Origin of the sequence: Campylobacter concisus (genome assembly GCF_902460415.1) — a bacterium.
GTDB classification, from domain to species: domain Bacteria; phylum Campylobacterota; class Campylobacteria; order Campylobacterales; family Campylobacteraceae; genus Campylobacter_A; species Campylobacter_A concisus_Y.
On record NZ_CABPTY010000001.1, the window covers coordinates 200,837 to 431,522 of the forward strand.

Sequence of the window (230,686 nt, forward strand, 5' to 3'; positions counted from 1 at the left end):
TCTCATATAAAGTTATATCTTATAAAGATAGTATATAATCACGCAAAAATTTAAATAATACAAAAAGTAATAAGCAGTAATCTTGGCTAAAGAAGCTGGAGTGGTAAAATTTATTAGTGGCAAGGCGGTCGCTATCGATCAAAACGGAAATGAGAGAGAGCTAAAAGTAGGTGACATCCTTTATATGGGAGAGAGCATCAAGACAAGCGATGCAGCTGATAAAATAACAATCGTTTCAAATAATGGAAAAGAAATTACGATTGTAGGCAATGATACACTTGCTTTAAATCAAAGTACTATAGGCGCGGAGGGCTTGGCAGATGTTAGCGATTTGCAAAATGCTATTTTAAATGACGGAGATCTAACAAAACTTGAAGAGACCGCAGCTGGTGGAAACACTGCTGCTGGTGGTGGAGATGGTGTTAGTCTAAGTGACGCTAAATTTGCTGAGGGTGGTCACTACTCAAACATTAATGCAACATATAGAAATTTAAGTGATACAAACAGAGCTTTTGCATCATACGATAGCCCAATAAGCGGATACAATGGTGGAGATGATACTATAATCCCAAGCAATCCTCTTGTAACTTTTATAAGCGATCTTAATAACGATGGTACTTTAAGTAGGGTTGAGCATGCACGCGATACAAATTTAAATACATCAAAAGTTCTTATTACGATTCCAAATGATGGTACAGTAAGGGCTGGAGATATACTAAATATCACTATAACTAAACCAGATGGCAATACTGAAAATAAAACAATTCCTATCACTCCAACTATCATAAGCAATGGTTATCAGTTTGATGCTCCAATACAGACTGGTAAAATTTCAAAAGTTGATGCAACTATTACAAATTTTCAAGGAAATGTTAGTGGCAGAAGTGAAGATAGCGTAACTTCAAGTGGCTTTAGTGCTCCAGAGGTTAAATTTACAGAGGATAACGGTCCTGATAATAATCTATTAACATATACTGAAAATGCTAAAGATGGCAAATTAAATGAAACTCCAGTCCTTATAACTGTAAAAGATGTGATTGTCGGAGATGTGCTTCACGTGACTTTAACAAAGCCTAATGGCACAACCGAGCCTAGAAATGTAACTATTAATGAAGACATAATAAATAATGGATATAAGATAGGTAATATGCCAGTTGAACATGGTAAGCCTTCAAAAGTAGAAGCTTTTGTATCAGATCGTACAAACACAATGATAAGTGCAACTGCAAGTGACTCTACTACTCTTGATGTGAAGCCGACTTTGACATTTACAGAGGATCAAGACAGCAAAGATGGTGATGGTTATTTAAATGATCAAGAAAATAGTAAAGACAATGACTTTAGAAGCACTACAGTAGAAATAACTACTCTACCAAAAGATGTGGTTGTTGGTGATAAGATTGTCATAACTTATACTGATCCATTACATCCATCTCAAAATTTAGAAAAATCTATCACTCTTACACAAGAGATGATTGATAATCAAAAAGTAAATACATCTCTTCCAATATTTCCAGATGTAAGAACATCTGCTAGTGCTCATGTAGTGGATAAAGATGGTAATGTAAAAAGTGAAAATTCAGATCAAGATAGTGTAATGCCTATTGGTAGAAATTTAGAAATGACATTACCAGAAGAAAAGACTCTTCATGAAATTTCAAGACAAGAGAGTATGGATGAGCATGAAGTAAATGAGACAACAGCTCTTATAAGACTTCCGAATAAAATAGATAATGGTGACATAGTTACACTTACTATAAACGAGCCTACAAATGGCGTTTATACAAGAAATTTCACTATAAATATGAATGATAAAGGTGAGGTAACAAGTATAACAGAGATCGGCAATGGCGAACAAAATTTCCCATTGACAAAAGAGAGTTATAATCAATACTCATTTAAAGTACCAGGCTTTGATCTAAGAAATGGACAAGATACGACTATCAGAGCTAGCATCACAAACATGACACCAGGCAGACATACATCTATAAATGAGCCAGAAGTATCGGCCAGTTTAGAATATGTAAAAAAACCTGAAGTTATCTTTGGAGAGGCTAATGGCACTAGGAGTATGAGTAGGGAGCAAGCTATGAGTGATCATGATCTTAATAGCACAACAGTCACTATAAAGCTTCCTAAAAATGTAGTAAGTGGAGATAAACTAACTGTAACTATAAAAGAGCCAAATGAAGCTACTGCTAGAGAAATAAAATATACTATTGGAAAAGATAATAATGGTAAGTTCTTTGTAAAAGATAGCGATGGCAATAAAATAGATACAGAAACAGATGGTAGAAGCTTTAAAATTTCTGGCATTAAGACAGCAACTGGTCTAGAAACTAAAGTAACAGCTGAGATAAAAGATAAAGATGGTATTCAGCATGCAGAAGATGCAAGCACAGTTACTATCTCAAATATAAACGATATGGCGGTATATTTCAAAGAGGATGCTGACGGCAATGTGTCTTTAACGAGAGCTGAGAGTAAAGACGGAGAGGATCACGATCTACATAAAACTACGATAGTGGTAAAAGTACCAAACAATGTTATAGCTGGTGATGTGGTAACTGTAAAAATAGATAATGGTACTTCATCTGAGACTAAAAAGTATAATGTTATAAGCAATGTAAATGGAGAAATAAAGTTAGAACATGAAAAAGAAGATGGTACTAAAGAAACCATTACTACAAATGCTACAAAGAATAATGAGATAGAAATTCCTGGCGTAGAGATCATTGCTGGCAAGACCATAAATGTAACTACTGAGACCACCGATGCAAGTGGCGGCAAGAAAGCTGAAGCTGAAAATCATAACATCCTTGAAACGCTTAATGATGATATGAGAATCACTTTTGAAAAAGATACCGATAATGATGGCATCTTGGGTAGTGCAGAGGCAACTGGAGCGACTACTATAGCAACTATCAAGCTTCCTTCAAATTTTGTTTTAGGTGATAAATTAATAGTAGAGTCACATAACGAAGACACGCCAAATAATAAAACAATCAAGACATATGAGATAGTAAAAGACAATAACGGCAAATTAATAGCCAAAAATGGTAGTGAAGAGCTTGATATTACAGATGATGCTGACCGCAATAAGGTGGTCAAATATACACTTGACTTAACAGAAGATCATAAGACTATCATTAATGCCAAGGTTACTGATAAGACTGGTGCTGATAAGACTGGTGCTAATGAGGTTGAGACACAACTAGTGATATCACACTTGATGCTCAAGGCAATGGATCTGGAAGCGGATTTAGACTATTTATATATGAAGATACAAATAGAAATGGAGTTCTAAGTAGATATGAAGCTATGGATGATGGAAAATTAAATACCACTTCGGCAATACTTCAAATTCCAACTACTGTAAAAAGTGATGATATTATAAAAGTCAAGGTAAATGGTGGAGCAGAGAAAACTTATACTGTTGTTTCAAATGATGGTACAGACGTTACCATAAAAGATTCAGATGGCAGACTTGTTACACTTGAGCCAGGAAATAAACTAAGAATTTCTGATGTTCATATCGATAAAAATAATCCAGCAGTGGTTGAAGCTACTATAAATGGAGTGACAAAAATAGCTAAAGCTACGCTTCAAGCGATGGACACCAAAGGTCTAAAAGTCGAATTTGTTGAAGATAATGCAAGTAGAGATAATGTAATAGACAGGGATGAAGCTATTTTGGACAACGATATAAAAAAGACAACCATAAGTGTTCAATTACCATATAGTGTTGTAGCGGGTGATAAAGTAACAGTGACTATCAAAGAGCCTAAAGCCGATGGCTCTACGTCAACTAGACCTATAACTTATACTGTCACAGGAAATGCTAATGGTATAATTTCAGTTAAAAACGAAGATACTCAGGATACTCTGAACCTAAAAAACAACACTATAAAAATTCCTGGCGTTGCTATGCTTCCAGGTCGTGATACTAGTGCAGTAGCTACTATAAAAAATGGTGCTGAGACTACAACTAGCAGTGAAGCTAAAGTACAGCTTGCTCCTTTAAGTGATGCGGGATTAAGTGTAAGCATAGTTGCTGACAAAAATGACAATGGCATTATCTCAAGAGATGAGTCAGGTAGTAAAATTTCAAAGGTTCATGTTTCTATTCCGGGAAGTGTTATAGCTGGTGATAAGATAGATGTCAAGATAACAAATCCTGATGGATCTACTGCGACTAATCATTACGAAGTTATGAAAAAAGATGTAAATGGAAAAATTACACTTAAAAATTTAGATGATGGTTCTCAACAAACGCTTGATAGAGATAATCCACTTGATCTTGATGCTACTATCGCAGTTGATAAAGAAACAAAAGCTGAAGTTACTCTAACTGACACATTTGGTGAGAGCAAAACAGTAAGCGATACAGCACATGCTGAAATCGATGCTATAAGAGGTATCATGTTTAATAAAGATATAAAAACCTCAGAAAGTGGCGAGAGATCTACTACGGTTAAAGTTTATCTTAATGAAGATGCTAGAAATGGAGATACGGTAGAGTTTAAATACACTGATCCAGACAACCACCATGCACTAACCAAGACTGCAACACATACTTTATCGGCTGAAGATATAACAAAAGGTGTATTCGAGCAATCATTAGATATTAATGCTAGATCAGCTTATGATTTGGAAGTCAAAGCTACTCTTAAGACCTCGGATTCGGATGGTTTAGTGTCTAAGTCTTACGAGCCTTATGATAAATCACTTCATATAAATGTTCAAAACTATACGGTTAAATATGATGCAACAAAAGATATGAAAGGTGGCAAAGGCAACGATACTTTGGTCTTTGATGGCGACAAAGTTAACTTTAACAATATTCGTAATCTTGATTCAAAAGTAGAAAGCTTTGAAAATATTGAGCTTAAAGGCAAAACAGAAATTAAAGAATTGAATGCACAAAACATATTTGATATCACTGATAATCTAAACACTGTTCTTAAGATAAAAGGTGACGCAACCAATAAAGTGGATATCAAAGGTAAGTGGGAGTTAGAAAAAGATCCTTCTATACATGTAGATGCTGGATTTAAAGGCTATTCAAGTGTAGATCAAGTAAATGGCAAAACTATCCATATCCAAATAGAAGACAAGATCCAAACAGATATTTAATCTTCATAAAATGAGTGCGTAAATTCGCACTCATTTTATCTTCAAATTCATACTATTTTTTAAGCCCTCTTTTATTAATATTTCTTCGTTAAAGGAAAAAATATGAAAAATTTAATATCCGTTATCGTAGTTATCGCTGTACTAGCTTTTGGTGCTTTTAAGTATATAAATTCATTTGTTGCACTTGATGAAAATGTAAATGCAAAGTGGTCGCAGGTGTTAAATCAATATAAAAGAAGAGCCGAGCTTGTGCCAAATTTGGTTGAAACTGTAAAAGGCTACGCGGCCCATGAGCAAAAAATTTTTGAAGATGTGGCAAATGCTAGAAGCAAGAGCATGCAAGTAAGCGTTGATGCAAGCGGCCTTAGCGATGAAGTTAAGATGAAAGAATTTATGACAGCACAAAGCTCATTTGGTTTGGCACTTGGCAGGCTTATGGCAGTTAGTGAGAACTACCCAGAGCTAAAAGCAAATCAAAATTTCTTATCTCTTCAGAGTCAGCTTGAAGGTACGCAAAACCGCATAAGCGTAGCAATGCATGATTATATCGAAGCTGTAAAAGAGTATAACGTAGCCCTTAGAAGCTTTCCAAATAAATTTATAGCAAGTGCTTTTTATCCTGAGCTAAAGCCAAAACAAAATCTTGAAATAAGTAACGAAGAGAAGATAAATCCAAAAGTTTCATTTGAGAAATGATGAAGAAAATTTTTGCTCTTTTATTTTTTGTATTTTGCTTTTGTTTTGCCATAAATTTTAACGAGCAGATAAATGACGAGGCTCAAATTTTCTCTAAAAATGAGAAAGCTGAGCTTTTAAACTTAGTGCAAAATTACGAGCAAAATAGCACGACACAAATTGCTATCGTGACGCTTAAATCACTAGAAAATAAAAGCATAGAAGAGATCTCTCTTGAGATAGCTAGAGACTATAAGCTGGGACAAAAACAAAGCAGTAATGGAGTGCTTTTAATAATCGCTCCAAACGAGAGAAAAGTACGTATAGAAGTTGGTTATGGGCTTGAAGGCGTACTAACTGACGCTATTTCTAGCCAGATCATAAATGATGTGATAGTGCCAAAATTTAAGCAAGGAGATATGGGCGGTGGCGTCATAGAGGGCATAAGAGCCATCATAAAGGTAGCTAGTGGCGAAGAATTTGAAAGCGTGAGTGAAGATGAAGAGATACCATTTGGAATAGTTGCCTTTTTTGCTGGCATGATCTCGTGTTTTATCTCTGGCTTTTTAGGTAAATTTTTTATGCGAGTTGGCTTTAGTGCGTGTTTTGCAGGGCTGATATCTACGGTATTTGAGCAATTTTTTGGCGTGCAAAATTACTTCATTGTCTTTGCTATTGTATTTGTAATATTTTTTATTATTTTAAAAAATGCCTTTAAAAAAAATACTCAAGGCAAAAATACACACAGTGGCTTCAGACGAGATAGATCAGACTCAAATAGCAGTGGCAGCGGCCATTCAAGCAGTTCAAGAGGTGGTGGCTTTAGTGGTGGCGGAGGCGGTTTTGGCGGAGGTGGGGCAAGTGGCAGCTGGTAAAATTTCATCAAAGATTAGCTTGTAAAGCTCAAACCCTTTAAAATATATAAAAATTTAGGAGCAAAGATGCTAGCTGGCGAGCTACTTAAAAGCTATTTTGCTAAATTTGATCTGGTGGCGGTGCTTAGTAAATTTTTAGAGCAAAGTCATTTTGATAAAGAAAAATTTCAAGCACTCAGGCTAGATAGCTTTAAAAGTTTGGACAAGAGCCAAAGAGTGGAGCTTTTTAAAATAGCGGGCTTTAAAGCGCATCTTGACGCGAAATTTCAGGGCTTTTTGCGTGAGCTTATGCAAAGCAAGATCCTCGTTGTAAGTGGCGTGGAGTATAAATTTAGCGAGCTTGAAATTTACACCTGCTTTGATGCAAACACCTACAAAAGATCGTGCGAGGCGGGCGAAATTTACTTTCATAACTTTGGTTTTGACATCTCCTTTAAGAGCGAACCAGCACTTTATGGTGGCATCTTGGTAAGGAGTTTAAAGCCCTTAAATGAGCGCAATTTCATCTTTGGACCAAGAAAATGCGCCTTGCATATCTTAAATAGCAAAATAAGTAATTTAAATTTTGATCTAAAAGAGGCTGATTTTAGAGATGATGAGGTCGCTTTTACGCCAAGGATTAGGTCGTTTAAAGATGAGAGTGAGCTTCAAAATGACGCTTTAAGGGCGGTTAGTGGCGAGTTTATAGAGGCCCTTGAAAGTGCAAAAGAGTATAAAAAAAGAGTTGAAAATGCCTATAAAAAAGGGTGAAATTTATTTTTTTATCGGCTTTGAGGCTGAGAAATTTAGCCCCAAGCGTTTTGGCTAGCTTGGGGCTTTGGTGATATTATTTTATGACGGCTAGTTTGCCAGTGCCAGCGTTTTGATTTACCTCTTTTTGGACGTTTGAAGCTTCGAGGAGCTCAAATTTATATGTAGGCTCAAATGGCGGCTTAGTTAGCTTTTCGCAAATGCTGCCTTTTTTTGAAAGGTCTATGTTGCCGCTTTCAAAAATGGTGCCTTTGTTACACTTGTAGCTTATCTTGACACCATTTGTAAAGTAGTTGTTTTGAGCGTATATTAGTGAGCCAAAGCGCACGCCAATGGCGTATTTTTGGTCATAGAAGCCATCTTTTGAGTCATAAAAGTTGTTATAGACGTGCACCTTTGCATTGCGTGCCATAGGTAGGCGTTGCGCGCAGTTGTCAAAAACGTTATGAGCGACCGTTATAGTCCTTGTTTCGCTGCTGCCATCAGAGTCTCTTGAGCCAATCAAAATCGTTTTGTCATGGTTTTCAAAGATGTTGTGCGAGATCGTGATAGCCACACTGTCTCCCTTGATGTCGCATAGTCCGTCGTAAGTCTGCCATTTGATAAGCTCTCCGCCTGCTAAATGCACATGACCAAGCTCGACCGTATCCTTAAAATGGCAGTGATCTACCCAGATGTTTTTGCTTGACTCTATGCTGACGCTATCATATTGCGCATTAAAGCCGTCATTTTTTTGTATATCTGGAAATGGATCAAAAGCATCTTCGATCAACATATTACGGATCGCGATATTTTGGACATTTTTTAACAAAAGCGAGCCGCCTTTTATGCCTGAGTTTTCGCCTAAGCCGATTATTGTGGTGTTGCTAGTTACCGGCACTACGATGAGCTTTTTGTACTCGTTGGCTAAATTTTTGCGAAGCGCTGCTAACTTTGGATCTTGCGAACCGTCTAAATTTGCACGGCATGAAGCGCCGTAAGCCTGCATAAATTTGGCATAAGAGCTAAACTCGCCACCGCTAATCTCACTTATAAATTTATCCAGCCCATCGCTATTGCCATTTTGTGGGATCTTGCCTTCGCTAAGGTCTATGAGCCCATCCACATAGATGACGTAACCACCCATTTGAGCGTATTTTACGAGCTCTTGCCTATCTTTTACGACGACTTCTTTACTCTCTTTGCCGACGTATCCGCCAAAATTTTGCTCTGCACCAATGCTAGCGTAACCAAAGGGCGAGTCGCTTGCTTTTATCTCGCCTGCTTGAGCTAGAGCACCAAATGCAAATAACGAAGAAACGGCTAGAAACAATATCTTTTTAAACATCTTTAGCCTCCTAAATTTGGCTTTTTATTTTTGATCTTTTGTTAGAAAATCGCTGCCGAATTTTATTTTGGCTCATTAAATTTAGTGTAAGGCTTTTATAAATTTTTAGTAAAGTCAAATTTATGCGAAAAATATCTCACTTTTTAGGCGAAGTAGGCATAGATAGGCGCTTAGCACGCTCTGCTCTCTAATGTAGTTGCGATCTCCTTTTAAAAGAAGCCTCTCAACCTCGATGTTACCGTCTTTATCTCCGGCTGCGACATATACCGTGCCAACTGGCTTGCTGGCTGTGCCCCCACCTGGTCCTGCTATACCGCTAATCGCAAGTGCAAAGTCCGTATTTGTAGTGCTTAGCGTGCCTTTTACCATTGCTTTTACGCAAGGCTCGCTCACGGCTCCGTAAGTATCTAAAATTTCATCCTCAACGCCCAGCCACTCGTGCTTTATGTGATTTGCATAAGTTACTAACGAGCCATCAAAGCTAGCCGAGATGCCGCCATATCTTGCAAATTTAGCTGCCGCCAGCCCAGCCGTGCAAGACTCGGCAAATGAAATTTTAAGTCCCTTTTGTATGAGCCTTTTTGCTACAAATTCGATCGCATCTTTTTGCGGGATAAATTTTTGCGAAAATAGCGTTTTTACCCCTTGTAAAAAGCTCTCGATCTGACCAAATTTATTACTTTTTGCCCTTACTAGTATCAAATTTGGCAGGATCTGCGCAAGAGTGATATCGACCTCGTAAGTTTTAGCAAGTGGCAGCATGAGGATTCTAGCGCTATCAGTGTCGATGTCTATTAGATGAAAGTAGCTAAAATCAGGCTCGTACTTGACTAAAAACTCGCCTAGCTCTTCATTTGGATTGGCTTTTATGAGATTTATCTGGGCGTTATTTAGGCTGGCTAAGAAGCTATTTTTTGTGTAGTCTAAGCTATCTTTAAGCGCAAGTGTCGTGCTATCTTTTAGCTCGAGCGAGCCCCCAGTTAGCGTCGCTACGATCTTTGCAGCGATGGCAAAATTTTCATCCGAGCCAAAAATGCTTACAAAGTCGTAATCTTTTGATAAATTTTCGATCATAAAAGGTAGCTCTTTGCTATTTTTTGGAGCAAAACTGACCACTCCAAGCTCGCCAAAATGATCCTCGTAGCTTTGAAAAATGTAGTTTAGAAATTCTCTATTTATCTCAAGATCTTCGCCTATTATCAAGATACTTTGTCTCATTTTTAAGCTCCTTTTTTTTGCCTCATTATACTATTTTTCAGTGTGATTTAACCAGCACAGGTGTAAAATTAGCAAATTTTAAAATCAAGGTAAAAAATGGACTACAAAGAGACACTTTTACTCCCAGAGACAAATTTCCCAATGCGCGGAAATCTTCCACAAAATGAACCACAAAGACTAAAATCATGGTACGAAGACCGCAAGGTTTACGAAAAAATGAAGAAAAACCGCCAAAATGCGGCTAAAAATTTCAACATCCACGACGGCCCTCCGTATGCAAACGGCCACCTACACATCGGACATGCGCTAAATAAAATTTTAAAAGATATCATCACAAAAACGCACTATTTTTACGGCGAAAACGTCCGCTACGTGCCAGGCTGGGACTGCCATGGTTTGCCGATCGAGCAGCAAGTCGAAGTTAAGCTTGGCGATAAGAAAAAAGATCTTAGCAAGGTCGAGATCAGGGAGCTTTGCAGACAGCACGCGAGAGAATTTATAGATATCCAGCGCGATGAGTTTAAGACTCTTGGTATTATCGGCGACTTTGAAAATCCATACATGACGATGAAATTTGAGTTTGAGGCTGACATCTACAAAGCACTTTGCGAGATCGCTAAAAAGGGCCTTTTGATAGAAAGAAGCAAGCCAGTTTATTGGAGCTGGGCGGCCAGATCGGCGCTAGCTGAAGCTGAGGTCGAGTACGAGGAGAAAGAGGACTACTCAATATATGTAGCCTTTGGTCTTGACAGCGACGCGCTAGAAAAGCTTGGTGTAAAAGAGGCAAGCGCAGTGATTTGGACGACCACGCCTTGGACACTTCCAGCAAATCAAGCCATAAGCCTAAATCCAGATGAAATTTACGTCCTAACTGCTGAAAATTTGATTTTTGCAAAGCCACTACTTGAGAGTATCGTAGAAAGCGGACTAAGCAAGGGTGAGATCAAAAAAGAATTTAAAGCAAGTCTGCTTGAAAACGCTCACACGATAAATCCGCTAAACGGCAGACAATCTAAATTTTTACTAGGCGATCACGTTATGATGGACGGCGGTACTGGACTTGTTCATACAGCTCCAGGACACGGCGAGGACGACTACTATGTATGTTTGAAATATGGCTTTAGTGAAATTTTGATGCCAGTTGATGATGGTGGCTGCTACGATGAGAGCTTAAAACATCACGGACTATTTAGAAGCGACGTGGTAGACGAGTTTGTCGGTATGCATATCTTTAAAGCAAATGAGAAAATTTTAGAGCTACTTGGCAAAAATTTACTTAGCGTCTCTAAATTTAGACACTCTTATCCATTCTGCTGGAGAACGCATAAGCCTGTTATTTACAGAGCTACAAAGCAGTGGTTCATCGCTATGGACGAGGCAAAACTAGGTGGAAAAACACTTAGACAAACAGCACGCGAGGAGCTTGAAAAGGTTAAATTTTACCCAAGCGTGGGTATAAAAAGAATAGGCTCGATGATAGAAAATCGCCCAGACTGGTGCATCTCTCGTCAGCGTGACTGGGGCGTGCCGATCGCGTTTTTCAGAGACAAAGCGACAAAAGAAGTTATATTTGATAGTGAAATTTTAGACCACATCGCAGGCATTTTCAAAGAAAAAGGCGCTGATGCGTGGTGGGCGCTAAGTATAGACGAGCTGTTACCAAAAGGCTCAAGATACAAGTCTGAAAATTTAGAAAAAGTGATGGATATCCTTGACGTTTGGTTTGATAGTGGCTCGACATGGCATGCGGTCTTGCAAAGCGATGAGTACGATGCTGGTAAATACCCTGCAAGCATGTATCTTGAGGGTTCAGATCAGCACAGAGGCTGGTTTCAAAGCTCACTTCTAGTAAGCACAGCTGTAAATTCTCACGCACCTTATGAGAGCATACTAACTCACGGCTTTACAGTCGATGCCAAGGGCGAGAAGATGAGTAAGAGTAAGGGCAATGTCATCGCTCCACAAGACGTGGCTAAGACTCATGGCGTCGAAATTTTACGCCTTTGGGTTGGTATGAGTGATTATTCAAGCGACCTAAAGATCAGCGAAGATATATTAAAACAAATAAGCGAGCAATACCGCAAAATTCGCAACACGATCCGCTTCTTGCTAGCAAACGTAAATGATCTTGAAAGCTTAAATACAGAGTTTAGCATCCTTGATAAATGGATATTAGCGCGCGCTAAAAAAGTCTTTGATGAAGCGAGTGCTTGCTTTAAAAACTACGACTTTTCAAAGGGTTTTAACATCCTTTTAAATTTCCTTTCAGCCGATCTTAGTGGCGTATATCTTGACGTTTGTAAAGATAGACTTTACTGCGATGCAAAGGACGCTCCAAGAAGAATATCAGCTCAAAGCGCGATGGCGATCATCACAAAGGCACTTTTGCCACTCATCGCTCCAACGCTTACTTACACCGTCGATGAGGTGATGGACTACGCTCCAAAGATCATCAAAGGCGAGGCAAAAGACGCGTTTGACTTAGTCTATGAGCCGATCAAGTTTGACCTTAGTTTTGAAGATGAGCTGCTTTTTGCCAGCAGGGAGAAATTTAACGAGATCGTGGACGTTCTTAAAAAGGACAAAAAGATAAAATCAACCCTAGAGCTAAGCCTAGAGACCACAAACCATAACATCACAAGCTACGACGAGCGCGAAGTGGCCGATCTTTACATGGTAAGCTCGGTTAAAGCTTACGATGATAGCGAGCCGTTAGCTGAGTTTGAGCTAGAGGGTGATAAATTTAAGATCATGGCAAGCGAGCTTCATAAATGCCCAAGATGCTGGAAATTTAACGCTAGCAAAGAAGATGCGCTATGCCCAAGATGTGAAGAGGTCATAAGTGCTAAGTGAGCCAGTAAGCGCAACTATCATAGTTGCAACGATCGCTGTGGTGGTCGTTGCTAGCTTGTTTAGTATATTTTTGGTTAATAAATTTAAAGGATAAAAATAGTGGTAACTTTGAAAGAAGCTTTAAAATTTTCAGCTGAAGAGATAAAAGATTTACGAGCTGAGCTTGAGGCAAAGATCATAAAAGAAAAAGAGCTTGGCGCTTATGTTGAGCAGCTAGCAAATTTAGAGATCGCAAAACTAGGCGAGGGCGTGCCTATCGCTATAAAAGACAACATTCAAGTAAAAGGCTGGAGTGTCACGTGTGCCTCAAAAATTTTACAAGGCTACGTAGCACCTTATAATGCAACCGTAATAGAAAAGCTACTTAGCAAAAATTTAGCTCCATTTGGCCGCACAAATATGGACGAATTTGCTATGGGAAGCACGACTGAGAGCTCATTTTACGGCAAAACACTAAACCCACTAAATCACGCTCACGTACCAGGCGGCAGTAGCGGTGGCTCAGCAGCAGCAGTCGCAGCTGGCCTTGCAGTAGCCGCACTTGGTAGCGATACTGGTGGCTCGATTCGCCAGCCAGCGGCATTTTGTGGATGCGTAGGGCTCAAGCCAACTTATGGCAGAGTGAGTAGATACGGCCTTGGCGCGTATTCAAGCAGCCTTGATCAAATAGGTCCGATCGCTCAAAACGTAGAAGATGCAGCCATTTTATATGACGCGATCGCTGGACATGACCCAAAAGATAGCACAAGCGCAGATGTACCGTTTGTGAGCGTTAGCGACAAGATAGATGGCAACAAAAAGCTAAAAATTTGTGTCATCAAAAACTACGTCGAAAACGCAAGCGAGCAGACAAAAGTCGCTTTAAATTTAGCAATCGAGAAGCTAAAATCACACGGTCACAGCGTAACTTACACAAATTTTGAAGACTCAAAATACGACGTCGCAACCTACTACATAATAGCAACCGCAGAGGCAAGCGCAAATTTAAGCCGCTACGATGGCGTAAGATACGGCAGACGCGCAGATGCTAGAAATTTAAAAGAGCTATATATAAACTCACGCTCTGAAGGCTTTGGTGAAGAGGTAAAAAGAAGAATTTTGCTTGGTACGTTTGTATTAAGTAGCGGATATTACGATGCTTACTACATCAAAGCGCAAAAAGCAAGAGCGCATATAAAAGCTCAATACGAGAAAATTTTAGAAGAAAATGATCTTATCTTCATGCCAGTTGCTCCAAGCACAGCCTATAAATTTGGAGCACACAGTGATCCGCTTCAAGCCTATCTAAGCGACATCTACACGATCAGCGTAAATTTAGCAGGCCTACCAGCTATCTCTGTGCCAGTTGGCAAAGATGATCAAAATTTAAACGTGAGCGCCCAGCTCATCGCAAAAGCGTGGGACGAACAGACCTTGATAAATGGTGCTAAGAGCCTAGAAAATTTAATAAAAGGATAAAAATATGAAGATAGTAAAGAGAGCTTTAACATTTGAGGATGTGCTTCTTGTGCCGCAATACTCTGAAATTTTGCCAAAGCAAGTTGATGTCAAAACCAGAATCAGCAAAAATATCACGCTAAATATCCCGATCGTCTCTGCTGCGATGGATACGGTGACTGAGCATAGAACTGCTATCATGATGGCAAGGCTCGGCGGTATCGGCGTCATCCACAAAAATATGGATATCGAAAGCCAAGCAAAAGAGGTCAAACGCGTCAAAAAAAGCGAAAGTGGCGTCATCATCGATCCTATCTTTATAAATCCAGAAGCGACCGTGGCTGAAGCTCTAAGCCTTATGTCAGATCTTCATATTTCAGGCGTTCCAGTCATCGACAAAGACCGCAAACTAATAGGAATTTTAACAAACCGCGATTTGAGATTTGAGACAAATATGAGCACTTTAGTAAAAGACCGCATGACAAAAGCACCGCTCATAACTGCACCAAAAGGTTGCACACTTGATGATGCGGAGAAAATTTTCTCTCAAAATAGAGTTGAGAAGCTACCTATCGTCGATAAAGATGGCAGGCTTGATGGGCTTATTACCATAAAAGATCTAAAAAAACGCAAAGAGTATCCAAATGCAAACAAAGATAGCTACGGCAGACTTCGCGTGGCAGCGGCTATTGGTGTGGGTCAGATAGAGCGCGCTAAAGCCCTTGTAGATGCTGGCGTAGACGTCATCGTCATCGACTCAGCTCACGGCCACTCAAAGGGTATCATCGATACTTTAAGAGAAGTAAAAGCAAATTTTAAAGTTGACGTCGTAGCTGGCAATATCGCAAACCCAGCAGCCGTAAAAGACCTAGCTGAGGCTGGAGCTGACGGCATAAAAGTAGGCATTGGACCAGGGTCTATTTGTACTACAAGGATTGTTGCTGGCGTTGGTGTGCCTCAAATTTCAGCGATTGATGACTGCGCAAGCGAAGCAGCGAAATATGGCATTCCAGTTATCGCTGACGGCGGTTTAAAATACTCAGGCGACGTGGCAAAAGCCCTTGCAGCAGGTGCGGCGTGCGTTATGGCAGGTAGCTTGCTAGCAGGATGTGAAGAGAGCCCAGGCGAACTGATAACATTCCAAGGTCGCCAGTACAAAGTATATCGTGGTATGGGCTCAATAGGTGCTATGACAAAGGGTAGTTCTGATCGCTACTTCCAAGAAGGCACCGCTCAAGACAAGCTTGTACCTGAAGGTATCGAAGGTCGTGTGCCATTTGCTGGAAGCATAAAAGATGTGATACATCAGCTAATAGGCGGCCTAAGAAGCGCGATGGGTTATGTCGGCGCAAAAGATATCCCAACTCTTCAAGAAAAAGCTGAATTTGTCGAGATAACAAGCGCAGGACTAAAAGAGAGCCACGTCCACGACGTCGTTATCACTCACGAGGCACCAAACTACAAAGTCAATTAGTGTTAAACCTGCAAACTAGAACTATTAAATTTAACGAGCCACTCTATCTTGAGAGTGGCCGTATGCTATCAAATTTCAAGCTTATTTATGAGACTTACGGCACGCTAAATGCTGATAAAAGCAACGTTATCGTCATCTGTCACGCCCTAACTGGCTCACACCACGCTGCTGGCACCTACGCAGGCGATGAGAAAGCTGGCTGGTGGGACTGGCTAATAGGCAGTAAAAAGGCGGTTGATACCGATAAATTTTACGTTATCTGCGTAAATATCCTGGGATCGTGCTTTGGTTCGACTTCGCCGCTAAGCGTGGATAGAAGCAGTGGCAAAGAGTATAGGTTAAATTTCCCTGTCCTTGCCATAAGCGATGTGGTAAAGGCGCAAATGAGGCTATTTAGCGAGCTTGGTATTACAAGAGCAAGAGCTGTGATCGGCGGCAGTCTTGGCGGTATGCAAGCACTTTGTTGCGCTATCGAGTTTCCAGAATTTGCGCAAGATATTATAATGCTTGCAAGTACCTATCAGACTAAGCCCTGGGCGATAGCTTTTAACAAAATCGCCATCGAAGCCATTTTAAACGATGAAAATTTCAAAAATGGCGAATACGACGTGGAATTTATAAGAAAAAATGGGCTAAAAGGTATGGCTTACGGCAGGATGGCAGGCCATATCAGCTTTTTAAGCCCTGATAGCATGGATGAGAAATTTGGACGAAACTACGTAGAAACTGACGGTCTTTATGAGCTTTCTGGGCGCTTTCAGGTGGATCGCTATATGGAGTACAACGGCTACAATTTCCCAAAGAGGTTTGATCCGCTAAGCTACCTATATATCGTAAAAATGATGAATATCTTTGACTGCACAAGACACTATGACAACCTAAAAGACGCCCTTGCGCCAATAAAAGCAAATTTGCATCTAATCGCATTTAAGGGCGATCTGCTCTTTCCGCCAAGCTGCATGAGAGAAATTTACGATGCGCTTTGCGAGATGGGGCGAGGAGAGAATACAAATTTTGTAGAGATAGATAGCAACTACGGCCACGACGCATTTTTGGTCGAGATAGAAAAATTTGATGGATATATAAAAAATATATTAAAAGGATAGAAAATGGAGCAAAAAGAGCAGAGCTTTGAAGAAAAATTAGCCCTAGCAGATAAAATTTTAAACGATCTAAACAAAGATGATGTGAGTCTAGAAAATAGCATAAAGCTGCACGAGCAGGGCAAAAAGCTCTTAAATGAAGCAAGAGAAATTTTAGAAAACGCAAAACTTAGCATAAAGCAGGTGGATGATGAGTAGAATTTGTGCTCTTCAGCTACCAACGCAGCCTTTAAGTGAGGCAAGGCTTGATTATTACCTAAAAATTTGTGCGGACGAAAATGCAAGGCTTGTTGTCCTTGGTGAATATGTGCTAAATAGTTTTTTTAAAGAGCTCATTAGCATGCCAAAAAGCCTTATAAAAGAGCAAAGCGAGCGCAAAAAAGAGGCTCTTTTTGCAATGGCAAAAAAGTACGATCTAAATATTGTTGCACCCATTGTAAATCTAAAAGGCAAGGAAATTTTTAAAAGTCTAGCCAAATTTACCTCAACACAAGTCAAGCTATATGATCAGCAAATTCTCATGCCTTACGCTCACTGGAATGAGGCTAAATTCTTTAATAACACAAGCGATGAGCTAAATTTACCTATCTTTACCTATGATAAATTTAAGGTTGGCGTCATGTTTGGTTACGAGGCGCACTTTGACGTGTGCTGGGCGTATATGAGTGCTAAAAAGGTCGATATCGTGCTTGTGCCAACGGCTTGCACGTTTTTCTCGCAGGCGCGTTGGGAGGAGCTTTTAAAGGTTAGAGCCTTTACAAACAACGTCTACGTGCTTCGCGTAAATCGCGTGGGAAGCCATAAGAGTGAGGACGAGCAGTGGAGTTTTTATGGTGACTCGATGCTTATTAGCCCATTTGGCGAGGTTAAGAACAGGCTTGGCAAAAATGAAGAGATGTTGATCGATGAGCTTAGCAAAAAGGAGCTTAGCGAGGCTAGAAGCACCTGGGGCTTTATGCAGATAGAGGCTAAATTTAAAAGATGAAGCGCTGCATCTGGGCCGAAAAGAGCGAGTTTAGCAAGAGTGGGCGCTCTTTAAAGGAATTTTGGAGTGAATTTTGAAACGAAGTGACGTTGAGAGATATATAAAAGAGAAATTTGACATTTTAGGTGAGCAAATTTTCCCAAAATATCCAAAATTTAGTGCCTTTCGTCACAAGAAAAATGAGAAGTGGTTTGCACTGCTTATGGAGATAAGCGCTAGCAAGCTTGGGCTTGAAAGTGACGAGATGATAGAGGTTTTAAATCTAAAATGTAGCCCTGATCTAGCGATGGTGCTAGTTGATGAGCAGCAAATTTTTAAAGCATATCACATGAATAAAAAACACTGGATAAGTGTAAATTTAAACTCTGAAATCTCACAAAAAACTGTTTTTGACCTTATGGACGAGAGCTTTACCTTAAGCAAATAAAAGCCATTTTTCAGCCTTAAATTTAGTAGTTTTTGTTAAAATCACGAAAAAATTTAAGGATAAAATTTGCAAGAGCTAAACAATGAGATCAAAAAAGTCCATTTCATAGGCATCGGCGGCATCGGCATCTCAGCCATCGCTAGATTTTTACACGAAAAAGGCCACAAGATAAGCGGTAGCGACATCAAAGAGAGTAAGACGACTCTTGAGCTAAAAGATGAAGGCATCGAGGTTATCACTCCGCACTGTAAAGAGGCGATAAAAGACCAAGACTTTGTGGTCTATTCAGCTGCGATAAAAGAGGATAACATCGAGCTAGTGGAGGCCAGAAGAAAGGGCATAAAGTGCTTTTCGAGAAAAGAAATTTTGCCTTATGTGCTTGAGGATAAGTGTGTTTTTGCAGTAGCTGGCGCGCACGGCAAGAGTACGACCTCGGCGATGCTAGCAAGCCTGATAGAAGGCTCAGTCATCATCGGCGCCATCTCAAAGCAGTTTGGCTCAAATATGCGCTATGCAAAGAGCGATAACGTCGTATTTGAGGCTGATGAGAGCGATTCTAGCTTTCTAAACTCAAACCCATATCTAGCTATCGTGACAAACGCAGAGCCAGAGCATATGGAGCACTACGACTACGATCTAGCTAAATTTTACGCAGCCTACAAGGGCTTTTTGGAGCGCGCAAAGGTTAGAGTGATAAACGCTGAGGACGAGTTTTTAAGCACGCTTAAGCTTGATGCGATCAGACTCTTTCCAAGCACTGATATCACCGAGCTTACGATGGTTGTAAGAGACTATCAGCCATACACCAGCTTTAACCTTAAAAATTTAGGCAAATTTGAGGCCTTTGGCATGGGCGAGCACATCGCCATAGACGCCTCTTTAGCCATCCTTGCTGCGATGCACGAGACTCCGCTAAAAGACATTAGGGAAAATTTACTAAATTTTAAAGGCATTAAAAAGAGATTTGACATCTTGTGTGCAAACAAAAATTTCGTCCTAATAGACGACTACGCGCACCATCCAACCGAGATAAAAGCGACGCTAAAATCAGTCTTTGAATACGCCAAAATTTTAGGTATAAACAGCGTCACAGCGATATTTCAGCCACACCGCTACACAAGGCTTAGCACAAATTTACCTGGCTTTAAAGAATGCTTTAAGGGCGTTGATGAGCTTGTCATCTTGCCAGTTTATGCAGCCGGAGAAAATCCGATCGAAGTTGATATGAAGAGCGAATTTAGCGAGTATAACCCGATCTTTACAGACAAGGTCGAGAGGGTTGAAGAGGGGATAGAATTTACAGATGAATTTGGCGTGAAAAACCGCCTAAGTGACGGCATAGTAGTTGGCTTTGGAGCGGGCGATATCAGCGTGCAACTAAGAGGCGGATATTAATGGATCTAAGTAGTTTCAAGCCTCAAGATGAAAATGAAATTTTAAAAGAGATAAAAGAAAAAGAGCTAAGCGAGGATGAAATTTCCAGCCTTATAAATTTAGGTAAAAAAGATATCTTGATCGCGCTTGCAAGGTCGCAAAAACTAAATAGCGCCCAGATAAAAGATATGCTGCCAAATGCCCCCTATCTAGCCGTTTGCTTGCTGGTTGAAAAGCAAGATATCAGCGAAGTGAGGGCTGAAATTTTAGAAAAGATCAAGCCTCATGCTGAGCTTTACAAAGAGCTCATCGCAAAGTATAAAGGCGTAAAATGGTAAGAAATTTGATAATAATCGCCGGCGTGATACTGCTTTTTGGAGCGATCTGGGCGATAAAAGATGAAAAGATCAGCAAAAGCATAAAAGCGGTCGTTAGCGCGGTGCTTGTAGCGATCCTTGTTTGCGTCTATTTTTACGAGGAGAATTTATCCAAAAACGAGGACGCCATCTCAAAGCTAGTGACTGACTTTAAGCAGGGTAAAACACTAAAATGTGGCGAATACAACGTGAGCGCTGAGAAATTTAACTACGAATTTGGCACGGCGTCATTTTTGTCAAAGCGAGAATTTAGCGATCTTTCAGGCGTCATCGTGCCTATAAAAAGTTGCGAGCAATGACTGAAGAGATATTTTTAAAGCTCGATCTGGGCGAGTATCTGGAGAAATTTTACTCCTTTTTAGCAAGACAAAAACCGCTATTTTTACAAGGTGACAGCAAAATCCACTTTGAAAACATTAGCGAGCTTTCAAAGTATGACTTCAAAGCGCCTGATGAGATAAAAAATTTAGATGACGCACTTATGAGACTTAGCAAACAAGCGGTGCTTCACATCAGTGAAATTTACGAGTCTGCAAAGATCATTAAGTATTTTTCATATTTAAAAAAGCAAAAATTTGAAGGCAGGCTTGGCGAGTGGATCGCAAAGGTTGAAATCCCTGAAGCGATGAGCCAGCTGGCAAACAGCTTTGATGAAAACGGCGAGTTTAGCGACAGTGTGGATGAGAGATTTCACGCGATAAAGCAGGCGTTTAGCGAGAAAAAGCGTCAGATCGACGCCGAGCTTAAAAAGCTCATCTACTCAAAGCACATTACGCCCTATCTAGTCGATACCCAGACGCACTACATCAACTCGCAAGAGGCACTTTTGGTGCGTGGCGGCTTTAATCACGCCCTAAAAGGCACCGTCATCGCTAGAAGCTCAGGCGGCTACTTCTATGTCGCACCTGCAAGCACCGAGCGCCTAAAAAAGGAGCAAAGCGAGCTGCTTGATAGAAAAGAGGAGATCATTTTTGAGCACTGCAAGAAATTTAGCCTGCAGATGAGCAAGAGCCTACTTTTTTTGAAATTTATAAATAACGCTTTTGATCAGTTTGACGCATATCAGGCTCGTGTAAATTTGGCTAGATCGCGTGACTATGAGTTTGTTTTGCCAAACAGCTCGCATGTCATAAAGCTTGAGAAATTTGCTCACCCAGCGCTTAAAAATCCAAAGAGCGTGAGTGTGGATTTTAGCAAAAAGGTGCTTCTCATTACCGGCGTAAATGCTGGCGGTAAGTCGATGCTTTTAAAATCAATCATTTCAGCTACGCTTCTTGCAAAGTATCTTTTGCCAATGCGTATAGACGCAAACCACTCAAGCATCGGCTCTTTTAAAGAATTTGACGCGATCATAGAAGATCCGCAAAGTGTGAAAAACGACATCTCGACCTTTGCTGGCAGGATGGTGCATTTTGCAAAGCTTTTTACTAAAAAATCAATCATCATCGGTATCGACGAGATCGAGCTTGGCACCGATTTTGAAGAGGCTGCGAGCTTGTATGGCGTCATGATAGAGCGTCTCATCACTCAAGATATCAAAATGATCATCACGACCCACCACAAGCGCCTTGCGATGTTGCTAGCTAAAAACCCAGAGGTTGAGCTAGTGGCGGCGCTTTACGACGAGGTGGCTCAAAGGCCTAAATTTGAGTTTTTAAAGGGCACGATCGGCAAGTCTTATGCCTTTGAAACGGCGGCAAGATACGGCATATCTCAAAATTTAGTGGCGCAGGCAAAGAAAATTTACGGCGAAGATAAAGAGAATTTAAACGAGATCATCACAAAGACGCTAAATTTACAAACCAAGCTTGATGAGGGGATAAAAGAGATCACGGCAAAAGAGGAGCGACTGGAGCGCTTGCTTGAGGAGCAAAAAGAGCTAAAAGAGAAAAATGAGATCAAGCTAAATGCGACTATTTCGCGCCTTGAAAAAGAGTATTTTGAAGCAATAAATGCGGCAAAAGCTGTTATAAATTTCAAAGAGATAAAAGACAAGCAAAGGGCGCTAAACGTGGCAAATGAGAAAAAAGCCGCCATCGTTAAGCCTAAAAAAACTGAGCGCGAGAGCCTAAAAGTAGGCGATAGAGTGAAGTATGAAAATATCAAAGGCACGGTTTTAAGCATCTCTAAAAACGATGCGATGATCGAGTCAAATGGTATAAATTTACGCGTGCCACTAGAGCTTTTAAGAAAAAATGGCAACGAAGTAGTCTTGCCTAAAAAAGGCGGCGTAAGTTTAAGCGTAGATAAGCCAAAAACAGCCTCGCTCTCGCTTGATCTGCACGGCATGAGAGCTGACGAGGCGATAGCAAAGCTTGATAAATTTATCTCAGATAGTCTTGTTATGGGATTTGACGAGGTTAGCGTATTTCACGGCATCGGTACTGGCAAGCTTGCCTTTGCAGTTAAAAATTTCTTAAAAGAGCATCCAAGTGTGAAAGAATTTTTTGACGCACCGGCAAATCAAGGCGGATATGGAGCTAAAATAGTCAGGCTTTAACTTCTTCCTAAAAGTTAAAATTTATTTTAAGGTTGATATAATCAGAGCAAGTACACAAAATAAGGGAAGTAACTTTTGAGTAACAAGGACGAGCAAACGGGTAAAAATCTAAACATCACTAAAACGATTATAGGTTTAGTGTTTGTTTTGGGAAGTATTTTTTTAGTCGAAAACCTGGCAGTTTTTTATTTTAAATTTAATAATGCTTCTGCTGAAAATGGTTTTAATCTTCGAAAGAAAGTTGATTATTTGACATATCAATATGTTGATTATTTCAAAAATATCAGCAAATATGATGTCGCAAATTTCCAATCTTACATTAACGATAGTGCTATGGGTGATGTTCTTTTATTAAAGGATGATCATAAAAATGGATACAAGGTCGTAGCATCTTCAGATAAAAGAATAATAAATCAAGAGTTTAACGACAAAAGCTGTGGAAATATCTTTGCTCATAATTTCCAAAAAGATTATTTTTGGGCAAAAATTTTACCAGAAAATGCTGCTCAAGTTTGTATGTTTGTACCGGTTGGAGAATATATATTAGGCTTTAAAGGAAAGGTCGATCAACGTATTACCGGTACGCATGATGAGTACTTTTTTGAGTGGCTTTTAAACAATATGGCTTTAACATTTATCTTAAGCTTCATTGGTGCAATAGTTGCTTTGTCTACTTGTATATGGTACGCAGTCAAGTATATAAAAGAAAAAAATAACTATAACGCATTAAAAACAGATACTAAAAAACAGATAGAAGAGCTTGGAGAAAAGCTTTATATCGATCCGATGACTGGACTTTTAAATAAAACAGCATTGGTGCGTGATATTAATAGCTATAAAAATCCTAAAGTAGTGCTTATAGATATTGACGATTTTGGCAAGATGAATGACTTTTACGGTAAATTTGCATGTGACCAGATTTTGGTAAAGATGGCTGATTTGATCAGTGAATTTGCCAAAGATGAGAATATGAAGGCTTACTGTATAGAAGCAGATAGGTTTGCTCTGGTAGAAGATAGCGATAGCTTTATCGATAGATATGAAGATATGGTTGAAGATTTGATAGAAATTTTTAAAGGCCGTATGCTAAGTATAGTCGATGAAGATGGTAGAGAGATAGAAGGTATCGAGATACATAGTACAATAGGCTTTGCTCTTGATAGTGACCAAACACTAAGAAAAGCAACAATAGCGTTAAAAACAGCAAAAGAGCAAGATAAAGACTATGTTTGTTATTTCAAAGGGTTAAATCAAAAAGAGGAATACGCAACTCAAATAGAACGCTCTAAACTGATACAATACGCCACTATAAATAACAATATTGTTCCTTATTTTCAGCCGATAGTTAATGACCAAAAGGTACCTGTAAAATACGAATGCTTGATAAGACTTTTGGATAGAGGCGATGTTATATCACCAAATGTCTTTTTGGATATCTCAAAGCGCATTAAGCGTTATGCTGATCTTGAGAAACAACTCATTGTAAAGTGTTTTAAGCAGCTTGTAGAGGATAAGAATTTAGTACTTTCTATAAATTTAAGCAGTAGAGATATGATCGATGGTGATGTTAGCTCACTTGTTTTAAATCTATTAAACAAGCACAATGTTGCCGGCAGAGTAGTGTTTGAGATCGTTGAAGATGAAGAGCTTAAAAATTTAGAGAGAGTTTCAAATTTTATCGAGCGTGTAAAAAGCATGGGTGCAAAGATCGCTATCGATGATTTTGGCTCAGGATATTCAAATTTTTCTTACATTATAAAGATCAAGCCTGACTATGTGAAGATCGATGGCTCTATTATAAAAGATATAGACATAAATAAAGATTCACACTCTATCGCAAGTGCGATCGTGGCATTTGCAAAAGACCTTGGTATAAAAACTATTGCTGAATATGTGCATTCAAAAGAGATATTTGAAATCTGTAAAGAGATCGGCGTAGATGAGTTCCAGGGCTTTTATTTTGGTGCACCAGAGCGTGCCGGCTCATAAGGCACTTAGTGGTAATTAGCTTTTTAAAAGAGCTTTTAAGCTTTCGCTCTATCACACCTAATGATGCTGGGAGCTTAGAGTTTATTGCTAAATTTTTGCCTGATTTTGAGGCGAAATTTATAGAAAAAAATGGCACAAAAAATCTCATACTTTCTAAAATTTATGGAGATGGCGAGCATCTAGCTTTTGCAGGGCATGTTGATGTCGTGCCTCCAGGAGATGGCTGGCAGAGTGAACCATTTACCCCGCTAGAAAAAGATGGCTACATCTACGCAAGAGGCGCACAGGATATGAAAAGTGGCGTGGCTGCCTTTGTTTGCGCTGCTAAAGATGCAAAATTTGATGGCAAACTAAGCCTCATCTTAACAAGCGACGAAGAGGGCGATGGCATATATGGCACGCCTTTAGCACTTGAATATTTACGCGAAATAAATGATTTGCCAAAATTTTGCGTAGTGGCTGAGCCAACTTGCGATAAAGAATTTGGTGATAGCATAAAAGTTGGTAGACGTGGCTCGATAAATGGCAAGATCGTGATAAATGGCATTCAAGGGCACGTAGCATATCCTGAAAAGTGTGTAAATCCGGTAAATTTGATAGCTCCACTTTTAAGTAAAATAGCTGATCACGATATGGACGGCGGAAGCGAGTTTTTTAGTCCAAGCAAGATTGTGATAACTGATATTAGAGGCGGCATGCAAGTTTGCAACGTCACGCCGAGCAAGCTTAGCATAATGTTTAACATCAGAAACTCAAATTTAACTGACGTAAATGATGTTGAGAGCTATCTTAGAGAGGTCTTAAAAGGGCTTAATTACGAGCTTAGTATAAAGCAAAGCTCAAAGAGATTTTTAACAAACAAAGATAGCAAAATCATAAAAAATTTAATGGCCTCTGTCGCAAAAATTACCGGTATCACACCAGTTTTAAATACAAAAGGCGGCACGAGCGATGCAAGGCACTTTGCTGAATTTGGTGTAGATGCGATAGAATTTGGCGTCATAAACGACCGCATACACGCCAAAAACGAACGAGTTAGCGCCCACGAAGTAAATAAACTTTATGAAATTTTTAAAGATTTGATAGAAAAATTTTAATCCATAAATTTCATTATTTTTAAACCAAAAAGTTATTAATTATCTAAAAAATATTTTTAAAAGCTATTTTGATTAATATTTCTTGTCAAAGAATTTTAAAAATAAGAAATTTTTTATTTGGCAATATTGCTATTATCTGTTACAATTCATGAAATAGCCGGGTTTTGGCAATTTTAAGTAAAACCTAATGGAATGCTCTTTTAAACGAGCACAAGATGGAAGTTATAAATACATTTGTAGGCGAAAAATATATCCAGCACAATCCTGGCTTTAAAGATGGTATGGATATCATTTCTAATTTGTAAAAAAGTAAAATTTCAAATAAATAAAAAAAATGCAAGTAAAACGAAAAATATACAAATCTTTTCAATACGAGAAAATGAGACATAGCTTGCGAGCTAGATTATCCTTTTTGCTCGTAGCAGTCGTGATTTTGGCAATCGAAATTTATATCGCAGCTTTTGTTAAAGGTGGCTTCATGCGTCATTATTTGGGTGATGTGCTAGTTACGGTGATGCTTTACGCATTTGGACGAGCCGTGTTTAAAACTACACCAAAAATTTTAGCGTTTGAAATATTTATCTTCTCGCTATTTATAGAAATTTTACAATACTTTAAAGTACTTGAAATTTTAGATATTCATAATTTAATAATACGTATAGTCTTTGGCGGAACATTTGACGTTAGCGACATCGCATGTTACGCGTTGGGCTGCTTGCTGGCTTATTTGACTGATACCATTTGCTTTTTACAAAAGTATAAAAATTCAAAGATGTAGCGATAAATCACAGCTTTATTTTTTAAGTATAAAGCAGGAGCTAATCATCTTAAAAGCTCCAGCAAAATTTATCTATCTATTTTAGCTCACCCCAGTTTTTAGCGATATTTAGCGATGTTTTAAGCGGCACATTTAGCGTGTAAATTTCCTCCATTGTCTTTTGCGTCGCCTTGCCAAATTCCTGCGCAAATTCGTCTTTTACTTCAAAAATCAGCTCGTCGTGGATCTGAAGCAACATTTTTGCATTTTCATCTAAATTTGCTCTAACTTTTACCATCGCCATCTTGACTAGATCTGCCGCAGAGCCTTGAAAGACCGTATTTACCGCCTCACGCTCAAACATGGCTATTTGCATAGGTGTGGCACTTTTAAAGTCAAAATAGCGTCTTCTGCCAAGAAGTGTTTGCACAAAGCCGTCATTTTTAGCTGAAATTTTTATGCTCTCTAAAAAGTCTTTGATCGTCTCAAAAGCCTTAAAATAGCGCTCTATATACTCTTTTGCCTCGGCTCTTGTGATATTTACTTGATTTGCCAGCTTGCTTGAGCCCATACCATAAATGAGGCCAAAATTTATACTCTTTGCCACGGCTCTATTTTGCCCGTCGCTGCTACCAAATATGCTAATAGCCGTCCTTGCGTGGATATCCTCATCATTTTTAAACGCCTCAAGCAGCGCAGGATCACGGCTAAAGTGAGCTAACAGTCTAAGCTCGATCTGGCTGTAGTCAAGCCCCACAAAACTATATCCCTCCCGCGCCTCAAAGCACTCTCTGACGTCCTTTGCGAGGCTGCCACGAGCCGGGATGTTTTGTAAATTTGGATTTTTGCTTGAAAGTCTGCCAGTACTCGTGCCAGTTTGTAAAAAGCTCGTGTAAATTCGCGAGCCCTCGTCCTTTTTCGCAAGCGCTAAGAGTGGCTCGCAGTAGGTGCTTTGTAGTTTATATAGCTCCCTGTAGGCTAAAATTTTCTCAATCACTGGATGAGCGTCCGTAAGCTCAGCTAGCACGCTCTCATCGGTGCTGTATCCTGTTTTTGTCTTCTTTTTGGTTGGAAGTTTTAGATGCTCAAAAAGTATGACGCCAAGCTGTTTTACTGAGTTTATGTTGAAATTTTCGCCGCTTAGCTCGTAAATTTCACTTGTTAGTGCTTTTAGTTTTGTGTCATTTTCAAGGATAAGCTTTTGCATTTTGGCTTCATTTATCTTGATGCCGTTTTGTTCCATGTCAAAGAGCGTGAGGATAAAAGGAAACTCGTGTGTATCTGCAAGGACAAGTAAATTTTTATCAAGCGTGTTTAAAAAAGTTTTATAAAATTTAAGCGTTATCCAAGCGTCCTCACTCGCGTATTTGGCTGCATTTTCTAGAGGCACATCGCCAAAAGTTTGCCCCTTTTTGACAACGTCTTCAAACTTTATCGTGTCGTAGTCATAAAGTCTCTTTGCCAGTGCGTCCATGCCGACACTTGAGTTTGGATCGCTAAGCCAAGCAAGGATCATTGTGTCTTTAAAATTTGCTGGAGGATTTAGACCTAGGTTATTTTTAACTATCTCAAAGTCATACTTTAAATTTTGCCCGATCACGCAGCCTTTGTAAATTTGTCCTACCGCCCAAGTGGCAAATTTTAGGCTAATTTGCTGTGGCACACCAAGGTAGTTGTGAGCCACTGGCACGTAGTAGGCGTCCTCGTCGTTAAAGCAAAAGCTAAATCCAACGATCTTTGCGCTCCTGCTATCAACGCCCGTGGTCTCAGTGTCAAAGGCGACAATGGTCTCTGGCGTGATGTCTGATAAGAGCTTTTCAATGCTAGCTTCATCAAGGAGTAAATTTGCTCTAAAGCCAAGTTTAAATTCAGCATTTTCCTCTTTTTGCAAGCTCTTAAGAAGTCTGTTTAGATCGTACTCTTTTAAAATTTCTGAGATATTTATCAAAGGATTTTGCTCTGGAAATTTCGAGTGTTCAAGATCAAATGAACTAACTGCATCGTCAAATAGCGTGGCTAGCTTTTTGCTCAAAAATGCTTCGTCTTTTGCAGCGGCAAGCATATTTTTAGTGCGCTCATTTCTAAGAAGGGCTAAATTTTCATAAATTCCCTCTAAGCTCCCATACTCAGCCAAAAGCTTCTTGGCTCCAACTGCGCCGATACCTTTGACGCCTGGGATGTTGTCCGAGCTGTCTCCTGCGATCGCTAAGAAATCCCTTACTTGAGCCGGATAAACTCCATACTTTTCAAAGCAGCTTGCACTATCATGATCGATCTTGCTTTGCGGGCTGTAGATGCTCACTTTGCCGTCTTCTATGAGTTGGTAAAGGTCTTTATCGTGGGTGACTATTCGCACAAATATATCTTTGTCTTTGCAAAATTTAACCGCACTTGCGATGATGTCATCGGCCTCGTAGCCCTCGCGACTAAGGCTGTAAAGTCCCATTTTTTCTATCATATCTATGCAAACTGGAAGCTGTTCTTTTAGCTGAGCCGGTGGCTCGTTTCTATTTGCTTTATAATCACCTAAAATTTCGTGACGTAAGGTCTTGCCTTTGCTATCAAGTGCGAAGATAAGATAGTCGCTTTGGTATTCATCCTTGAGGCTTGCTATAAAATTTGCAAAGCCACTTATCATACCGCTTGGCTTACCCTCGCGGTTTTTAAGTCCGCTCATGGCGTAGTAGAGCCTAAAAAAGAAACCAAAAGTGTCAATAATTGTAAGTGTTTTCATTTTTATCCTTTGTGTAATTTTATGAAATTTAGGCAAAAAATAGGCTGATTTATAAAAATTTTTGATATTATGGCGGACATTACAAATAAAAAATCACAAAAATAAAAAGCTTTGAGGTCATGAAAAAAATAGTTTTTTTACGTATCAATCCAAATGCAGTAGGTGGTGCCGAACGCTATTTAAGAAGGCTTACCAAAGCCCTAAAAGACGTAGGTATAGACACATCTATACGCTCATATCTAGGAGAGGCTAGGATCTCGTCATGGAAAAAGGCTTTGAGATTTAACGCACAAGTAAAACGCCAGAAACAAAGCAATGAAGTATATTTTAGCTTGGAGCGAGTAAGCTGTGCAGATATTTACAGAGCAGGGGATGGCGTGCATAAAATTTATTGTGCTACAAAGCCATTTTGGTGGGTTAATCCTCTAAATTTTGTCTATCCATATCTAGAGAAGCGATGTTTTAAAAATTCTAAAAAGATAATCGCAAATTCAAACTACATAAAAGAGCAAATAATTTTAGCTTACGGTGTCGATGAGTCGAAGATTGTCACCATTTACAACGGTATAAATTTGCCACAAAAAGTAGAAAAAGGTGAAGCAAAACTTAGCGTATGCGAAGAATTTGGACTTGATTATAATTTACCAATTGTGCTATTTGTAGGAAACGGCTTTAAAAGAAAAGGAGCAAGGGATTTTTTGCTTCTTATGTCTAAGCTAAAAACACCAGTAAATGCGCTAATAGTAGGCAAAGATAAAAATTTAAATTCATATAAGAAGCTAGCAAAAAAGCTAAAAATAAAGGCATTTTTTACAGGTGAGCAAAAAATGACTGCAAAATTTTATGAAGCAAGTGATATTTTTATATTTCCAACGCACTACGAACCATTTTCAAATGTCGTCCTAGAGGCACTTAGCTTTAAAAATATTGTCTTTACGACGGCTCAAAATGGGGCAGCTGAAATTTTAGAAAATCGTTTTATCATGCGTGAACCAAGTGATGAAAGTATACTGGAGCTAGTGGAGCAGGTGCTTAATGATAATGACATGATGAGAGAGCTGCAAGAGAAGGCATTTGCGCTTTCACAAAAATTTAGTATAGAAGAAAATGCAAGCAAAACTCTTGAAATCATAAACGAAGTGCTAAATTTGGAGCAAAAGTGAGAGTTTTTATAGAGCTTCCAACTTGGCTCGGAGATGCTGTGATGGCGAGCGCAGCGATAGAAAATTTAAGTAAAAGTGCTAAAAATATTGTATTTTTTGGCTCTTATGTGGCCTGTGAGCTTTACAAATCACATCCAAAGTGCGAAAAAGTAGTAATTGATGATAGTAAAAAACAAAGCTCAAGATATCTAAGCCTTATAAAAACAGCTAGTAAGCTTGGAAAATTTGATATCGCTATTAGTTTTAGAAGCTCATTTGCTAGTAAATTTTTGCTATTTTTTCTAAAAGCAACGCAAAAATTTTGCTTTAAAAAGAGCAGCGAGAGCTTGCATCAGGTGCAGAAATATCTAAATTTCATAAAGCAAAGCCTAAATTTAAAAGAAATTTCAAACGAACTAAAAATTTATTATGAAGCCAAAAAAAGTGAGCAAAAACTCCTCGTGCTAAATCCAGGTGCTAGCTACGGAAGTGCCAAGAGATGGTATCCGCACTATTTTGCAGAGGTTGCACTGCATTTTAAAGATGAATTTTATGTAAAGATCACTGGCTCAAAAGCTGAGCTTGAGATCTGCAATGAAATCGAGCAAATACTCTTACAAAATGGTATGAAATGTGAAAATTTGGCCGGGAAAACAAGCATAAAAGAGCTTTGTGAGGTCATAGGTTCTATAAAAAATGGCATCTTTTTGACAAACGATAGTGGTCCTATGCATATCGCAGCTGCCTATAAAGTGCCACTTGTGGCTCTTTTTGGACCGACTAAATTTAAAGAGACTAGCCCATGGAAAGATGAGAGTGCAAAGATAGTGCATTTAAATTTAGAGTGTATGCCATGTATGAAGCGAGTATGTCCTATAAAAACACATGCCTGTATGAAGGAGCTTACGCCAAAAATGGTTATCACTGAAATAGAGTTGCTAAGAAAAAAATTAAATTTTTGAAATTCTAAAAATATTAAATATATACATACAAAATTAAAAATTTTAGTTTTTATTTGACTACATTTTTACTAAATATTTGACATTGGTTATCAATATAGCTATAATCACGCAAAAATTTTTACTAAGAAGGTATTATGGAGCTAATTAAACATCACATTGATCATGTAATTATTGCGATTTTAGGCATTATGAGTTTTTTTGTACTTTGGTATACGATTGAGCGTATTATTTTTTATTCACGCGTTGATATAAAAGGCTACAAAAGTATCGAAGCGCTTGAAGAAGCACTAACCAAAAATTTAACCACGCTTTACATTATCTACTCAAATGCACCATATGTAGGACTTCTTGGTACAGTTGCTGGAATTATGATCACATTTTATGATATGGGTATGGCAGGCGGAATCGATACTAAAAGCATAATGGTCGGCCTCTCTCTTGCGCTAAAAGCAACTGCTTTTGGACTACTTGTGGCGATACCAACTTTGATGATTTACAATGGTTTTGTCAGAAAAGTAGATGTAATGCTAAATAGATACAAGGCTGAAAATGCGTCTAAATAAAAAAGATGGGTTAAATATTGTCCCATTTATTGATATTATGCTTGTTTTGCTTGCTATCGTGCTTAGTATCTCGACTTTTATTGCTCAAGGTAAGATAGCTATTGATCTTCCAAGCGCAAACAGTGCCGAGCAAAGTAAAGAGGACGATAAAAAGGTAAGCGTAGTAATTGATAAGGATAATAAATTTTTTATAGATGATGTAGAAATTTCTGAGAATGAACTCAAAGATAAGCTAAATGCGGTTGATATAAAGACATTGATCGAACTAAAAAGCGATAAAAATTCGAAATTTGATAGCTTTGTCAAAGTAATTGATATATTAAAAGAGAAGGGCCACGAAAATTTTGCAATCCAAACAATCTCTGAATAAAATTTCAAATTACAGCGGCTTAGCTGTTTCGCTTATAGTGCATGGAGCAGCAGTATATTTTTTGCTTTCACATGATTTTGATGAGATAAAAATAGGTGAGCAAAAACCGATAAAAATAGCTCTTAATTCATTTACTCCAGTGCCACAAGTCTCAGCACCTCAAATAGCGGAGCAAATGCTTATCCCAGAGCCAACTCCACCAGCTCCACCGCCACCACCAGAGCCACCAAAACCTGAGCCAAAGCCAGAACCAAAACCTGAACCTAAAAAGGTGGAGAAACCAAAGCGTGAAATAAAAAAGGTAGAGCCTAAAAAAGAGAAAAAAATAGAGCCTAAGCCTGAACCGGTAATTGCTCAGCCAGTGCAGCCTATTGTACCGCCAGCTAGTGTAAATACAAATTTACCAGCCAATAACAAGTCTATCGCTGCAGCTCCAGTTCAAAATGTAACACCTGAGCTAAATTTATCAAATTCACAAGGTGATGAAGATTTTACGAAGGTTACAATCGCAGTTAAGAGGCATAACAGTTACCCAAATAATGCTAGACGTATGAAGCATCAAGGTATTGTAGAAGTTAGATTTTTACTCAAGCAAGACGGTAGTATAGATGAACTTAAAGTTAGTAAAAGCTCTGGTTTTGAGTCGCTTGATAATGCTGCTTTAGAAAATATTCAAAGAGCAAGTTCTGAGTTTCCAAAGCCTAAACAAGATCGTTATCTGCGCTTTACTATTTCATATACACTAAAATAAATTACAAGCTTATTTAAGCTTGTAATTTATTATCTGTTTTGTAGAATTTCTTTTATATTTCAAGTCAAAATAGAAAAACATAACTTATTTTATTTAAAAAAGTGTGTATTTTAAACTTGCTTTAAATATTAAACATGTATAATCTGAATTTCTTTAACAGGTGGTTGGATAGCTCAGTCGGTAGAGCAGCAGACTGAAAATCTGCGTGTCGGCAGTTCGATTCTGCCTCTAACCACCATTAACCTTTCCTTAAATATTAATCCCTTTCTCTTAGTTCTATTAAATTTAGTATTCACAAGGTTTTTATGCTATTTTTCTAGGTTATTTATAAAATTTAAATAAATTTTTATTATTAACAAATTTAAAATATAACAATGCTATTTTCATTTTATATATTCTAAGACAAATAAAATCTTCAAGATCAAATAAAAAATTTGTAAGAGATAATCTTATAAATTTTATCCTAAATAAGCCTTATTAATCAAAATGTTATATTTGTATCAAATCATCCTTAAAATATAAGTTTAATCTAAATCCATAAGAGATATAATCTTGATTAAATTTATATTAACTTAGGAGGTTTCATGGATTTTCTCATGAATTTAAGCGAAGGCATGCAGTTTGCTATCCAGCTTCTCATCGTCCTTATCTGTTTGTTCTACGGAGCTAAAAAAGGCGGTATCGCACTTGGTATGCTAGGCGGTATCGGTCTTATAGTCCTCGTTTTTGGATTTAATATCGAGCCTGGTAAGCCAGCAATTGATGTTATGCTAACTATCCTCGCTGTTGTTGTGGCAAGTGCTACGCTTCAGGCTAGTGGTGGTCTTGATGTTATGCTTCAAATAGCAGAAACTATACTTAGAAAAAATCCAAAATATGTAAGTATCTTGGCTCCATTTGTAACATGTACGCTTACTATTTTATGCGGTACTGGACACGTTGTTTATACCGTGCTTCCTATCGTTTATGATATCGCTATCAAAAATGGCATCCGCCCAGAGCGTCCTATGGCTGCAAGTTCTATCGCTTCACAAATGGGTATCATCGCTAGCCCAGTTTCTGTTGCTGTTGTAACCCTCACTAGCTTTCTTATCAATGCTAAAACTCACTTAGCTGGCTTTGATGGATACTTAGACCTTTTAAAGATCACTATCCCATCGACATTTTGTGGTGTTTTGGCGATAGGAATTTTTAGCTGGTTTAGAGGCAAAGATCTTGATAAAGACGAGGTCTTTCAAGCAAAGCTTCAAGATCCTGAGTTTAAAAAATATGTTTATGGTGATAGTGCGACACTTTTAGGCAAAAAGCTTCCTGGGTATCAATGGGCTGCGATGTGGATATTTTTAGGCTCTATCCTTGTAGTTGCACTTCTTGGATATTTTAAAGATCTTCGCCCAAGCTGGACTACTTACAAAGACGCAACAGTCGTTCAAGTAATAGCTAACCTTCCAACTGAGCAAAAAGTCTTAAAAACCTTAAAAATAAAAGATGCTAGCATCCAAACAGAGGCGGCTGAGTTAAAAGTAGCAAACGATAAGCTAAATGCCAATCAAAAAGCCCAATCAGTCAAAATCATCGGCAAAGATGCAAATCAAACTCTTACTCGCACAGCTGATGGTGCAGTAACATATATAAATGAAAAAGGCGCAAAAGAAGAATTTCAAGGTGCTTACATCAATATAAGCAACAAACAAGCATCTTCAAAAAGCCTAAGTATGGTTCATGTTATCCAAATTTTCATGCTTTTAACTGGCGCTATCATTTTAATCTTTACACCAACAGATGCTAGCAAGATCGGTAAAAACGAGATATTTAGATCAGGCATGATTGCTCTTGTTGCAGTATTTGGTATCTCTTGGATGGCTGAGACTATGTTTGCAGTGCATACTCCTATGATGAAAGAGGCGCTAGGAAGCATCGTAAAAGAGCACCCTTGGACTTATGCGGTTATGCTTTTGATTATCTCAAAATTTGTAAATTCTCAAGCTGCAGCCTTGGTTGCGTTTGTGCCATTAGCTTTAAATATCGATGTTAATCCTGCTATCATTCTAGCTTTTGCGCCAGCTTGCTACGGATACTACATCCTGCCAACATATCCAAGCGACCTTGCAGCTATTCAGTTTGATAGAAGCGGTACGACACATATTGGTAAATTTGTTATCAATCACAGCTTTATCATTCCGGGACTTATTGGCGTTATATTCTCTTGTATATTTGGCTATATTTTTGCAACTGCTTTTGGATATCTATAATAGATAAATTCTCTTGCTGCTAGTAATTTCTAGTGGCAAGAGTAGAATTTATCAAAGCCTATCTTTAAATTTTTGTTTATTGCTCATATAAACGAAGCTTAGCACTTCGGCTACGGCCCTAAAAAGATGTGCCGGTATCGTATCATCGACTTCACAAATTTTATAAAGCTCTCTTGCGAGTGGTGGGTTTTCATAAATTTGCACACCATTTTCAACGGCTATTTTTTTGATTTGCAGTGCTAAAAAATCAACACCTTTGGCAAGTATTATCGGCGCCTCGTCGCGACTTTTATCATATCTTATCGCCACGGCGTAGTGAGTAGGGTTTGTGATGACTACGTCAGCTTGTGGGATATTTTGCATCATTCGACGCTTGGCTGCACGCATTTGCGCTTGACGAATTCTGCCTTTTACCTGAGGATCTCCTTCCATTTGCTTATACTCATCTTTTATCTCTTGCTTGCTCATGCGAAGGTCCTTAAAATACTGAAAACGCACGATGAGAAGGTCGATAAGTCCGATCACGAAAAGTATAAAAAGCATGACACTAACAAGAATGATGAGCTTTTCTTTTAGCCAAGCAAGCTGATCAAACATAGAAAAAAAGAGAGTGTGTGGTAGCTCCTTTATAAACTGCAAGAAAAAATAAAATCCAACTCCAAAGACGATGCTAACTTTTAGCACGATTTTGATGCTATCTATCACTTTTTTCATCGAGAATAAATTTTTTAGCCCTTTTAGTGGGTTTATCTTGCCAAAGTTTGGCATTATAGGCTTTGTGGTAAAGATAAATCCAAACTGCATTACATTTGCGATGACACCAGCGATCGCCACACAGATACAAACTGGAAGTATCATAAGAAGCGACCTTGCAAAGGTATTTACGACGATCATTTTTACAGTTGGCAAGGTAAGTGGCTGACCGATAAATTTTGAGTAGTAGATATAAAGTGAGATGATCTGTTCTTTCATAAAATTTAGCATCGTAAGCAGTACACCAATAGCGATGACAAGGGTCACGAACCCGGCTAGATCCTGACTTTTGGGAACGTTACCATCCTTTTTGGCATCCTCTATCTTTTTGGGGGTCGCTTCTTCGGTTTTTTCCTGATCTTCGCCTGCCATCTTTATCCTAAGCTTGCTTAAATTTGGGGCGATTATAACCAAAACAAGGTTAAAATATCCGCTAAAGCCACCTTTCGCACGTGGAAAATTAGGTGTTTTTGGCTAAAATTAGCAAAAATAAGGAAACACAAAATGTCATTTTTAGAAGGCTTGCCTAATATTTTCAAAACCAAAAAACTACCAAAAAGCGATGAAGAGCTACTTTTAGACGAGTATGCGATGATTTACACTGAAATAAAAGAGAAAAATTTAAACGAATACGACTTTTTATGTGAGTTCATACGATTACTCTCTTTTTTAAGAGCTAGATGCTACGACATTTACCTTGAAAAGTGCCTAGCTGATGGCGATGCCGAGAGGCTAAATGATCTCATTTTTCAATACGCTAAGCTAAATTTACTCCCAGGATGCAGCGGTGGATATGACCAGTGCGAGAGGCTCATACCGGCATTTTTTGCTATCGCTTGCGGTGACACAGATGGTATGACACGGATCTTTCCAAAAGGCCTACCACCTAGCAAAAACGGCTATAAATTTCTATGTGTTACGCACGATTTGCTCACGGCGATGCTTTGGCAAGATGAAAATTTACTCACCCCTGCTCTTGAAAAAGCACGCGCTTTTGCAGAGTCCAAAAAGCCAGCAAACGAAAGAGAGGCAGTTAAATTTGTGCTTGCCTTGCATGAAAAAGATGTGGCCGCTATGAGTGAGCATTTGCAGAAATTTTGCTCTACATTTGGCAGGACAGATGCGCCTAAATTTGAAAAAAGGCTTTATATTTTCGCACACGGACTTCACGCTTTGGCGCACTACTTTTTGCCACTTGAGCTCTTTAAAGAGATCAAGCTACCAAAGAACGAAAATTTCAGTAAATTTTACGCTAAAAGGCTCTTTCAAAATGAAATTCCCAAGCCAAAACTTTATTTTACTTTTCCACCTGAGTTTGAACTGATAAATGTGATCTTAAGTGCGCCAGTAGCTAAAACTCTGATATATCAGCCATATTTGCCAAATGACAAAACATTTTTTCTGGATCACGATGCGATGATTAAAAATTTAGCCGACGAGATCATAAAATCAGGGGCATTAAAGTAGAATTTATAAACTTTTGGCTAACATTCACACCTTACAACCAATAAAGCTCCATAAATCTTTTGCAAAAAAGTGCTTTTTGGTCTTACCAAATTTTAGAAAGGTAGAGTATGTCAAAATACGCTATATTTAAGCATGGCGGCAAGCAATATCGTGTTAGCGAGGGTGAGTACCTTAAGCTAGATCACTTTAGTGCTGAAGCTAAATCAACCGTTGAGATTACAGAAGTTTTAGCTGTAAATGACGGCGAAGTAAAGGTAGGTGCGCCATTTGTTAAGGGTGCAAAAGTTGTTCTTGAGGTCGTTAATGAAGGCAAAGACAAAAAAGTAGTTATCTACAAAAAACGCAGACGTAAAGACTCAAAACTAAAACGCGGCTTTAGAAGACAATTCACACGTGTAAAAGTCGTAAGTATCGCAGCTTAAGGAGATAAGATATGGCACACAAAAAAGGTCAGGGTTCAACCCAAAATAACCGTGATAGTATCGGACGCCGATTAGGTGTTAAGAAATTTGGTGGTGAGTTCGTTCGTGCTGGTAATATAATCATCCGCCAAAGAGGAACAGCAACTCACGCTGGAAATAACGTAGGTCTTGGCAAAGACCACACAATTTTTGCATTAGTCGATGGCTTTGTAAAATTTGAAAGACTTGATAAAAACAGAAAAAAAGTATCTGTTTATCCAGCTGCATAATCCTTGGGGCGAAAGCCCCTTTTTCTTTTAAATCCACTCAAAAATTTAATTTATCTTTTCTAATTCTTTGATTATTTTTCTAGCTCTATTTTTCCAAGTATTTTCACTTATACTTTCATAAGCATTTTTTGAAATTTTATTTAGCTCATCATTACTTAATGTCTTTATATAGTTAAATTTTTCTTCTAAACTTTTTTCATCTCCTGCTTCATACAAGAAACCATTTTTGCCATCTTTTACTATTTCAGCAACTGGCGGAAAATTTGGAGCTAAGACAACGTTTGAGTTTGCCATATACTCAAAAAGCTTTAGTGGAGTACTATAAAGAGAATAAGCACTTTTTACACTAGGTATTATCAAAATTGTATTGTTTTCAATGAGGCTTTTTACAACCTCATTTTGAGGCAACACCCCTTCAAAGCATACTAGATCTTCGATCTTTCTTTCTTTAAGAGTATTTTTTAAATTTATAAAACTATTTCCACTATTCTTACCATACAGCTCGAGTTTTATCCTAGTTTTTAAAGCAAAATCCAGCATCAAATCAAGGCCTTTCCATAACAAGAATGAGCCATAATAGTTTATACTTGAAAAATCAAAATCTTTCTTCTTAAAATCATAATCTTGCTTGCAGCCATTATAAACAACTGCCGAATTTGTTATTTGTAAGTCAAAAAATTTTCTAAGTTCATTTAATGTGCTGATATTGTGCGAAAAGATAAAATCAGCATTTTTTAGTATCTCTTTTTCCATATTATAAAGTGCTTTGTTGCCTAAGGTAAAACACTCATGCACTTCAAATATAACCTTTTGATTGGATATTTTATTTTCTAGTAAAAATTTAGCTATCTTTAAATGCCTTGTGTAAAATATTGCATCTTTATTTGAGTCATTATTTATTATTTTTTTTAGAAAAAAGTTAAAAACTTTATTACTTTTTAAAAATAAAATTTTTTTTCTTACAAACAATATGTCATTAGCTTTTAACTTTAAAGCAAATTTCTCATTTACTTCATTTAAATTTAAAAGGGTCTGTGGTAAGACTAACTTAGCATCACAGATATTACTAATCTCAAAAAATGTATTTAGAATTGCTATCTCTCTTGCATTACCTTGCGGAATTTGTTCTGGATATATGTAAAATAGTTTCATAAATCACTCCTTGTCTTTGCATAAAACACTATAAAAAGACCAAGCATTACATAAAGATGAGTAAAGTATATGGTCTCAAATAGTCCCCTAAATATATAAGTGCAAAGTATGCTTCCAAATATTGCTATATAAAATTTGTTGTTTGACAAATACCTTTTAAAGGAAACAAAAAGCATATAAAAAACAAGCGCAACAAAAAAAGCAGTACCTACTACACCGTAATGATAATACTGACCGATAAATACTGGCTCGTCATGATGTGGGTACTTGGTTCCGTCAGCGCCTATACCAGTTGGGCCAAGGTCGTCATTGTTAATATTTTTATCATTTAAAAATTTAGTATATTGCTTACCACCAAAACCTATGCCTATATAAGCTCTATCAGAGCTAAAAAGAAGCGGTAATCTTTTTGTTAAAATATCTACTCTACCAGAAGTATAAAATCCTTGCGCAACTTTTAACTGCAAAAGCGTGGAGTTATAGTAGACGCAAGCAGAGGCAGCAAGTAAAATTAAGCAAATTATTATAAATTTTTTATTAAAAAGATCAATTTTTTCTTTCTTAGATGTTAAAATCAACATTGCTACTAAGCTCAAAACAAGTGCAAGCCATGAGCCTCTTGCTCCTGTAAGCAAAATAAAAATTAAGCCAATAATGATATTAAAAATAGTAATAAAAAATTTATAAAAATTATTTTTTATATAAAATAGTGATATCAAAGAAAAAATTAATAAATTATCAAAGAAACTTGAATAAAATCTATCGATAGGTTGAATCAATTGATTTTTTGCATTTCTTAAATTTAAAAGCGTTCCTTCTTCTATTCCTTTTACAAAAAAATGTAAATTGTCTAAACTTAAAGCTATAACCATGGTAAAAAACAACCATTTTGAATTTTTATAACTACCATCATGCCAAAGGAGAATAATAAAAATAAATACAAAAGCTCGTTTAAATTCACTAAATGCTGAAAGAAATGCATTCTGGGTAGTGTCATAAGGAAAAATTGATATTCCAAAAACATATAAATTTAGTAAAATAAAAAGCAGCAATATAGTTTTATTGTTTTTTATATTATTTTTTATATTTTCTAATGTATTTTTAGTATTAATAATAAAAAGAATCATAGTTGAAAATAGAGCCAAATATATACCTAAATTCTTCACAGCAGTAATATGTTCGTTATATTGACCTATCAAAAAAAGAGATAAGAAAAATAAAATAGCTCTTTTTAAAAATATTATTAATTTTGGCTTATTTTGAATTATCATTTAAAACTTCTTCATAAATTTTTTGTACATCATCAGTAATTTTATCCCAGGAAAAATTCTCTTCACACATTTTTCTAGCGTTTGTAATAATTTTTAATTTATCCGAATCTTTTAAATTTAAAATGTACTCCTTTATATTTTTAGCAAAATTGTCAAATTCAAAAAGTTTACAGTTTTCATTATCCACCATGTATTCTTTACTACCTTCACTAGCTCTTGCTATAACGAAACTCTCACAGCTCATGGCCTCTATGCCAACCATACAAAATGACTCTTTGTCATTTAAAGGGATGATTGTAAAGTCAAAGTCATTATATGCGGCGTGAACTTTATCTGGTGAGATATTGTCAAGAAATTCTATATTGTTTAGATTGTATTCTTTTATCTTTTTAACAAGACTTTTGTAGTATTCATAATTATCTTTTCTTTTAATTATTTCACCTATTATTTTAAAATTGTACTCAGATAAATTTTTAAATTCTCTTGCTAGTTCAATCATGTATTCAACATTTTTTTGGCTAACTATTCTTCCCACAAAACCAATAATATTTTTTTTATCTTTTTTAAAATTTATTTTTTTAAATTTATCTATATCTACACCATTTTTTATAACTTTATAAATTTTTGCATTTGGTAGACCTTCAAAATTCTTCATAAGAAAATCACTACAAGTTATAACGGCATCAAGCTTATCAAAATTTTTATTTTTAAAATCATAAAAATTATGCAGGTGAAGGATCACTTTTATATCTTTATTCCAAGTTTTTATCTTTTTTGCTAACTTCTCTACACCATTATGATAGTTTTGAAAATGCACAATATCAGGATTTATTTTTTTTATCTCATTGAAAACTCTATCATTATAAGAGTAGACGTCCCATCCTAATATTTTTTGAAAAATTCTTTTATAAATTTTTGAAAGGCGAATCCTATGATGATAAACACCATCCCTATATTCTTTTAAAGGTAAAAACTCATCATCTATGCAAATAGTGTGAGGTTCATAAAACCAGAGCCTCTTTGCTACTTCATTTGTCCAAGTCTGAACAGCAGCACCCTTGAGTGGGGGTATGGCATAAAAATTACTTACATAAGCTACTTTTTTCATAATTCAACCAGTTCCTGTGCAAATTTTGACCACTCGTACATGTCTTTTATGCTCTCTCTTGGTCTTAAATTTTCTATATTTTCTAGCGTTAAATTTATCTTTTCTATCATGTCGCTTTCATCAGAAATTTTAAATTTATACCCATTTACTCCATCTTTTATTATTTCTTTCATGCCACCATTTATGCTAACTACACAAGGTTTATTGGCAGACAAGGCTTCAATTACGGTTATGCCAAAAGCCTCATGACCAATGCTTGGCTGTAGATAGATGTCGCAGGCGTTATAATACTGATTTAACTCATCATGCCTGATAGCACCGATAAAAATAACCTTTTGGCTTACATTAAGTTTGGTTGCTAGCTCTCTTAGACTTTGTAAATTTTCACCATCGCCAACAAGCATAAATTTAGCGTTTTTAATCTTATCTATATTTTTCACCATCATGCCAAAGCCTTTCCAACCAACTACTCTACCAACGCTTCCTATCAAAATTTCATCACTCTTTACGCCAAATTTCTCTCTTATTTTTTCTTTTAGTGAAGCATCTGGATAAAACTTCTCTTTATCTACACCGTTATAAACTACTTTTATCTCTCTGTCATATCTTTTTCGTAAGATGTCTGCATTTGCGTTACTCACACTAATGATCTTATCAATAAATTTAATAAAAAACCGATCAAAAAAATAAAAATCCTCTCCACCACTTACAAATATGGTCTTTAAATTTTTATCATATTTTTTAAGTAAATATGCTACAAAGAAATCAAATGGTTTATGAATAACTAAAACATCAAATTTTTGAGACTTCAAAAATTTTCTAGCATTAAAATAAAAACTAACTCTCTCAACAAATTTCCTAAACCTATTGCCTAGTTTTAAAACCTTGTCTCTTGGGCAAAAGTCAAACATTTTTAGTTCAATATTACTTTCTTTTAAAAAGGCTGGCACAAATTTACCTCGCCCAGTACAAATAGTGACTTTATGGTCTTTCATAAGCTCTTTAGCCACAGAATAATAAAAAGTCTCAACACCACCTATTTTTAATGCAGTTGTTACATTGTAAAGCAGAATTTGCAAAATTTTATTCCTAGAGTTAGTTTTGGGCTAATTCTATCATAAAAGCAGCTTTCATATTGATGAGATTTAATAAAAAACAAATTTTAATTATTTAAAAGATATAATCCAGCCCAAATTTAAAAATAAAAAAAATAGATAAATTTAAGGTAAAAAATGTTTATAGATAGTGCAAAATTGACTCTAAGTTCGGGGCATGGTGGAGCTGGAGCTGTGAGTTTTCGCCGCGAAAAACACGTCATTTTAGGCGGACCGGACGGCGGCGACGGCGGCGACGGCGGGGATGTTTATTTTGTCTGCGACAACAACACCCACACACTGGCAAACTACAAGGGTAAAAGGGCGATGAGAGCTAGCGACGGTGAAGCTGGGATGGGCAGACGCATGACTGGTAAAAAGGGCGAGAGCCTAGAACTCATCGTGCCACCAGGAACGGCGGTCTATGACGCGCAGACAAATGAGCTACTTTGCGACATGGTAAATGAGGGACAAAGGACGCTATTTCTAAAAGGTGGCAAGGGCGGACTTGGAAATTTTCACTTTAAAAACTCTATCAACCAAGCCCCAGAGTACGCTCAGAAGGGCATGCCAGAAGAGAGCGTGGAGGTCAGACTTGAGCTAAAACTTATAGCTGACGTAGGCCTTGTTGGCTTTCCAAATGTCGGCAAATCAACCCTCATTTCAGCCGTCTCAAACGCCAAACCACAGATCGCAAACTACGAATTTACCACGCTTACGCCAAAGCTTGGACTTGTTGAGGTCGATGAGTTTAGTGGCTTTGTCATGGCTGACATCCCTGGTATTATCGAGGGAGCTAGCGACGGACGCGGCCTTGGCGTGCAGTTTTTAAAGCACATCGAGAGAAATAAAATTTTACTTTTCATGATAGATAGTGCGAATTACAGAAGAATGAGTGAGCAGTTTAGTGTGCTAAAAGAGGAGGTCGCTAAATTTTCAAGCGTGCTTGCTAATAGGGACTTTGCGGTCGCGATCACCAGAGTCGATGCGGCTGAAAATTTAGATGAAAATATAAAAGAATTTATGAAAAGCATAAATTTAGAGCCAAGACAAGATGGTAAATTTGTCTATAAGCAAGATCTATACAGCTTTGATGCCAAAAAACCATACTTTATTTTGCCGATCTCGTCAGCGACAAACGAGAACATCGATGAGCTTAAATTTGCACTGCTTGAGCTGCTTAAAAAGAAGCTTTGAGTTGCGACTTTTTGGCGCTTTAAACTTAAAAATTTAAGAATATAAAATGAAGAAAATTTTTTGCATTATGCTATTTTACCTTAGCGCATATAGCTGTGATCCAGCCGATCCGGCATATATGTTTTTGGATTTTAATGATAATAATCGCGACGGTGCGCTAAATTTAGATGAATGGATGACCTGCAAAGCGCCCCAAGCTCTAAAAATAGCGCCAGATCTATGCACAAGGCAGGAATTTAAGAGGCTTGATACAAACCGCAACGGTAAAATTAGCGTTGATGAGTTAGGAAGTTTACTGTTTCAAAAGATTGATTGGAAAGAAGATCCATGCGCCTTTTGGCTGAAGGGTAACCAAAACGTAGATCAAAATAAAAGTCGTTAAAATTTAAAGGAAAGTGATGAATGTAGTTTTTATGGGGACGCCTGATTATGCTGTTAGGATACTTAGGCACCTAAAAGAAGCTGACTTTAATATAAAATCGGTCTTTACCCAGCCTGATAAGCCAGTTGGCAGAAAGCAAATTTTAACCCAAAGCGAGGTCAAAATTTATGCGCAAAACGAGCTAGCAGGTGTACCAGTCCTTACGCCAAATACGCTAAAAGATGAGGCGGTGGTTAACGAGCTAAAGGCATTTAAACCTAAATTTATTGTAGTAGCAGCCTATGGCAAAATTTTGCCTCAAAGCGTGCTTGACGTGGCAACTTGTATAAATTTGCACGCTTCGATCTTACCAAAATATAGAGGTGCGAGCCCTATACAAAGTGCGATCCTAGCAGGCGAGAAGCAAACTGGCGTCACAGCTATGCTAATGGATGCTGGCCTTGATACTGGTGATATGCTGGACTTCATCTACACGCCTTGTGAGACGAAGATGTCAAGCGAACTTTTTAGTGAGCTAGGCGAGCTTGGTGGTGAGCTAATAGTAAAAGTACTTAAGAATTTTGAAAATTTAAAACCACAAAAGCAAGATGAAAGCAAGGCCACGCACTGCAAAAAGATCGCAAAATCAGACGGCCTTTTTAGCTTTGATGAAGATGCGGGGCAAATTTATAATAAATTTCGTGCGCTCACACCTTGGCCGGGGCTTTATCTAGCAAGCGGTCTTAAAATTTTATCGCTTGAACTAAGCGAAAAAAGTGGCAAAAGCGGAGAAATTTTAAGCGTAGAAAAAGATCACGTTGTGGTTGCTTGCAATGGTGGGGCAGTCAAAATTTATGAGCTTCAAGAGCCAAGCAAAAAGCCAACAAACGCAAAAGCATATATAAATGGTAAGCGTCTTAGCGTTGGCGACAAGATAGAGTAGAAATCAAAAAATTTATAGGAGAATTTATGAAAAATGCACTAAGTATAGCAGGTGTTGATCCAAGCGGTGGAGCTGGGGTTTTAGCTGATATAAAGGTCTTTATAGCACACGGCGTATATGCGATGGGAGCGATCACGGCGGTCACTGCTCAAAATACAAAGGGCATCTTTGGCATGCAGCTAGTTGATACTAAGCTCATCGAGGATCAGATCAAGGCGATATTTGATGATATAAAAGTTGATGTGATAAAAATAGGCGTTGTCCCAAGCGTTGAGATCATAAAATGCGTCGCAAAAACACTAAGAGAGATCAAAAATTTACCGCCAGTTGTGCTTGATCCGGTCATGAGCTGTAAAAATGGCGACATCTGGCTAGAGGGCGCTGCAAAAGATGCGATCGTGGAGGAGCTTTTCCCGCTTGCAAGCGTGATCACGCCAAATATCTTTGAAGCGCGCGAAATTTTAAAGCGTGAGCTAAAGGGCGAGGGCGAGCTAAAAGAGGCTTGCAAGGAGCTTTTGAAATTTGGAACAAAGAGCGTTTATCTAAAGTGTGGCGAGCTTGATGGTAAGTCGCTTGATATATTTTATGATGGCAGTGAGTATGAAATTTTTAGCGATGAGCGCATAAAAACGACTGCTACTCACGGCTCAGGCTGCTCGCTATCAAGCGCTATCGCTTCAAATTTAGCAAATGGCTATAGTCTAAAAGAGAGCGTGAAAAATGCGCATGATTATATCTTTAACGCTATTAAAAACGCAGTCATTATCGGAGGCGGACAAAATCCAGTAAATCACTTCTATAAATTTAAGGTGTGATTTGAAGGTTGAGTTTTTCCAAAGCCTGCCTTCGACGCAGGAATTTTTGATAGACGCCCTAAAAAACGGCGAGATAAAAGCTCCATATATGGTCGTGGCGTATAATCAAACAAAAGGTGTCGGTAGCCGCGGCAACAGCTGGGAGGGGCTTGACGGAAATTTGTTTATGTCATTTTGCATAAGTGAAGATGAGCTGCCAAGCGATATACCTCCGCCCTCAATCTCAATATATTTTTCTATGCTAATGCGTGAAGTCTTGGGCGAACTTGGCTCAAAGTGCTGGCTAAAATGGCCAAATGATTTTTATGTAGATGACCGCAAAATAGGCGGCACTTTGACAAATAAAGTGGATGAAATTTACATTTGCGGCATGGGGATAAATTTAGCTAGTGCGCCCGAAAATGCGGGCATTTTAGACATAAAAACTAGCGTAGATGAGCTAGTTTGGGGCTTTGTTAGCATGCTTGATAAAAAGATTTTATGGAAGCCAATTTTTAGCAAATTTAGGATAGACTTTTGCAAGTCAAAAAGTTTTATTACGCATATTGCAAATAGAGCTGTTTCGCTTCAGAATGCTGAAATTTGCGAGGATGGAGCGATATTATTAAACGGGGAAAAGGTATATTCTTTAAGATGAGCGAAGTAATAACAATAGCTAATCAAAAAGGCGGCGTTGGCAAGACTACAACAGCCGTAAATTTAGCCGCATCTTTGGCGGTTGCTGAAAAAAAAGTATTATTAATAGACATCGATCCACAGGCAAACGCGACGACTGGACTTGGCTTTAGTAGAAGTGACTATGAGTTTAACATCTATCACGTCTTGACAGATAGGAAAAAGCTCTCACAAATCGTGCTAAAAACTGAGATCCCAACGCTTTTTCTAGCTCCGTCAAACATAGGACTTGTCGGCATTGAGCAAGAATTTAACGACCAAAGTAAGGACTATAAACTAATCCTTAAAAACAAAATTTCAGAAGTTATAAACGACTATGATTTTATTATCATTGATAGCCCTCCGGCACTTGGCAGCATTACGATAAATGCTCTTAGTGCAAGCGATAGTGTTATCATCCCTATCCAGTGCGAATTTTATGCACTTGAGGGTCTGGCTCAAATTTTAAATACGGTTAAGATTATTAAGAAGACGATAAATCCAAAGCTAAATATAAAGGGCTTTTTACCGACCATGTTTAGTTCGCAAAATAATCTCTCAAAAGAGACCATTGCAAATTTAAAACAGCATTTTGAAAACAAGCTCTTCAAAAGTAAAGACAGCAAGGATGAATTTGTGGTCGTTCCAAGAAATGTTAAACTTGCTGAAAGTCCAAGTTTTGGTAAGCCAGTGATACTTTATGATATAAAATCACCAGGCTCGATCGCGTATCAAAATTTGGCATATTGTATTTTAAACTAAAAAATAAGGAAAAAAATGGCTAAAAAAGGTGGATTAGGGCGCGGGCTTAGCGCGATACTTGAAGATGTAGAGCAGGCCTACAGCAAAGAGATCGCAAATTTAAACGACTCTGAGATAGTCGAAGAGATAAATATAGATGAAATTTTGCCAAACCCATACCAGCCAAGAACACATTTTGACGAAGAGGCTTTAAGAGAGCTAAGTGCTAGCATCAAAAGGCACGGACTAATACAACCAATAATCGTCATCAAAAAAGATGATGGCTATATGTTAATAGCTGGTGAGCGCAGATACCGCGCTACAAAGATGCTTGGAGCAAGCAAGATAAAGGCAATCATCGCTGATATCAAGTCTCAAAATTTAAGAGAGCTTGCGCTTATCGAAAATATTCAGCGTGAAAATTTAAATCCAATCGAACTTGCAAAGTCGTATAAAGAGCTCATAAATGAGTATAAGATCACACAAGACGGCTTGGCAAATATCATTCATAAAAGTAGAACACAAATAACAAATACGATGAGGCTTTTACTTCTTAGTGACTATACGCAAAAACTTTTACAAGAAGACAAGCTCACACAAGGCCACGCTAAAGTTATAGTTGGGCTTAGCGCCGAAGAAGAAAAGATGGTTGTTGATACGATCATCGGTCAAAAACTAAGCGTTAGAGACACAGAAATTTTAGTAAAAAAGATAAAAAATAAGGAAGAGATAAAAGACAAAAAGCCAAAAATTTCTGAGGAAATGAGTAAAAAGTTATCAAATTTACAAGAAATTTTTAAAAATTTAAATATAAAGACAAAAGTAAAATCTAAAAATTTAATATTAGAATTTAGTGAGATTTTGCAGATAGAGCAATTTATAGCTAAGCTAAAATAGAATTACAAATTTATTTTTATTTTTAGTAATTTATTGTAGAATCAGACTTTAATTTGAATATTAAATAAAACTTAATGATAAAATAAGGAGAGTGGATGTTAGAAATAGATGTGCCATTGATGCTTTTAACGGCTGTCGTTTTCTTGGTATTGATCGCTATTTTGAATTCCTTGCTTTATAAGCCAATGCTCAAATTCATAGATGACAGAAATGCCTCTATAAAAAATGATGAAGAGAGTACTAGTAAAAATGCAAGTGATCTAAGTGTTCATGAAAAAGAGATTGAAGAGATTATATTAAACGCAAGGACTGAGGCCAATAAAATAAGGCAAGAAGCCTTAAATTTGGCAAAAGAAGAGTCTTTAAAAGAAGTAAATGCCGTAAAGAGTAGTTTAGAGGCTAATTATAATGAATTTTTAAATGCTCTAAGCTCTCATAAAGATAACTTAAAGGCAGATCTATCAGCTAAACTACCTGAACTTAGAGCGGCCTTAAATGCTAAGCTCTCTAAAATTTAAAGGAATTTTATGAAGATAAAAATTTTATTTTTTCTAGCACTTCCATTTCTGGCTTATGCTAGTGAACATGGCGGAACAAATTACGATATAGTAGAGAGAACGCTAAACTTCTTACTTTTCTTTGCTATTTTGGTATATTTTGCAGCTAAACCACTAAAAGCTCTTTATCAAAGCAGAATTGATAGGATCGCAAATAAGCTTGAAAGTATCCAAGAAAAACTCCGTGATTCTAAGGCCAAAAAAGATGACGCTCTAAAACGTGTTGAGGAAGCTAAGCAAAATGCAAACTCTTTAATCGAAACTGCTAAAAAAGAGGCTTTAAATTTAGCTGCTAAGGTTAAAAGCGATACTCAAAATGATATAGTAAATCTTCAAAAGAGCTATAAAGAGCAAAAAGAATTTGAAGAGCGTAAGATGACAAAAAGCGTTGTAAATGAAATTTTGAGTGACATTTTCTCAAGCGATAGCCTAAAAGTCGATCAAAAAGAGCTTGTAAATATCATACTTAAAAAGGTTAGCTAATGAATGAAGTAGTAGCTAAAAAATACGTAAAAGCGATCTTAAGCGACGTAAAATCAAATGAACTTAATGCATTTGTTGAAAATTTATCAGAGCTAGCTGCTGCTTTTGCTAGCGATAAATTTAAAAGCATTATAAGTTTGCCTACTTTAAAGGTTTCACAAAAGGTTGAATTTGTACTATCTTTGGTTAAAAATCAAGATGTCAAATTTGCAAATTTTATTAAGCTTCTTGGCGCAAATAAAAGACTGGAGCTTATCCCAGCGATCTTAAACGAGATGAAGATAGAGCAATCTTTGCTTGAAAATACATATCGTGGCGAGGTTATTGGAAATTTTGACCTAAGCGCTGAGCAGCTGAAAGTTTTGGAAGAGAATTTCTCTAAGAAATTTAACTCTAAGATCAAGCTTAATGGCTCAAAGGGCGAATACAACGGTGTAAAAGTTGAGTTAGATGATTTGGGTGTCGAGGTAAATTTCTCTATCGACAGACTAAAAAGTCAAATGAGTGAATATATATTAAAAGCAATTTAAAAAGGAGTGAAAGCGTGAGTGCAAAAATTAAAGCTGACGAAATTAGCACGATAATCAAAGAGCGTATTGAAAATTTTGATTTAAGTGTTGATGTAGAAGAGACCGGTAAAGTCATCTCAGTCGCTGATGGCGTTGCTAACGTTTATGGTTTGAAAAACGTTATGGCTGGTGAGATGGTTGAATTTGAAAGCGGCGAAAAAGGTATGGCTCTTAACCTTGAAGAGAGTAGTGTTGGTATAGTTATCCTTGGAAAAACTAGCGGTATCACAGAAGGAAGCTCTGTAAAGAGACTTAAAAAACTTCTACGCGTTCCAGTTGGTGATGCATTGATCGGTCGTGTTGTAAATTCACTAGGTGAGCCAATCGACGCAAAAGGTCCAATTGAAGCTACTGAATCTCGCTTTGTCGAAGAAAAAGCAAAAGGTATCATGGCAAGAAAAAGTGTTCATGAACCACTTCAAACAGGCATCAAAGCGATCGACGCACTTGTGCCAATCGGTAGAGGTCAAAGAGAGCTAATCATAGGTGACCGCCAAACTGGTAAAACAACAGTTGCGATAGACACTATCATCAACCAAAAAGGTCAAGACGTTATTTGTATCTATGTAGCTATCGGTCAAAAACAATCAACCGTTGCTCAAGTCGTTAAAAAACTTGAAGAGTACGGCGCTATGGACTACACGATAGTCGTAAATGCTGGCGCTAGTGATGCAGCTGCTCTTCAATACCTTGCTCCTTATGCTGGTGTAACAATGGGTGAATATTTTAGAGATAACTCTCGCCACGCGTTAATCATCTATGATGACTTGTCAAAACATGCGGTTGCTTACCGCGAGATGTCTTTGATACTAAGAAGACCACCAGGTCGTGAAGCTTATCCAGGTGATGTTTTCTATCTTCACTCAAGACTTCTTGAAAGAGCAAGTAAGCTAAATGACGCACTAGGTGCTGGATCTTTAACGGCTCTACCTATTATAGAGACTCAAGCGGGCGACGTTTCAGCTTATATCCCAACAAATGTTATTTCTATTACAGATGGTCAAATTTTCCTTGAGAGTGACCTATTTAACTCAGGTATCCGTCCAGCGATCAACGTTGGTCTTTCTGTATCTCGTGTTGGTGGTGCGGCTCAAATAAAAGCTATTAAACAAGTTTCTGGTACACTAAGACTAGACCTTGCTCAATACCGCGAACTACAAGCGTTTGCTCAATTTGCAAGCGACCTTGACGAGAGCTCAAGAAAACAACTAGAGCGTGGTCAAAAGATGGTTGAAGTACTAAAACAACCTCCATATTCTCCACTTCCAGTTGAGAATCAAGTAGTTATCATATTTGCTGGTGCTAAGGGTTATTTAGATGATGTTGCAACTGCAAATGTAACAAAATTTGAGGCTGAGCTATATCCATATATTGAGGCAAAATACCCTGAAATTTTTGAGCAAATCAGAACTAAAAAGGTTCTTGATAAAGAAGTAGAAGAAATTTTACATAAAGCGTTGAAAGATTTTAAAGCGACTTTTGCCGCGAACTAGGGCTAAGATATGTCAAATTTAAAAGATATAAAACGAAAGATTAAGAGCGTCCAGAACACTCAAAAGACGACGCGTGCGATGAAGCTTGTCTCAACAGCAAAGCTTCGAAAAGCCGAAGAGGCTGCACGCTACTCTAGGGTTTACGCACTTAAGATCAATGAGGTTTTATCAGAAATAGCTTATAAGATCAATCAATATGCATCAGTTATGACTGAGAGTAAATTTTTTAACACAACAAAGAGTGTAGAAAAGGTTGATATTATATTTGTGACGGCTGATAAAGGACTTTGTGGTGGCTTTAATGTTCAGACCATAAAGACAGTTAGGCGTATGATCGATGAGTTAAAGGCTAAAAAGATCAAAGTTAGACTAAGAGCTGTTGGTAAAAAAGGTATAGAATTTTTCAATTTCCAAGGCGTTGAACTACTTGAGACTTATGTCGGAGCCAGCTCATCACCTACATATGAAAAAGCTCAAAATATTATAAAAGATGCCATTGATGACTTTATGAACGGCACAACAGATAAAGTTGTGCTAATACACAATGGCTATAAAAATATGATCTCTCAAGAGATCAGAGTAAATGATATTGTGCCTATTGAGCCGTCTAAGATAGTTGCAGTTGAGACAAATTCTTTGATGGAATTTGAACCAGAAGACAACTATACTAAGATTATGGACGAGTTGCTTAATAAGTATTTTGAGTATAGCATGTATTATGCTTTGGTTGATTCTTTGGCTGCTGAACATAGTGCCAGAATGCAAGCTATGGATAATGCAACAAATAATGCTAAAGAGCGCGTAAAACAGTTAAATCTTGCTTACAATAAAGCAAGACAAGAGTCTATTACCACTGAGCTTATCGAGATTATCAGTGGTGTTGAATCAATGAAATAAAAGGAGTATGAATGAAGGGTGTTATTAGTCAAGTTATGGGCCCTGTGGTCGATGTTGACTTTAATGACTACTTGCCGAAGATCAATGAAGCTATCGAAGTTTTATTTGAGGTTGAGGGCAAGAAACATAAACTAATATTAGAAGTTGCTGCTCACCTAGGCGATAATAGAGTTAGAACTATTGCTATGGATATGAGTGAGGGCTTAACTCGTGGCCTTGAAGCTAAAGCACTTGGTGCATCTATTAGTGTTCCAGTTGGCGAAAAAGTTTTGGGTAGAATTTTTAACGTAGTTGGCGACTTGATCGATGAGGGCGAAGGTATAAATTTTGATAAGCACTGGTCTATTCACCGCGATCCTCCTCCATTTGAAGAGCAAAGCACAAAAAGTGAAATTTTTGAAACTGGCATCAAGGTAGTCGACCTTCTAGCTCCTTACGCAAAGGGCGGTAAGGTAGGTCTATTTGGTGGTGCTGGCGTTGGTAAAACGGTTATTATTATGGAGCTTATCCACAACGTTGCGTTTAAACACAGCGGCTATTCTGTGTTTGCAGGCGTTGGTGAGAGAACTCGTGAAGGAAACGACCTTTATCACGAAATGAAAGAAAGTAACGTTTTGGATAAAGTTGCCTTGTGCTATGGCCAAATGAACGAGCCACCAGGAGCAAGAAATCGTATCGCTCTAACTGGTCTTACAATGGCCGAGTATTTTCGTGATGAGATGGGACTTGACGTTTTGATGTTTATCGATAACATCTTCCGTTTCTCTCAGTCAGGTGCAGAGATGTCAGCCCTACTTGGACGTATTCCATCAGCTGTTGGTTACCAGCCAACTCTTGCAAGTGAGATGGGTAAATTCCAAGAGAGGATCACATCAACTAAAAAAGGTTCGATCACATCTGTTCAAGCTGTTTATGTTCCAGCGGACGACCTTACAGACCCAGCTCCTGCGACTGTTTTTGCTCACCTTGATGCTACAACAGTTCTTAATAGATCGATCGCAGAAAAAGGTATCTATCCAGCTGTTGACCCACTTGATTCTACTTCAAGAATGCTTGATCCTCAAATTTTAGGAGCAGATCACTATAAAGTAGCTCGTGGTGTTCAAGCTGTACTTCAAAAGTATAAAGACCTTCAAGATATCATCGCTATCCTTGGTATGGACGAGCTTAGCGAAGAAGATAAACTAACAGTTGATAGAGCAAGAAAGATCGAGAGATTTTTATCTCAGCCATTCTTCGTTGCTGAAGTATTTACAGGTAGCCCTGGTAAATATGTAAGTCTTGACGAAAATATAACTGGCTTCAAGGGAATTTTGGAGGGTAAATATGATCATTTACCAGAAGCAGCATTTTATATGGTTGGAAATATAGATGAGGCTTTAGCTAAAGCTGAGAAACTTAAGGCTTAAATTTAAAAAGGAAGCGTAATGGATAAATTACATTTAGAGATCGTAACTCCTCAAGGTCAGATATTTAATGATGACGTGAGTAGTGTAGTGCTTCCAGGTAGCGAGGGTGAGTTTGGTGTTTTACCAAACCATGCCTCATTAATATCTCTTTTAAAAGCAGGTATTATAGATATAGAACATAAAAATAAAAAACATGATGTTGTTGCGATTAACTGGGGTTATGCAAAAATTGATGAAGGCAAAGTAGTTATACTTGCTGACGGTGCGGTTTACGTCTCTGGTGATAGTGAAAGCGAGCTTGCAAATTCATTGGAAGCTGCTAGAAATTTGATAGAGAGCATGAGCAGTGATACAAATGCTTTTGCAGCAACTATATCTAAAATGGAAAATGTAGTGAGAACTAGATAAGTGGGCGGTATAGATTTATTTTTAAATTACATTCAAAGAAGTAGTTTTATTACAATTATTGTTTTAACTTGGCTGTCAATATATTTTATAGTTAGTTTCACAATTCTTTTTTCAAGAATGGCTGGTATTGGAGCTTGGCAAAAACGTGAGCAAAATGCACTTGAAGCACTGCTTATGGGTGCTAAAAATATTCCAAATGATTCATCTTTGAGAAAATGTGCAAATGGAAGAATCTCAAGAGAAAAACTAAATGTATGTATAAGCATAGCCGAGAAAAATGCTACAAGTGGACTAACGTGGCTAAGTGTAATAGCATCTACTTCGCCTTTTATCGGTCTTTTTGGAACCGTTGTTTCTATTTTAGAGACATTTTCACAGCTTGGAAATGGTGGAGGTTCATCACTTGGTATTATCGCTCCAGCTATTTCAGAAGCACTTGTTGCAACTGGTTGCGGAATTTTTGTTGCCATCCCAGCATATACATTTAACTTACTCATAAAAAGAAAAGCTTATGAATTAATGAGTGTTATTGAGCGTCAGGCTGATGTGATGATAGCACTTAAAAAAGATGATGAGATACTATAAATGGCTGCAAAATTTACCGATGAGACACCAGAGCTAAATATAACTCCTCTTGTTGATATTATGCTTGTTTTACTAGCCATTTTAATGGTTACTATGCCAACCATAACATATCAAGAGGATATTACTCTTCCGGATGGTTCAAAGGCAAAAACTTCAACATCTAAGCAAAAAGACCTTATAGTATCTATAAATTCGCAAGGACAAGTTAGAGTTGATCAGAGTACTATGAGCCTTGCTGAGTTTCCTGATAATATCGCATTAATGAGTACAAAATACGATAAAACCTCGCCTATCTATATAAAAGCTGATAAAAATTTAAAATACGATGATGTTATGTTTGTATTAAAGACTTTGAAAGGTGCTGGTTTTAATAAAGTGGCTTTAGAGACAAACGGTTAAAATGTCAAATAAAGTTAAATTTCCAACGCTTAGTTCGTTTCTTGTAGCATCTTGTATTTACGTTATTATTATACTTGTTTTGTTTATAAAGCTTACTTTTTTTGCAGAACCTCCTAAAAAATATACCGATGATAAAGATGCTATTATGGATGTGGTTATGGTTGATAGAGAAGTTGATCAAACCATTAAAGCTCCAAAACAAGCAGATGAAGTAGTTAAAGAGACAAAGCCTGAACCTAAAAAGGAATCCGAAGAAGATAAACAAGAGACTACAAATAAGCCTGTTGTACCAGATGAACCATTGCCTACGCCAAGCTTACCAACTCCTCCAAAAGAGGAACCAAAACCTGAGCCTAAAAAACCAGAACCAAAACCAGAAATTTTAAAACCAAGTGAAGAATCCAAAGAAGATGTTAAGCCAGAACCAAAACCTGAGCCTAAGCCTACACCAAAGCCAGTTGAAAAGCCAAAACCAAAAGACCCAAATATAAAAGACCTTTTTAGTGACATAGATCCTACGAAACTTAAAAAAGATGATGGTATAAAAAAGGCCGAAAATAAAGTGCAAAGCCGTAAAAAAAGCGAAGCTTCTAGTTCAAAAGCCGCAAAAGAAGCTAGTGATATAATAAAGAGTTTAAAGATAGATCAAAATCCAACTGCTTCAAAATCACAATCCACCGGTACTTACGATCCACTAATGGGTGCGATAACAAAACAAATTCAAAGAAGATGGCAAAGTTATAAGGCTGATTCTGCAAATCTTGCTAAGGTGAAAGTTATGATAGATCAGAGCGGAAATTTTAGCTATGAAATTTTAGAACTATCATATAATGAAGAGTTTAATGCAAAGGTTAGAGAGTGCCTGGAAAAGCTTACTGCAGAGAAATTTCCATTCAATCCAGACAAAAGTACTACTTTTAATTTAAATTTAGAAGATAAAATAAACTAAAATTTATAAAATTATGGAGTAGAGATGAAGAAAATTTTTCTTTTTTTATGTGTTGCTCTAGGGCTTTATGCTGCTGATGCAACCATATCTGTTGTAAATCAAGGTATTGCCTTGCCAAAGATAGCTTTGCAAGATGCAACAACTGCTGTTAGCGATGCGGGGTTTAAAGATAAATTCTTTAAAATCATGCTAGGAGATCTAAAGGTTAGTTCCGATTTTGAAGTAATCGAAGATCATGTGCCTTCTACCTATGAAGGAGATGCGACTACTAATACAATGAGTGATAAAGGCGTCGAGCTTATCTTTAGATATGCTCTTGAAGGCTCTATGGGCTCGCCTCTTACTTTAAGAGTAAAACTGATAAACGCTAAAACAGCAACTACAAGATATGAGAAGGTTTACACTATGCCAGACGGCGCAAAGTATCCGTTTTTAGCGCATAAAAGTATAGTTGAGCTTACTAATGAGCTAAATTTACCACCAGTTGGCTGGATGGAAAAATTTATTATTCTTTCAAAATATACTTCAGCTCGCCAAAGCTCTATTATAGTTGCAGATTATACACTTACATATCAAAAGACTATAGTAAGTGGCGGGCTAAATATTTTTCCTAAATGGGCTGGAGCCGATCAAAGTAAATTTTACTATACATCTTATGTAAATAATAAACCAACTTTATTTAGATATGATCTAAATTCTGGCACAAAAACAAAGATAATTGATAGCATTGGCATGCTCATAGCCTCAGATGTTAGTAAAGATGGAAGTAAAATTTTATTAACTATGGCACCAAAAGATCAACCAGATATATTTATCTATAATACAAATAGCAAAAATTTGACGCAGATTACTAATTATCCAGGTATAGATGTAAATGGAAATTTTGTAGATAATGATAGTAAGATAGTTTTTGTATCAGATAGGCTTGGTTATCCTAATGTTTTTGCAACTCCTGCGATTTCTGGCGGAAGCGTTGAACAAATGGTATTTCATGGTAAGAATAATAACTCTGTAAGCACATTTGAAAATTATGTTGTTTATTCAAGCAGGGAAGCAAGCGGTAGTTTTAATATATATCTAATTTCAACTCAAACGGATTTTATACGACAGCTTACAGCAAATGGCAAAAATAACTATCCAAGATTCTCAAGCGATGGGCAAAGTGTTGTCTTTATAAAAGAGCTTGGCGGTCAAAGTTCACTAGGTGTTGTTAGGCTAAATGAAAACAGAAGTTTTCAGTTTCCTTTAAAAGTAGGAAAAATTCAATCTATAGATTGGTAATATTCTGATAAAATTTAAAATTTTTGTGATATAATTCGACCAAATTTCTAAAAAAGGATAAGGAATGAAAAAAGTAGTTCTAGCAAGTGTTGCAGTTGCAACTTTATTGTTGAGCGGTTGTAGCTCAAAAAACCCTGAAGTTGATATGAATTCAAATTCAAATCAATCTGCAGATAATTCAGGTAGCATGAGCGATGCTGATAGATTAGCAGCTCTTATTGCTAATATCGAGAGTCAAGTTAAAAGTGTATACTTTGACTTTGATAAATTTAATATCAAAGCTGATCAACAAGGCGTTGTTAGCTCAAATGCATCAGTATTCAACCAAGCTGATGCTCAAGCTCTTTCTATAAAAGTAGAAGGTAACTGCGATGAGTGGGGTACAGATGAGTATAACTATGCTCTTGGTTTAAAACGTGCTAAAAGCGCTAAAGATGCTCTTGTAAGAAATGGCGTTAGTGCTGATAGAATCGCTGTAGTTAGCTTTGGTGAAAGCAATCCAGTTTGCACAGATAAAACAAAAGCTTGCGATGCTCAAAATAGACGTGCAGATTTCAAAGTACTTCCATAATTTATAATTAAATAATAATGAACAAAAAAATAATTGTAGTGGCTCTGATTGGAGCCACTATCTCCATTACCTCTGGCCAAGAGATTTCAGCTTTTGATGCAGGCAATATGGATAGTGCGAATCCATATGGTCTAACTGATAATGAAAAAGTTACCTTAAATAATAAGCGAAGCGTTCAAAATATTGAAGAGAATATGAATAATGTTTTAGAACAACTTCAAGGTTTGCAAAGCTTGATTGAGAGCATGAGTGCTAGAATGAATAAGCTTGAGCAAAGAATAAATGATATAGAGACGAAGGTAAATGGTGGCATAAGTGATTCTGGTGTAAGTTTGACATCATTGAAGGCTTATGTTGATGAAACTAGAGATATACAAGACAAAAACTACAAAAATATTACTGCTGCCTTAAATAAATTAGGTGCAATAATGGATAAAAATGCTGCTCAACCAAAGCAAAATGCAAATCCAAAACAACAAAGTAAGCCAACTTCAAATTTTAGTGGAAAAAGCGATAAAGATATTTTGGCTGATGGCATTAAACTTCTAAATTCTGGCAATAGCACAGAAGCAGCTGAATATTTTGAATATTTAAATAAAAAAGGCTATAAAACTGGTGCAACAAATTATTATTTAGGTGAAGTTGCTTACAGTCAAAAATCATACAGTACAGCTATACAATACTATAAAAAAAGCATACAGAACGAAGATAAGGCTGACTATACACCAAAACTTCTATATCACACAGCTATAAGCTTTGATAAGATAGGTGATACGCAAAGTGCAAATAGATTTTATAAGGCTTTAAAAGTCGGTTATCCAGATAGCAAAGAAGCCAAAGCCTCTCCCAATAGAAACTAAATTTTAATCTTTTTTAGATATAATTCCACATTAATCAAAAAACCAAATCTAAGGAGATTATTGTGAGTAAAGATCAAGTTATAACTATGTTTTACGAACTAAAAGATGCTAACACTGGTGAAATTTTAGAGTCAAACATGCAAGAAGGTGGCCAAATTTCATTTATAACAGGGCATGGCCATATTATAGAAAAGCTTGAAGAAGAAGTAAGCAAATTAAAATCAGGCGAAAGAGCAACTATAAGTGTAAAGGCAGCAGAGGGTTGTGGTGAATATAATAATGAAGCCATTCAGTCGTTACCAAAAGAGCAATTTGCTGGTATAGATTTGCATGAAGGAATGGAACTTTTTGGTCAAAATGAGGATGGCTCAAGCGTTCGTGTTATTGTTAAAGAGATCAAAGATGATGAAGTGACAGTTGATTTTAATCACCCATATGCTGGTAAAGATTTACTATTTAATGTTGAAGTTTTAGAAGTTAGAGATGCGACAGAAGATGAAAAAGCAACAGGCATGGTGGCTGGGGCTCATACTTGCGGTTGTGGTGGTCACGATCATGAGCATGAGCATGAGTGCTGCGGGGGTCATGGACACGGGCATGGACACGGACACGAGGATGGTGGTTGCGGTTGCGGTGGACACGGACATCACCATCACTAAGAAGCTAAAATGAAAAAATTTGCTTTTGTTTTTGCGGGCCAAGGCTCGCAAAGTATTGGTATGGGAAAAGACTTTTACGAAAATTTTTCTAATGCTAAACTGCTTTTAAATGATGCTTGTAATGATACTGGCATTGATTACAAAGAGCTTTTATTTACACAAAACGATAAGTTAGATAAAACAGAATTTACTCAGCCAGCTATCGTTTTAAACTCACTAATGACTTATTTGGCTTTTTCAAATTTTATTAAAGAAAAACCAGAATTTAGTCTTGGGCACTCACTTGGAGAATTTACCGCTCTTGCAGTTAGTGGAGCATTTAATTTTATTGATACGATTAGGCTTGTGAATTTACGTGGTAAATTTATGCAAGAAGCTTGTGTTGGTAAAGATGCCGGCATGATGGTAGTTCTTGGACTTAGTGATGAAGTGGTTGAAGAAATTTGTAAAAAAGCAAGAGAAGAAGGCTTACAAATTTATGCTGCAAACTACAACTGCGATGGACAAATCGTTGTCGCTGGTGTAAGAGCTGATCTTGCTAGCTATGAAGCAAAATTTAAAGAAGCTGGCGCAAAAAGAGCAATGCTTTTAAATATGTCAGTAGCTAGCCATTGTCCGATACTTGAGCCAGCTAGTGTTAGACTAGCAAGCGAGCTTGAGAGTACTTTGGCTACCAAATTTTCTCCTGTTGTCTCAAATGTAAATGCTAAAATTTATACCGATAAAAGCGAAGCACTAGTCCTACTAAAAGAGCAGCTAATAAAACCAGTTTGCTATAAACAAAGCATTAAAAACTATGAAAATAATGTTGATTGTTTTATCGAGCTTGGTGCTGCGACGTTAAAGGGCATCAATAAAAAAATTACCGAAAAGCCAACTTATAGTATTACTGATATGGCAAGTCTTGAAGAAGTTGTGAAAATTTTGGAGGAGAGATGATAGCGATACTTGGAGCTATGCAAGAAGAGATAACGCCGATCCTTGAAATGGTTGGTGAATATAAAACTGTTCAATATGCAAATAATAAATTTTACTTAGCAAACTATAAAGGAAAAGAGCTAGTCATTGCCTATTCAAAGATAGGCAAAGTAAATGCAGCCATAACGGCAACTTTAATGGTAGAAAAATTTAAGGCCTCAAAATTGCTTTTTACTGGTGTAGCTGGCTCACTTGATGAGAGTTTAAAAATAGGCGATATGCTTTATGCTACTAGCTTAGTGCAACATGATCTTGATATCACGGCTTTTGGCCATCCTTATGGCTATGTGCCAGGCACAAGTATCTTTGTCAAAAGCGATGAAGGGCTAAATGAACTGGCAAAAAAGATAGCTGATAAAAAAGATATGAGCTTAAGCGCTGGTATTATTGCGACTGGAGATCAGTTTATCTGCGATAATGAAAAGAAAGCTTGGATTAAAAAGATATTTAATGCGAGCGCTACCGAGATGGAAGGTGCTAGCGTTGCGCTAGTTTGCGAAACACTTGGCGTGCCATTTTTTATACTAAGAGCTATCAGCGATGGAGCTGGTGATGCAGCAGAGTTTGACTTTGATAAATTTTTGCAAGATTCAGCAAATGTTAGTGCAAAATTTATACTTGAAATGGTAGAAAGCTTATGATAGAGCTTAGTAAAAGGCTTCTTAGGCAAGTTGGTCAGACAAATGCCAGATACAAGATGATAGAGGGCGGAGATAATATCTTGCTTGGTCTTAGCGGTGGTAAAGATAGCCTCGCACTCGCTCACGTACTAAAGCATATCCAAAACGTTACACCTGAAAAATTTGAGTTTAAAGCAGTAACGCTAAGCTACGGCATGGGTGAGGACTACGCTTATCTTACGAAGCATTGCAATGAGCACGGAATAGAGCATGAAGTAATAGATAGCTCAATCTTTGAAATTTCAAAAGAGAAAATCCGTAAGAATTCTAGTTTTTGTAGTTTCTTTTCTCGTATGAGAAGAGGTTATCTTTATACTTACGCCTTAAAGCATGGTTTTAATAAACTCGCGATTGCTCATCATTTAGACGATGCAGCGGAGAGCTTTTTTATGAACTTTACATATAATGGTGCACTAAGGACGCTTGCTCCAAAATATACTGCAAAAAATGGAATCACGGTTATTAGGCCATTTATCTTCGTTCGTGAGAGACAGCTTCGCGAAAATGCTATCAAAAATGAATTAAGAGTCATTGGCGATGAAGCATGCCCTGCAATGAGATTTGACGTGAAGATGCCGCATGCTAGATATGAAACCAAACAGCTTTTAGCAACATTAGAAAAAGAAAATCCAAAACTTTTTACTTCGCTAAAAGCAGCATTTGAAAATATTCATACTGATACTTTTTTTGCTCTCAATAGTAGTAGTGAAGAGTAAAATTTTACTTGCTCTTTGGGACTAATCCCAAGAAGCAAGCTATAAATATTTCTATTTTAATTGGCTTTTATCAAAATAAATAAAAAATGTATGAACTGATAAAATTTTTGTACTTGTGCATGAATCAAAAGTGTCATATACAACAAATACAAAAGCATTTAGTACAAAACTACTGGTTAGAATTTTATAACTTAGAAAATTTAAACTTAAAAAAATAGTCATGTGTTTTAAACATTAAGAAGTAGCTATTTAAAATAGCAAGCTATAACCTAAAGTCCATCAAGTAAAATTTTATAAAGTCGGTTTATCTCATCGTCGTTGAGCTCGATCGTGCTTTTTGTATCAAACAAATTTTTGATCTTGTTAGCGTCAAATTCGCTTCTATCAAGGCAGTGCTTGTGAGATGGTAAAAAGCCACGAGTTAAGCAAAGCTCACTCTCTATCTCCTCGTCGCAGATAAAGCACTCAAGCTCGCTGTGAAGCCTGCCTTCATACTCTAAAATTTTGACGTAGCTTTCGATGATAAGGCGCTTTGGATTTTGCAGCTGCATCTGTTTGGCGCAGCGATCAAGCTCGTTAAAGTAAATTTCATCGAGCTGCTCGACCTCTTTTAGATGATCATAAAGTAGGCGCATAAACTGCTGCCAAATGATGAGTTTGTCGCGCTCTAGCAGCCATTTAAAGCCAAGATGAAGTATGCTTCTAAGCTTTGGTAGAAATTTCGCCTCTTGCTCTAGCTCAAAGTCGATCTTGTAGCCAGTCATGATGTTTGAGTGGCGAGCGCCAAAAAATCTATACGACTTTACGAGCAAATTTGGCGTTAGTACAAAGACTAAAAGGTCCTCGTCTCTGACCTTTTGCACGCGCAGGATATAGCCTTGCATCTAGGCAAAAAACTCCCTTATGCGCTCTCTCATCGCTGTCACGTCTTTGATAAAATTTATATCATTTCTAAAGGTTGTTGCGCCGTCGATGCCCTTGCTGTATTGATGCAAGTGCTTTCTAAATATGCAAAGCCCATGCTCGCCGTAGTGCTCGATCATCGCATCAAAGTGAGCCAGGATGATCTTTTGTTTTAGCGCCTTATCTACGCTAGTTTTGGTCTTTATCTCGTGAAATATCCAAGGGTTACCGATGCTTGCTCTACCGATCATGAGAGCGTCACACTTTGTAAGGTTTAAAATTTCATCTGCATTTTGTGCATTTATATCGCCATTTGCGACGACTGGAATTTTTACACTAGCCTTTACTCTAGCGATCGCTTTGTAATCAACCTTTGCACTATATCCGCCAGCTCTTGTACGCCCATGCACTGCGATGTAGTCTGCACCGGCTTCTTCGCAGGCTTTTGCTATCTTTTCTTCATTTTTATCGTTAAAGCCAAGTCTAAATTTAACACTCAGGCTCTCTTTGTTTGAGACGCTTTTTATGGCTGAGATTATATTTTGAAGTTTGTTAAGATCGTTTAGTAAAGCAGAACCCGCTCCTTGTCTAACGACCTTTGGTACGGGGCAACCGCAGTTTAGATCGAGCCCATAAATTCCATCAAATTTATTGATGATTTGCACAGCTTTTTTTATATTTTCTGTGTCATTACCAGCTATTTGAACGATGTAAGGCTCTTCGTTTGGGGATTTTTTAATCATTTCAAACGTTTTGTCACTACTCTCATATACTAGAGCATTTGCGCTGATCATTTCGCTAACAGTTACATCACAGCCAAATTTCTTAACTACGCTTCTTAGTGGCAAGTCAGAAAAGCCAGCAAGAGGTGCTAAGAAAAGTGGCTTTTTGCTAAAGTCTATCATTTAAAAAATAACGAGCTAGGCACCATTTTGCCGTTATCTCGTAAAAACAGCAAGACCTTTATCTCTTTAAACTCATCTGTGTCGCTACCTTCGATAGCCTCTCTTACTTTATCAAGCATCTGAAGCTCAAATAGCGCATATACGTAAGCCTCATAAGCATCAGCATGGATGCTTTTTAGCTTCTCAAAGATGCCGATAAATGCATCTGGTTTTAGCTTATTTTTAAGCATTATGGCCGCTTTGTCGTATTGTGCTTTTGTCACTTTTGCGTTGTTTAAAAGATCAAAAATTTCATCACTGCTTAGATCGATCTCGTCATTTACAAAGCGGGTAATAATAAGCATTATATCTTCACTTGCTAGCTCAAAATTTAATCTTTTGATCTCGCTAAAAGAAGCTACTTTTATGAGTTTATCAAATGCAGCTTTTTTAAGGCTCTCGTTTTGATCTTGATTTTTAAGTATGTCAAGATAGTAAGTAGGTAGTTGCTCGATTTTATTTAGCTCATTTAGGATATTTAACTTGCTATCTTTTGCTAATCTAAATTTCTTTAGATCGACGATCTCTTTATTTTTTATACTTTTTATAGTTTGTAAGATATTGTTTATCTCGGCATCATCTACACCGACATCTTTAAGCTCGCCTACTGGTGAGATAGAACGAGTAAGCTGTGAGGCGATCTTGTAAGTGTCGGTTTTGAAGTCTTTATTGCTCTCAAAGCCAAGAAGCGTCTCTTTAGCTAAATCTTTATAAAGCTGGCTATCTTTTTTGATCCATTTTTTATATCTATAAAAAGCATATCCATGATAAGCGATATGAAGTAGAGCAAGAAGTGCTAAAACAGCTACTGGAAGAGCGACCCAAATAGCAATTGGCAGAGTTATAGTTTGGCCTAAAAGCTCAAATGTGTAATCAGAACTATTAAGAGAATAAGTAAGTCCTGCAACAACTACTATGTAAATTATGCAGTAGACGAGAAATTTTCTAGTTTTCATATTTTCTCCTTAGTTTTTTGCTGTTTTTTCGATTATTTCACGGCAAGTTATGCAGTATTTTGCATGTGGTTTTACTTTTAGTCGCGGTATACTGATCTCCTCTTCACACATATCACAAATTCCATAAGTTTTATTTGCTATCTTCTCTAGTGCTTCATCTATTTCTGATAGCTCCGCTCTTTGTTGTGTCGAGATGGAATGCTCTATTAGCTGGTCTGTATTCACTGAAGCTATATCAAACTCATCGCTTACACCACTATCTCTTAAGCCATTTACTTCAACAGATGAATCATAGATATTTTTTTTGATCTGTAATTTTCTTTCTTCAAGTAATTTTTTAAAAAAATTTAGCTCAGTTTGTGTCATTTATATTCCTTTATTTGTGGTATGGGTGGTTTGCATTTATGCAAAGTGCTCTAAAAATTTGCTCAAAAAGTACAAGCTTGGCAACCTTATGAGCCATCGTCATCTTGCTCAAACTTACGACTTTTTGTGCTTTATTTTTTAAATTTTGGCTAAGGCCATAAGCTCCACCTATGAAAAAGTTAATTTGTGAATTTGAGTTTAAAATTTGTGCGAATTCTTGGCTATCAAATTGCAAGCCATTTTCATCAAGCATTACGCAAAAGCCCTTTAAATTTGGCTCATAAATTTCATCATAAGCTCTTAAAGCTTCGCTTTTTCCAGTACTTTGAGCTTTTGCTATTTTTTCATTAAAAAAGACTTTATCGTTTATCTTGGCAAATTTTGCACTCATTTTTATATATTCTTGTATTTCGTTTTCAAAGTTGTCACGTGATGATTTTTGAATACTAAAAACTGAAATTTCCAAATTTAGCCTTTGGTTTTTAGCTTTAGTTCAAAGTTATTTCCGCTCTCATCTTGTCTTTCTTTTTGATGCATTGTCTTGCTATTTGTAAGAAATTTAACCATATCGCTTATATATTTTTTATGTTCGCTTCTTGGCACAATAGCATCGATTAAGCCATGTTCTAATAAAAACTCGGCTCTTTGAAATCCCTCTGGAAGGTCAGCACCAATGGTTTGTTTGATTACCCTTTGACCAGCAAAGCCTATCAATGCACCAGGTTCAGCGATTATTAGATCTCCAAGCCAAGCAAAAGAAGCACTAACGCCACCCATAGTTGGATCAGTAAGTATTGAGATGTAAGGTAATTTTGCTTCATCAAGTAGTTTTAAAGCGGCTGATGTCTTTGACATTTGCATCAAAGAAAATGTGCTCTCTTGCATTCTAGCGCCACCTGAAGCGCTCACTATGACTAAAGCTTGGCGTTTTTCTATTGCCCGTTTTATCGCTCTTACGATCTTTTCACCCTCAACTGAAGCTAGCGAACCACCCATGAAGCCAAAGTCAAAAACAACTAGCTGGATCTCTTGTCCGTCGCATTTGCCTTCGCCACATATCACTGAGCTTGTGCGTCCTGTTTTTTCTTTATTTTCTGTGATTCTTTTTTTGTATGATTTTTTATCAACAAAATTTAATGGATCTACCGGTTTTAAATTTGCGTCAAATTCTACAAAGCTATCTTCATCACAGATCAAATTTATGCGATCAGTAGCTTTTAGTCTCATATGATAACCGCATTTTGGGCATACATTAAAACAAGCTTCAACTTCTTTGTAGTACATCAGTGAGTGACAATTATCGCATTTTACCCAGTGCGTAGGTGCTTCTTCTGGACGAGGTTGAGCTTTTCTTATCTTTGAAAAAATGTCTGAGAAATTCATATTTTTACCCACTTATATTAAAAATTGTGGGATTATATCTAATGTTTGCCTTGCTTTTTCTTATATGACTTAAAGTTTGTTTATTTGTGGAGGTTTAAAGGGACAGTTAGCCCCTTTAAAGTATCTTTTTAGAATCTTCTTCCGATAGTAAATTCAAATGTATTTGTATCATCGCCCTCTTTAGGTTTAAGGGCTTTTGCAAAGATTAGTTGAAGTGGTCCGATAGGTGTTATCCACTCGATACCAGTACCAACTGAAGATCTTTTTATCTCATTTAGGCTATTTTCGCCGATCATACCGTAGTCATAAAATACAACACCACGCATTTTGACACGATCTATTATAGGGAAGCTTATTTCAGCTGAATTATTAAATGAAGTTTCGCCGCCGTATTCGTAGTAGTCGCCATTATATTTTACCTTTGGAGATACGGTTCTGCTCTCGTAACCACGTAAGCTTCTTATACCACCAAGGTAAAGTCTTTCGTTGATCGGAGTATATCCTCTTTCCCAAATTTTGCCAAAGCTTGCTTTGTATCTTAAGATAAGATCGTAGTCGATGTATTCTCTAAGACCTAGGTAGTAGTTAAAATTTGTGCGATTTTTGATAAAGTCTATATCGCCACCAAGTCCAGCTATCTCAAATGATGTACTAGCTATGATGCCACGTCTTGGCAAGTAATAATCATCGGTGCTATTATATGTTAAAGCCGGAGTTATAGCGCTTTTTATAGCTTTACCTTCTCTATAAATTTCTTTTTTAGTTTTTGCGTTGATATCTCTTAGTTCATCATCTTTTAGAGTAATTTTGCTTTGCTCAATATTGTAAGTAAGCGATGCACTTAAATTTCTAGTTAGTTTTCTACCAAGAGTTGTGCTAAAGCCATAGCTTCTCTCTTTATATGTTCTCCAGTCATAGTCATTTGCGTAAAGTGTTCCACCAAGGCTATACTCTGAGTCAAAAATTCTTGGGTTTGTAAGACTTATCTGGCCTGAAAGCTCTCTGTCACTTTTATCAACACTTACTTGTCCTTGAAGGCCAGAGCCAAAGATATTTGTGTCAGAAAGTGCTGCATTTAATAATAGTCCGTCACTACTGCCGTATCCGATACCGCCGCTTATTGAGCCAGTCGAAGCCTCTTTTACTTTTACTTTTAGATCGACAGTATTTTTATCAACTGGATCTTCTTCTATCTCAACATCGTCAAAGTAGCTTGTTCTTTTTAATGCATCTTTTGAGTCTTGAAGGTCGGTTCTGCTATATAAATTTCCTTCAGTTAGATAAAGTTCGCGTCTTACAACGCGGTCAACAGTCCTATCGTTTCCTGAAATTTGAACATTTCTTATATATACTTTTTCACCAGGATCTACTTCATAATCAATATCGACAGTTTTGTTTTCATCAAATTTATCAGTCTTTGGATAGACTTTTACAAACGCATAACCTTTATCAGCAACCATATCATCGAGCTTTTTCATATCTTGGCGAAGTCTTGCTGAGTTCATTGTATCGCCATCCTCAAGCCTAAAGTCATCTATAATCTTTTTAGTGTCAAGCTCTAGCTCTTCAGGTGCTGTAATACTTACATTTGAAACCTTATAAGGCTCACCCTCATGAACATAATAAGTAAGATCAGCTGTGTAGTTATCAAACGATGAATTTAAATAAGGTGACGAAATAGTCGCGTCTAAATAGCCTTTTTGGAAATATTTGTCTTGTATTCTTGCTGGATCATTTTCAAGCTCAAAAAGTTTAACTTTACCGTCATTTCTGCCCCAAAGCCAACCCATAAATTCTCTACTTTTATTTGCAACTACTGGCTCAATGTCGTCATAATCAAACTCTTTTGCACCGACTAAATTTACATTTTTGATTATCATATTTTCGCCGCGGTTTATGTTGAGTGTTATAAAAAGTGAGCTGTCGTTATCTGCAACTGGTTGTTTTTCTACGTCTACAACGGTATCAAAATAACCCTTTGACTCATAATATTGGCGAATTCTCTCTTTAGTTTTTTCTATTGTAAGCTCATCATACATATTGCCTGGTTTGATGTTGATTAGCGACTCGATCGCAGTTTTATCATTTGTTACAACACCTTTTAGATCGACCCTAGCAACACTTGGCTTCTCTTTTACGGCTACTAAAAGATTACCATTGCCTGTATCTTCTATATAGATATCATCGAAATAGTTTTGTTTGTATAAATTTGTGATCGCCTTATCGCTAAGCTTTGGAGTTAGATCCTGACCGACTTTTAAGCCCATTATTTGGCTTGCTACTTCAGGCGAAAGGTGAATTAGGCCTTTAAAATTTATTGACTGGATTGTTTGTGCGCTTAGGCCACTGAAAGCTAATGCTAATAAAAATAATTTCTTTTTCATTAAATTTAACCTAGAGTTTTAGTATAAGTGCGTATAATATCATATTTTATTTTTAATAAATTTAAATTTTATAATTTTGAAGGTTTTTTATGAAAATAGGTATCATCGGACTTGGTCTTATGGGTGGCTCACTTGGGCTAGCATTAAAAGATGAAAAATTAATCTCTTGTGTTAGCGGATACGATAAAGACGAAAATCATAGCAAAAAGGCCTTAGAGCTTGGCTTGGTGCATGAAATTTTAAGCATTGACGAGATGAAAAAGAAGTGTGACATCATCTTTTTGGCTGTGCCAGTCGAGGCTATCGTGAGCATCGTGCAAAATTTAACCGATATTAGCGAAGATACAACTATCATTGATTTTGGCTCAACCAAACAAAAGATAATAGAAGCTGTGCCAGAAAAAATTCGTAAAAATTTCATCCCAGCTCATCCAATGGCAGGTACCGAGTATTCTGGTCCAGAGGCTGCTTTCAAATCACTTTACACAGGAGCAACTGTTATCGTTTGTGACTTTGCTGAGAGCGCAGAAAAACATGTAAAAAGAAGCGTGGAGTTATTTTCTTGCCTTGGTATGAAGATCATTTTTATGAGTGCGAAAGAGCATGATCATCACGTGGGTCTTATTTCGCATTTGCCTCATGCGATTGCATTTTCTCTTGCGAGTGGGATTTTAAAAGAAGAGGATAAAAGGCACATCGTAGCACTTGGCGGACCTACATTTAAGGGTATGATACGTGTCGCAAAGAGTTCGCCTTTTATGTGGAGCGATATTTTTAAGCAAAATAAAAATAATGTTGTTGAAGCCATAAATATGTTTGAAAAAGAGCTAAATTTGTGCAAAGATCTCATCAAAGATGAACGCTGGGATGAACTTTTTGCCTGGATGAGCGACGCTAGGGCTGTAAGAGAAATTTTGTAATTAACTAAAAATTTATTGATTTACGTGTAAAATTTTGCAAATAAAATTTAAGGTAAAAATATATGTATAGACGTGGAATTGGTGGTTTTGGTATTGTTGTGCTTTTGCTAATTTTAATTTTAGCCGGTGGTTTTGGCTATGCTTTGATGTCAAAAGATTTTGAGCGAAATGAACCGATAATTGGTGTTGCTGATAAGGTTTATTGGAATCTTAGAACCCCAATGAATATCAAATTTAAAGACGATAGTGGTATAAAATTTGTACGAATTAGTATGAATGATGGGAAAAATGATCTAAATTTGTTAAATCAAATCATACAAAATCCAAGTACTGAGCTTGATGTAAATTTAACCTTTCCAAAGACTGGCTTTTTTGCTCAAAAAGATACCTATGAGATGAATATCGAAGCTGTAGATACTAGCAAATGGAGCTTTTTTACTGGCAACAAAGCTAGTAAAAAGGTTGAAGTAGTGCTTGATACTTCAAAGCCTGATCTTTACGTACTTTCACAGTCTTATTCTATCTCAAAAGGTGGTAGCGCGGTTGTGGTCTTTAGAGCAACTGATAATCAGCTAAAAGAGGTTTATGTGCAGACAAATTTTGGTAAGAAATTTAAGGCAGTGCCATTTTATAAAGAGGGCTTTTATGCAGCACTTGTTGCTTGGCCAGTTCAGGTTGAAAATTTTAGTGCTGAGGTCATTGCAAGAGACTTTGCAGGCAACGAAAGTAAGTCACATGTTAGGTATTTTTACGAAAATGTAAAGTATAAAACTTCAACTATTGCATTAAATGATAGATTTTTAGATGGTAAGATAGTTGATTTAACAGATCAATATGCAAAAGATCCAAGTGCGCTTTCAAGGCTTGAGAAAATGAGATTTGTCAATGAAACGCTTCGAAACTCAAATGAGGAAAAGATAACAGCACTTACTACAAATCCTGGCGATGAGATGTTAGCTGGCTTTAGTGTGACACCATTTTACCCACTAAGAAATGGTAAAAAAGTGGCTGACTTCGCCGATCACCGATACTATACATATAATAACGAGCAAGTAAGCGAATCTTGGCATATGGGAATAGACTTTGCAAGCGTGGCAGCGGCTCCTATAATAGCTAGTAATGCTGGTCGCGTTGTGCTAGCATCTGAGAATGGAATTTATGGTTTAAACATTGTGATAGATCATGGATTTGGGCTTTATTCGCTTTATGGACACTGCTCAAGCACTAGAGTAAAAGAGGGCGATATGGTGGCAGCTGGCGATCAAATAGGCACTACTGGAACTAGTGGTCTTGCGCTTGGCGATCACCTTCACTTTGGAATTTTAGTCCAAGGCGAAGAGGTGAGACCACAACAATGGATGGACAAAAAGTGGATAAAAGATAATATCACAAGTGTCTTAGATGCTGCAAAAGCGATGATAGATAAGAACTAAAAATTTGCAAAATTGATTTTTTAGTGCTATCATAAGCGCATTAAAAATATAAGGAAAATTCTTGAAACAAACTACTATCGCAAGACGCGTTGAGACCGTTGGTATAGGGCTTCATAAAGGTGAGCCGATAAGACTTATACTAGAACCTCTTGATGCAAATTCTGGTATTATTTTGCACCGCGAAGATCTTGGTATTAGTTTTAAAGCTGAACCTAAAAATGTTATAAATACGCAAATGGCAACCGTTGTTGGTAACGAAAAGGGCTTTATTAGTACGATCGAACACCTGATGTCAGCCATAAATGGTTACGGTATTGATAATATTAGAATCTCTGTTGATGCAAATGAAATTCCAGTGATGGACGGTAGTGCAATAAGCTTTTGTATGCTACTTGATGAAGCTGGCATAAGATATCTTGATGCTGGCAAAAAAGTAATTCTTGTCCGCCGCGAAGTTGAAGTCGTTGAGGGTTCTAAATTTGTGCGAACTTCACCTTCAAGAAATCCAAAATTTGACTACACGATAAAATTTGATCATCCAGTTATTGGTGAACAAAGATATGTTTTTGATTTTAGTAAAAGCTCTTTTATAAAAAATATAGCTCGTGCTAGAACTTTTGGATTTTTGAAAGATTTACAGCGTTTGCAAGCTCAAAATTTAGCTCTTGGTGCATCGCTTGATAATGCCGTGGCAATCGATGATACGCATATCCTAAATCCAGAGGGTTTGAGATTTGAAAATGAGTTTGTAAGGCACAAAATTTTAGATGCGATTGGTGATTTAAGCTTGCTTGGAGCGCCTTTATTGGGCGATTATACAGCATTTGCTGGAAGCCACGATCTAAATCACAAATTAACTCTTGCTTTGATGGCCGATGAGAAAAACTACGAGATCGCAACTCTAAACGGTGAACTTCTAAAAGAGTATCAAAAGGTATTCGCATAGAAAATATTGAAATTTTAGTTGTCTCTTTATCGACTCCGCTCTTGGTTGGAGTTTATAAAGACGGCGTAAAATTTGATGAAATTACTACTGATGAACATGTCAGTGAAGCTTTGATAAAAATCTTAGAAAATTTATCCTCTAAATTCAATATCACAAAAATTATCTATGCAAATACGCCAGGAAGCTTTATGGGGTTAAAGGTGGCCTATGTCATTTTAAAGACTTTCTCTTTAGTAAAGGGTTGCGAATTTTATGCGGTTAGCGGCTTTAGCTTAAATGGAGGTCAAGCGATCAGAGCAAATAAAAATTTAAGCTTCATTTTAAAAGATGGCAAAATTTCACTTAAAAAAGTAGAGCCAGTAGGATTTAGGTTGCCTTTAAATTTAGATGAATTAAAACTAAATTCAGATACACTTCCAGATTATATCATCCAAGCAGTTTAGGAGAAATTTTGAATATCTTAGTGCCTGCAACAAGTGCGAATTTGGGCCCTGGTTTTGATGCTTTGGGGCTTAGTTTGAAGCTTTTTAATAGCGTGAAAATCGAGTCAGCAAAATTTAGCTCAGTGTCGATAAACGGCGAAGGCAGTGGAAGTGTAAATTTAAAGAGAAATAACATATTCCTAAGTATTTTTAATGAAATTTTTTTTGAGCTAACTGGTAAAAATGAAAATTTTAGAGTCGTTTTTGAAAATAATATCCCATTTTCAAGGGGACTTGGCAGTAGCTCCGCTGTTATCGTTGGAGCCATTGCTTCAGCGTACGAAATGGCTGGCTTTAAGGCAAGTAAAGATACGGTTTTAAATAAAGCTATCATCTATGAAACCCATCCTGATAATATCTCGCCAGCAGTTCACGGCGGATTTATCAGCGCGATCGTAAAAAATGGCAATGTCTACGCAAATAAAATAAATTTAAGCGACGAGATAAAGGCGGTAGTTGTTATCCCAAATAAACCAATGAGTACATCCTCGTCAAGACAAATTTTGCCAAAAAACTATACGATGAAAGAGTGTGTAAATAACTTATCTCATGCTGCTTTTTTAACGTCTTGTTTTTATGAAAAAAAGTATGATCTCTTAAAAATAGCAAGCAAAGATTTGATGCATGAAGAGCGTAGAATGCACGCTTTAGAAGAGCTTTTTGAAGTTAGAAAAGTAGCTTATGAAAATGGTGCTTTAATGAGCACGCTTTCAGGCTCAGGCTCAAGCTTTTTAAATATCGCTTACAAAGATGATGCTAAAAATTTACAAGATATTTTAAAGAGTAAATTTAGTGATTTTAGGGTTGAGGTTTTTTCATTTGATAACGATGGATACGAAATTACGCAAAGCTAAAAACAAGTTTAAAAAGATATAATGAACAAAAATAATCCTGTAAGGACATGTGTCGCTTGTAAAATTAAAATTTCTCAGAGCTTGCTAAAAAGATACCGCTTGGTAGGTAAAAATTTAGAGCATGGCAAAGGAAATGGTCGTAGCTTTTATCTGTGCGACAAATGTATGCAAAAAGATATAAAAATTTTAAAAAAAATAATTGATAAACAAACTAAAGGTGCTTTTATTTGTGATGCACCAAAGTTAAAGGAGATACTCTTAAATGAGCAATGTTAGGATTTCAGAGATCGCAAACGAGCTTGGCTATCCAAGTAAAGAGATAGTAGGAAAAGCTCAAGAGTTAGGATTAAAAGTCAAAACTCACTCAAATGCAGTTAGCCTTGAAGAGGCCGAAGCTATATATGAATATGTTCAAACTGGCGTGATACCAGATAAATTTAAAAAGAAAAAGAGTGAACCTAAACCAAAAAAAGAGCCTAAAAAAGAAGTAGAAAAAGAGTCAGTAAAAAAAGAAGAAAAACAAAAAAGTGAACCTAAAAAAGCTACTACTAAAACTGAGTCAAAGTCGGTAAAAGCTGAGCCTAAGAAAGAGGCACAAATTTTAGAAGAAAAACAAAAAATTGAGCCTAAAAAAGAAGAAATAAAAGTAGAGCAAAAACAAGTCGAAGCTCCAAGGCCAAAAGAGAGCTTGGCCGATGTGACTCAAAAAAGACGTGGCCTTGTGATAGTAAAAAAGAAAAAAGACTATGAAGCGCCAATTGCTACAAAAGAAGAGAAAAAGCCTGAGCCAAGCATAGCTAATATAAGCGATTTTAAAAGTATGTTTTCAGCAAATGATGAAAATTTAGCTAAGAAAAAGAAAAAAGATAAAAAAGTAGTTGTTGCAAGTAAAAAGGATAACACTCAGAAGATGGATCTACTTGGCGGAAGTGATTTTGGTGACATTGTACTAGAAGATGAAGATGTAGTTGTTCTTCCTGATTTTAGCTTTAAAACCCCAGCACCAGTACCTGCTCAAAAGACAAAACAGCCAAATGTTATGAGAACTACGATCAATAACACGATAAATTCATTTGGCGAAGGCGGCATTCAAAGAAGAGCTAGAAAAAAACACAAAAAGCCTGAAAATAAGCAAAACAACGAAGCTGTGACGTCTATAAATATTCCAAAAGAAATTCGTGTTTATGAATTTGCTGAAAAGCTAAATAAGCAGCCAAGTGAGATCATAGGTAAGTTATTTATGCTTGGTATGATGACAACAAAAAATGACTTTTTGGATGAAGATGCGATAGAAATTTTGGCTGATGAGTTTAATGTAGAGGTTAATATCATCGACGATCAAAAAGAATTTGACTACGTAGCAGCCTATGAAGAAGAGATAAAAGACGATGAAAATCTCCAGCCAAGAGCACCAGTCATAACCATCATGGGTCACGTTGATCATGGTAAAACTTCATTGCTTGATTACATTAGAAATTCTCGCGTAGCAGCTGGCGAGGCTGGCGGTATCACTCAGCACGTGGGTGCTTATATGGTAAATAAAAACGGCAAAAATATTACATTTATCGACACTCCAGGTCACGAAGCGTTTACCGCTATGCGTGCAAGGGGTGCTGGCGTAACTGATATAGTTATCATCGTTGTTGCAGCAGATGACGGCGTAAAACCACAGACAAAAGAGGCGGTCAGCCACGCAAAAGCCGCTGGTGTGCCAATAATCATCGCGATAAACAAAATGGATAAAGAGTCAGCAAATCCTGACCTAGTAAAGACTGGTCTTGCTGAGCTTGACATTATGCCAACAGAGTGGGGTGGCAAGTATGAATTTGTGCCGATCTCTGCAAAAACAGGCATGGGCATAGATGATCTACTTGAGATCGTGCTTTTGCAAGCTGATCTTTTGGAGCTAAAAGCAAATCCAAAGGCAAATGCAAAAGCAACGGTTATCGAGAGCTCGCTTCAAAAGGGTCGTGGTCCAGTAGCCACTATCATCGTTGAAAATGGTACGCTTCATGTTGGAGATACTGTCGTAGCTGGCGTTGCATATGGAAAGATAAGAAGCTTGCTTGATGACCAAGGTAAGCCTTTACAAGATATAAAACCAGGTGAATGTGGTGTGATAGTAGGTCTTAGCGAAATAGCAGAGGCTGGCGAGACATTAATAGGCGTAAAAACTGATAAAGAGGCTCGTGAATACGCACAGAAAAAAGCTGAATATATCCGCCAAAAAGAGCTTAGTAAGAGTACAAAAGTTAGTATTGATGAGCTTAGCGCCAAGATTGCCGAGGGTGAGTTAAAGACGCTTCCAGTCATCATCAAAGCTGACGTTGGTGGTTCACTTGAGGCGCTAAAAGCAAGCCTAGAAAAACTAGCAAATGATGAGATCAGAGTAAATGTTATCCACTCTGGTGTTGGCGGCATCACGCAAAGTGACGTGGCACTTGCTAGTGCGAGTGAAGACTGTATAATCCTTGGTTTTAACATAAGACCAACTGGCGAGATAAAAGAAAAGGCAAAAGAGAGCGGTGTCGAGATAAAGACTTACAACGTTATTTATAATTTAATTGACGACGTGAAAGCGATCTTGGGCGGACTAATGTCACCGATAATTAGAGAAGAGCAGCTTGGTCAAGCTCAGGTTCGCCAAGTGATCCATGTGCCAAAAGTCGGTACTATTGCTGGATGTATCGTCACTGAGGGCACGATAAACAGAGGTGCAAAAATTCGTCTTATTAGAGAAGGCGTGGTCGTTTATGAGGGCTTAGTAAGCTCACTAAAACGCTTCAAAGATGATGTCAAAGAGGTTGCTAAAGGCTACGAGTGTGGCGTTGGTATCGAAAATTTCAATGACATCAGAGAAAACGACTATATCGAAAGCTTTAAAGAAGTCAAGGAGAAAGCTACTCTATGAACGCTAACGAAATAAAGCGTATGAGAACAGAGAGTGTGCTAAAAGAGCTCATCCCAGAGGCTCTAGCCACTCTTGAAGATAGCATTTTAAAAGGACTTTGTGTCACTGATGTAGAGTGTAAAAAGGGCAGATATGACGCCTTTGTTTATCTTGATAAGATGGCTTTTGATGAGCGTGAACAAGAGTATATTTTGGGACATTTGAAGCGAGTTTGTAGGCATTTGCAAAACCACTGTATGGCAGCTGAGGGCTGGTACAGATGCCCAAATTTTCACTTTAAATTTGATGATAGATTAGAGTATCAAAACCATATGAATAAGTTGTTTGATAAAATTTCAAAGGATTTAAACAAAAATGGATAATTTAAACAAACTAGTAGGCGAATGCGGCGTAGAGCTTTACGACAGCGAGATCGCAAATGAAAATGGCAGGGCTATTTTTAGAGTTTATATCACGAAAAATGGCGGAGTGAGTCTTGATGACTGTGAAAAAGTGAGCCGATTGCTCTCGCCTATTTTTGACGTGACACCGCCAGTTAGCGGGGATTATAACCTCGAAGTTAGCTCACCTGGCCTTGAGAGAAAGCTTAGTAAGCCATCTCACTTTAAAGCGAGCGTTGGTGAGCTTGTAAAAGTTCAAACAGATGCTGAAAAATTTGCAGGAAGGCTCGTAAAAGCGAACGAAGAGAGCATTGCAGTAGAAAATGAAGAGGGAATTTTTGAGATCAACATCAGTGAGATAAAAAAAGCAAAAACATATTTGGAGTGGTAAAATGCTAAGCGACATCGAGATAACTCACCAAACGAAACTTGAACACATCAGTAAAGTTGCCGCAAGACTAGGCTTAAGCGAAGACGAGCTCGAGCTTTACGGAAAATTTAAGGCTAAAATTTCCCCTAGACTTGAGCCATCAAACTCAAAGCTCATCTTAGTCACCGCGACCAATCCAACCCCATACGGCGAGGGTAAAACGACTATGTCGATTGGTCTAGCCGACGCACTAAATTTACTTAGTAAAAAGGTTTGTCTAGCACTTCGTGAGCCATCTTTGGGGCCAGTTTTTGGCATAAAGGGTGGAGCAGCAGGCGGTGGCTACTCGCAGCTTGCGCCGATGGAGGATCTAAATTTACACTTCACTGGCGATTTTCATGCTATAACATCGGCAAATAACCTTATTTCAGCAATGATAGATAATAGCCTATATCAAGAAAACCCACTAAAAATAGAGAAAATTTTATGGAAGCGCTGTATGGATATGAACGATCGCGCGCTTAGATTTATCACTGTGGGTCAGGGCGGTAGAACAGATGGCGTGCCAAGAGAAGATGGCTTTAACATCACCGCTGCAAGCGAGATCATGGCTGTGCTTTGTCTAGCCACAAGCTTATCAGATCTAAAAGAGCGTGTGGCAAATATCATGGTTGCCTACGATAGTGATAAAAAGCCTATCTACGTGCGTGATCTAGGCTGTCAAGACGCTGTTTGTATACTTTTAAAAGATGCGATCAAGCCAAATTTATTTCAAACGCTTGAGCACACACCTACGCTCGTGCATGGTGGTCCATTTGCAAACATCGCGCACGGCTGCAACTCAGTCATCGCAACAAAAACAGCTCTAAATTTAGCTGACTACGTCATCACTGAAGCTGGCTTTGGCTCTGAGCTTGGTGCGGAGAAATTTTTAGATATAAAATGCAGGGTTGCCGATATTAAACCAAGCGCTGTGGTGCTTGTAAGTACGATCAGATCGCTAAAATATAACGGCGAATCAAACAAAGACGAGATAATAAAACCAGATATGAACGCCCTTAAAAAAGGTATCGAAAACCTTGGTGGGCATATCGAAAATTTAAAAGAAAAATTTGGACAAAACGTAGTTGTGGCACTTAACAAATTTGGCTTTGACACAGATGAAGAGATAAATTTCGTAAAAGAGTATTGCCATGAGCTTGGTGTAGAAGTGGCAGTTTGTGAGAATTTCTTAAAAGGTGGCAAAGGCGCGCTTGAGCTTGCAGAACTAGTTTTAAAAGCGTGCGATAAGCCAAGCAAGATAAATTTCACATACGAGATGAGCGATGATACGAAAACTAAAATAGAAAAGGTCGCTAAGGAAATTTATGGAGCTGGCGAGGTGATCTTTGAGGAGGCTGCTCTTAAAAAGCTCGAGATGATAAAAGAGCTAAATTTGAGCCATTTGCCAGTTTGTATCGCAAAAACGCAGTACTCTTTTAGTGATGATGCGAAGCTTTTGGGCAGAGCAAAGGGCTTTACATTTAGCGTAAAAGATCTTGATATTAGAACCGGGGCTGGCTTTATAGTTGCAGTTTGCGGTAAGATCATGCTAATGCCAGGACTTCCAAAAGTACCAGCTGCTGTCAATATGAGGATAGATGCAGACGGCAAGATCGACGGCTTGTCTTAAATTTGGAGAAATATGAAATTTGTAAAAATACTCTTTTTAATATTTTTAAGTGTTTTCTTCGTTGGATGCTCGGGAAGATATAAATATAATGTTGAGCCAACGCCGATACAAAAAGGCGTGGCTAAATATATTGTTAGTGATTTTAACCTAACATTGACGAATCAACCAACTAGATACGAGCACAACACTAACTATAAAAATGAAAGCGAGCTTAGTGATGAGTTTGTGGAATTTATAAACAAACATCTAAAAGAGCAGGGTATTTTAGGGGACGAAAATAGTTTCAAGATAAAAATACAAATGGACTATGAAAGATGGTTTAACTGGGGTGGCAAGGCGTTAAACAAGCCACACTTTCGCTATAGCGTGAAAATTTATGATAACGATGATAGGCTTTTGGTCTCTTACTCTATACCAGTTTCTACAACGAAATATAGCTATTTTAAAGAGATCGCGGTTTTGGCAGAGATCGCTGCTTTTAGGTGGGACGCAGAGGATGAGCCGACCGATATCGACTTGATCTCAAAAACTCTTGTTGATGAAATAAAAGATATAGGAAAATAAAAATAGTCTGTTAAGATGAACGACGAATTTTACATGGATCTTGCTTTAAGCGAGGCTTGGAAATTTCAAATATTAACCTATCCAAATCCAGCCGTTGGATGCCTTATCCTTGATGAAAATGGGCAAATTTTATCTTGCAAGGCTCATGAAAAGGCTGGATATTTACACGCTGAACCGACAGCGATACTTTTTGCGCTTTGCAAAAAAAGTGAAAAATTTAAAGATGATTTTATAAAAGCGTATAACGCCAAATTTAGCTTCGATATAAAAGATGGCGAATTTGGCCTTTTAGAGCCAAAATTTACCTATGAATTTATACTAAATAACCACTCAAATTTACTAAAAAATGCAAAAGCTTATGTCACACTTGAGCCTTGCTCGCATCACGGCAAAACGCCACCTTGTGCAAATTTGCTAAAAGAGCTTGGCTTTAGCGATGTGATAATTGGCAGCCATGATGAAAATAAAATAGCAAGTGGCGGTGGAAATTTACTTAAGAGTGCTGGAGTGAATGTTAAATTTGGCGTTTTAAAAGAGCGCTGCGATAAGCTACTTGAACCATTTTTGGCATACCAAAATGGTGGATTTAGCTTTTTAAAAATAGCTCTTAGTAAAAACGGCGTGGCAAGTGGTGGCATCATCACAAATGAGCTTAGCCGCACGCATGTGCATAAACTTAGAAGCGTCATAGACACATTGGTGATCGGTGGCAATACAGTGCGGACAGACCGACCAAAGCTCGATACCAGACTTGTAAAAAATGGCAAAAACCCAGACGTCATAATCTACTCAAGAGACGATAAATTTGATGAAACATTGCCACTTTTTAGCGTACCAAATCGCAAAGTTAGCATTCAAAAAGAGCTTGATCTAAAAGGTCTTAGCATGTTTGAAGGATCTGGCGAGTTTTTGAAACTTGCAAAAGAGGGCAAGCTAGCAAATGTAAAATGGCTACTTATCTATCAAGGCTCAAATTTCAAAATTGGTGAAAATTTGAGCCTTGATCTAAATTTAAAACCACTTTTTAGTGGAAATTTTGGTGACGATAGTTACACTTGGTATGAAATTTTGGATTAAATATCTAGTCCAAAGTAGTGTTTGACTAAAAAGCCGATGCCAAAAGATATGATCGCAACGCCAAAAGTTATCACACACATCTCAATCACTCTTGGCAAAAATTTAAGCTCCTTTGCCACGCTTATATAAAAGTTGTAAGTGATGATGGCAACTAGTGCAAAGAAAAACATCGACAAGACGGCGTAAAGACCGCTTGTAAAGATGAAAAATGGAAGTATCAAAAATGCCGTTGTTATGATGTACGAACCGCCTGTGTAGAACGAGTAGGTAAGTGGTTTGATCTCGTCGCTTGGATTTTCTTTTGACTCGAGATATGCTGAGCCAGCCATAGAAAGTGCAGCTGCCACGCCCATGATAAGGCCTGTTGCGCCAACTGATTTTGTATTTGAAAAGGCAAGCGCGATGCCGCTAAGTGTGCCAGTTAGCTCAACTAAAGCATCATTCATGCCAAGCACGATACCACCAGCATTTACGAGCTTTGTGTCTTTTAACATGGAGATTAGACTATTTTCGTGGTTCATCTCCTCTTCGTAAATATCACGAGCTTCAGGATATTCATCTACGATGTCAAGATAAAATTTCTCAGCATTTTCTTCGCGTGACTCCATAAATTTCAGAGTAAAAGATGTGCCAAAAATTTTAACAAGTATTGTGTATAAGATGACTTTGAATAAATTTGCACTTCTGCTTTCGCCAGTTATCTTTTGACAAAAAGCATAGTGGCGTCTCTCTTCGGTGATTAATTTGCGAAGTATTTTTTTGTTCTCATCGTCTTTTTCACTAGCTTCGAGTAATGTATAGATAGCGGTGTCATCTGCTTCATTTTGTAGCTGTTTTAAAGCACGCTTTTTATCTAGCATAAATTCCCCCTTTTTAAATTTTGTAAGATTTTGGATTTTGAAGTGTAAGATTAGATGGTGCGATCAGCGAGACTCGAACTCGCACACCTAGCGGCACTACCCCCTCAAGATAGCGTGTCTACCAATTCCACCATGATCGCAAAAAGAGTAAAAGCCCCAAAGAGGGGCTAAATTTAAGCTTTACGCTTAGCCAAGCATTGGGTTTGCGTAAAGAACGATAAGCGTAATAACAAGTGCGTAGATAACTTGTGCTTCGATCATCGCAAGAGCGATAAACATTGTAGTCATAAGTTTGCTACCAACACCTGGGTTTCTAGCTGTTCCGCTAATTGTTGCAGCAGCTGTATTGCCCATACCAATAGCGCCACCAAGGGCTGCAAGGCCAAGGCCAATACCACCAGCGATAACTGAATATGATCTAATCATCTCGCCATCAGCGCCAAATGCAAATGCGGCAAGACCAAGAATTAAAAACACGATCTTTTTCATCGTTGCTCCTTTAAAATTTTAAAGCTCTTTCGGATCTGTCCCCTACTTAAACTTTATGAGCCGTAATATTACAAAAACAAAACTTTGTTTCAAATAAAAACACTAAAAATTTAAATTGCCCATAAAAAATTCTTGGCTTAGAAAAATAAAAGTTTTTTTATGTTATCTTTGAAAAAATTAATTTATTCTTAATCTCAGGTAATCAATGATAAATGAAAAATTTTCAAAAATAGGCTTTGTTCTTGCTATGGCAGGATCGGCTGTTGGACTTGGTAATGCATGGAAATTTCCAACAATGGTAGGAAACAATGGCGGCTCAGCGTTTATAATTTTATATTTACTTCTCACGTTTGCTATCGCTTTTGTAGCGTTTTTAGCAGAGCTTAGCATTGGTAAGCTTGGTGAGAGTGACGTTGTAAGCTCCATTTATAAACTTGCTCCAAAACACAAAAAAATATGGTCTTTTTCAGGCTTTTTTATGATAGGAGCGATACTTATTGCTTCGTTTTATATGGTTGTCATTGGCTGGATATTAAAGTATATTTATCTTAGCTTTTCGTCACTTTTAAGCAATCAAGAAGAGGCTGCAGCGCAGTTTAACACGCTTTTGGCAAATGATCTAACCAGTGCCGTGCTTTGCTTTAGTCTAGTCTTTTTAATGGTATTTTTTGCTGTTTCAAAAGGTGTAAAAAGCGGCATAGAAAAGCTAAATATTTGGATGATGCCGGGCCTTTTTATACTACTTGTTTGTATACTTTTTTATGCAATTAGCATGGGTGATGGCTTTGTTAAGGCGGCTAAATTTTTATTTGTACCAAATTTTAGCGCGATCACGCCAGATGTTGTTTTACAGGCTCTTGGACTCGCGTTCTTCTCGCTATCTATGGGTGTTGGCGTCATACCGACATATGCTGCAAATTTACCAGAGCAGACAAATCTTATAAAATCAACGCTTTCTATCATCTTTATAAACATATTAATAGGCGTTATGATGGGACTTGTGGTCTTTACATTTATATTTGCTTATGGAGCTGATAGTACGGCAAGTGGACCAGGGCTTATTTTTATCTCACTTGTTACACTCTTCGCAAAACTTGGGATAGTTGGCAATGTCATGGCCATCGCATTTTTTGTTTCGCTTTTATTTGCTGGTGTTACAAGTGCTGTTTCGATGATTGAACCATTTGCTTATTATTTGGTTAGAAAATTTGAAATTTCACGCAAGATGGCTCTTGTTTATATTGGAATTTTTGTCTATATTTTAGGCCTTTTTTGTATTTTTTCATATTATGCACAGACGGCTAATATCTTTAGTATTTTTGGTAAGCCAGTCTTTGATGCGCTTGATTTTCTTACTTCAAATATAATGATGCCAATAGGCGCCATAATTTTTAGTTTTTTTGTTGGCTATAAACTTAAAAAAGAGAGCCTATATCTACTCTTTGGCGAATTTATGGGAAAAGTATTTTTTGAAATTTGGTATTTTGCTTTAAGATACATCGTACCAATCGCAATTTGCGCCATCATGATCTATCAAATAGCAGGTAAATGATGGATAGATTTAGTAAAGTTGGTTTTGTTCTTTCTATCATTGGAGCGGCTATTGGCCTTGGTAATGCATGGAAATTTCCATATATGGTCGGTAGTAACGGTGGTTCAGCATTTATTCTTATATATCTATTTTTTGCTTTTGTAGTTGGGCTTAGTATATTTTTTGCTGAGATGGCAATGGGTAAAATTTTACGCCTTGACACGGTTGGAGCATTTAAGAGTCTAGCTACAAAGGGGGCAAATTCTTGGAAATTTGCTGGTGTTGTGATGGTGACAGGGTTATTTATCGCATCTTTTTACACGCTTATTATTGGCTGGGTTTTAAAATACGTTATCTTAAGTCTCGGTGAGCTTCCAAAAGATATGGCAAGCTCAGAAGCGCTTTTTGTAAATTTTACTTCAAAGGGCATAGAGGAGCAAATTTTGTATTTTAGTATCGCTTTTTTTGCCTACTTTTTTATACTTACAAAAGGTATAAAAAGTGGAATAGAACGTATAAATGTATATCTCATTCCAGCACTTTTTATTTTACTTTTGCTTATGCTTGGCTACTCTTTTGGTATGAATGGATTTGATGAGGCGGCTAAATTTTTACTAGTGCCAGACTTTTCAAAGATAGATCAAGGCGCTATCTTAAATGCTCTTGGGTTAGCTTTTTTTACGATGTGTATTGGTATTGGTTGCATTTTAACTTACTCATCAAGCCTAGGCAATGATACAAATTTATTCACTTCATCACTTTATGTAGTCTTTGCAAATATAATTATTAGCGTAATTATAGGACTTATAGTTTTTACATTCACCTATGAATTTGGCTCAGAGCCATCAAAGGGTGCAGGGTTAGCATTTATCTCGCTTCCAACGCTTTTTGCAAAGCTTGGTTTGCTTGGAAATTTCTTAGCTTTTGCATTTTTTACATCTCTATTTTTTGCTGGTATAACATCGGTTATTTCACTAGTTGAACCATTTATATTTTTCTTAAATAAAAGCTTGGGATTTAGTAGAAATAGATCAATTATTATTGTTGGTGCCGTAGTTTATGTTTTAGGAATTTTATGTGCGTTAAGCGGCATCAGCGATTTTAAGGAGCCACTTACATTTTTTGGTAAGAGCTTTTTTGATTTGCTTGATTATCTTAGCTCAAACATTATGCTCCCACTTGGTGGCATTATATTTGCCATTTTTGTTGGATACTTTATGAAATTTGAGCTTTTAAAAGAGCTATTCTTGCCTTATATGGGTAAGGTTGTTTTTAAAATTTGGTATTTTTTAATAAGGTTTGTAGCACCAGTTCTAGTTTTTGTGGTGTTAGTAAGGGAGATTGCATAATGGCAAAAGAACAGTTTTCTAAAATAGGTTATGTTTTAGCAGTTGCAGGATCAGCGGTTGGACTTGGAAATGCATGGAAATTTCCATATATGGTCGGTGAAAATGGTGGATCGGCATTTGTTATTTTATATCTTTTGATAACGTTTTTAGTTGGCATACCTATCTTTATGGCAGAGCTAAGTATTGGCAAACTTAGTGAGAGCGATAGTGTAAATGCCTTTAGAAAGTTAGCGAATAAAAATAAAAATTTATGGCAACTAGTTGGAATTTTAGCTATGGTAACCGCAGCTATAATCTCATCTTATTATATTGTTATCATCGGCTGGGTCTTTAAGTATTTCACACTATCTTTTACCGGTCTTCCAAACGATATAGAAAGTTCAAAAGTAATATTTAACGAGCTTCTTACACATGGTCTTGGCGAGCAGACACTTTATTTTGTTATAGCATTTGTAGCTTGCTTTTTTATCCTTTCAAAAGGAGTGAAAAGTGGCATTGAAAAGCTAAATGTTTGGATGATGCCAAGCCTATTTATCATGGTTTTAATCATGCTTATCTTTTCTATGACGATGAATGGCTTTACAAAATCGGCTGAGTTTTTACTTGTTCCTGATTTTAGTAAAATTTCATTTAACTCGCTCTTGCTTGCTCTTGGGCTTGCTTTTTGGACACTATCTCTTGGTATGGCAGCGATCATTACATATTCAGCTAGCTTAAGCGATGATACAAATTTAGCTACTTCTACGCTAAGTATCGTTTTTATAAACATCGTCCTAGCCATTATGATGGGTCTTGTTATCTTTACATTTATATTTGAATTTGGTGCCGAGCCGTCTCAAGGACCAGGACTTGTCTTTATCTCGCTTCCAACGCTCTTTGCTAAGCTTGGCGTGATAGGTCAAATTTTAGCTGTAGCATTTTTTGCTGCGCTTATCTTTGCTGGCATTACTTCAGCCATCTCTATCGTAGAGCCGTTTGTATTTTTCTTGATCAGAGAGTATGGCATTAGCAGGATAAAAGCTCTTAGTATAGTTGGAGCTGGTGTTTTTGTTTTAGGATTTTTATGTCTTTTATCAAATATAGAAAATGTTGGCGACAAATTTATGCTCTTTGGTAAAAATTTCTTTGATTTTCTTGACTTTACCGCTTCAAATGTTCTGCTTCCAATTAGTGGTATTGGTGGAGCGATATTTGTTGGATATTTTATGAAAAGAGAGGCACTTTATGTGCTATTTAGTCCATATATGAGCGACTTTGTATTTAGTGCATGGTATTTTTTATTAAGATATGTGGCGCCAGTTTGCGTCTTTATCATCATGATAAATAAATTGTTTTTTTAAGGGTTGGTTATGCAAAAAGTTGAGAAATTTTTTGATAAGGTCGGCGACATAGTCGGCTATATTTGCATGTTTATTATGGCTTTGATGATAATAGACGTCTTTTTTAACGTTGTGGCAAGATATTTTTTCTCTTATGGAAACGTTGCATTTCAGGAGCTTGAGTGGCATTTTTTTGCTGTAATATTTTTGCTTGGCATGAGCTATGCATTAAAAGAAGATGCACACGTTAGAGTTGATATCTTTTATGCTAAGTTTTCACCAAAAAACAAAGCTCTTGTAAATATGATAGGAACTGTTATTTTTGTAATCCCATTTGCACTTCTGGTTTCAAATTTATCATTTGAATTTGTGAGTGATGCTTATACTTCAGCTGAAGCTAGTGCAGATCCAGGCGGTCTTACTCACAGATGGATCATAAAAGCACTTATTCCTTTTTCTTTTTATCTACTTGTATTTTTTGCGATTGGCTTTTTTATAAGAAATTTTAATCTTTACAAAAAAGCTAAAAAGGGGGAATAATGGCTGGCTTGATAATGTTTATAGCTGCACTTTTGATGCTAGGCATTGGCTTTCCGGTAGCCTTTACCTTTGGTGCGGTTTCGATGATATTTGGCATGATTGGTAGTATTGTTGAGAGCATTGGAGACGGAGATGGTCTGCTTGGAAGTATCGAAGTTTTCAAAGATATGTTTAACTTCATGCCTTATAGAATTTTCTCTATCATGGAGAGTAGAATTTTTATAGCAGTTCCACTTTTTGTATTTATGGGCGTTGTGCTTCAAAAGTCAAAACTAGCCGAGAGGCTACTTGAGAGCATGGGTATGCTTTTTGGAGAAATTCGCGGAGGTATTGCTATTAGCACTATCTTGGTTGGAGCACTTCTTGCAGCTTCAACTGGTGTTGTTGGTGCAAGTGTCGTTGCAATGGGCGTTATAAGCTTGCCTGTTATGTTAAAGTATAAATACGACCAAGCGCTAGGTTGTGGTACTATATGTGCTGCTGGTACGCTTGGACAGATCATTCCACCTTCTATCGTGTTGATTATTTTGGGTGATATATTTTCAGTGCCAGTTGGTGAGCTTTTTCATCAAGCCATCATCCCAGGACTCACACTAGTAGCAGTTTATATCATTTATATTTTGATTGTTGCTTATTTGAAACCAGATACTGCACCGGTAGTAAAAGATGAGAGCGGTGTTAGTAAATTTAAGCAGATCATGAGAGCACTAATCGCTATCTTTCCACCGCTTTTACTGGTTATTTGCGTATTGGGTTCTATATTTGCAGGTATCGCTACACCAACTGAAAGTTCAGCTTTTGGCTGCGTTGGAGCCATTATTTTAGCTATTTTTTATAGGACATTTTCATTTTCTATGATAAAAGAGGCATTGGCAGAAAGCGTAAAAACCACAGCTCTAGTCTTTGCCATACTTGTTGGTGCGACAGCCTTTTCTATGGTATTTAGTTATACTGGTGGAGATGAGATTGTTGAAAAATTTATGACAAATTTACCAGGTGAGAAGTGGGGCTTTATCATTTTTAGTATGGTTGTAATCTTTGTGCTTGGCTTTTTTATCGATTTTGTTGAAATTTCATACATTGTACTTCCTATCTTGGTGCCAATAGCTGCAAAGCTTGGTATAAATCCAATTTATCTAGCAATCTTAGTTGCGATGAATTTGCAAACTTCATTCCTAACGCCGCCATTTGGATTTAGCTTATTTTTCCTAAGATCAGTCGCACCAGCTGAGATAAAAACGACTGCTATTTATAAAGGCGTTGTGCCTTATATCATCATTCAAATGGCAGTTTTAATCTTTTTCTGCGTATTTTTAATGGAGATAAAGCCGATGCTAGATGCGAGCCACGGCGGATTATTTAACTTCTTACTCTCGCTTTTTAAATGATATAAAAGTTTTTGGTTGTAAAATACCAAAAACAAGCAAAATGGCTAATTTGAGTTTCTGCCCAACTTAGCCATTTTTTATGACCGCTTTTTAGTAAATTTATAAATTTAATGAGGTGAAATATGGCAAAGAAATTTATCGATGTTATGGATACGACCTTTAGAGATGGCTTTCAGTCAGTTTATGGCGCTAGAGTGCTTATGAACGACTTTTTGCCCGCGCTTGAAGCAGCCAAAGAGGCTGGCATAGAGCATTTTGAATTTGGTGGCGGAGCGAGATTTCAAAGCCTTTATTTTTACCTAAATGAAGATGCTTTTGCGATGATGGATAAATTTAGAAGCATCGTAGGACCAAAAGCAAACCTTCAAACCCTAAGCAGGGGCGTAAACACCGTCACACTTGATACTGGCAGTCGTGAGCTAATCGACCTTCACGCAAAGCTTTTCAAAAAACATGGAACCACCACCATTAGAAATTTTGACGCACTAAATGACGTTGAAAATTTAAAATATTCAGGCGAGAGGATCGCTCATCACGGACTAAAACACGAAGTCGTAGTTACGATGATGGATCTGCCTAGTGGCTGTGTGGGAGCTCATGACGTTAAATTTTATGAGAAAATTTTAAGAGAAATTTTAGATGCAAACATCCCTTATCACAGCGTTTGCTTTAAAGATGCAAGTGGCACAAGTAGCCCACAAAAGGTCTATGAGACTATAAAAATGGCTAGAAAGCTGCTGCCAGAAAAAACTCACATCAGACTTCACACACATGAAACAGCAGGCGTAAGTGTGGCTTGCTATCTTGCAGCGCTTGAAGCCGGCGTTGATGGCATAGATCTAGCCGCAAGCCCAGTAAGTGGCGGTACAAGCCAGCCAGATATCTTAACTATGCTTCACGCAGTAAAAGGCAAAAACTATGATCTTGGCGGACTTGACGTGGAGAAAATTTTAAAATATGAAAGCGTTTTGAATGATTGCTTAAAAGAGTATTTCTTGCCACCTGAAGCTGTGCAAGTAAGCCCACTCATACCATTTTCACCGATGCCTGGTGGCGCGCTCACTGCAAATACTCAGATGATGAGAGATAACAACATCTTAGATAAATTCCCAGAGGTCATCCTTGCTATGCGCGAAGTGGTGCAAAAGGGCGGATACGGCACTTCAGTAACCCCTGTTAGCCAGTTTTACTTCCAACAAGCATTTAACAACGTGATGTTTGGCAAGTGGAAAAAGATCGCTGAGGGATACGGCAAAATGGTGCTTGGCTACTTTGGCAAGACCCCAGTTACGCCTGATAAAGAGATCATCAAGCTTGCTAGCGAGCAGCTAGGCTTAAAACCAACTACAAAACACGCAGTTGATATAGCTGATAAAGATGAGAGCAAGTCACTTGCACACGTGAAAGAAATTTTAAAACAAAATAAGATCAAAGTCACCGAAGAAAACGTCTTTATAGCAGCAGCTTGTAAAGAAAAGGGTATTGCGTTCTTAAAAGGCGAAGCCAAAGTAAATGTAAGAAAAATCGATCCAAACGCTAAGGCAAATGAATGCAGGCAAACTCAAAGCGGCAGATATAGTGTCGTTGTAAATGGTAGCCGCTACAATGTCGAAGTAAGCGAGGGCTTTAACGATAGCATCCAAGTAAAATCAATCACCGAAGTTGAAGGCAAGAGCGTAAAAAGTGCCAAAAATGCAACAGCAGGTGCAACTGAAAATGACATCGTTGCAAGCTTGCCTGGTGCTGTGCATAAAATTTTAGTAAGCGCAGGAGACCATGTCAAAAAAGGGCAAGCTGTAGTCGTGCTTGAAGCAATGAAGATGGAGATAGAGGTCAAAGCCCCAAAAGATGGTGTGATAGGCTCTATTGAAGTTAGCAAAGGTCAAAGCGTCGCGAACAATCAAGTGGTGGCTAAATTTAAATAAATTTGCCACTTTTAAAAAGATAGTGTTAAGCGAAATTTGATTAACATTTTGATGACTTTTAGGTCAGAATTTATAAAGAAATGAAAATTTTAAAAGGAAATAACATGATAAATAAACTAGACGAACTAGGTCTAAAAGAGATCAAAAAGATAAATCACAATCTAAGCTACGACGAGCTTTTTGAGCTTGAAAAGGCAAACAACGAGGGTAGGGTTTCAAGCAACGGCACATTTATGGTTGATACGGGAATTTTTACTGGAAGAAGCCCAAAAGATAAGTACTTTGTCAAGCAAGATCCAAGCCAAAAATATATCGCTTGGGGCAAGATAAATCAGCCTATCACAAAAGAGCTTTTTGATAAGCTTCTTAAAAAAGCAAAAGAGCAGCTAAGCGGTAAAGAAATTTTTATCCAAGATGCATTTTGTGGAGCTAGCAAAAAGAGCCAAAAATCAGTCCGTTTTGTCACTGAAGTAGCGTGGCAAGCACACTTTGTAAAAAATATGTTCATCCGTCCAAGCAAGGAAGAGCTAGCTAAATTTGAGCCTGATTTTGTAGTATATAACGCTTGTAAAACAAAAAATGAAGAATATAAGGCTGATGGGCTACATTCAGATGTCTTTGTTATCTTCAACGTCGAGGAAAATGTCGCAGTGATCGGCGGTACGTGGTACGGTGGTGAGATGAAAAAGGGTATTTTTTCTATGATGAACTACTGGTTGCCACTTGAAGGTAAACTAAGTATGCACTGCTCTGCAAACGTAGGCGAAAAAGGCGATACAGCGCTATTTTTTGGCCTATCAGGTACTGGCAAAACGACACTTTCAACTGATCCAAAACGCAAACTAATAGGCGATGACGAGCACGGCTGGGATGATGATGGCGTGTTTAACTTTGAGGGTGGATGCTATGCAAAATGTATCAATCTTGATCCAAGCAGTGAGCCAGAAATTTACGCAGCGATCAGGCGTGATGCGCTACTTGAAAATGTCGTGGCTGACGAAAATGGCGTGGTTGATTATAAAGATGGCTCAAAAACTGAAAACACACGCGTGAGCTATCCGATCTATCACATCGACAACTACGAACCAAGTTCAAGCGCTGGCCATCCAAAAAATATCATCTTTTTAAGTGCTGACGCTTTTGGCGTGCTTCCTCCAGTTGCAAAACTCACAAAAGAGCAGGCTATGTATTATTTCTTAAGTGGCTACACAGCAAAAGTTGCTGGCACAGAGCGCGGTATAACTGAGCCAGTCGCTACTTTTAGTGCTTGCTTTGGCGAGCCATTTATGCCACTTCACCCAACCGTCTATGCAAAACTACTAGGTGAGAAGATCGATAAACACGGCGTTAATGTCTATCTTGTAAATACAGGCTGGAGTGGCGGTGCTTACGGCGTTGGCAAGCGTATGAGTATAAAAGCAACTCGTGCTTGCATAAATGCGATCCTTGATGGTAGCATCACAAAATGCGAATTTGAAAATTTTGATAAATTTAACTTCGCTATTCCAAAAGAGCTTGATGGTGTCGAGACAAAACTGCTAAATCCTATAAACACATGGGCAAATTCAGATGAGTATAACGCTTCACGCGATAAGCTTGCTAAAATGTTTGTCGAAAATTTCAAACGCTACGAAGATGTAAAAGAGGGCGTCGAGTACGCCAAAGCTGGTCCAAAAGCTTAATTTGTATAGCCTTGCAAAGCTTCTTGCAAGGCTAGTCTTTTTGGTTAATATTTTTGATATTAAAGTATCTTTCTTTTAAATTCCAAGCTCAAGTATTACATTTGTAAATTTATTCTAGTAAGTAGCAAAATATTAGGTATTGCCAAATATATGAGTTGCTAATAAAATTTTCCTATTACACTTAGTCTCTAGTTTTTCTTTCTGTGCTTGAACCAGTTATCAAATATCATTTATTGTGCTGCTGTTTTTAAAAATTTTTATAGGTTTGAGGAGGAGATAGATCGCATAAATTTAGAATAAAAAAAATAAGGGCAAAGTTGCCCTTATAGTTATAAAGTTATATTATGAGTGAAAGTGAAATTCCTCTGGATGATCTAGTGCGTATCTAAATTTATCCATATCGACTTTTTTATCCCAGATAGAAACTATCATGCAACCAACAGCGTTACCGCAGAGATTACCAACTGCACGCATCTCTGACATAAATTTATCGACGCCAAGTAGCACAGCTACGGTGACTACTGGTATGCCAGTGCTAGGAAGTGCGCTTAGTGTTCCAGCAAGGACGACAAAGCCTGATCCTGTCACGCCAACAGCGCCTTTACTTGTGATCATTAGTACGATTAGTATGCTTATTAGATGCTCAAAGCTTAGTGGGATGTTAAATGCTTGAGCTAGGAAAATAACACTTAGACTTAGATAGATGTTGGTGCAGTCGAGGTTAAATGAGTAGCCAGTTGGGATGATAAGTCCAACAGCGCCTCTATTTATACCAGCTGATTCTAGCTTTTGCATAAGCGGCGCAAGAGCTGTTTCGCTCGAGCTTGTTGCAAAGACTACCAATACCTCTTTTGAGATAAAGCGCATAAATTTAAAGACATTGATTTTTGCAAAATAGCAGATAACACCAAGCACGACAAATATAAAAAAGCAGCTTGCAAGTGCCATAACAACCAAAAGCTCCATCATGCCAAGAAGCGTTCCGATACCAAATTTGCCGATCAGATAAGCCATAGCTGAAAATGCAGCCACTGGGCTAAAGAGCATAAGCCAGCTAAGAAGTTTTAAGACATAGTGCTGAATAAATTCAAGTGGCTTTAGGCAAGCTTGTTTTTTATCATGAGCTAGCAGTGAAAGTACGATGGCAACGATAATAGCCATGAAAAGTACTTGAAGTGTGTTTGATTTTATAAATGGATCAAGTATATGTACGTAAGGGAAAATATCATCTACTGGCACAGCACCTCTTAAAAGATGAAGTGTATGTGCTACAAATCCGCTATTTGCGTCCATATTTGCAGCTTGAGATGTAAATTTAGCTACGCTTGAGGCATCAAGCTGAGTGTAGTCAAGATTCATGCCATGTCCTGGACGAAGTGTCTCGCCAAAGATGATACCAACAGCAAGCGCAAGTGTGCTAACTATCTCAAAATAGATAAATGCCTTTAATCCAATAGATCCAAGATCTTTTAGGCTCTCAAGTCCAACGATGCCTGAAACGATCGTTAAAAAGATAATAGGGCCGATTAAAATTTTAAGTGCTTTTATAAAATAATCAATGCCTGGTTTGCTAGCTATACCAAGCTCAGGTGCGACCATGCCAACGATAACGCCACCAACAATACCGATCACAACCCAAAAGGCAAGATTGGTAAATAATCTTACAGCAAGGCTTCCTTGCTTTTTAGTATTATTCATAAATTTCCCCTTTATAGGCTTTCTCTGATCTTAGTAGAGATGATCTTATCGCCTTGTCTTATAGCATCAAGCACCTTTAGGCTCTCATCATCAACGCATTTTCCAAAGACTGTATGCACGCCATCAAGATGAGGTTGCTTGCTATGACAGATGAAAAACTGCGATCCGCCAGTATCACGCCCCGCGTGAGCCATGCTTAGGCTACCGCGCTCGTGTTTTACCTTTTGGTTGTCGCATTCGCATTTTATTCTCCAGCCAGGACCGCCTGTACCTGTGCCATTTGGACAACCGCCTTGGATGACGAAACTTGGTATAACTCTATGAAAATTTAGACCATTGTAAAAGCCAGTTTTTATTAGGTGAACAAAATTTGCAACAGCTTGTGGAGCTTCCTCGGCAAAAAGTTCAAGCTTTATCTCGCCTTTGTCTGTCTCTAAAACTGCAAATTTATCTTTTTTAAGCTCATCTAAATTTATGTCATAAACTTTTAATTCATCAAAACGCATGTATTTCCCTTTTATTCGATATTTGTATAAACTGCTTGAACATCATCATCATCTTCTAGCTTATCAAGAAGTCTCTCAACCTCAAGCATTTGCTCTTCGCTTAGATTCACGGTTTGATTTGGCAAGTATTGAAGTGAAGCTTTTTTAACCACTAAATTTAGCTTTTCGATACCTTCATGAAGTGTGCCAAAATTTGCATAATCACCGTATACAAATAGCGTCTCATCGTCAGCCTCGATATCGCTTAGACCATAATCTATCAGCTCAAGCTCGATCTCTTCAATGTCTGCGCTTGGTTTTTCAAGCTCAAAAACGCTCTTTCTTGTAAACATAAAGCTAAGGCTGCCACTTGGTAAAATTTCTCCACCATTTTTGCTAAATATCGCTTTAACATTGGCAACCGTTCTTGTTGGATTGTCGGTCGCACACTCAACGATGATTTGCACGCCATGAGCTGCTTTGCCGTCATAAAAAATAGTCTTAATATCGGCGCTATCTTTGCCATTTGCTCTTTTTATAGCTGCATCGATGTTATCTTTTGGCATATTTTCAGCTTTTGCCGCTGCGATAGCTGCGCGAAGTTTAGGGTTCATATCCGGATCACATCCGCCATCTTTTGCCGCTACTGTTATAGCCTTTGCAAGTTTTGGAAATACCTTACTCATCTTATCCCATCTAGCTTCTTTTGCCGCTCTTCGGTACTCAAATGCTCGTCCCATAAATATCCTTAAATAAATTTTTTACGGATTATAACTAAAAAAATTTTATACTTTTTTAAAACATTTTTAGTTTGCCAGCCAAAGCGCCTAATTTGTAAATTTAAAAAAATATTTGGTAAAAATTTAAGCTAAAGGCATATAATCAAGCCATGATAAAAAATGCTCAAAAACAAGATGCAAAAATCTGCATAAAACTACTAAATTTAGCGATGGAAGATATCGCCTACAAGCTAAGTGGTTACGATGATCCTATTAAAAGTAATGAAATTTTAGAAATTTTTTTCAAAAGTGAGACAAATAGACTAAGCTATAAAAATGTCTTTGTTTATAAACATAATGAGGAAATTATCGCAGCGATGTGTGCTTACTTTGGTGGCGATGCAGCAATGCTTGATAGAGAAATTTCACAGCATCTAAAAGCTCTTGGCAAAGATGACAAGGTAGAAAAAGAGTGTTTTGATGATGAGTTTTATATAGATAGTATCGCTGTTGATGAAAATTTTAGAGGCCAAGGGCTTGCAAAAGAGCTCATAAGGTATTCGTTTGTCAAGGCAAAAGAGCTAGGGCATAAAAAGGTTTCATTAATAGTAGATACAAATAAGCCAAAAGTTCGTAAATTTTACGAGAGTTTGGGCTTTAAATTTAATGTCAAGAAAATTGTAAATTTACACGAATACGACCACATGATAAAGGAGATAATATGAAAACATTTGAAGTAAATAATATCCACTGCCAAAACTGCGCAAACACTATAAAAAACGCACTTGAAGATGACTTTGGCAAGATAGAAGTTGATCTTAGCAAAGAGCCAAGACAAGTTAGGGTTGATCTTAAAGATAGTGAAGTTGAAAAATTTAAATCTGAAATGGCTGATCTTGGATTTGACGTTATAAAGGAGCTTTGATATGCCTTTAAAAGTCAAGCTAAATATAGCGGGAATGAGCTGCGTAAATTGCTCAAACGCTATCGAGAAAGTTTCTAAAAAGATAGATGGGGTGCTTGAAGCAAATGTAAATTTTGCAAATGCAAGCGGCGAATTTGTCCTAAAAGACGCTAGCGTGCGTGAAGTTTTAGAGCAAAAGATAAAAAAGCTTGGCTACTTTGTGGCGACAAATATTGATGAATTCGAAGCCAAAAGAGACGAGCATATAACTGCGATCAGAAATAAATTTATATTTGCATTTCTAGCGAGCATGGTCATCATGGCGCTTGAGATGTTTGTAAGGCCTAGCGTGGTTGTAAATTTAGCCATTTTAGCGCTTGGCTTTTTGGTGCTAGCTTTTAGTGGCAAAGACTTCTTTGCTCACGCCATAGAGGCTGTTAAAAACAAAAACTACGATATGAACGTGCTTGTAGCTCTTGGAAGCGGCAGTGCATTTTTATACTCGCTTTTTGTTGTGATCTTTTCAGATTTCATCCCAGATGATCTAAAAAATGTCTATGTCTCGGGCGCAGCGATGATAATAGCCTTTGTTTTGCTAGGTAAGTATCTTGAAGAGCGCTCAAAGGCAAAGGCAGGCGACTACCTAAAGACGCTACTTAAAATTTCGCCAAAGACCGCCTTTTTGGTCATGCCAGATGGACATAGTAAAGAGGTAAATGTAAATGAGCTAAAAGTAGGCGACATCGTCATCGTAAAAAATGGTTACAACATCCCAAGTGATGGCGTGATAGTTCAAGGTGGCGCTGAGATAGATGCTTCTATGCTTACAGGAGAGAGCTTGCCAGTTTATAAAGAGGTGGGAGATGGCGTATTTGCCGGCACTCTAAACACAAATGGCTACATAAGCGTCAAGGTGACAAAGAGTTCTTTTGAAAGCTTGCTATCTCAAATTTTAAGCTTATTAAGCGACGCTAGCTCTAAAAAGATGCCTATCGGACGGCTGGCTGACAAGATAGCAAACATCTTTGTGCCAAGTGTGGTGGCGATCTCAGTTCTTACATTTTTAATATGGATAATTTTTAGTGGAAATTTCGCCTATGCGATCTCTAGCGCGATCTGCGTGCTTATCATCTCATGCCCATGCGCACTAGGACTTGCCACGCCAATAGCAATAGTAAGCGCGCTTGCACGTGGTGCAAAAGCTGGAATTTTAGTAAAAAATCCAGAAGTTTTAGAGCTAATAAAAGATGCTAAATTCGTAGCATTTGACAAAACAGGCACACTTAGTAAAGGACAAATCAGCGTCAAAAGCTCAAATTTAAGCGAGCAAGATTTAGCTCTTATCGCTTCTGCTGAAAATTTAAGTGAGCATCTCATCTCAAAAGCTATCGTTAGATATGCAAAGCAAAAATGTATAGATTTACAAAAGCTAAATGGAAAATTTCAAAATGTTGTCGGGCAAGGCATCATCTATGAGGATGAGAATAATCAGATAATAATCGGAAACGAAAAGCTGCTTTTGGCAAATGAAGTAAGTTTAAATCCGGATGAAAGTAACGCTATAAAAGAGGCTGCAAATGATGGAAGCGGCGTCATACTTTGTGCGCTAAATCAAAAATTTAGCGGCTTTTTAACGCTAAGTGATGAGCTAAAAAATGAAGCAAATGACGTTATAAACGAGCTTTCAAGGCTAAATTTACAAAGCGTGATCCTCTCAGGTGATGATAAAAAAGTAGTGGCAAATATCGCTAGCAAGCTAAATGTGAGCGAATATTATGCAAATATGCTGCCTGAGGACAAATTTAACAAGGTAAAAGAGCTCATGAGCCGAGGTGGCGTGATCTTTGTAGGGGACGGCATAAACGACTCACCATCACTTAAAGAAGCAAGTATTGGTATCGCTATGAACTCGGGCTCAGATATAGCAAAAGGCGCTGGAGATATAGTGCTTATTAAAAATGATTTGCGTGGAGTGACTGGACTAGTTAGATTAGCAAATGCTACTATGGCAAACATAAAAGAAAATTTATTTTGGGCGTTTATGTATAACGCGATTTGTATCCCGGTGGCTGCAGGCGTGCTCTACCCTGTCTTTGGGCTACTTTTAAGCCCAGTTTATGGCTCAATGGCGATGTGTCTTAGTTCTGTTACTGTCGTTTTAAATGCACTTAGACTTAGATATCTACGACTTAAGGATTAAAATTTGAAACTTGGAGAACTTTATAGCGTTGTAGCGGCTGCGCTTGCTACAAATTTTAGTGGCATTTTGGATGTTTCATCTTTTATGCGTATCAAAAAGACAAATGCGTGGATAACGCAGACAAATAGTGAAGCAAATAAAAAAGGTAACGAGCTTTATGCCAAATTTATCAAAGATGAGAGTAGTGCGGCCTTGTGTGATGATTTTGTCATTTTAAAGTCAAAATTTGAGGCAAGTTACTATTTTTCGTCTGCAAAAGATGATCTAGCTCAATTTTATAAGGCTATAAATTTTCAGCCAAAGATGGGCGAGGTTGATAGTATCTCAAATCAGCTAATTTTAATAGCAAATATTTTAAAAAGCGAAGCATCTAAGGAGTCTATGAGACTTCTTGCAGCTTTTAGTATCTCATTTTTCTTACCTTATGCTAAACAGCTTTCAAAAGATATCCAAAAAGACGCAACTAGTAATTTTTATAAATCAATGGGATATTTTTTAGAGGATTTTTGCCTAGTTTTAGAAACTATTATTGGCAAGGCTTAGTTTTAAGCCTGTGCCATTTCTATCATTTGAGTTTTAATGCTTAAAATGTTATTTTGAATGGCTGACTGCTCTAAATTTAAGTAATGAAGCATTTGCATAGAATTACGATCTTTTAGGCTTTGGATGCTTGAAATTTGATGTGAAATATCTAGCTTTTGCTCTTGTAATTTTTCTAAGTCTTTTTGTAACTGTATAGCACTTGCTTTATTAATAATTATAGGGGAAATTTTAGCATCCTCTCTTTGTTCTACATGTACTTCATTGCTTCTAACAATATCTTTTTTGTCATAGCCAGAAGATACTAGCATACTTGTTTTTGAGCTATTTGAAGAGATAGATGTATAGCCATCATGATAGAAAATATTTGAGTTCATATTTGCGTCTATTTGCATATCATCTTTCCTCTTATAGATTATTTTTATTTTAAACTATTTCAATAGAAAATTAAAATAGTTTTTAAAAAGTTATATTTTGAATTATATTTCTATATCCTTAAAGATAAATTATATTTATAACTTTTTTACAACTTTATAGTTAAAATACCCAGTTAAGTGCTATTTTGTTAAAATCACGCAAAACTAATCAAAGGTAAAGCTATGAAAGAAGAGAAAACCGCACACAAAAAGATGTGGGAGGGCAGATTTAGCGAGGCTAGCTCGAAGCTACTTGAGGAATTTAATGCTTCTATAAATTTTGATAAAAATCTTTTTGAAGAAGATATCGCCGGGAGTAAGGCGCACGCAAAGATGCTTGGAATTTGCGGAATTTTGAAAAAAGATGAGTCAGAGGCGATCATAAAGGGGCTTGATGAGGTTTTGGCTGAGATAAGAGCTGGTAAATTTACTTTTAAGATAGAGGATGAAGATATACACATGGCAGTTGAGAAGCGACTTAGCCAGATCATCGGCGCCGAGCTTGGAGGCAGACTGCACACAGCTAGAAGTAGAAATGACCAAGTTGCTCTTGATTTTAAATTTTACGTATTGAAGAAAAATTTAGAAATTTCTTCATGTATAAAAGAGCTCATCGCCACGCTTACAAATTTGGCAAAAAACAACAAAGATACGCTAATGCCAGGCTACACACATCTTCAGCACGCTCAGCCAGTAAGTCTTAGCTATCACTTGCTAGCATATGCATTTATGTTTAAAAGAGATTTCGAGCGTTTTGTTAGCTCATATGAGCGAAACAACCTAAGTCCGCTTGGTTCAGCAGCCCTTGCAGGCACTCCTCATAAGATAGATAGAACTATCGTTGCAAGCGAGCTTGGCTTTGCAGGCTGCACGCAAAATGCGATGGATAGCGTGAGTGACCGTGATTTTACGCTGGAGATTTTATTTAACATTAGCGTTTTTATGACGCACGCTTCTAGGCTTTGCGAGGAGCTCATACTTTGGAGCTCTCAAGAATTTGGCTTTGTAAGCATCAGTGACGCTTATAGCACGGGCAGTTCCATAATGCCACAGAAGAAAAATCCAGATGTAGCCGAACTCATACGCGGTAAAACTGGACGTGTAAATGGAAATTTAGTAGCGCTACTAACTACGATGAAGGGCCTGCCACTTGCTTATAATAAAGATATGCAAGAAGATAAAGAGGGCGTATTTGACAGCGTCTCGACCATTTTAAGCTCGGCTACCATCCTAAACGAGATGATAAAAACAGCTAAATTTAACGAAAAAAACATGCTAAAAGCAACAAAAACTGGGCATCTAAGTGCCACCGATTTGGCGGATTATTTAGTGCGTGAAAAAAACATCCCATTTAGAACAGCACATTTTATTACAGGTAAAGCTGTTGCAAAGGCTGAAAGTTTGGGACTTGACTTGAGTGAATTAAACGAAGAGCAGCTAAGAAGTGTGGATGAAAATTTAGATGCAAATGCTACTAAATTTTTAGATCTTTATGCTTCCAAAGAGGCTCGCACCTCAAAAGGCGGCACGGCAAATAAAAGTATTGATGAGCAGATAGAAATTTTAGATTACTGGCTTAAGAAAAAAGAGTTATAATTACGCAAAATATACAAATTTTAAAGGATGAAAAATGTTTTTTGATGGTAAAAATAAAGAGCTTTCTAGTAAAAACGAAGCTTTACAAAGAGAAAACGAAGCTTTAAAGGCTGAAATTTTAGCACTTAAAAATGAGCTAAAAAACGTTAAAATTTGCGAACCAAAAGAACAAGCTAAGGATAAGCAAGAGGCTGTAAATTTATTGCTTTCAAGTTATCAAGATGGTATAAATTTCTTGCAATTAACAATGGAAGAAAATCTAAAAATGCTTGAAAGTATAAACGGACTAAATGAAAAGACTTTCAAAGAGACAGGTGAACTCAAGTCGCAAACGGCTGAAATTTTAAACTCGATCGAGCAAGTAAGCCAGATGAGTAATGACCTTTCAAATGACGCATCTTCACTTGACGGAAGCGTAAATTCGATTGTTGAGATTATAAATCTCATTAAAGACATCTCAGATCAGACAAATTTGCTAGCTCTAAATGCTGCTATCGAGGCGGCCCGTGCTGGTGAGCATGGACGAGGTTTTGCTGTCGTGGCAGATGAGGTTAGAAAGCTAGCCGAGCGCACTCAAAAAGCGACACTTGAAGTAGAAGTAAATATAAATGGCCTTAAGCAAAGTGCGAACACGATGATCGAAATGAGTGAGAATTTTTCAAAAATTTCTGCAAATGCTATGAAAATTTTAGGTGGATTTGAAGGAAATATCTCAAGCGTAAACGCAAATACGCAAAATATCCTAAATCAGGCTTTAAATGTTACAAATGAAGTCTATGTAAGTAATGGAAAAATAGATCATATAAATATGAAGCTAAATGGATATAGAGGTGTGCTTTTAAATGAATTTAATAAAATTCAAGATGTTCATGAGTGTAGATTTGGCAAATGGTATGAAAAAGATGTGAAAAATACTCTTGTAAAAGATACCAAAATTCTCTCAAGTATCGCAGCTCATCATGAAAATGTTCATCATGGACTAGAAAAAGCGATGGTTATTTTTGCTGATAAAGACAAAGGAAATCTACCTGGCGTTGAAATATTAAAAGATGTTGAAAACTCAAGTAAAGTAGGTTTTGAAGAGTTGCTTGAAGCTATTAAGTCTGCAAGAAAATAAAATCTTAGACTCATGATTTGAGTCTAAGATTTATAAGTTATTAAAATGTGCTTTGTGGATCAGCTACGCCTTCGCTCCAGCCAAGCTTAGCTCCGCCAAGCAGGTGAAAATGTAGATGCATAACTTCTTGACCGCCGTTTTCACCGCAGTTTGTTATAAGGCGATATCCGCTCTTATCAACGCCCATTAAGGTCGCCACTTCTTGGATAAATTTTGTCATTTCTCCCATTAAAACTGGATCCACCTCTTGGAAATTTTTATAGTGTTTTTTTGGGATGATTAGGATGTGGATCGGTGCTTTTGGGTTTATGTCGTTAAAAGCTAGAAATTTCTCGCTTTCAAGCACTTTGTTGCAAGGGATTTCACCAGCTACAATCTTTTCAAATATGGTCATTTTAGCTCCTTTGAAATTTTGTAAAATTATATCAAAGTGTGCTTAAATTTCGTGCTCTTTATCTTGATTTTAACTCTTTTTATATAAAATCGACTCAAAAATTTATAAAGGCAAAAAATTGCAAGATTTCGTTAATAAAATCAAAAATGAAATTTCAACGCTTGATGATTTAGAAAAAGTCAGGGTAGAAATTTTTGGCAAAAAGGGCATCTTGGCGCAAGGTTTTGCAAAGCTAAAAGAGCTTGGCGAAGATGAGAAAAAGGAATTTGCAGCAAATTTAAACAAGCAAAGAGATGAGCTTGGCGCGCTAATAGAAGCTAAAAAAGCTGAGCTTAGCGAGCAAGAGATAGATAACAAGATGAAAAAAGAGGCTGCTGATATCACACTCTTTAACGAGCCTGTTGCTAGCGGGGCGCTGCACCCTGTGATGGCTACGATGGATAAGATAATTGAATACTTTTTGGCTCTAAATTTCTCGCTCGAGACCGGACCACTGATAGAAGATGATTTTCACAACTTTGAGGCGCTAAATTTGCCAAAATACCACCCAGCAAGGGATATGCAAGATACATTTTACCTAGATGATTTTAGACTTTTAAGGACGCATACGAGCCCAGTTCAAGTGCGAACTATGCTAAATCAAAAGCCGCCTATTCGTATGATAGCGCCTGGCACGGTCTTTAGACGTGATATGGATTTAACTCATACACCGATGTTTCACCAGGTTGAGGGCCTTGTGGTGGAGGATGCTGAGAAAGTTAGCTTTGCAAATTTAAAATCAATGCTTGAGGGCTTTTTAAAGCACATGTTTGGCGACGTTGAAGTGCGTTTTCGCCCTAGCTTCTTTCCATTTACGGAGCCTAGCGCAGAGGTTGATATTAGTTGTATATTCTGCCACGGCAAGGGCTGCAGAGTGTGCAAGCAGACTACTTGGCTTGAAGTGCTTGGATGTGGCGTTGTTGATCCAAATGTATTTAAGGCGGTTGGCTATAAAAATGTAAGTGGATACGCTTTTGGCCTTGGCGTTGAGAGATTTGCGATGTTGCTTCATAGAGTGCCTGATCTAAGGTCGCTTTTTGAGGGAGATTTAAGATTGTTGGAGCAGTTTAAATGATAATTTCAAAGCATTGGTTAAACGAGTGGATCGACCTTAGCGACGTTAGTGGCGAGACACTTTCAAAGACGTTAAATTCTATCGGACTAGAGGTTGATAGTTATAAAGAGATAAATTTGCCAAAGAGCATTGTAGTTGGCTACATAAAAAGTAGAGAAAAGCACCCAGACGCCGATAAGTTAAGCGTTTGTCAAGTAGATGTTGGTGGAGAGACGCTTCAGATCGTGTGTGGGGCTAAAAATGTTGAAGCTGGTCAATTTGTGCCAGTTGCACTTATTGGCACGACTATGCCAAATGGTCTTGAGATAAAAAAAGCAAAGCTAAGAGGTATCGAGTCAAGTGGTATGATCTGCTCTTCAAGTGAGCTGGGACTTCCAAAGGTAAACGATGGAATTTTACCACTTGATGAGAGTATCGGTAAGCTAAAACTTGGTACAAGTCTTAGTGAATTTGAGGTATTTAAAGATACGATAATCGAAGTTGATGTCACAGCAAACAGAGGCGATTGCCAAAATTTACATGGCATCGCAAGAGAAATTTGTGCAGCGCTTGATTTAAATATGAAAGATAGTCACGAAGACGATGAGAGCGAAAATTTACTAGGTATTGGCAGAATAGCTTCTGTGCGAGCAGAGGATAAAGTAAGTGGATCATTTTTGTATAAGGCTTTTGAGCTAAAAGAAGGACTATATGAAAATCTAATAACTCGCATGCGTCTAGCATTAATAGAGTGCCAAAAGACAAATTTAGTTGAGAGACTGCTTGAATACGCGACATTTTGCACGGGTGTTTTATTTAGAGCTTATGATCACGCTAAACTAGTAAGTGAAGACGAAAAGGCTGTTTTTGATATAAAAAATGGCAAAAATGGCGAATGCGTCGTTTATTGTGGGGATAAAAATTTAGGCATTGCTGGAATTTACCAAAGTGACGTAGCAAGGGTAGATGAGAAGTCAAAAGTGATCCTAGTAGAAGCTAGCTACGTAAAGCCAGATGTTGTTTCAAAAGCTATTTTTGAAAATAAAAATTTATCAAAGGGTGATCAAATTTATCGCTCAAGTCGTGGTAGCGAGCCAAATTTAGCTTATGGTGCGGATTATTTATTTAAAAGACTTGCTAATTTTAAAGATGCTCTAAATCTCTTTGCTGGCTCACAGCAGTCGCTTTTAAATACCGAGCCTATAACACTAAATATCTCTCTTTTTGAGCTTAAAAATATGATCGGTCAAGATATAGCTAGAAATGATGTCGTTAAGATTTTAAAGAAACTTGGCTTTGAGATCGCAGTAAATGTTGAGCAAGAGAGCTTTAACGTAAAAGTGCCGTTATTTCGCCACGATATAGTAAATTCTCACGATGTTTGTGAGGAGATCGTAAGGATAGTAGGCATAGACAATATCGCCTCAAAACCACTAAATTTCTCTGAGAAAAATAGGCTAAATAAGACATATTTTGACTATAAAAACGCCCTAAATTTAAGGCGTAGAGCAGCTGATAATGGCTTTTTTGAAAGTGTACACTATGTCTTTGATAGTGAGGATGAGCTTAGTGAGCTAAATTTTAAACCTTGTAAAGTTAAGATACTAAATCCTATAAATAACGAGCTAAACACGCTTAGACCTACACTTGTTAATCACCTTCTAAGCTCAAGCGAGAAAAATATCAAAAACTCAAAACGCTCAGTTAGGCTATTTGAGCTTGGAGAAATTTTTGACGAAAATGCAAACCAAGGTTTAAATTTAGGCTTTGTCGTATCAGGCCTTTTAAAAGAGCCAACACTGATAAATGGCGCAAAGGGCGAGGAGGCAAATTTCTACGCATTTGCAGCGATGGTGCAAAATGTCATAGGTAAATTTGAGCTAAAACCTTGCCAGGGTATCTCATATCTTAGCCCATACGAGCAAGCACACATCTATCAAAATGGCGAAAATATCGGCTATATCGGCAGAGTCGATGCAAGAGTAGAGGCAAAGAGAGATCTGCCAAGAACATATGTTTGCGAGATTGATTTTGCTAAGCTTAAATTTGAACCGGTCTTAGCAGTGCCTTACTCAAAATTCCAAAGCACTACAAGGGATCTTAGCCTTATCGTACCTGAAAATTTCGAGGCTGGACGAATTTATGAGTGCATAAGAGGGCTAAACCTAAAAGAGCTAAAAGAATTTTTACCAGTTGATATTTATAAAGATGTGAAGCTAAATGGCTCGATCAGCCTTAGCCTTAAATTTACATTCCAGGATATGGAAAAAACGCTTGAAGATGACGATATAAACGCACTTATGGATAAAATTTTAAGCGAGCTAAAAGAGAAACTAAATATCGGAATAAGATGAGAATTTATCCATTAGAAAAAAGTCTAAATTTAACTATTGACGACATCGCAGCGGATAAATCAATATCGCATAGATGCGCGATCTTTTCGCTTTTAAGCGATAAACCATCTCGCGTTAGAAACTATCTAAGGGCTGGCGATACGCTAAATACTTTAAAGATAGTCCAGCTTTTGGGAGCGAAGGTTGAAGATAGTAGCTCTGAAATAACCATCACACCGCCACAAAAGATAAAAGAGCCAAATGAAATTTTAGAGTGTGGTAACTCTGGTACGGCGATGAGGCTTTTTATGGGATTACTAGCCGTACAGGATGGCTTTTTTGTGCTAAGTGGTGATAGATATTTAAACTCACGTCCAATGGCTAGAATAGCAAAACCTCTAAATGATATGGGCGCAAAGATAGATGGTGCAAACAACGCAAACAATGCTCCACTTTGCATAAGGGGGATAAAATTTGAAAGATTTAGTTTTGATAGCAAGATCGCCTCAGCCCAGGTAAAAAGTGCGCTTTTACTAGCGGCTCTTTACTCAAATGGTTGCAAATTTAGTGAGCCAGAGCTAAGCAGGGATCACACCGAGCGCATGCTTGCTGGCATGGGAGCTGATATAAAGCGTGACAACTTAGAGATCACACTGGAGCCGATGAAAGCCCCACTCGCGCCGCTTGATATAGACGTGCCAAATGATCCAAGTTCTGCATTTTTCTTTGCGGTCGCAGCACTTATCATTCCGGGCTCACATATTATTTTAAAAAATGTCTTGCTAAATAAAACTCGCATCGAAGCTTATAAAATTCTAGAAAAAATGGGAGCTGAGATAAAATTTCACAAAACTTTAAGCAAATATGAAGATATCGGTGATATCGAGGTCAAATACTCACCAAATTTAAAAGGCGTGGAAGTTAGTGAAAATATCTCATGGCTCATCGACGAAGCTCCAGCTTTAGCCATCGCATTTGCCTGCGCCAAAGGTCAAAGCAAGCTAACAAATGCAAAAGAGCTTCGCGTAAAAGAGAGCGACAGGATAGCTGTCACGATAAATGCGCTAAAGCAGTGCGGTGTCGATGCTAGCGAGCTTGAAGATGGTTTTATCATAAATGGTTCAGAGGCTAAATTTGCCACGATCGATAGCCATGGAGATCACAGGATCGCTATGAGCCTTGCTGTGCTTGGTTTAAAATGTGGCATGCAGATAGAAAAAAGCGAATTTATCGCCACTTCATTTCCAAATTTTGCTGAAATTTTAAAGAAAATGGGAGCTAAAATTGAAGATTGAGCTTGCTAGTAGCTATGGATTTTGTTTTGGCGTAAAAAGGGCGATAAAGATCGCTGAAAATGCAGGAGATGCTGCAACCATTGGGCCACTCATTCATAATAATGAAGAGATAAGTAGGCTTGAAAAAAACTACAATGTAAAGACACTTGATGGAATAAATGAGCTAAAGGATGAAAAAAAGGCAATTATCCGCACTCATGGTATAACTAAAAACGATCTAGCTGAGCTAAAAAAGACAGACATAAAAGTGATCGATGCAACTTGCCCATTTGTGACAAAACCACAACAAATTTGTGAAAAAATGAGTGAAGAGGGTTATGATGTGGTGATCTATGGCGACATGCACCACCCCGAGGTAAAAGGTGTGAAGTCATACGCTAAAGGCAATGTTTACGTCGTGCTTGAAGAGAGCGAACTAGAGGGTATTAAATTCAAGCAAAAGGTCGCTCTTGTTAGCCAAACAACTAGAAAAGTTGAGAAATTTATGCAGATCGCAAACTATCTCATGCTCCATGTAAAAGAGGTGCGCGTTTTTAACACTATCTGCAACGCAACATTTGAAAACCAAGAGGCTGCTAAAAATTTGGCAAAAAGAGCTGATGTGATGATAATTATCGGCGGAAAAAACAGCTCAAACACAAAACAACTCTACCTAATATCTAAAAATTTCTGCGAAGATAGCTACCTGATAGAAAGTGAAGAAGAGCTTGAAAAATCATGGTTTGATGGCAAAAATTTATGTGGCATAAGTGCGGGTGCAAGTACGCCTGACTGGATCATACAAAAAGTCGTTGACAGAATCAAAAAAGTATAAAATTTATCCTAGCTAAAGCCACAATTAACTATAATAAGCCAATTTGCCTCTACTGGCATAATAAAATTTAAAGGATCAAGATGGCTGTGAACAAAAGTGTTCAATTAGGAAAAGCAAAAGACGAAGATATCGAAGATATCGATTTTGCTGCGATGTTAGAGGAGTCTTTTAAAAAGACTGAAGAAGATAGTGACGCAAAGATCGTCAGTATCAATGGCGATGAGGTTTTAATCGACGTTGGCAAGAAGTCAGAAGGCATTTTAAATGTTTCTGAGATCACTGACGCAAACGGCAACCTGACGCATAAAGTTGGCGATACGATCAAAGTTGTAATAACTGGATCAAGAAATGGAAGACCTATAGTGTCGCACAAAAAAGCACTTAGAAAAGAGAAAGTTAAAGCTTTCATCGAAGCTTACGATCCTGAAAATTCTGGCGAAATCGACGTAAAAGTAGTTGGAAAAAATAAAGGTGGTTTTATCACTCAAGACGCAAATGGCGTAGAATTTTTCTTACCAAGAACACACAGCGGATTTAAAAACGCTGAGGGCGTAGTTGGAAAATCATACAAAGTAAGAGTTATAAAAGTTGATAAAGAAGAGAATAGCATCGTTGTTTCAAGAAAGAAAATTTTAGATGACGACCGCAAAAAACGCAAAGAAGCCCTATCAAGTATAGTAGAAAATGATAACGTTATAGAGGGCACAGTTAAGAAAATCACAACTTATGGCATGTTTGTTGATGTTGGCGGTGTAGACGGACTTGTGCATTACAGCGAGATAAGCTACAAAGGTCCAGTAAATCCTAGCTCTTTATACAAAGAAGGCGATAAAGTTTTAGTTAAAGTTATCAGCTATGACAACGAAAAACGCCACTTATCTCTATCTATCAAGGCAGCTACTCCAGATCCTTGGGAAGAGATCATAAATGATGGACTAGAAGTTGGTGACACTATCAAAGTAACAGTTAGCAATATCGAGCCTTATGGCGCATTTGTCGATCTTGGAAACGATATTGAAGGATTTTTACATATATCTGAAATTTCATGGGATAAAAATATCAAAAATCCAAAAGATCACATCAGCGAAGGTCAAGAGATCGATGTTGAAGTTATCGAAATAGACGCAAAAGGACACCGCTTAAGAGTGAGCCTTAAAAATTTACTTCCAAAGCCATTTGACGAATTTAAAGCTAAATTCAAAGAGGGCGACGTAGTAAAAGGTGTTGTGACAACTATCACAAATTTTGGTGCATTTGTTAGAGTAGGCTGCGTTGAAGGATTATTACACAATGAAGACGCGTCTTGGGATAGAAACGATAAATGCAAAGATATGTTTAAAGCTGGCGATGAGCTTGAAGTAAAAATCATCAAAATCGATAGTGCTGAACAAAAAGTTTCACTTAGCCTAAAAGACCTAAAACAAAGTCCAGTTCAAGCATTTGCTGATAAATTTAATGTAGGCGATATCGTAAAAGGAACAATTCGCGACATTAAAGACTTTGGCGTGTTTGTAGAGCTTGGTAATAACGTTGATGCGCTGATCCGTAAAGAAGATCTAGGTAGTGTAGATGTTAGCACACTTAAGATCGGTGATGAGATCGAAGCAGCTATCGCATTTATCGATGAGAAGAAAAATAGAATTCGCCTGAGCATACGCCGTTTAGCAAAACAAAAAGAGCGTGAAGTGTTAAATGAGATCAATGATAACGACGATAAAGTAACACTTGGCGATATCATAAAAGAACAATTACTTTAGTTTAAATGGGCAGACGCGTACTTTTATTAGTAGTTGTCCTGCTATTTGTTATATTGAGTTTGGTTGGAATTTCTCTTGTTAAATTTGCAAGTATAAATTTCAGCCAAATATCTGAAGAAAATATCACAAATGAGCAAAATTTAACCAAAAGCACGACCAGCAATATTAACTGGATGAGTGAGCTAGCAACTATTAGAAAAAGAGATTATATGCTGCCTGTAAATGAAATTTTTATAGAATACAACCGACCCAAAATAGAAAAACCAAAGATTACTGCATATGAGCTTTTGATAGATAAAAATGATATCTATTCAATGTTTTGTTTGATGCAGACTTTAAGAAAAAGCGAGGTCGATTTTACTGTTGTAAAAGATGGTGCAAAAAGCCAGATATTTTTAAATACTCAAGACTCTAAACTTCTACAAAATATCATTTTAGAACTAAGAGTTTATGATATCCACTCAAGTGTGAGAGAGGTAAAATTATGAAAACTATCATTGTTTGCGATGCGATACATCCAGTAGGTTTTGAACTTTTAAAAAAAGAGCAAGATATAAATGTAATAGACGCAGTTAATACTCCCAAAGACGAACTTTTAAAAATTTTAGGCGAGGCCGATGTTGCTATAACAAGAAGCTCAACTGAAGTAAACGAGGCCTTTTTAAACGCTGGCAAAAAACTAAAAGCTATTGTTAGAGCTGGTGTTGGTGTAGATAATGTCGATATAGAAGGATGCTCAAGACGTGGCATAATAGCTATGAACGTTCCAACTGCAAATACTATTGCCGCGGTCGAGCTGACAATGGCGCATATGCTAGCTTCAGCTAGATCTCTTGAATACGCTCATAATGATCTAAAGCTAGATAGAATTTGGAAGCGTGAGAAATGGTATGGGGTTGAACTTTTTAAGAAAAAGCTTGGCGTGATCGGCTTTGGAAATATTGGCTCAAGGGTAGCTGTTCGTGCAAAAGCTTTTGGTATGGAGATCATCGCTTATGATCCATATATTGATCCATCTAAAGTTATCGATATGGGCGGTACTTATACTAAAAATTTTGATGATATTTTAGCATGTGATTTTATCACGATACATACACCAAAAACTAAAGAGACAACAAATATGATCGGCGCCAAAGAGATCGCAAAAATGAAAGATGGCGTAAGACTTATAAACTGTGCTAGAGGCGGTCTTTATAACGAAGAAGCACTTTATGAAGGACTAAAAAGTGGCAAGATAGCATTTGCTGGTATTGATGTTTTCACAAGAGAGCCAGCAACTGATCATCCACTTCTTGATCTAAATAATGTAAGCGTCACTCCACATCTTGGGGCAAATACGCTTGAATCGCAGCGAAATATCGCAGTAGAGGCAGTCGAGCAAGCTATTTTATCAGCTCGCGGTATAAGCTATCCAAATGCGTTAAATTTACCTATAAAAACAGAAGATCTACCGCCATTTGTTGAGCCTTATATCGATCTTACAAGCAAGATGGCATTTCTTGCTGCACAGATAAATAAAAGTGTTATTAAGGCTATTCGTATCGAGACTCACGGCCAGATTAGCGAATATGCAAATTCAATGCTAACTTTTGCAATCGTGGGCGCCTTAAAAGAGAGTCTTGGTGAAACGATAAATTATGTAAATGCTAAATTTTTATGTGATGAAAAAGGCATAGTGACCGAAACTAGTCTTGGCGGAGATAGTATTTTTAAAAATAAAATTACCGTTCGCTTAACTACTGAAAATGGCATTGTAACCGTAGGTGGAACGGTATTTGGTGAAAATCAGCAACGTATCGTAACAATAAATGGATTTAAGACTGACTTTAAACCAAAAGGTAAGATGATCATCTTTAAAAACCATGATGTGCCAGGCGTTATTGCTCAGATTAGTAAAATTTTAGCTGATGAAAAGATCAATATAGCAGACTTCCGCCTTGGTAGAGATGATCACAATATGGCACTTGCTGTCATTTTGGTTGATGAACATATAAAAGTAGAAACATTAGAGAGGCTAAATGCACTTGAAGCTTGCGTTTGGGCTCAATACGCAGTTATATAAAATTTTGAAAGGATAAAAAATGGCTTCATATTCAATGGGCGATCTAAAAAAGGGACTAAAGATCGAGATCGATGGTGTTCCTTATAAAATCGTAGAATACCAACACGTTAAACCGGGCAAAGGTGCAGCTTTTGTTCGTGCGAAAATCAAATCTTTTATCGACGGAAAAGTGCTTGAAAAGACTTTTCACGCAGGCGATAAATGCGAGCAACCACATCTTGAAGAAAAAGAGATGCAGTATCTTTATGATGATGGTGAGTATTGTCAATTTATGGATACGGTTACTTATGAACAAGTTGCTATTAGCGATGAGGATGTGGGTGATGTAAAAAAATGGATGATCGATGGCATGATGGTTGAAATTTTATTTCACAATGGCAATGCGATCGGCGTTGAAGTGCCACAAGTAGTTGAGCTAAAGATAGTTGAGACTCCACCAAATTTCAAAGGTGATACACAAGGCGGCAAAAAGCCAGCTACTCTTGAGAGTGGTGCGGTTGTTCAGATACCATTTCACGTACTTGAGGGTGAAGTAATTCGTGTTGATACAGTTCGTGGCGAGTATATCGAGCGTGCAAATAAATAAAGCAGCTTAATATTTCTTGCTAAATTTATGTTTAGTAAATCTAATGCTTAGCTAAAGTCACTATTTAAAAAGTATTGGCTTTAGCAAAAAACTTCATTTCATACATTGTAAAATTTCAAGTAGCACTAGTATAGAATGCATAAAATTTTTATGCTCGATAAAAATCAAATATGGCCAAACATCAGCTAGTAAAATCTTTAAGAATCAAAAAATATATAAAAAAATGAAAATTCTTAGCGAGATAGACTAATGTTTTAATTATAAAATTTTTATATCAAGATAGTAGAATTGCAAGTTAAAAATGGGAAAAAACGAGACGGTTTCCCGTCTCGGTAGCTAGCATTAAGCCGACTTTTCTTTAAGATATTTATTTATAAGAGTTGTGATCTCTTCACCGTGAGGAAATCTCGCTTCATCATTTCCGATGCGATCTTTCTTAGAAAATATAACATCTCCATTAACCTCGACGATGAAATTTCCACCATCTCCTATAGCTAGTTCAACTCTTGCATCACTAAAGTTCGTTTTTATTTCATCTTCTACACGAGAAGCTACCGGACGATAGTTTCAAGAGTTGCAGTAAATAATTTTTACTTGCATGCTCTGTCCTTTCTTGTGAAATAAGCCAATATTATATAAAATTTTACTTAACAAATAAAACATATTACTTGAAAGGATAAATTTATGAAAAAAGTTGCTGTGATTTTAGCTGAAGGATTTGAGGAGATAGAGGCACTAACTTCTGTTGATGTTTTGCGTAGAGCCGGAGCGATAGCTTCTATTGTTGGACTAAATGACGTAAACATCAAAGGATGTCACAATATATACGTAAAAGCCGATGTGACGCTTCGTGAAATGAGAGAGCTAGACTATGATGCGATCATCCTTCCTGGCGGACTCCCAGGAGCTAGCAACCTAGCAAATGACGCAAGACTTAAAGAAATTTTGCAAAATTTTGATAGAAGTAATAAGCTTATTTGTGCTATTTGTGCTGCTCCTATGGTGCTTGAGCATGCTGGTGTACTCAAAGACCGTTTTGTTTGCTACCCAGGATTCGAAGAAAATGTAAGAAGCGACAAAAGAGGCTACGTGAGCGACAAAAACGTGCTAAAAGATCAAAACATTATTACAGCAAAAGGGCCTGCACTTTCAATGGAATTTGCGCTTTTTATAGTTAAAAATTTACTTGGTGATGAAGTCTATCTTAAAGTAAAGAATGATTTACTTTACAAATAGTTTATAAAAAAAATATAATTTTTTATTTAATTATTATATTTAAACTTAAGAATAAATTTTATTTAGTGTAATAGACTAAAACACCGCAGTGTTGTAATTTGTATCTTTTAAGGATATTTCTTAAAAATTTGTAATAAATTTTTGCTTTTTGACATCATTTTGACGAAAATTAGCTATTATCACACTAACCGAATAAATCGGTAATTTTTTTAAGGAACACTCCTGTGAATATTTATGTAGGAAATTTGTCGTATAGAACGACAGAGGCAGAATTAAAGGAAGCTTTTGCACAATTTGGTGAAGTAAAGCGAGCAAAAATAGTAAAAGATAGAGAAACTGACCGCTCAAAAGGCTTTGGCTTTGTTGAAATGGACGATGCAAATGAGGGACAAAGAGCCATAGACGCGTTAAATGAAAAAGAGCTAGGCGGACGTACTTTAAGAGTAAATGAGGCTAGACCAAGAGATTAATGACTATTTGCCACCAAATGGTGGCATAGTCTCTCGTATCGCTCCTACACCAAGCGGATTTTTACATGCTGGTAACGCTTATAACTTCATCCTAACTTATCTTTTGACACGTTCAGTAAGCGGCATTTTGCACTTACGTATTGATGACTATGACCTTAGTAGATACCGGTGCGAGTTCGTTCAAAATATCTTTGATGTTTTAGAATTTTTGGGGCTTGAATGCGATAAAGGGCCTACTTGCACGAGTGATTTTGAGCAAAATTTTAGCTTCAAAGTAAGAGCTAAAAGATATGAAGATGTACTTAAAAAACTAGATGAAATTTATATCTGTGAATGTTCAAGGACTACAAAGTGTGCCTATAAAAACGGCATTTACACTAAAATATGCAAAGATAAAAATCTAAAATTTATAAAAGATAAAACCGCCATTAGGTTAAGCATTGACGAATACGATGAGCTTGGCAAGGCTGTATCAGCGCAGATGGGCGATTTTGTAATTTATAAAAAAGATTTTACGCCAGCTTACAACTTTGCAAGTGTGATAGATGATGAAGATATGGGTGTAAATTTTGTTGTTAGAGGGGAAGATCTGCTACCTTGCACACTAGCTCAAAGATACATCGCAAAAAGGCTAAAATTTAACTTCTCAGAGGCAACTTTTATTCATCATAAGCTACTTTTAAAAGATGGTAAAAAACTATCCAAAAGTTCAAAATCACCGCCAATCGATCTAGGATCTAATCCGCAAATTTATTACAAAATATTAGCAAATGATCTTGGGCTGGATATCAAATCAACAGATAAAATCTCAAATCTTCTTTACGAGTTTAAGCTTAAAAATATTGCCAAAAATTTTTTGCAAAGTATGAGCTAAATTTATACTATATATGCAGTTTATCCCCGCCTTGATCTTTTTGCTTTGATTAGCCATGTATTGCTTTGATTATTTGAGCTTTGTCTCAAAAAATGCATTAAAAAGCGAGTTTATACCTTGCTTTGTAAATTTATCCATTATTTTTTCAATAGCTGGTTTTTCTTGCCAGATTGGCTCACCGACCATGCTTAGGTGTGCTAGAGTATCTTGAGCATCAAAGTAGCTACCCATGCTATCAATTAGGCCCATTTTAAGGGCATTGTGAGCTAAAAATACCCTTGCGTTTGCCCACTCATCTTTTTTCTTGATGTCTAAATTTCTAGCCTCCGCTACGTCGCTCACAAAGAGCATGTAGGCATCATTTACGAGCCCTTGTAGGCTCTCACGCTCCTGCTTGCTCCAGCTCCTCATAAAGGTGCCAGCTTCTTTAAGCTCGCCAGCCTTCACTACCTGCTCGCTCACGCCTAAATTTTTGGCTAAATTTTCGATGTTTGCCCCTTGCATGATGACGCCGATTGATCCTATGAAAGCACCTGGATTTGCGACGATAGTATCGGCATTTACGCCAGCGTAGTAGCTGCCACTTGCCATGTTACCAGCTGCGTAAGCGAGCACTTTTTTGCTCTCTTTTAGCCTCTTGACCGCCATAGCAAGCTCCACACTGGGACTTAGTGAGCCGCCTGGGCTGTCGATGTAGAGCAGCACGCCTTTGATGTTGTTATCAAGCCTTGCTTTTTCTAGCGACTCTAAGATCTCGCTTGTGTCAAGTATTGTGCCGACGATGTCTATTCGGGCTAAATTTGGCTCTTTTATCTTGCCACTTGGCGCAAATACGAAAAATAGGATCAGTAAAAATATGAGCGCCTTAAAGTAGTTGTTGATAAATTTAAAAATTCCCAAAATTCCTCTAAAAATAAGCCTTAAAATTTGCAAATTTTGCCTCCGATATATAGTTTTTTAGCCTCGTTTGTGTGAAGTATGAGCTGTAATATTAGCTCACTGTCATCGCACTCTAGGTCGTTATAGATGGCCAGATCGGCCGCACGTCCAGCTCTTATCTCGCCGTTATTCGTCCTAAGTGCCTTTGCGCCTTCATGCGTTGCAGCGACAAAAAGTCTGGTGGCAAGCTCGTTTAGATCAAGGCTAGCGTGGGTAAATAGGGCGGCTCTTAGTTCATGCCAGAAATTTAGGCTGATATTTGAGCTAAGACCGTCTGTGCCGATATTTAAGCTCACATTGTTTTTGAAAATTTCTTTTAAATTTAGCGCCTTTTTGCCAAGTAGCCTGTTTGAAACGGCGCAGTGTGTAACGCTATGATGAGGCTTAAATTTAGCAAAATCACTCACATAAACGCAGTGCGTAAATAGCGTATTTATCTCACGAAACATCTCAAAATAGCTCTTAGCGTCATACATCGGCCTTGGATCTGGGCTAAATCTTAAAAGATGTTTTTTAAAGCCACCACTGCCACGTTCTAGCCACTGCTTTTCAGCCTTGCTCTCTAAAAAGTGTGTGCTTACAAGTAGCTCATCTTTTTTAGCCATTTCAAGGGCAGCTTTGGCAAGCTTGGGGTGCACAGAGTAGGGCGAGTGCAGCGAGATGGCTGGGGTGAAATTTTTGTTTTTATAGCCCTTTGTCTTTTCAAATTTGGCTAAGAAATTTTGCAAATTTTGTTCGCACATCTTCTCGCTTGAGCCTAAAATTTCACTAAAAAGCACGACTTTTAATGGGCTGCTGGCTAAAATTTCAAGATCCGAGCCAAAGCTAGAGATCTCGCCAATAGTGCAAACTCCACTTTTAAGCAGTGAATTTATAGCCCCGTTCATCGCTTTTTTGGCGTCCATTTTGGCTAGTTCGCTCCCTTTGTCGATGATAGAGCCAAGCCATTTTATAAAGTCGCCGTATTTTAGGGTGCTGACGTTTGAGCTAAACTCTAAATGAACGTGAGTATTTACGAAGGCCGGGGCGATCACGCTATCACTAAAGTCACAAATTTTTGCCTCTTTAAATTTCTTAATCGCTGTTTTTTCGCTTAAAATTTCTAAAATTTTATCGTCATCGATGACAACACAAGAATTTCTTAAAATTTTTGGATTTTCTCCGCCAGTGATGATCTTTTTTGCTTTTAGAATTTCCATTTTTGGCCTTAAATTTTTGTTATTGTAGCGAAAATTTAGGAACGAAAATGTATAATTTAGGCTATTTAATCAAAAAGGAGTGACATGGATAAGAAGCTAAAAATAATGGTTATCCAAGGCCCAAATATCAACATGCTTGGCGCTAGAGAGCCAGGAATTTACGGCGTTATGAAGATGGAGGACATCCACTCTCAAATGAAGATTGTCGCCGATCAAAACGACGTCGAGATTGAGTTTTTTCAAAGCAACCTTGAGGGTGAGCTAGTTGATAAGATACAAGAGTGCTTGGGCGATGCTGACGGCATCATCATAAACCCAGCTGCTTACACTCACACATCAATAGCTATCCGTGATGCGCTAAGTGCGGTTGCGCTGCCAGTTATCGAGGTGCATATCAGCAATGTTTATAGAAGAGAAGAATTCCGCCACAAAAGCCTTATAGCGCCAGTTGCAGCAGGCCAGATCGTGGGCTTTGGACCAGTTGGCTATCATTTAGCAATGATAGGAATGCTTCAAATTTTTGAGCAGATAAAAGCAGTAAGAGCAAATCAAAAAGCACAATGAATTTCATCTTAAAGGACGAAAACGCCGTATATTATGAGTGTGGCTACAGCTGCGACAATGAATTTTTGCTATGCCTTGATGGCGTGAAGTACTTTTTTACGGACGCGAGGTATTACTTCGAGGCAAAAAGCTGCGTAAATGCTGGCGTGGTCGTTCTTTTAGCGCAGAGAAATTTAATAAGCGAGGTCAGGGTATTTTTAAGGAAAATGAAGCCAAGCAGCCTCGTTTTTAACCCTGACGAGTTAAGCTTAAGCGAGTTTAATGCACTTAGCAAGGGTTTTAAGATAAATTTCAAGCCAAAGGCAAATTTCTCTAGACTAAAGAGAATTTGCAAAAGTGAGGATGAGATAAAAATTTTAAAAAAAGCTAGCGAATTTGGAGCAAAATGCTTTGATGAATTTGCCAAATTTGTCCGTGAAAATGGCGAAGGAATGAGCGAAAACGAGCTTCATTTTAATGCTTCGCTCATATTTAGGCAAAAAAACGAGCTAGGTCTTAGCTTTGATCCGATCGTGGCGATAAACGAAAATGCCGCAAAGGCGCATGCGCTGCCTGGGGATAAAATTTTAAAAAAGGGCGATTTGTTGCTACTTGATGCTGGGGTTAAATTTAACCGCTACTGCTCTGATCGCACGAGAACTGCTTGCTTTGATGAAAATTTTAACTTCTCAAAGGAGCAAAAATTTAAAAACGCCAAGATGCAAGAAATTTACGATATCGTAAAAGAGGCTCAGGCTGCTGCGATAAAGGTCGCTAGAGCTGGCGTTAAGGCGTGCGAGATAGACCTTGCAGCAAGAGATGTGATAGCAAGGGCTGGATATGAAAAGGCTTTTTTTCACTCGACAGGACACGGAGTGGGTGTAGATATACACGAGCTTCCAGTCGTCTCAGCAAGGAGTGAAACGCTCATAAAAGAGGGTATGGTCTTTAGTATAGAGCCTGGAATTTATCTAGAAAATGAATTTGGCGTGCGTATCGAGGACGTGGTGGTCGCAAGAGAAGGCGGGTGCGAGATTTTATGAAGCTAGCTGGAGCAAGAAAGATCGTAAAAAGCCGTTTTTGCCCTAGCTTTTTTCATAAAAGAGATGAGTTTAAGTATGAGGCGCTAGTTGGTATGGGTGGCAACATCGGTGACAGCGCAAAGAGGTTTGATAGATTTATAAGAGCGATTACAGGTGATAGCAGATTTCACGTGGTGGAAGTCTCGCCGATCCTTATAAATGCGGCGTTTGGCTACGAGGCACAGGCTGATTTTAGTAACGCTGTTATAAATTTACAAACATCTCTGGGGCCTAGAAATTTACTAAAAATTTTAAGGCATTATGAGAGTAAATTTAAGCGCGTGAGGACATTTAAAAACGCACCACGCACGCTTGATCTGGATATTTTGTATTTTAGTAAAAAAGTCTATAAGACGCCGTGCCTTATCGTTCCGCACCCAGGAGCCGATAAGAGGCTTAGCGTGATCGTGCCACTAGGGCTTATGAGAGGTTAAAAGGATATAAATGGCTACAAAATTTCACACTTTTACAGGCGAGAGCACCATCGAGGCTTTGAAAAAGGCTCAAGAAGCGTGCGGCGAAAAGGCCATACTAGTTACTACAAAACAAATTCAAGCCAAAACGATAAATAAAAAGCCACTTTATGAAATTTTAGTAAGTGTCGAAGAGGACGACGTAAAGCAGTCACCAAAGCCAAATGCAAAAGCCATAAAATACGAGAATGCCTACTCTAAATTTAGCAAAAACTATGAGCCTCCAAAACCAAAATTTGAGATAAAAGAGGAGCCTGCTAAATTTGAGGTAAAAACAGCATCGCCCGAGCCTTACGATCCAAGCGAGAGCGTGCTTTTAAATATCTCAGCTGCTGCAAAAGAGATAAGCACGATCGCAAATGTAAATATCGATGACGTCAAAGATAAAGAGTCAAGCATACCAAATGGTATGAATAAAAAAATAGACGATATGGCAAAGCAAGTAAGCGTGCTAAGCGAAAAAATAGGGCTGATAACTGACATGATCTGGGACGAAAAAGCCCCAAATCGCAATAATCTTTCGATCCCACCTGAGTTTGCCAGCATCTATAAGCTCGCAAAACAAAGCGGTATGAAAGAGGAGCATCTAGAGGCGATAATGCAAACGACGCTTGAAAATTTACCAGTCTCAATGAAAAGCAATCCAACTGCGGTAAAAAGGTATTTCTACTCGCTTTTGCGAAATATGCTGCCATGCAGAAAAGAGCCAAGCGATAAAAAACAACGTATAATGATGCTAGTTGGTCCAACTGGAGTTGGTAAGACGACGACTCTTGCAAAGCTAGCGGCTCGTTTTGCTTACGGCAACGAAAAGCGCTATAAAACAGGTATCATCACGCTTGATACGTACCGTATCGGAGCGGTTGAGCAGTTATTTCAATACGCTAAAATGATGAAGCTGCCTATTCTCGATGTTATCGAAATAGATGACTTTCAAAATGCTATAAAGCAGCTTAATTATTGTGATGTGATACTTATTGATACGACTGGAAATTCGCAGTATGACAAAGAAAAACTTGAAAGGCTTGATAAATTTTTAAAGCATAGCGGTGCAAAGATAGATGTAAATTTGGTCCTTTCGGCTGGCTCAAAGGTTGAAGATCTAATAGAAATTTATAATGGATTTTCATTTTTGGATATTGACACGCTGATAATCACAAAATTTGATGAGACAAAAATTTTTGGCAACGTCTTTTCGCTGATATATGAGACAAATACGCCGGTTAGCTACTTTAGCGTAGGCCAAGAGGTACCTGATGATCTTGTGGAGGCAAAGAGCGAATTTTTAGTAGAGTGCGTGTTTGACGGCTTTACAAAGCAAAAGGCTAGCGATGAATAATCAAGCGCAAAAATTACAAAATTTAGTCCAATCTCAAAGCAAGAGCAAAAATACACATTTTATTGCGATAACTAGCGGCAAAGGCGGTGTTGGCAAGAGTACGATAAGCGCAAATTTAGCAAATGTTTTATCAAAAAATGGCTATAAAGTAGGGCTTTTTGATGCCGATATCGGCCTTGCAAACCTTGATGTCATCCTAAATGTAAAAATGGGTAAAAATTTACTTCACGTGCTAAAAGGCGAGTGCAGCCTAAAAGATATCTTGATACCTATAAATAAAAATTTGATCCTCATTCCTGGTGAAAGCGGTGATGAAATTTTAAAATTTAACAATCAATTTTTATTTGAGAGGTTTTTAGACGAGGCGAGCGAGCTTGATGAGCTTGATTTTTTGATCATCGATACTGGAGCTGGCATAGGCGGTAGCACGCAGCTATTTTTAGAGGCAGCTGATGAGGTCGTGGTGGTGACTGTGCCTGATCCTGCAGCGATAACCGATGCATACGCTGTCATAAAGATCGTTTCAAGGTTTAAAAATAGTGAGCTTTTGCTTTTAAATATGGTAAAAAATGAGGCAGAAGCGACTAGAATTTATGAAAATATCAAACGCGTTGCTAATGCAAATATCGGGCCTAGCTTAAATTTAGAGCTTATAGGATTTGTGGCTTCTGATAAGAATGTTTCAAGAAGTATAAAACAACGAACGCTTTTTACAGACGACGCTGCTTATGCTGAGCCTAGCGCTCAGATAAAACAGATAGCTTCGAATTTACTTTATAGGTTGGAACGAAAAGTGCTTAACGATGAGCAAAGTAGGAGCTTTGGGGGCTTCTTTAAGCGTTTGATAGAACAATTTTGATGGAGATTGAGCTTTGCGTGCAGAAAATTTTATAGCATTTTTTACGGTTTGTGGTTTTTTTGTAGGTATAGTTTTTACCTTGCTAAAGGTGAGTGAGCCTATCGAAATGCTTGTTTATACACTAGTTATTACTTTATTTTTTTATCTTATAATTCATATTGTTATCATGAACTACATCGATGTGAAAAGGGCTTTAACTAAAATTTTTGACAAACAAAAACACGAAGAGATCGCAGACTATCTCATCTCTGAGCTAAATACTAGAGAAAAGCGTATGGAAAATATTATGGTAAAAATGACTGCTGAAAATTTTGATTCTGGTAAACGAAATGCACGAGTTAAAGCAAAAGCAGCTTAACGCTTATAAAAACACGATAAAAAAAGAACAAGACGAGATCGTCTTAAAATATATGCCAGCACTGCGCGCAATGGCGTTTAGACTTAAAGAGAGGCTGCCATCAAGCATAGATACAAATGACCTAATAAGCATTGGTGTTGAAGAGATGATAAAACTTAGCAGGAAGTATGACAAGGAGCAAAATGACTCTTTTTGGGGTTATGGCAAAAAGAGAATTTATGGCTCTATGCTTGATTATCTAAGGACGCTTGATGTTGTTAGCAGAAGCGATAGAAAGCTAGTAAAGAGCATAAATAGCGAGATAGATAACTACTTTAATGAATTTGAAGAAGAGCCAAGCGATGAGTATTTGGCCGAAAAGCTTAATGAAGATATTGAGAAGATAAGAGAGGCAAGAGGCGTTAGCGGTATTATCACTATTTTGCCAATAGACGAGCAAATGGAGCTAATTGGTCAAAATGATGTCGAGAAAAGCATTGAGAGAGAGGATCTCATTTTAAAAATAGAAGAAGCTTTAAAAGATTTTGACGAAAGAGATCAGATGTTGGTTCAGCTTTATTATTATGAAGAGCTAAATTTAAAAGAGATAAGCCAGATCATGAATATTAGCGAGAGTAGAATTTCACAAATTCATAAACGTTTGCTTGATCGTATTAGGCGTAGCTTGGGGGTTTAATGGCTGATATTTTAAGTCAAGAAGAGATAGACGCGCTACTTGAAGTTGTTGACGAAGACGGCGATACGAGTAATATCGAGGTTGAAGAGAGATCGCAAGGCGAACAAAAGCAGATTATTATTTATGATTTTAAGCGTCCAAACCGCGTTAGTAAAGAGCAACTCCGTGCGATAAAAGGCATCCATGATAAGCTTGCTAGAAATTTGGCTAGTCAAATTTCTAGTGTTATGAGAAGTATTGTCGAGATAAGACTTCACAGTGTTGATCAAATGACTTATGGCGAATTTTTAATGAGCTTGCCAAGTCCAACGAGCTTTAACGTCTTTTCTATAAAGCCACTTGATGGAAACTGCGTTTTGGAGATAAATCCAAGCATCGCTTTTCCGATGATAGATCGTTTGCTTGGCGGAACTGGTGAAAATTTTGAAGCAAATAGAGAACTAACCGACATTGAAGTAAATTTGCTTGATGCGGTGCTTAGAATGATCATGCAGCGCCTAAAAGAGAGCTGGTCGATGATAACTGATATGTACCCAAATGTGGAAGCCAAAGAGAGCAGTCCAAATGTCGTACAGATCGTCTCTCAAAACGAGATCGTCATCATGGTCGTTATGGAGATCATAGTTGGCGGCTCAAGCGGCATGATAAATTTATGCTATCCAGTCATCTATCTTGAACCGATACTCTCACGTCTTGCAAACAGGGACATTATGCTTGGTGAAACGAGTGCAAAAAAGAGCAGAAACAAAGAGCTAAAAACACTTATCGGACGAGCAGAAATTTTATATGAAGCCATACTTGGCAAGTCGATCATTAGCGTAAATGAGTTTTTAAATTTAAAAGAAGGCGATATTTTAAGGCTTGATAGAGGAGCTGATGATAAGGCGATCGTTTGTATCGATAAAAAAGAAGTTTTCTTAGCTGAAGTTGGGCTTCATAGATTTAGAAAATCTATAAGGATTGAGCAGTTAATACGCTCTGATAAAGATGAGATCAAAAATATCTTAGAAAAATACGAAGAGGAGCGAAAAGCAAAGCTAATGGCGTATGAAGCTAATGAGCGCAAAATGGAAGAAGAAGAGGACGACGAAGATGATGAATGATTTTTTTAATATATTTTCTAATGAATTAAAAGCTACTATCGAAGGACTTACGGGCAGAGCTCCAGAGGTTGGTGAAAGAAATGAATTTGATGCACCAACGCAAAATGGCATAAAACCGCCGTTAGTGATGGCTAATATCTCTTTAAGTGGCGACATCAATGCTAAAACAGAGATAGTATGCACTCCAGTTTTAATAAGTGCCATTAGCGAATGGATGATGGGCGAAGAGGAAATTTCAAAGAATGAAAATTTAGGCAGTGATGAGCTTGACGCCGCAAAAGAGATATTTTCAAACCTTTTTAGTGCTTTTAGTACATCTTTGGGCGCTCAAAAGGGCATGCCAAAGATAAATTTTGAAGTAATAAATGTAAATTTTTTAGATGAAAATTCTTCGCTTGATTTTAGTGTTTATGAAAAGCTATTTTTATTTAATGTAAAAATCGAAGATCTAAGCGAGCATATCGGTTTTGCTTGCGATCATTCGCTAATGAAATTTTTTGAGCCAACGAAGACTGAAGCACCAGCTGCACCAGCAAGCACTCCTCACATAGCTAAGGGCGATTTTAGCGCTGAAGAGATGAGAAATATCGGTCTTATAATGGACGTTAGGTTGCCTATTCGTGTTCGTATCGGCTCAAAAAGAATGCTTTTAAAAGATGTACTTACCATGGATATTGGCTCAGTTATCGAGTTAAATCAATTAGCAAATGATCCGCTTGAAATTTTGATCGGCGATAAGGTAATAGCCCTTGGCGAAGTGGTAATAATAGACGGAAACTTTGGCATCCAGATCACTCAGATAGGCTCAAAACGCGAGAGGCTTCAACAGTTAAAATAATGAATAATGAATTAGTTAGTGATCTTTTAAATTTTCCAAACGTCTTAAAATATAAAAATGAAAATGTTACCTTCTTTGGCTCGGCTAGATTTGATGAAGAAAATTTCTACTGCAAAAAGGCTTATGAACTAGCTTACAAACTAAACGAGCTAGGATATGCCATCTTAACTGGTGGCGGGGATGGCATAATGAGAGCCGCAAACAAGGGCGCGTTTGACAGTGCAAAATCGCCAAGTATAGCCCTAAATGTGAGGCTTCCGTTTGAACAAAATACAAACCCTTACGTCACAGCAAAATATCTCTTTTCAAATTTAAGCCCAAGAAAATTTGCACTTACCGATCGTTCAGTCGCATTTGTCGTCTTTCCAGGTGGCTTTGGCACTCTTGATGAACTTTTTGAAATTTTAGTACTTGCTCAAGTTGGTAGTAAAAAAGTAAAAATTTTTCTTTTTGGGAGTGAGTTTTGGCAAGGGCTTGATGAGTTTATAAAAAATACGCTAGTTAGCCAAAAAACAATAAAAAAAGAAGATATAAATTTATACAAGATCACCGATGATTTAGAGCTTATTGTGAATGAAATTTTGGCTATTTAAAAATAAGATATAAAATATCCCCTTTTAAATTTCAAAGAGGTAAAAAATATGAAAATAATGGTCGCAATGAGCGGTGGTGTAGATAGCACTATGACGGCTAAATTTCTGCAAGAAGCTGGTCATGAAGTGCAAGGTTGCTATATGATGCTACATCAAAAGCCAGGATATCACGAAGAAAATATCAGAAAAGTAAAAAAAGTAGGCGAGTATCTTGGCATAAAGGTGCATATTTTGGATCTGCAGGATAAATTTAACGAGTTTGTCTATGATCCTTTTGTGAAGCTCTATAAAGAGGGCAAGACGCCAAATCCTTGTGCTTTGTGCAATAAATTTATAAAGCTTGGTGCACTGCTTGATTTTGCAAAGGCAAATGGCTGTGAGAAGCTTGCTACTGGGCATTATGTGCAAGTTATTGATGGATTTATCACATGCGCAAAAGATCCTAGCAAGGATCAAAGCTACTTTTTAGCCCAAGTACCAAAAGAGATATTAAAAGATGTTATTTTTCCGCTTGGGGATAAATTTAAAAAAGATATAAAAGAGCTTGCAAGAAGTGTAAAAGTGCTTGAAGAATTTGCTACGCAGGCAGAAAGTAGTGAAATTTGCTTTGTGGAAGATACCTATATCGAGGTTTTAAATAAGCATTACAATACAAATTTACCAGGAAACGTAGTTGATAAAGACGGCAAAATAATCGGCCGCCACCAAGGCTATATGCACTATACTATCGGTAAGCGCCGTGGTTTTGAAGTTTTTGGCGCCCATGAGCCACACTTTGTTATAAAGATAAATGCTGATAAAAACGAGATCGTTGTAGGAACAAAAGATGACTTGGCTCAAAAGGTAGTCGAGCTTGAAAACGTAAATTTGTTTATAGATAAAGATAAATTTGATTGCGAAACCAAGATAAGATATAGAAGCCCTAAACTTGATGCTTTTGTTGAGGTTGATAAAGAGAATAAAATAGCGAAACTAACGCTAAATCAAAATGCACTTGGTGTGGCACAAGGCCAGCTTTGTGTTATGTATGATGGCGATAAGGTTATTGCAAGTGGATTTATAAAAGGCTAGTTTTAGCCTTTTATAAAAATTTATTGGGCTCTATACGATTTTTTATAAATTAAGCTAAAATTTATTGACAAAACATATCTTTTCGTCTATAATACGAGCTCTTTTCAAGTGTTCCGGATTAGCTCAGCGGTAGAGTAGGTGACTGTTAATCACTTGGTCGCTGGTTCGAACCCAGCATCCGGAGCCATTTATATTCAAAAATCCTTTTAAAACCCCGATTTTTACAATGTTTCAAGAGCTTTAAGTTTTCTTAGTTTTATAAAATTTGTTCCCTATTTGTTCCCGAAATTTTTTAATATTCCAATTTCTCGCCATGTTTTCTAAGTCAATCTAAGATGCTTTATTTTTGTTTTTAAAAACAAGAAAACATTTTTTATCCTAAATTACTCTAAAATACCCTAAGGAATCATAGGGTATTAAAAATTTTTCAAAAACTATCCAAAAACTACTCAAAATAGCAAGAGTAAATGAAAAGTACATATAATTAGTTATATAAGAATAAGCATAAGGAGAAAATGGGATGCTTAACGAACTATATAACGATGTAGAGTACAAAACGCTTCTTGAGCACATATCTAGCCAATATAAAGGAAAGGTAGTTCTAGACAGAAAGCAAACCGCAGGGGTTCTTGGCATCGGCGTATCTACTCTTGATCTTCGTATATCGCAGGGCAGAGATATTCCGCGTTATATAAAGATGGGAGATGCAAAGAATTCTCGCATAGCGTTTGCGATAACGGACATTGCGACTTATATTTTTCAAAAAAGGGTTAAAACATGCTCTTAATTTCTATAGTAGATAATAAAGAAAAGGACTAAAAATGAGTGATGCTCTTCAAATAGGCGGACACAGCCTAGTTCTTTGTGTAAGAAGCGAATTCTTGACGCTCAAAAAGGCTATTATAAGGTATGAGCACAATGTTAGAGAGGTTAAGCACGCCTCTAAGATCGGATATCTTAGAGGCAACAGCCGTAATAATAGATACATAGTGCTTAGCGAATATAACGATAACGGCAATATGCGAGAGATGCCTAATAGCGATAGGGAATTTAGCGATAGAAAGTATATAAAAGCACTCTTGAAAAAATACCACGAAAAAATGAAGGCCGACTACGAAGCCCAAACTAAAATCTATAAAAACGGCAAGGTGGTAAAGAATCGTTGGCGAGAAAATATGGTCGGGTTTTCCGAAATAGTCATAAGTTTCGGCACCGATCGGAATAAAGAATCCAAAGAAGGGCTAAATAAAACCGAAGTAAATTTTATCAACGCTCAGGTCTCGCTCGACAGAGTTAGAAGATTTGCAAACGATTATTGCGCTAAATACGGCGTTAAATGCCTGCTAATCGCTGAGCACAACGATGAGAAAACTAAGCATTATCAGCTTATTTTTACGAATTACCAATTTGAAAACCATAAAAATCTTAGGTTTAACGGCAAGGGCGAAACGCTAAAATTCGGCAGAAGTATGCAAGAAATGGGAGGGGCGGCGTTTAAGGGCATAGCATTGCGCGGCGAGCTAGGCTCTAAGATGAGGCATATAAATATAAAACAAATGCACAAAACCGAAAAAGAGTATAGTAATGAGCAAAAGTTTAAAAATAAAATTAGACAATCCATAGTCGATGAAGCAAGAAAGTATATAAAAAAGAAAGAGTCTATGTTCGGCAAAGACTATTTGAGATTGGAAATCGAGGACGATAAGACTTTTATAACGAGTCTTACGAATTTAGTATTAGATCAAATGCAAAATAATATAAGTATAGTTACCGACGTAGAACTAAAACAAAGGGTTTACGAGCTAACGAATCAACTAATAAACAAGGGTGAGATAATTGCAAAAAATAACGAGCTGGATCAATCCAATGAAAATCTAATCCAAGAAAATAAAAATCTAAAAGAGATTAACGCGAACCTAAACAATCAAGACAATATTATAAAAGATAGGAATTTGCAAATAAGCAACCTCTCGGCCGAGCTAATCCAAAAAGAAGATGAAAACAATAAATTAAAAAGCCGATTAGAAAATATTGAAGCTGATATAGCGCAAATAGATAAACTAAAACAAAAAGCCGACCAAAGCGATGCCCTACAAAGCAAGCTCGAAGAAGCTAATACAGATCTAGAAAGCAAAGAAAAAACAAATCAGTCTTTGAAACAAAGAAACGAAGAGCTGGAGGCGTCGTTAAGTAACGAGAATGCCTTAAAGGAAGACAATGAAAGCAAGCTACTACAAATCGTTAAACTACAAACTTCTATAAATGGCAAAGTTCAAAGAATATCTGAGCTAGAAGAAGAAGTAAAAGTTAAAGACGAAAGGATAGAAAATTTACAGGATAAGTTAACTATATTAGAAAGCTTTAAAACGAAGGTTATTAATTTTATCTCAAAAATAAGCAATTTAATACCGAATTTTAGTAAGCTACTGGATGATGAGCCTACAGAGATAAAAAATGAGATAAAAGGCAAGATGTATAGTAGGGATAGGATGGAGATATAAGCAAGTTATCGGCAGCGAGAAATCTTTAATAGATTATTATAGAGTAGTACCGGTAGGACAAATTTTATCAAAATGACCAATATGTGATTTTGCTTTCAAAATACGATTTTAAAGACAAATTTAGCCAAAAGAGTAATATGCTAAATTTGCATATTACTTAAATAATTCTTAAAAAAATATACTAATTTTAAAACTAAATTTACATTTGCAGTTGTATAATAATCTCATAATTTTCAGTAATACCAGAAAGGATCAAAAATGGAAGAGATCGTAAAGACCACCTGTCCATATTGCGGTACGGGCTGCGGCATCGATCTTATCGTGCGAAACGGTAGAATCGTAGACGCCAAACCCAGCAAAGACCACCACGTAAACGACGGCGAGCTTTGCTTAAAAGGAATGTTCGGATGGGAGTTCGTAAACTCTCCTAAACGATTAAGCCGACCGATGATGAGAAAGCTAAACGGCGTCTACGACAAGCACGGCGAGCTTGAAGAAGTGAGTTTTGAGGAGGTTTATGATTTCCTTGCGGATAAATTTAAATCTACCGTCGAAAAATACGGCCCAAGCTCAATCATGGGCTTTAGCTCTGCGCGCTCAAATAACGAAGACAACTACGTTTTCCAGAAATTTTTCCGCGCTCAGGGCAGCAACAACGTCGATCACTGCGCTCGTCTTTGACACGCTCCTACAGTGGCAGGTCTTGCCAGCACGCTAGGAAACGGAACAATGACGAACGATTTGGTCGAATTTGCGACCGATACGGACGTATTTTTACTCATCGGTACCAACACTAGCGAGTGTCACCCGATCATCGCTATGCAGATGCAGCGCGGCCTTCAGCGAGGCGCGAAGATGATCGTCGTAGATCCAAAGCGCACCGATATGGCTAAAAAAGCCGATATTTTCTTACAAATCCCGATCGGAGCGAATATCAAAACGCTAAATACGATGATGCACGTCATAATCGCCGAAAATTTGCAAGATAGCGAATTTATCGAGAAGTACTCCGAGGGATTTGAATATCTAAAAGAAGCGGTTAAGGACTTTACGCCTGAGCGTTTCGAGCGCGAAACCGGCATAAAAAAAGAGCTCATCATAGAGGCAGCTAGAATGTATGCTAAAGCAGGCGCGGCGGCGATTTGCTACACGATGGGTATCACGCAGTTTAGCGACGGTACGTCAAACGTCTTTTCGCTATCAAATTTAGCCGTTTTAACCGGAAATTTAGGCAAAAAGGGCGCAGGCGTAAACCCTCTGCGCGGTCAAAACAACGTCCAAGGCGCATGCGATATGGGCGCGCTGCCTAACGTCATCCCGGCCGGCGCGGTAAACAGCCCTTATGCGCAGGAGCAAGCGCGCAAAGTATGGCACTTTGAGCTAAATCCGGTTCCTGGCTTTAAGCTAACTCAAGCGCCCGATAAAATGGATAGCGGCGAGCTAAAAGTCCTCTACGTCTACGGCGAAAACCCCGTAATGAGCGACCCTTGGACCGAGCACTTCGCCCACGCCGTGCATCATCTAGACTGCTTTATAGTGCAGGATTTGTTTTTCACAGAAAGCGCGCACAAGGCAGACGTCGTATTACCTGCCGCTGGCTGGGGCGAAAAGGACGGAACCTTTATCAACACCTCTCGCCGCGTCCAACGCACGCGAAAGGCTAGCGAGCCCGTTAGCGGCGTGGAGCCTGACTGGAAAGTCGTTTGCAACATCGCAAACCGCATGGGACTAGAGGGATTTGACTTTGCGAGCCCTGAGCAAATTTGGAACGAGCTAAGGGAGCTCATGCCTAAATTTTTCGGCGGCATAAGCTATTATAGACTAGGCAAACTAGGCGGTATCAGCTGGCCGTGCCCAGACGAGGAACACCCTGGCACGCCGGTACTTTACTCCGATCACAAGTCCATGCTACCGGGCGGCAAATTCCGCTTTGCGCCGGTGCTTTACTTAGACGATAAAAACGAACGCGCAAAAGCAGAAGCCGAATTTAGAGCCAAGATGAATATCCCGGACAGCTATCCGGTCGGTAGCGGTGCGCTTAGCGAAGTACCAGACGAAGTATATCCGTGCCTATTTACGACCGGACGCAAGGTCTATCACTACCACACGGGTACTATGACTAGAGAGTGTCCGGCTCTTGAATACGGTGCTGGCATCGAGGGCGCGCTCATAGAGGTGAGTCCCGATATCGCTCGCGAGAGGGAGCTAGAGGAGGGCTGCTACGCGCTCGTACAAAACAAACGCGGCCAGATCGCGGCCAAACTACGCGTAAATCCGGATCTAAAAGAAGGCACGATATTTACGACCTTCCACTATAGCGAGGCCGACGGTAACGAGCTAGCCAACGCCGGCGATCCCGATCCGCTCTCAGGCATCACGCCGCTAAAGATGACGATAGCAAACATCAGGCGTCTAAGCGAAGAGGAATTTATCAAATTTAGAGAGCAAAACGAGATGTCGATGCACTCGGCAAATCCGTATTTATCGCCTGTTAGAGCGTAAATTTAGGGCGGGAGACCGCCCTTTTTTCTGCTAAAATTTATCCATTTTTATTTTAAATTTGCCTGCATTCAAATTTGACGAACTACCGCGTAAAATTTAATAAAGCTAAAGAAGTGTGAGTCAAATTTAACGCAGCCAAACCGTGTCAAATTTGATGAGATTACTCGCCCCCGCAATCTCGGCAAGAGCGAGCTAAATTTTAAGATTTTATCTTAAGCCTATCGCCAGCATAGTAGGCGAGCTTCCAAGTCAGAGTTTGCTTTAGGTCTTTAAAGCCGTAGCCGCGTGCCTTGACCCTATCGCCGTAGATTTTTTCTATCATAGCCGATTCTCCTACTAGCAGCGCCTTTGTCGAGCACATCGCCGCACAAACCGGCACTTTGCCTTCGGAAATTCTATCCTGGCCGTACTCTTCGCGCTCGGCTTCGCTATTCGTCGGTAGCGGACCGCCTGCGCACATCGTGCACTTATCCATCGAACCTTTGGCGCCAAAAACTCCCTCGCGCGGGAACTGAGGCGCACCGAACGGACACGCGTATAGACAGTATCCGCAGCCGATGCAGATATCTTTGTCGTGTAGTACGATACCATCGCTCCTGATATAAAAGCAATCAACCGGGCAAACCAGCGAGCACGGCGCGTCCTCGCAGTGCATGCAGGCTATCGAGGTTGAAATTTCCTTACCTGGTACGCCTTCGTTTAGCGTGATGACGCGGCGGCGGCGGATGCCAAGAGGCAGCTCGTGAGCCTCGTCGCAAGCTACCGCACAGCCGTTACAGTCGATACATCTATCGTCGTCGCAGTAAAATTTAAGTCTATTGTTATCGTTAAATTCGCTCATTTTACGCCTTTTCTATGCGGCATAGACCGCTTTTGGTTTCGGGGATTTGAGTGACTATATCGTAGCCGTAGTTAGCGACGGTATTTGCGCTCTCGCCTACCGCATAAGGCTTGGTGCCTTCTGGGAAATTACCAGTCATATCGATGCCTTGCATGTATCCAGCCCAGTGAAACGGCAAGAATATAGTATCTAGTTTGACCGACGGTACGACTCTAGCTCGTACCTTGATTTTCGTGCCTTCAGGCGAATGAATCCATACGAAATCCCAGTTTTTAATGCCGTGTTTAGCCGCAAGCTCAGGATGGATATCCGCAAACATCTCAGGCGTGATACGCGATAGATACATACTAGCGCGTGTCTCCATACCCGCGCCGCTAAAGTTTACAAGGCGTCCCGTAGTCAAATTTATCGGGAATTCTTTCGAGAAGTCCTTACTTAGCTGCAAGCTCTTGTATTTCGTAAATACGCGGTAGTGATTCGGCTTATCCTCAAAGCTCGGATACTTCTGCGCAAGGTCTTGGCGAGGCGTATGTAGCGGCTCTCTGTGCTGCGGTATCTGATCGACGAAGGTCCAAACTACCGCTCTAGCTCTTGCGTTGCCGTACGGTGCAATACCCTTTTCCATACATTTTTCTGCGATTATACCGCTACCGTCCGTGGCCCAAGTAGCGCCCATTTTTTCGCGCTCTTCATCCGTTAGCTTGATGCCTAGTATCTTTTCTATGTTATCTTTTTTGATCTCCGGATATCCGCCGCTTTGCGCTCCGCCTACAGGCGCGCTACCGTCGCCAGATAGCTGATTTACGCCGTTATGCTCTAGGCCGAAGCGGTTTCTAAAGCCCATACCGCCTTGCATTACCGGTCTACTTATATCGTATAAATTTGGACTGCCAGGGTGTTTTTCCGTCCAGCAAGGCCACGGCAAGCCGTAGTATTCGCCCGCTACCTCGGTGCCCTCTTTGCCCATTAGCGTTTTTTCGTCAAATTTATCCCAGTTAGCCTGATGGCGTTTTAGACGCTCCGGAGTCCAGCCGGTTAGACCGATGCTTTTTACGATACTAGCGATCTCGCGAGTGGCTGCTTCAGGCCACTCGATCTTGCCCTCGGAGTCTCTGATCGTGCGAGTTAGCTCGTCATAGTAGCCTAGCCTTTTGGCAAGCTCAAATAAAATTTCGTGATCTGGCATACTCTCAAACAGAGGCTCTACGACCTGGCTTCTCCACTGACCGCTACGGTTTGTCGCTACGACCGTGCCGCTGGTTTCAAACTGCGTCGCTGCAGGCAGTAGATAGACGCCGTCTTTTTTGTCTGTTATAACGCCGGCGTCGTTTACAAAAGGATCAAGCAACACCAAAAGCTCAAGGCCGTCAAGGCCCTCTTGTACTTTTGCTTGTTGTGCGGTAGAGGTGATGCCGTTGCCTATGACGATTAGGGCTTTTAGGCTATCGCCTGCGTTTTCAACCGGGTCATTGCCGTTTTTGCCGTCAAGTACGCCTGCCCACCAGCGAGCTAGGGTAAATCCCGGCTTAAACATCCATTCAGGTTTTATAAAGTTACCTTGCAACCACTCGTAGTCTACTTTCCACATTTTAGCGAAGTATTTCCACGTGGCTTCGTTTTTAGCGTAGTATCCAGGCAGGCTATCTGGCGCGTTTGCCATATCGCTGGCGCCTTGGACGTTGTCGTGACCGCGCAGGATGTTGCAGCCGCCGCCTGATACGCCCATATTTCCCAGTACTAGTTGCAGGATCGGAGCGATACGAGTGTTTGAGCTGCCTATGGTGTGCTGAGTTAGACCCATCGCCCAAACGACCGATCCAGGGCGGTTTTTAGCGTAAACTTCCGTTATCTCTTTTAGCGTCGCAGCCGGTACTCCGGTTACGTCTTCGACCACTTCTGGCGTCCACTTTGCAGCCTCTTTGCGGATCTCGTCGATGCCGTACGTGCGGTCATCTATAAATTTCTTATCTTCCCAACCGTTTTCAAAGATGAGATTCATCATGCCATACATGAAAGGTATGTCCGTGCCCGGGCGAATTTGAGCAAAATAATCAGCCTTTGCAGCAGTTCTCGTGTATCTTGGATCGACAACGATCAGCTTTGCGCCGTTATTTTCCTTCGCTTTTAGAAAATGCCTAAATCCCACCGGGTGGTTTACAGCCGGATTTGCGCCGATTATAAAGATAGACTTCGCGTTTTGGATATCTCCAAGGTGATTAGTCATAGCTCCATAACCCCACGTATTCGCCACACCGGCGACTGTTGCGCTATGTCAAATTCTAGCTTGGTGATCTAGGTTGTTTGTCCCAAACATCGCGGAAAATTTGCTGATGTAGTAGCTTTGTTCGTTGCAATCTTTTGCAGAGCCTAGAAACATCACTTGTTCAGGGTTTTTCTCGCGATACGCTTTTAATTTGGCGCCGATCTCGTCAAGCGCGTCTTTGTAGCTGATGCGTTTCCATTTGCCGCCTACTTTTTTCATCGGGTATTTCACGCGGCAGTGAGAGCGCACCATATCGATGACGTCGCTGCCCTTACAGCAGTGGCCGCCCGCGCTTACCGGGTGATCTTGGGCTACTTCTTGGCGTACCCAAACGCCGTTTTCTACCTCGGCGCGCACTCCGCATCCAACGGAGCAAACCGTACAAACGGTTTTTACGATTTTAGAGTTTGGAAACGGATTTGCCATTTCTTCTTTTGTGGCGCTTCTAGTTACACCGCTAGCAGCCAGCCCGCTCATGCCGCCCGCTACGCCTGCTAGCGCGGCCATTTTTAAAAACGATCTTCGCCCGACTGCGTTTGAGTGGGGCATAAGACGTAAATTTGCCTCAGACATATTCATCCTTTCTTAAATTTTATTTATTTCGCTTGTTCGTAGTATAGATCCCAGTTTTTGCTTCTTTTATAAAGCACTTCGGTCTTTTTGCTTTTACCGTATTTTAGGTTTGACGCCGCTGCCGTTGCTACTCCGGCCGTAGCCGCTGCCGCGCCGACTAGCCCCGCCTTTTTTAAAAATTCTCGCCTATTTTTTTGCATTTTCTTCCTCCATAGCTTTTATCTTTCTCACTCGGTTTTTTTGTCTTCTTATGGCCTCAGATCTTGAAACTCCGTCCAAAGTCTTTTTGTTTTTGCCTTGATTTATAGGACGCGGCGCGCTTAAAACTACGCGCTCAAACTCTATAAATCCTTGCAAAAGCACTGCGACGTCTTTATAAATTTCGCTGCTTTCGTGGTTAAAAAGATCATTTATAAACTCGTCGATGTTTGGGTTTATGATCTCTTTAAAAAGCTGCTCCTCAAGCTCGCCGTATAGCTCCTGCTCGCTCTCTCGCGCGATAAATTCGCTCATCAGCGCAAACACGAAGCCCACGTTGTCTTCGTTTTCTTTAAATTTAGCCTCGTCGCGCCTAATGTCTGTGCGGGCTAAAATTTTACGCACTTTTGCGCAGGCGTGTCCGACTTCGTAGCCCTCGTCGTAGTAGGACAGCGAGTTTCTAAGCGGACTTGGCAGAGCGTGGAAAATTTCATCGAATTCATCCGCTAAATTTTGCGAATTTTTCTCGTCGAATTTTGCCTGTATGCGCATTATCGCGTCGGCCGATTCCTCGTTTAGAGCGTGCGCCGAGGCAAGGCCTAGCATCGCGTTTACGCCGCTAAATCTATCGGCTTCTTGGCTAAAAACGAAAAAACGCGAAAATAGCGAGTAGTAAAGCCCACGTCCCGCCGCAAATTCGCCCTTGCTAGTCATCGCCTTCCTTTATCATTTTTGTCTATTTTTTGAGATTTTTCTCGATTGTGAAACTATACTACTTTTTGGCTTATTTCTTATACTTAAAAAAAAATAAATTAAAAAAATTAATATACGCTTAAATGTGCCTTAATTGCATATTACTTGTAGCGAATTTTAAGGGATAAAAGAAATATGAAATTTACACATATATCTTACATTTACGCTTCATTTTGATATTTACTTTTAACTCGGCTATTTTAACGGGCGTTAAATGAGCCTAAATTTAAAACCGGGAGCGAAATTTGCAAAATTTGAGGCTCATTCAAGCCCCAAAAACGCTCCTTCGTCAAATTTAAAATAAATCCTCTCGCCGATATTAAATTTTTGAGAATTGGGTGCCAGAGTTTTTATCAAAAGATCGCCGATTTTGATTTTTACCAAAAGCTCTTTGCCAAGATAGAGCGAAACCGAGTGCAAGATGCCCTCAAGATAGCCTTCTATCAGCGTTTTGCTTAGCGTTATTTTACTTGGATTTACGGCGATCTTTACGGCGTTACGTAAATTTTGCGGTAAATTTACGCTCGCGTTTTCGTCAAATTTTAAAACCCCGTCCCGCGTGTCGAATATATTTTTGTACTCGAATTCGCACACGCGACCTTTGTGCAAAAAGACGTTTTCTTCGGCGATGGCGGTTAGCCATTTGTCGTCGTGGCTAGCGATCACAAAGCCGCAGCCGTATCTTTGCCGCATGTAAAGCACCGCCTTGCCAAACAGCTTTGACGTGCCCACGTCCACGCTATTTGTCGGCTCGTCGAGTAGATAAAGACGCGATCTAAGCGCCAAATTTAACGCAAAGCTAACGCGCTGCGTCTGTCCGGAGCTAAGCTCAAAGTGACGCTTGTTTAAAAAACTCTCGTCAAGCCCGACCAAATTTAACGCCTCGCTCGCTCGCTCGTCAAATTCCCCCAGCACTCCGCGGCTTTTTAAAACGGCTCTAAAATTTTCCCTCACGGAGCGTTTTAAAAGCGCGGGCTCTGGCAACAAAACGCTAACGTCGCGCAGTAAATTTAGACTAGGCGCGCTGCTTTCCCACAGCCGCACCTCGCCGCTAGTTGGCTTTTGTAAAAACGACATTACACGCATCAGCGTGCTTTTGCCGCTGCCGTTGCTGCCCGTTAGCGCGGTGATTTTGGTAACGTCGATATCAAGGCGCGGGATGTTTAAAATCTCGCTCGCGCCGTAGTTTAGGCGTAAATTTCTAACGTTTATCACTTTGCGCCTTTACCGTTAAATTTAAACAAAGGGCTCAAATTTGACGCGCCCAGCCCGCTTTTTGCGATCGTAAAATTTCTAAATTTATCAAATTTCATCTATCAAGCCTTTTTAGCGCATGTATCGCCAAATTTACTGCAAATGCGATAAAAATAAGTACCAAAGCTAGCGCGATACCCATCGCAAACTCGCCCTTGTTCGTCTCCAGCGACACCGCAGTCGTGATCGTGCGGGTAAAATATTTGATATTTCCGCCGATCATCATCGCCACGCCCACCTCAGCCACGATGCGCCCGTACGCCGTCGCTACGACCACCATCAGAGCATACCTTAGCTCGTAAAGCACGCAGCCAACTAGCCGCGGCGCGCTCAGGCGTAAATTTAAGATCGTTAGATAGTGTTTTTTGTCCATATTTTCCACGACGCTAGCGCTTAGCGAGATGATGATAGGTAGTGCTAGCACAAACTGCCCCAGCATCACGGCTTTTAGCGTAAAAAGCAGTCCAAACTCGCCAAACGGACCGTTTCGCGTGATAAATGCGTACAAAATAAGCCCGATCGCGACCGTCGGCATCGCAAGCGCCGTATCGCTGAGCAGTCTCAAAATCCTGCGCCCTTTAAAATCGTAAAATCCCAGCGTAAATCCTAGCGGAAAACCGACTAAAATCGCAAAAAATATCGAAACGCTTGAAGTGTAAAGCGTCGCCCTGATCGCCGAATACGTCTCCTCATCGCCGCTAAAAAGCAGCCTAAAGGCCTCTAAAAATCCGTTTAGTAGAAAGTCCAAATATTATTTCTCCGTATGTTTATATGGTTAATTTAATATGCTATAATAGCATACTTTAAAAAAAGGAGAAAAATGAAAAAAGTAATATTAGGCTCGCTAATCGCGAGCGTTTTGGCGTTTGCAGGCGATAGCGAACTCATCATGGCAACTACAACCAGCACCGATAACACGGGGCTACTAGACGCGATCTATCCTGCGTATAAGGCAAAAACAGGCGTCGATATCAAATGGACCGCCGTAGGCACTGGAGCAGCTTTAAAACTAGGCGAAAACTGCGATGCGGACATACTTTTCGTGCATTCGCCAAAGGTTGAGAAAGAATTCGTAGAAAAAGGCTTTGGCGTCGAGAGAAAACCCGTAATGTACAATGACTTCGTCGTTATCGCTGATAAATCAATCGCTGATAAATTTAAAGGTAAAGATATAAAAGAGAGCTTTGAGCTGATCAAAAAAGAGAATATCAAATTTTTCTCTCGCGGCGATAAATCAGGCACAGACAATAAAGAAAAAGGCATCTGGAAAAAGATCGCTGGTGAAGTCCCTGAAAAAGACGGCTGGTATATGCAAACAGGCCAAGGTATGCTAGCTACGATAAATGCTGCTGCTGAGCAAAAAGGCGTTACATTTACTGATCGTGGTACTTACATTAAATATGAAGCAAACCAAAAAGGTCATCCTGAGATGGTCATCATCAACGAGGGCGACAACGATCTTAAAAACTTCTACTCTCTAATCGCAGTAAATCCAAAACACTGCCCTAAAACTGACATCGAAAATGCAGAGAAATTTATAAAATGGGCGACGAGCGAAGAGGGTCAGAAATTTATCGGCGACTTTAAGCTGCTAGATAAGCCGCTTTTCACGCCTGACGCGAATACTCGCAAAAACTAATTTTATTTACGCGCAAATTTGAGCCGAATTTATGGCTTAAATTTGCGTGATTCGGGTGCACTTTGCGCCCTTTTTATAAATCAAATTTAAACTCTCCGACGTTATTTTTAAACGTCTCAAAACATTTATTACTAACAACTTCGTCTTTAGTGTATGCTTGATATAATTTTAGTAATTCTAAAGTCGTTATTATTAATATACCTTCACTTTTTGCATAGCTTATTTGATTGGCATGTATCGGCTCCCTTTTGCCAGGCTCTATGTCGCGTTGAGGGTTAACTATTAGCAGGCCTTTTACATTGCCAGGAGACTTGGTATCGTCTTCGGCTATTAAATCAGTTACATGTTTCTTGCACTGTGCTATATTGCTATTTTTGACGTTTGTATTTATTCCCTTTATCTCTACCATAAAGTTAACATCTTCAAATTCGAATCTAAAATCTTCTTTTTTCACATCTATAAAATGACTGTCTGTTAGTTTGAAAATATCTACTAAAATTTCCTTCACTACACCAACTAGCTCATCTCCTGTTGAATATAGGATTGATTTGAATTTATTATTTTTATCAATTTGCCTATCTATATCTTCAATTTGCCGATATATATCCAATAATTTGTTGCGTTTGTTTTTCAGCATTACATCATCGAAATACTCAAAACCATTAAACCAATCAGGAACATCGGATTTTTGGAATCTAGAAACAATAAATGATACTAAAATTTCTAAATCATTAGTTGCGTTTTTGATAAAAAGAGTAGTCGAATATAGCCTCTCATTATGTTTTACTATTGTGCTCTTACCTCCATTTGACCATTTGATAGTTTCGCCATCCACATTGTCAAATATAAAATCGGAATAAAAATTTTGCTCGTCTATGGTTGTTGTACTTATTTCATATCTCAACTTTATATTGGATAAAACTAGTGTAGACAATTCCTGGTTAACTTGCTTGAGAATATCTTTAATTGCAACGGTTTGATTTGTATAACATCCAGAATAGTGCACTGATACCTTTATATTTGTAGGCATTAGTATAATAAATATACTTCTGTTTGAGTTTTTCATAATTCCTTTTAATGTTTTAAAGTGATAGACGGCCTCAGTGCACTTTTGGTATTCTGAGTTAAAACCCCATAAGTTGGAGTTATTTAAATCTATAACATTTATATCAAATTCATCAAAACTCTTAGGACGTTCAAAAGTGCTAATAGTACAAGATATGTGCGGATCATTTATTTTAAATATTGTGGAGTAAGATATTATTTGAATTTTCATTTATTATATTTCCTTAAACTTATTTACTTCCGTTTAACCACTATTGTAAAGCTAAATTTTCCCGCCAAACATCTCATACATCGCCTTTTCCTCACCCCAAAGCTCGCGGTGCTTTTTGATGCAGGATTTTATCGCACCAACTAGATATAGCACGTCTTGCTCGGTGTGCGTGTAGTGCAGGCTCACGCGCACGAAGCCGGGCTTGCTCTCAGGCATACGCCCCTCCTTGATACCCAGCAGATCGTGAGCGTACGGCCCCGCGCACATCACGCCCGCGCGCGTCTGGATACCGAAGTCGTTGCTAAGGCTCGCGGCGAAATCATAAGCCGAGACGCCGCGCACGTTAAACGAAATTATCGGCAGCCGCGGCGCGCCCTTTGGAGCATAGTTTATGATCTCGTCTATGCTATCAAGCTCTCTCTCAAAAAGCCGCGCTAGCTCGTCTTCGGCGCTTTTTATCCTCTCAAAGCCGACTTCGTTTCGCAGCGCATATGCCAAATTTGCCCGCATGAGCCCGGTGATAGGCGGCGTACCACCCTCCTCTAGCTGCTCGGGGTTTTTCAAAAATACGTGCCCTTCGCGGCTGGCGTAGGCGACCGTCCCGCCTGCGGCAAATGTCGGCACGTCGCTGTTAAGCAGCTCCTTTTTGATCGCCAAAAGCCCGCAGCTTGCAGGTCCGCCAAGTAACTTATGCGGCGAGAGGAAAATCGCATCGAAGTAATCGCAGTCTAAATTTGCGTGCGAGCTTAGCGCCGCGCAGTCAAAGGCGACGATGCCGCCCGCAGCTCTGATTAGCTCGCTGATCTTTTTATAGTCGCTAACGACGCCCGTGACGTTTGAGGCGGCGCTAAACGAGCCGATGATACGGCGTCCGGCATTTAGCTTCAGGATGCGCTCAAGCGCTAGCAGATCGATCTCGCCGCCCTCGCTAAGCGGCACGCGCAGGTAGTCGCAAAGCCCCTCGCGAAAGCTAAGTTCGTTTGAGTGGTGTTCGTATGGCGAAACGAGCACGAGCGGAAGCTGCACGGCGCGTAAATTTGCCTCGCCGATCGCGCATCTGGTCGCAGGCGGCAGATATATGCCTAGTATCTCCTGAAATTTTTTGATCGCAGCCGTCGCGCCCTGTCCGCAAGCGATGAGACAAAACCGCTCGTCAAGCCCAAGTAGCTTTTTTAGGCTCTCTCGCGCGCCCTCGTAGCGCCGCTGCGTGATGATGGCGCTGGAGCTGCTGTCGGAGTGGGTGTTGGCGTAGGTTTTGAGGGCGTCTGCTATCTCGCGCTCTACGGGCTCATAAGCAAGCCCCGAAGCCGCGAAATCAAAATAATGCACGCCTTGTTTTAGGATGATATTTTTTCTTATTTCGTCTAAATTTGCCATTTTTACTCTTTAAATTTGATGCGGTAATTATAGTAAATTTTCGCAAATTTGGGACTTTTGCGTTGGAAATGATTTAGTAAATTTGGAGATTAAATTTGAGCAAGCTAAATTTATCCGCAAGGCGGCAAATTTAACTTGATAAAGCACAGAAGCGCGAGTCACAGAGGCTCACGACCATTTTATTATTTGTTTATAAAATTTTTCTCTAGCCACTCGATAGCTTTTGCTTCGGTTTCAAAGCGTCCGCTTTTAGCGACTTGATTTTGCCCCTCATAGAAGCGGATCCTGATACCGTCTTGGACGCTATCTACCTTTACTCTGGTGATCTTATCTTTGTTTAGATAGACCCTATCGTTTAGTTTTACGTACATTTTTTCTCCCTTAAATTTGATGTGGTTTTATTTATTTTTATCTTTTTTGTCGTCTTTAGCTGCGTCATTTTTCTCGCCGTCTTTTTTCAAAAACAACTCCTTAAAGCGCTTATCCGCAAAATCCTCGATGTCGTTTTGAAGCTGCCTATAGGCGTTTATGAGCTCATGCGCGCGCTCGTTTAGCGTCGTGCCTGCGTTTTCTCCGCCGCCTTGCTTAGTCGTAAAAAGCTCCTCTTTTAGATTTTTTTGCAAAATTTGCAGATGAGTCCAGCATTTTTTATAGTTCATGCCTAGGATTTCGGCAGCCTTTGAGATCGAGCCGACCTCAGCGATGACGTCTAGGACTTCGGTTTTACCTTTGCCGAAGATAAGCTCGCCCTCGTCGTTTTCTATCCAGGTTTTGGTTTTTACTCTCATCTTTTTTCCTTTCTTCTCCTTAAAACACCCCAACTGGCAGTATTTTACGTCGATTTTATAGTCTTTTAGCGTCGAGCGGATCGTCTTTAGCCCCACGCCCGCAGCCGCGTCTCTAGCGTCTTTGCATAGGATTCTGTCTTTTTCGTCGGTCATCTGCTTTAGCTGCGTCATAACGGTGTATTTGCCGCGTCCGTTTTCCAGTCCGCCAAACTGCCCCAGCTCGCAGTTGTCGATCTTTACGCCCATTTTTTCGGCCTCGTCGCTAACCTCGCCGATCTCTACGCCTAGCTTTGCAGCGATCTTAAACGCCGCTCCGCAGTCCAGCCTGCCATTTGGATTTAGCAGTTTTTCGATCAGTTCTCGGATTTGCTCACTCACGGATTCTCTCCGCGCCGCTATATACGTTTATGTTTTCGCCGCGCGCAAAGCCGCACAGCGTGAGGTTAAATTTACGCGCTATCACGACGCCAAGGCTAGTCGGAGCCGTGCGCGAGACGAGTACGGGGATGCCGTGCATGACGGCCTTTGCGACCATCTCGGAGCTGAGCCTGCCACTCACCATCAAAAACGAATTTTGTAGCTGCGAGCCTGCCAGTACCGCTTTGCCGACGGCTTTATCTATGGTGTTGTGCTGAGCGATATCCTCGCCGATAAAAAACTGCTCGCCGCTAACAAAAAGCTTGGCCGTGTGCACGCAGCCCGTCATCTCGTATAGCTCGCACTGCGTGTAAAACTGCCCCATCTGGCGCAAAATTTCGTCTTTGTTAAATTTGACGTCGGCCTTTATAGCGCGCGCTGCCATAGCCTCAGGGTCGATGTTTGCCGTCGAGCTGCGCCCGCAGCCGCTGATTATCACCTTTTCCTCGTCAAACTGCTCGAGGCGCTTTTCGTTGATTTTAGCCTTTACCCGCACGCTTAAAGCGTCGCTTGAAAGCTCTATGCTCTCGATATCCTCAGGGCTTGCGATCAAATTTTCGCTGATTAGGTAGCCAGCAGCTAGAGCCTCCTGATCGGTCGGAGTCGCCATGAGCGCGCCGAAACGCTTGCCGTTTATGTAGATCTCAAGCTTGATCTCGCGCACCAAAATATCATCAACGGCGCTTTTTTGCGCGCCTTTAAATTTGGTGATTTGGGTCGTAAAAATAGGTTGCATGATTTTCCTTAATTTTTGCGAAATGATAGCTTGAAAATCTAAATTTAAGATTTGATTGTAGTGAATTATTGTTTAAATCAAGTAAAAACTTAAACGTATTTTAGCGCGTTTTTATCGGTATCTGATGATGATTTGTATATGCAAATTTAGCATATTTCTTAAGATATTTTTGACCACGATTTTATCATTATCTATTATTTGCATAAGAAATGAAGGAATAATAAAAAATAGCATAAGGCTAGAACGAGATCGCACATAACTTGCCGCATATGTAGGTTAAATCTTGAAAAATCATAAATATAATTTGCAGCCTGACGTAAGACCGAGAAGGAAATTTATATTATAGAGTCAAGTTAAAAAACTAATTTTTATCAAGCCGTATTTTACTGTTATATAGCCCGTGCATGACTCAAACACGCCGACCGTATATAAAAAGCCCTTAAAATTTATTTACGGCGACGAGATAGATTTGCTCATCGTCGTGGATAAGCTTTTAACGGGATTTGACGCGCCAAGAGCAAGCACGCTTTATATAGATAAACAGCTAAAAGAGCATAATTTGCTTCAAGCCATAGCTAGAGTAAATAGGCTTTACGACGGAAAAGATTATGGCTACATCATAGACTATAGAGGGCTTTTAGGAGAGCTTGATCAGGCGCTTACTAGCTATGCTTCGCTAAGCGGCTTTGACCCAGAAGATATAACTGGAGCCGTGATAGACGTAAGAAGCGAGATAATAAAGGCTAAGACTTACTATACTCATTTGGACGATCTTTTTAGCGGCGTGAAATTTAAAGATGATCTGGAGAGCTACGTGGCGGTTTTAGAGGACGTGCAAAAACGAGATGACTTTAAAGAGTGGCTATCACAGTTTGCTAGGGCGTTTAAGCTAGCGCTTTCTAGCGAGAAAATTTATGACATATTAAGCGAAGAGGAGATCAAAACTTATAAGCAAAGGGTTAAATTTTATAACGAGCTAAGAAAGGCCGTGCAACTAAGGTATCACGAGGCTTGCGACTTTGGCAAATACGAAGCGCAGATGCAAAAGCTGCTTGATACTTACGTAAATGCACAAGGGGTTAATGAGCTTACGAAACTCGTAAATATCTTTGAGACGGAATTTGACGATGAGGTGCAAAGGGTAGAGGGCAAAAACGCAAAGGCTGATACGATCATCAGCGCCGTAAGCGTAGTGGTAAAAGAGAAAATGGACTCAAATCCAGCGTTTTATAAATCAATAGCGCAGCAGATACAAGATATCATCGACGAATACAAGGCAAAAAGGCTAAGCGAGGAAGAAAAGCTTGCCAAAGCAAAACTGCTAAAAGACATCATAACTGGCGCTTTAAAGCCAAATGAAGATAGGTATCCAAAAGAATTTAATGGTAAGAAAATTTTATTTGCCATTTATGATAATTTGCTTGATATTTTAGGCAATGTGGAGCTTGCAGATATAGAGACGGTCGCTAAAAATTTGAGTATGAAATTTTATGAAATTTACGAGCAGGCCTCAAAGAAACCAGAATGGCACAAAAATATGGACGTGGAAAACGAGATAACAAGCGCTATGGAGGACGCTCTTTGGGAGATAGAGGATGAATATGACGTTTCTATCGAAGAGAAGGAGAAAATTTACCAAACTATCCGTGGAATAGAGATAAGCTTTTATGTTAAATGAGGTGAAAATCATCAAAAAAGAGGTGAAAAATATCACCTTGAAAGTTAGACCAAATGGCGAAGCGATCCTAACGGCGCCAAAAACGACAAGCGATGAGCATATAAAATTTATCATAAAAAAAAGAGCTAAATGGATAGCGCAAAAACGTGCGTTTTTTGCCTCATTTAAGGCGCCCGAAAAAGAATACGTAAGTGGCGAAGACTTTAAATATCTTGGGCGAAGTTATAGGCTAAAAGTGGTGCAGTCTAAAGAGGAGCGCGTAAAGCTACAAAGGGGCTATCTAGAGCTATTCGTAAAAGATAAAAGCGACATAAAGCGAAAAGAAAATTTGATTTATGAGTGGTATTATGAAAAGGCGATGTTATATTTTTTCAATATCTTACAAGAGTTTAACAAGATAGTAAAACAAGATATCAAAAGTGTAAAAATAAGGCAGATGAAGACGAGATGGGGGAGTTGCAACCCATATAAATCATATATAAATTTAAATATAGAGCTTATCAAAAAGCCAAGAGTGTGCATCGAGTATGTTGTGTTTCACGAGCTAGTGCATCTTCTCCATCCTAATCACTCAAAGAAATTTTATGACTATCTGACTCTTTATATGCCTGACTGGCAAAAACGCAAGGAAATTTTAGAAAGGGCTTAGAAAACCTGGCTTAAATTTTGGGTCATTAAACATTTTTTGTATTTTAAAACCTAAGGAAAAGTGATGAAAAATTTTTAATTTTTTATTGTTGATAAAGTAAGTGGTGGGTTCACCAGGACTCGAACCTGGGACCATCCGGTTATGAGCCGGATGCTCTAACCAACTGAGCTATGAACCCACAGTTGAAAGAAAATCGTATTATACAAGAAAAAGCTTATCTAAATATAAAAATATCCTTTTTTATGCAGCGTATAAAACTAGCAAATTTAAAAAGAGAAAAGCCCTAAAATAGGGCTTTAAATTATTTTTAATTTTTAATAGCAGCGTCTAAAATTTCTTTTGCAGCATTTGCATCTTTAAATTCTTTCACTTTTACCCATTTGTTTGGCTCAAGAATTTTATAAGTTTCAAAGAAATTTTTGATCTTATTTAGTGTCGCAGTTGGCAAATCTTCGTAGCTTTTTATCGCCTCATATCTTGGATCGATCTTTGTAACTGGCACAGCCAAAAGCTTCTCATCCATGCCTGCTTCATCCTCCATCACCAAAACGCCTATCAAACGGCAAGGGATGACGCTACCAGCTTGGAGTGGATACTCGTTTAGCACCAAAATATCAGCCGGATCGCCGTCAGCTGCAAGTGTGTTTGGCACAAAGCCGTAGTTTGCTGGGTAGAACATCGCTGAGTAAAGCACGCGATCAACTACGACTGCACCGCTATCTTTGTCGATCTCGTATTTGATATTTGAGCCATAAGGTATTTCGATTACGGCATTGATTTTGTCTGGATTTGAGCCAAATTTTATCTTTGAAACGTCCATATATTTGTCCTTTGTGTTAGAAATTTTCGTGATTTTAGTATTTTTTGCATTAAATACTCGTAAATTTAACTACCTTACAACCTCTACGCTATCTACGTCGATCTTTGTTTTTGTAAGGTCTTTATCTACTTCGCCTCTTATTCTTAAAAGCGTGTCTTCGTTAGCTGTTACATTGCCCCACTTGTTATTGTCAATCTCAACAACGATAACGTCACCATTTTTATCAACAAATTCATACTTATCTGATTTTATGTGTGACTTTATCTTGCCCTCAAGCATGACTTTTGCGTCATCATTTAGTTTTAAAGCCTCTTTTACGCTTATAACATTTTCAGTTTGGTGTTTTGAGACAAAACCTCCAGCCATTGCGATGCTAGCAGCCAGTGAAGTGATGAAGATTTTTTTCATTTTTATCCTTTTTGAAGGTTGTTAAATTTAAAGGATATTACATTTTTGGTGTTAATAAATGGTAAGTTTTAAAACCTTGCACCTTTTGATGCAAGGTCTGTGAGTTATATAAGTTTAGCTAGTAAATTTTTGATGTCAGCTACGATCTCGTCGATGCCGCGTTCGCCATTTACTACGTGAAGTAGCTCTTTTTCGCTGTAAAACTTGCGGATAGGTTTGATCGGATCAAGATATACTTTCATGCGGTTGTTAAAGACTTCGTTGTTATCGTCAGCGCCTCTTGCACGGCCAAGTACTCTAGCCCTTGCCACGTCCTCGCTAACATCTACTTCGATGACGCCTTTTAGAGAAATTTCATCTTGCTCGCTTAAGACTTTGTCAAGCTCGGCCATTTGCTCAACGCTTCTTGGATAGCCGTCGATTATGATGTTTGATTTATTTGAGCTTTTGATAGCTGAGACGATCGCATTTACGACAACGTCAAGTGGGACCAAATTTCCTTTTGATATAAAGCCGTCTATAAGCTTGCCAAGCTCGCTACCACTTGCTACTTCAGCTCTTAAAAGATCGCCAGTTGAAAAGTGTGCAAATTTCTCATCATGCTGTGCGATGATCGATGCGTCTGTTGTTTTGCCGCTGCCTGGAGCGCCGATGATTAAAAATAAATTTTTCATTTTTTCCCTTTTTTATATTTTTTGAGCGCCTTTGAATGAGTTTGAAAATTTCACCCTGCAGCAGACTATATGTCTAGCTTTGGGATGAAATTTTCTGCACAACATCCAAAATCATCTCAAAAATTTAAATTTTAAAAATAACTCAGATTTAGACATCCAAAAAGTCTAAATTTAAATAAATTTTTAAGCCTTTTGCTCTTTTTCTCTTATCCTTAGTCCTAGCTCCCTAAGCTGTTCGTTGCTAGCGTAGCTTGGTGCCTTTGTGAGTGGGCACTGAGCGCGCTGTGTTTTAGGGAATGCTATGACGTCACGGATCGAGCTTGCTTTATTTACAAGCATATTTAGTCTGTCAAAGCCGATCGCGATACCACCATGTGGAGGCGCACCAAATGTCAAGGCATCAAGCAAGAAGCCAAATTTCTCACGCTGCTCGGCTTCATCTATGCCAAGAAGCTTAAAGACTTTTTGTTGGATGTCGTTTTTGTGAATTCTTATACTTCCGCCACCAAGTTCAAAGCCGTTTAGCACGACGTCGTGAGCGATAGAGAGGATATCTTCAAGATCAGGCTCGTCTATATTTTTTGGCATAGTAAATGGATGGTGCATCGCAGAGTAGCTGCCGTCGTCATTTTGCTCAAACATTGGGAAGTCAAGCACCCATAAAAACTCAAGTCTATCTTGATCGATGATGCCCATTTGCTCAGCTAAGAAAATTCTAAATCGTCCCATATAATCAAGCACGATCTTTTTCTTGCCAGCACCAAAGAATACGACATCGCCAACCTTTAGCTCACATCTTGAGACGATCTCGTCAAGATCGCTTTGCTCGAAAAATTTGCAAAGCGGACCTTTTAAACCATCTTCTTTCATCTGGAAGTAGCCAAGGCCTTGAGCGCCAAATTTACGTACAAATTCCTCAAATCTATTCATCTCGCGCTTACTAAAGATATTGTCGCCATTTGGCACTTTTAGCGCTTTTATGCGGTTTTTCTTCTTATCTTTTGCGATAGAGCTAAAAATTTCATTGCTTGAGCGCTCGAAAATATCGATCACATCGATCATTTTTAGATCATATCTAAGATCAGGCTTATCTGAGCCGTAAGTCTCGGTCGCCTCTTTGTAGCTCATGCGTCTAAATGGCGTTTTGATGTCGTGTCCGCAGGCTTTAAAGATATCTTTTAGCATAGTCTCAGCCATATTTATGATATCTTCTTGCTCGACAAAGCTCATTTCGATATCTATTTGAGTAAATTCTGGTTGGCGATCAGCCCTTAAGTCCTCGTCACGGAAGCATTTTGCTATCTGAAAATACTTATCAAAGCCAGAACACATCAAAAGCTGCTTAAATAGCTGTGGGCTTTGCGGAAGCGCATAAAATTGGCCTGGATACACGCGGCTTGGCACTAGGTAGTCTCTCGCACCTTCTGGAGTTGCGCGTGTTAAAACTGGAGTTTCAAACTCGATAAAGCCCATTTTATCTAGGCTATTTCTAGCTGCGATAGCTGCGCGAGAACGCATTTTAAAGATATTTTGCAAACGCTCGCTTCTAAGGTCTAAAAAGCGGTATTTTAGCCTGATGTCCTCATTTACGCTCTCATCGCCTATCATAAATGGTAGTGGCTCGCTTGGATTTTCGATGATGAGCTCGCTTACTATCACCTCTATTTCGCCAGTTTTTAGCTTTGGATTGGTTAGTCCTTCGCCCCTAGCCCTTACTTTTCCTTTTGCTTTTAAGACATATTCATCTCTTACTTTTGCAGCCACGTCGTGTGCTTCTTTGCTATCAGCAGGGTCACAAACTAATTGTATAAGCCCGCTAACGTCTCTTAAGTCGATGAAAACAACGCCGCCGTGGTCTCTATATGTGTTTGCCCAGCCACAAAGTATTACTTCTTTGCCGATATCAGCTTTGCTAAGATCGGTGCAATAATGACTTCGCATAAAATGCTCCTTTGCAATGTTTTTTAGGCAATTATAATCGCTTTTTTCTTTTGAAAAGCTTTGTTAAAATAAAATATGTTACAATCATTTCTATGAAAAATGAACAAAAATTTAATACCACAAACGCCAAAAAAGTGGGACTTATCGCGAAAGATTATCCATTATTTAAGCAGGATTTAGCAAAGCTAGAAAAAATTTTAAAAAAGTATAACGCTGAAATTTTGCTTGAAAAAAACTGTGCAAAGCAGGTAGAAAAAAGTGGCTTTGAGCTGATAAAACTAGCCAAAGAGTGCGAATTTCTTATCACTCTTGGCGGTGATGGCACGATCATCTCAACTTGCAGAAAGCTAGCTCACATCTCGCCACTCATACTTGGCATACACGCTGGCAGGCTCGGCTTTTTAACAGATATCACGATAAATGAGAGTGAGAAGTTTTTTAAAGACTTTTTTGATGATAAATTTGAGGTAGAAACGCCTTTTATGTTAGACGTCACACTTCACAAAAACGATGGCAAAACCGAGCAAAAGATAGCATTTAACGACGCAGTCATCGTTAGTAAAAATGGTGGCTCGATGACGCATATCGAGGCGCTTTTAAATGAAAAATATTTTAATTCATATTTTGGAGACGGCGTCATAGTGGCAACACCTGCTGGAACAACGGCATATAACATGAGTGCAAATGGTCCTATTATCTATCCATTAAGCGAAGTTTTTACAGTAACTCCTATCTGCTCGCACTCACTTACACAGCGCCCAGTTGTACTTACAAAAAATCACACGGTCAAATTTAGAACAAATAGTGATGCGATTTTGGTACTTGATGGGCAAGATAGGTTTGATATGAGTAAAATTTCAGCCGTTAGCATGAGCCTTAGCGACAAAAAAGCTAGGCTGATACGCCATATTGGCAGAGATTATTTTCAAATTTTAAAAGAGAAACTTCACTGGGGTTATAATGATTGATCGAATTTTGATTAAAGATTATCTAAATTTTAAAAATGTCGAGCTAAATTTCAAAGAGGGTCTTAGTGTGTTTACGGGCGTTAGTGGCGCTGGTAAGTCGGTACTGATGGGTGCTATAATGGCTGTTTTTGGACTAAAAGATAGCGAGGCAAGGCTGATAGAAGCTGATGTGGAGCATAAATTTGAGCTTGATGAGTTTGGCATAGAAAACGAAGAGGTCAATATTTTCAAGCTTTTAAAAGATAAGAGCACGAGGTATTTTATAAACCAACAAGCCATCTCAAAGAAAAATTTAGCCCAAGTGGCGCGCGAGCACATCAAATATCTCTCGGCAAAAGAGGCAAATGAATTTGAAAATGAGAAATTTCTAAATTTGCTTGATAGGCTTGAAATTTCAAAAAATGAGAAATTTAAAGAGATAAAACAAGAATTTGAAGAGGCGTTTTTAGAATTTTCTAAAATTTCAAAAGAGCTAGCCACTATAAAAGAGGAAGAGAAAAAGGTCGAGGAGCTAAAGGAGCTTGCTAGCTTTGAGATCGAGAAGATAAGAAGCGTCGGGCCTAAAAAAGGCGAGTTTGAAGAGCTTATGGAGACTAAAAAAAGGCTTAGTAAAAAGGATAAGATAAATGAGGCGTGGGCTAGGGCTGAGCGGATATTTGAGCTAGAGCATAGCGTAAATGAGGCGCTAAGCATCAGCGACCTTGACAATGGCTTTTTTGAAGATGCGATGAACGAGCTAAGGGTCGCAAGAGATAGCCTAAATATGGAGGAGCTTGACGATATCGACGTAGAGAGCGTGCTTGATAGAATAGAAGCTCTTAATGCCATCATTAGGCGATACGGCAGCGAGGAAGAGGCATTAGAAGCGCTTGATAAAAAGGAAAAAGAGCTTGCCAGATATGAAAATTTAAGCTTTGAAAAGAGCGAGCTAGAGAAGAAATTTGAAATTTTAAGTAAAAAGGCAAATGAGCTGGCTGGTACTTTGAGTAAGGCAAGAGGCGTAAATTTAAAAGAGCTTGAGAGTATGATAAATTCATATTTAAAAGAGCTTTATATGCCAGATATAACGCTGAGTATTGAGGCTAAAAAGCTTGACATCTTGGGTGTTGATGAAATTTGTCTAAATTTAAACGAGACCTCGCTTAAAAATTTAAGCTCAGGCGAGCTAAACCGCTTAAGGCTAGCCTTCATAGCTGCCTCTAGCGAGATCACAAAAACGGGCGGTGATGTCATCATTTTAGATGAAATAGATGCAAATTTAAGCGGAAAAGAGGCGATGAGCATCGCAAATGTCTTGCTTAAGCTTGCAAATTTTTATCAAATTTTTGCTATTTCACATCAGCCACAGCTTAGCTCAAAGGCAAATTCTCACTTTTTGGTAGAACGTCACGGAGAAAACTCGGTCGTAAGAGAGCTTGATAAAGATGAACGAGTGAGCGAATTAGCGCGTATGATAAGTGGCGAACATATAAGCGAAGAAGCGATAAATTTTGCGAAAGGACTTTTAAAGTAGCTTAATTTAAATTATTAATTTAAGCTTTATAAATAAATTTATTTGATAAAATCGCCACTAATTTGATAAAAATTTTTGTAGGAATAATATGGAAAGAATCCTTGTAGTTGATGATAATAAGGCGCTAGCAAAGCTGATTGTTATGCAGATGGAAAAGACTATTGATGATATGACAATTGATGTTGCATATAGTTTTGCCGAGGCTAAGACGTTAATTAGCGAGCATGACAAAGATTATTTTATGACTATTCTGGATTTAAATTTACCAGATGCTCCAAATGGCGAAATTGTTGATTATGCGCTTTCCAAAGGGCTTTCGGCTATCGTTTTAACAGGTAGCATTGATGATGAAACAAGGCAAAATTTTATAAATAAAGATATTGTGGATTATGTTTATAAAGGAAATATGGACGATATCAACTATATCTTTCAAATGATAAATAGACTGAGCAAAAATAGGCAATACAAGGTTTTGGTTGTTGAAGACTCGCTCCCTTTTAGAAATATGATAAAAAAGATATTAACCAGCCTTCAGTTTAAGGTTTTGGCCGCAGCTCATGGCGAAGAGGCAATGAATTATTTTGCGGATAATCCTGATATAAATCTTATAATAACTGATTATAGAATGCCGGTAAAAGACGGTCTTGAGGTTTTAAAAGAGGTCAGAAAAGAAAAAGATAAAAATAGTCTTGGTGTAATCGTTATGACATCGCCTAGCGAGAAGACTGACGCGTCAATATTTTTAAAAAATGGTGCGAGCGATTTTATAGCAAAACCATTTTCAAAAGAAGAGCTAATATGTCGTGTTAATAATACGATCGAAGCGATGGAAAATATAAACAAGATAGCAAATTTTGCAAATCGCGACTTCTTAACAGGAGTTTATAATAGAAGATTTTTTTATTCTGACGTAGAAGAGTATGTTCATGTAGCTGAAGAGACTAATGAGCCTTACGCTTTTGCAATGATTGATGTTGATTATTTTAAGAAAATAAATGATAAATATGGCCACGATGGTGGAGATAAGGTACTAAAATCAATTGCAAAAATTTTAAATGATAATACAAAAGGAAGTGATATCGTTGCTAGATTTGGCGGCGAAGAATTTTGCGTTGTCCTTAAAAAAATAAATAAAGAAGAAGCTGTTAAATTTTTTGTAAATTTACGAGCCAAAGTAGCTGAAAATAAAGTAACTATAAAAAAGGAAAAAGTAAAAGTTACTATATCAATAGGTGTATCTTTTGGCAATGGGCATTGCGAGATAGACGATATGCTTGAGGCTTGCGATTCAGCACTTTACACCGCAAAAGAAAATGGTAGAAACAGAGTAGAAATAGCTTTATGATTATAGATACGCATTGTCATTTGGATAGTAAAGTTTATGATCCTGACCTTGATAAAATTTTAGGTGAAGCTAGAAATTTAGGGCTAAAAGGCTTTATTATCCCTGGAGCTGATATCAATGATTTACCAAAAGCGGCTAAAATAGCGCATGAAAATTCTGACATTTTCTTTGCCACTGGAGTTCATCCATATGATAAAGAGAGTTTTGATATTGAAATTTTAAGAAATTTTGCTAAAGATGAAAAGTGTGTGGCGATTGGTGAATGCGGTCTTGACTACTTTCGCTTGCCAAAAGATGAAAATGAAAAGATAAAAGAAAAAGAAGATCAAAAACGTATTTTTTTAGCTCAACTTGATTTAGCTGTTGAGTTAAAAAAACCCGTTATTCTTCACATTAGGGAGGCTAATGAGGACTCTTTTAATATCTTAAAAGAGTATGCACCAAAGCTTGAAGCTGGAGCGATTTTGCATTGTTATAATGCTTCGCCACTTCTTTTAGAGCTTTGTAAATTTGGGAATTTTTACTTTGGTATAGGCGGTGTTTTAACATTTAAAAATGCTAAAAATTTAGTCGAAATTTTGCCAAAAATCCCATTTGATAGGATAGTTATTGAAACTGACGCTCCTTATCTCACGCCAGAACCAAATCGCGGCAAGAGAAATGAGCCGGCGTTTACGACATTTGTTGCTAAAAAGATAGCTGAAATTTTAAACCTTGAGTTTGAAGTTGTTTGTGAAAAAACTTCAAATAATGCCAAAAGGTTGTTTAAGTGCTTTGCTTAAATTTTGAGCGTTGCACTTGTTTAAGATGCTAGCATCTTAAGTTTTGACACGAAAAAGGATAGAAATGAAAGCAATGCTTAAAATATTTTTAATGTTTGCATGTAGTACCTTGCTACTAGCAAATACACCTGAAAAAAGCTCATACGATACTCAGGTAAAAATTTTAAAAGAGCTGGACATTGATGCTAGCTTTATGAAGACTTCTCACTATGCAAAGATGAGACAAGGTATCAAACAATCACAACTTGAAACATTTACAGAAGCTCTAAAAAATGGTTATATGTATATACCAATGGTAAAAGATCAGATCAAAAAATCAGGCGTACCTGAGTCATTCTTTTATCTAGCTATGATAGAATCAGGCTTTTCAAATCACACAGTCTCAAATGCAAAAGCTACTGGCATGTGGCAGTTTATGGAGCAAACGGCTAGACTTCATGGTTTAAAAGTGGGTCAATATGTAGATGAGAGAAAAGATCCCGTAGAGTCTACTATTGCAGCAACAAATTATCTAAAGTCGCTTAAAAATCAATTTGGCAAATGGTATCTAGCAGCTATGGCCTATAACTGCGGTGATGGTGCCTTAAAAAGAGCCATACAAAAAGCTGGCACAGATGACCTTGTAACGCTTCTTGACGCAGAGAAAAAATACCTTCCAGCCGAAACTAGAAATTTTGTTATTAAAATTTTAAGAGCAGCATATACCGCAAAAGACGCAGACTTCTTGATGTCTAAAGATTCATCTTTGTTAAACATAAACGGAGGACTAAAGCTTGTAAAAGTAAAAGTACCTGGCGGTACAAATTTAGCTCAAATAGGCGATAGTATCGGCCTTAGTACAAAAAAGATGAAAAATAACAACCCGCATTTAAAATTTGTATTTACTCCACCAACTCTAAAAGATTATTATGTTTATATCCCTGAAAATAAAAAGCAGCTTTTTGCAGAAAATTTCAAGCCATTTAATGGTAAAAATAATTTTTATGCCTACGTTGTAAAAAAAGGCGAAACATTACTTTCTATCTCTAAAAAAACAGGTGTTAGTCATAGAGCGATCAAGGACTACAACGAGCTTAGCACAAATGCCGTAAGCTATAATCAAAAACTAATTATTCCATTTTCCGCACAAAATAAATCTCAAAACTATATAGTCCAAACTGGTGACACGATAGCTTCTTTATCTAAAAAATTTAATGTGAGTGAAAAAGATTTAAAAGATGCAAATTCTTTTGCTAGTTCAAATTTAAATGTTGGAGCAAATATTGTCATACCATAAGAGCCTAAAATTTTATATAGGACTAAGTTTTACTCTTCTAGTTACTGGTTGCTCTTGGAGCGGGGCACCATTTACACCAAGTGGCCCAACTAATGTAAAGGGCAACAATTCAGCTTCTATCCAAAAAGCAACAATGAGACCTTACACGATAAATGGCAAAACATACTACCCAACCGTTGTAAGTGTGGGTGATAGGGCAAGTGGCACAGCAAGCTGGTATGGTCCAAATTTTCATGGCAAAACAACCTCAAACGGCGAAATTTATAATATGTACAACATGACTGCAGCACACAAAACTTTGCCGATGAATACGATCCTTAAAGTAACAAATTTAAGAAATCAAAAAAGCGTCATTGTTCGTGTAAATGACCGTGGACCTTTTGTGGCTGATAGAGTTTTAGATCTTTCAAAGGCGGCTGCAACTAAACTTGATATTATCGGTACAGGCACGGCTCCAGTCAGTATGGAAGTCATAGGCTTTAATGAAGATATTAATGCTATTGCAAGCATTAATACTCAAACAAAACCAACAAGCACTGGCATAAAAGTACCAAATCCAGTCTCTCCGACAGCTCCAACTGGAGGCATTATTATTTCGTCAGAGCAACGAGTCGTGGGTGGAGATTTTATGGTGCAAATTGGCTCATTTAAAAACCTTGAGGGCGCAAACAGATATCAAAGAGAACATCAAAGCATAGATGGCTATAAGTCGGTAGTTAAGACATTTACTATAGATGGATCTACCATTTATAGAGTATTTTTAAATGGCTTTAGAAGTGAGGACGAGGCCAGGGATTATGCAAGAAGTGGTAAATTCCAAGGTGCATTTATAGTAAGAGGTTAGGGCGTGAGAGAAGAAATTTTAGAACTAACTAGAAATACAAAAGAGACACAAATCTCAATGAAGCTTAAAATTTATGGCTCTGGTGTTGCAAAGATAGATACTGGCATTGGTTTTTTTGACCATATGCTTGAAGCTTTTACAAAGCATTCTTTGCTTGATCTTGAAATTTCATGCAAGGGCGACACGCATGTGGATTTTCACCACAGCGTTGAGGATGTCGGCATAGTTTTGGGTCAGCTTTTAAAAGAGGCCTTGTATCCTGTAAGTGGCGTTGAGAGATTTGGCGAAGCAAGCGTTGTTATGGATGAGGCAGCTGTTTTTTGTGCGCTAGATCTTAGCAACAGAGCCTATCTTGTATATGAAAATTTTAATGAAAATGCCAAAGTAGGGGAGTTTGACACTGAGCTTGTGGAGGAGTTTTTTAGGGCAGTTGCTATAAATTCAGCCATCACGCTTCATCTAAATCAAATTCGTGGCAAAAACACTCACCATATCATCGAAGCTACTTTTAAATCATTTGCCGTCGCACTTCGTAGAGCGCTTGCTAAAAACGCAAGGATAGGCACACCAAGCACAAAGGGTGTTTTATGATAGAGATTATTTTTTTAGATATTGATGGGTGCCTGACTGATGGCAAGATCATCTACAATGCAAATGGCGAAGAGCTTAAATTTTTTGATGTAAAAGATGGTTACGCGATAGAGAGCTGGCTAAAGCTTGGCAAAAAGGTGGCTATCATCACTGGTAGAAAGTCGGCCATCGTTGAGCGAAGGGCTGAGGATCTAAAGATAAATCACGTCTATCAAGGCGTTGGCGATAAATTTGAAGTAGCAAGCGAGATATTAAAATTTGAAGGGCTTAGCTTTAAAAACGCAGCAGCTATCGGCGATGACTACAATGACTATAAAATTTTAAATGCAGTTGCTTGGAGCTTTAAGCCAAAAGATGCGATAAAAGAGCTTGATGTAAAGACAAAACTAAAGCACAAAGGTGGCAATGGCGCGGTTAGAGAGATGATCGAGCTTATTATAAAATCAGAAAATTTATATGACGAGTGGTCGAAGCGTTGGTTGTAAAAATTTTCTACTTCGTCGTGGCCATTTTTAGTGTCGTGATGATATTTTTGGCGGCTCAAGATCCATATCTTGCAAATGTTTTAAAGATCGACACAAAGATATCAAATATGCAGATAAATGACGTGATAGATTATGAGATAAATTCCACGAAAATAAGCGGAGTCTACGAGGCTGATGAGCTAAATAGATACAATGATAAAGATGAATTTTTGAGTTTTAAAGCAAAAATTTTAAGAGGAAATTTAAAACATTTTTTAAGCTCAGACAAAGCAATCTCACAAAATGACGAAATCATCTTTCAAAAGAATGCGAACTATGAAAACAACGATAGTTTGAGATTTATAAGTGACGAAGTGATATATGGAACAAAAACAAAAATAGTAAGATCTGAAGCAAATTTCACGCTCATAAGAAATAATGATAAGGCACTGGGTGAGAGTGGAAGCTATGATCTTGGCAAAAAACAAACGCAGGTAAAAGGGTTAAGGGCATGGATAGAAGAAAATCAGCGATTTTAGCGGTGATATTGGGTTTTACATTTTTAAATGCAGAGCAAGTTGAAATCACATCAAATGATTTTTTTGCAGATGAGAATAAGCAAACTAGTGAATTTATAGGTAATGTAAATATCAAAAAGGGTTCATTTGATGAGCTTAAGGCAGATAAGGTGGTTGTCTATTTTGACAAAAAACATCAACCTATAAAATATGTGGCCACTGGCAATGCTAGAGCAAAAATCTTTATAAAAGATAAGCACTACGACGGCAAAGGCAATACTCTTACATACGAGCCAGCAAAACAGGTCTATACTGTTAGTGGAAATGGCTATTTGCATGAGGTAGAAACTGATAAGAATGTTTATGGTGAAAAGATCGTTGTCAATCAAAAAGATGGCACATATAGCGTAAACAGTGATGAGAAAAAGCCTGTTAAGTTTATCTTTCAGGTAGAGGAAAAAGATAAGTGATAAGGCCACTAAGTGCTAAATTTATCACATCAAGTCCAAGTATAAAAGAGGCTCCAAGCTTCGTAACAAGCGAAGTTGTCTTTTTGGGTAGATCAAATGTTGGTAAAAGCAGCCTCATAAATACACTTGTAAATCAAAAAAATCTAGCCAAAAGCTCATCGACTCCTGGCAAAACTCAGCTTATAAATTTTTTTGAGGCTGAGTTTTGTGAGCAAAAAGATGAGCAGGAAGAAAAAGATAGATTTAAGCTCATTTTGGTTGATTTGCCAGGCTTTGGCTATGCAAAAGTGGCAAAGTCAAAGCATGATGAATGGCGTAAAAATTTAGATGAGTTTTTGAAATTTAGAAGCGACATTAGACTTTTTATACACCTAATTGATGCTAGACATTTTGACCTAGACATAGACGTAAATGTGGATGCTTATCTAAAAAGCTTTTTAAGAGCTGATCAGAAAATTTTAAATTTATATACAAAAAGCGATAAGCTAAATCAAAGCCAAAAGAGTGCGGTAATGAAATTTGACCCAAGCGGCATCTTGGTCTCAACTCTTAATAAAAGCGGTATCGAAAAGGCTAGAGAAGCTATCATAAATAACGCTCTTGGTAGATAAAATGCAAACCATAAGCAGCTTAGATATTAAAATTTTTAAAGAATTTTGGTGGGCTGTTTTTTTATTCTCATATGAGATCGCAACTACGCAATTTGGTTTTTTGCCGCCACTCATTGGTATTTTTTTTACTTATATGATTTTGGAGTATTCAAGAAAACAAAAGCAATACGACGAGTTTAAGCACAATTGGTACTTTGCGATAATTTTTATAATATTTGCTGAGCAAATTCATGGATTTCATCTTTTTTCAACGATTATTGCCTTTTTGCTTTTTTATAATTTTATTTTAGACTGGCTCTATACCACGATGAAGTGGCGAAATTGCCTACTTATCATCTTTGTAGCAGCTGGATATACTTTAACATTTCTTGTAAATAATCTATTTGCTTACGTTTTAAATGAGCAAAATTTAGCATTTTCGACTGAATATCTATTTTTTATAGCATTTGAAAGTATCCTTGCTATCGTTCTTTTTAGGGATAAAGTGCTATGAGAATGCGCATCGTCTTTAGTGTGATCGCTCTTTTTTGGATTATACTTTTGGGACGAATTTATCATCTAAGCATAAACTCAAATACCTACTACAATGAGATCGCAGAACAAAACGCGATAAAGACTATTTATATTCCGCCAGTTAGGGGTATCATTTTTGATGTACATGATAAGCCAATGGCTGTTAATCGTCTTGGCTTTTCGGTATCCATTAGACCTCATTTAAGTGCTAATAAAAAGGTAAAAATTTTAGATGATGAGCTATCTTACATTGGCTCACTATTTAGTGATCTAAATGTTACAAAGCTTAAAAATGAATACATAAAAAATGATTCAGCTTATAACCAAGATTTTATAAATGTGGTCGAATTTATTGATTATGATAAATTTTTGCCATTTTTTGCATCACTTTCTTTGCGTGAAAATTTAGAGATAAGGCCCGCTTCAAAACGCCACTATCCGTATAACGATCTAGCTTCTCACATCATCGGCTACGTTGGTAGGGCAAATCAAAAAGATATGGATAATGATCCTTTGACAAAGCTTACAAATTATATTGGAAGAAGTGGTGTGGAACGGTTTTATAATCCGATCTTACAAGGAATTCAGGGTTTTAAAAAGATAAAGGTAAATGCCTTAAATGAAGAGATCGAACAGATAAACTATCAAGCACCACAAAGTCAAAATATCAAGCTTGCAGTCGATCTTGAGCTTCAGCAGTTTGTGGCTGATGTCTTTGGTAAGGATGCAGGAAGCGTTATCGTTATGAGTCTAAAAGATGGTGCTATCATAGCTGCTGGTAGCTTTCCAGAGTATGATCTAAATCCATTTGTGCTTGGAATTTCTCAGCCTGAATGGGAAGAGCTTGTAAAAAACGTCGATCATCCTTTTACAAACAAGCTAATAAACGGCCTTTATCCGCCAGGTTCTGTCGTAAAAATGGGTATGGCGCTAGCGTTTTTGGATAATGGCATGAGTAAATACGATAGTTTTTTTTGTAGTGGCTCATATGAGCTTGGAGGGCGTAAATTTCGCTGCTGGAACTCTCACGGACATGGAAATGTTAATATGAATACGGCAATTAGAGAGAGCTGTGATGATTATTTTTATAAAGGTAGTCAAAAGATAGGAATTGACGCTATTGTGCCGATACTTGAACGTATGGGTTTTGGTAGAAAAACCGAGGTTGATTTGCCAAATGAGTTTGTGGGGACTTTGCCAAGTAGAGAGTGGAAGATGAGGAAGTATGGCAAAGCGTGGTTTCAAGGTGAGACCCTTATCACTTCTATCGGACAGGGAAATTTCTTAGTCACGCCTATGCAAGTGGCAAAATATACAGCAGGCCTTGCAACTGGGTTAAATGTGACTCCACATTTTTTAAAGAGCATTGATGGCAAGGATATTGATTTTACACCAACAGATGATGCTTTTACGCCGTTTGAAAAATCACAGTTACCAGCCATTAGGCATGCAATGTATGAAGTGGCAAATCACCCAAGAGGCACGGCAAATAAGCACTTTGTAGGAAGTCTTGTAAAGGTCGCGGCAAAGACTGGAACAGCTCAGGTCGTTGGAATTTCTCAAACTGAAAAGAAACGTATGAAAGAGGAGGATATGGCGTATTTGCAAAGATCTCATGCATGGATGACTACATATGCGCCATATGAAGATCCGCAATACGTTATCACAATGGTTATAGAGCATGGTGGCCATGGCGGAAGTGCGGCTGGACCAAAAATCGCTCAAATTTATAATAAACTTGTTGAAATGGGATATATAAATTTAGAAAAAATCCAAAGTGATCAAAATAAAAAACAAGACAACAAGAAAAAATAAAGATCATTAAAAAGCCGTAGTAGTAACCACTTACTTATTACTTAGAAATTTTTACCTTGTGCTTAGTACGTTTTTGGCTAAATTTATCAACTACTTTTTAATCCTCTTTATTAAATTTTGGCAAACTTGACTGAGAATTTATGTTTTTGATAGGCAGTAAGAGCCTAAGTGTTGATGTATCTTTAAATTCGTTAAATGCTCTTGCTTAATAATTTGCCACTTTTAGAGGCTCATAAGGAAAATTTTTGATTTTTATATAAGATTTTATCAGTAGCATTTGCCTTTTTAAAGCCATTTAGTCTTAGCCTGCAACTATCACAAAGCCCGCATGCCTTGTCATCGCTTTCGTAGCAGCTCCAAGTAAGCTCTAGTGGCGAGCCAAGCTCAAGAGATTTTGCTACGATGTCAGCCTTGCTTAAATTTACAAGTGGAGTAATTATCTCACACGAAAAACTAGGTGATGTGCCTAAATTTATGGACCCGTTTATACTTTTTATGAAGCTTTCTTTACAGTCTGGATATCCGGAGCTGTCTTCTTCTACAACACCGATATAGATAGCTTGTGCATTTTCTTTTTCGGCAAGTGCGGCAGCGACCGAGATAAAAATACCATTTCGAAAAGGCACGTAAGTATTTGGCACATCTTTTTCCACCCCATCTTTTCTTATTTGCAAACTTTCATCGGTTAAAGAATTCCCGCCTATTTGGGCAATAAAGCTAACATCCAAACTCATCTTTTTTGTAATGCCCAATCTTTCACAAATTTCGTTAAATGCACGTTTTTCACGTTTCATCGTCCTTTGGCCATAGTCAAAATGAAGCGCTACGATATCATATCCAGCCCTTTTTGCCATTACAGCACAAAGCGTACTATCCATACCGCCGCTCATTATACAAACTGCTTTTTTCATATTTTGCCTTTTATTTTTGCTAGAATTATACAAAAAAGTTACTAAGGAAAGAGCCTAAAATGATACTTTGCGAAGAGAGCTATCCAAAAATTTTAGATGAAATTTGTGAATATTTGACACTAGGAGAAATCGAGCTAGTTTTTGTCGATAAGGAAGAGATGAGAGAACTAAATAAAACCGAGCGAGGCATTGATAAAACTACAGATGTCTTAAGCTTTCCGCTTGAGCTTGTCATTCATGCCCCACTTGGCTCAATCGTTATAAACAAAGATATGGTAAAAGAGAAAGCTGCTGAGCTAAATCATAGTGAAGAAGCTGAAACTGCACTACTTTTTACGCATGGACTGCTTCATATCTTGGGATTTGATCATGAAAAAGATGATGGTGAAATGAGAGAAAAAGAGTGCGAAGTGATAAAAAAATTTGAGCTGCCTAAAAGTCTAATCGTAAGAAGTGAGGATGTTAGGCTAATTGATCTTATAAATAATAAAAACTTAAAAGAGTAGATTTTCTTCAGATGTTTTGTGAAGCTCTTCTAAAAGCTCCTCTTTTTGGCATAAAATCAATATATAGATAAAATTTTTAAGCTTTTTTATCTCACTTAAATTTTTAAAGTAGATTGCATTTTGTACTTTTAATAACGAGCCTTCTGGCAAGCAAATTTTTATCTCATCAGGGCTAAATTTTTTATTTAAAAATATACTTTGACTTACAAATAGATCTTCATCGCTTTCAGTGATTATAGCTCTAAAGCTATTTCCAAAGCTCGTTGGAATAAAATTTTTATCTATAAAAATCGGGTCAAAATGCCCGTGAATCCTACCTTCGTAAGGCTTAAATGAAATTTTATTTTTATCAAGAAATTTTAAAAGCCCATAAAACATTCCAGCAAAAACTCGCGGTATGTTTAAGTTTTGATAGTATGTTTGCTTAAATACTGTGCTTGTAAAAAATATCGAGCTTGGATTTATCTCGTGCATAGTCGTATCTGTGTAAATGGTCTCAAAAAGAGGCGATATTCGCTGAAGTGTTCTTGTATCATCGCCAAAAAAGACATCAAAGACCTTTGCGTGAAAAATTTGATTGAAAAGCTCAGTAATATTTTTTGACATGACGTGTGCATTAGAGCCAAGCTTTGATTTTTCTAAAAAGTCATTTATAAAAGGATTTACTGCGCAAAATTTTAAATCTTTATGAGTAGCCTCAAATCTCATGAGTTTTATCATGGCAGTTTGTAAGCTACTAACTTTTAAAAAAGCGATCTCTTTGTCGATAATTGGCACATTATCTTCGCTAATTATGGCGTATGCGCCTTGTTTAATCGCTGTTTCTATGTCGCTATCGTTTGCATTTAAGCAAATATACGCAAAGCCACGTCTTACATGCTTTAGCTCGAAAACAAACTCGCTTACGCTAGTTATCGTCGGTGCATTTTGAGCCTCAGCATTTATTAGACGAGTTAAATTTTCTATTGTCATTTAGCCAACGATCGCACCGTTTTTAACTTTGCCTTGCGTACCAAGAAGTGTTAATGAGCCATCAGATGCGCTTAGGATCATGCCTTGAGAGACATATTTTTTCATCATCGTTCGCTCTTTTAAATTTGCTAAAACGCAAACTTGCTTACCGATAAGCGAGCTAGGCTCGTAGTATTTAGCGATACCAGATAAAATTTGACGTGGTTGCTCCTCGCCAAGATCTATCTTAAATTTAAGCAGCTTCTCACTACCCTCGACTCTCTCGCACTCGAGCACTTCGCCTACTTTTATCACCACCTTTGCAAAGTCATCAATGCTAATGATCTCGTCCTCTTTTTTCTCCTCTTTTGGCTCAGCTTTTACCTCAACCTTTGGCGGCTCATTTGCCTCGCTCATTAGCTCTTTTTCTATCCTTGGGAAAAGTGGCTCGGTGGCCTTTGCTGTAAAATTTGAAATTTCATTTTTCAAAACAAGGCTTTCATAAGATGCTGTGTCTATGCTAAAGCCAAGCGTGTCAGCTATCTTAGCACAAGTTTTTGGCATAGCTGGGCTAAGTAGTATCGCCACTTTTGCAAGTAAATTTGCGCAAAGTGCTACAAGTGCGTTTGCCTCGTCAGTTTTGCCAGCTTTTACAAGTGACCATGGCTCATACTTCGCAACGGCTGCATTTGCTAGCGTTACGATCTTCCAAAGATCCTCTAAATAGCGGTTCGTCGCTAAATTTTCTAAATTTTTAATAGCCTCATCAAGGTAGCCCTTGGCCTCATCAAGTTCGGCTTTGTGAAATTTGATCACGTCTTTTGAACCGATTTTATAGTCGCTATACTTTGCACTCATGCCAACTATTCGGCTTAGCAAGTTACCAAGTCCGTTGCCAAGTTCTGAATTTATACGCTCGATCAAAGCCTTTTGGCTGTAATCGCCATCTTGCCCAAACGGCACCTCTCTAAGCAAAAAGTATCTGAAATTTTCAAGTCCGTAAGCATTTGCAACCTCTCTTGGGTTTATAACATTACCCTTACTTTTGCTCATCTTTTCGCCATTTATGGTCCACCAGCCGTGCGCTGCTACGTGTTTTGGTAATGGCAAGCCAAGACTCATCAAAAATGCCGGCCAGTAAACTGCGTGAAAGCGTAAAATATCTTTGCCAACGATGTGAGTAGTGTATGGCCAAAGATCCATTCTAGCGTCATCTCTTGAATATCCTAGTGTTGTTAGGTAGTTTATAAGCGCGTCAAGCCAGACGTACATAACGTGCTTTTCATCGTTTGCGCTCTTTGGTAGCTTTATGCCCCAGTCAAAGCTCGTTCTAGTTACTGAAAGATCTTTTAGTCCACCTTTTACAAAGCTTACGACCTCGTTTTTCTTACCTTTTGGGATGACGCAAAGCTCGTCATTTTCGTACCATTTTAAAAGCGCGTCTTCATATTTTGAAAGCTTAAAAAAGTAGCTCTCTTCTTTGACTAAAGACGTCACTCGGCCGCAGTCTGGACAGTGATTGTCTTCTAGCAGGTCTCTTTGATTAAAAAAGGTTTCGCAGCTAACGCAGTAAAATCCCTCATATTCGCCTTTGTAAATGTCGCCATTTGCTTGCATCTTTTCAAAGACATTTTGCACGGTTTGTTTGTGCTCTTCGTCGGTCGTTCTTATAAAATGATCGTAGCTTATTTCAAACTCATCCCAAAGTGATCTAAATTTCGCACTGATCTCGTCGGCGTACTCTTTTGGAGTCTTGCCTCTAGCACGAGCTGCTTGCTCGATCTTTTGTCCGTGCTCGTCTGTGCCTGTCATAAAGTAAGTCTCTTTGCCTTGCAAGCGGTTAAATCTAGCAAGTGTATCAGCAATAATGGTCGTATATGCATGACCAATGTGTGGCACGTCGTTTACGTAATATATCGGGGTCGTTATATAAGCTTTTTCTTTCATATTTTTCCTTTAATTTTAAAAATCAAATCCGCCGTCACTGCCAGTATTGCCTTTTGACATCGAGTTGTAGCAGCTATTTACGTACTCTTTTCTTGTCTCGCAGTCAAAAAATACTTCGCAGCTAAAGCAGCTTTTTTGCCCTTTTTGGCTTTGGCACTCTTGCAAAATTTTTGCTTTTTGCTTTAAGGCTAGTTCAAATGCGTCAAGTGGCTCGTTTGCTTGTGTTTCTTGCATTATTTTTGCTCGTAAAATTTATGCAAAAGAGAAATTTCATCACGTGAGCCAAAGAAGCATGGCGTTGTTTGGTGAATTTTTTCTATTTTTATATCAAAAAGTGTTTGATTTTTGCCGTTTGTCGTTGAGCCCTTTGCGTTTTCATATATGAAGGCAAATGGCAACACCTCAAAGACTACTCTTAGCTTGCCATTTGGATGATCGCTCGTTGCTGGGTAGCTAAAAAGACCGCCACCTTTTAGTAAAATTTGATGCAAATCGCTCACCATCGCACCTGAGTATCTTAGTCTGTAGCCTTGGTTGAATAGCTCGTTTATAAAATTTCTATGCGTTTGGCTCCAGCCTTTTTGCGTGGCTCCCGTGGCGTTTAGCTTGCCTTTTTCTTTTAGCTCAAGCTCTTTTACAAATTTAAACTCGGCATCTTTACCAAGTCTATAAAATTTAGGCAAAGCGCCCTTTTTCTCAGCAATTACAAGCTCAAGCCTTGGGCCATATATGCTGTAAGCTGCGGCTATTAATCTTTCTGGTTTTACCTCGTCTTCGTAGATACCAAAGATCGAGCCAACGGCAAAATTTACATCAACTAGGCTTGAGCCATCAAGTGGATCGTAAGCGATGATAAATTTAGCGTTTTTATTGATCTCAAGCTCGTCCTCTTTCTCTTCGCTAATTAGCGCTTTTACGCAGGCAAGCTCCTTAAATTTAGCTGTGATGATCTCGTCGCTTTTGACATCAAGCTTTAGCTGTGTGTCGCCGGTTGCGTTTTCGTGAGTTGTGTAGCCAAGATCGGCGTATTTTATCACTTCGCTTATCTCTTTTGCGATCTCTTTTATGGTGTTAAAAATTTGATTTAATTCTTGCATTATACAGCCTTTGCATTTTTGATTATCCACGCACAAATGGCGTCTATATCGTCTAAATTTATATTTTTTATCTCGTAAGGAATTTGTTTTTTGTATGTTGCGATCGCATCTGAAAAGCTAAGATATTTTTCATCTATTTCATCTTTAAAAACACTTAACCTTGGTAGTGGAAGCGTCTTTAAACCCTCAACTAAGAGCATATCAAACTCGCCTAGCATTTTAATGACATCGTTAATTTCTTGTGGTTTTTGTGAAAAATAAGTTGTTCTAGTCGGACTCATCACCACCACATCTGCCCCAGTTTGAGAAAATTTAAAGCTATCCTTGCCTTCAACGTCAAATTTGGCCTTGTCGCCCGGGTCGTGTTTTACTATCGCGACTTTCAAACCATCATTTATAAATTTTTTTGCTACCTTTAAAATAAGAGTCGTTTTTCCGCTATTTGAAGGGCCAGAAAAAGCAATAGCAAGTCTTTTCATAAGAACCTTTTTTTTTAAAATTTCTCGCGATTATAACTTATGTTGGCTTTAAAATTTATGAGTGAAATTTAAAAAATAAAATGCTAAAATGCGAGAAAATTTAATATTTTAAGAGTTTTTTATGAGAAAATTTACACTATTTTTTATATTTATTTTGATGATATTTGGTTGCGCCGATCAAAAAGTGATCGTGCATGAGCCACTAAAAAATGAGCTTTTAGCCTACACAAGCAAGAGCGAGATCATCGATGGCACCGATAGAACGCTCATAGTTGGCACCTATTTAAATCCAATATATAACTCAAATTTAGACGAGAGCAAAGAGCACTTTTTAGTAGCCATAAACCCAAAAGAACATGCGCAAAATTTGAGCAATATAAAGGTAAATGGCGACTCAAATGCCACAAATGCAAGGCTGCTTGATGAAAGTGACGAGATGCTTAAATTTGCTGGATTTTCTATGTCTTGGGCGGTCTATTACGAAGTGACCGCACCAAGTAAGCAAAGTGACGATCTCGCGCTTAGTTTCGAAATTTATCAGTCAAAGCCGGTTTTGTTAAATTTTCGAAAAGTTGCGAAATCTTTATACTGGAACCATTAAGCGCCATATAGATCACGTAGTTTGCAAGCACCTTCTTGCCGTAGTTTCTAGTCTCAGCCACTGGGACTAGTTCGATCGATAAAAACGGCTCAAATTTCCCCTCTTTAAACATATCATCTCTAGTGATGACTTTTTTGGTAAAACCGATACCGCCGTTATACGCGTAGGCTGTAAAGAGCGGATGGTAAAGAAATTTATCAAGGTAGTTTAGGTGGTGATTTGCAAATTTAAATGCAACATCAGTTTTGAAAAGATCGTCTTGGTCAAAATTTGGAATTTTTAGCTCTTTTTTGCCGATCGCATTTGCAAGAAATGGCATAAACTGCATCATACCAAGAGCGTAAGAGGTAGAAACGACGCTTGGGATAAAGAGACTCTCTTGTCTAGCCAGAGCGTAGATCATCGATTTTCTCTCGTTGCTGATACCCTCAAGCTCAGGAGAGCTTGGCATTAAGAAGTATTGCTTTTCCCAGCCATGCGCCTTTTGCATGAAGTATGCATAGGCGCCAATGCTTTCGTTTGTATAAAATTTCTTCGCAAATTCGCTTGCTTGCGTGGCGTTCATATCCTTTGCAAGGGCAGCGGTTTTGTTCCATAAAAATGGATCGCTTACATCAAAATTTTCGATATTTTGCTTGCTAGGCCTTGGCACGATCACTTCAAGTGGCTCGCCGCCGACCAAATCTCTTGCGAAAAGTGAGTAGATATTTGCATCTTTGCTAGCACTTAGCTCTTTTAAAAAGCTCTCATCGCCGCTTAGCTCATATTGCCAAAATGTGGCATTGTCCCTTTGCCAAGCCCTATCAAAGGTGCTTTTAGCTCTTGTGAAAAAACTAAATGCAACGTCATTTTGACCAAGCAAGATGGCGTTTAGCCCAAGTGTAAATGCGTCGCCTTTTTCGGTGATAGCTGGATCTATGCTAAGTAAATTTCTTCTAAAGCTTTCATATTTTTTATTAAATACGATATCGTTTAATAAATTTGTAAAGCCCTTTTGCATGTAGAGCTTATTCATAAAATTTGCTTCAAAGCTGTCGCTAAAAAGAGCACTTTTGCTTTGCGGACTTGAAGCATTAAAAAGCTCTAAAAAGCTCTTTGTATCGTTTGTATTTGCAAAGCTAAGAGCTGGGTTTGGCTCATTTAAAGTGCGTAAAATCCTAGCTTTTTCTGGATTTGTATTTGTAAGATTTGCCGCTAAAATTTCACGAGTTTTGCTATCTAGTTTTAGAGAAAAGCTCATCGTTGTTAGTAAATTTTGGCAAGCCAAGCTAGCACTTGTGATGTTGTTTGCGCTTATGCCAGGACACTTGCTAGGGACTGCTTTGGGAGGTAAAATTTTATTGATTGATTTTTGAACTAAGCCACTTTTTCTAAAAACGTCGCGTGAAAGCTCAGCTATCTGCTCCTTTGTGTAGCTGCCTTCGTTTATAAGGCGGTTTATGTAGTAGTCTTTTGCAAGGCTTTTTGGCTCGTTTTTTAGCTCCTCGTAGGTGTAAATTTTAGCTAAAAGAGCAACGCAGGCTAAAGAGAGGATACTAAAGTGACGCAGCAAAAACAAATAAAAGCCTTATTAAAAATTGATCTATGAGTTGAAGTGCTAAAAGCACAATGAGTGGGGCAAAGTCGATACCGTTAAATTCTGTTTTGATGTAGCGTCTGATGAAGCTATAAACAGGATCAGTCAGCCTATAAAGTAGCTGCACGACTGGCGAGCTAGGATCAGGCTTGACCCAGCTAATCAGAGCTGCTGCGATGATAACCCAAGTATAGACCGTGATAATAAGGTGCAAAATGTTTGCGACCGCTGAAAATAGGGTGGAAAGTATCATTTTTGCTCCTAGATTAAAATTTTGCCTAGATCATCTTTGATGAGCGGATAGAGCTCGCTTAGCTCAGGGCCATGAAGGTCGTTTGTAAGCAGCGCACGTAGCGGCATGAAAAAGTTTTTACCTTTTAAATTTGTAGCGCTCATAAGCTCTTTTTTAAACTCATCAAAGCTCTCGCACGGTTTTAAATTACGAGCTGCTTTTTTGATGATCTCAAATTCGTTTTTGTACTCATCTGGAGCTATTTTTGGTGAATATATAGCTTCTACTTTTGCCTTTATCTCAGGTACTAGGGAGCTTTCTTGTGTGTAAAATTTAACTAGCTCAACCTTGCTCTCATCCACGCCAAAGATCTCTTTTATACGCTCTTTTGAGGCAAGCTTGATGTGCTCTCTATTTATCTGCTCAAGTTTTTTCACGTCAAATCTAGCAGGTGAGCGTGAAATTTTGGTTATATCAAACCACTTTACTGCATCTTCTATCGTAAAAATTTCAGTTGGAGTTTTGTTGCCAAGAAGTATCAGATAGTTTGCGATCGCCTCTGGTAAAAATCCCTGCTCAAAGAGCCATTTTACGCTTGATTCGTTCTCGCGCTTGCTCATTTTTTTACCTTCAATATTTAAAAGGATAGGCAAATGCGCGTAATTCATCTTGCCGGTGTAGCCAAGACCCTCGCGTATGAGGTCTTGCTTTGGTGTATTGCTCACGTGGTCCTCGCCACGTATGACAAAGGTCACGCCCTCAAGCATATCATCGACTGCGCAGGCGAAGTTGTAAGTTGGTGTTTTGTCTGCTCTCATGATGACAAAGCTATCAACAGCGTCTGGCTCGAAGCTTAGCTCGCCCTTGATCGTATCTGTAAAGCTCATAGTGCGTGTTGGCTTTTTCATGCGGATGACAAATGGCTTCTCGCAGTTTAAAACTTCAGCGTCGCTTAGTCTCTCGCAGGTGCCGTCATATCTATATGCCACGCCTTGCTCTTTTGCTTTTTGTTTTTTTGCTTCGAGCTCTTCTTCGGTGCAAAAGCAAGCAAATGCCTTTTTATCGATGAGAAGCTTTGATGCAAGCTGTCTGTGGAATTTTAAATTTTCACTTTGGATGTAAATTTGCTTTGGTTTTATGCCAAATTTGCTCAAAATTTCTAAGATATCTTTCTCTTTTCCCTCGATATTTCGCTCTTTGTCAGTATCTTCTATGCGTAAAATAAAGCCACTTTTATCTTGCAAAGAACAAATATAATTAAAAATAGCGGCACGTAAATTTCCTATGTGCATATCTCCTGTTGGAGAGGGTGCAAAACGATACATAAGCTCATTCCTTACGTTAAATTTTGAGTTTGGATTATAACACCAGCTTGATAAATTTAAAGTTATGTAATTTGATTTTTTTAGCCGAAGCAAAGCATTTCTTGAATAAAATCCGAACAAAAATTTAACATTTTTAGGAGAAACAATGAGTTTTATAAGCGAATTTAAAGAATTTGCGATGCGCGGAAATGTCATAGATATGGCTGTTGGTGTTGTTATAGGTGGCGCGTTTGGAAAGATCGTTTCATCACTAGTTGGCGATGTTATCATGCCAGTTGTTGGCGTTTTAACTGGCGGTGTAAATTTCACTGATCTTAAACTTACATTAAAAGAAGCAGTAGATGGCGTACCTGCTGTTACGATAAATTATGGCTCATTTATACAGACAATGGTTGATTTTTTAATAATCGCATTTTGTATTTTCTGCGTCATCAAAGCTTTAAATACACTTAAAAATAAATTACCAAAAGAAGAGCCAGCTCCAGTAGAGCCTGAAACTCCAGCCGACATTGCACTTTTAACTGAGATTAGAGATCTACTTAAAAAATAATTTCATACAATTCAAAGGGAAAATTCCCTTTGAAAATCTATTAAAATTTATCTTATTTTTATATGCTAAAATGTTTTTTATTTTAAAAAGGCAAGTAAAAATATGATAGAAAAAATCCCGTTTTTTCAAGGCTTAAACGAAGAAGATTTAGCCAAACTTGAAGCCATAAGTGTCGTAAAAAAGTATAAAAAGGGTGAATTTTTATTTATAGAAGGCGAGGAGCCAAAATGGTTAATATTTTTAATAAGCGGCTCTGTTAAGCTTTATAAAACCACGGCAAACGGAAAAGAAATTTTTATTCATCAGTTAGCTCCTATGAATTTTGTAGCTGAAGTCGTAAATTTTGAAAATATTGTCTACCCAGCTAGTGCCATTTTTACCATATCTGGCGAGGTGTTAAAGATAAATTATGAAAAATTTGCAGCAGAATTTTTAATAAAACCAGAAATTTGTATGAAATTTTTAAAGTCGATGTCTGAAAAAATAAGGATCACAACAAATCTACTTCATCAAGAGTTAATTTTAAGCTCAGAAGAAAAAGTGGCTAGGTTTATTTTAGATCATGAAGATTTATTTAATGAGCTAAAACATACTAAAATTTCATCAATACTTAACATGACGCCGGAAACTTTTTCGAGAATTTTAAATAAATTTAAAACAAATGGTTTGGTTAAACTTGACGAAAAGAACCAAATTTTGGAAAAAGATGTAGGTGGACTGCAAGAAATTTATTCTTATTGAAAGTTAATATCAAATAAATATTTTTATTTACTTAAAGAAAAAATTTATATATCTTTTGATAGTATTCACTTAAAATTTTCGTAAAAATTTACGATATATTGATAAATTCAGGAGGAAGTTTTGGCTGAAGTTAAGAAGAGATTTTTTGTTTGGTCATCTGTGATAATAGGCATCGTAATCGGCCTTATCGCTTCTATGGGCATAGCTGATGCACTTCATGCGACTGGTAGTGGCTACATCTGTACCATTTGTCACACGATGGATCCTATGAATGCTGCATATCATGAAGATGTACACGGCGGCAATAACAAGCTTGGCATAAAAGCTGAATGTTCAGCCTGTCACCTAAATCATACAAGTGCCTATACCTATGTACTTACAAAACTTAAAGTATCGATAAACGATGGTTATAAGACATTTTTTACAGATACTGACAAGATCGACTGGCGAAAAAAACGTGAGCATGCATCTCATTTCGTCTATGATAGTGGATGTTTGACTTGTCACTCAAATTTAAAAAATGTTATTCAAGCTGGTAAATCATTCTTGCCACATAGAGATTATTTCGTTCTTGGAAATCCTAATAAAAAATCATGTGTTGACTGCCACGAACACGTTGGTCACAAGAATTTAGGACTACAAATCGATAAATTTGAAGCAATTAAAAAACAAGAAAACAATAAAACCAAGTAAGGAGGAGAGATGTTTAAAAAGTCGCTAATGTTATTAGCCTGTCTAATGTCTTTTGGCTTTGCCGCAAACATGGATGCAAATAAATCTGACGCTTTAAACCTTAATGTTGTAAAAAACATTAAAGTTGCTCACAAGATGTCAGACTTATCAAAAAGCTGTGTTGAGTGCCACGCTAAAGAGACACCCGGCATAGTTGCCGATTGGAAAAATAGTCGCCACGCTCACGTTGGCGTAAGTTGTATGGATTGCCACTCTGTAAATGCAGATAATCCTATGGCTTCAGTTAAGGTGCATCCAAAAGATTCTAACAACCATGTTTCAATGCTAGTTAGCCCAAAAACTTGTGCTAAGTGCCACGAAAACGAAGTTGATGAACTAGTAAAGAGCGGTCACGCAAGAGCTGCTATGCAAATGTATGCTAACCCTGCGATGGTAAAACTAATGTATCACTATGAAGGTATGGATCATCCAGAATACAAAATGGCTCCAGACGCTACTGGTTGTACACAGTGCCACGGAACCGTCATCAAACTAGACGCTGATCACAAACCTACAAAAGAGACTTGGCCAAACTATGGTATAGGCAATGTTTATCCAGATGGTGGCGTAGGTAACTGTAAATCATGTCACAGCGCGCACACATTTAGCGTAGCTGAAGCTAGAAAACCAGCTGCTTGTGCATCTTGCCACCTTGGACCTGATCACCCAGATATTGAGATCTTTAACAACTCAATGCACGGACATATCTATAATAGCGAAGCTCACAAATGGAATTTTGATGCTGCTCCTGATACATGGGATGTACCAGACTTTAGAGCTCCAACTTGTGCAGCTTGCCACATGAGTGGTGTTGGTGAAACAACAACAACTCACAATGTTTCAAGAAGACTAAAATGGAACCTATGGGGCGTCAGCAGTAAGCTAAGAACAGCTGGTGATGAACAAGCTGCTGTTGTTTACGAAAAAACTGGCAAACTAACCATAGGAACGCCACTTGCAGGTCATCCAAATGGACCAGAAGCAGCAAGAGCTGAGATGAAGCTAGTTTGTAAAGCTTGCCATACATCAACTCATACAGATAACTTCTTCATTATGGGTGATAAGCAAGTAGAGCTTTATAATGTTTACAATGCTGAAGCAACTAAGATGCTTGAAGAGTTGAAAGCTAAAAACTTACTACTTGCAGATGCTTGGGAAGATGAATTCCAAGATATCTACTATCATATGTGGCACCACGAAGGTCGTCGTATGAGACAAGGCGCTCTAATGGGTGGTCCTGACTACTCACACTGGCATGGTGTATTCGAAGTTAAGAACGACATTAGAAAACTTCGCAAAATCTATAAAGAAAGAATTGAATCTGGCAAAGTCCAGTAATCTTTTTTAAGGTGGGAGTTTTCCCACCTTTTTATTTTTAAATTCCAAATTTTATCTTTTAGTTATTATCCTAAAGCAAATACCTTTTAATAATTATTTTTATAAATTTAAATTATAAAATCATACGGTTTAGCACTACAAATTGTTCTAAATAATTAATAAAATTTATAATGTAAATTTAAAAATATAAAATATAATCTTTGTTTTCAAGGAGATATTTTGGGACTTTTTCGGATCATTATTGGGGCATTTATCTTTAGTGTTTTTACAAATTTATACTCATATAAACGTTTTATAAAAAAGGTATCTTTTTTTACTCCACATCTTAAAAAAATTCGCATATTCTTCTACATTATTAGTGTGCTTGAGTTTGTATTTGTTCTTCAACTAAGATTTTCTTTTTTAAATATAGAGCTATATTTGATAGCAGGAACTCTCATTGGTTTTTCTTTATTTTTATTTGGTGTTAGTTTGTTTTATGATATTGTTAGATCCGTTTGCTCAAAAGCGCGTTTTAATCCCACAAGACGAAAATTTATTAAATTTTGCTTTGATGTGACATTTGTCATTTTTTTAGTTGCTTGCTTTTTGAAAGGAATTTTTAATGCACTTACTCCGCCAAAGATCAGACAGATTAGTATAAAAATAAAAAATTTACAAAGTGATCTAAAAATAGCTATGATAACCGATGTGCACATTGGCGAGTTTTTGCAGAAGGATTTTGTGGCTGAGCTTGTAAAAGAGATAAATTTAGCTAGACCAGATCTGGTGGTGATAGTTGGCGACTTGGTTGATATGAGAGCTGAACTTATAGGTGATTTTTTAGATCCATTAAAAAATCTTAAAAGCACCTACGGCACCTTTTATGTCCCTGGCAATCACGAATACTACCACGGAGTTGATGGGATACTAGAAAAAATTCGCGCTCTTGACATTAGGATACTTGGCAATAAAAATGAAAAAATAGCTGGCATAAATTTAGCTGGGGTCTATGATCTAGCTGGCATAAGATTTAAAAATTTAGAGCCAAATTTAGACGAAGCGCTAGCAGGATGTGACCCAAATTTGCCGACCATCCTACTCTCTCATCAGCCAAAATTTATAAAAACTATGCAAAAAGATGTCGATCTAGTCCTTTGCGGCCACACGCATGCTGGACAAATTTTCCCTTTTAGTATCCTAGTTTTGCTGGATCAGGGTTTTTTACATGGGCTTTATAAGATTAATGATAAAATGCAAGCTTATGTTAGTAGCGGCGCAGGATTTTGGGGGCCTCCAGTTAGGATCTTTGCTCCAAGTGAGATCGCTATTTTAAATTTAAGCAAGGAATAAAATGAACAAGGACAATCTCTTCTCTCAAATTTTTGGTAAAGTTGCAAAATTAAATTTTTTCAAACCGCTTCAAGAGCTTATCAACTCCTTTTATGTAAAGTTATTTAAGATCGATATGAGCGAGTTTAAGCCAGCAAGTGAGTATAAAAATTTAAACGAACTTTTTACCAGAGAGCTTTTGAAGCCAAGAGAATTTGACGAAGCAGATGAGATATTTATAAGTCCTGTTGATGGTACCTGCCTTAGTTTTGGTACCACGAAAGAGCTAGAAGCTTTTAGCATAAAAGGCATGAACTACGGTGTGAAGGAGCTTTTGGGGCAGGGCGAGCTTGATGGCGAGTTTGACTTTGCCAACATCTATCTTAGCCCAAAAGACTATCATCACTATCATGCACCTTGCGATATTACGATAAAAAAAGCGGTCTATATCCCAGGTAAGCTTTACAGTGTGGCGGTAAAATGGCTTGGCAAGATCGATAGCCTTTATACCAAAAACGAGCGTGTGGCACTACTTTGTGAGATGAAAAATAGCAAAAAACTTTGGCTAGTTTTTGTGGGTGCGCTAAACGTTGGTAAGATGAAATTTTGCTTTGATGAGCGCATCCAAACAAATGCGATGGCAAATTTTACACAAATTTACGAGTATGAAAATTTACATATCAAAAAGGGCGAGCGCCTTGGGAATTTCGAGCTTGGCTCAACTATCGTGATACTTAGTGAAAAAGATGCGATCGAATATAATCTCTTTGAAAACAAAGAGCTTAAATTCGCTGAGACCATTGGAATAATAAAATAAATATGCTAGACATATAAGTAAAATTTTTATACCTTATTCGTGGCCGGTTTCCTATTTGCTCAGACTTTGGTGGTTTTTCATATATTCATTGTAATAGCTTAAAACAGTGTCATGTTTTTTATAGTCACAAACTCATAGTTTTCAAAATTTATTATAGGTATGAAAGTTTGTAAAATATAATGAGTGTATTATTTTAAAATTTACTAAATAGTCAATATCGTCAACCTCTGCAATCAAGCTATTATCTTCACTTATAAAACCTATATTGATTGATGTCACAGAGCTGATGGTATTTACATCATTGCTTGTATAGAGAAGCTTATGTATCAATAAAGATATTAATAATACGATATGACTTAGTATATTTTTAAAAGAATTTTTATCAACTATAATAAGGAAGTTTTAATTTACCTTATGTAGCCCAAGGATTAAATATTTTTTGACTATTTAGCCCAAAAGAGGGCTAAATTTAAACATTAAACCTAAAGTGCATAACATCGCCATCTTGTACGATGTAGTCTTTGCCCTCAAGTCTCATTTTGCCAGCCTCTTTGGCTCCGTTTTCACCGCCATGTGCGATGTAATCCTCGTAGCCTATTACTTCAGCTCTAATAAAGCCCCTCTCAAAGTCGTTGTGAATGACGCTTGCTGCTTTCGGCGCTTTCCAGCCATTTGTGATCGTCCAAGCTCTAACTTCCACGACGCCAGCAGTGAAATAGCTTATCAAATTTAGCTTTGCAAAAGACGTTCTTATGATCTTTTCAAGACCGCTTTCGCTCGTGCCAAGAGAGGCTAAAAACTCGTGAGCCTCCTCGTCGCTTAGACCTATTAGCTCCTCTTCGACTTTTGCGCAAAGCTTGATCACCTCGTGGTCTGAGGCTTTTGCGTACTCTCTTAGTGCTTTTACAAATTTATTATCTTCGCTAAGCCCTTCTTCATCAACGTTTGCACCATAAACTACCTCTTTGGCGCTTAAAAGCCTTAGCTCTTTGTTGAGCGCTAAAAACGCCTCACTATCTCTTTGCTCAAAGCTACTTGCGCTTTTACCTTCATTTAGGTGAGCCAAAAGTAAATTTGCTATCTCAAGCACTTCTTTTGCGCCTTTTGCGTTTGCTTTCGCCTCTCTTGTGAGCTTTTCTATCTTTTTGTTTAGCTGCTCGATGTCGGCTAGTATCAGTTCGGTTTGAATGATCTCGATGTCTCTTACCGGATCGACACTGCCCTCGACGTGAGTAATATTTTCATCTTCAAAGCAGCGAACGATGTGTAAGATAAGCTCGGTTTCTCTGATGTTTGATAAAAATTTATTGCCAAGCCCCTCGCCTGAGCTTGCACCCTTTACAAGACCTGCGATATCGACAAATTCGATGGTTGAATACTGAATTTTATTTGGACTTACTATTTTTGCAAGCTCATTTAGGCGCTTATCAGGCACTGGCACAATGGCTTTGTTTGGCTCGATCGTACAAAATGGATAGTTCGCACTCTCGGCATTTTGCGCCTTTGTAAGTGCGTTAAACGTCGTTGATTTACCCACATTTGGTAGGCCTACGATTCCAACTGAAAGTCCCATCAATTCTCCTTACTAAGTGCTTGTAGAAAGTATAAATTCATCCTAACGCCCGCTCCACTCGCGCCTGCTTGGTTGTATCCCCAAGCCTTTTCACGGTATGCTGGACCTGCGATATCAAGGTGTAGCCACTTATCTTTATACTCATCTTTGATAAATTTAGCTAGAAACATGCCAGCTGTGATCGCGCCGCCATATCTGCTTGAGGCACAGTTGCTAACGTCTGCGATCTGGCTTTTGATAAGCTCGCTAAGATAAGGATTAAAATCAAGCGTAGTCGCTAGTTCGCCGCTATCTTTTATCTTGTTTTTAAACTCGCTTTTTAGACTCTCGCTGTTGCCCATGATGCCAGTCGTGTACTCGCCAAGTCCCACGACGCAAGCGCCAGTTAGGGTTGCCATGTCGATTAGGATGTCTGGCTTAAAGTCTTGTGCGTAGCTTAGGCAATCAGCCAAGACCAAACGTCCCTCTGCGTCGGTATTTCTAACCTCTATGCTAATGCCACTTCTTGAGATTAGCACGTCATCAGGCTTATAAGCGTTGCCTCCGATCATATTTTCAGTGGCGCCTAAAATGGCGTGAATTTCAAATGGTAAATTTAACTCCGCTGCACCTTTTATGATACCAAGAGCTGCTGCTGCACCGCTTTTGTCTGACTTCATAGTGAGCATATAATCAGCCGGCTTCAGGCTAAGTCCGCCGCTATCGTATGTTAGACCTTTGCCGACAAAAATGATGCATTTTTTAGATTTTTTAGGCTTGTAGGTTAGGTGGATAAGCCTTGGTTTATGCACGCTTGCGCGATTTACCGCTAAAAATGCGTTCATATTCTCTTTTGCTAGAAATTTCTCATCATAGACCTCGCACTTTATGCTTGCGATGTTTTTGGCTAAATTTTGCGCATCCTCGGCCATCTTTTGTGGTGTATAAATTTCTGGGATTTCATTTACGATATCTTTTGCAAAATTTGTAGCATTTGCTATTACCTCTGCCTCTTTAAAGCTCTCATTTGCTACCTTTAGATCGACCTTTTTGCCAGCAAATTCTTCAGTAGAAAAGATGATCTCTTTTAGGGTGTATCTCTCTTTTTTCTCTTTATATTTATTAAATTCATAGCTTCCAAGCAAAAAGCCCTCAGCTAGCGCCTCAAAGCTTAGTTTTTGACACTCTGCTACGTAAGAAGCTAGCTTTATGCTCTTAATATTTAGTAATTTTAGTGCGTTATAAGCTTTAGCAGCAGCAAGTCTAAGTTCATCAAGATCAAGCTTAGAAAGTGGCACGTAAGCCCTTTTTACCTCGCTTAGGACAAGGACGCTCTCGCCTTTATAATTGTTAAATTTAATAGCCTCTTTATCGCCTATAAATTTATGTTTTAAGTCCTTATCAACTACGAAAATTAGTTCAATATCAGCTTTTATGTCTTTTAATTTTTTATCAACTATTTGAAACTGCATGTCTTCTGTCTCTCCTTTCGTTTAAAATTTTATTTTCGATGCGCTTAAATGCATAGATCAAAAGCCCCATAAATATAGCAACCACTGGGATAGCGACGTACCAGTGCTCTTTTGCTTCTTGCAAAAGCACAAGTATATGCTCGCCAAGTATCCAAGCAGGTATGGTGGTGATCGCCGCCCAGCACCAAGCGCTGATCAAATTTATAAAGGCGTATTTTTTAGCGTCATAGCCAGTAAGTCCTATGCAAAGCGGGATGATGACACGAAAGCCATACATATAGCGTTGCAAAAAGATGATCGGCCAGCCGTATTTTTTCAGCATTATGTGCGCCACTGCAAATTTTCTCCGCTGCGTGTGAAGCCTTTTTGCGATGTATTTTTTATTGTAACGGCCAAGATAGAAATAAATTTGATCTCCCACAAAGCCTCCAAGTCCAGCCACAAAGATAGCAAGTGCGATGTGCATATGTGTGGTGTGAGCGAGAATTCCAGCCATTATTAAGGCCATCTCGCCCTCCATGATACACCAGACAAAAAGTATGATGTAGCCGTACTCTTTAAGCAGTTCTATAAAAAACTCTTCCATTCTAAACCTCTAAAACGCTGTAAATTTTAGTAAGCGACTTTAGCTTTTCGCTACCTTTTAGATCGACTAGATCTATGAGAAAGCACGCCTCTACGCAGGTTGCGTTAGTTTGATTGATAAGCTCAACTGAAGCCTTCGCAGTGCCTCCAGTGGCTATGAGATCGTCCATCAAAAGCACTCTAGCGTCTGCTTTTTCTCCAAAAGCATCGATGTGAATTTGCACTTCATCGACGCCGTATTCTAGGCTATATTTTTGAGAAAGCGTGATAAAAGGTAGTTTTTTTGGCTTGCGAATAGGCACAAAAGGCAGCCTTAGTCTTGCTGCAAGTGCCGCGCCAAAGATAAAGCCTCGTGACTCGATACCAGCGATGTAGTCGATATTTGCATCCTCATATCTAGCCACCAAATGATCTATCAAAAAGTTAAATGCCTCTTTGTTATTTAGTAGTGTCGTGATGTCGCGAAAAACTATGCCAGGCTTTGGAAAATCGTTTATGCAGCGAATAGAGTTTAGTAAAAATTCTTTGCCTTTTTGATCTAAAATTTTCATAAATTTCCTTAAATTTGAGGTTATAGTAGCGCTTCGATCTTGCCTTCAAGCTCACGAATGCGCTGTCTTAGCTTATCGTTTTCTAGGCGGTACTGGGAATTTCTTGTGCGAAGTGAGGTCACGTCGTTTTTAGTTTTGTTTAGCTCGTCTGTTAAGATGTCGATGTTGCCGAGGCTTCGTTGAAGTTGGATCTGAAATTTTCTTATGACGACCTCGGTGTCTTGGAGGTTATTTTTCATAAAATCTTTTGTCGCACGCTCTTTTTTAAGAAGCGTTTTAAAGTAAAAAACCATGACGGTTAGGTAGATCGCAGCACAAACAAGAGCAGTAAAAACGATCCACTCGCCTATCATTTGGCTTCCTTAAGCTCTATTTTTTTGATTCTTCTTTCATGTCTGCCGCCTGCAAACTCTGTCTTTAAAAATGTTTCAAGTGCTGCTGTAGCCACGCCAGCTCCAATAACCCTTGCTCCAAAAGCGATAACGTTTGCGTCGTTGTGCTCTCTTGCAAGTCTAGCGGTAAATTCGTCGTGGCAAAGAGCGCACCTTACGTTTTCGTGCCTGTTTGCAGCTATTGATATGCCTATGCCCGTGCCACAAACTAGCACGCCGTAGCAGTTAGGCTCAAGCTTGCTCACTAGCAAATGCGCATAATCAGGGTAATCAACGCTATTTTTATCGTTTGTGCCAAGATCAACCACTTCGTATCCAAGCCCTTTAATAGCCTCTTTAAGCTCGTTTTTTAGCTCAAAACCAGCGTGATCGCTAGCTAAGAAAACTTTGTCTATCTTCATGAAAAGTCCGTTAAATTTTTTGTTGATTATAGTCAAAGTTGCATTAAAATAAAATTTTACTCTCAGCCAAAATGAAGCTATAATTTACCAAAAATTTAAAGGAGAAAATGTGAAAAAAGCGCTCTTTTTAGTGGCCTCTACGCTAGCCTTCGCAAATGAAAATCTAATAGAGATCTACACAGATCAAACCATCATCACTCAAAAATTTAGTGACGCAAATAGCTCTTTTAGCGCCTTTGTGCCAGAAGGTGTGCAGAGTGAGAGCATCACGATAAATGGGGATTGTGACGCGAATGCTTATCTAAAAAAGATCAGCGAAGAAAATAGCCAAAGTTACATAAAATGGAAGCAAGAAGTTGCAAATTTAAATAACAAGCTTGAGGCGCTAAATGCAAGAGGTAGGTTTATAGAGCAAGCTTTGATAGGAGAAAATAAAAGTAACGATGTGACAAAAAGAGCTGATGAGTTTTATAAATTTAGCCTAGAAAATATCGAGAAAATTTCAGCTGCTAAAAGTGAGCTTGAAGCGCTTAAAGAAAATGAGCCAAAGAGCGAGATGGCTGGATTTTTGCAACTTGATATGAAATTTGCTTGCGACCCAAAAGAGGCGACGCTTTCATACATGGATGATGAGGCGCCAAAGACGCTAAATGAAATTTATGCAGACACAAAAAACAAAAATATCTTGATAAAACAAGAAATTTTGCTTACCAACCCATTTGCAAGTGAAGTTAAAAATTTAAAGCTCGCCATCTATCCGACCAGATATCAAAAGGCGCTTACTCCAAGCAAGTTTTACCCTTGGTACGAGGAGAGCGAGGCGGAGGCTGATGGTTACGGCGCTTCGAAAAATATGCTAAGAGCCGCGAAAGTCGCCGCTGAGGTCGCTGATATGCGTGTGCAAAGAGATGAGAATGAGTTTGCCAAAATTTGGAAGATAGATGGGATAAATTTAGCGAAAGGCGAGAGTAAATATATAACTTACGACATGCAAAAAATGGATGCAAATTTTAGCGTTTTTGCTGATTTTTACGGCTCGCTAAAGGCATATAACGTAGCTAGCTTTAAGCTAAATGACGATCTAACGCCAGCTAAAACGCAGTTTTACGTTAATGGCGTGAGTGTTGGCAGTCCTAGCGAATTTAAACTAAAGGCAAAAGATGAGCCAGTGCAGCTCTTTTTAGGACAAAACGAGCTAATAGAGCTTAAAAAAGAGCGCTTAAATAAATTTAAAAAGAGTTCGTTTCTTGGTAAAGAGCGCATAAGCGAAGAGGGCTATGAGATAAGTGTCAAAAATAACTCAAGTAAAAGCGTCGATGTCACTTTGGTTGATCGCGTGCCAGTGTCTGCCGATGAGGCGGTAAAGGTCGAGATAAAGGGCTTTGATAAGAAAGATATCAGCAAAGATGGCAAGGTGGAGCTTAAATTTAGGCTTGCACCAAAAGAAGAATTTAAAAAAGAGTACTCTTATAAGATCATAAAGCCAAAAATTTAGAGCAAATTTGCTCTAAATTTAGCCATTTATAAAGGCGCTTGCGATATCTAAAACGTATCTTGTTGGATAAAAGATAGTATCTTTTAAAGGCGAAATGAGGATGATGATAAGGATGACAAAGCCATATCGCGAGATACCCTCTAGCTTTTCAGCTAGTGCGTGAAAGCCAAAATTTCTAAGCGCGTACTCGAGCGCGTGAAAGCCATCAAGTGGCGGGATCGGATAGAGGTTAAAGATGGCTAGCATCAAATTTAAAAGCGCAAGCGTAAATAAAAACTGAAGTAAAATTTCAAAGGTTTCTATATTTAATAAAGCCTTTAGTACAAAAAGAGACAAGACGCCTAGGATGACGTTGTAACAGATGCCAGCTAGACTTACGTAGATAGCTGCTTTATATCCGCCATTTCGCACGACTGTGTAGGTATTTACAGGCACTGGTTTTGCCCAGCCAAACATCATGCCAGTGCTTAGATAAAGCACCAGCGGTACGATGATGGTGCCAACAAGATCGATGTGTTTTATAGGATTTACGCTAAGCCTGCCAAGGCTTTTTGCAGTGTTGTCGCCAAATTTATAAGCGACATATCCGTGAGCGATCTCGTGGCCGACGATGGCGATTATTAAAGAGATGACGATAGTGGCGACTTTGACTATGTCTATGTTATCAATGAAGCCCATCTACTTCGCCTTCTTTTAGAGCTTGTTTTGTAAAAAACTCATCGTTTTCTATCGTATCTACAAAGCGTCCGATACGCTCCCAACGCACATTGTAGTTGCTGTCCCAGCTAAAATATATAAACCAAGGCTCTCCGACTATGTCCTTATAAGCCACGCTTCCCCAAAAACGGCTATCATTTGAGTGATCGCGGTTGTCGCCTATCATGAAGTACTCGTCTTTTGGCACTTTTACGTAAAATGCATTAAAATCAAAATTTGGATTTTGAGGCAATGAGCTAATGGGCACTGGCTTCATAAAAACACTATCTTTGTTTGTATTTAGCATGAAAATCATCTGCTCAAATAAATTTACATTTTCGTCATAGTGGATGCCGCTAAATCTATATGGCTCTTTGATGAAAAGCCTACCGTCAAGATCAACTACATCACTGCATGAGTAGCCAAATTTACTCTCTTTACCATTTAAATTTTCACGGCAGTTTGCCTTTATGAAATTATCTCCCTCTTTTGGACGTAGATATAGGGCTTTTTCAGTAAAGACGATCTCGTCCTCGCTTGTGGCAAAGCAGCGTTTTACAAAGTGAGTTTTCTCGTCTTTTGGATAACGAAAGACGACTATATCGCCTCTTGCCGGACCATCGCCTGTAATAAGATGCCCATTGTCATTTAGCTCGGGTAAAATTTTTACCTCAAGCCATGGAATTCTTGGTGTTGGTATACCATAAACAAATTTTTTTGCAAATAAAAAATCACCAACCAAAAGCGTATTTTTCATCGAGCCTGAAGGGATAACAAAGGCTTGAGCTACAAAAAAAATGACTAGTAAAACAATGATAATAGTGCCAGTCCAGCTCGAGCAAAAGTCATAAAATTTAGTAAAAAATTTTTTCATTATTACGCTCTTTTGTGGCTAGCTATCTTAGCTTGGGCTGCAAGGATTGTATTATTTAAAAGCATCGCAATCGTCATCGGACCCACGCCTCCTGGAACTGGTGTGATGTATGAGCATTTTGGCGCAACCTCGTCAAAGTCCACATCGCCTACAAGCCTACCATCATCAAGTCTGTTTATACCCACATCAACGACTACTGCGCCATCTTTTACCATATCAGCCTTTAAGAAAAATGGCTTGCCAATGGCAGCGACGATGAGGTCAGCGTTTTTGCAAATTTCTTTTAAATTTTTAGTCTTGCTGTGAGTGATCGTAACGGTTGCTGAAGCGTTTAAAAGCAAGTTTGCCATAGGCTTTCCAACGATATTACTTCTACCTATAACAACCGCGTTTAGTCCAGCCACGTCAATGCCATACTCTTTTAAAATTTCCATAACTCCAAGCGGTGTGCAAGGCACAAAGCCATCCAGCCCGCTAACAAGTTTGCCAACATTTACAGCGTGAAAGCCATCTACGTCTTTTGCTGGATCGATCGTTGCCAAAATGGTGTTTGTATCTATATGTTTTGGAAGTGGTAGCTGCACTAAGATGCCATGGATACTATCGTCTAAATTTAGTACATTTATAAGTGCTAGAAGCTCTGCTTGGGTTGTATTTTCACTTAGGCGGTGAGCTACGCTTTTTATGCCGTATTCGTTGCAGGCTTTTTCTTTGGCTCTAACGTATGTTTGAGATGCTTTATCTTCGCCCACTAGGATAACAGCCAATGTAGGCTCTACGCCAAATTTTTTTAGTTCTTCAGCTCTTACTTTTACGCTTTCTTTGACCTTTAAAGATACGGCTTTGCCGTCTAAAATTTTCATATTGGATCCTTATTTAAAAGCTTTTTTAATCACAAGGGTGGTATCATACCTAAAATTAAATTAAATTTTTAAAAGAGAGGTTTATGCGGTCTGTTTTTTTGATTTTGCTTTTTTGTGTGGTGATTTTTGGTGCTGATTTTATCACAAAGACCGAGTACGCCAAGATGCTATACCTAAATCCACGTGGCATAGGATGCGACAAATGTCACGGTGCAAAGGGCGAGGGTAGTCTGATATCCAAATACAAGCATTTTGACAAAAAGACAAACAAAACAGTTGATGATGAGCTAAGAGCTCCAAAGATAAATGATATAGAATTTGAAAGCTTTAAAGCCGCTTTAACAAAGCCAAAAGGGGTAATGCCAAGCTACTTTTTAACAGATGAGGAGACAACCATCCTTTATGAGTACATCACAAATAAGATGAAAACTCCTGCAAAGGCGGCAAAAGCGCAAAATTTAACCAAGCCCGCAGTACCTGCTGCTGTACAAAAACAACCTGAACAGCCAGCCAAAGTTGCTCCTGCCACAAAGGCTACAGAGCCAGCTAAAACAGCCCCAGCTAAGCCGGCTGAGCCAGCAAAAGCTACTACACAAGCGGCAAAAATACCAGCAAAACCAGCTGCAAGCCCAAAAGATAATCAAAAGACAAATTTAAAAACACAAAATCAAAAGGATAAAAAATGACAAATAAAGAGGCATTTAGCGAAGCTAAAAAATATATCCCAGGCGGCGTAAACTCACCAGTGCGTGCATTTGGTAGTGTTGGTGGCGAGCCTGTGATGATAGACCATGCAAAGGGCGCTTATCTATACGATGTCGAGGGCAAAAAGTATCTTGACTTCATCCAAAGCTGGGGTCCGCTTATCTTTGGTCACTGCGATAAAGATATCGAAGAGGCGATCACTTCGGCGGTAAAACAAGGCGTATCATACGGCGCTCCGTCGCCAAAAGAGACAGCTTTAGCAAAGCTGATATGTGATGAGTTTAAACAAATAGATAAAATTCGCTTCGTTAGCTCTGGCACAGAGGCCACGATGAGTGCGATCAGAGTAGCTAGAGGATACGCCAAAAAAGATGGTCTAATAAAATTTGAAGGCTGCTATCACGGACACAGCGATGCGCTTCTTATCAAAGCAGGAAGTGGAGCTACGACATATGGCAACGCTTCAAGCGGCGGCGTGCCACAAGATGTTGTGAAAAACACATTTTTAGCTATCTACAACGATATCGAAAGCGTAAAAGCCATTTTTGAAAATAATAAAGACAAAATCGGCGTCGTCATTATCGAGCCTATCGCTGGAAATATGGGGCTTGTGCCAGGTGATAAGAAATTTCTAGAGGAGCTTAGAGTAGTGTGCGATAAATTTGGTGCAGTGCTTATACTTGATGAGGTTATGAGCGGTTTTAGGGCTTCTCGCCTTGGCTCATATCCATTTCACGAGGTTGACGCTGATCTTATAACATTTGGTAAGGTTATAGGTGGAGGCATGAACGTCGCTGCATTTGGAGGTAAGGCTGAGATCATGGACTGCTTAAGCCCAGAGGGTGCTGTCTATCAAGCAGGTACGCTAAGTGGCAATCCAGTGGCGATGAGTGCTGGTATAGCGGCGATTTCAAAGATAAATAGCGATCCAAATTTATATGCTAGGCTTGAAAAACTAGCTAAAAAACTAATGGACGGCTTCAAAGAGGCAGCAAAAAGTGCTGGCATCGCTATACAAACCGATGTTAGAGGCTCGATGTTTGGCTACTTTTTTACAGATCACGCTGTGAAAAATTATGATGATGCATTAAAAAGCGACACAAAGCTTTTTGCTAAATTTCACCAAGCGATGCTTAAGCGTGGAATTTATCTAGCACCAAGCCAGTTTGAGACCGGATTTGTTTGCGATGCGATGAGTGAAGCCGATATTGATCTAGCTATAAATGCAGCTAAAGAGGCATTTTTGGAGATAAAAGCCTAATGGCAAAGCTAAAAGTAAAAGATATAGTAGTAGGTGCTGAGCAGCTAAGCCTTGGCATATCGATGGTTGTAGCTGTGGTAATCGGCACTGGACTAGGATATCTTGTAAAAAAGGCTACAAATTTTACGCCTGCACTTTGGATAGGGCTTGTTTTTGGTATTTTGGCAGCTATTTTAAACGTATACAAGGCTTATAAGGCACAGGTAAAAAGCTTAGATGAGCTAAAAGACGAGAATAGGTTTAAAAGCTACGAAAAAGATGATGATGAGGACGATTAGTAGGCTTTTGGTTTGCTATTTTGTGCTTTGGCTTGTCCTTAGTGCGATTGGCAAATTTGTATCATTTTCATTTTTTATAAGCTCGCAAATTTCATTTTTTGCCTCGCTCATTATCTTAACGGCTAGTTTTTTTGCCTATAAAAACCGTATAAACTCAAGGCTAGAAAATGCAAGAGATGAAATTTTAGCCACAATAAAAGAAGAGGATGAGGATGAGGAGGATGAAATTTCTCCTCAAGAAGAGGTGAAAGAATTTAACCTAAAGGATGAGAAAGCAAGGCTAAAAAAACAAAAATTTTCATTTAAAGATAAGAGTTATGTGGCAGCATTTATGCCTTACCGTTTGGCGGCTTATGCAGCATTATTCTTAGGATTTTTATTTTTAAGAAATGAAAATTTACTAAATGTGCCTGGCTTTTTAGTTGGGCTTGCTCCCATGCCCATTGGAGCTTTTATCTTTGGGATAATGCAAAATAATTTAAGAAAGGATGCAGATGGCAAGTAGCTTTAGGATCATCCGCTCGATGGGACCGCTATTTTTGGGCATGAGTTTGCTTTTTATCGGAAATGGCCTAGTCATCGCATCTTGCAGCGCACTTCTTAAGCAAAATGGAGTGGGTGAGCTAGAGATTGGATTAATCAATACAGGCTTTTTTGTGGGTGCGTTAATTAGCACTATTACAGCTCATAGAGTTATCTCAACTACTGGCCACATTAGAGCCTTTGCCATCTTTTCAGCCATTTTTGCAGTCTCAGCTATGCTTCATGCGGTAAATCAAAATTTAGTATTCTGGGCGATCTTGCGTGCATTTTTGGGATATTGCTACTACGCACTTTTGATGGTTATAGAAAGCTGGCTAAATGCAAAAATTCCAAACAAAATAAGATCTCGTGTGATAGCCTTTTATGAAGGCGTTTTTTACACGAGTTTTGGACTTGGCATTTTGATCTTGGCGCTTGATCTTAATACCTTTGAAATTTTCATCATAAGTGCAGCTTTTATCATGCTCTCAAGCATTCCATTAAATTTGATCCGTATAAATCAGCCTCAAATCCCAGAGCGTCAGCCCATAAACATCCCAAAAATTTTTGGTATCGTCCCGCTCGCTCTTGTTGGTGCGCTCATTGCAGGCTTAGCAATAAACGGCTTTTTTTCGATGGCAAGCCTTTTTGTTTTGCTTCAAGGATACGGCACAAAAGAGGCGTCATTTTTTATGACGGTTGCGATGATCGGAGGCTTTTTAGCTCAAGTTTTTATCGGTAGTTTCTCTGATAGATATGGCAGAAGGCCAGCTATTTTGCTTTGTAGTAGTGTGGCTTTAATAAGTGCGGTTTTGTTTTTACTAAATGGCAAAAATTTAACGGTTGAATATCTGCTTTCATTCTTTTTCGGGGCTGGAATTTTTTGCACCTATGGGCTTTCTTTAGCTAGGGCAAATGATGAGATCACAGATAAAACTAAAAGCGTGCAAGTCGCACGTGCCTTGCTATTTAGCTACTCTTTGGCTTCGCTTTTCTCGCCGCTTCTTATGAGCTATGCGATGAAAATTTTTGGAGCATTTGGCTTTATCTATGTTTATTTGGTGCTTTTTGCTGGACTTATTTTATTTGCGCTAACACAAAAGACAATACCACAGCACATGAGAAAAGAGTATAACGACAGGCTCGTTGCAAGAACGGCTGGCATAGCTACTATTGAGCAAAATGGAAATTTTGCCGATAGAAAAAATAAAAAGTGAAAAATGGACATAGGAAATTCTTTGAATATATCAAATACTTCGGTTCAAACCGGGCAAAATGCTACTCAAAATGTGCCAGTTCGTAAAAATGAAGGCTCGCTTTTTAAAAATCAGCCAAGCGTACAAACGCCTAGTGAGCAGAGTATTTCAGAGACACTTGATAATGTTGGAAAACTCGTTGCAAGAGTGCTTGATGATCTAAAAAGCGCTTCAAGTCTTAGCAAGGCTGAACAAATTTTATCTCAGGCAAAAGACACGAAAATCGCTCCAAATTTAGCAGGCGAACTATCAGACCTTGCAAAAAGCTTAGAGGCTGAAGCAGCACAAAATGAAAGCCCTGAGATAAAGAGCCTTGCACTAAAGCTAAAAGAATTTCTAAAGCCAATAGCCGATCTAAAAGCTAGCTCACTAAATGATCAGATCAAAAACTCAGGCGTAATGTTTGAAGCAAATTTAAAAGACGCACTTAGTCCAGAGAAGCTTCCAAGCTCGGTTCAGAAGCTACTAAGTGATATAAAAAATCTCTCAAGCGGGAATTTGCTAAATCAAATTTTAACCCTTAACGATGAAAAATTAGACAATCAAAACTCTTTTTCAAAACTTGCTTCTATACTTGAAAAAGCGAGTAGCGACGCAAAAAATATCCTTGATAACTCAAACATAAAAACCCTTTTAAAAGATGTTGATAAGCTTGATAGTGTGGTTAAATTTTTAGATAAAAATTTTTCAAAAGATCAAAATGGCGAGCTAGTAAAAAATCAAATAGGCAAAATGCAAAATTTCATCTCAAATTTAAGCGAGAAAGTCGCAAGCCTAGCAAATGAAAAGCTAAATCAAAATTTTGGTTTTAGCCAAAATCACAAAGAGCTAAAAACTATCCTTGATAGCATAAAAAACGATCTAAAAACGCTAAATAACATAGGCGATGAAGCAGGGCTTGTAAAAGCGTTTAATGAGATGAGCGATGTTTCAAAGGATGGTAGCTTACAAGATAAGCTCCAAAGTGCGGCGAGACGTCTTGCTCATAGCCTAAGTCTTGCTGATGCTAAGGCAAGTTTGGCTAAAAATGAGCTAAGTGAGAGCAAGGCGCTTTTAAAGCAGTTAAATCTCGCCACAAACGATATAAATAACATTACGACTAAAAATAGCAGCGAAATTTCAAAGGTGCTAAGCCAAGATATAAAAAGCACGCTTTTAAATATCAGTGAAAAGAGTCAAAACCCGCAAAGCGTAAATGCTGCAAATAAGATGATTTCACAGATTGAGATGCATCAAATGATATCAAGCCTTCAAGGCGGGATTCAAACTTATATGCCTTATATCTGGGACGGTGTTGAGGGTGGGAATATAGCATTTAAGCAAGGCAAAAAGGATAAATTTTACGCTCAGATCGATCTAAATTTTAAGAAATTTGGACAGATAAATGTGATGGTTGGACTTATTGATAAAAGGTACATTGATCTTTCGGTAGCTACGCAAACAAATGAGTTTAAGGAGCTAATTCTCTCAAACTCTAGCGAATTAAAACAAGCAATATCAAAGCTCGGACTCATAGTTTCAAACTTTAATATCAAAACTTTGTCAAAAGTAAAGCTAAATGATAGATTTAAAAAATTTGGTGGCCTTGATGTGGGCTTTGATAAGAAAATTTAATGCAAGTAAATAAGAAAAAAGCAGTAGCTCTTGGCTACAACAGATCTAAAGATAATGCTCCAAGAGTGCTGGCTAGTGGCGCTGGCGAGATAGCAAATAGAATAATTGATCTTGCAAAAGAGCATGATATACCGATCAAAGAGGATCCTGATCTTATTGAAATTTTAAGCAAGGTTGAAGTTGATCAAGAAATTCCACCAAATTTATATAAAGCTGTTGCTGAAATTTTTAGCTTTTTATATAAGATGACAAAGAAATAATCTATAAATTTGCTTAAAAATTAGCAAGGCATATAAAGAGTGGCAAGGATATTGACGATATACAAAAAAGTGGCGTAAGCTAAATATTAAATTAAAATTTTAAAGGCTATTTGTGGCACAAAAATTAATATTAATAGGGGCGTCTACTGGCGGGCCTGGGCATTTAAAAAAGTTACTAAAAAACGTAAAACTAAATGGAGCTATTATCGTGATAGCCCAGCACATGAATAAAATGTTTATAAACTCTTTTGCTATGCAAATCGGAAAAGAGTGTGGCTTGGATGTTGAAATTTTAAATGAGAGGAAAATTTTAAAAGAAAATACCGTATATGTCTGTGAACAAAATGTAGTGGTATCACCAAATTTACCAATCAGTGCAAAACCAAATACAGAAGAAAAGACTATATATACGCCAAATGTTGATGTGTTGTTTAAATCTGGAGTTGGAATTTGTAAAAGCGCAAATGTCCTAGCTATCTTACTAACTGGCATCGGAGATGATGGTGCATCTGGGCTTGATAAGCTTTATAAGGCTGGAGCAAAATGTATAGCTGAAAATGAAGAGAGTGCGATAGTTTATGGTATGCCAAAACGTGCAAAAGAGCTAAATCAAAGCTTAAAATCATTAAATCTAACTATGATAAAAAAAGAGCTGGAGGATTTTTTAAATGCTATTAACTAATGACGCAAAAGATACAAAAACAATGCAAACAAATACTTCACAAGATATGGATAGTTTTAATGAATTTATGAATGTTATCAAAACTCTTTGCGGAGTTGATCTGGAGCCAAAAAGAGATATCACATTACAGCGAATTACCATTTTTATTAGAGATCGTCAGATAAAAAGCTTTAAAGATCTTGTTTCAATGATAAGATATAACTCAAGCTTACGACAAGACATTTTAAATCTAGTAACTGTAAATGAGACTTATTTTTATAGAGAGTTACCTCAACTTAAAGATGTGATCTATTACGCAAAGGAGCTTGGAGGAGCTAGAATTTTGTGTGCTCCTTGCTCTACTGGAGATGAGTCGTATTCGCTCGCGATGCTTGCTTATGAGATGGGATTTAAACAGCATGAAATTTCAATCGTAGGTATAGATATAAACTCAGAAGCCATAGCAAGCTGTCAAAATGGTATTTTTAGTGAGAGGAGCTTGCATAGATTAAGCGATTTTCAAAAAGAGAGATTTTTTACAAAGAGTGAGGATAAATTTAAGATAAAAAAAGAAAATTTACCAAGGTGCGAGTTTAAAATTTTAAATGTTTTTGATGATGCTATTTTTAATCTAGGAAAATTTGATATCGTGCTTTCAAGAAATATGATGATCTATTTTGATGATGATTTTAGATTAAAATGCGTTGAGAGGCTTCATAAATTGCTTAAGCCAGATGGTAGGCTTTATGCTGGGCACGCTGATCTTGTGCCTTACACTCCAGCTTATGAAAAACGCTTTTCAAATGGAACTACCTACTATCTAAAAAAATAAAAATTTGCCAAGTCGCCTTTTAACTTGGGCGACTTAATTTAAAATCAATCACTTTATTTTGTAGCTTTTTAATACGATGTGATAGTAAAAAGCTCCTACAAAAAAGAGGCTTCCCATAAAACTCGCAATCATCTCAACGCTAAGTCCAATATCATAAAGCAGACCAATGATAAATGAAATGAGAGCGCTAAAGCCAAGAAAAATCATATCGTTATATGCAATCACTCGGCCATAAAATTCTTTTTTGCAGTTTTGCTGAAGCATTGTATAGGTGTAGCTCCAAAGACTTGATGTGCAAAATCCAGCAAAGATAATGCCAATAAGCGATAGATAAAAATTCCAAAGCGATAAAGCCCAAATAATAATACCAAGGCCTTGACCGATATATACGAAAATAAGCGTATTTTTATTTATAAATTTACTAAGTATGGCTGGAGCAAACATAAGCGAAATGGATCTTGAGGTATTTAATAATCCTATAATTAGCGATGTCGAGAGTAAATTTGCATATTTGTAGTCAGCCAAAAGTGCGATCAATGCGTCATAAGCGGTAATGCCAACAAAGGCGTGCAAGAATATAAGATGCACGATGAGTCTATTTTCTTTTAAATACACAAGGCCATTTTTTAGCATTTTTAGTGGTTTTTCTATAAATTCTGGCTTTAGACCTTGTAAATTTAAAAAATATAAAAATCCAAAGCTAAGAATGTATAGTATGCCATCAAGCAAAAATGCGCTTTTAATACCAAAAAAGTGTATATAAACTCCAGCTAGCCCCATACCAGCAGTGTATGAGACCGCCCAGATGATAGAGTGGATCTCGTTTGCGAGTTTGAGATTTTCTTTGCTTAAAATTTTTGGCAGCACGCTCATCTCTACTTGAAAATACATTCCGCCAGTGCCATTTCTAACAAAAATGATGAGTAAAAGTAGCCATAAAAAATCAAGTGAGTCTATAAAAAGAAGCATAAAAACGCTTATCGTCTCAACTGCCATCATGATGACAAGCATTGGTTTTGGGCTAAATTTATCAACTAAAATTCCACTAAACGGAGCTATGACAACACCCGGGATAAATGCCATCGCTGCACTTAATGTGATCGCCCAAACAGGAGCGTCAAGCTTGATAAGAAGGGTAAAAATACCTGTGTGCGAAAACCATACGCCAAAATAGCATATAAGCTGAATGATACTTAAAAGACGAAAATTTTTTTCATCTTTTAAAAGCTTAATATACTCTTTCAATTTACTGATTCCACATTAGTGTTATTTGCTCTACTTGCGTTTCTTCTGGGATTTCGTTTAGATTTGCCACACTTTTTCCGAGCGGATTTTTTAACTTTATCAGCATGTCGTGACTCTCTATTTTTAGCCAGATATTGTTTGTATCGCTTTGAAATTTAGAGATAATAAGGGCGTTTTTTATATCTTTGAAATTTGATTTAAGGCTGATATTTTCTGGAGTTTTAAATTCGTTTGAGTAAATTTCAATGCTTGTGATAATGCCATTTAGCAAGGTGTATTCAAAAATTCTTTCATTTTTGTTTGTTACGATGTAGCTGTTTTCTTTTTTTGTGTTATCCCGTTTTATGTTTTTTGAGCCATAAATTTTTATCACATCTCTATTTGCAGAATCGCTCGTAATCTCTGAAAAAAATCCTTTACCAAAGATATTTTTATAGCCTTTACTTTTTTTGTAATGCCCGCCTATGTGAGCACCTTTACAAATTTTATCATTTGCGATTATAAATAGATCGCCATTTATCTTATGTATGCTTAATGCGATACCTTTTTCATCTAAAAGGTAAAAAATCCCTTTGTCATAAAAAAGCTCAGAGCTAAACTCGCAAAGTGGCGAGCCATTTTTTAATGATGAATAAAAACTTATTTTCGCACCATTTTTGCTTGGTACGATTACGATATCTAAAAAACTATCTTTGTTTTTAAATTTATAAAATTTAGCAAAAAAACTATCTTTGTAAGCTTTATTTACCGGCTCGAAATTATAAATTTGAGCTAGCACGCCAACTCGCTTATTTTTCTTATCATCAAGCTGAAGAAGTGAGTTTTTATTTGGTGCGAAATAGCTAAGATTGCCATTTTCATCTTTTAAAATGATAGCACTATCATCAACATCAAATGTGCCATTTTTTTCAACTAAGCTTACTTCTTTATCTATAGTAAGCATTGTTTTTGTGTAGGTTTTATCTTTATTTAGCGTAATGATAGTTTTTATGCCTTCGCAGTTTGGGCAAGGCAAAATAGTGTGAAAACTACTATAAATTGAGTTTGGAAGTATTAGCTTTTCTGGCTTTTTGGGTGTATTTACTTGAACTAGCGGCTTGTCTTCTTTTACTGTATTTTGTGTGTTTTGTTTTGGCTCTAAATTTTCGTTTTTTGCGCAGCCAAGGATGAAAAATGAGATAAGTATGGCAAAAAGATATTTCATTCGCAACTCCTTAAAAATTGCAAAATTATATCATTTTGCCTTTAAAATTTATTTTACGCGTTTAAAGATGTATTTATCTTTTAACTCGCCAGTGACCTCTTTTTTATCCATATCTAACATTTTTAGGTTCTCACCTTCTATTTTATAAAAGCTCTTTTCTTTATACTCATCAATCGTTGTTATCACACCATTTTCGATTGAATATTTGCCTTTACTAACGGCTTTGTAGTTGTCTTTTGACTTGTAGTTCATCACACTTTCAAATGTGCCGTCCTTTTTTAGTATAAGGGTTGAGTCTATACCCATGCAGCTAGCGCAAGGCAAAAATGCTTTATAAGTGCCCTCGATGCTGTTAATTGGAGCTTCGCAGCTACTTTTTACTTCACATTTGCCTTGTGGGACGTTTGCATTTTGGCTAGATGAGGCACAACCTGCCAAAAGTAGAGCCGCACTTAGTGCAAATATAAAATTTTTCATGCTAATCCTTTTTGAAAATAAAATTTAAAATGTATTATAATACTTAAGAAAATAACAAATTATAAATTAAAGGAGTAAAAATGCAAATCGAGGCATTTGGCGTTTTAGTCGTAGTTCTGATTATCTTTGTGTTCTTGTTTTTAAAGGCTGGTATCAAGATCGTCTCACAAGCTGATAATCTACTCATTGAGCGACTTGGTAAATTTCACAAAGTGCTTGACGGCGGATTTCACATAATCATACCATTTGTCGATCAAATAAGAGCGATCATTACCGTAAAAGAGCAGCTTGTGGACATCACAAAACAGCAAGTCATCACAAAAGATAACGTAAATATAAGCGTCGATGGTATCGTCTTTTTAAAGGTGTTTGATGCAAAAATGGCGGTTTATAATGTCGATAACTACAAGCGTGCCATTGCAAATTTAGCCATGACAACGCTTCGTGGCGAGATAGGCGCGATGAATCTTGACGATACACTAAGCTCACGTGACCGCCTAAATGCCGCACTTCAAGTAGCCCTTGGCGACGCTGCTGGCAACTGGGGTGTAAAGATCATGCGTGTAGAAATTTCTGAAATTTCTGTCCCACTTGGCATCGAAGAGGCGATGAATATGCAGATGAAAGCTGAGCGTGAAAAACGTGCGATTGAGCTAAAAGCCTTGGCTGAAAAAGAGGCTTTAATACGCAACGCCGAAGCGCTAAAACAAGAAAAAGTGCTTCAAGCAGAGGCGATCGAGCGTATGGCTGATGCAAAAAAATACGAGCAAATCGCCATTGCAACGGCTCAAAAAGAGGCTATGGATATGATAAATGATAGCATGAGCAAAAACGCAAATGCGGCTGAATTTTTGCTCGCGCGCGATAGAGTCGGGGCATTTAGCGAGCTAGCTAAAAATAGCTCAAAAGATAAAATTTTAGTCCCTTATGAGGTGACTGAGCTTATTGGCTCCCTTAGCGTTTTGAAAAATTTCCTAGCTAAGGATAAGGCGTGATCAGCCCTTTTATAATGATAGCAATCGGTGTGGTTTTGTGCATCACCGAGTTTATCTTTTTCTCGTTTTATTTGCTATTTTTTGGCATAGCTTTTATAGTAGTTGGAGCTATAAATTTTGGTTTTAGTTTTGCTTGGAGCTATCAAATTTTAATTACAGCAGCGATTGCGATCGTGCTCCTTGTGCTTTTAAAAGCGCCGTTAAAGAGTAAATTTATGTCCAGGAAAGAGAGCTTTAACGAGGAATTTTTAGACGAAGCCGGAGTTGGTGAGATCAGAGAAAATATGGTCTATTTTAAAGGCACTCTTTGGAAATATGACGGAAATTTAGCTAATGGAGAGAAAGTGACGGTTCTTGGCACCAAAGGTGACAAGGTGATATTAAAATAAAAGTGCCAAATGGCACTTTTACTATTTTGCGTGAGCTGGGCAGCCTGCTGGCATTTGCTCATGCATCGCCCCTTGCATGCCATGATATGGGCAGCCTGGCATATTTTCTTGCATCATTTTTTGATGATGAGCACATCCGCAACTTTCTCCTTGTGGCTCAGCCGGCTTTGGCTCGTTTTTAGCACAACCAACTAAAAATAGTCCGCAGATAACGGCAAATATCACCTTTTTCATAACTCGCTCCTTTAAAGAATTTCTCACATTTTAGCCTTTAAAAATTAATTTTTCATAACGCCTGATTTATCATATTTAAAAGCATTTTTGGCTAAACTTTCGCCCAAAAATAAGCAAAATAAAAGGTTAAATTTGAAAAGACTTAGTGTAAATGAGGCTATCGATCTTATAGAAAATGCACCGCTTTACGAGCTTGGCAAGATGGCGCTAGCCAGAAAAAAAGAGCTTCATCCAGAGGGCATTACGACCTTCATCGTAGATCGCAACATCAACTATACAAACGTTTGTTGGGTGGATTGTAAATTTTGCGCATTTTACCGCCACGCAAAAGAGGAAGACGCTTATGTGCTAAGTTTTGAAGAGATCGGCAAGAAGATCGAGGAGCTAATCGCCATTGGTGGCACTCAAATTTTATTTCAAGGCGGCGTTCATCCAAAGCTAAAAATCGAGTGGTACGAGGAGCTTGTAAGCTACATCAGCAAACACTATCCAAGCATCACAATACATGGCTTTTCGGCAGTTGAGATCGACTACATCGCAAGAATTTCAAAAATTTCTACAAAAGAGGTCTTAAGACGCCTAAACGAAAAGGGTCTATACTCGATGCCAGGTGCCGGAGCAGAAATTTTAAGCGATAGGGTGCGTGACATCATTGCGCCAAAAAAATGTGACACTGCAGACTGGCTTCGCATACACAAAGAGGCACACGAGCTTGGCATGAAAACGACTGCCACGATGATGTTTGGTACGGTTGAGAGCACTCGTGAGATCGTGGAGCACTGGGAGCACATCAGAAATTTACAAGATGAGACGGCTGGATTTAGGGCATTTATACTTTGGAGCTTTCAAGGGCTAAATACAAAGCTCATGCAAGAATTTCCAGAGATCAAAAAGCAAAGCTCAAACGTCTATCTAAGGCTTCTTGCCGTTTCAAGGCTCTTTTTGGATAACTTTAAAAATATCCAAAGCAGCTGGGTCACACAGGGCAGCTACGTTGGTCAGCTCGCACTTCTTTTTGGCGCAAACGACCTTGGCAGCACAATGATGGAAGAAAACGTCGTAAAGGCGGCAGGGGCGAGCTTTAGGATGAATCAAGATCAGATGATCGAGCTTATAAAAGATGTTGGAGAAATTCCAGCTAAGCGCAACACAAACTATGATATTTTGGAGAAATTTTAGATGAAAATTTTAGATATCAATGTAAAAAACGTAAAAATTCCAGTCGTTTTTGAAAGCTCAAAAGCGATGCCAGTAGTGAGCCTAAAGCTAGTTTTTAAAGCAGCTGGTAGCTCACAAAATGGCAAAAAGGCAGGCCTAGCAAGACTAAGTGCAAATTTACTAAACGAAGGCGATATGAAGCTAGGCTCAGCTAAATTTGCCAAAGAGCTTGAAGTAAGGGCGATTAGCCTAAACGCAAGCTGCGGCTTTGAGACATTTTGTATCGATCTAAACTGCCTAAAAGAGCACTTTGCCTTTGCGTGCGGCAAGCTAAAAGAACTTATAAGCGCTCCAAATTTAACAGAAGAAATTCTAAATAGGTGCAAAACCGTCACACTTGGTGAGATCGCAGCAAATGAAAACGACTTTGACTACTTAGCAAGGCAGGGGCTTTTTGAGCTTTTATACCCAAAAAGTGTCCTTGCTCTGCCAAGTATCGGCACGACAAAGAGCGTAAAAGCGATCATGCTTGAAGATGTGAGGAGATTTTTAAACGAGCATTTAGACCTTTCAAATTTGCTTTGCGTGCTTGGTGGCGACATCGACGAGAGGCAAACAAAAGAGCTTGCTAGTGTTTTAGAAATTTTAAAACCTGGTAAGGTGCGAAAGCTAGAGCGCTTTAGCCCAAGTGACAAGTGCGAAACCAGCGAGATAGTAAGGCAAAGCGAGCAGGCATATATCTACTTTGGTGCACCATTTAACGTAAAATCTGAAGAAAAATACAAGGCCGCAGTGGCGACATTTATTTTAGGTGAGGGCGGTTTTGGCTCAAGGCTCATGGAGGAGATCCGCGTGAAAAGAGGGCTTGCATATAGCGCCTACGCTAGAAATTTGCTAAATCTCTCTTACAGCCAGCTATACGGCTACATGCAGACAAAAAATGAGAAAAAAGATGAGGCTATCGCCGTTATAAAAGACGAAATTTTAAAATTTAGTAAAAAAGGCGTTAGCAAGGCCGAGCTTGAGCAGGCGAAGAAATTTTTACTTGGTTCGTTGCCACTTAGGCTAGAGACGCTATTTAAGCGCCTTGATATCGCACAAAGCGAGTTTTATGAGCATGGTGAGCTTGGGGGATTTTTAAAGGATCTTGATAAAATTTCAGCTATTTCGCTAAACGAGCTAAATAGCTTCATAAAAGCCCACGCAGAGATCAATCAGCTAAGTTTTTGCGTTTTAAAAAATGAAATTTGAAGCAAGCGATAGGACAAAACTTCTAAAAATAGGCGTGCTTAGCCTACTTGACCTTGCTCTTGTGCTACCAAAGGGCTTTGAGGATACGACGATCGCTAAGAGCCCAAGAGAAGGGCAGGTCTGCATAAAAGTAAAGATCACTTCGCTCGCCTCGCGCCCTGGTATGCTAACAGCGCTTGCCTTTTGTGAGCAGTGGCAAAGTAGCGTAAAGATCATCATTTTTAACGCAAAGTCTTGGCACTACGGTGCCTTTAAGGTTGGCAAAGAGATGGCGATATATGGCCTTTGCTCCTACGCCTTTGGCTCGTGGCAGATCGTAAATCCAAAAATCACCACAAAAATAGGCCAGATCGTGCCTAAATTTAAGACCGAGCTCAAAGATGATGAGGTCAAAAAGTTTGTTTTAAAATATATAAATTTACAAAATTTATTAGCCGAGGGCTTAAGCGAGCGAGAGGCTAAATTTCTAGCTGATCTGCAGCGGCTAGACGAGCAAAGTGTACAAATTTTATACCGTCTAAAAAACGACAATGAGGGCGCGCACATTTTAAAATTTGTAGAAATTTTTAACTACATAAAAAAGCTAAGCGCAAAAAAAACCTACTTTAAAAGCCCAAAAATCAAGCTTTTTGATATAAGCTCTTGGCTTAAGAGCCTACCATTTACGCCGACAAATGATCAGCTAAATGCGATAAATGATATCAGAGACGACCTTGCTGCCACGCAGGCAAAAAGGCGCGTCATAATGGGGGACGTGGGAAGCGGCAAGACGCTGGTGATCCTAGCAGCCGCGCTTAGCGTATATCCTCAAAGTGCCATTTTGATGGCGCCAACAAGCATATTAAGCGAGCAAATTTATAATGAAGCAAAGAGGCTACTACCATCTTTTGTGAATGTGATGTTGGTTCAAAGCGGAGAGAAAAAGATAGACTTTAGCGGGGCAAATTTGATCGTTGGCACGCATGCGCTGCTCTTTCACGAGCTACCAAATTCGCCGCTTGTGATGGTCGATGAGCAGCACCGCTTTGGCTCAAATCAGCGCAAAAAGATAGAAGAGCTCGCCTCAAACGAGGACGAGCGAGCAAATTTCGTGCAGTTTTCAGCTACGCCCATACCAAGGACGCTTAGCCTCATTCAGTCTGAGATCGTAAATTTTAGCTTTTTAAAGCAGATGCCGTTTAAGAAAAATATAATGAGCCAAATTTTAGGTGCTAGTGAGTTTGGCTATCTGCTCGCTCACATCAAAAAGCAGCTTGAAGGCGGCTTTCAAGCAGCCATCATCTATCCGCTAGTTGAGAGCAGCGAGAGCTCAAACTACCAAAGTCTAAGTGAGGCGCAGGGCTTTTGGCTAAAGAATTTCAAAAATGTCTTCGTCACACACGGCAAGGATAAGGAAAAAGAGGAAAATTTAAGGCGATTTAGAGAAGAGGGCGAAATTTTGCTCTCAACCACCGTTGTTGAAGTCGGCATCTCGCTGCCAAGGCTAAATACGATAGTGATCGTGGGCGCTGAGAGGCTGGGGCTTGCCACGCTTCATCAGCTGCGAGGCAGGGTGGGGCGAAACGGCGGCGATGGATACTGCTTTTTATTTACCAAGCTAAAAGAGGTGCCAGCTAGGCTAAAGGAATTTTGCGCGACAAATGATGGCTTTAAGGTGGCCGAGCTTGATCTTAAAAACCGACAAAGTGGCGACATACTAAACGGCTTTGTCCAGCATGGAGCGACATTTAACTTCTATGACTACGAGGATGATATCACACAGGATGCAAAGGCTAGAGTGGCGGCGCTTGCTAAAAATAACGCCTAGTTGATTCTAGTTTAACCTAAATTTTTGATTTGATTTTGTTATCTTTAAATTTTTAGTGGAGTAAATTTTAATAAAATTATTTTTCTACTCTACGTTCTTTGCATATATTCTCACATGGTATGCCGTCACGATCACGGTCAAAGCCACTGCGTCCACAGTTTCTTAGATAGTGATATGCTTCTTCACAACTCTTCATCTCTTTGCAGTAGCGTTTAGAGCAATCAAATTTATCAGCCGCATTTGCTATCAACGCAAAAAATAAAATCAAAACTAACTTTTTCATTTTTACTCCAAAGGCAGTATGCGTGAAATAACAAAAAAGTACAAAAGGTGCTTTCAAAAGAATTTATCCTTTTGAAAGCAGATAAATTTAAAGCGGATATGTTAGGCAACACTCTCTTTGCACTTTGTCGATGTAGCTGACATTTAGATCGAGTCCATAAAGTTTACTTAAATTTTCACTTTTAATAATCTCACTAACCGAGCCAAACTCAACATTTCCATCACCTTTTACAAGTGCGACATATCCGCCAAGAAGCACAGCAAAGTCAGGATTGTGAGTGGTTAGCACAACCGAGTAGCCAAGCTCTTTTAGCCACTTGACGGTGCGTAGGAATTTATACTGGTTGCCAAAGTCTAGAGCGCTCGTTGGCTCGTCAAATATAATCATCTTTGGCTGTGCAGCCATCGCACGAGCGATCATACACATCTGCTTTTGACCGCCACTCATCTGTGTAATAAAGCGCTCTTCAAGATACTCGATCTCAAGCTTTTTGGTGTAAATTTTAGCGATTTCTTCGTCCTCTTTGCTAGGTCTTGCAAAGATACCAAGATGTGCTGCACGCCCCATTGTTATAAACTCAAGCCCAGTGTAGTCGTACTCGGTAACCTCGCTTTGAGCGACGTAGGCCATTATCTTTGCTCGGTCTTTATTACTTAGACTCTCTACGTTTTTACCATCGAGAAAAATTTCTCCAGATACTGGTTTTAGTGAGCCGCTTATCAGTCCAAGGGTGGTTGATTTACCAGCTCCGTTTCGCCCAAGTATGGTTAAAATTTCCCCAGCGCCTATCTTTAAATTTACATTTTCTAGTTTACCAGCTCCATTTGGGTAACTAAAGTTTAAATTTTTAACTTCAAGCATCACGCAACCTTTTTATTTCGCCACAAGACCCAGACGAAAAATACCGTGCCGATAAAGCCGGTAAGTACGCCAAGAGGCACTTCGCTCACGCTTATGCTGCGTGCTAAGGTATCAACAAAAAGCAAAAATATCGCGCCCATAAATATACTTGCAGGCATGCTTTTTATGTTATTTGCGCCAACTAGCATACGCGCTAAGTGAGGCATGAGAAGTCCCACCCAAGCGACTATACCGCTTATGCAGACGCTGCATGCTGTAAGAAGCGTAGCGCATATGATGACGATAGCGCGTTCAAAAGCAACATTTACACCAAGTCTTGCTGCACTCTCGTCGCCAAGAGAGAGCAAATTTATGCGCCAGCTCATGGCGATTAGTAAAATAGCGCAGATGATCATAACTGGGGCTATGTACTTTAAATTTTCGCTATCAAGCTTTGCAAGGCTACCAAGTTGCCAATATACGATGTCAGGTAGCTTTGTTTCAGGATCAGCGACATATTTTAAAAAGCCGATTATTGAGCCCATTAGGCCGCTTACGATGATACCAGAAAGAACTAGCATAAGTGTGCTCGTGCGCCCCATCATCTTTGGTATGGCTAGCGTGATAGCAACGGCTGCTAGGCCAAAGCCAAATGCAAAAGCCTGCACCCAAAATAGCGATAAATCAAAGATGATCGCGGTGGCAGCTCCTACGCAGGCACCTGCTGAGACACCTAAAAGGTCTGGGCTTACTAGCTGGTTTTTAAAGACGCCTTGATAGGCAGCACCGCTCACGCTAAGAGCGGCACCGACTAAGATAGCTGCGATGATGCGAGGTATGCGCAAATTTTCTATCACATTTGTGATGTTGCTAGCTGCCCCCTCGCCAAAGCCAAAGCCGTGAGCTAGCACGCTAAAGACATCGCTAAAAGGTATATAAAACCTACCAACGCCAAGTGCGACAAATGCGCAAATAAGCGTCAGTATGGCTAAAAATATAGCAACTAATGAAAAATTTGCGTTTTTCATAATCTTACTTGCTGCTACCGTCTGGATTTAGAGCTTTTAAGATATAGCCATACTCTTTGTCACTAAGATCGTGATTTAAAAACTCTTTATAAAACTCTTTTGTTTTTACTTTCATATCGACATCTTTAAATAGATCTGGTTGGATAGTTTTTGCTGCCCATAAAATTTGAAGTACGTTTTCAGCGCCATATCTATCCCAGCTAAATACACCTTTTGGGTTGCCGTAAATTTTGCCGTTTTTAACAGCGTTTGAGCCAGAGAATGCAGGGTGCTCTTTTATCTTTTTGATCTGTGCGTCTGTGTCATTACCGCCAACGATGATGATATCAGGATTTGCATTGATGATCTCTTCAGCGCTAATTTCGATCATTGAACCCTCAGTATTGATAGCATTTACACCGCCACCTAGCTTGATCCAAGTGTTTTGGATGGTGTTTGTACCATCAACTTTTAGCAAATTTGCACCACCAAGCAAGTGAAGTACTTTTGGACGTTTAGCGTCAGGGATGCTTTTTGTTCTTGCTGTTACAAACTCAGAGTTATCGTGGATTTTATTAGCAAGTTTTTCAGCTTTTTTTCTAGCGTCATCAGTGCCTATAACTTCAGCCGTTGCGTAGATGCTTTTCTCCATATCCGGATAGTCTCTAAAGATCAAATTTACCGCGCTAAAGCCATTTTTGATAAGTTCATCTTGAAAATTTTTGTTATACACTATGATAACGTCAGGTGCAAGTTTAACAAGCTCTTCGATCTGAAGGTCTTTGCCATTTAGTGCAGCTGGTAAATTTTTAAGTTTTGGATAGACGTGCTCAAACCACTTGTTGTTTTTGATCAGATCAGTTGTGGCTACAACCTTATCCATACCGCCAAGTGCTAGGATGATCTCGTTGTTTGCATTCCACAGTGCTGCGATCTTCTCAACCTTCTCAGGCACGCTTACTTTTACGCCTTTCATATCTGTGATGCTTCTAGCAGACTCAGCTGCGTTTAGGCTAAGAGCCATAAATAGTGAAGCAACAAGGCTAAATTTGGTTACTTTATGCATAAAATTTGTTTGCATATTTTTTCCTTTATTTTTGAAGTATAAACATGTATGTTAATAATATTTATATTAATTCTATGTAAATTTTGCATATACATTATGAAGAATTTGCATATATTGTAAATTCTTATAAAACTAATGGGATAAATTCTCTCCTTTTATTGACATATGTCATTATTTGCTTTTTTAAAATGAGCTAAACTTCACCTCAAAATTTTTAAAAAAAGGAGAATCAATGCGTGAATACAAAAAGTATTGGCTAGCACTTGTTGCAGTACTAGTAATTTGCTTTAGTATTTTAGGCTACTATGGCGTTGAGGTTTATAGAAGCTCGCCACCAGTTGTAAATTTTACAGATGAGAATGGCAATGTCGTGATCGACAAAGAGAGCATCTATAAAGGTCAAGAGGCCTGGCAAAGCATAGGTGGTATGCAAGTTGGCTCTGTTTGGGGACACGGCGCATATCAAGCACCTGATTGGAGTGCGGACTGGCTTCACAAAGAGTTAGTTATATTTTTAGAGTTAAAAGCAGATGAAATTTATCACTCAAAATATGCTGACTTAAATGATGAGCAAAAGGCAAATCTAAAAGTTCTACTTAAAAAAGAGTACCGAGAAAATGGCGTAAAAGACGATAAGATCGTACTTAGCAGCGATAGATTAAAGGCTATGAAACAAGTAAGCCAAGAGTATTCATCACTTTTTGGAAATGACCCTAAGTTTAAATCTTTAAGAGAAGCTTATGCGATGAAAGAAAATACTCTTCCAAATGCTTCTGATAGAGATGATCTTAATAACTTTTTCTTCTGGTCAGCATGGGCAACTGCAGCAAATAGACCTAATAGCGATGCTACATACACAAACAACTGGCCACACGAGCCACTAATCGATAATGTACCAACAAGCGAAAATATCTTTTGGTCAATCGCAAGCGTTGTAATACTTATTGCTGGTATTGGATTTCTTGTTTGGTTTAGCTCTTTTTATGGCAAAAAAGATGATGAAAAGTTGGAAGCTATTAGCGAAGATCCACTTAGTAAATTAAGCCTAACTCCATCTCAAAAAGCTCTTAAAAAATATCTTTTTGTGACTTTGGCTCTTTTTGCATTCCAAATTTTAATAGGCGGTTTTACAGCTCACTATACAGTAGAAGGACAAGAATTTTACGGTATAAATTTATCAGCTTATATTCCTTATTCACTTGCTAGAACATGGCACATTCAGGCTAGTATCTTCTGGATTGCGACAGGATTTTTAGCAGGCGGTCTTTTCCTAGCGCCTATTATAAATGGCGGTAAAGATCCAAAATTCCAAAAGCTTGGCGTAGATTTATTATTTTACGCATTACTAATCCTTGTGGTTGGCAGTTTTGCTGGTGAGTATTTAGCGATCGCAAATATTATGCCTATAAATTTAAGCTTCTGGTTTGGACACCAAGGATACGAATATATCGAGCTTGGACGTGTTTGGCAAATTATTTTATTTGTTGGTCTTGTCATTTGGATGCTACTTTTACTTCGCGGATTTATCGGCGGATTTAAGAATAAAGGTGACAAAAATTTACTTGCTATCTTTGCAGCTTCAGCTGTTGCAGTTGGATTATTTTACGGAGCAGGATTATTTTACGGTCAAAGAAGTCCACTTCCAGTGATGGAATACTGGCGCTGGTGGGTTGTACACCTTTGGGTTGAAGGCTTTTTTGAAGTCTTTGCTACCGCTTCACTTGCTTTTGTGTTTGTTAGTCTTGGTCTTGTTTCAAAGAGATTTGCTACGTTTTCAACGCTTGCAAGTGCATCACTTTTCCTAGTAGGCGGAATTCCAGGAACTTTCCACCACTTATATTTTGCGGGTACTACAACACCTATAATGGCAGTTGGCGCTAGCTTCTCAGCACTTGAGGTAGTTCCTCTTGTATTGCTTGGCGCTGAAGCTTATGAGCACTATAGACTTCAGTTTGCTCAAACTTGGGCTAAGACATTAAAATGGCCACTTTACTGCTTTATAGCAGTTGCTTTCTGGAATATGCTAGGTGCTGGTGTATTTGGATTTTTAATCAATCCTCCAATTTCACTATTTTATATCCAAGGCCTAAATACGACTCCAGTTCACGGACATGCTGCACTATTTGGTGTTTATGGATTTTTGGCACTTGGATTTGTTTGGCTAGTAGCTACTTATCTATTCAAAGGTCAAGAATTTGATGAAAAACTTATGAAAGTAGGCTTTTGGGGCTTAAATATAGGCCTTATGCTAATGATCGTGCTTTCACTACTTCCAATAGGAATTTATCAAGCATTTGCAAGTCTAGAGCATGGTATGTGGTATGCAAGAAGCGCTGAGCTTTTACAACAATCACACTTGCAAAATTTAAGATGGGTAAGAATGATTGGCGATACGATTTTAATAATCGGTGGAATTAGCTTCCTTGCACAACTTCTAAAATTTATGCTTAATAAAAAAGCTTAAAACTAAAGGGGTATTTTGCCCCTTTATTAAGCTATCTTTTCATAAAATAACGCAAATTTAAAAGGAAAGAAATGATTACATTTTTTAAAAGAATTTGCGTTATTTTTATCGTACTCTTACACTCTTTTTTGGCTCTTGTAGTTGATTATTCATTTCCACACTATGCAAATGTGCAAATCACAGGTGGCGATGTCAAACGTATGGACAAAGATGGCATCATCGACGCTAAAAATCCGGCAGATGGTCCTACCAGAGATGTTTATTTTATCTACACTAAAGATTCTAATAATTCAAATAAGGTCATGGCCTATAGAAATGAAGATACTGCATGGGGATTTCCGTTTTATTTTAAATTTAACTCAGCTGATGTACAAGCCAAAGCTCAAGGCTTTGCAAATAGCGATAAAAACGTAACTGTAAAATATTATGGATATAGAATTTCTATGCTTCAAGAGTTTAGAAATGTCATCTCACTAAAAGAAAGTGGTACAGATACTAGTTGGCCGGTAGCTAGCTATGTATTTTACTTTATCTTGTTTATCTCGCTAATCATTTGGATAAGAAAGATAAATAAGGCCTTTAGACCAAAAACTAGTGAAAATTTAGAGAAATAGATAGTATTTGTTTTAGCTATTTGATATTTTAAAAATCAAAAAGAGAACTGTTTCTCTTTTATCTTTAAAAATTTCTAGTACTATCAAGCATTTTTAGCTCGTTTGCTCTGTTGCGCTATTTGTCGTATTTCCATACGCTTTTCCAGTCCATAAAATAAAATTCTACATCTTGATGTTTGCAATTATTTTTAAGAAAATCACACATTTTTTATGGCATGTAATTCTTTGCCTTGCCTGTGATCTAGTTTAGTTCGCCAAGATCTTCTAAAAAGAGGCTCGCACGAAAGCCCACCTTGTATATACGTCTATTTCACACAAGGATATCTATTCTATTTTTGAAAATTTAAAGCCATTTGCTGGCGTAGTAGTTTTTGCAACAAGGTTTCTTGGATCTCAGAAAGAAATTTTATAGTGAATTAGAATAAATTTTAGGGGCAAAGCTGCCCCTAATTTTAGTAAAGACCGAAAGTTCCGTCTGTTCTTTTGTAGATCACACGCATTTTGGCGTCAACGTCGTTAAATACGTAAAATTGTTTATCACTTGATTTTAGTTTCTCAAGTGCTTCTTCGACTTCAAGTGGTTTATAAATTTCAAGCTCCATAGGCACGATCTCCTCGACACCTTCGATCTTTTCTTCGCCTATTCTTGAGCGAAATTCTTTGTCGTCAGCCTTGCCTTTAACAGTAAATTTCTTATCATGCTCTCTTCTTAAAACTTTTGATGCTTTCTCGATGGCAAGATCGATCGCAGCGTAAAGATCTTTATCTTTTTGGCGAACGACTATCGTATCTTTATGGGCCATATTTAGAGAAAATTCTGCATTAAAACCTTTTTTGCCTTGTTTTTCATCGGCTGCTACAACACATCTTGCTGAGATGATGTCGAGATTGTATTTACCAAGCGTATCAAAAGCGTCTTGGATATAGTTTTTGATTGGCTCTGTTAGCTCAAATTGTTTTCCTACAATGCTTATGTTCATCGTAATCTCCTTTATAGAAAGTAAGATGATTATAACACGCTAAAACTAAAAACAAATTAAACTAAAATCTTTATAAAATTTTAAAGTTTCTGAAGAGTTCGTTTGTGAAAATTTATAGGATTTGGCGTTTTTTTATCTTTTGATGTTACAAAAACATCAAAGACCATGTTGCCAGTACTTGCGACTCCGTTTGTTCCTGGCATGATGGACGGTGGAGTGCATATACCGATATCTCCAAAGTAAGTTATTTTTACTTTAAAGTCGAACATATCGTTAAATTCTCCATTTACTTTATCTAGGCATTTATTTGAGAAATCGGTTCTAAAAATTTCAAACATCGCATACTCTGCGGCTGCTTGAGCAACGAGTTGTGCTTGCTCTCTTAGATAAATTTCACTGCTTTGTCTAGCTGATGTGCTAGCTATCGAAAGGGCAAGAGTACTGATAGAAGCTGCTACAACTAGAAAAAATATCGCCGCTATTAATGTAAATCCTTTTCTCATTAATAAACCGCCTTTGACTTGCAAATGGTTATTTCTGATTTTTCTGCTTTAAGGCAAAGTTTTAGCGCGATGACTCCATTTTTTTCTGTAAAGACAAATCTTGTTACATGTTTAGTTAGTGTTGCACTTTCGGCTTTGATATCCTTTGTAGATGTTGAGCTAAATTTTTTAAAGCTTTCATTTAGCCATGGCCTATAGTTGTAGTAAATTTTAAGGTCAAAAGAGCCGTTTTGTACATCCTCGGCACTTTGCTCAGCTGGCGCTATGGCAATGGCTGTGTAAGCTAGCTTATACTGTTCTGAAATTTTTTTATTTTTAAAATCACTTGAAATTTTAAGCGTATCGATTGATTGTATGCCAACTTTTGCGATATCTAAGTGCCTTTGGTCTAAATTTTCTTGATAGCCAAAGCTGCTACCAACTCTATAAAGTATGCTAGAAAATATCGCTATTAAACCACCATTTTCATTATCGGCGTTTATACACCTATAGCCGCTATTTACATCTTCTTCATCGCTATCATTTTCGCAGGTCAAGTCCATTACACCGTTCCTAAAAGCGTCATTAAATTTACTTCCAGGGCTTTTTAGTCCATTTGCAATAGAACTATTTGCAAGATCTACATATCCGCTATATATACCTTCTTCGAAGATGGGATCTCCGTTAGTATCATCTCCTTTATATTCGTTGATACCATCAAATAACTCGTAAGCAGCTGGGATAAATTCTAAAATTTCAAAGTCGCTACTTAAATTTACACCACTATCATTTAGAGCTAGGTAATCTCCATTTTTTTTTCTAGCGATAACGCTTTGTTTGATTCTGTGGCTAAGCAGCATTGAAATTTGCTCTAGAGCGATTTCGCTTTGTGTTTCTAGTTCGTTTATTACTTTGCTTTGAAAATAGTTTTGATATAAATTCATAAGCGTATTAAAGCTCATAAGTGAGATGACACCAAGCACGGTGATGACTATTATTAACTCAATTAATGTAAAAGCTTTTTTTGTTTTTTTCATTTCCATTCTTTTACACTTAAAGTGCTGCTTTCACCTATGTTAAAGGCATATCCATAAAGTACGCTTTTGCTCTCTTTTGTAGTTTTCATAGTCGTATCTAGCTTTATTTGTAAAACGTCGTTATCGTTTAAAGGAGTGCTAACTACAAATTTATCAGCTCCATTTGTTATGGTTGGAGTCGTCTCTGTATCTATGATAAAGTCGCGTTTAGTAGTGCTAGCAGTTGGTGAGATAGATTTTTGAGTATTGAAATTTTTGATAGATTTTACTTTAAAATTTACGCTTTTGATTGATTCTGGAAGCTTTGAATCACTAGGCCTTGTGGCACATGCAGATGAATTTTGCACCGGATATGCAAGTATCCTATGTCCTTCACCTTTTACACCGCTTTTTTCATAAAAATCTGGATTTGCCCCTTGGTCGCAGATAATAAGAGGAAAAATTATAGCCTCTTGAGTCGTTATAGATGATGGCATGGTATTTTTACCGGCTATTAAGACTTGATCACTAAATGGTGCTTTTAATATTAATGACATATAAGTTTTAGCATTCATTAGTCCTTCTTGCATTAAGGACTGCTCGCTTAAATTTGAAGTAGTTCTTACTGCTAGTGGCAAGCTTGCACTTACTATGGCTACTACAAGCACTGACAAGATAAGCTCTATCAATGAAAAGCCACCTCTTTTTACCACTCTATTCTCCTGTTTGTCTTATCGCTTATATCTAGGTTACTATCACTATTAGATTTTACTCCTATAAAACCTCCAACTGCACCGCTTGTCTTATCTTCTATATTATTGCTCTTTAGGACTTTACCAGCCCATTCGCCATTTGGTACTAGAAAATTTAGATTGAAATTATTTGTTTCAGGTTTCTCATCAAATTCACTATAAAGAAGCCAGCTAGGTGCTCTCATTTTAGCCACATCAGTAACCGCTGAAGGGTTTCTTATAAAAATTATTTGCTCGCCATTGCTTATGCTACTTACATCATTTCTTAAAACAGTACCGCTGTAAGTGTTTGTAAAGCTAAAGTCATGATAGTTAAGTACTCCTGCATTGTGTTTTGGATTGGTGGCCCAAAATGGTGCAGCTGGAAAGTCTTGCCACAGTTTGCCATTATCTTTCATATAGATATTTTTATTGCATCCATCGCAGTAGGCACCATAATAAATTTTGGCATAAAAACCGCTATAAAGCCCTTCATAAAATGGTGCATAAACCCTACCAAAGTAAAATTTTGCTGTTGTTTCTGTTGTTGGTTTTTCATATTTTTTTACTGTATCGGTACTATCTGACATGCCACTAAAACTAAAATCATTACTTGAAATAGTAAAAGGATTTTTGGCATGATTTACTTTTCTTTCAAAATTAAAATATACTTCACCTTTGCCTACGCCATTTACAAAAGTGTTTTTCTCTACATAAAATGTTGATTTTGTAGCACTTGGATCTATTGCTTTTCTAGTATTTGAGCCAGGAATTTCAAAAAATAAAATTTCTTCATTTGCTTTTGCTAATGTGCCGGCATTGCCATCGTTATCTGTAAAATTTAAAGGAACTCTGTCTAGCTTTATATCAAAGTTCATATTTTTTGCATAGCAATCTTCATTATAAAGTTTTGCAGGATCATCGTTAAACAGCCTAGCAGTTACTTCAAAGTCAAGCTTTGCTTTTTGTATGCCTTCATTATCAAGGTATGTTATATCGTTATCTTTTGTTATCTTTAGCTTGCTTATTTGTATATCTTTTGGTCTAAATAAATAATCTCTATTACCTTCTAGCTTTATATTGCATCCGATCCTTCCTTCTTGAGCAGTATCTTGTGATGGATCGTTGCTAATTGAGTTTTTTACACAATCATCAGCTCTTGATGGTGTATGTTGATCAGTTATTGTATAGTCTTTGTCTAATACATAAAAATATGTATCACCTATATCTGAGTAAGAAAAGCCAACAGGTCCACTTGATGTGTGACGGAAAATTTTACCCAATGCTTTATTTGGATCGTTAAAATCTACGCTTAGTTTGTTCTCGCTCTCTATAATGTTAGGATCGCAAGTCGCACTATATGCTGGTACAAGTTTTATCTCTCCATTTGAGCCACTTATATTATTTATATAACCATTTGCTAAGCCACTATCAAGAGGTTTCATAGCCGCAAGAGCAATGTTATTATAAGCTTTGCCGCCTATTAAAACATTGTTATTATTGATCGTATTCTTGTCAGTATCCCATAGCCTAAAGTGACTTGGTCTTATAGCAAAATCATCTAATTTTTCGCATTCAACCTTTGTAGTATTTGTCACTGGATCAAGATGAGAAATTCTAAATTTTACGCTTTTATAGGCTCTATCAATACTAATGCCTGATAACAAAATATCAGTTACGCCATTAAATGTTATATCTTGTTCATATAAATTTGTTGGAGCACTGCAAGACTCGACCAACTCTACTTTTACATCTACTGGAGCATCTGGTACTTTTTTGTTGCCATCTGTATCATAGTTAGTGATATAGACATTAAATGGCGTAGAAACGATTTTAGTTAGAAGTCTATTTTTAAATTTAGCTTTAAAAGTTGCCGAGCCATCGTCTTGTCTATTGCTTGCGACGAAATTATTTGGACTGGCACTAACGCCTAAAGTAATGTTGTAATTTTGATTGCTACATCTTCTTATATATGTGTCATAGGGCTGTAAATTTATATCAGCATTTGCAACTGTGGCTTTGTAACTATTTGGCTCAAATTTAGACTTAAGGGTAGTTTCATATATGGCATAAGCGTAGTTACCTTGATGAATTAGCATTTCTCCACCCTTATTTGCAGCCGCACCTTGTCCTAAATAAAAAGTTAAGTCATTTCCGCTTAGTTGCTGCAAGCCTGTGTTGTCGTTATAGTGTACCTGTCCTGACATAGTAAGCAGATCACTAGGCCCTTGTGATGCTTTATCTGCGTAAATGTAAGTTGAGTTTGGATTATAAATTTGACTCGGATCTATTGTAGCTTTTAGAGCAAAGTCTTGGGCAGCTTCATTAGTATTGTTTGTAGCTTCAACGAAAGTTTTTAAAATAGTATTTGCTGGCACTACGGTTGGTGTATTTTCTTGCACCTTTGTAAAAGTACTATCGCTAGGTTTTTTTGCATAAATATATTCCATATAGCAAACATCTGGTTTGTATATACGAGAAGAAAAGCCAACTAGAGCTAAATTTATACGGTCAGCGCTTACAACATTGGCACCGCCTGAGCTTTTAATTGTTGTAACTGTAAATTTTATATCCGCTTCTTTTTGAGCATATGACATTTTGTCCGATATATCAAATATATCTAAGTCTGCTTGAGAGTGAAATTTTTTACCTGGATTTATAAGTTGTCCAAATTTTGTCATAGTTGAATTAAACTGATCGCCTTGCGCGTTATATCCGCTGGTAATACTCTGATAGCTACCACCATTTTTTATCTTGATATCTTCACCTTTTGTTTCTGGCTTGCCACCAAATGAAAACATTGTAAGCGAAGCATCTATATTTCCTGCTTTTGGTGTGTAGATATTTTCAAATTTTACATCTATGGTTGAGCTCTTTACAGTACCAAATGGATCGCTTGACTTCATCCAGTCCGCCGCAAGTCTTTCTAGTCCATCAAATATACTAACAAGCTTTGGCTCTATATTGTTTGCTGCGGCAGTTTTATCATCAAAGTCATAAATGATGACCAAACTCCAAGCCGCAAATTGTGGTGCGATGGATTGTATCCAGTAACCATTTTGCCCTTGAACTGGTGAGAATAGTAGCGTGCCGTATGTTTTTTTTAGTTTTCTATTAGTAGAGTTGTTTACCTTATATATGCCATCATTTGGGTCTATAAATTCATCACTAAAGGGAATCGTAGTTGATCTGATATTGCCAGCATAAAATGTCCTATCTGACTCACTAGTACCAAGAGAGTCTCTAACTATATCTGTTACATCAGCGCTTGCTACATATTGGTAGTTTATTCCAGCCTTTACATAGTAGCTATTAGACTCGTTTTGATTATATGATTCAAGAGTCATTGATTTTGGTTTATACTCACTAAATGAGCCAAACCAAAAGACATCTTTTGGATCAGCATCTATTGTAATTACATTCTTGCCAGGAGCTTTAAAATCAATCCTGCTATATCCTTTTATGTAATTTAGAGCATTTGTATATAAATTTGTTTTAATGGCCCAGTTTTGATAAAGAGAGCCACCCCAGTAAAGTCTGGCATAGACCACATTTTTACCTTTTAAATTATTTTGTATAAAGGTATTTTTCTCACTAAAATCAAACGTGGAAGAGGATGAATTTTTACAATAAGGATACTTGCTAGGATTATAAATATATGTTTTTTGGCAAAGCGTGTAATTACTAGACGTAAAGCCACCATCATTTAAAAATATTCTATCGGCGGTAGATGATGTTTTTGTTACATTAGATGGATCTGGAACAAAATTATATCCAGTGTATTGCGGGATCATAATAGTAGCACCAATGGTAGCTATATCGCCATTTACTCTGGTATTTAGATTGCCATTTATTGATCTTTGTCTTAAGCCTTTAGAGTGATCATCCCACATGCCTATTAATGATCGTTGATTCCATGGAGAAAATTGCTCAACGTAAATATGATAGTGATCTTGTGCTAAGCCTGAAGAAAAGCTATTTGTGTCTATCGTCCAGGTTCTATTAGATTTTCTTATGCAATGTGGGATATTTTTAGAAGAGTTGTCTTGGTACTCTTCAGCGTCTATAAAGCAAGAATAATTTGCTCCACTACAACCAATAGATGCTGCTTCTGCTGTCGTACAAGCTCTGGGTGCACAAAAACCAAATGTGACAATAAAACAGAGTAAGTATGCTATTTTCACAACAAATCCTCTAAATAACAATAAAAAATCTCTCCTTAGATTTTTAAAAGCTTTTAGCTACTATTTTTGTATAAAATTTTCTATCATTTCAGCTTGCCCGTACTGAGGATATTTGGCAATGTCTAAAACGACTTGAGATAAGGTCATGTTGTCCATATTGCAAACGATAGGAGCTATAAAATTTACAGTTGATTTTTCAAGCGGGAGTGCAACAACGATAATGTTATAAATTCTGAGTTGAGAGCTTTCTTTAATCTCCATAAGATCTTCATAATAGCTTGGAATATCGAATTCGTAGCTTCTTAATGCAAAAGGATTTATCATTGTAAAAGATGTCTCATCATCTTTGCTTGCTAGCTTAACAAAAAATTTATCAAGTTCAATTAACTCCATCGTCTTAATATGCTCAAAGCCTAAAATAGGGCTTTTAACACTAAAAATCATACTAACTCCTATTTTGTAAAGTTGCCGTATTTTATCATAGTTTTAAAAAATTTATACAAAAATAATAGCAAAAAATGTAGAATACGAGGATTTAAACTTTTTAAGGAAAAGCATGAAAAGATTTTCTAAAATTCTAGCAGTTGTAGCTCTTTTGGGGCTTTTTAGTGGTTGTGCTGAAAAATATACCGAACTTTACAATCTAACTCCTGATGAGTGGTATGCTCAGGTTATCGCTGATATAAAAGATGGTGATCTTGAAGCGGCCGATAAACACTATGTTTCAATGGCAAGCGAACATGTGGCAAGCCCACTTTTAGAGCAAATTTTATTAATTCTTGCTCAAGCTCATGCAAATGATGAAGAGTATCTGATGGCAAATCACTATCTTGATGAATATATCAAAAGATACGGCGACAACGGCCCAAAAACAGAGTTTGCTCAGTATCTAAAGATAAAAGCAAATTTTGACTCATTTACTCAGCCAAACCGCAACCAAAAGCTTATGGAAGATAGCGTAACAGAGATCGAGAAATTTCTTTATATGTATCCAAATACTGAATATAAGCCACTTATTGAGACTATGCTTATTAAATTCAAACTCGCGCTTTACTTCCTAGATATGCAAATAGCTGATCTTTACAATAGGACTGGTCGTGATGTTTCGGCCAAAATTTACGAGCAAAAGCTAGAAGAGTCGCCGTTTAGAAACTCAGATCTTATCAAACCTGATGTAGCATGGTATAGAAAACTGTTTGAATAGGAGAAATTTTGCAAATAAACGAAAATAAAGGCTTCCCAACTGAGATCCCTATCATCGTTGAGGACGAGCTATTTTTATATCCATTTATGATAACACCGCTTTTTTTAAGCGACGAAGAAAATTTAAAAGCGCTTGAACTTGCCATACAAGGAGAAACGCCGATCCTTGTCGTGCCTACAAAGCCACAGCAAGACGGCGCTAGAGACTTTGACGGCATATATGACGCAGGCGTTATCGGCACGATAATGCGCCGTGTGCCACTGCCTGACGGACGCGTAAAAGTGCTATTTCAGGGCATCGACAAGGGTAGAATTTTAAAACAATCAGGCATAAATCCGCTCCGTGGTATCGTCGATATGCTCCACGTCAAGCGCCCATCACAGGTCAAAACTGACGCGCTAATCGTTGTTTTAAGAGAAAAAGTAAGAGAGCTTTCGCAGTTTAGCCACTTTTTCCCGCCTGATCTTTTAAAAACGATCGAAGAGAGTGCCGAAGCGATCAGAGTTTGCGACCTAGTCTCAAGCGCACTTCGTCTAAAAAAACAGATCGCTTATAGCTTTTTTGTCGAAGAAAATTTAGAGCAGCGCCTACTAAAGCTCATCGACTACGTTATCGAAGAGATCGAGGCAAACAAGCTTCAAAAAGAGATAAAAAATAAGGTCCATTCAAAGATCGACAAGACAAACAAAGAGTACTTTTTAAAAGAGCAGCTAAAGCAAATTCAAGCTGAGCTTGGAGCGGACACGAGCCGAGAAGAGGAGCTTGAAGAGTATAATAAAAAGCTTGATGCGAAGAAGAAATTTATGGCTGAGGACGCCTATAAAGAGATCAAAAAACAAATAGATAAGCTCTCTCGCATGCACCCAGACTCAGCCGACGCAAACACCTTGCAAAGCTACCTTGACTGGGTACTTGAAATTCCATTTGAAAATGTAGCTAAGAAAAAGTCATCTATCACCGAAGTGAGCAAGCACCTAAATGCCGATCACTACAGCTTAGAGAAGCCAAAAGAGCGCATAGAGGAGTATTTTGCATTGCGTGAGCTTTTGGAGCTTAGAGGAGTTGGTGAGAAGGTAAATAATGGCGCCATTTTATGCTTTGCAGGCCCTCCAGGCGTGGGCAAAACAAGCCTTGCAAACTCGATCGCAAAGGCGCTAAAGCGTGAGCTAGTCAGGATCGCACTTGGCGGACTTGAGGATGTAAACGAACTAAGAGGCCACCGCCGCACCTATATAGGCGCTATGCCGGGCCGCATCGTGCAAGGGCTCATAGAAGCCAAGCAGATGAATCCAGTAGTTGTGTTAGATGAGATCGACAAGGTTGGCAGAAGCTACAGAGGCGATCCGACCGCTGTTTTACTTGAAATTTTAGACCCAGAGCAAAATAATAAATTTAGAGATTACTACCTAAATTTCAACATCGATCTTAGCAAGATCATCTTCATCGCCACAGCAAATGACGTGAGTATGATACCAGCCGCACTTCGAGACAGAATGGAGTTTATCGAGCTTAGCTCATATACCCCACAAGAGAAATTTGAGATCGCTAAAAAATATCTTTTGCCTCAAGAGCTTAAAAAACACGGACTAAAACCAAGCGATGTAAGTATCAGCAAAGAAGCACTTGAGCTAATTATCAGTGACTACACAAGAGAGAGTGGTGTGCGAAATTTACGCCGCAGGATCGCTGACATACTAAGAAAAGTCGCCAAAAATATCCTCACCAAAAAGAATGAGGGCAAGATCAGCATCACGGCTAAAAATTTAAAAGAGTTTTTAGAGAAAAAGGTCTATGAGATCGAGCCAGCGGATAAAAAAGACCAGATCGGACTAGTAAATGGCCTCGCGTGGACGAGCGTTGGTGGTGACGTGCTAAGGATCGAAGCTATCAGGATCCAAGGCAAAGGCAATATGCAGATCACCGGTCAGCTAGGCGATGTGATGAAAGAGAGCGCTCATATCGCATTTAGCGTGGTAAAAGTACTGATCGATAACAAAAAACTAAAAGTGCCGATGGCTATCGTGCCAAAACTAGATGATGATAAGCGCAAGCTCGAAGCCAGCGACGTTTATAGACGCTACGACCTTCACTTGCACGTGCCAGAGGGTGCGGTGCCAAAAGATGGTCCAAGCGCTGGCATCACGATGGCAACTGCTATTGCATCGATACTAACCGACACGAAGGTCAAACACGACATCGCAATGACTGGTGAGATTACACTAACGGGTAGAGTTCTGCCGATCGGTGGTCTAAAAGAGAAGCTCATCGCCGCTCACAAAGCTGGCATCAAAACAGCTCTGATACCTCGCAAAAACTACGACCGCGATCTTGTCGACATCCCAGCTGAGGTAAAAGCTGATATTAAGATCATCGCTGTAGATACGATCGATGATGTTCTAAAAAACGCTCTTGTAACTAAAAAATAATCCAAATCCTAGCCCCATTTAGCCTTGCTTAGGGCTAGGAAATTTTCATAAATATATTACGAAGTAAAAATTTAGGCTAGCTTGTTTACTCTTGAATAAAAAATAAATTTTAAAACTTTGTAAGATATTTTCATAAAAATTTAGATCTTACAAAGCTCGCTGCTAAATTTAGAGCCGTGATGTGCTCTTAAAATTTGCTGTAAATTTTAGCTATTTATGCTTTGCTTCATGCTCTAAAAGCCAAATTTTAGTTGGCAGACCATCTCCGCCGGAGTATCCGCCAAGTCCGCTACTAGCTAGCACTCTGTGGCAAGGGACGATGATAGGCACTGGATTTTTAGCATTGGCTGATCCTGCTGCACGGCAAGCTTTTTTATTGCCAGCAGCAAGCGCAAGAGCCGAGTACGTAGTCGTTTGGCCGTATGGTATTTTTTGTAAATTTTCATAAATTTTAGCTCTAAATGATGTCGTTTTTATATCAAGCCTTACGCTAAATTTTTTAAGCTTGCCATTAAAATAAGCCTCTAGCTCATTCAAGCAAAGCTTTAAATTTTCATCTTTTACCGCTATTTTTTCAAATTTATCTACAAAATTTATCTCACAAATTCCATTTTCGCTAGCGATGATCTCCAAAATTCCGATAGGCGATTTTAGGTAAGCTTTTGACACATTTGCTCCTTGAAATTTGAAATTTTGGGCAAATTTTACTTTAGTTTGTTTTGCTTTTTGATAAAATGCAAGCAAAACTAGCGATTTTTAGACCAAAAATAACGAGCAAAAAACCACAAAGGAATTTTATGAGCTTTTTTACCGACTACAAAAAACACGTGAGCGAGCGAGAAAAAGAGGGCGTGCCACCGCTTGCGCTAAATGCCAAGCAAACAAGTGAAGTTTGCGAGCTAATAAAGTTTGCCAGCAAGTCTAGTGGCGATGAAAAGGCGCAAAGCGAGCTAAAATTTCTTATAAGTTTGCTTGAAACTCGCATCAATCCTGGCGTTGATGATGCTGCAAAGATAAAGGCAAACTTTCTTGGTGAAGTGATAGATGGACTTGCTGTTGGCGGTCTTGACGCTATGCGTGCCATTAAAATTTTAGGCAAGATGCTTGGCGGATACAATGTAGAAATTTTGGTGCGAGCTCTAAAAAATAGCGACGAAACTATCGCAAGCACTGCCGCAAATGAGCTAAAAAATATTATCCTGGTGCATGAATATTTTGACGAGATGGTAAAACTAAGTAGCAACAATAAATTTGCAAAAGAGGTGCTTGTTTCTTGGGCAAATGCAGAGTGGTTTACGCATAAAAAGCCAATTGAAGCCTGTATAAACGCTGTCGTTTTTAAGGTACCAGGTGAGACAAATACTGATGACCTAAGTCCAGCGAGCGAGGCATATACAAGGGCTGATATACCACTTCATGCAAAAGCAATGCTTGTAAAAAAGATGCCTGAGGCTCTAGAAATTTTAAAAGAACTTAAAGCTCGTGGTAAAAAAGTGGCGTATGTTGGCGACGTAGTTGGCACTGGCAGCAGCAGAAAGAGTGGTATAAACTCGATCCAGTGGCATTTGGGCGATGAGATAGAGGGTGTGCCAAACAAAAAAACGGGCGGCATCGTGATTGGCACGACCATAGCTCCGATATTTTTTAACACAGCAGAAGACAGCGGTGCGTTGCCGATAGTTGCAAATGTAAATGAGCTTGAGATGGGCGATGAGATAGAAATTTATCCATTTAAAGGCGAAATTTATAAGCTTATTGGCGGCGAGAAAAAACTCGTGGCAAATTTCAAACTAAACCCAAATACTCTAAGTGATGAGATAAGAGCAGGTGGTAGGATACCGCTTATGATAGGACGCCAAGTGACCAAAAAGGCTAGAGAAGCACTTGGGTTAGGCGAGGAGCAAATTTTTATAAAGCCAGACCAGCCAAAGGAGCAGAGCGGTGGCTATACGCTGGCTCAAAAGATGGTCGGCAAGGCTTGCGGCGTAGCTGGTGTTAGAGCTGTGGCTTATGTGGAGCCAGAAATTTTAACTGTTGGCTCGCAAGATACAACAGGGCCGATGACTAGAGATGAGATAAAAGAGCTTGCTAGCCTTAGTTTTGGGGCGGATTTTGTTCTGCAAAGCTTTTGCCACACGGCCGCTTATCCAAAGCCAAGTGATCTTGTGATGCATAAGAGCTTGCCAAAATTTATAAATTTACGTGGCGGCGTGAGTCTAAAGCCAGGTGATGGCGTCATCCACTCGTGGCTAAACCGCATGGTACTACCTGATACGGTGGGCACTGGCGGCGATAGTCACACGAGATTTCCTATTGGCATTAGTTTTCCAGCTGGAAGTGGTCTAGTAGCGTTTGCAGCGGTACTTGGAATGATGCCACTAAATATGCCAGAGTCGGTTTTGATCAAATTTAAAGGCGAGCTAAAAGAGGGCGTGACGCTTAGGGATCTTGTAAATGCGATACCGTATTTTGCCATTAAAAAAGGGCTTTTAAGCGTTGAGAAGAAAAATAAAAAGAACGTTTTTGCGGGTAAAATTTTAGAGATAGAAGGGCTTGAGAGTCTAAAAGTAGAGCAGGCGTTTGAACTAAGTGACGCTTCTGCTGAACGCTCGGCCGCAGCTTGCGTGGTAAATTTAAGCGAGGCTAGCGTTGTGGAGTATGTTCGCTCAAACATTGCGCTAATAGATGCAATGATAAAAGCTGGTTACGAAAGCCGTGAGACTCTGCTTAGACGAAAAGAAAAAATGCAAAAATGGCTTGAAAATCCAACTCTTTTAAGAGCCGATAAAGATGCAAAATACGCTGAAATTTTGGAGATCGATTTATCGCAGATAGATGAGCCGATTTTGGCGTGTCCAAATGACCCGGACGATGTGGCAACACTAAGTGAAATTTTAGCTGATAACAAAAGAGTGCATAAAATCGATGAAGTTTTTGTGGGAAGCTGTATGACAAATATCGGCCATTACAGGGCGCTTGCTAGAATTTTGGAGCATGAGAGCAAGCTTACAACTAGGCTTTGGATCGCGCCGCCGACAAAGATGGATAAAAGCACACTTGAAGATGAAGGCGTTTATGAAATTTTTAAAAGATTAAACGCAAGGACAGAGGTGCCAGGCTGCTCGCTTTGTATGGGTAATCAAGCAAGAGTAAATGACAATGCAGTGGTATTTTCTACTTCAACTAGAAATTTTGATAACAGAATGGGAATGGGCGCAAGGGTCTATCTAGGAAGTGCCGAACTAGCCGCCGTTTGTGCACTACTTGGACGTTTACCAAGCGTAGATGAATATAAAAAGATAGTAAAAGATAGTCTTAGCTTAAATAAAGATGAAATTTATAAATATCTAAATTTTAATGAAATAAGCGAGTTTAGTATATAAATTTGTTACAATATCGCGAAATTTTAAGGAGCGTTGATGAAAAAAGTAGTTTTTTTTCTCTTTTTTAGCGTTTGTTTTTTTATAAATTTACACGCTTTAGAATGCAGTGATCTTGCAAAAAAAGAGAGCTTTAAAACTACTCCAAACGATCTTGCTTATGCGAATGAGGGGCTATTTTACTGTGATGGTTCGCTTTTAAACTTAAAAGAGGTGAAAGAGCTTTTTGAGGCGAGTGTGGCTATTAGAAGTGAGTCTCAAAGCTGCGTTGGTGATAGAGTTTATAAAGAAAATTTAAACAAGCTTAGATGGCTTTTGCTAAAAGCGTCATTTGCTCCCGAGTTTTATCAAAAAGAGCTTGCAAAGCCAGAGGTTGCTGAGAGCGAAAAAGATGCTAGAATGGAGTATCTTAGATACTGGGCAAACGAGAGCTTATTTAATTTTTTAAAATATAAAAAATTTACAGAAGCTTACAAAAACGCTCAAACTCCGCTTGTGAAATTTTATGAAAGCCTTGGACTTGATACGCCAAGTGCCGCTTACTACGCAACTAGCGTGGTAAATGAGTTTTTGACTTTTGGTGTCGGTAAAAGTGTAAATAAAGCTAAAATTTTAACACCTGAGCAAAATATGATGGCACAAAGGATAAATTCCGATGAGCTAGCAAATTTACTCTACTCGAAAAATTTTAGTACCGCTGAGCTTACAAATTTGCTTAATATCGCACTTTTAAACGAAAAAAGTAGCGATATGATAAAAGAGATAATAAGACGTGGGGCCGATGTAAATTTGGGCGATGAGACACCGCTATTTTTTGCTTTAAAAAATATAGAAAATGTAAAAATTTTACTTGCAAATAAAGCCGACGTAAATCACAAAAATTTCTTTGGAAAAAGTGTGCTTTTTTATGCTGTGCAGTTTAATGATAAGCCACTTTGCGAGCTTTTGCTAAAAAATGGCGCCAATGCAAACGAGAGCTACATAGACGAAAATGCCAAGATGAATATGATAAATTTGGGTATGACGCAAATTGAAGATACATGCGGTCTAGAGCATACAAATAGAAGCGTTTTTATGCATGCAGCAGCTCATGCAACGCCAGAAATTTTAAAGCTTTTGATGGATAATGGTGCTGATATTAATGCCACTGATGACGCTGGATTTAATGCGCTTGACTATGCCATGAAAGAACAAAATGAAAAGACGATCAAATTTTTAGAAAATTTGGGTTTAAAGCCAAATTTCAATTAGGAAAAACCATGAAAAAGACAGCTTTTGTAACTGGTGCAACATCTGGATTTGGCGAGGCGATCGCCAGAAGACTCTCAAAAGAGGGCTACAAGATAGTCGCTCTTGCAAGGCGCGAAGATAGGCTAAAGAAGCTTGCAAGCGAGCTTGGCGATACGCATATCATTGTAGCTGACATACGCGATAAAGAAGCTGTTTTTAAGGCGGTAGAGAGCCTGCCTGATAAATTTAAGGACATCGAAGTGCTTGTAAATAACGCTGGTATGGCGCTTGGACTTGAAAAGACAATAGATGCGAAAGTAGAGGACTTTGAGGCGATGATAGACACCAATGTCAAGGGTCTTATCTACTCGACAAAGGCGGTTTTACCACTACTTTACAAACAGGAAAAGGGCTATATATTTAACCTGGGTTCTACTGCTGGCTCATGGCCATATCCTGGAAGTAACGTTTATGGTGCTACAAAGGCCTTTGTGAAGCAGTTTAGCCTAAATTTAAGAAACGATCTAGTTGGTACAAATATCAGGGTGACAAACATTGAGCCTGGACTTTGTAAGACTGAATTTAGTGAGGTTAGGTTTAGGGGAGATAAGGCGAAGGCAGATAGTCTTTATGAAAATACAAATTTCATCACATCTGAGGATATCGCGACTATTTTGGTAAATTGTCTAAATATGCCTGGAAGTGTCAATATAAACAGAGTCGAAGTCATGGCAAATACGCAGACTTGGGCTGGACTTGCGATAGAAAAATTTTAAGGAGTTCTTGTGAGACAAATTTTATTATTACTTTTTTTTAGCGTTGCGCTTTTTGGTGTCGATCCAGAAGTGGCAAAGAGAAACGCTGAAATTTATGGCGTATTTACGCTTATACCACCTGTTGTGGCAATAGCACTCGCTTTTATCACAAAAGACGTTATATTGTCGCTATTTATAGGTGTTTTTAGCGGAACGTTTCTCATAAATATCATCAATGAAAACATCTTTATGGGTATCGTAAAAGGCTTTACAGGTATCGTTTCAAGGGTCGTTGAATCAATGGCTGATAAGACTGACTCAGGAATTTTACTTCAAGTGCTTTGTATCGGTGGTGTGGTCGCACTCATCACAAAAATGGGTGGTACAAAGGCGGTTGCTCTTTGGCTTAGTAAAAAGGCAAAAAGCGGCATTTCAGCTCAAATTTCAACATGGCTCATGGGTATTTTTGTATTTTTCGATGACTACGCAAATGCCTTAATCGTTGGCCCTATCATGAGACCAATAAGTGATAAATTTAAAATAAGTCGCGAAAAGCTAGCTTTTATTATAGATGCTACTGCAGCACCGATCGCTGGTATTGCTATCATCTCGACATGGGTTGGGCTTGAGGTTTCACTCATCGAAAAGGGCTATGAGTTAGTTGGAGAGACTGGCGTTAATGCTTATTCTATATTTATCGAGACAATTCCATATAGATTTTATAACCTTTTTATACTATTTTTCATAGTTTGCACCGCCTTGATGCAGCGCGAATATGGCCCAATGCTATTAGCTGAAAGACGTGCTAGAAGAGGCGAGCTTCACTCAGGTAAAACTCAAATCCAAGATCTTGAAGATAAAACACTTGAGCCAAAAGAGGGCGTGAAATTAAGCGCTGCAAATGCTGTTGTACCACTTCTTGTGCTGGTCATTGGTGCATTTACTAGTTTTTACTTTAGTGGTCTTGCTGCACTTGAGGGCGATGCTCTTAAAAATGCACTTGCTAATCCACTTTCATTTTCTACTTTTAAAGATACTTTTGGCGCAGCAGACTCGGCTACATCGCTATTTCAAGCAGCACTACTTGCTAGTATCGTAGCTATAACAATGGGTGTTTGGCGTAAAATTTTTGACGTAAAAGAGGCTATCAGTACATGGGTAAAGGGCTGGAAGACTATGATAATTACGGTTGTGATTTTGCTTCTTGCGTGGAGTCTTAGTGCTGTTATCAAAGAGCTTGGCACATCAAGATATTTGGTTTATCTATTAAGCTCTTCAACACCTAAATTTATATTACCAGTTGCTGTTTTTATCCTTGGTTCGTTTATTAGCTTCTCAACTGGAACGAGCTATGGTACGATGGGAATTTTAATGCCTCTAGCTATCCCACTAGCTTACGCTGTCGGTAAAAACTACGGACTAGAGGGTGATGCGATGCATGCATATATGATCGTAAATATCTCAGGCGTGCTTACAGGCGCGATCTTTGGCGATCACTGCTCGCCGATCTCGGATACTACGATCCTCTCATCAATGGGCGCAGGATGTAACCATATCGATCACGTATCGACTCAAATGGTCTATGCACTTAGTGTTTGTGCGGTTTGTGTGCTAGTTGGTTACTTACCGGTTGCATTTGGTCTTAGTGTTTGGCTAGCACTTCCATGCGGATTTTTAGCGATTTGGGCATTAGTTAGATTTGTCGGTAAAAAGGTGGAAGCGTAAATTTGGACTGCAATTATCTAAAAGAGTGTGGCTCTTGCACTCTTTTTACCCCTTATGATGAGCAAATTTTATTTAAAACCGATCTTGTAAAACAAAATTTTTCAGAGTTTTATGATGGCAAATTTGATGTGTTTAGCTCCAATCCAAAACACTACCGCACGAGAGCTGAGTTTGGTATCTGGCACGAAGGTAGCAAGCTTAGCTATACCATGCATGCAAGTGAGAAGGGCAAGAGAATTTTTATAGATGAGTGCCCTAAGGTTTGCGAGCAAATTTCTACTCTCATGCCAAGGTTACTTGAAAATTTACAAAGTGATGAAAATTTACGCACAAAGCTTTTTGGAGTGGAATTTATCTCTTGTAAAAGCGGTACTTTAGTCACGTTGCTTTATCACAAAAAGCTTGATAGTGAGTTTGAAGCAGAGATTAAAAATTTAGCCAATAAGCTTAATATTACCATACTTGCTAGATCTCGCGGACAAAAGCTGCTAAGTGGCGAGCTAAATTTGATAGATGAGCTAAATATTGGAGGTCAAATTTATAAATTTAGCCTATCTGAAAATGCCTTTATCCAGCCAAATAGAGCCGTAAATGAAAAGATGATAGCTTGGGCAAAAGAGTGTGTGCAAGGCGGTGCTGACCTTCTTGAGCTCTACTGCGGACATGGAAATTTTACTATTCCGCTTTCGTTTAAATTTAACAATGTACTTGCCACTGAAATTTCAAAGAGCTCGATCGCAAATGCCCTTAAAAACTGCGAACTAAACAAAGCTAAAAATATCAAATTTTTACGAATGGATGCTGATGAGCTTATGAGCGCATTTGCTGGCGTTAGGGAATTTAATAGACTAAAGGATATAAATTTAAGCGATTTTAACTTCTCTCACGTCCTTGTCGATCCACCCCGTGCAGGACTAAGCGAAAGTGTCGTAAATTTCATCAAAAATTTTAAGAATATCATCTATATCTCGTGCAATCCAGAGACTCTAAAAGAAAATTTAAAAGAGCTTTGTAAAAGCCATAAAGTGATAAAATTTGCCATTTTTGATCAGTTTGCAAACACTCATCATATTGAATGTGGCGTGCTACTAAGGGCAAAAGAATAATTTAAAAAAGGAAAAATAAAAAAATGGTTTCACTAAATAAAATCATCCAAGCAAAGATCACGATCGGTCATTTTGTAAATAAAACTCCATTTGCTCTGAGTGCAAAACTTAGTAAAAATTTGGGAGCAAGCATCTATCTAAAAGAGGAAAATTTACAACGAACCGGCGCATATAAGATAAGAGGTGCATATAATAAAATAGCTAGCCTAAGTGATGAGGAGAGAAAACGTGGCGTTGTCGCTGCAAGTGCTGGCAATCACGCTCAAGGCGTAGCGATAAGTGCAAAAGAATTTGGCGTACACGCTTGTATCATCATGCCAGAATCAACCCCGCTTCTAAAGGTTGCTGGTACGAAAGACCTTGGTGCAGAGGTTATTTTAAAAGGTGATAATTTTGACGAAGCGTACGCTTTTGCGATTAATTACGCTAAAGATAAGGGTATGACCTTTGTTCATCCATTTAACGACGAGTACGTCATGGCGGGGCAGGGCACTGTTGGGCTTGAGATGCTTGATGAGATAAGCGATCTTGATATAGTCATCGTCCCAGTTGGCGGCGGTGGGCTAGCTAGCGGTGTGGCAAGCTGCATAAAGCAGGTCAATCCAAAGACAAAAGTAATCTGTGTCGGTGCAAAAGGCGCTCCAGCGATGTTTAATAGCTATGGTGCTAAAAAGAGCATAAACTCAAAATCAGTCCGCACCATAGCAGATGGCATCGCTGTGCGTGATGCGAGCGAGATCACGCTGGCAAATATTATTGAGTGTGTTGATGAGTTTGTGCAGGTCGATGATGAGGAGATCGCGACTGCGATTTTGTTTTTACTAGAGACGCAAAAGATCGTTGTAGAAGGAGCTGGCGCAGCTGGCGTGGCAGCACTTATGCATGATAAAATCAAATTTAAAAAAGGCGCAAAGATAGGCGTGGTGCTAAGTGGTGGAAATATCGATGTTCAGGTACTTTCTATCATCATCGAAAAGGGTCTTATCAAGTCTCACCGCAAGATGACCTTGCAAATCACACTTGTGGATAAGCCAGGAGCGCTCATGAGCCTAACAGATAGCTTAAAATCAGCAAATGCAAACATTGTAAAAATCGACTACGATCGCTTCTCAACAAGGCTTGATTATGGTGATGCAAGTATTACGATTACACTTGAGACAAAGGGTCTTGAGCATCAAGAAAAGATCAAAGAAGTGCTCGAAAAAAGTGGCTTTTCATTTTCTCAATTGTTTTAAAAATTTTTGCTATTTTGTGGATTTCAAGATAGCAAAAAACAAGCTAAAATTCCTTTTGCTTTACAAATTTAAGCTAAAATAGCAAGCTTTAAAGGAGAAAAAATGAGCGAATATGCAAATTTGATATTAGCTATCTTATTAGCTGTTTTGGCATTTGCATTTTATAGGTCAAATAAGGCGTTAAAAAAAGCAAAAGATGATAGTGAAAATCTCTCAGTCAGCACTGAAATTTCGCAGCTTAAAAGTATCGGCGAGCTTTCAGTTTTTCAAGTATATAGCAAAGAGATCGTCACAAAAACTGACCATGCGTTTGGAAATTTTGGCAAAGAGTATCTAAGATGGCTAATAAGTGAGAAGAAACTTTCGATGATATTTGAGTTTGAGATAAATTTTATCTACGATCTAACCAGTCCAAAACTCGAGATTATGCAGATCGCAAACTCTAGCTACAAGATCAAGATGCCTCCTTGCAATTATAAATTCTCAATCGCTGACATGAAATTTTACGATGAGAAAAACGGTAAATTTATACCATTTTTACTGCCTGACTCTCTAAATGGCTTTTTTGGTAGTACTTTTACAGAAGAAGACAAAAATAGACTAATCGAAGAGGCTAGAAACGAAGTCAAAAAGATGAGCGTTCGCCTTATCTCACAGCTTCAAAGTAAAATTCATAAATCAGCTCGCGATACGCTTGAAGCGATAGCTAAAAGCTTTGGGGCAAACAAAGTTGAGTTTATTTTTGACGATAATGATGAGCAGATCAGCTCACAACTAAATTTAGAAAATATTGCATAAAATTTTAAAAAGGAGAAAAAATGAGTGTAAATTCACAAGAAGTCACGCAGACACCAGGCAACAACACAGTCTTTCAAACATGGGTTTTAACAGCTGATAAAAAGGCTTGTAAAGAGGGGTTTGCCGAGCTTTGCGCCTTGGTTGTAAATTTAAATAAAACTGCCAAGATTAGATTTGGTGCTGGGGAAAATGTAAACTGCGTCCTTGGCGTGGGTCATGATGCTTGGAAAAAGCTTGAAATTTCAAAAGAATTGCCAAAAGAGCTTGTAAATTTTAAAGCTATAAAAGGCGATAAGCACGAGGCTGTTAGTACAAAGGGCGATATTCATATCCACATCCGCGCTTTAAATGCACCTGATTGCTTCGATATGGCTCAAGCAATAAAGGCTGTGCTTTTTAAATTTGCAGAGCTTACAGACGAGACGCAAGGCTTTAAGTATCATGATGGCAGGGCGATAATTGGCTTTGTTGATGGTACTGAAAACCCTGAGGGTGAGGATAGAGATTTCTTTGCTAAAGTTGGCGATGAGGACGCTAAATTTAAAGGCGGTAGCTACGTTTTTGTACAAAAATATTTCCACAATATGAAAGAGTGGAACGCTACAAGCGTAAGCGAGCAAGAAAAGGTAATAGGTCGCTCAAAAGAGCTTGACATCGAGATGAGCGAGGATGTAAAACCTACAAATTCACACTCAGCTGCTGCAAACGTAGGAGATGATAAAAAGGTCGTACGTGGCAATATGCCATTTACTGAAGGCAGCAAAACTGGCACTTATTTCATCGCTTATGCGAGTACATTTTCAACGGTTGAACTTATGCTTAAAAAGATGTTTATCGGCGAGCCAAAGGGCAACTCAGATAGGCTGCTTGACTTTAGTACGCCAGTAACTGGTGCCTTATATTTTGTGCCAACAGTTGATATGCTAAGCGATTATGAGGGCTAAAATTAAATGGGTGAGGCGACTTGCCCTTTTAAATTTTAAATAAAAATGCCAGAGTGGTTTATTTACGCAGCTCTTTCAGCTGTTTTTGCTGCACTTACAGCGATCTTTGCAAAGCTTGGTGTAAAGGACATCGACAGCGATTTTGCAACATTTATAAGAACGATCGTTGTCGTTTTTATGCTCGTTTTGCTTCTAAGCGTGGCTAAAAAATGGCAGCCAGTAAGCTCTCTAAGTCCAAAAAACTGGCTCTTTCTCATACTTAGTGGCATAGCTACTGGGCTATCTTGGCTCATGTATTTTAAAGCTATGCAGGCAGGCAATGTTTATCAAGTGGCTTTGGTTGATAAATTTAGCGTTGTGCTTGCTATTATTTTGGCTGTCATCTTTCTTGGCGAGAGGCTAAATTTAAAAGAAATTTTAGCCATCTGTCTTATCGTGTCTGGCGTATTTTTACTTATTTTTAAATAAAATTTTCTGCATTATTCTTAAATTATATTTTTAATTTTAATTTGTAATTAATTAAAAAGCTCCTAAAATTTGAACAATTTCATTTTGAAGGGAGAAATATGAAAGAAATCATTCTATCAACCATCGTGGCTTGTGCGGCATTTGGTGCTAGTGTAAACTACACAGATGTTGTAAAAGATGTTTACGGTGATGCTAGCTCAACAAAAAGTATAGGCAGACTGCTACCAACCAACGCAGTTGAAATTTTACAAACAAGCGGTGACAGAGCTCAGATCAAAGTAAAAGGCTATCAAAACCCAGCCGTTAGCAACGTAGTTTATTTTGCTGATGGCGCGAGGATCATCTCAGTAGCATTTGCAAAAACTGCACCTTTTGATATTAAAGTCACAAAAGAGGGCAAAAATGGCAAATGGAACGAGGTAGAAACAACAGTTTTTGTTCAAAAAGATGGTTTTAGCACTGACGTAAACGCGATGTTTGCAAAAGCTGACAAGATGTATAAGGAGAGTTGTGGTGTTTGCCATGCGTTGCCTCAAACCACACATTTCAACGCTAACCAATGGCCGTCACTTCTAAAATCAATGATCGGCAGAACCGCAATAGAGAAAAAAGACGAGTGGTTGGTTGTTGAATACCTTCAAAAACACTCATCTGACGTAAACCTAGGTAAATAAGCAAAACTTTTGTAGCGGCGAGTAAAAACAAATATTAAAGTTTAGCTTATTCAAAAGAAAACTTAAAAATGAAAGGGAGATAAGATGAACGAGAACAGACGAGAATTTCTAAAAAAAGGTGCTACAGCAATTGCAGCGACACCTTTGCTTTCAAGTGTAACAGCTTCAAATTTATTTGCTGATGGTGTAAAAAAGAGTGTTTTAAGAGATGGCGAGGTCATCACAGCCGCTCACTGGGGTATGCTAAAAGTGACAACCAAAAACGGCGTTGCAGTAAAGTCAGAGCCTATCCAAAAAACAAGTGAAATTTACAATCCGCTTCAGCACTATACACCAGATATGATCTACAAAAGTCGTATCAAGCGCCCAGCAGTAAGAAAGAGCTACCTTGAAAATCCAGATAGTCCAAAGCCAGAGCTTCGCGGCAAGGATGAGTGGGTTGAGGTGCCTTACGAAGAGGCGATCAAGCTAGTTGCAAGAGAGCTGAAAAAAACAAGAGCGCAAAAAGGCTTACAAAGTGTATTTGCAGGTAGCTATGGCTGGAAATCAAGCGGTAACGTGCATAACTCAAGAATTTTACTTCATAGATTTATGAACCTTAGTGGCGGCTTTGTTGGCTCACTAGGAGATTACTCAACAGGTGCTAGCCAAATTATCATGCCTCACGTCGTGGGTAGTATCGAGGTCTATGAGCAGCAAACCAGCTGGCCAGTCGTACTTGAGAACTCAAAAGTCGTAGTCATCTGGGGTGCAAACCCACTTGCGACACTTCGCATAGCTTGGACTAGCACCGACGAGCAGGGCTTTAAATACTTTGAAGAGCTCAAAAATAAAAAAGATATCAAAGTGATTATCATCGATCCTATCAAGAGTGAC

General features: G+C 38.2%; 228 protein-coding genes, 4 tRNA genes and 2 pseudogenes (1 of these 234 only partly in view). 159 read left to right on the top strand and 75 right to left on the bottom strand.

Annotation, left to right across the window (positions count from 1 at the left end; genetic code table 11):
• The first annotated feature begins 82 nt into the window (after window positions 1-82).
• The 5 genes from FZ940_RS00975 to FZ940_RS00995 all read left to right on the top strand — a co-directional run bounded on the left by FZ940_RS00975 (window position 83) and on the right by FZ940_RS00995 (window position 7,436).
• Window positions 83-3,307 carry a hypothetical protein gene (locus FZ940_RS00975; protein ID WP_148821171.1) on the top strand — a complete coding sequence of 1,075 codons (3,225 nt, stop codon included), beginning with the start codon at window positions 83-85 and terminating at the stop codon, window positions 3,305-3,307.
• Window positions 3,308-3,321: 14 nt separating this feature from the next.
• Window positions 3,322-5,136 carry a hypothetical protein gene (locus FZ940_RS00980; protein ID WP_148821172.1) on the top strand — a complete coding sequence of 605 codons (1,815 nt, stop codon included), beginning with the start codon at window positions 3,322-3,324 and terminating at the stop codon, window positions 5,134-5,136.
• Between the two features lie 102 nt (window positions 5,137-5,238).
• Entirely contained in the window at window positions 5,239-5,832 is a 594-nt protein-coding gene (locus FZ940_RS00985) for a LemA family protein (RefSeq protein ID WP_148821173.1), read from the top strand.
• Window positions 5,832-6,686, top strand: coding sequence for a TPM domain-containing protein (locus FZ940_RS00990; RefSeq protein ID WP_187422122.1), 855 nt, complete (start codon window positions 5,832-5,834; stop codon window positions 6,684-6,686). The genes FZ940_RS00985 and FZ940_RS00990 overlap by 1 nt, the downstream gene beginning before the upstream one ends.
• Before the next feature lie 66 nt (window positions 6,687-6,752).
• Window positions 6,753-7,436, top strand: a complete 684-nt coding sequence (locus FZ940_RS00995) for an ABC transporter substrate-binding protein (protein ID WP_148821175.1) — start codon at window positions 6,753-6,755, stop codon at window positions 7,434-7,436.
• A gap of 76 nt (window positions 7,437-7,512) precedes the next feature.
• Here FZ940_RS00995 and FZ940_RS01000 read toward each other — a convergent pair whose 3' ends face one another.
• Both FZ940_RS01000 and FZ940_RS01005 read right to left on the bottom strand, forming a co-directional pair.
• Window positions 7,513-8,763, bottom strand: a complete 1,251-nt coding sequence (locus tag FZ940_RS01000; protein WP_148821176.1) for a pectate lyase family protein — start codon at window positions 8,761-8,763, stop codon at window positions 7,513-7,515.
• Window positions 8,764-8,883: 120 nt separating this feature from the next.
• Complete coding sequence (locus FZ940_RS01005; RefSeq protein ID WP_148821177.1) at window positions 8,884-9,981, bottom strand: CinA family protein; 1,098 nt, start codon at window positions 9,979-9,981, stop codon at window positions 8,884-8,886.
• A gap of 96 nt (window positions 9,982-10,077) precedes the next feature.
• Between FZ940_RS01005 and ileS the strand changes: the two genes are divergently transcribed.
• From ileS to FZ940_RS01075, 14 genes are all read left to right on the top strand, one after another.
• Window positions 10,078-12,834, top strand: coding sequence for an isoleucine--tRNA ligase (gene ileS / locus FZ940_RS01010; RefSeq protein ID WP_148821178.1), 2,757 nt, complete (start codon window positions 10,078-10,080; stop codon window positions 12,832-12,834).
• A 99-nt stretch (window positions 12,835-12,933) separates the two neighbouring features.
• Complete coding sequence (gene gatA / locus FZ940_RS01015; RefSeq protein WP_148821179.1) at window positions 12,934-14,292, top strand: Asp-tRNA(Asn)/Glu-tRNA(Gln) amidotransferase subunit GatA; 1,359 nt, start codon at window positions 12,934-12,936, stop codon at window positions 14,290-14,292.
• 4 nt (window positions 14,293-14,296) lie between these two features.
• Window positions 14,297-15,745, top strand: coding sequence for an IMP dehydrogenase (gene guaB, locus FZ940_RS01020; protein ID WP_148821180.1), 1,449 nt, complete (start codon window positions 14,297-14,299; stop codon window positions 15,743-15,745).
• The gene (metX, locus tag FZ940_RS01025) at window positions 15,745-16,851 is read left to right on the top strand and encodes a homoserine O-acetyltransferase MetX (RefSeq protein ID WP_148821181.1); all 1,107 of its coding nucleotides are present in this window, start codon (window positions 15,745-15,747) and stop codon (window positions 16,849-16,851) included. The genes guaB and metX overlap by 1 nt, the downstream gene beginning before the upstream one ends.
• 3 nt (window positions 16,852-16,854) lie before the next feature.
• Window positions 16,855-17,046, top strand: a complete 192-nt coding sequence (xseB, locus tag FZ940_RS01030) for an exodeoxyribonuclease VII small subunit (protein WP_004317712.1) — start codon at window positions 16,855-16,857, stop codon at window positions 17,044-17,046.
• On the top strand, window positions 17,039-17,833 hold the full coding sequence (locus FZ940_RS01035; protein WP_148821182.1) for a carbon-nitrogen hydrolase family protein: 795 nt from the start codon (window positions 17,039-17,041) through the stop codon (window positions 17,831-17,833). The genes xseB and FZ940_RS01035 overlap by 8 nt, the downstream gene beginning before the upstream one ends.
• Window positions 17,834-17,906: 73 nt before the next feature.
• The gene (locus FZ940_RS01040; RefSeq protein WP_148821183.1) at window positions 17,907-18,260 is read left to right on the top strand and encodes an MmcQ/YjbR family DNA-binding protein; all 354 of its coding nucleotides are present in this window, start codon (window positions 17,907-17,909) and stop codon (window positions 18,258-18,260) included.
• Between the two features lie 87 nt (window positions 18,261-18,347).
• Window positions 18,348-19,655: a UDP-N-acetylmuramate--L-alanine ligase gene (gene murC / locus FZ940_RS01045; protein ID WP_148821569.1), complete on the top strand. Its 1,308-nt coding sequence runs from the start codon at window positions 18,348-18,350 to the stop codon at window positions 19,653-19,655.
• Window positions 19,655-19,972: a hypothetical protein gene (locus FZ940_RS01050; RefSeq protein ID WP_103636576.1), complete on the top strand. Its 318-nt coding sequence runs from the start codon at window positions 19,655-19,657 to the stop codon at window positions 19,970-19,972. Before murC ends, FZ940_RS01050 begins: the two co-directional genes overlap by 1 nt.
• On the top strand, window positions 19,966-20,310 hold the full coding sequence (locus FZ940_RS01055) for a hypothetical protein (protein ID WP_148821184.1): 345 nt from the start codon (window positions 19,966-19,968) through the stop codon (window positions 20,308-20,310). Before FZ940_RS01050 ends, FZ940_RS01055 begins: the two co-directional genes overlap by 7 nt.
• Window positions 20,307-22,511 carry an endonuclease MutS2 gene (locus tag FZ940_RS01060; protein ID WP_148821185.1) on the top strand — a complete coding sequence of 735 codons (2,205 nt, stop codon included), beginning with the start codon at window positions 20,307-20,309 and terminating at the stop codon, window positions 22,509-22,511. The genes FZ940_RS01055 and FZ940_RS01060 overlap by 4 nt, the downstream gene beginning before the upstream one ends.
• A 75-nt stretch (window positions 22,512-22,586) precedes the next feature.
• Window positions 22,587-24,500: an EAL domain-containing protein gene (locus FZ940_RS01065; RefSeq protein ID WP_148821186.1), complete on the top strand. Its 1,914-nt coding sequence runs from the start codon at window positions 22,587-22,589 to the stop codon at window positions 24,498-24,500.
• An 8-nt stretch (window positions 24,501-24,508) separates the two neighbouring features.
• Complete coding sequence (dapE, locus tag FZ940_RS01070) at window positions 24,509-25,597, top strand: succinyl-diaminopimelate desuccinylase (RefSeq protein ID WP_148821187.1); 1,089 nt, start codon at window positions 24,509-24,511, stop codon at window positions 25,595-25,597.
• Between the two features lie 478 nt (window positions 25,598-26,075).
• Window positions 26,076-26,375: a ribosomal maturation YjgA family protein gene (locus tag FZ940_RS01075; RefSeq protein ID WP_262367574.1), complete on the top strand. Its 300-nt coding sequence runs from the start codon at window positions 26,076-26,078 to the stop codon at window positions 26,373-26,375.
• A gap of 76 nt (window positions 26,376-26,451) precedes the next feature.
• On the opposite strand, the gene polA is transcribed toward FZ940_RS01075, so the two are convergent.
• Window positions 26,452-29,088 carry a DNA polymerase I gene (polA, locus tag FZ940_RS01080; RefSeq protein WP_148821189.1) on the bottom strand — a complete coding sequence of 879 codons (2,637 nt, stop codon included), beginning with the start codon at window positions 29,086-29,088 and terminating at the stop codon, window positions 26,452-26,454.
• A 119-nt stretch (window positions 29,089-29,207) separates the two neighbouring features.
• On the opposite strand from polA, the gene FZ940_RS01085 reads away from it, so the two are divergent.
• From FZ940_RS01085 to FZ940_RS01115, 7 genes are all read left to right on the top strand, one after another.
• A complete protein-coding gene (locus tag FZ940_RS01085) occupies window positions 29,208-30,251 on the top strand; it encodes a glycosyltransferase family 4 protein (protein ID WP_148821190.1) in 1,044 nt (347 codons plus the stop codon).
• Window positions 30,248-31,192, top strand: coding sequence for a lipopolysaccharide heptosyltransferase II (waaF, locus tag FZ940_RS01090; RefSeq protein ID WP_148821191.1), 945 nt, complete (start codon window positions 30,248-30,250; stop codon window positions 31,190-31,192). Before FZ940_RS01085 ends, waaF begins: the two co-directional genes overlap by 4 nt.
• A gap of 134 nt (window positions 31,193-31,326) precedes the next feature.
• Window positions 31,327-31,755 (top strand): TonB-system energizer ExbB, encoded by a 429-nt coding sequence (gene exbB, locus FZ940_RS01095; protein WP_021090579.1) that lies wholly within the window; start codon window positions 31,327-31,329, stop codon window positions 31,753-31,755.
• Complete coding sequence (exbD, locus tag FZ940_RS01100) at window positions 31,742-32,125, top strand: TonB system transport protein ExbD (RefSeq protein WP_072593836.1); 384 nt, start codon at window positions 31,742-31,744, stop codon at window positions 32,123-32,125. Before exbB ends, exbD begins: the two co-directional genes overlap by 14 nt.
• Window positions 32,100-32,876: an energy transducer TonB gene (locus FZ940_RS01105; RefSeq protein ID WP_148821192.1), complete on the top strand. Its 777-nt coding sequence runs from the start codon at window positions 32,100-32,102 to the stop codon at window positions 32,874-32,876. The genes exbD and FZ940_RS01105 overlap by 26 nt, the downstream gene beginning before the upstream one ends.
• Window positions 32,877-33,038: 162 nt before the next feature.
• Window positions 33,039-33,114 (top strand) — tRNA-Phe (locus tag FZ940_RS01110).
• Between the two features lie 346 nt (window positions 33,115-33,460).
• Window positions 33,461-35,128, top strand: coding sequence for an anaerobic C4-dicarboxylate transporter (locus FZ940_RS01115; RefSeq protein WP_148821193.1), 1,668 nt, complete (start codon window positions 33,461-33,463; stop codon window positions 35,126-35,128).
• Window positions 35,129-35,179: 51 nt separating this feature from the next.
• Here FZ940_RS01115 and flhB read toward each other — a convergent pair whose 3' ends face one another.
• Window positions 35,180-36,253 (bottom strand): flagellar biosynthesis protein FlhB, encoded by a 1,074-nt coding sequence (flhB, locus tag FZ940_RS01120; RefSeq protein ID WP_148821194.1) that lies wholly within the window; start codon window positions 36,251-36,253, stop codon window positions 35,180-35,182.
• A 132-nt stretch (window positions 36,254-36,385) separates the two neighbouring features.
• Here flhB and FZ940_RS01125 point away from each other — a divergent pair, with 132 nt between their 5' ends.
• The 3 genes from FZ940_RS01125 (at window position 36,386) to rpmA (ending at window position 38,039) form a co-directional block, all read left to right on the top strand.
• A complete protein-coding gene (locus FZ940_RS01125) occupies window positions 36,386-37,348 on the top strand; it encodes a hypothetical protein (protein ID WP_148821195.1) in 963 nt (320 codons plus the stop codon).
• Window positions 37,349-37,455: 107 nt separating this feature from the next.
• Window positions 37,456-37,770: a 50S ribosomal protein L21 gene (gene rplU / locus FZ940_RS01130; protein ID WP_021090648.1), complete on the top strand. Its 315-nt coding sequence runs from the start codon at window positions 37,456-37,458 to the stop codon at window positions 37,768-37,770.
• 11 nt (window positions 37,771-37,781) lie between these two features.
• Entirely contained in the window at window positions 37,782-38,039 is a 258-nt protein-coding gene (rpmA, locus tag FZ940_RS01135; protein ID WP_002942569.1) for a 50S ribosomal protein L27, read from the top strand.
• 45 nt (window positions 38,040-38,084) lie between these two features.
• Here the strand turns inward: rpmA and FZ940_RS01140 are convergent, their stop codons facing one another.
• The 4 genes from FZ940_RS01140 to FZ940_RS01155 are packed head-to-tail and all read right to left on the bottom strand — an operon-like array spanning window position 38,085 to window position 42,649.
• Entirely contained in the window at window positions 38,085-39,191 is a 1,107-nt protein-coding gene (locus tag FZ940_RS01140) for a glycosyltransferase (RefSeq protein WP_148821196.1), read from the bottom strand.
• The gene (locus FZ940_RS01145) at window positions 39,188-40,462 is read right to left on the bottom strand and encodes an O-antigen ligase family protein (protein WP_148821197.1); all 1,275 of its coding nucleotides are present in this window, start codon (window positions 40,460-40,462) and stop codon (window positions 39,188-39,190) included. Before FZ940_RS01145 ends, FZ940_RS01140 begins: the two co-directional genes overlap by 4 nt.
• Window positions 40,446-41,570 (bottom strand): glycosyltransferase, encoded by a 1,125-nt coding sequence (locus FZ940_RS01150; RefSeq protein WP_148821198.1) that lies wholly within the window; start codon window positions 41,568-41,570, stop codon window positions 40,446-40,448. The genes FZ940_RS01145 and FZ940_RS01150 overlap by 17 nt, the downstream gene beginning before the upstream one ends.
• Window positions 41,567-42,649 (bottom strand): glycosyltransferase family 4 protein, encoded by a 1,083-nt coding sequence (locus FZ940_RS01155; protein WP_148821199.1) that lies wholly within the window; start codon window positions 42,647-42,649, stop codon window positions 41,567-41,569. Before FZ940_RS01155 ends, FZ940_RS01150 begins: the two co-directional genes overlap by 4 nt.
• Before the next feature lie 153 nt (window positions 42,650-42,802).
• On the opposite strand from FZ940_RS01155, the gene obgE reads away from it, so the two are divergent.
• The 24 genes from obgE to FZ940_RS01275 all read left to right on the top strand — a co-directional run bounded on the left by obgE (window position 42,803) and on the right by FZ940_RS01275 (window position 61,766).
• Complete coding sequence (gene obgE / locus FZ940_RS01160; protein WP_148821200.1) at window positions 42,803-43,861, top strand: GTPase ObgE; 1,059 nt, start codon at window positions 42,803-42,805, stop codon at window positions 43,859-43,861.
• A gap of 46 nt (window positions 43,862-43,907) precedes the next feature.
• Entirely contained in the window at window positions 43,908-44,243 is a 336-nt protein-coding gene (locus tag FZ940_RS01165) for an EF-hand domain-containing protein (protein WP_148821201.1), read from the top strand.
• Between the two features lie 16 nt (window positions 44,244-44,259).
• Entirely contained in the window at window positions 44,260-45,165 is a 906-nt protein-coding gene (gene fmt, locus FZ940_RS01170; protein ID WP_148821202.1) for a methionyl-tRNA formyltransferase, read from the top strand.
• 26 nt (window positions 45,166-45,191) lie between these two features.
• Window positions 45,192-45,980: a bifunctional hydroxymethylpyrimidine kinase/phosphomethylpyrimidine kinase gene (gene thiD / locus FZ940_RS01175; RefSeq protein WP_148821203.1), complete on the top strand. Its 789-nt coding sequence runs from the start codon at window positions 45,192-45,194 to the stop codon at window positions 45,978-45,980.
• A gap of 1 nt (window position 45,981) precedes the next feature.
• A complete protein-coding gene (locus FZ940_RS01180) occupies window positions 45,982-46,617 on the top strand; it encodes a biotin--[acetyl-CoA-carboxylase] ligase (protein ID WP_148821204.1) in 636 nt (211 codons plus the stop codon).
• Window positions 46,614-47,396, top strand: coding sequence for a ParA family protein (locus FZ940_RS01185; RefSeq protein WP_148821205.1), 783 nt, complete (start codon window positions 46,614-46,616; stop codon window positions 47,394-47,396). Before FZ940_RS01180 ends, FZ940_RS01185 begins: the two co-directional genes overlap by 4 nt.
• A 15-nt stretch (window positions 47,397-47,411) precedes the next feature.
• Window positions 47,412-48,272, top strand: a complete 861-nt coding sequence (locus FZ940_RS01190; RefSeq protein ID WP_148821206.1) for a ParB/RepB/Spo0J family partition protein — start codon at window positions 47,412-47,414, stop codon at window positions 48,270-48,272.
• 95 nt (window positions 48,273-48,367) lie between these two features.
• On the top strand, window positions 48,368-48,790 hold the full coding sequence (locus FZ940_RS01195; protein WP_148821207.1) for a FoF1 ATP synthase subunit B': 423 nt from the start codon (window positions 48,368-48,370) through the stop codon (window positions 48,788-48,790).
• 9 nt (window positions 48,791-48,799) lie between these two features.
• Entirely contained in the window at window positions 48,800-49,312 is a 513-nt protein-coding gene (locus FZ940_RS01200; protein WP_107792719.1) for a F0F1 ATP synthase subunit B, read from the top strand.
• The gene (locus FZ940_RS01205; RefSeq protein WP_107792718.1) at window positions 49,312-49,842 is read left to right on the top strand and encodes a F0F1 ATP synthase subunit delta; all 531 of its coding nucleotides are present in this window, start codon (window positions 49,312-49,314) and stop codon (window positions 49,840-49,842) included. Before FZ940_RS01200 ends, FZ940_RS01205 begins: the two co-directional genes overlap by 1 nt.
• A 14-nt stretch (window positions 49,843-49,856) precedes the next feature.
• Entirely contained in the window at window positions 49,857-51,374 is a 1,518-nt protein-coding gene (gene atpA / locus FZ940_RS01210) for a F0F1 ATP synthase subunit alpha (protein WP_009294343.1), read from the top strand.
• Between the two features lie 9 nt (window positions 51,375-51,383).
• Window positions 51,384-52,271, top strand: a complete 888-nt coding sequence (gene atpG, locus FZ940_RS01215; RefSeq protein WP_148821208.1) for an ATP synthase F1 subunit gamma — start codon at window positions 51,384-51,386, stop codon at window positions 52,269-52,271.
• An 11-nt stretch (window positions 52,272-52,282) separates the two neighbouring features.
• Window positions 52,283-53,680 carry a F0F1 ATP synthase subunit beta gene (gene atpD, locus FZ940_RS01220; RefSeq protein WP_148821209.1) on the top strand — a complete coding sequence of 466 codons (1,398 nt, stop codon included), beginning with the start codon at window positions 52,283-52,285 and terminating at the stop codon, window positions 53,678-53,680.
• Window positions 53,681-53,698: 18 nt separating this feature from the next.
• Complete coding sequence (gene atpC / locus FZ940_RS01225; protein WP_021090667.1) at window positions 53,699-54,088, top strand: ATP synthase F1 subunit epsilon; 390 nt, start codon at window positions 53,699-53,701, stop codon at window positions 54,086-54,088.
• Window positions 54,089-54,673 carry a MotA/TolQ/ExbB proton channel family protein gene (locus tag FZ940_RS01230; protein ID WP_051288435.1) on the top strand — a complete coding sequence of 195 codons (585 nt, stop codon included), beginning with the start codon at window positions 54,089-54,091 and terminating at the stop codon, window positions 54,671-54,673. It begins immediately after the preceding gene.
• The gene (locus tag FZ940_RS01235) at window positions 54,674-55,072 is read left to right on the top strand and encodes a biopolymer transporter ExbD (protein ID WP_085657715.1); all 399 of its coding nucleotides are present in this window, start codon (window positions 54,674-54,676) and stop codon (window positions 55,070-55,072) included.
• Window position 55,073: 1 nt separating this feature from the next.
• Entirely contained in the window at window positions 55,074-56,021 is a 948-nt protein-coding gene (locus tag FZ940_RS01240) for a TonB C-terminal domain-containing protein (protein ID WP_148821210.1), read from the top strand.
• 24 nt (window positions 56,022-56,045) lie between these two features.
• Entirely contained in the window at window positions 56,046-57,302 is a 1,257-nt protein-coding gene (gene tolB, locus FZ940_RS01245) for a Tol-Pal system protein TolB (protein WP_054196223.1), read from the top strand.
• A gap of 64 nt (window positions 57,303-57,366) precedes the next feature.
• Window positions 57,367-57,873: an OmpA family protein gene (locus FZ940_RS01250; protein WP_021090913.1), complete on the top strand. Its 507-nt coding sequence runs from the start codon at window positions 57,367-57,369 to the stop codon at window positions 57,871-57,873.
• Between the two features lie 17 nt (window positions 57,874-57,890).
• Complete coding sequence (locus FZ940_RS01255) at window positions 57,891-58,733, top strand: tetratricopeptide repeat protein (protein WP_087579669.1); 843 nt, start codon at window positions 57,891-57,893, stop codon at window positions 58,731-58,733.
• 56 nt (window positions 58,734-58,789) lie between these two features.
• Complete coding sequence (locus FZ940_RS01260; RefSeq protein WP_223154487.1) at window positions 58,790-59,392, top strand: FKBP-type peptidyl-prolyl cis-trans isomerase; 603 nt, start codon at window positions 58,790-58,792, stop codon at window positions 59,390-59,392.
• A 9-nt stretch (window positions 59,393-59,401) separates the two neighbouring features.
• Window positions 59,402-60,331 carry an ACP S-malonyltransferase gene (gene fabD / locus FZ940_RS01265; protein WP_148821211.1) on the top strand — a complete coding sequence of 310 codons (930 nt, stop codon included), beginning with the start codon at window positions 59,402-59,404 and terminating at the stop codon, window positions 60,329-60,331.
• Entirely contained in the window at window positions 60,328-61,011 is a 684-nt protein-coding gene (locus FZ940_RS01270) for a 5'-methylthioadenosine/adenosylhomocysteine nucleosidase (RefSeq protein WP_148821212.1), read from the top strand. The genes fabD and FZ940_RS01270 overlap by 4 nt, the downstream gene beginning before the upstream one ends.
• Window positions 61,008-61,766: a tRNA 2-thiocytidine biosynthesis TtcA family protein gene (locus tag FZ940_RS01275; protein ID WP_103588942.1), complete on the top strand. Its 759-nt coding sequence runs from the start codon at window positions 61,008-61,010 to the stop codon at window positions 61,764-61,766. Before FZ940_RS01270 ends, FZ940_RS01275 begins: the two co-directional genes overlap by 4 nt.
• Window positions 61,767-62,035: 269 nt before the next feature.
• Here the strand turns inward: FZ940_RS01275 and recO are convergent, their stop codons facing one another.
• The 7 genes from recO to bamA form a co-directional block, all read right to left on the bottom strand.
• Window positions 62,036-62,650 (bottom strand): recombination protein RecO, encoded by a 615-nt coding sequence (gene recO / locus FZ940_RS01280; protein WP_103652314.1) that lies wholly within the window; start codon window positions 62,648-62,650, stop codon window positions 62,036-62,038.
• Window positions 62,651-63,574 (bottom strand): tRNA dihydrouridine synthase, encoded by a 924-nt coding sequence (locus tag FZ940_RS01285; protein WP_148821213.1) that lies wholly within the window; start codon window positions 63,572-63,574, stop codon window positions 62,651-62,653.
• Window positions 63,571-64,569 carry a uroporphyrinogen III synthase HEM4 gene (locus FZ940_RS01290; RefSeq protein ID WP_148821214.1) on the bottom strand — a complete coding sequence of 333 codons (999 nt, stop codon included), beginning with the start codon at window positions 64,567-64,569 and terminating at the stop codon, window positions 63,571-63,573. Before FZ940_RS01290 ends, FZ940_RS01285 begins: the two co-directional genes overlap by 4 nt.
• A gap of 9 nt (window positions 64,570-64,578) precedes the next feature.
• Window positions 64,579-64,935 carry an RNA polymerase-binding protein DksA gene (dksA, locus tag FZ940_RS01295; protein ID WP_035167251.1) on the bottom strand — a complete coding sequence of 119 codons (357 nt, stop codon included), beginning with the start codon at window positions 64,933-64,935 and terminating at the stop codon, window positions 64,579-64,581.
• Window positions 64,936-64,945: 10 nt separating this feature from the next.
• A complete protein-coding gene (locus FZ940_RS01300) occupies window positions 64,946-65,401 on the bottom strand; it encodes a 23S rRNA (pseudouridine(1915)-N(3))-methyltransferase RlmH (protein WP_148821215.1) in 456 nt (151 codons plus the stop codon).
• A gap of 2 nt (window positions 65,402-65,403) precedes the next feature.
• Window positions 65,404-66,318, bottom strand: a complete 915-nt coding sequence (gene accD / locus FZ940_RS01305; protein WP_148821216.1) for an acetyl-CoA carboxylase, carboxyltransferase subunit beta — start codon at window positions 66,316-66,318, stop codon at window positions 65,404-65,406.
• A 128-nt stretch (window positions 66,319-66,446) separates the two neighbouring features.
• Complete coding sequence (gene bamA / locus FZ940_RS01310; RefSeq protein ID WP_148821217.1) at window positions 66,447-68,702, bottom strand: outer membrane protein assembly factor BamA; 2,256 nt, start codon at window positions 68,700-68,702, stop codon at window positions 66,447-66,449.
• Between the two features lie 89 nt (window positions 68,703-68,791).
• Between bamA and FZ940_RS01315 the strand changes: the two genes are divergently transcribed.
• From FZ940_RS01315 to ribD, 12 genes are all read left to right on the top strand, one after another.
• On the top strand, window positions 68,792-69,622 hold the full coding sequence (locus tag FZ940_RS01315; protein ID WP_084108777.1) for a prephenate dehydrogenase: 831 nt from the start codon (window positions 68,792-68,794) through the stop codon (window positions 69,620-69,622).
• A gap of 62 nt (window positions 69,623-69,684) precedes the next feature.
• On the top strand, window positions 69,685-71,055 hold the full coding sequence (gene pgp6 / locus FZ940_RS01320; protein WP_148821218.1) for a peptidoglycan metallopeptidase Pgp6: 1,371 nt from the start codon (window positions 69,685-69,687) through the stop codon (window positions 71,053-71,055).
• A gap of 61 nt (window positions 71,056-71,116) precedes the next feature.
• Entirely contained in the window at window positions 71,117-72,001 is an 885-nt protein-coding gene (lpxC, locus tag FZ940_RS01325; protein WP_148821219.1) for a UDP-3-O-acyl-N-acetylglucosamine deacetylase, read from the top strand.
• A gap of 41 nt (window positions 72,002-72,042) precedes the next feature.
• Window positions 72,043-72,444, top strand: a complete 402-nt coding sequence (locus FZ940_RS01330; RefSeq protein WP_148821220.1) for a glycoprotease — start codon at window positions 72,043-72,045, stop codon at window positions 72,442-72,444.
• Window positions 72,445-72,452: 8 nt separating this feature from the next.
• Complete coding sequence (thrB, locus tag FZ940_RS01335) at window positions 72,453-73,337, top strand: homoserine kinase (protein WP_148821221.1); 885 nt, start codon at window positions 72,453-72,455, stop codon at window positions 73,335-73,337.
• Between the two features lie 99 nt (window positions 73,338-73,436).
• Window positions 73,437-73,613, top strand: coding sequence for a hypothetical protein (locus FZ940_RS01340; protein ID WP_223154486.1), 177 nt, complete (start codon window positions 73,437-73,439; stop codon window positions 73,611-73,613).
• Window positions 73,600-76,248, top strand: coding sequence for a translation initiation factor IF-2 (gene infB / locus FZ940_RS01345; RefSeq protein WP_148821222.1), 2,649 nt, complete (start codon window positions 73,600-73,602; stop codon window positions 76,246-76,248). The genes FZ940_RS01340 and infB overlap by 14 nt, the downstream gene beginning before the upstream one ends.
• Complete coding sequence (rbfA, locus tag FZ940_RS01350; protein WP_148821223.1) at window positions 76,245-76,610, top strand: 30S ribosome-binding factor RbfA; 366 nt, start codon at window positions 76,245-76,247, stop codon at window positions 76,608-76,610. The genes infB and rbfA overlap by 4 nt, the downstream gene beginning before the upstream one ends.
• Window positions 76,603-77,019, top strand: a complete 417-nt coding sequence (gene rimP, locus FZ940_RS01355) for a ribosome maturation factor RimP (protein ID WP_148821224.1) — start codon at window positions 76,603-76,605, stop codon at window positions 77,017-77,019. The genes rbfA and rimP overlap by 8 nt, the downstream gene beginning before the upstream one ends.
• 1 nt (window position 77,020) lies before the next feature.
• Window positions 77,021-78,670, top strand: coding sequence for a formate--tetrahydrofolate ligase (locus FZ940_RS01360; RefSeq protein WP_148821225.1), 1,650 nt, complete (start codon window positions 77,021-77,023; stop codon window positions 78,668-78,670).
• A gap of 12 nt (window positions 78,671-78,682) precedes the next feature.
• Window positions 78,683-79,234 (top strand): hypothetical protein, encoded by a 552-nt coding sequence (locus FZ940_RS01365; protein ID WP_148821226.1) that lies wholly within the window; start codon window positions 78,683-78,685, stop codon window positions 79,232-79,234.
• A 15-nt stretch (window positions 79,235-79,249) separates the two neighbouring features.
• On the top strand, window positions 79,250-80,311 hold the full coding sequence (gene ribD, locus FZ940_RS01370) for a bifunctional diaminohydroxyphosphoribosylaminopyrimidine deaminase/5-amino-6-(5-phosphoribosylamino)uracil reductase RibD (protein ID WP_148821227.1): 1,062 nt from the start codon (window positions 79,250-79,252) through the stop codon (window positions 80,309-80,311).
• On the opposite strand, the gene FZ940_RS01375 is transcribed toward ribD, so the two are convergent.
• The 3 genes from FZ940_RS01375 to FZ940_RS01385 all read right to left on the bottom strand — a co-directional run bounded on the left by FZ940_RS01375 (window position 80,308) and on the right by FZ940_RS01385 (window position 81,660).
• A complete protein-coding gene (locus FZ940_RS01375; protein ID WP_148821228.1) occupies window positions 80,308-81,171 on the bottom strand; it encodes a VIT1/CCC1 transporter family protein in 864 nt (287 codons plus the stop codon). The two genes, ribD and FZ940_RS01375, sit on opposite strands and share 4 nt — an antisense overlap.
• A gap of 55 nt (window positions 81,172-81,226) precedes the next feature.
• A tRNA-Leu gene (locus tag FZ940_RS01380) sits at window positions 81,227-81,311 on the bottom strand.
• Between the two features lie 46 nt (window positions 81,312-81,357).
• On the bottom strand, window positions 81,358-81,660 hold the full coding sequence (locus tag FZ940_RS01385) for a F0F1 ATP synthase subunit C (protein ID WP_004317263.1): 303 nt from the start codon (window positions 81,658-81,660) through the stop codon (window positions 81,358-81,360).
• Window positions 81,661-81,865: 205 nt separating this feature from the next.
• On the opposite strand from FZ940_RS01385, the gene FZ940_RS01390 reads away from it, so the two are divergent.
• The 7 genes from FZ940_RS01390 (at window position 81,866) to pckA (ending at window position 91,394) form a co-directional block, all read left to right on the top strand.
• Entirely contained in the window at window positions 81,866-83,212 is a 1,347-nt protein-coding gene (locus FZ940_RS01390) for a sodium-dependent transporter (RefSeq protein ID WP_148821229.1), read from the top strand.
• The gene (locus FZ940_RS01395; protein WP_148821230.1) at window positions 83,209-84,540 is read left to right on the top strand and encodes a sodium-dependent transporter; all 1,332 of its coding nucleotides are present in this window, start codon (window positions 83,209-83,211) and stop codon (window positions 84,538-84,540) included. The genes FZ940_RS01390 and FZ940_RS01395 overlap by 4 nt, the downstream gene beginning before the upstream one ends.
• Window positions 84,540-85,880 (top strand): sodium-dependent transporter, encoded by a 1,341-nt coding sequence (locus tag FZ940_RS01400; protein WP_021090462.1) that lies wholly within the window; start codon window positions 84,540-84,542, stop codon window positions 85,878-85,880. Before FZ940_RS01395 ends, FZ940_RS01400 begins: the two co-directional genes overlap by 1 nt.
• Window positions 85,881-85,889: 9 nt before the next feature.
• Window positions 85,890-86,399 carry a TRAP transporter small permease subunit gene (locus FZ940_RS01405; protein WP_021090735.1) on the top strand — a complete coding sequence of 170 codons (510 nt, stop codon included), beginning with the start codon at window positions 85,890-85,892 and terminating at the stop codon, window positions 86,397-86,399.
• Window positions 86,399-87,787: a TRAP transporter large permease gene (locus FZ940_RS01410; RefSeq protein WP_148821231.1), complete on the top strand. Its 1,389-nt coding sequence runs from the start codon at window positions 86,399-86,401 to the stop codon at window positions 87,785-87,787. Before FZ940_RS01405 ends, FZ940_RS01410 begins: the two co-directional genes overlap by 1 nt.
• Window positions 87,788-87,909: 122 nt before the next feature.
• The gene (locus FZ940_RS01415) at window positions 87,910-89,712 is read left to right on the top strand and encodes a biotin/lipoyl-containing protein (RefSeq protein ID WP_148821232.1); all 1,803 of its coding nucleotides are present in this window, start codon (window positions 87,910-87,912) and stop codon (window positions 89,710-89,712) included.
• A gap of 107 nt (window positions 89,713-89,819) precedes the next feature.
• Window positions 89,820-91,394 carry a phosphoenolpyruvate carboxykinase (ATP) gene (pckA, locus tag FZ940_RS01420; protein WP_187422132.1) on the top strand — a complete coding sequence of 525 codons (1,575 nt, stop codon included), beginning with the start codon at window positions 89,820-89,822 and terminating at the stop codon, window positions 91,392-91,394.
• 342 nt (window positions 91,395-91,736) lie between these two features.
• On the opposite strand, the gene FZ940_RS01425 is transcribed toward pckA, so the two are convergent.
• The 3 genes from FZ940_RS01425 to FZ940_RS01435 are packed head-to-tail and all read right to left on the bottom strand — an operon-like array spanning window position 91,737 to window position 94,317.
• Window positions 91,737-93,092, bottom strand: a complete 1,356-nt coding sequence (locus FZ940_RS01425) for a cation:dicarboxylate symporter family transporter (protein ID WP_107690838.1) — start codon at window positions 93,090-93,092, stop codon at window positions 91,737-91,739.
• 11 nt (window positions 93,093-93,103) lie between these two features.
• Window positions 93,104-93,598, bottom strand: coding sequence for a peptidylprolyl isomerase (locus FZ940_RS01430; protein WP_148821234.1), 495 nt, complete (start codon window positions 93,596-93,598; stop codon window positions 93,104-93,106).
• A gap of 11 nt (window positions 93,599-93,609) precedes the next feature.
• A complete protein-coding gene (locus tag FZ940_RS01435; RefSeq protein ID WP_021090734.1) occupies window positions 93,610-94,317 on the bottom strand; it encodes a YebC/PmpR family DNA-binding transcriptional regulator in 708 nt (235 codons plus the stop codon).
• A gap of 149 nt (window positions 94,318-94,466) precedes the next feature.
• Between FZ940_RS01435 and FZ940_RS01440 the strand changes: the two genes are divergently transcribed.
• From FZ940_RS01440 to FZ940_RS01455, 4 genes are read left to right on the top strand one after another with little or no spacing between them, the layout of a single operon-like run.
• Window positions 94,467-95,021 (top strand): GNAT family N-acetyltransferase, encoded by a 555-nt coding sequence (locus tag FZ940_RS01440; RefSeq protein WP_148821235.1) that lies wholly within the window; start codon window positions 94,467-94,469, stop codon window positions 95,019-95,021.
• Entirely contained in the window at window positions 95,018-95,221 is a 204-nt protein-coding gene (locus FZ940_RS01445) for a heavy-metal-associated domain-containing protein (RefSeq protein ID WP_107698123.1), read from the top strand. The genes FZ940_RS01440 and FZ940_RS01445 overlap by 4 nt, the downstream gene beginning before the upstream one ends.
• Window position 95,222: 1 nt before the next feature.
• On the top strand, window positions 95,223-97,400 hold the full coding sequence (locus FZ940_RS01450; protein ID WP_148821236.1) for a heavy metal translocating P-type ATPase: 2,178 nt from the start codon (window positions 95,223-95,225) through the stop codon (window positions 97,398-97,400).
• A 3-nt stretch (window positions 97,401-97,403) separates the two neighbouring features.
• On the top strand, window positions 97,404-97,943 hold the full coding sequence (locus FZ940_RS01455) for an oxidoreductase (RefSeq protein WP_148821237.1): 540 nt from the start codon (window positions 97,404-97,406) through the stop codon (window positions 97,941-97,943).
• A 2-nt stretch (window positions 97,944-97,945) separates the two neighbouring features.
• On the opposite strand, the gene FZ940_RS01460 is transcribed toward FZ940_RS01455, so the two are convergent.
• Complete coding sequence (locus FZ940_RS01460; protein WP_148821238.1) at window positions 97,946-98,335, bottom strand: hypothetical protein; 390 nt, start codon at window positions 98,333-98,335, stop codon at window positions 97,946-97,948.
• A gap of 204 nt (window positions 98,336-98,539) precedes the next feature.
• Between FZ940_RS01460 and argH the strand changes: the two genes are divergently transcribed.
• The 3 genes and pseudogenes from argH to FZ940_RS09785 all read left to right on the top strand — a co-directional run bounded on the left by argH (window position 98,540) and on the right by FZ940_RS09785 (window position 101,069).
• Window positions 98,540-99,952, top strand: coding sequence for an argininosuccinate lyase (gene argH / locus FZ940_RS01465; protein ID WP_148821239.1), 1,413 nt, complete (start codon window positions 98,540-98,542; stop codon window positions 99,950-99,952).
• A 445-nt stretch (window positions 99,953-100,397) separates the two neighbouring features.
• A pseudogene (locus FZ940_RS09780) lies at window positions 100,398-100,676 on the top strand (methyl-accepting chemotaxis protein); the annotation flags it as partial.
• 84 nt (window positions 100,677-100,760) lie between these two features.
• Window positions 100,761-101,069 (top strand): CZB domain-containing protein, encoded by a 309-nt coding sequence (locus FZ940_RS09785; protein ID WP_374220086.1) that lies wholly within the window; start codon window positions 100,761-100,763, stop codon window positions 101,067-101,069.
• Between the two features lie 40 nt (window positions 101,070-101,109).
• Here FZ940_RS09785 and FZ940_RS01475 read toward each other — a convergent pair whose 3' ends face one another.
• Window positions 101,110-101,463: a histidine triad nucleotide-binding protein gene (locus FZ940_RS01475; protein WP_148821241.1), complete on the bottom strand. Its 354-nt coding sequence runs from the start codon at window positions 101,461-101,463 to the stop codon at window positions 101,110-101,112.
• Window positions 101,464-101,581: 118 nt separating this feature from the next.
• Between FZ940_RS01475 and pheS the strand changes: the two genes are divergently transcribed.
• The 8 genes from pheS (at window position 101,582) to efp (ending at window position 111,403) form a co-directional block, all read left to right on the top strand.
• A complete protein-coding gene (gene pheS, locus FZ940_RS01480) occupies window positions 101,582-102,577 on the top strand; it encodes a phenylalanine--tRNA ligase subunit alpha (protein WP_085657680.1) in 996 nt (331 codons plus the stop codon).
• Window positions 102,574-104,910: a phenylalanine--tRNA ligase subunit beta gene (gene pheT / locus FZ940_RS01485; protein WP_148821242.1), complete on the top strand. Its 2,337-nt coding sequence runs from the start codon at window positions 102,574-102,576 to the stop codon at window positions 104,908-104,910. The genes pheS and pheT overlap by 4 nt, the downstream gene beginning before the upstream one ends.
• Entirely contained in the window at window positions 104,907-106,184 is a 1,278-nt protein-coding gene (gene aroA / locus FZ940_RS01490; protein ID WP_148821243.1) for a 3-phosphoshikimate 1-carboxyvinyltransferase, read from the top strand. Before pheT ends, aroA begins: the two co-directional genes overlap by 4 nt.
• Window positions 106,174-106,998: a 4-hydroxy-3-methylbut-2-enyl diphosphate reductase gene (locus FZ940_RS01495; protein WP_107792684.1), complete on the top strand. Its 825-nt coding sequence runs from the start codon at window positions 106,174-106,176 to the stop codon at window positions 106,996-106,998. Before aroA ends, FZ940_RS01495 begins: the two co-directional genes overlap by 11 nt.
• Before the next feature lie 80 nt (window positions 106,999-107,078).
• On the top strand, window positions 107,079-108,755 hold the full coding sequence (locus FZ940_RS01500; RefSeq protein WP_148821244.1) for a 30S ribosomal protein S1: 1,677 nt from the start codon (window positions 107,079-107,081) through the stop codon (window positions 108,753-108,755).
• A 5-nt stretch (window positions 108,756-108,760) separates the two neighbouring features.
• Window positions 108,761-109,243, top strand: a complete 483-nt coding sequence (locus FZ940_RS01505) for a hypothetical protein (protein ID WP_148821245.1) — start codon at window positions 108,761-108,763, stop codon at window positions 109,241-109,243.
• Window positions 109,237-110,817, top strand: coding sequence for a phosphoglycerate dehydrogenase (serA, locus tag FZ940_RS01510; RefSeq protein WP_262367594.1), 1,581 nt, complete (start codon window positions 109,237-109,239; stop codon window positions 110,815-110,817). The genes FZ940_RS01505 and serA overlap by 7 nt, the downstream gene beginning before the upstream one ends.
• A 19-nt stretch (window positions 110,818-110,836) precedes the next feature.
• Complete coding sequence (efp, locus tag FZ940_RS01515; protein WP_021090997.1) at window positions 110,837-111,403, top strand: elongation factor P; 567 nt, start codon at window positions 110,837-110,839, stop codon at window positions 111,401-111,403.
• 342 nt (window positions 111,404-111,745) lie between these two features.
• Here the strand turns inward: efp and FZ940_RS01520 are convergent, their stop codons facing one another.
• Window positions 111,746-112,003 (bottom strand): SelT/SelW/SelH family (seleno)protein, encoded by a 258-nt coding sequence (locus FZ940_RS01520; protein ID WP_262367575.1) that lies wholly within the window; start codon window positions 112,001-112,003, stop codon window positions 111,746-111,748.
• Window positions 112,004-112,087: 84 nt separating this feature from the next.
• Here FZ940_RS01520 and FZ940_RS01525 point away from each other — a divergent pair, with 84 nt between their 5' ends.
• The 3 genes from FZ940_RS01525 to FZ940_RS01535 all read left to right on the top strand — a co-directional run bounded on the left by FZ940_RS01525 (window position 112,088) and on the right by FZ940_RS01535 (window position 113,983).
• Window positions 112,088-112,639, top strand: a complete 552-nt coding sequence (locus FZ940_RS01525) for a DJ-1 family glyoxalase III (protein WP_148821247.1) — start codon at window positions 112,088-112,090, stop codon at window positions 112,637-112,639.
• A gap of 224 nt (window positions 112,640-112,863) precedes the next feature.
• The gene (rbp, locus tag FZ940_RS01530; RefSeq protein WP_054196268.1) at window positions 112,864-113,109 is read left to right on the top strand and encodes an RNA-binding regulator; all 246 of its coding nucleotides are present in this window, start codon (window positions 112,864-112,866) and stop codon (window positions 113,107-113,109) included.
• Window positions 113,087-113,983: a glutamate--tRNA ligase family protein gene (locus FZ940_RS01535; protein ID WP_148821248.1), complete on the top strand. Its 897-nt coding sequence runs from the start codon at window positions 113,087-113,089 to the stop codon at window positions 113,981-113,983. Before rbp ends, FZ940_RS01535 begins: the two co-directional genes overlap by 23 nt.
• 69 nt (window positions 113,984-114,052) lie before the next feature.
• On the opposite strand, the gene sppA is transcribed toward FZ940_RS01535, so the two are convergent.
• Window positions 114,053-114,916 carry a signal peptide peptidase SppA gene (sppA, locus tag FZ940_RS01540; protein WP_148821249.1) on the bottom strand — a complete coding sequence of 288 codons (864 nt, stop codon included), beginning with the start codon at window positions 114,914-114,916 and terminating at the stop codon, window positions 114,053-114,055.
• Entirely contained in the window at window positions 114,904-116,121 is a 1,218-nt protein-coding gene (gene mqnF / locus FZ940_RS01545; RefSeq protein ID WP_054196271.1) for an aminofutalosine deaminase family hydrolase, read from the bottom strand. The genes sppA and mqnF overlap by 13 nt, the downstream gene beginning before the upstream one ends.
• An 84-nt stretch (window positions 116,122-116,205) precedes the next feature.
• Here mqnF and aroQ point away from each other — a divergent pair, with 84 nt between their 5' ends.
• From aroQ to FZ940_RS09790, 15 genes are all read left to right on the top strand, one after another.
• A complete protein-coding gene (gene aroQ, locus FZ940_RS01550; protein ID WP_004317604.1) occupies window positions 116,206-116,685 on the top strand; it encodes a type II 3-dehydroquinate dehydratase in 480 nt (159 codons plus the stop codon).
• A complete protein-coding gene (locus FZ940_RS01555; RefSeq protein WP_148821250.1) occupies window positions 116,682-117,707 on the top strand; it encodes a M24 family metallopeptidase in 1,026 nt (341 codons plus the stop codon). Before aroQ ends, FZ940_RS01555 begins: the two co-directional genes overlap by 4 nt.
• Window positions 117,704-118,180, top strand: coding sequence for a 2-amino-4-hydroxy-6-hydroxymethyldihydropteridine diphosphokinase (gene folK, locus FZ940_RS01560; RefSeq protein ID WP_148821251.1), 477 nt, complete (start codon window positions 117,704-117,706; stop codon window positions 118,178-118,180). Before FZ940_RS01555 ends, folK begins: the two co-directional genes overlap by 4 nt.
• 10 nt (window positions 118,181-118,190) lie before the next feature.
• Window positions 118,191-119,558, top strand: a complete 1,368-nt coding sequence (gene flhF, locus FZ940_RS01565) for a flagellar biosynthesis GTPase FlhF (RefSeq protein WP_148821252.1) — start codon at window positions 118,191-118,193, stop codon at window positions 119,556-119,558.
• Complete coding sequence (locus FZ940_RS01570; protein WP_021090665.1) at window positions 119,551-120,417, top strand: P-loop NTPase; 867 nt, start codon at window positions 119,551-119,553, stop codon at window positions 120,415-120,417. The genes flhF and FZ940_RS01570 overlap by 8 nt, the downstream gene beginning before the upstream one ends.
• Before the next feature lie 13 nt (window positions 120,418-120,430).
• Window positions 120,431-120,775 carry a hypothetical protein gene (locus tag FZ940_RS01575; protein WP_021090750.1) on the top strand — a complete coding sequence of 115 codons (345 nt, stop codon included), beginning with the start codon at window positions 120,431-120,433 and terminating at the stop codon, window positions 120,773-120,775.
• A complete protein-coding gene (locus FZ940_RS01580) occupies window positions 120,747-121,451 on the top strand; it encodes an RNA polymerase sigma factor FliA (protein ID WP_021090868.1) in 705 nt (234 codons plus the stop codon). Before FZ940_RS01575 ends, FZ940_RS01580 begins: the two co-directional genes overlap by 29 nt.
• On the top strand, window positions 121,451-122,554 hold the full coding sequence (fliM, locus tag FZ940_RS01585; RefSeq protein ID WP_054196277.1) for a flagellar motor switch protein FliM: 1,104 nt from the start codon (window positions 121,451-121,453) through the stop codon (window positions 122,552-122,554). Before FZ940_RS01580 ends, fliM begins: the two co-directional genes overlap by 1 nt.
• On the top strand, window positions 122,544-123,392 hold the full coding sequence (gene fliY, locus FZ940_RS01590) for a flagellar motor switch protein FliY (protein ID WP_148821253.1): 849 nt from the start codon (window positions 122,544-122,546) through the stop codon (window positions 123,390-123,392). The genes fliM and fliY overlap by 11 nt, the downstream gene beginning before the upstream one ends.
• Window positions 123,392-123,985, top strand: coding sequence for an LOG family protein (locus tag FZ940_RS01595; protein WP_148821254.1), 594 nt, complete (start codon window positions 123,392-123,394; stop codon window positions 123,983-123,985). Before fliY ends, FZ940_RS01595 begins: the two co-directional genes overlap by 1 nt.
• A 48-nt stretch (window positions 123,986-124,033) precedes the next feature.
• Window positions 124,034-125,056 (top strand): tRNA 2-thiouridine(34) synthase MnmA, encoded by a 1,023-nt coding sequence (gene mnmA / locus FZ940_RS01600; RefSeq protein ID WP_107792671.1) that lies wholly within the window; start codon window positions 124,034-124,036, stop codon window positions 125,054-125,056.
• Between the two features lie 112 nt (window positions 125,057-125,168).
• Window positions 125,169-125,243: transfer RNA gene (locus tag FZ940_RS01605), tRNA-Asn, on the top strand.
• Between the two features lie 333 nt (window positions 125,244-125,576).
• Window positions 125,577-125,843 (top strand): helix-turn-helix transcriptional regulator, encoded by a 267-nt coding sequence (locus FZ940_RS01610; RefSeq protein WP_084040956.1) that lies wholly within the window; start codon window positions 125,577-125,579, stop codon window positions 125,841-125,843.
• Window positions 125,844-125,877: 34 nt separating this feature from the next.
• Window positions 125,878-127,557, top strand: a complete 1,680-nt coding sequence (locus FZ940_RS01615) for a hypothetical protein (RefSeq protein WP_148821255.1) — start codon at window positions 125,878-125,880, stop codon at window positions 127,555-127,557.
• Window positions 127,558-127,815: 258 nt separating this feature from the next.
• On the top strand, window positions 127,816-130,059 hold the full coding sequence (locus FZ940_RS09790; protein ID WP_345943222.1) for a molybdopterin oxidoreductase family protein: 2,244 nt from the start codon (window positions 127,816-127,818) through the stop codon (window positions 130,057-130,059).
• Between the two features lie 199 nt (window positions 130,060-130,258).
• On the opposite strand, the gene fdh3B is transcribed toward FZ940_RS09790, so the two are convergent.
• The 6 genes from fdh3B to tupB all read right to left on the bottom strand — a co-directional run bounded on the left by fdh3B (window position 130,259) and on the right by tupB (window position 136,689).
• Window positions 130,259-130,900 carry a formate dehydrogenase FDH3 subunit beta gene (gene fdh3B, locus FZ940_RS01630; protein ID WP_084040953.1) on the bottom strand — a complete coding sequence of 214 codons (642 nt, stop codon included), beginning with the start codon at window positions 130,898-130,900 and terminating at the stop codon, window positions 130,259-130,261.
• A gap of 1 nt (window position 130,901) precedes the next feature.
• Window positions 130,902-133,712: a molybdopterin-dependent oxidoreductase gene (locus FZ940_RS01635; RefSeq protein WP_148821571.1), complete on the bottom strand. Its 2,811-nt coding sequence runs from the start codon at window positions 133,710-133,712 to the stop codon at window positions 130,902-130,904.
• 47 nt (window positions 133,713-133,759) lie between these two features.
• Window positions 133,760-133,936 (bottom strand): twin-arginine translocation signal domain-containing protein, encoded by a 177-nt coding sequence (locus FZ940_RS01640; protein WP_084040950.1) that lies wholly within the window; start codon window positions 133,934-133,936, stop codon window positions 133,760-133,762.
• The gene (locus tag FZ940_RS01645; RefSeq protein ID WP_072594746.1) at window positions 133,923-134,648 is read right to left on the bottom strand and encodes a TorD/DmsD family molecular chaperone; all 726 of its coding nucleotides are present in this window, start codon (window positions 134,646-134,648) and stop codon (window positions 133,923-133,925) included. Before FZ940_RS01645 ends, FZ940_RS01640 begins: the two co-directional genes overlap by 14 nt.
• Before the next feature lie 300 nt (window positions 134,649-134,948).
• Window positions 134,949-135,902 carry a tungstate ABC transporter ATP-binding protein TupC gene (gene tupC / locus FZ940_RS01650; RefSeq protein WP_087585578.1) on the bottom strand — a complete coding sequence of 318 codons (954 nt, stop codon included), beginning with the start codon at window positions 135,900-135,902 and terminating at the stop codon, window positions 134,949-134,951.
• Between the two features lie 94 nt (window positions 135,903-135,996).
• Window positions 135,997-136,689, bottom strand: a complete 693-nt coding sequence (gene tupB / locus FZ940_RS01655) for a tungstate ABC transporter permease TupB (protein WP_054196292.1) — start codon at window positions 136,687-136,689, stop codon at window positions 135,997-135,999.
• Between the two features lie 72 nt (window positions 136,690-136,761).
• Between tupB and tupA the strand changes: the two genes are divergently transcribed.
• Complete coding sequence (gene tupA / locus FZ940_RS01660) at window positions 136,762-137,580, top strand: tungstate ABC transporter substrate-binding protein TupA (RefSeq protein ID WP_087585580.1); 819 nt, start codon at window positions 136,762-136,764, stop codon at window positions 137,578-137,580.
• Between the two features lie 73 nt (window positions 137,581-137,653).
• On the opposite strand, the gene FZ940_RS01665 is transcribed toward tupA, so the two are convergent.
• The 5 genes from FZ940_RS01665 to fdhD all read right to left on the bottom strand — a co-directional run bounded on the left by FZ940_RS01665 (window position 137,654) and on the right by fdhD (window position 142,174).
• Complete coding sequence (locus FZ940_RS01665) at window positions 137,654-138,856, bottom strand: hypothetical protein (RefSeq protein ID WP_148821256.1); 1,203 nt, start codon at window positions 138,854-138,856, stop codon at window positions 137,654-137,656.
• A gap of 51 nt (window positions 138,857-138,907) precedes the next feature.
• Window positions 138,908-140,233, bottom strand: a complete 1,326-nt coding sequence (locus FZ940_RS01670; protein ID WP_148821257.1) for an aminotransferase class V-fold PLP-dependent enzyme — start codon at window positions 140,231-140,233, stop codon at window positions 138,908-138,910.
• 182 nt (window positions 140,234-140,415) lie between these two features.
• Window positions 140,416-140,604 carry a hypothetical protein gene (locus FZ940_RS01675; protein WP_004321084.1) on the bottom strand — a complete coding sequence of 63 codons (189 nt, stop codon included), beginning with the start codon at window positions 140,602-140,604 and terminating at the stop codon, window positions 140,416-140,418.
• A gap of 27 nt (window positions 140,605-140,631) precedes the next feature.
• Window positions 140,632-141,399, bottom strand: a complete 768-nt coding sequence (locus FZ940_RS01680) for a winged helix-turn-helix domain-containing protein (protein ID WP_148821258.1) — start codon at window positions 141,397-141,399, stop codon at window positions 140,632-140,634.
• Window positions 141,392-142,174, bottom strand: a complete 783-nt coding sequence (gene fdhD / locus FZ940_RS01685; RefSeq protein WP_148821259.1) for a formate dehydrogenase accessory sulfurtransferase FdhD — start codon at window positions 142,172-142,174, stop codon at window positions 141,392-141,394. Before fdhD ends, FZ940_RS01680 begins: the two co-directional genes overlap by 8 nt.
• A gap of 400 nt (window positions 142,175-142,574) precedes the next feature.
• On the opposite strand from fdhD, the gene FZ940_RS01690 reads away from it, so the two are divergent.
• Entirely contained in the window at window positions 142,575-143,852 is a 1,278-nt protein-coding gene (locus FZ940_RS01690; protein ID WP_262367576.1) for a type I restriction enzyme subunit R domain-containing protein, read from the top strand.
• Window positions 143,842-144,501, top strand: coding sequence for a M48 family metallopeptidase (locus FZ940_RS01695; RefSeq protein WP_148821260.1), 660 nt, complete (start codon window positions 143,842-143,844; stop codon window positions 144,499-144,501). Before FZ940_RS01690 ends, FZ940_RS01695 begins: the two co-directional genes overlap by 11 nt.
• Before the next feature lie 101 nt (window positions 144,502-144,602).
• On the opposite strand, the gene FZ940_RS01700 is transcribed toward FZ940_RS01695, so the two are convergent.
• From FZ940_RS01700 to aspS, 5 genes are all read right to left on the bottom strand, one after another.
• Window positions 144,603-144,679 (bottom strand) — tRNA-Ile (locus tag FZ940_RS01700).
• 129 nt (window positions 144,680-144,808) lie between these two features.
• Window positions 144,809-145,321, bottom strand: coding sequence for an inorganic diphosphatase (gene ppa / locus FZ940_RS01705; protein ID WP_148821261.1), 513 nt, complete (start codon window positions 145,319-145,321; stop codon window positions 144,809-144,811).
• A 69-nt stretch (window positions 145,322-145,390) separates the two neighbouring features.
• The gene (locus FZ940_RS01710) at window positions 145,391-145,729 is read right to left on the bottom strand and encodes a NirD/YgiW/YdeI family stress tolerance protein (RefSeq protein WP_148821262.1); all 339 of its coding nucleotides are present in this window, start codon (window positions 145,727-145,729) and stop codon (window positions 145,391-145,393) included.
• A gap of 104 nt (window positions 145,730-145,833) precedes the next feature.
• Window positions 145,834-146,403 (bottom strand): adenylate kinase, encoded by a 570-nt coding sequence (locus FZ940_RS01715; RefSeq protein ID WP_148821263.1) that lies wholly within the window; start codon window positions 146,401-146,403, stop codon window positions 145,834-145,836.
• Window positions 146,404-146,586: 183 nt separating this feature from the next.
• A complete protein-coding gene (aspS, locus tag FZ940_RS01720; protein ID WP_012140086.1) occupies window positions 146,587-148,344 on the bottom strand; it encodes an aspartate--tRNA ligase in 1,758 nt (585 codons plus the stop codon).
• 92 nt (window positions 148,345-148,436) lie between these two features.
• On the opposite strand from aspS, the gene FZ940_RS01725 reads away from it, so the two are divergent.
• From FZ940_RS01725 to mrdA, 13 genes are all read left to right on the top strand, one after another.
• On the top strand, window positions 148,437-149,312 hold the full coding sequence (locus tag FZ940_RS01725; protein WP_148821264.1) for an NAD(+) kinase: 876 nt from the start codon (window positions 148,437-148,439) through the stop codon (window positions 149,310-149,312).
• Window positions 149,305-150,825, top strand: a complete 1,521-nt coding sequence (locus tag FZ940_RS01730; RefSeq protein ID WP_187422123.1) for an AAA family ATPase — start codon at window positions 149,305-149,307, stop codon at window positions 150,823-150,825. The genes FZ940_RS01725 and FZ940_RS01730 overlap by 8 nt, the downstream gene beginning before the upstream one ends.
• Before the next feature lie 88 nt (window positions 150,826-150,913).
• Window positions 150,914-152,170 (top strand): GGDEF domain-containing response regulator, encoded by a 1,257-nt coding sequence (locus tag FZ940_RS01735; protein ID WP_148821265.1) that lies wholly within the window; start codon window positions 150,914-150,916, stop codon window positions 152,168-152,170.
• Window positions 152,167-152,952 (top strand): TatD family hydrolase, encoded by a 786-nt coding sequence (locus FZ940_RS01740; RefSeq protein WP_148821266.1) that lies wholly within the window; start codon window positions 152,167-152,169, stop codon window positions 152,950-152,952. The genes FZ940_RS01735 and FZ940_RS01740 overlap by 4 nt, the downstream gene beginning before the upstream one ends.
• Before the next feature lie 64 nt (window positions 152,953-153,016).
• Window positions 153,017-154,228 carry a lytic transglycosylase domain-containing protein gene (locus tag FZ940_RS01745; protein WP_107695422.1) on the top strand — a complete coding sequence of 404 codons (1,212 nt, stop codon included), beginning with the start codon at window positions 153,017-153,019 and terminating at the stop codon, window positions 154,226-154,228.
• Entirely contained in the window at window positions 154,215-155,072 is an 858-nt protein-coding gene (locus FZ940_RS01750; RefSeq protein ID WP_148821267.1) for a septal ring lytic transglycosylase RlpA family protein, read from the top strand. Before FZ940_RS01745 ends, FZ940_RS01750 begins: the two co-directional genes overlap by 14 nt.
• Window positions 155,073-155,087: 15 nt before the next feature.
• Window positions 155,088-155,663, top strand: coding sequence for an imidazoleglycerol-phosphate dehydratase HisB (gene hisB / locus FZ940_RS01755; protein WP_187422133.1), 576 nt, complete (start codon window positions 155,088-155,090; stop codon window positions 155,661-155,663).
• Window positions 155,660-156,148 (top strand): KdsC family phosphatase, encoded by a 489-nt coding sequence (locus FZ940_RS01760; RefSeq protein WP_103604770.1) that lies wholly within the window; start codon window positions 155,660-155,662, stop codon window positions 156,146-156,148. Before hisB ends, FZ940_RS01760 begins: the two co-directional genes overlap by 4 nt.
• Window positions 156,127-156,666, top strand: a complete 540-nt coding sequence (locus FZ940_RS01765) for an LPS export ABC transporter periplasmic protein LptC (RefSeq protein WP_234400080.1) — start codon at window positions 156,127-156,129, stop codon at window positions 156,664-156,666. The genes FZ940_RS01760 and FZ940_RS01765 overlap by 22 nt, the downstream gene beginning before the upstream one ends.
• Window positions 156,639-157,115: a lipopolysaccharide transport periplasmic protein LptA gene (gene lptA, locus FZ940_RS01770; RefSeq protein WP_148821268.1), complete on the top strand. Its 477-nt coding sequence runs from the start codon at window positions 156,639-156,641 to the stop codon at window positions 157,113-157,115. Before FZ940_RS01765 ends, lptA begins: the two co-directional genes overlap by 28 nt.
• Window positions 157,112-157,726, top strand: a complete 615-nt coding sequence (gene yihA, locus FZ940_RS01775; protein ID WP_148821269.1) for a ribosome biogenesis GTP-binding protein YihA/YsxC — start codon at window positions 157,112-157,114, stop codon at window positions 157,724-157,726. The genes lptA and yihA overlap by 4 nt, the downstream gene beginning before the upstream one ends.
• A 1-nt stretch (window position 157,727) precedes the next feature.
• Window positions 157,728-158,219 carry a hypothetical protein gene (locus FZ940_RS01780; protein ID WP_084040994.1) on the top strand — a complete coding sequence of 164 codons (492 nt, stop codon included), beginning with the start codon at window positions 157,728-157,730 and terminating at the stop codon, window positions 158,217-158,219.
• Window positions 158,216-160,054 (top strand): penicillin-binding protein 2, encoded by a 1,839-nt coding sequence (gene mrdA / locus FZ940_RS01785; protein ID WP_148821270.1) that lies wholly within the window; start codon window positions 158,216-158,218, stop codon window positions 160,052-160,054. The genes FZ940_RS01780 and mrdA overlap by 4 nt, the downstream gene beginning before the upstream one ends.
• Before the next feature lie 230 nt (window positions 160,055-160,284).
• Here the strand turns inward: mrdA and queC are convergent, their stop codons facing one another.
• Complete coding sequence (gene queC / locus FZ940_RS01790; RefSeq protein WP_262367578.1) at window positions 160,285-160,998, bottom strand: 7-cyano-7-deazaguanine synthase QueC; 714 nt, start codon at window positions 160,996-160,998, stop codon at window positions 160,285-160,287.
• Between the two features lie 26 nt (window positions 160,999-161,024).
• On the opposite strand from queC, the gene ybeY reads away from it, so the two are divergent.
• A complete protein-coding gene (gene ybeY / locus FZ940_RS01795; RefSeq protein ID WP_084108568.1) occupies window positions 161,025-161,471 on the top strand; it encodes an rRNA maturation RNase YbeY in 447 nt (148 codons plus the stop codon).
• On the opposite strand, the gene FZ940_RS01800 is transcribed toward ybeY, so the two are convergent.
• From FZ940_RS01800 to mobB, 5 genes are read right to left on the bottom strand one after another with little or no spacing between them, the layout of a single operon-like run.
• Window positions 161,460-162,443 (bottom strand): ferrochelatase, encoded by a 984-nt coding sequence (locus FZ940_RS01800; protein ID WP_148821272.1) that lies wholly within the window; start codon window positions 162,441-162,443, stop codon window positions 161,460-161,462. The genes ybeY and FZ940_RS01800 overlap by 12 nt on opposite strands.
• Entirely contained in the window at window positions 162,444-164,369 is a 1,926-nt protein-coding gene (gene metG / locus FZ940_RS01805) for a methionine--tRNA ligase (protein WP_148821273.1), read from the bottom strand. It abuts the gene before it with no gap.
• A 15-nt stretch (window positions 164,370-164,384) separates the two neighbouring features.
• Window positions 164,385-164,603, bottom strand: coding sequence for a hypothetical protein (locus tag FZ940_RS01810; RefSeq protein WP_103560613.1), 219 nt, complete (start codon window positions 164,601-164,603; stop codon window positions 164,385-164,387).
• Window positions 164,603-165,466, bottom strand: coding sequence for a class 1 fructose-bisphosphatase (locus tag FZ940_RS01815; protein WP_262367579.1), 864 nt, complete (start codon window positions 165,464-165,466; stop codon window positions 164,603-164,605). The genes FZ940_RS01810 and FZ940_RS01815 overlap by 1 nt, the downstream gene beginning before the upstream one ends.
• Complete coding sequence (gene mobB / locus FZ940_RS01820; protein WP_148798197.1) at window positions 165,466-165,945, bottom strand: molybdopterin-guanine dinucleotide biosynthesis protein B; 480 nt, start codon at window positions 165,943-165,945, stop codon at window positions 165,466-165,468. Before mobB ends, FZ940_RS01815 begins: the two co-directional genes overlap by 1 nt.
• 121 nt (window positions 165,946-166,066) lie before the next feature.
• On the opposite strand from mobB, the gene FZ940_RS01825 reads away from it, so the two are divergent.
• Window positions 166,067-166,546 (top strand): hypothetical protein, encoded by a 480-nt coding sequence (locus FZ940_RS01825; protein ID WP_148821275.1) that lies wholly within the window; start codon window positions 166,067-166,069, stop codon window positions 166,544-166,546.
• On the opposite strand, the gene FZ940_RS01830 is transcribed toward FZ940_RS01825, so the two are convergent.
• Genes FZ940_RS01830 through gltX form a run of 3 tightly spaced genes read right to left on the bottom strand, consistent with a single transcriptional unit; the run spans window position 166,467 to window position 169,679 of the window.
• A complete protein-coding gene (locus FZ940_RS01830; protein WP_148821276.1) occupies window positions 166,467-168,104 on the bottom strand; it encodes a lytic transglycosylase domain-containing protein in 1,638 nt (545 codons plus the stop codon). The two genes, FZ940_RS01825 and FZ940_RS01830, sit on opposite strands and share 80 nt — an antisense overlap.
• The gene (locus tag FZ940_RS01835) at window positions 168,082-168,375 is read right to left on the bottom strand and encodes a YggT family protein (RefSeq protein WP_148821277.1); all 294 of its coding nucleotides are present in this window, start codon (window positions 168,373-168,375) and stop codon (window positions 168,082-168,084) included. The genes FZ940_RS01830 and FZ940_RS01835 overlap by 23 nt, the downstream gene beginning before the upstream one ends.
• Before the next feature lie 8 nt (window positions 168,376-168,383).
• Window positions 168,384-169,679 carry a glutamate--tRNA ligase gene (gene gltX, locus FZ940_RS01840; protein ID WP_148821278.1) on the bottom strand — a complete coding sequence of 432 codons (1,296 nt, stop codon included), beginning with the start codon at window positions 169,677-169,679 and terminating at the stop codon, window positions 168,384-168,386.
• Between the two features lie 145 nt (window positions 169,680-169,824).
• On the opposite strand from gltX, the gene mscL reads away from it, so the two are divergent.
• From mscL to FZ940_RS01870, 6 genes are all read left to right on the top strand, one after another.
• Entirely contained in the window at window positions 169,825-170,229 is a 405-nt protein-coding gene (gene mscL, locus FZ940_RS01845; protein ID WP_103583782.1) for a large-conductance mechanosensitive channel protein MscL, read from the top strand.
• Window positions 170,230-170,331: 102 nt separating this feature from the next.
• Window positions 170,332-170,970, top strand: a complete 639-nt coding sequence (locus FZ940_RS01850) for a Crp/Fnr family transcriptional regulator (RefSeq protein WP_084108542.1) — start codon at window positions 170,332-170,334, stop codon at window positions 170,968-170,970.
• 120 nt (window positions 170,971-171,090) lie between these two features.
• Complete coding sequence (locus tag FZ940_RS01855) at window positions 171,091-171,663, top strand: cytochrome c3 family protein (RefSeq protein WP_107690896.1); 573 nt, start codon at window positions 171,091-171,093, stop codon at window positions 171,661-171,663.
• A gap of 9 nt (window positions 171,664-171,672) precedes the next feature.
• Window positions 171,673-173,040, top strand: a complete 1,368-nt coding sequence (locus tag FZ940_RS01860) for a multiheme c-type cytochrome (RefSeq protein WP_103597355.1) — start codon at window positions 171,673-171,675, stop codon at window positions 173,038-173,040.
• A 219-nt stretch (window positions 173,041-173,259) separates the two neighbouring features.
• The gene (locus tag FZ940_RS01865; RefSeq protein WP_103597356.1) at window positions 173,260-174,372 is read left to right on the top strand and encodes a metallophosphoesterase; all 1,113 of its coding nucleotides are present in this window, start codon (window positions 173,260-173,262) and stop codon (window positions 174,370-174,372) included.
• A 1-nt stretch (window position 174,373) separates the two neighbouring features.
• Window positions 174,374-175,168, top strand: a complete 795-nt coding sequence (locus tag FZ940_RS01870) for a phosphatidylserine decarboxylase (RefSeq protein ID WP_148821279.1) — start codon at window positions 174,374-174,376, stop codon at window positions 175,166-175,168.
• Between the two features lie 469 nt (window positions 175,169-175,637).
• Here the strand turns inward: FZ940_RS01870 and ychF are convergent, their stop codons facing one another.
• Genes ychF through rpiB form a run of 6 tightly spaced genes read right to left on the bottom strand, consistent with a single transcriptional unit; the run spans window position 175,638 to window position 180,121 of the window.
• Window positions 175,638-176,741 carry a redox-regulated ATPase YchF gene (gene ychF, locus FZ940_RS01875; RefSeq protein ID WP_148821280.1) on the bottom strand — a complete coding sequence of 368 codons (1,104 nt, stop codon included), beginning with the start codon at window positions 176,739-176,741 and terminating at the stop codon, window positions 175,638-175,640.
• Complete coding sequence (locus FZ940_RS01880; protein WP_148821281.1) at window positions 176,741-178,192, bottom strand: leucyl aminopeptidase; 1,452 nt, start codon at window positions 178,190-178,192, stop codon at window positions 176,741-176,743. The genes ychF and FZ940_RS01880 overlap by 1 nt, the downstream gene beginning before the upstream one ends.
• Window positions 178,173-178,778 carry a DedA family protein gene (locus FZ940_RS01885; protein ID WP_054196332.1) on the bottom strand — a complete coding sequence of 202 codons (606 nt, stop codon included), beginning with the start codon at window positions 178,776-178,778 and terminating at the stop codon, window positions 178,173-178,175. Before FZ940_RS01885 ends, FZ940_RS01880 begins: the two co-directional genes overlap by 20 nt.
• Before the next feature lies 1 nt (window position 178,779).
• A complete protein-coding gene (gene apt / locus FZ940_RS01890) occupies window positions 178,780-179,328 on the bottom strand; it encodes an adenine phosphoribosyltransferase (RefSeq protein WP_148821282.1) in 549 nt (182 codons plus the stop codon).
• Window positions 179,329-179,348: 20 nt separating this feature from the next.
• Window positions 179,349-179,681, bottom strand: coding sequence for a hypothetical protein (locus tag FZ940_RS01895; RefSeq protein ID WP_002939538.1), 333 nt, complete (start codon window positions 179,679-179,681; stop codon window positions 179,349-179,351).
• Window positions 179,678-180,121, bottom strand: coding sequence for a ribose 5-phosphate isomerase B (rpiB, locus tag FZ940_RS01900; RefSeq protein ID WP_148821283.1), 444 nt, complete (start codon window positions 180,119-180,121; stop codon window positions 179,678-179,680). The genes FZ940_RS01895 and rpiB overlap by 4 nt, the downstream gene beginning before the upstream one ends.
• Before the next feature lie 109 nt (window positions 180,122-180,230).
• On the opposite strand from rpiB, the gene FZ940_RS01905 reads away from it, so the two are divergent.
• A complete protein-coding gene (locus FZ940_RS01905) occupies window positions 180,231-181,616 on the top strand; it encodes a DUF4139 domain-containing protein (protein ID WP_148821284.1) in 1,386 nt (461 codons plus the stop codon).
• Between the two features lie 18 nt (window positions 181,617-181,634).
• On the opposite strand, the gene FZ940_RS01910 is transcribed toward FZ940_RS01905, so the two are convergent.
• From FZ940_RS01910 to folD, 3 genes are read right to left on the bottom strand one after another with little or no spacing between them, the layout of a single operon-like run.
• Window positions 181,635-182,294, bottom strand: coding sequence for a site-2 protease family protein (locus FZ940_RS01910; protein WP_148821285.1), 660 nt, complete (start codon window positions 182,292-182,294; stop codon window positions 181,635-181,637).
• The gene (gene lepB / locus FZ940_RS01915) at window positions 182,281-183,186 is read right to left on the bottom strand and encodes a signal peptidase I (RefSeq protein ID WP_148821286.1); all 906 of its coding nucleotides are present in this window, start codon (window positions 183,184-183,186) and stop codon (window positions 182,281-182,283) included. Before lepB ends, FZ940_RS01910 begins: the two co-directional genes overlap by 14 nt.
• 2 nt (window positions 183,187-183,188) lie before the next feature.
• Window positions 183,189-184,049, bottom strand: coding sequence for a bifunctional methylenetetrahydrofolate dehydrogenase/methenyltetrahydrofolate cyclohydrolase FolD (gene folD / locus FZ940_RS01920; protein ID WP_148821287.1), 861 nt, complete (start codon window positions 184,047-184,049; stop codon window positions 183,189-183,191).
• Window positions 184,050-184,132: 83 nt separating this feature from the next.
• Here folD and FZ940_RS09400 point away from each other — a divergent pair.
• The 9 genes and pseudogenes from FZ940_RS09400 to FZ940_RS01965 form a co-directional block, all read left to right on the top strand.
• Window positions 184,133-184,486: pseudogene (locus tag FZ940_RS09400) on the top strand (c-type cytochrome); the annotation flags it as partial.
• Window positions 184,487-184,731: 245 nt separating this feature from the next.
• Window positions 184,732-186,015, top strand: a complete 1,284-nt coding sequence (hemL, locus tag FZ940_RS01930) for a glutamate-1-semialdehyde 2,1-aminomutase (protein ID WP_148821289.1) — start codon at window positions 184,732-184,734, stop codon at window positions 186,013-186,015.
• Entirely contained in the window at window positions 186,015-186,293 is a 279-nt protein-coding gene (locus FZ940_RS01935; RefSeq protein WP_148821290.1) for an AtpZ/AtpI family protein, read from the top strand. The genes hemL and FZ940_RS01935 overlap by 1 nt, the downstream gene beginning before the upstream one ends.
• Window positions 186,280-186,798, top strand: a complete 519-nt coding sequence (locus tag FZ940_RS01940) for a DUF3298 domain-containing protein (RefSeq protein WP_262367580.1) — start codon at window positions 186,280-186,282, stop codon at window positions 186,796-186,798. Before FZ940_RS01935 ends, FZ940_RS01940 begins: the two co-directional genes overlap by 14 nt.
• Window positions 186,788-188,032, top strand: a complete 1,245-nt coding sequence (locus FZ940_RS01945; protein WP_148821292.1) for an MFS transporter — start codon at window positions 186,788-186,790, stop codon at window positions 188,030-188,032. The genes FZ940_RS01940 and FZ940_RS01945 overlap by 11 nt, the downstream gene beginning before the upstream one ends.
• 21 nt (window positions 188,033-188,053) lie before the next feature.
• Window positions 188,054-189,685: a flagellar hook-length control protein FliK gene (gene fliK / locus FZ940_RS01950; RefSeq protein ID WP_187422124.1), complete on the top strand. Its 1,632-nt coding sequence runs from the start codon at window positions 188,054-188,056 to the stop codon at window positions 189,683-189,685.
• Window positions 189,685-189,945, top strand: a complete 261-nt coding sequence (locus FZ940_RS01955; RefSeq protein WP_148821294.1) for a FlhB-like flagellar biosynthesis protein — start codon at window positions 189,685-189,687, stop codon at window positions 189,943-189,945. Before fliK ends, FZ940_RS01955 begins: the two co-directional genes overlap by 1 nt.
• A gap of 112 nt (window positions 189,946-190,057) precedes the next feature.
• Window positions 190,058-190,627, top strand: coding sequence for a CheB methylesterase domain-containing protein (locus tag FZ940_RS01960; protein WP_021090732.1), 570 nt, complete (start codon window positions 190,058-190,060; stop codon window positions 190,625-190,627).
• Window positions 190,614-191,438, top strand: coding sequence for a CheR family methyltransferase (locus FZ940_RS01965; protein ID WP_148821295.1), 825 nt, complete (start codon window positions 190,614-190,616; stop codon window positions 191,436-191,438). The genes FZ940_RS01960 and FZ940_RS01965 overlap by 14 nt, the downstream gene beginning before the upstream one ends.
• Before the next feature lie 48 nt (window positions 191,439-191,486).
• Here FZ940_RS01965 and FZ940_RS01970 read toward each other — a convergent pair whose 3' ends face one another.
• Genes FZ940_RS01970 through FZ940_RS01980 form a run of 3 tightly spaced genes read right to left on the bottom strand, consistent with a single transcriptional unit; the run spans window position 191,487 to window position 194,364 of the window.
• Window positions 191,487-192,683, bottom strand: coding sequence for an MFS transporter (locus tag FZ940_RS01970; RefSeq protein ID WP_148821296.1), 1,197 nt, complete (start codon window positions 192,681-192,683; stop codon window positions 191,487-191,489).
• Between the two features lies 1 nt (window position 192,684).
• On the bottom strand, window positions 192,685-193,887 hold the full coding sequence (locus tag FZ940_RS01975) for a copper resistance protein NlpE (protein ID WP_148821297.1): 1,203 nt from the start codon (window positions 193,885-193,887) through the stop codon (window positions 192,685-192,687).
• Window positions 193,888-193,935: 48 nt separating this feature from the next.
• Window positions 193,936-194,364, bottom strand: a complete 429-nt coding sequence (locus FZ940_RS01980) for a copper resistance protein NlpE (protein ID WP_148821298.1) — start codon at window positions 194,362-194,364, stop codon at window positions 193,936-193,938.
• Window positions 194,365-194,444: 80 nt separating this feature from the next.
• Here FZ940_RS01980 and FZ940_RS01985 point away from each other — a divergent pair, with 80 nt between their 5' ends.
• A complete protein-coding gene (locus FZ940_RS01985; protein ID WP_148821299.1) occupies window positions 194,445-195,359 on the top strand; it encodes an SPFH domain-containing protein in 915 nt (304 codons plus the stop codon).
• A complete protein-coding gene (locus FZ940_RS01990; protein WP_021090625.1) occupies window positions 195,356-195,748 on the top strand; it encodes an NfeD family protein in 393 nt (130 codons plus the stop codon). The genes FZ940_RS01985 and FZ940_RS01990 overlap by 4 nt, the downstream gene beginning before the upstream one ends.
• Before the next feature lie 21 nt (window positions 195,749-195,769).
• On the opposite strand, the gene FZ940_RS01995 is transcribed toward FZ940_RS01990, so the two are convergent.
• Window positions 195,770-196,009 (bottom strand): hypothetical protein, encoded by a 240-nt coding sequence (locus tag FZ940_RS01995; RefSeq protein ID WP_262367581.1) that lies wholly within the window; start codon window positions 196,007-196,009, stop codon window positions 195,770-195,772.
• A gap of 105 nt (window positions 196,010-196,114) precedes the next feature.
• On the opposite strand from FZ940_RS01995, the gene FZ940_RS02000 reads away from it, so the two are divergent.
• The 3 genes from FZ940_RS02000 to recG are packed head-to-tail and all read left to right on the top strand — an operon-like array spanning window position 196,115 to window position 200,198.
• A complete protein-coding gene (locus FZ940_RS02000) occupies window positions 196,115-197,161 on the top strand; it encodes a dehypoxanthine futalosine cyclase (protein WP_103611858.1) in 1,047 nt (348 codons plus the stop codon).
• Entirely contained in the window at window positions 197,162-198,391 is a 1,230-nt protein-coding gene (locus FZ940_RS02005) for a M16 family metallopeptidase (RefSeq protein ID WP_148821300.1), read from the top strand.
• Window positions 198,381-200,198 (top strand): ATP-dependent DNA helicase RecG, encoded by a 1,818-nt coding sequence (gene recG, locus FZ940_RS02010; protein ID WP_148821301.1) that lies wholly within the window; start codon window positions 198,381-198,383, stop codon window positions 200,196-200,198. Before FZ940_RS02005 ends, recG begins: the two co-directional genes overlap by 11 nt.
• A gap of 76 nt (window positions 200,199-200,274) precedes the next feature.
• Here recG and FZ940_RS02015 read toward each other — a convergent pair whose 3' ends face one another.
• The 4 genes from FZ940_RS02015 to FZ940_RS02030 all read right to left on the bottom strand — a co-directional run bounded on the left by FZ940_RS02015 (window position 200,275) and on the right by FZ940_RS02030 (window position 203,409).
• Entirely contained in the window at window positions 200,275-200,481 is a 207-nt protein-coding gene (locus FZ940_RS02015; RefSeq protein ID WP_148821302.1) for an excalibur calcium-binding domain-containing protein, read from the bottom strand.
• 87 nt (window positions 200,482-200,568) lie between these two features.
• Window positions 200,569-201,342 (bottom strand): ABC transporter ATP-binding protein, encoded by a 774-nt coding sequence (locus FZ940_RS02020; RefSeq protein ID WP_148821303.1) that lies wholly within the window; start codon window positions 201,340-201,342, stop codon window positions 200,569-200,571.
• Window positions 201,342-202,349: a FecCD family ABC transporter permease gene (locus tag FZ940_RS02025; RefSeq protein WP_148821304.1), complete on the bottom strand. Its 1,008-nt coding sequence runs from the start codon at window positions 202,347-202,349 to the stop codon at window positions 201,342-201,344. Before FZ940_RS02025 ends, FZ940_RS02020 begins: the two co-directional genes overlap by 1 nt.
• Before the next feature lie 4 nt (window positions 202,350-202,353).
• Window positions 202,354-203,409, bottom strand: a complete 1,056-nt coding sequence (locus FZ940_RS02030; protein WP_148821305.1) for an ABC transporter substrate-binding protein — start codon at window positions 203,407-203,409, stop codon at window positions 202,354-202,356.
• Between the two features lie 217 nt (window positions 203,410-203,626).
• Here FZ940_RS02030 and FZ940_RS02035 point away from each other — a divergent pair, with 217 nt between their 5' ends.
• The gene (locus tag FZ940_RS02035; protein WP_021090748.1) at window positions 203,627-205,858 is read left to right on the top strand and encodes a nitric-oxide reductase large subunit; all 2,232 of its coding nucleotides are present in this window, start codon (window positions 203,627-203,629) and stop codon (window positions 205,856-205,858) included.
• A gap of 71 nt (window positions 205,859-205,929) precedes the next feature.
• A complete protein-coding gene (locus tag FZ940_RS02040; protein ID WP_021090645.1) occupies window positions 205,930-206,472 on the top strand; it encodes a DUF1523 family protein in 543 nt (180 codons plus the stop codon).
• Between the two features lie 452 nt (window positions 206,473-206,924).
• Here FZ940_RS02040 and hpf read toward each other — a convergent pair whose 3' ends face one another.
• The 6 genes from hpf to fliW all read right to left on the bottom strand — a co-directional run bounded on the left by hpf (window position 206,925) and on the right by fliW (window position 214,309).
• Entirely contained in the window at window positions 206,925-207,452 is a 528-nt protein-coding gene (hpf, locus tag FZ940_RS02045; RefSeq protein WP_021090930.1) for a ribosome hibernation-promoting factor, HPF/YfiA family, read from the bottom strand.
• An 80-nt stretch (window positions 207,453-207,532) separates the two neighbouring features.
• Window positions 207,533-207,955, bottom strand: coding sequence for a hypothetical protein (locus tag FZ940_RS02050; RefSeq protein WP_148821306.1), 423 nt, complete (start codon window positions 207,953-207,955; stop codon window positions 207,533-207,535).
• Window positions 207,955-208,971 carry a type II secretion system protein gene (locus FZ940_RS02055; RefSeq protein ID WP_262367582.1) on the bottom strand — a complete coding sequence of 339 codons (1,017 nt, stop codon included), beginning with the start codon at window positions 208,969-208,971 and terminating at the stop codon, window positions 207,955-207,957. Before FZ940_RS02055 ends, FZ940_RS02050 begins: the two co-directional genes overlap by 1 nt.
• A complete protein-coding gene (locus FZ940_RS02060) occupies window positions 208,968-209,663 on the bottom strand; it encodes a type II secretion system protein (RefSeq protein ID WP_103560577.1) in 696 nt (231 codons plus the stop codon). Before FZ940_RS02060 ends, FZ940_RS02055 begins: the two co-directional genes overlap by 4 nt.
• Window positions 209,657-213,865: a hypothetical protein gene (locus tag FZ940_RS02065; protein ID WP_148821308.1), complete on the bottom strand. Its 4,209-nt coding sequence runs from the start codon at window positions 213,863-213,865 to the stop codon at window positions 209,657-209,659. The genes FZ940_RS02060 and FZ940_RS02065 overlap by 7 nt, the downstream gene beginning before the upstream one ends.
• Window positions 213,866-213,925: 60 nt before the next feature.
• Window positions 213,926-214,309, bottom strand: coding sequence for a flagellar assembly protein FliW (gene fliW, locus FZ940_RS02070; protein WP_054196362.1), 384 nt, complete (start codon window positions 214,307-214,309; stop codon window positions 213,926-213,928).
• Window positions 214,310-214,421: 112 nt separating this feature from the next.
• Between fliW and FZ940_RS02075 the strand changes: the two genes are divergently transcribed.
• Together FZ940_RS02075 and lon are read left to right on the top strand one after the other, a co-directional pair.
• Window positions 214,422-215,069, top strand: a complete 648-nt coding sequence (locus FZ940_RS02075; protein ID WP_103648809.1) for an outer membrane protein assembly factor BamD — start codon at window positions 214,422-214,424, stop codon at window positions 215,067-215,069.
• 8 nt (window positions 215,070-215,077) lie between these two features.
• Window positions 215,078-217,495, top strand: coding sequence for an endopeptidase La (gene lon, locus FZ940_RS02080; protein ID WP_148821309.1), 2,418 nt, complete (start codon window positions 215,078-215,080; stop codon window positions 217,493-217,495).
• A 210-nt stretch (window positions 217,496-217,705) separates the two neighbouring features.
• Here lon and FZ940_RS02085 read toward each other — a convergent pair whose 3' ends face one another.
• On the bottom strand, window positions 217,706-218,164 hold the full coding sequence (locus FZ940_RS02085; RefSeq protein ID WP_148821310.1) for a methylated-DNA--[protein]-cysteine S-methyltransferase: 459 nt from the start codon (window positions 218,162-218,164) through the stop codon (window positions 217,706-217,708).
• A gap of 128 nt (window positions 218,165-218,292) precedes the next feature.
• Here FZ940_RS02085 and FZ940_RS02090 point away from each other — a divergent pair, with 128 nt between their 5' ends.
• The 11 genes from FZ940_RS02090 to FZ940_RS02140 form a co-directional block, all read left to right on the top strand.
• Window positions 218,293-220,878 (top strand): bifunctional aconitate hydratase 2/2-methylisocitrate dehydratase, encoded by a 2,586-nt coding sequence (locus FZ940_RS02090; RefSeq protein ID WP_148821311.1) that lies wholly within the window; start codon window positions 218,293-218,295, stop codon window positions 220,876-220,878.
• A 36-nt stretch (window positions 220,879-220,914) separates the two neighbouring features.
• The gene (locus FZ940_RS02095; RefSeq protein WP_148821312.1) at window positions 220,915-222,126 is read left to right on the top strand and encodes an ankyrin repeat domain-containing protein; all 1,212 of its coding nucleotides are present in this window, start codon (window positions 220,915-220,917) and stop codon (window positions 222,124-222,126) included.
• A gap of 8 nt (window positions 222,127-222,134) precedes the next feature.
• Window positions 222,135-222,881 carry an SDR family NAD(P)-dependent oxidoreductase gene (locus tag FZ940_RS02100; RefSeq protein WP_021086957.1) on the top strand — a complete coding sequence of 249 codons (747 nt, stop codon included), beginning with the start codon at window positions 222,135-222,137 and terminating at the stop codon, window positions 222,879-222,881.
• Between the two features lie 9 nt (window positions 222,882-222,890).
• Complete coding sequence (locus FZ940_RS02105; protein WP_148821313.1) at window positions 222,891-224,585, top strand: Na+/H+ antiporter NhaC family protein; 1,695 nt, start codon at window positions 222,891-222,893, stop codon at window positions 224,583-224,585.
• Between the two features lie 2 nt (window positions 224,586-224,587).
• On the top strand, window positions 224,588-225,691 hold the full coding sequence (gene trmA, locus FZ940_RS02110; RefSeq protein WP_148821314.1) for a tRNA (uridine(54)-C5)-methyltransferase TrmA: 1,104 nt from the start codon (window positions 224,588-224,590) through the stop codon (window positions 225,689-225,691).
• 23 nt (window positions 225,692-225,714) lie between these two features.
• Complete coding sequence (gene ilvA / locus FZ940_RS02115) at window positions 225,715-226,926, top strand: threonine ammonia-lyase (protein WP_148821315.1); 1,212 nt, start codon at window positions 225,715-225,717, stop codon at window positions 226,924-226,926.
• A 102-nt stretch (window positions 226,927-227,028) separates the two neighbouring features.
• The gene (locus FZ940_RS02120) at window positions 227,029-227,724 is read left to right on the top strand and encodes a DUF4230 domain-containing protein (protein ID WP_148821316.1); all 696 of its coding nucleotides are present in this window, start codon (window positions 227,029-227,031) and stop codon (window positions 227,722-227,724) included.
• A gap of 20 nt (window positions 227,725-227,744) precedes the next feature.
• Window positions 227,745-228,668 (top strand): Dyp-type peroxidase, encoded by a 924-nt coding sequence (locus FZ940_RS02125; protein ID WP_103579861.1) that lies wholly within the window; start codon window positions 227,745-227,747, stop codon window positions 228,666-228,668.
• Window positions 228,669-228,713: 45 nt separating this feature from the next.
• Window positions 228,714-229,136, top strand: a complete 423-nt coding sequence (locus tag FZ940_RS02130; RefSeq protein ID WP_148821317.1) for an EamA family transporter — start codon at window positions 228,714-228,716, stop codon at window positions 229,134-229,136.
• Between the two features lie 98 nt (window positions 229,137-229,234).
• Window positions 229,235-229,810, top strand: a complete 576-nt coding sequence (locus FZ940_RS02135; RefSeq protein WP_103579863.1) for a cytochrome C — start codon at window positions 229,235-229,237, stop codon at window positions 229,808-229,810.
• An 84-nt stretch (window positions 229,811-229,894) separates the two neighbouring features.
• Window positions 229,895-230,686, top strand: partial view of a molybdopterin-dependent oxidoreductase gene (locus FZ940_RS02140; protein ID WP_148821318.1) — the beginning only. The gene runs 1,776 nt beyond the window's last position; the window shows 792 of its 2,568 coding nt (coding positions 1-792); its start codon is at window positions 229,895-229,897; the stop codon falls past the right edge of the window.

Excerpts from the sequence above, each read along its gene's own strand:
- FZ940_RS00980 (WP_148821172.1), top strand. The coding sequence starts at position 3,322 with ATGGATGATGGAAAATTAAATACCACTTCGGCAATACTTCAAATTCCA.
- FZ940_RS00985 (WP_148821173.1), top strand. The coding sequence starts at position 5,239 with ATGAAAAATTTAATATCCGTTATCGTAGTTATCGCTGTACTAGCTTTT.
- FZ940_RS00990 (WP_187422122.1), top strand. The coding sequence starts at position 5,832 with ATGAAGAAAATTTTTGCTCTTTTATTTTTTGTATTTTGCTTTTGTTTT.
- FZ940_RS00995 (WP_148821175.1), top strand. The coding sequence starts at position 6,753 with ATGCTAGCTGGCGAGCTACTTAAAAGCTATTTTGCTAAATTTGATCTG.
- FZ940_RS01000 (WP_148821176.1), bottom strand. The coding sequence starts at position 8,763 with ATGTTTAAAAAGATATTGTTTCTAGCCGTTTCTTCGTTATTTGCATTT.
- FZ940_RS01005 (WP_148821177.1), bottom strand. The coding sequence starts at position 9,981 with ATGAGACAAAGTATCTTGATAATAGGCGAAGATCTTGAGATAAATAGA.
- ileS (WP_148821178.1), top strand. The coding sequence starts at position 10,078 with ATGGACTACAAAGAGACACTTTTACTCCCAGAGACAAATTTCCCAATG.
- guaB (WP_148821180.1), top strand. The coding sequence starts at position 14,297 with ATGAAGATAGTAAAGAGAGCTTTAACATTTGAGGATGTGCTTCTTGTG.
- xseB (WP_004317712.1), top strand. The coding sequence starts at position 16,855 with ATGGAGCAAAAAGAGCAGAGCTTTGAAGAAAAATTAGCCCTAGCAGAT.
- FZ940_RS01035 (WP_148821182.1), top strand. The coding sequence starts at position 17,039 with ATGAGTAGAATTTGTGCTCTTCAGCTACCAACGCAGCCTTTAAGTGAG.
- FZ940_RS01050 (WP_103636576.1), top strand. The coding sequence starts at position 19,655 with ATGGATCTAAGTAGTTTCAAGCCTCAAGATGAAAATGAAATTTTAAAA.
- FZ940_RS01055 (WP_148821184.1), top strand. The coding sequence starts at position 19,966 with ATGGTAAGAAATTTGATAATAATCGCCGGCGTGATACTGCTTTTTGGA.
- FZ940_RS01060 (WP_148821185.1), top strand. The coding sequence starts at position 20,307 with ATGACTGAAGAGATATTTTTAAAGCTCGATCTGGGCGAGTATCTGGAG.
- FZ940_RS01075 (WP_262367574.1), top strand. The coding sequence starts at position 26,076 with ATGCGTCATTATTTGGGTGATGTGCTAGTTACGGTGATGCTTTACGCA.
- polA (WP_148821189.1), bottom strand. The coding sequence starts at position 29,088 with ATGAAAACACTTACAATTATTGACACTTTTGGTTTCTTTTTTAGGCTC.
- FZ940_RS01085 (WP_148821190.1), top strand. The coding sequence starts at position 29,208 with ATGAAAAAAATAGTTTTTTTACGTATCAATCCAAATGCAGTAGGTGGT.
- exbB (WP_021090579.1), top strand. The coding sequence starts at position 31,327 with ATGGAGCTAATTAAACATCACATTGATCATGTAATTATTGCGATTTTA.
- exbD (WP_072593836.1), top strand. The coding sequence starts at position 31,742 with ATGCGTCTAAATAAAAAAGATGGGTTAAATATTGTCCCATTTATTGAT.
- FZ940_RS01115 (WP_148821193.1), top strand. The coding sequence starts at position 33,461 with ATGGATTTTCTCATGAATTTAAGCGAAGGCATGCAGTTTGCTATCCAG.
- flhB (WP_148821194.1), bottom strand. The coding sequence starts at position 36,253 with ATGGCAGGCGAAGATCAGGAAAAAACCGAAGAAGCGACCCCCAAAAAG.
- FZ940_RS01125 (WP_148821195.1), top strand. The coding sequence starts at position 36,386 with ATGTCATTTTTAGAAGGCTTGCCTAATATTTTCAAAACCAAAAAACTA.
- rplU (WP_021090648.1), top strand. The coding sequence starts at position 37,456 with ATGTCAAAATACGCTATATTTAAGCATGGCGGCAAGCAATATCGTGTT.
- rpmA (WP_002942569.1), top strand. The coding sequence starts at position 37,782 with ATGGCACACAAAAAAGGTCAGGGTTCAACCCAAAATAACCGTGATAGT.
- FZ940_RS01140 (WP_148821196.1), bottom strand. The coding sequence starts at position 39,191 with ATGAAACTATTTTACATATATCCAGAACAAATTCCGCAAGGTAATGCA.
- FZ940_RS01145 (WP_148821197.1), bottom strand. The coding sequence starts at position 40,462 with ATGATAATTCAAAATAAGCCAAAATTAATAATATTTTTAAAAAGAGCT.
- FZ940_RS01150 (WP_148821198.1), bottom strand. The coding sequence starts at position 41,570 with ATGAAAAAAGTAGCTTATGTAAGTAATTTTTATGCCATACCCCCACTC.
- obgE (WP_148821200.1), top strand. The coding sequence starts at position 42,803 with ATGTTTATAGATAGTGCAAAATTGACTCTAAGTTCGGGGCATGGTGGA.
- FZ940_RS01165 (WP_148821201.1), top strand. The coding sequence starts at position 43,908 with ATGAAGAAAATTTTTTGCATTATGCTATTTTACCTTAGCGCATATAGC.
- fmt (WP_148821202.1), top strand. The coding sequence starts at position 44,260 with ATGAATGTAGTTTTTATGGGGACGCCTGATTATGCTGTTAGGATACTT.
- thiD (WP_148821203.1), top strand. The coding sequence starts at position 45,192 with ATGAAAAATGCACTAAGTATAGCAGGTGTTGATCCAAGCGGTGGAGCT.
- FZ940_RS01185 (WP_148821205.1), top strand. The coding sequence starts at position 46,614 with ATGAGCGAAGTAATAACAATAGCTAATCAAAAAGGCGGCGTTGGCAAG.
- FZ940_RS01190 (WP_148821206.1), top strand. The coding sequence starts at position 47,412 with ATGGCTAAAAAAGGTGGATTAGGGCGCGGGCTTAGCGCGATACTTGAA.
- FZ940_RS01195 (WP_148821207.1), top strand. The coding sequence starts at position 48,368 with ATGTTAGAAATAGATGTGCCATTGATGCTTTTAACGGCTGTCGTTTTC.
- FZ940_RS01200 (WP_107792719.1), top strand. The coding sequence starts at position 48,800 with ATGAAGATAAAAATTTTATTTTTTCTAGCACTTCCATTTCTGGCTTAT.
- FZ940_RS01205 (WP_107792718.1), top strand. The coding sequence starts at position 49,312 with ATGAATGAAGTAGTAGCTAAAAAATACGTAAAAGCGATCTTAAGCGAC.
- atpG (WP_148821208.1), top strand. The coding sequence starts at position 51,384 with ATGTCAAATTTAAAAGATATAAAACGAAAGATTAAGAGCGTCCAGAAC.
- atpD (WP_148821209.1), top strand. The coding sequence starts at position 52,283 with ATGAAGGGTGTTATTAGTCAAGTTATGGGCCCTGTGGTCGATGTTGAC.
- atpC (WP_021090667.1), top strand. The coding sequence starts at position 53,699 with ATGGATAAATTACATTTAGAGATCGTAACTCCTCAAGGTCAGATATTT.
- FZ940_RS01235 (WP_085657715.1), top strand. The coding sequence starts at position 54,674 with ATGGCTGCAAAATTTACCGATGAGACACCAGAGCTAAATATAACTCCT.
- FZ940_RS01240 (WP_148821210.1), top strand. The coding sequence starts at position 55,074 with ATGTCAAATAAAGTTAAATTTCCAACGCTTAGTTCGTTTCTTGTAGCA.
- tolB (WP_054196223.1), top strand. The coding sequence starts at position 56,046 with ATGAAGAAAATTTTTCTTTTTTTATGTGTTGCTCTAGGGCTTTATGCT.
- FZ940_RS01250 (WP_021090913.1), top strand. The coding sequence starts at position 57,367 with ATGAAAAAAGTAGTTCTAGCAAGTGTTGCAGTTGCAACTTTATTGTTG.
- FZ940_RS01255 (WP_087579669.1), top strand. The coding sequence starts at position 57,891 with ATGAACAAAAAAATAATTGTAGTGGCTCTGATTGGAGCCACTATCTCC.
- fabD (WP_148821211.1), top strand. The coding sequence starts at position 59,402 with ATGAAAAAATTTGCTTTTGTTTTTGCGGGCCAAGGCTCGCAAAGTATT.
- FZ940_RS01270 (WP_148821212.1), top strand. The coding sequence starts at position 60,328 with ATGATAGCGATACTTGGAGCTATGCAAGAAGAGATAACGCCGATCCTT.
- FZ940_RS01275 (WP_103588942.1), top strand. The coding sequence starts at position 61,008 with ATGATAGAGCTTAGTAAAAGGCTTCTTAGGCAAGTTGGTCAGACAAAT.
- recO (WP_103652314.1), bottom strand. The coding sequence starts at position 62,650 with ATGCAAGGCTATATCCTGCGCGTGCAAAAGGTCAGAGACGAGGACCTT.
- FZ940_RS01285 (WP_148821213.1), bottom strand. The coding sequence starts at position 63,574 with ATGATAGACTTTAGCAAAAAGCCACTTTTCTTAGCACCTCTTGCTGGC.
- FZ940_RS01290 (WP_148821214.1), bottom strand. The coding sequence starts at position 64,569 with ATGAAAACTAGAAAATTTCTCGTCTACTGCATAATTTACATAGTAGTT.
- dksA (WP_035167251.1), bottom strand. The coding sequence starts at position 64,935 with ATGACACAAACTGAGCTAAATTTTTTTAAAAAATTACTTGAAGAAAGA.
- accD (WP_148821216.1), bottom strand. The coding sequence starts at position 66,318 with ATGAATTTCTCAGACATTTTTTCAAAGATAAGAAAAGCTCAACCTCGT.
- bamA (WP_148821217.1), bottom strand. The coding sequence starts at position 68,702 with ATGAAAAAGAAATTATTTTTATTAGCATTAGCTTTCAGTGGCCTAAGC.
- FZ940_RS01315 (WP_084108777.1), top strand. The coding sequence starts at position 68,792 with ATGAAAATAGGTATCATCGGACTTGGTCTTATGGGTGGCTCACTTGGG.
- pgp6 (WP_148821218.1), top strand. The coding sequence starts at position 69,685 with ATGTATAGACGTGGAATTGGTGGTTTTGGTATTGTTGTGCTTTTGCTA.
- infB (WP_148821222.1), top strand. The coding sequence starts at position 73,600 with ATGAGCAATGTTAGGATTTCAGAGATCGCAAACGAGCTTGGCTATCCA.
- rbfA (WP_148821223.1), top strand. The coding sequence starts at position 76,245 with ATGAACGCTAACGAAATAAAGCGTATGAGAACAGAGAGTGTGCTAAAA.
- rimP (WP_148821224.1), top strand. The coding sequence starts at position 76,603 with ATGGATAATTTAAACAAACTAGTAGGCGAATGCGGCGTAGAGCTTTAC.
- FZ940_RS01360 (WP_148821225.1), top strand. The coding sequence starts at position 77,021 with ATGCTAAGCGACATCGAGATAACTCACCAAACGAAACTTGAACACATC.
- FZ940_RS01365 (WP_148821226.1), top strand. The coding sequence starts at position 78,683 with ATGAAATTTGTAAAAATACTCTTTTTAATATTTTTAAGTGTTTTCTTC.
- ribD (WP_148821227.1), top strand. The coding sequence starts at position 79,250 with ATGAACGACGAATTTTACATGGATCTTGCTTTAAGCGAGGCTTGGAAA.
- FZ940_RS01375 (WP_148821228.1), bottom strand. The coding sequence starts at position 81,171 with ATGCTAGATAAAAAGCGTGCTTTAAAACAGCTACAAAATGAAGCAGAT.
- FZ940_RS01385 (WP_004317263.1), bottom strand. The coding sequence starts at position 81,660 with ATGAAAAAGATCGTGTTTTTAATTCTTGGTCTTGCCGCATTTGCATTT.
- FZ940_RS01390 (WP_148821229.1), top strand. The coding sequence starts at position 81,866 with ATGATAAATGAAAAATTTTCAAAAATAGGCTTTGTTCTTGCTATGGCA.
- FZ940_RS01395 (WP_148821230.1), top strand. The coding sequence starts at position 83,209 with ATGATGGATAGATTTAGTAAAGTTGGTTTTGTTCTTTCTATCATTGGA.
- FZ940_RS01400 (WP_021090462.1), top strand. The coding sequence starts at position 84,540 with ATGGCAAAAGAACAGTTTTCTAAAATAGGTTATGTTTTAGCAGTTGCA.
- FZ940_RS01405 (WP_021090735.1), top strand. The coding sequence starts at position 85,890 with ATGCAAAAAGTTGAGAAATTTTTTGATAAGGTCGGCGACATAGTCGGC.
- FZ940_RS01410 (WP_148821231.1), top strand. The coding sequence starts at position 86,399 with ATGGCTGGCTTGATAATGTTTATAGCTGCACTTTTGATGCTAGGCATT.
- FZ940_RS01415 (WP_148821232.1), top strand. The coding sequence starts at position 87,910 with ATGGCAAAGAAATTTATCGATGTTATGGATACGACCTTTAGAGATGGC.
- FZ940_RS01425 (WP_107690838.1), bottom strand. The coding sequence starts at position 93,092 with ATGAATAATACTAAAAAGCAAGGAAGCCTTGCTGTAAGATTATTTACC.
- FZ940_RS01430 (WP_148821234.1), bottom strand. The coding sequence starts at position 93,598 with ATGCGTTTTGATGAATTAAAAGTTTATGACATAAATTTAGATGAGCTT.
- FZ940_RS01435 (WP_021090734.1), bottom strand. The coding sequence starts at position 94,317 with ATGGGACGAGCATTTGAGTACCGAAGAGCGGCAAAAGAAGCTAGATGG.
- FZ940_RS01440 (WP_148821235.1), top strand. The coding sequence starts at position 94,467 with ATGATAAAAAATGCTCAAAAACAAGATGCAAAAATCTGCATAAAACTA.
- FZ940_RS01445 (WP_107698123.1), top strand. The coding sequence starts at position 95,018 with ATGAAAACATTTGAAGTAAATAATATCCACTGCCAAAACTGCGCAAAC.
- FZ940_RS01450 (WP_148821236.1), top strand. The coding sequence starts at position 95,223 with ATGCCTTTAAAAGTCAAGCTAAATATAGCGGGAATGAGCTGCGTAAAT.
- FZ940_RS01460 (WP_148821238.1), bottom strand. The coding sequence starts at position 98,335 with ATGCAAATAGACGCAAATATGAACTCAAATATTTTCTATCATGATGGC.
- argH (WP_148821239.1), top strand. The coding sequence starts at position 98,540 with ATGAAAGAAGAGAAAACCGCACACAAAAAGATGTGGGAGGGCAGATTT.
- FZ940_RS09785 (WP_374220086.1), top strand. The coding sequence starts at position 100,761 with ATGAAGCTAAATGGATATAGAGGTGTGCTTTTAAATGAATTTAATAAA.
- FZ940_RS01475 (WP_148821241.1), bottom strand. The coding sequence starts at position 101,463 with ATGACCATATTTGAAAAGATTGTAGCTGGTGAAATCCCTTGCAACAAA.
- pheT (WP_148821242.1), top strand. The coding sequence starts at position 102,574 with ATGATAATTTCAAAGCATTGGTTAAACGAGTGGATCGACCTTAGCGAC.
- aroA (WP_148821243.1), top strand. The coding sequence starts at position 104,907 with ATGAGAATTTATCCATTAGAAAAAAGTCTAAATTTAACTATTGACGAC.
- FZ940_RS01500 (WP_148821244.1), top strand. The coding sequence starts at position 107,079 with ATGGCTGTGAACAAAAGTGTTCAATTAGGAAAAGCAAAAGACGAAGAT.
- FZ940_RS01505 (WP_148821245.1), top strand. The coding sequence starts at position 108,761 with ATGGGCAGACGCGTACTTTTATTAGTAGTTGTCCTGCTATTTGTTATA.
- efp (WP_021090997.1), top strand. The coding sequence starts at position 110,837 with ATGGCTTCATATTCAATGGGCGATCTAAAAAAGGGACTAAAGATCGAG.
- FZ940_RS01525 (WP_148821247.1), top strand. The coding sequence starts at position 112,088 with ATGAAAAAAGTTGCTGTGATTTTAGCTGAAGGATTTGAGGAGATAGAG.
- FZ940_RS01535 (WP_148821248.1), top strand. The coding sequence starts at position 113,087 with ATGAGGCTAGACCAAGAGATTAATGACTATTTGCCACCAAATGGTGGC.
- mqnF (WP_054196271.1), bottom strand. The coding sequence starts at position 116,121 with ATGGAAATTCTAAAAGCAAAAAAGATCATCACTGGCGGAGAAAATCCA.
- aroQ (WP_004317604.1), top strand. The coding sequence starts at position 116,206 with ATGGATAAGAAGCTAAAAATAATGGTTATCCAAGGCCCAAATATCAAC.
- FZ940_RS01555 (WP_148821250.1), top strand. The coding sequence starts at position 116,682 with ATGAATTTCATCTTAAAGGACGAAAACGCCGTATATTATGAGTGTGGC.
- folK (WP_148821251.1), top strand. The coding sequence starts at position 117,704 with ATGAAGCTAGCTGGAGCAAGAAAGATCGTAAAAAGCCGTTTTTGCCCT.
- flhF (WP_148821252.1), top strand. The coding sequence starts at position 118,191 with ATGGCTACAAAATTTCACACTTTTACAGGCGAGAGCACCATCGAGGCT.
- FZ940_RS01570 (WP_021090665.1), top strand. The coding sequence starts at position 119,551 with ATGAATAATCAAGCGCAAAAATTACAAAATTTAGTCCAATCTCAAAGC.
- FZ940_RS01580 (WP_021090868.1), top strand. The coding sequence starts at position 120,747 with ATGCACGAGTTAAAGCAAAAGCAGCTTAACGCTTATAAAAACACGATA.
- fliM (WP_054196277.1), top strand. The coding sequence starts at position 121,451 with ATGGCTGATATTTTAAGTCAAGAAGAGATAGACGCGCTACTTGAAGTT.
- fliY (WP_148821253.1), top strand. The coding sequence starts at position 122,544 with ATGATGAATGATTTTTTTAATATATTTTCTAATGAATTAAAAGCTACT.
- FZ940_RS01595 (WP_148821254.1), top strand. The coding sequence starts at position 123,392 with ATGAATAATGAATTAGTTAGTGATCTTTTAAATTTTCCAAACGTCTTA.
- mnmA (WP_107792671.1), top strand. The coding sequence starts at position 124,034 with ATGAAAATAATGGTCGCAATGAGCGGTGGTGTAGATAGCACTATGACG.
- FZ940_RS01610 (WP_084040956.1), top strand. The coding sequence starts at position 125,577 with ATGCTTAACGAACTATATAACGATGTAGAGTACAAAACGCTTCTTGAG.
- FZ940_RS01615 (WP_148821255.1), top strand. The coding sequence starts at position 125,878 with ATGAGTGATGCTCTTCAAATAGGCGGACACAGCCTAGTTCTTTGTGTA.
- fdh3B (WP_084040953.1), bottom strand. The coding sequence starts at position 130,900 with ATGAGCGAATTTAACGATAACAATAGACTTAAATTTTACTGCGACGAC.
- FZ940_RS01640 (WP_084040950.1), bottom strand. The coding sequence starts at position 133,936 with ATGCAAAAAAATAGGCGAGAATTTTTAAAAAAGGCGGGGCTAGTCGGC.
- FZ940_RS01645 (WP_072594746.1), bottom strand. The coding sequence starts at position 134,648 with ATGACTAGCAAGGGCGAATTTGCGGCGGGACGTGGGCTTTACTACTCG.
- tupA (WP_087585580.1), top strand. The coding sequence starts at position 136,762 with ATGAAAAAAGTAATATTAGGCTCGCTAATCGCGAGCGTTTTGGCGTTT.
- FZ940_RS01665 (WP_148821256.1), bottom strand. The coding sequence starts at position 138,856 with ATGAAAATTCAAATAATATCTTACTCCACAATATTTAAAATAAATGAT.
- FZ940_RS01670 (WP_148821257.1), bottom strand. The coding sequence starts at position 140,233 with ATGGCAAATTTAGACGAAATAAGAAAAAATATCATCCTAAAACAAGGC.
- FZ940_RS01675 (WP_004321084.1), bottom strand. The coding sequence starts at position 140,604 with ATGTACGTAAAACTAAACGATAGGGTCTATCTAAACAAAGATAAGATC.
- fdhD (WP_148821259.1), bottom strand. The coding sequence starts at position 142,174 with ATGCAACCTATTTTTACGACCCAAATCACCAAATTTAAAGGCGCGCAA.
- FZ940_RS01695 (WP_148821260.1), top strand. The coding sequence starts at position 143,842 with ATGTTAAATGAGGTGAAAATCATCAAAAAAGAGGTGAAAAATATCACC.
- ppa (WP_148821261.1), bottom strand. The coding sequence starts at position 145,321 with ATGGACGTTTCAAAGATAAAATTTGGCTCAAATCCAGACAAAATCAAT.
- FZ940_RS01710 (WP_148821262.1), bottom strand. The coding sequence starts at position 145,729 with ATGAAAAAAATCTTCATCACTTCACTGGCTGCTAGCATCGCAATGGCT.
- FZ940_RS01715 (WP_148821263.1), bottom strand. The coding sequence starts at position 146,403 with ATGAAAAATTTATTTTTAATCATCGGCGCTCCAGGCAGCGGCAAAACA.
- aspS (WP_012140086.1), bottom strand. The coding sequence starts at position 148,344 with ATGCGAAGTCATTATTGCACCGATCTTAGCAAAGCTGATATCGGCAAA.
- FZ940_RS01725 (WP_148821264.1), top strand. The coding sequence starts at position 148,437 with ATGAAAAATGAACAAAAATTTAATACCACAAACGCCAAAAAAGTGGGA.
- FZ940_RS01730 (WP_187422123.1), top strand. The coding sequence starts at position 149,305 with ATGATTGATCGAATTTTGATTAAAGATTATCTAAATTTTAAAAATGTC.
- FZ940_RS01735 (WP_148821265.1), top strand. The coding sequence starts at position 150,914 with ATGGAAAGAATCCTTGTAGTTGATGATAATAAGGCGCTAGCAAAGCTG.
- FZ940_RS01740 (WP_148821266.1), top strand. The coding sequence starts at position 152,167 with ATGATTATAGATACGCATTGTCATTTGGATAGTAAAGTTTATGATCCT.
- FZ940_RS01745 (WP_107695422.1), top strand. The coding sequence starts at position 153,017 with ATGAAAGCAATGCTTAAAATATTTTTAATGTTTGCATGTAGTACCTTG.
- FZ940_RS01760 (WP_103604770.1), top strand. The coding sequence starts at position 155,660 with ATGATAGAGATTATTTTTTTAGATATTGATGGGTGCCTGACTGATGGC.
- lptA (WP_148821268.1), top strand. The coding sequence starts at position 156,639 with ATGGATAGAAGAAAATCAGCGATTTTAGCGGTGATATTGGGTTTTACA.
- FZ940_RS01780 (WP_084040994.1), top strand. The coding sequence starts at position 157,728 with ATGCAAACCATAAGCAGCTTAGATATTAAAATTTTTAAAGAATTTTGG.
- mrdA (WP_148821270.1), top strand. The coding sequence starts at position 158,216 with ATGAGAATGCGCATCGTCTTTAGTGTGATCGCTCTTTTTTGGATTATA.
- ybeY (WP_084108568.1), top strand. The coding sequence starts at position 161,025 with ATGATACTTTGCGAAGAGAGCTATCCAAAAATTTTAGATGAAATTTGT.
- FZ940_RS01800 (WP_148821272.1), bottom strand. The coding sequence starts at position 162,443 with ATGACAATAGAAAATTTAACTCGTCTAATAAATGCTGAGGCTCAAAAT.
- metG (WP_148821273.1), bottom strand. The coding sequence starts at position 164,369 with ATGAAAGAAAAAGCTTATATAACGACCCCGATATATTACGTAAACGAC.
- FZ940_RS01810 (WP_103560613.1), bottom strand. The coding sequence starts at position 164,603 with ATGCAAGAAACACAAGCAAACGAGCCACTTGACGCATTTGAACTAGCC.
- FZ940_RS01815 (WP_262367579.1), bottom strand. The coding sequence starts at position 165,466 with ATGCAAGAATTAAATCAAATTTTTAACACCATAAAAGAGATCGCAAAA.
- mobB (WP_148798197.1), bottom strand. The coding sequence starts at position 165,945 with ATGAAAAGACTTGCTATTGCTTTTTCTGGCCCTTCAAATAGCGGAAAA.
- FZ940_RS01825 (WP_148821275.1), top strand. The coding sequence starts at position 166,067 with ATGAGAAAATTTACACTATTTTTTATATTTATTTTGATGATATTTGGT.
- FZ940_RS01835 (WP_148821277.1), bottom strand. The coding sequence starts at position 168,375 with ATGATACTTTCCACCCTATTTTCAGCGGTCGCAAACATTTTGCACCTT.
- gltX (WP_148821278.1), bottom strand. The coding sequence starts at position 169,679 with ATGTATCGTTTTGCACCCTCTCCAACAGGAGATATGCACATAGGAAAT.
- mscL (WP_103583782.1), top strand. The coding sequence starts at position 169,825 with ATGAGTTTTATAAGCGAATTTAAAGAATTTGCGATGCGCGGAAATGTC.
- FZ940_RS01850 (WP_084108542.1), top strand. The coding sequence starts at position 170,332 with ATGATAGAAAAAATCCCGTTTTTTCAAGGCTTAAACGAAGAAGATTTA.
- FZ940_RS01860 (WP_103597355.1), top strand. The coding sequence starts at position 171,673 with ATGTTTAAAAAGTCGCTAATGTTATTAGCCTGTCTAATGTCTTTTGGC.
- FZ940_RS01870 (WP_148821279.1), top strand. The coding sequence starts at position 174,374 with ATGAACAAGGACAATCTCTTCTCTCAAATTTTTGGTAAAGTTGCAAAA.
- ychF (WP_148821280.1), bottom strand. The coding sequence starts at position 176,741 with ATGGGACTTTCAGTTGGAATCGTAGGCCTACCAAATGTGGGTAAATCA.
- FZ940_RS01880 (WP_148821281.1), bottom strand. The coding sequence starts at position 178,192 with ATGCAGTTTCAAATAGTTGATAAAAAATTAAAAGACATAAAAGCTGAT.
- FZ940_RS01885 (WP_054196332.1), bottom strand. The coding sequence starts at position 178,778 with ATGGAAGAGTTTTTTATAGAACTGCTTAAAGAGTACGGCTACATCATA.
- apt (WP_148821282.1), bottom strand. The coding sequence starts at position 179,328 with ATGAAAATTTTAGATCAAAAAGGCAAAGAATTTTTACTAAACTCTATT.
- FZ940_RS01895 (WP_002939538.1), bottom strand. The coding sequence starts at position 179,681 with ATGATAGGCGAGTGGATCGTTTTTACTGCTCTTGTTTGTGCTGCGATC.
- rpiB (WP_148821283.1), bottom strand. The coding sequence starts at position 180,121 with ATGAAGATAGACAAAGTTTTCTTAGCTAGCGATCACGCTGGTTTTGAG.
- FZ940_RS01910 (WP_148821285.1), bottom strand. The coding sequence starts at position 182,294 with ATGGGCTTCATTGATAACATAGACATAGTCAAAGTCGCCACTATCGTC.
- lepB (WP_148821286.1), bottom strand. The coding sequence starts at position 183,186 with ATGAAAAAATTTTTTACTAAATTTTATGACTTTTGCTCGAGCTGGACT.
- folD (WP_148821287.1), bottom strand. The coding sequence starts at position 184,049 with ATGAAAATTTTAGACGGCAAAGCCGTATCTTTAAAGGTCAAAGAAAGC.
- hemL (WP_148821289.1), top strand. The coding sequence starts at position 184,732 with ATGACAAATAAAGAGGCATTTAGCGAAGCTAAAAAATATATCCCAGGC.
- FZ940_RS01935 (WP_148821290.1), top strand. The coding sequence starts at position 186,015 with ATGGCAAAGCTAAAAGTAAAAGATATAGTAGTAGGTGCTGAGCAGCTA.
- FZ940_RS01940 (WP_262367580.1), top strand. The coding sequence starts at position 186,280 with ATGAGGACGATTAGTAGGCTTTTGGTTTGCTATTTTGTGCTTTGGCTT.
- FZ940_RS01945 (WP_148821292.1), top strand. The coding sequence starts at position 186,788 with ATGGCAAGTAGCTTTAGGATCATCCGCTCGATGGGACCGCTATTTTTG.
- FZ940_RS01955 (WP_148821294.1), top strand. The coding sequence starts at position 189,685 with ATGCAAGTAAATAAGAAAAAAGCAGTAGCTCTTGGCTACAACAGATCT.
- FZ940_RS01965 (WP_148821295.1), top strand. The coding sequence starts at position 190,614 with ATGCTATTAACTAATGACGCAAAAGATACAAAAACAATGCAAACAAAT.
- FZ940_RS01975 (WP_148821297.1), bottom strand. The coding sequence starts at position 193,887 with ATGAAATATCTTTTTGCCATACTTATCTCATTTTTCATCCTTGGCTGC.
- FZ940_RS01980 (WP_148821298.1), bottom strand. The coding sequence starts at position 194,364 with ATGAAAAATTTTATATTTGCACTAAGTGCGGCTCTACTTTTGGCAGGT.
- FZ940_RS01985 (WP_148821299.1), top strand. The coding sequence starts at position 194,445 with ATGCAAATCGAGGCATTTGGCGTTTTAGTCGTAGTTCTGATTATCTTT.
- FZ940_RS02005 (WP_148821300.1), top strand. The coding sequence starts at position 197,162 with ATGAAAATTTTAGATATCAATGTAAAAAACGTAAAAATTCCAGTCGTT.
- recG (WP_148821301.1), top strand. The coding sequence starts at position 198,381 with ATGAAATTTGAAGCAAGCGATAGGACAAAACTTCTAAAAATAGGCGTG.
- FZ940_RS02015 (WP_148821302.1), bottom strand. The coding sequence starts at position 200,481 with ATGAAAAAGTTAGTTTTGATTTTATTTTTTGCGTTGATAGCAAATGCG.
- FZ940_RS02020 (WP_148821303.1), bottom strand. The coding sequence starts at position 201,342 with ATGCTTGAAGTTAAAAATTTAAACTTTAGTTACCCAAATGGAGCTGGT.
- FZ940_RS02025 (WP_148821304.1), bottom strand. The coding sequence starts at position 202,349 with ATGAAAAACGCAAATTTTTCATTAGTTGCTATATTTTTAGCCATACTG.
- FZ940_RS02030 (WP_148821305.1), bottom strand. The coding sequence starts at position 203,409 with ATGCAAACAAATTTTATGCATAAAGTAACCAAATTTAGCCTTGTTGCT.
- FZ940_RS02035 (WP_021090748.1), top strand. The coding sequence starts at position 203,627 with ATGCGTGAATACAAAAAGTATTGGCTAGCACTTGTTGCAGTACTAGTA.
- FZ940_RS02040 (WP_021090645.1), top strand. The coding sequence starts at position 205,930 with ATGATTACATTTTTTAAAAGAATTTGCGTTATTTTTATCGTACTCTTA.
- hpf (WP_021090930.1), bottom strand. The coding sequence starts at position 207,452 with ATGAACATAAGCATTGTAGGAAAACAATTTGAGCTAACAGAGCCAATC.
- FZ940_RS02050 (WP_148821306.1), bottom strand. The coding sequence starts at position 207,955 with ATGAGAAAAGGATTTACATTAATAGCGGCGATATTTTTTCTAGTTGTA.
- FZ940_RS02055 (WP_262367582.1), bottom strand. The coding sequence starts at position 208,971 with ATGAAAAAAACAAAAAAAGCTTTTACATTAATTGAGTTAATAATAGTC.
- fliW (WP_054196362.1), bottom strand. The coding sequence starts at position 214,309 with ATGATTTTTAGTGTTAAAAGCCCTATTTTAGGCTTTGAGCATATTAAG.
- FZ940_RS02075 (WP_103648809.1), top strand. The coding sequence starts at position 214,422 with ATGAAAAGATTTTCTAAAATTCTAGCAGTTGTAGCTCTTTTGGGGCTT.
- FZ940_RS02090 (WP_148821311.1), top strand. The coding sequence starts at position 218,293 with ATGAGCTTTTTTACCGACTACAAAAAACACGTGAGCGAGCGAGAAAAA.
- FZ940_RS02095 (WP_148821312.1), top strand. The coding sequence starts at position 220,915 with ATGAAAAAAGTAGTTTTTTTTCTCTTTTTTAGCGTTTGTTTTTTTATA.
- FZ940_RS02100 (WP_021086957.1), top strand. The coding sequence starts at position 222,135 with ATGAAAAAGACAGCTTTTGTAACTGGTGCAACATCTGGATTTGGCGAG.
- ilvA (WP_148821315.1), top strand. The coding sequence starts at position 225,715 with ATGGTTTCACTAAATAAAATCATCCAAGCAAAGATCACGATCGGTCAT.
- FZ940_RS02120 (WP_148821316.1), top strand. The coding sequence starts at position 227,029 with ATGAGCGAATATGCAAATTTGATATTAGCTATCTTATTAGCTGTTTTG.
- FZ940_RS02125 (WP_103579861.1), top strand. The coding sequence starts at position 227,745 with ATGAGTGTAAATTCACAAGAAGTCACGCAGACACCAGGCAACAACACA.
- FZ940_RS02130 (WP_148821317.1), top strand. The coding sequence starts at position 228,714 with ATGCCAGAGTGGTTTATTTACGCAGCTCTTTCAGCTGTTTTTGCTGCA.
- FZ940_RS02135 (WP_103579863.1), top strand. The coding sequence starts at position 229,235 with ATGAAAGAAATCATTCTATCAACCATCGTGGCTTGTGCGGCATTTGGT.